The sequence below is a fragment of the Pseudomonas sp. CP-1 genome (assembly GCF_021213715.1).
Classification (GTDB): domain Bacteria; phylum Pseudomonadota; class Gammaproteobacteria; order Pseudomonadales; family Pseudomonadaceae; genus Pseudomonas; species Pseudomonas aeruginosa.
Map to the genome: position 1 here is coordinate 280,346 of NZ_JAJQKY010000003.1, position 230,686 is coordinate 511,031.

The window sequence follows — 230,686 nt, forward strand, 5'->3', positions numbered from 1 at the left end:
AGGCGGAATAGCCGGAGGAGCCGCCGGAGGCCGACGAGCCGCCACTCCAGCCCACCCGTGCCGCCGGACTCTCCAGCACGCTCTCAGCCAGGCGCATCTCGCCCTGCGGGCCGAACTCGCCGGCGGCAGCGCCGGTCGGTCGCGGCTCGGTCAGGCTGGTCGCCCCGGGCGGCGCGAGCTGGTCGTCGGGACGGACCTCGCCCAGCGCACGATGCAAGGTGCCATAGAGGAAGTCATGGACCATCCGGCTGTCACGGAAGCGAACTTCGTGCTTGGTCGGGTGCACGTTGACGTCCACCACCGCCGGATCGACTTCGAAGAACAGCACGAAGGTCGGGTGCCGGCCGTTGTACAGCACGTCGCGATAAGCCTGGCGCACCGCGTGGGCGACCAGCTTGTCGCGCACCATGCGCCCGTTCACATAGAAGTACTGCAGGTCCGGCTGGCTGCGGGAGAAGGTCGGCAAGCCGACCCAGCCCCACAGGTGCAGACCGTTGCGCTCGACCTCGATCGGCAGCGCCTGCTCGAGGAATGCCTGGCCGCACACCGCGCCGACCCGGCGCGCGCGGGCCAGCTCGTCTCGCGCCTCGTGCAGGGCGAAGATGGTCTTGCCGTTGTGGCGCAGGTGGAAAGCCACGTCGAAACGGGCCAGCGCCAGGCGCTTGATGACTTCCTGCAGATGGTCGAACTCGGTCTTCTCGGCACGCAGGAACTTGCGCCGCGCCGGGGTATTGAAGAACAGGTCGCGAACCTCGACGCTGGTCCCCACCGGGTGCGCCGCCGGCTGTACCCGCGGCTGCATGTCGCGGCCCTCGGTTTCCACCTGCCAGGCTTCGCCAGCGTCGGCGGTACGCGAGGTCATGGTCAGGCGCGCTACCGAGCTGATCGAGGCCAGCGCCTCGCCACGGAAGCCGAGGCTCATCACCCGCTCCAGGTCTTCCAGCTCGCGGATCTTGCTGGTGGCGTGGCGAGCCAGGGCCAGCGGCAGGTCGTCGGCGGGGATGCCGCGACCGTCGTCGCGCACTCGCAGCAACTTGATGCCGCCCTGCTCGACCTCCACGTCGATGCGCCGGGAACCGGCGTCAAGGCTGTTTTCCAGGAGTTCCTTGGCCACCGAGGCGGGACGCTCGACCACCTCACCGGCGGCGATCTGGTTCGCCAGCCGCGGACTCAGCAGCTGGATACGCGGTGCTTCACTCATCACTGGGCCGCCAGGGCGGTGCTCGGGATGGACAGGGCCTGGCCGACTTTCAGGTTGTCGCTGGACAGGCTGTTGCTGCTGCGCAGCGCGGCCATGCTCACTTCATAGCGCTGGGCGATCATCGCCAGGGTCTCTCCGGGCCGCACCACGTGCTCGCGCGGCCCCATGGAGAGCTTGCCCTGGGCGCGCAAAGAGGCGATGTAGGTGCCGGGCGGCGGGCTCTGCTGGAAATACTGGCGGATGCCGCTGGTGATCGAACGCGCCAAGGCCTGCTGATGGCTGGCGCTGGCCAGCTTGCGCGACTCGTTGACGTTCGAGATGAAGCCGGTTTCCACCAGGATCGACGGGATGTCCGGCGACTTCAGCACCATGAACCCGGCCTGCTCGACACGACGCTTGTGCAGCGAAGTGATGCGGCCGACATTGGTCAGCACCTTGTGGCCGACATCCAGGCTCGACGAGAGGGTGGCGGTCATCGACAGGTCGAGCAGCACGCCGGCGAGCATCTGGTCCTTGTCGCCGAGGCTGACGCTGCCATCGCCGCCGATCAGGTCGGAACGGTTCTCGCTGTCGGCCAGCCAGCGCGCGGTTTCCGAAGTGGCGCCGCGGTCGGACAGGGCGAACACCGAGGCACCGAAGGCGCTGCGGCTCGGCGCGGCGTCGGCATGGATCGAGACGAACAGGTCGGCGCCCTTCTTGCGGGCGATCTCGGTGCGCTTGCGCAGTGGGATGAAGTAGTCGCCGGTACGGGTCAGCTCGGCCCGGTAACCGCGCACCTGGTTGATCTGGCGTTGCAGCTCGCGAGCGATCGACAGGGTGATGTTCTTCTCGTGCAGCCCGCCCGGGCCAAGGGCGCCAGGGTCTTCACCGCCGTGGCCGGCGTCGATGGCGATGACGATATCGCGGGTACCGCCCTTGGTCGGCAGCGGCAGCTTGGCCACCGGCTGGGTCGGCGTCACCGGAGTGACCGGCACGCTCGGGGTCGGCGTCGCGGGTACGTCCGGGGTCAGGTCGGCGCCCTGGTCGTAGAGATCGACCACCAGGCGGTTGCCGTATTGCTGGTTGGGCGGCAGGACGAAGCTTTTCGGGGTGACCTGCGCCGACAGGTCGAGGACCATGCGCAGGTCGTTGGGCGTGCGCTGGGCGGAGCGCACCGCGGTGATCGGGGTGTTGCCGAGCTTGAGACCGTTGAGCTGGGTCGCCAGCTGGGCGCCGCTGACGTCGATGACGATACGGTTGGGCGCGGCCAGGGTGAACAGGCTGTGCTGCACCGGACCGGAGAGATCGAAGACCAGACGGGTGTTGTCCGGAGCGCGCCAGATCCGCACGCTCTTGATTTGCGCGGCGGCCAGAACCTCGCCGACCTGGCAGGCCAGCAGAATCATCACCCCAGTCAACAACGTCCGCAGACGCAAGCCCCAACCCATCGTTTTTCTCATGCTCCCATGGTCAGGGTGGCACACCAGGCTTCGCCCCGCGCACCGTGCGGTACCAGGCGCAGTGTCCGTCCACCCGCTTGGGCAGTAATGGTAATGTCCAGATCGGCGGTTGGCAAAACGCCCGCACCGCGCTCGGGCCACTCGATCAGACAGAGTGCGCTGCCGTCGAAATAGTCGCGGATGCCGAAGAACTCCAATTCCTCCGCATCGGCGAGCCGGTACAGGTCGAAATGGTAGGCGCGCAGCTCGCCGATTTCGTAAGGCTCGACCAGGGTAAAGGTCGGGCTTTTCACCGAGCCGGCATGGCCGAGGCCGCGCAGGATGCCGCGCGAGAGGGTGGTCTTGCCGGCGCCAAGGTCGCCATGCAGGTAGATCACCCCCTGCCCCCCGCTGACCCGGGCGATGCGCCCGCCCAGTTCGAGCATCGCGTCTTCCCCTTCGGCGGACAGGATCACTTCAGACACGGACTGCACTCCTCGAGCAACTGACGAACGGTAGGTATGAGATCGGTCGCCGCCAGCCCGCGACCCTGGGCGCCGAGCCGCTCACCGGCGGCGGCATGCAGCCAGACCGCCAGGCAGGCCGCCTCGAACGCCTCCACGCGCTGGGCCAGCAAGGCACCGGTGATGCCCGACAGCACGTCACCCAGGCCGGCGCCGGCCATCGCCGGATGCCCCTGGGAACAGACGGCGAGTCGTCCGTCGGGCGCGGCGACCAGGCTGCCGGCGCCCTTCAGCACCACCACCGCCTGGTAGCGACGCGCCAGTTCCAGCGCCGCCGCCGGACGATCCGCCTGCACCTCGGCGATCGAGCGACCCAACAGGCGCGCGGCCTCGCCAGGATGCGGCGTCAGAATCCATGTCTGCGGCCCTGCTCCGACCGGTTCCAGGGCCAGCAGGTTCAACGCGTCGGCATCCCAGACCTGCGGCAACGGTCGCGACCGGACAGCGCTCAGCAGGCTGCGACCCCAGGCGCGCTGGCCAAGCCCGGGACCGAGCACCAGCACGCTGGCGCGTTCGGCAAGGGCCAGCAGTTGGTTCGCCGACGCCACGCCATGGGCCATGACCTCGGGACAACGGCCCAGCAACGCCGGCACATGTTCGACGCGGGTCGCCGCCGAGACCAGCCCGGCGCCGCAGCGCAGGGCGCTTTCCGCGGCCAGTAGCACGGCCCCGCCCATGCCGGTGTCGCCGCCGACCACCAGCAGGTGGCCGAACAGCCCCTTGTGTGCGGTCCGCGGCCGCGCTGCCAGCCTCGGCAGGGCATTTCGCGCCAGGCGGCGAGCCCGGGGCTGGAGCGCTTGCAGCACGACGGCGTCGCTACCGAGTTCGTCGAACACCAGCTCGCCGACCCGTGCCGGCGCCTCGCCAGTGAACAGCCCGATCTTCAGGCCGATGAAAGTCACTGTCAGATCCGCCCTGATCGCTTCCCCCAATACCGCGCCGGTGTCGGCGCTCAAGCCGGAAGGAATATCCACCGCCAGCACCGGCAGGTCGGCGGCGTTGGCCAGGCGGATGGCCTGCGCAAAGGGCTCGCGCACGGCACCTGCCAGGCCGGTGCCGAGCAATGCATCCACTACTACGCCCTCGAGCACGGCGCACTCGCTCCAGGGCTCCACCACGACCCCGGTCGCCAGCGCGGCGGCATGCGCCTGCGCCGCGTCGCCGGCAAGCCGCTGCGGCGCCGCGACCGCCAGCACCCGCACTCGCCAACCCGCACGTTGCGCCAGCGCCGCGATCAGGTAGCCGTCGCCGGCATTGTTGCCGTGCCCGGCGAGCACCGTCAGCGCCGCGGCCTCCGGCCAACGGCGGCGCAAGGCACGCCAGGCGGCGTGGGCGGCGCGCTGCATGAGTTCGAAGCCCGGCGTGCCGGCAGCGATCAGGCGCGCATCCAGGTCGCGCACCTGGGCGGCGGAATAGAGGGCGAGTGGCAGGTCGTCGTGCTGGAAGGTCATGGTCATCGGATCGATTCGGCGTCAGGCGCGCAGTCTGGCAGAATTATACCTATCCCATTTCGCTTTCCCTCGTCTTCGTTGCCTCCCATGACTCCCCAACCTCTGGCCGACAACCTTTCCCCGCCGGACCCCGCCCGCCTCGCCCAGTCCATCAAGGACTGGGGCCGCGAGCTGGGGTTCCAGCAGGTCGGTATCAGCGACGTCGAGCTGGGCGAGCACGAAGCGCACCTGCAGCGCTGGCTGGAGGCCGGCTACCACGGCGAGATGGACTACATGGCGGCGCACGGCAGCAAGCGCTCGCGACCTGCCGAGCTGGTTCCCGGCACGCTGCGGGTGATATCCCTGCGCATGGATTACCTGCCCGGCGACACGCGCATGGCGCAGGTCCTCGCGACACCGGAAAAAGCCTACGTCTCGCGCTACGCCCTCGGCCGCGACTACCACAAGCTGATCCGCAAGCGTCTGCAACAACTGGCCGAGCGCATCCAGGCCGAAGTCGGCCCGTTCGGTTTCCGCGCCTTCGTCGACAGCGCGCCGGTGCTGGAAAAGGCCATCGCCGAACAGGCCGGCCTCGGCTGGATCGGCAAGAACACGCTGGTGCTCAACCGCAAGGCCGGCAGCTACTTCTTCCTCGGCGAGCTGTTCGTCGACATGCCGCTACCCGTCGACCCGGCGATGGACAGCGAGCATTGCGGACGCTGCTCGGCCTGCCTGGACATCTGCCCGACCGCGGCCTTCGTCGGCCCCTACCGGCTGGACGCGCGACGCTGCATCTCCTACCTGACCATCGAGTACAAGGGCGCGATTCCGCTGGAGCTGCGGCCACTGATCGGCAACCGGGTATTCGGCTGCGACGACTGCCAGATCGTCTGCCCATGGAATCGCTTCGCCCGCCCCACCGGGCAGGGCGACTTCCAGCCGCGCCACAGCCTGGACAACGCCGAACTCGCCGAACTGTTCCTCTGGAGCGAGGAGGAGTTCCTCGGCCGCACCGAGGGTTCGCCGCTGCGCCGCGCCGGCTACGAACGTTGGTTGCGCAACCTGGCGGTGGGGCTGGGCAACGCGCCCTCGACCATCCCGGTGCTGGAGGCGCTGAAGGCGCGCCGCGGGTTCCCTTCGGAGCTGGTCCGCGAGCACGTGGAATGGGCCCTGCGGCGCCACGGGGAAACCTAGCCCAGCCGGCGCCTGCCGCCCGGCCCGGACGGATCAGAGCTTGATGAAGTGGTCGCGATAGTGGCGCAGCTCGGCGATCGACTCGCGGATATCGTCCAGCGCCAGGTGGGTGTTGCCCTTCTTGAAGCTCTCGCGGACCTGCGGCGCCCAGCGCGCAGCCAGCTCCTTGAGGGTGGAGACGTCGAGGTTGCGGTAGTGGAAGTAGCCTTCCAGCCTGGGCATGTGCCTATAGAGGAAGCGGCGGTCCTGGCAGATGCTGTTGCCGCAGATCGGCGAGCTGCGCTTGGGCACCCACTGCTCGAGGAAGGCCAGGGTCTGCGCCTCGGCCTCGGCCATGCTCACGGTACTTTCCCGAACCCTCTGCATCAGGCCGGATTGGCCGTGCTGGCGGGTATTCCACTCGTCCATGCCGGCGAGGATTTCCTCTGGCTGGTGGATGGCGATCACCGGTCCTTCGGCCAGAGTGTTGAGGTCACTGTCGGTGACGATGGTGGCCATCTCGATGATGACGTCCCGGTCCGGATCGAGGCCGGTCATCTCCAGGTCGATCCAGATAAGGTTCTGCGGGTTCTGCATGGGGAGTCGCTCCAGTCGCTATGCCGTGCATTCTAGCGTGGAACGCCGCCGCGCGAATGATGGCGGCGCGCCCATGTTAAACTCGCCGCCGATTTTTCATGCGGACGCATCATGGCCAAACGCCACTTGACCCGCCGGCAGAGCTGGCGCATCGAAAAGATCCAGGAAGAACGCGCGGCCCGGGCGGCCCGTCGCGAGTCGCGTGCCGTGGAAGAGCTGGAGGGCGGCGACCTGGGACCGGAGCAGACCGGCCAGGTGATCGCTCATTTCGGGGTTCAGGTAGAGGTCGAGTCCGCCGACGGCCAGGTTTCCCGCTGTCACCTGCGCGCCAACCTGCCGGCACTGGTGACCGGCGACCAGGTGGTCTGGCGTGCCGGCAACCAGGGCATCGGCGTGATCGTCGCGCAATTGCCACGTCGCTCCGAGCTGTGCCGCCCGGACATGCGCGGGCTGCTCAAGCCGGTAGCGGCCAACGTCGACCGCATCGTCATCGTCTTCGCCCCGCGTCCCGAACCGCACGCCAACCTGATCGACCGCTACCTGATCGCCGCCGAACATGCCGGCATCCAGCCGCTGCTGCTGCTGAACAAGGCCGACCTGGTCGACGAGAGCAATGCCGAAGGCATCGATGCGCTGCTGAATGTCTACCGCACCCTGGGTTATCCGCTGATCGAGGTATCGGCCTTCAATGGCCTGGCGATGGACGAACTGCGCGGCGCGCTGGACGCTCACGTGAGCGTCTTCGTCGGGCAGTCCGGGGTGGGCAAGTCGTCGCTGGTGAATGCCTTGTTGCCAGGTGTCGACACCCGTGTCGGCGACCTCTCCACGGTGACCGGCAAGGGCACCCATACCACCACCACCGCGCGACTGTTCCATTTTCCCGGCGGCGGCGACCTGATCGACTCGCCCGGCATCCGTGAGTTCGGCCTGGGGCACGTGTCGCGAGACGACGTCGAGGCCGGCTTCATCGAGTTCCGCGACCTGCTCGGGCATTGCCGCTTCCGCGACTGCAAGCACGACCGCGAACCAGGTTGCGCCCTGCTCCAGGCCTTGGAGGACGGGCGCATCATGCCGCAACGCATGGCCAGCTACCGGCACATTCTGGCAAGCATGCCGGAAACGGACTACTGAACCTCAGTCGCCCTTGATCTGCTCCAGCTTCAGGCTGCCGCCGTCGTCGAACAGGTTGAGCTTCTTCTGCACCTCGTCCGCCGGTAGCGAAGGTTGCGCGCCCGCCGCCGGTGCCTCGGCAGCCGGCTTCGGCTGCTCGCCCGGGGCAGCCGCGGGGGCGCCGGTCTCGCCTTCGATGGCCTTCTGCGCCTTGCGGGTCAGGACCACGATGTCGATCCGCCGGTTCACCGGGTTCAGCGGGTCCTTGTCGTCGAACAGGCGTGCCGAGGCATATCCGACAACCTGGGCGATCTGCCCTTCCGGATAGCCGCCGGCGACCAGCGCACGGCGCGCGGCGTTGGCGCGATTGGCCGATAGCTCCCAGTTGCCGAAGTCACCGTTGCCGGCATAGGGCTTGGCGTCGGTGTGGCCGCTGATGCTGATCTTGTTCGGCACCTGGCGGATGGTCTCGGCCATGGCCAGCAGGATGTCCTCGAAATACGGCTGCAGGCGCGCGCTGCCGAGGTCGAACATCGGCCGGTTGGCGGCGTCGACGATCTGGATGCGCAGGCCGTCGCGGGTGATCTCGAAGTGGATCTGGTCCTTGAAGTCCTTGAGCATCGGATTTTCGTCGACCTTGTTCTGCAACTCCTGCAGCAGCAGCGCCAGGCGCTCTCGCTCAACCTGCTCGGCGAGGTTCTCGGCCTGGTCGGCGTTGACCTGGTGGTCCTGCTCGGGGCTGATCCGGCTTTCGTTGGAGTCCGGCTGGGCCTGGACCTGCGGATTGAGGGTCTTGTCCGGCGCCGGCGTCGGCGTGCCGCCGAGGTCGATGACGTAGGGGCTGGCGCTTTCGCTGAAACCGATGGGGTCCTGGAAGTATCCGGAAATCGCCTTCTTCTGCTCCGGGGTGGCCGAAGACAGCAGCCAGAGCACCAGGAAGAACGCCATCATCGCCGTCGCGAAGTCGGCGAAGGCGATCTTCCACGAGCCGCCGTGGTGGCCGGCGGCATAGCGCTTGACGCGCTTGACGATGATCGGCTGGTTATTGTCCATCTATCGACAGTGCCTCCACTCAGCGGCCACGCACGGCCTGCTCGAGCTCGGCGAAGGTCGGCCGATGGGCGGGCAGCAGCACCTTGCGGCCGAACTCGACGGCCAGCGAAGGCGGCATGCCGGAAGCGGAAGCGACCAGGCAGGCCTTGATCGCCTCGAACATGTTCAACTCTTCCTTGGCATCGTGCTCCAGCGCGACGGCCAGCGGGCCGACGAAGCCGTAGGCGGCGAGAATCCCGAGGAAGGTACCCACCAGGGCGGCGGCGACGTGGTGGCCGATCTCCGCCTGGCTGCCTTCGCCAAGCAACGCCATGGTGATGACGATGCCGAGTACCGCGGCGACGATACCGAAGCCCGGCAGGGCGTCGGCGACCTTGGTCACCGCGTGGGACGGATGCTCCAGGTCCTCCTTGAGACTGGACAGCTCCATGTCGAACAGGCCTTCCAGCTCGTGCGGCGCCATGTTGCCGGAGGACATGATGCGCAGGTAGTCGCAGACATAGGCGGTCATCCGTTCGTCCTTCAGCACGCCGGGGTACTTGCTGAAGATGGGACTGGCCGCGGGGTCCTCGATGTCCGCCTCGATCGCCATCATCCCTTCGCGCCGGCTCTTGTTGAGGATCTCGTAGAGCATGCCCAGCACCTCGAGGTAGTAGGTCTGGGTAAAGCGGTTGCTGAACATCTTCGGCGCTTTCTTCAGCACCACCATGAACGTGCTGCCCGGGTTGGCCTGGAGGAACGCCCCCAGTGCCGCACCGCCGATGATCAGGACCTCGAAGGGCTGGATGATGGCGCCGATCTTGCCGCCGGAGAGCAGGAAGCCCCCGAGGACACTGGCGAAAACGACGATGATGCCGATGATTTTTGACATGAGGACCGGACGTGCGAAATGAACAGGATAAGGAGGGGGACTGCTAGGCTCCCTCTTGTTATCGGTTGCTAGCCGCAAGACTATAGTCCGAATACTCGAAAAGCCAGTTCGCCGCCTCGCCGACACCGAGCCCGACACCCATGACAGACCGCCTCGCCGCCTGGCTCGAAGAGCTCGACCGGCAACCCCTGCCGATCCCCGCCAGCCACTATGCCGGCCTGCACGCCGCGCTGAGCGACAGCCGCCGCTCGCTGCGCGAGATCGCCGACCAGTTGCAGGGCAGCCCGACGCTGGCGTTGTCCATCCTGCGCGAGGCCAATCGCGCCGAGAGCGCCCGCGACAACCCCGCGGAAAGCCTGGAGGTGGCCCTCAGCCGCCTCGGCCTGGCGCGCGCGAGCCAACTTCTGAAGACCCTGCCGAGTATCCAGGATGCGGAGATGCCCAGGGTCCTCGGGCAGATGCTGCTGATCAGCCAGCACGCCATGCAGCAGGCCAGCGGCCTGTTCGGCGCGCGCCTGGCCAGGCTCTGGCAGGAAATTCACTGGGGCAGCCTGCTGACCATGGCTCCGGTCTGGGCGCTGGCCAACGCCCGCCCGCAGCTGCTGGAGCAATGGCAGCAACGCGTGCTGGTACAGGGCGAACCGACCCTGCGAGTGGAGCGCGAACTGCTCGGCATGCGCCTGCTGCCGATCTGCCTGGCGCTGGCCGAACGCTGGCGGCTACCGCAGTGGGTCATCCAGGGCTATCGCCTGCTCGCCTGCGACCGTCGCCTGCTGGTTCGAGCCCTGCGTATCGCCCGCGACCATCAGTCGCCCCTGCTCCAGCAACAGCAACTCGATGCCCAGCCCGATCTCGCCCGCTGGCTGACCCAGCCGGCCAACTGCACTCTCCTCGCCAATGGCCTGGCCATCGCCGCGCACCAGAGCTGGGACGGGCCGCACATGCTGCGCTGGCAGCGCCTGACCGGCCTGTACCTGGGCCAGCCGCTGACCGAAGTCCAGCAGCAGGTGCACATGCTCGCCGCGCAAAGCGCGCGCCTGCACGCCCGGCCGCCGCTGTGGCATCCGGCGGTGGCCTTGATCTGGCCCTGGCAGGCCAGCCGCTGGCGTGCCGAAGCGGCGCCCCCGCCGCCGCCCTCGGCGGAAGCCCTGGCCGAGTGGCGGCAGCATTGCGCCGAGTTGCTCCGCGAGCCCAGCCCGTTCAGCAACGTGGTGCAGCTCACCGCCTGTGCCCGCGATGCGCTGCGCGCCTGCGGCCTGCAAAGGATGCTGCTGCTGGTGGCCGATCGCACCCAGGTACACGTGCTGGCGCAGCAGAGCGCCGGACTCGAACCGGGCCAGGAGAAATTGCAACTGGAGATTGCCAGCAGCCCGCTGCTGAAGAAACTGTTCCAGCAACCCGCCCTGCTGCGCATCGGCCCGAACAACCAGGACCAGTTGCTGCCGGCCCTCGGCGAACCCTTGCGCCAACTGTTCCCCGGACCTCACCTGCTGCTGCGCTCGCTGGGCAACGGCTCGCGAGTGGTGATGCTGGTCCTGGCCGACCTCGGCGGCCAGCCGTTCAGCGACCTGCATGCCCAGGCCTTCGCCAAGACCGCCCAGTGCACCGAGCGCGCGAACCAGCAGTTCGGCCGCCAGCGCCGCACGGAATGAGGGACACGCCCGGCACACTGGTCGGGCGCGCTTTCCGTTAAACTGCTGCCCTTCTTCAACCCGGGGGTACTCGCATGTCCGTCTTCTCCGACCTGCCATTGGTGATCGAGCCCAGCGATCTCGCGCCGCGCCTGGGCGCGCCCGAGCTGATCCTGGTCGACCTGACCAGTGCCGCCCGCTACGCCGAAGGGCATATCCCCGGCGCGCGTTTCGTCGACCCCAAACGCACCCAGTGGGGACAACCCCCGGCACCCGGCCTGCTACCGGCCAAGGCCGACCTGGAAGCCCTGTTCGGCGAGCTGGGCCACCGCCCGGAGGCGACCTACGTGGTCTACGACGACGAAGGCGGCGGCTGGGCGGGCCGCTTCATCTGGCTGCTGGACGTGATCGGCCACCACCGCTACCACTATCTCAACGGCGGCCTGCCGGCCTGGATCGCCGACGCCCAGGAGCTCGACCGCGAGGTCCCGGCGCCTGTCGGCGGCCCGCTGCCGCTGACGTTGCACGACGAGCCCAGCGCGACCCGCGAATACCTGCAAAGCCGCCTCGGCGCCGCCGACCTGGCGGTATGGGATGCGCGCAACCCCAGCGAATACGCCGGTACCAAGGTGCTCGCCGCGAAGGCCGGGCATGTGCCCGGCGCGATCAATTTCGAATGGACCGCCGGCATGGACCCGGCTCGCGCCCTGCGCATCCGCGCGGATATCGCCGAAGTCCTGGAGGCCCTCGGCATTACGCCGGACAAGGAAGTGATCACCCACTGCCAGACCCACCATCGCTCCGGCTTCACCTACCTGGTGGCCAAGGCGCTGGGCTACCCGCGGGTCAAAGGCTACGCCGGCTCCTGGTCGGAATGGGGCAACCACCCCGATACCCCTGTAGAGGTTTGAGGAATGTCGTTCAAAGATCGTCTGTTCATCTGCAGCCAGTACCTGCTGCCGCACCACCTGCTGTCCCGGCTGATCGGCTTCGCCGCCGACTGCCGGGCGACCTGGTTCAAGGACCGCCTGATCGCCTGGTTCGCCCGGCGCTACCAGGTCGACATGCGCGAAGCGCAGGTCGAGGACCTGCAGGCCTATGAACATTTCAATGCCTTCTTCACCCGCGCCCTGAAGGATGGCGCCCGCCCGCTGGCCCAGGAGCCCGGCGCGGTGCTCTGCCCGGCCGATGGCGCGATCAGCCAGCTCGGCCCGATCGAGCACGGGCGGATCTTCCAGGCCAAAGGCCACAGCTACAGCCTGGCCGAACTGCTCGGCGGCGACGCCGAACTGGCCGCGCCCTTCATGGGTGGCGACTTCGCCACCGTCTACCTGTCCCCCCGGGACTACCACCGCGTGCACATGCCGCTGGCCGGCACCCTGCGCGAGATGGTCTACGTTCCCGGCCGGCTGTTCTCGGTGAACCAGACCACCGCGGAAAACGTTCCCGAGCTGTTCGCCCGCAACGAGCGGGTGGTCTGCCTGTTCGACACCGAGCGCGGTCCGATGGCCGTGGTGCTGGTGGGCGCGATGATCGTGGCCTCCATCGAAACCGTCTGGGCCGGCCTGGTTACGCCGCCGAAGCGCGAACTGAAGACCTTCCGCTACGACGAAGCCGCCCGTGCGCCGATCCGCCTGGAAAAAGGCGCCGAGCTGGGTCGCTTCAAGCTGGGCTCCACCGCCATCGTCCTGTTCGGCCCGCAGCAGGTCGCGTTCAACGACGGCCTCGGGGCAGCGAGCCCGGTGCGCATGGGCGAATGCCTGGCCCTGCCGAAACAGTCCTGACCTCGCCGGGACGGAGCGCCCCGAGCGTCTCCGTCCCATCTCTCCCCGCCGCCGGAACCTCCCGGCGGGATCGTGGCGTCCGAAGGCTGCGGGTCCATTTCGATGCTGCTAGAGTTCGGAAAGGTCCTATCGAGCCTGTGCCGCCCCCTCGGTCAGGAAAGCGGACTGCCGCACAGTTCCTGTCCTGGCCACGACGATGAACCCGCCTCCCGTGTTAAGAAAGAGGAGGCGCAGCCGCGGCGATCGGAAGTCCGGCACCTCTCCGGGGCTTCAACCCCCCGTAGAGCCTTTTCAGTAGCGGAGCCGTCTAACCCCCCATGGAAAACCAGAGCCCCCACCTCTCGTTGCGCGTCCCCACTCCGACGCAGCAGAACCTGAGCTTCTGCGACGCCACCCCGAAGGACATCAAGTACTGGCTGGCGCACCTGCCCAAGGCCAACCTCGGGGAAACCGCGCGCCAGCTCTACCAGGGCCTGATCGAACTCAACCAGTTGGTGCTGCCCGTCGAGGCCCGCCTGCAACTGCTCGAACTGTTCCGTCCAGAGGTGCATTTCGTCTGCGCCCACCTGGAACGGCACTTCCTCAACCAGGCCATCGTCCTCGACGAACGGCCGCGCAAGATCGCCAACCTCTGCCAGGCCCTGCAGAACCACCTGGCCATCGGCTACAAGCTGATCGTGGTCCAGGAAGCGCCGCGCAACAGCCGCGACCGCGCGCAGTTGCTCGCGGTCGGTATCCAGCGGGCGATCCGCAGCCTGTGCGGCCCGCTGATCCGTGCCAGCCAGTTGTACTGCCCTGTCCCCGAGGGGCTTTGGCTGGAACTCCACCAGCTGTACCAGTTGGCCAGCCAGCGCGGCGTGCATCGTCTCGCGGTGCGCGACGAACTGGCCAAGCACACCCCCGGCCTGAGCGTCGAGCAGGCCTACCTGATACCGCTGCTGCTCGGCTGCGCGCGCTGCAACCAGATGCGCCAGAACAACATTGCACGGCTCGCCGAGGTGCTCGAACCCTGGAGCCAATTGCTGTCGATACAGAGCGCGGCGCTGCCCGGCTCGCTGTTCATCGCCGTGCCGCAGATCGACGGCCCGCCGCGCTACCGCTCGCTGTACCCGGAGACCCAACTGGCCAATGCCCTGGGCATCGACACCCAGCCGCTGGTCGAACTGATCCGCGAATACCTGCTGCAGCCCGAGGCCGAGCGCGCGAAGGCGCGCCTGCCGCTGATCGAAGGGGTGACCCTGGACCTGCTGCAACATCTCTCCTCGGCCTGGGGAGACATCGCCGAACGTACCTTCCAGCGCACCCAGGGCCAGGGCCAGTTGACCCTGTGCATCGGCATGAGCGCCCTACACTACTTCCTCGCCGGGCGCCGCCCGTTCAACGAGGTCCTGCAGATCCAGGAAGTGCCCGAGGCACCTCGCTTCAAGGCCGACGTCCAGGACGCCTGGGCCGGCGCCTTCGATGCGCAGAAGGTCACCGACTGGCAGCCCGGCATGCCGCTGGAGGAAATCGAGTACCGCCCGCACCAGTCGCCCCGCGGTGGGCAGCCCGATCACCCGCAGGCCCACGCACAGACTGACGCCACCGAGGACTATCCGACCTACGCCCTGCCCATCGTCAACCACAGCCCCGGCGGTTATTGCCTGAGCTGGCCGAAGGAGGTGCCCGCCCAACTGCAGGCGGGCGAACTGGTCGGCCTACAGGACCTTCCCGGCCAGGCATGGAGCATCGCGGTGGTGCGCTGGATCCGCCAGGTGCGCAATGGCGGCACGCAGATGGGCATCGAGATGATCGCCCCGGCGGCGCAGCCCTGCGGCCTGCAACTGCTGCGCAAGACCGAGCAGAGCAGCCACTACCTGCGCGCCCTGCTGCTGCCGGAAATCGCCGCGATCTCGCGGCCGGCGACGGTGATCACCCCGCGCCTGCCGTTCCAGGAGGGCAGCCGGGTGCAGATCAACCTGCACGGCGAGGAGCGGCGCGCGGTGCTGAATCGCCGGCAGGCCTCGACCGGCAGCTTCAGCCAGTTCGAATACCGCTCGGCGGAACCGGTGAACACCCCGAGCGATAAGCCGGTCACAGCGCCAGTGGCCCGGCCACCTGCGGGGGAGGAAGATTTTGACTCGCTCTGGAAGTCTCTGTAGATTGCCCCGACACCTCCATTCGCCGTCTTTTCGCGCCCGCCCGGACGCGGACTGAGCCCTTTCCATGGCCATCGAAAAGAAAACCATCCGCCTGCTGATTCTGGAAGACTCGCAGAACGAAGCCGAACGCCTGGTCAGTCTGTTCCGCAATGCCGGCCACGCGACCCGCGTACATCGACTGACCTCTCCCGAGGACCTCGCCGAGACCCTCCAGCAAAGCTGGGACCTGCTGATCGCCGCGCCGACCAGCGAGTGTCTCGAGCCCGGCGAGGCGCTCGCCACCTTGCGCCGCCAGTCACGCGACATCCCGTTCATCCAGCTGGTGGCCGACAACAGCTCCGACGCCATCACCGACGCCTTGATGCTCGGCGCCCAGGACGCCCTGCCGCAAGGCGAGGACGAGCGCCTGGTGCTGGTCGCCAACCGCGAGCTGGCCGGCCTCGCCGAACGCCGCGCGCGCCGCGCCGCCGAACTGGCCCTGCGCGAGGCGGAAAAACGCTGCCAGTTGCTGCTCGACAGCTCGGTCGACGCCATCACCTACGTCCACGACGGCATGCACATCTACGCCAACCGCTCCTACATGGCGCTGTTCGGCTACGAGGACGCCGAGGAACTGGAAGGCCTGCCGGTCATCGACCTGATCGCCTCCTGCGACCAGGGCGCCTTCAAGGATTTCCTCAAGGGCTACCAGAACGACCAGCGCCAGACCGAACTGGTTTGCACCGGGGTCAAGCTCGACGGCCAGGAATTCAAGGCGCGCATCAGCCTCTCCGCCGCCACCTACGACGGCGAACCCTGCATCCAGGTGGTGATCCGCGGCGAGGTCGACAACGCCGAACTGGAAGAAAAGCTCCGCGAAGTCAGCAGCCAGGACCCGGTCACCGGACTCTACAACCGCAGCCACTTCCTCGACCTGATGGATGCCGCCGTGCAGCAGGCAGTGACCGCCCGCAAGCCGTCGACCCTGGCCTATATCCATCTCAACGGCTACCCCTCGCTCCAGGCCGACCACGGGCTTTCCGGGATCGACCTGCTGCTCGGCCAGTTGGCCGGACTGATGCGCGAACAGTTCGGCGAAGAAGCCGACCTGGCGCGTTTCGGCGATTCGATCTTCGCCGCCCTGTTCAAGGGCAAGACTCCCGAGCAGGCGCAAGCGGCACTGCAACGACTGCTGAAGAAGGTCGAGAACCACCTTTTCGAGCTGAACGGCCGCAGCGCTCAGGCCACCCTCAGCATCGGCGTCGCCGGTCTCGACGAGAAGACCGCCAAGGCCCAGGACGTGATGAACCGTGCGCATCGCTGCGCCGATGACGCGGCACGCAAGGGCGGGTCGCAGATCAAGCAGTACAACCCGGCGGAAGAGCTTGCCGCCGCCGCCCAGCGCGGCGACGTCATCGCGATCCTCCAGCAGGCGCTGGAGACCAACAGCTTCCGCCTGCTGTTCCAGCCAGTCATCAGCCTGCGCGGCGACAGCCACGAGAACTACGAGGTGCTCCTGCGCCTGCTCAATCCGCAGGGCCAGGAAGTGCCGCCGGCGGAGTTCCTGCATGCCGCCAAGGAAGCCGGGCTGGCGGAGAAGATCGACCGCTGGGTGATCCTCAACTCGATCAAGCTGCTCGCCGAGCATCGCGCCAAGGGGCACCAGACCAAGCTGTTCGTCCACCTGTCCAGCGCCAGTCTGCAAGACCCCGGCCTGCTGCCCTGGCTCGGGGTGGCGCTGAAGGCCGCGCGCCTGCCGCCGGAGTCGCTGGTGTTCCAGATCAGCGAAGCCGACGCCACCAGCTATCTGAAGCAGGCCAAGCAACTGACCCAGGGCCTGGCCACCCTGCATTGCCAGGCGGCGATCAGCCAGTTCGGCTGCTCGCTGAATCCGTTCAACGCGCTGAAGCACCTGACCGTGCAATTCATCAAGATCGATGGCTCCTTCGTCCAGGACCTCAACCAGGTGGAAAACCAGGAGATCCTCAAGGGCCTGATCGCCGAACTGCACGAACAGCAGAAGCTCAGCATCGTCCCCTTCGTCGAGAGCGCCAGCGTCCTCGCCACCCTGTGGCAAGCCGGCGCCACCTACATCCAGGGCTACTACCTGCAGGGGCCGAGCCAGGCGATGGACTACGACTTCTCCTCGGGAGACGAATGAAGAACGGGCGCCCTGGGCGCCCGTTGCTTTTCCGCTCTACCGACCTGGTTCGTGGCTGCCGGGCCGGCAAGAGGCGCCCGCCGGCCTCAGGCTCGCCCTTCGCGGTCGCGGTAGCCGAGCAGGTAGAGGATGCCGTCCAGGCCCAGGGTCGAGATCGCCTGCTTGGCCGACTGCTTGACCAGCGGCTTGGCGCGGAACGCCACGCCCAGGCCGGCCAGGCCGAGCATCGGCAGGTCGTTGGCGCCGTCGCCGACGGCGATGGTCTGCTCCAGGCTCAGACCTTCCTTCGCCGCCAGTTCGCGCAACAGGTCGGCCTTGCGCTGGGCATCGACGATCGGCTCGACCGCCACCCCGGTGACCTTGCCGTCGACGATCTGCAACTCGTTGGCGAACACGTAGTCGATCCCCAGCTTCGCCTGCAATTGACGGGCGAAATAGGTGAAGCCGCCGGACAGGATGGCGGTCTTGTAACCCAGGCGCTTGAGTTCGGCGAACAGGGTTTCAGCACCCTCGGTCAGACGCAGCGAGGCGCCGATCTCCTCCAGTACGTCTTCCGACAGTCCCTGCAGCAGCGCCAGGCGCTCCTTGAAGCTGGCGCGGAAGTCCAGTTCACCGCGCATCGCCCGTTCGGTGATCGCGGCGACCTTCTCGCCGACGCCGGCGGCCTTGGCCAGTTCGTCGATGACTTCCGCCTCGATCAGCGTCGAATCCATGTCGAACACCGCCAGCCGGCGATTGCGGCGGAACACGCTGTCCTGCTGGAAAGCGATGTCGACGTTCAATTCCTGGGCGACGCTGAGGAATTCCGCACGCAGCGCCGCCGGATCGGCCGGTTCGCCGCGTACCGAGAACTCGATGCAGCCCTTGCCCTGGTCGGCGGGCATGTCCAGCGGCATGCGCCCGGAGAGACGGTCGATGTGGTCGATGTTCAGCGCGTACTTGGCGGTGATCGAGCTGACCCTCTGCAGTTGCTCGGCAGTCACCCGGCGGGTGAGCAGGGTCACGATGTGCCGCGCCTTGCCCTGGCCGTCGACCCATTGCCGGTAGTCCTCTTCCGAGACCGGGGTGAAGCGCACCTGCTGGTCCAGCTTGTAGGCGGTGAACAGCACGTCCTTGAGGACCGAGGAACCGGCTTCGGTATCCGGGATTTCCACCAGGATGCCGAACGACAGGGTGTCGTGGATCACCGCCTGGCCGATGTCGAGGATGTTCACCCCGCCCTGGGCCAGTACGCCGGTGATGGCCGCGGTGAGACCGGGGCGGTCTTCCCCGGTGATGTTGATCAGGACAATTTCGCGCAAGGCGTAAGCTCCGCCAGGTAAAAGACGCCATTCTACCCGCTTTCCCGCACACCCGAGAGACGCAGAGCCGGGCATTTGCCATCACCACCGGTCGGAACCGACCGGGAAAACCCGCGAAACCGCCGCGCGGCGGCCTGGAAAGCGCGTCAACGGCCCTTTGCCCCTCGGGGGGCGCTGGTTATACTGCGCGATACCTCTATTTCAGAAGACCGAGCCCCCTGTGACCCGGCCCACGTCCGTCAAGCCCGACAATTTCTTCCTCCTGCTGTTTCGTGCCTTGCGCCAGCGCCGCGTCCCGATCGCCCTGCGGCTCGCCAGCCATAGCCTGATCCTGGTGGCCCTGGCCCTGCTGATCTACGCCTGGGTCATGGGCATGCAGTTTCGCCAGGCCATGCAGCAGCAGGCCGATGCCCTGGGCCAGAGCCTGATCACCCAGACCGCCGCGTCCGCCACCGAGTTGCTGGTGTCCAACGACATCCTCAGCCTCAACGTGCTGCTGAACAACCTGGTGAAGAACCCGCTGGTGGCCCATGCGGCGATCTACAGCGTCGACCAGCGCATCCTCGCCGAGGCCGGCAGCCGTCCGAAGCAGAGCCTGCTCGGCGCCACCGAAGGCCTGTACTCGACGCCGATCACCTTCCAGGAAGTGATCGCCGGGCACCTGCGCATCAGCCTGGACATGCAGCAGTTCCAGCAGCCGATGATGATCAGCCTGCAGAGCATGGGCCTGATCAGCCTGATCCTGCTGATCCTCGCCCTGTATTTCAGTCTGCGCCTGGGGCGGCAGATTTCCACACCCTTGTTGCAATTGCGTGTCTGGTTGCGCGATCCGGACAATCCGGCCCCCGGCGCCGAACTGCAGAACGAGCTGGGCGACCTGGCGCGCGACCTGGAAGAGCGCCTGGTGCCGGAGAAGCCGCCGGCGCCGGAGCCGGAAGAAGCACCGCTGCCGCAGAACTTCGACGACATCCTGCTGGAAGACGACGAAGCCGACCTGCGCAGCCGCAAGGTCGAGGCCTCGGCCTTCGAGGAAGACGACATTCCGCTGGGCGACGCCCTGCTGGACGAGACCAAGCCGGTGGAATTCACCTCCATCGACGAAGACCCGCTGGACCAGGACGCCTTCGACGAGAACGGAGCCGAAGCCGGGGACCAGCCCGCGGCGCCCGCCGCTGCGCGCGAACCGCAACACAGTGCGGTGCTGGCGATCCAGCTCGGCGCCCAGGAACAGTTGCGCCGGTTGCCGCGCAGCCGCCTGGTGGACCTCCTGCAACGCTATCGCGACTGCCTGGAACAGGCCGCCCGCCAGTACAAGGGCAGCCTGCACACGCTCAGCGACGGCGGCAGCCTGATTCTCTTCCACAGCCGCGACAACCGCGCCGACTACCTGACCAACGCGCTCTGCTGCGGTGAACTGATGCGCGCGCTCGGCCATGCCCTGCAGATCGAGGTCGCCGACAGCGGCATCACCTTGCAGTTGCAACTGGGCCTGAGCCTCGGCGAAGACCTCAGCGAACAGACCCAGGCCGACCTGCTGCTCAACGAAACCGTGCAGAACGCCCTCGCCCTCAACCAGCACAGCCGCAACCTGCTGCTGGTCGAACGCAGCATCGCCGACGACGCGGTGGTCCGCGAGCGCGCCCGTATCCGCGCCATCGCCAGTCCGGAAGGAGCCTGCTGCGTCGAGCGTCTGCTGGAGCCGTATCCGTCGATGCTCGAGCGCCAACTGGCGCGCATGCACGACCGCGCCCGCCCGTGACCACCCTGATCACCCACCCGCTGCCGGTCCTGGCGGTGGGACTGGCCCTTGGCAGCCGGGTGATCCCGCCACGCCTGCTGCTGGCAGGCATGCTCGCCGCCTGCCTGCCGGACTTCGACGTAGTCGCCTTCAAGCTCGGCATCGCCTATCACGATGCCTTCGGCCATCGCGGCTTCAGCCATTCGCTATTGTTCGCCGCGATCCTCGGCGCGCTCGCCGCCCTCGCCTGCCGGCCGCTGCATAGCGGACCGCTGAAAGCCGGGCTGTGGGTGGCGCTGGCCACCGCCTCGCACAGCCTGCTGGACGCGATGACCAATGGCGGGCTGGGCGTCGCCTGGTTCTGGCCCTGGAGCGACGCCCGCTACTTCATGCCCTTCCATCCGATCGCCGTGTCGCCGATCGGTCTGTCGCGCTTCCTCAGCGAACGCGGATTGCTGGTGCTGCAATCGGAGGCGCGCTGGGTCTGGCTGCCCTGCCTGCTGCTGGCGCTCGCCGGCATGGCCCTGCGCTTCCTGTTGCGCCGCTCACGCTGACGCCGAAACGAAAAAGCCCCGCTTCGGCGGGGCTTGTTCCTGGTCGGCTCTCGACAATCAGAACCGATAGACCTCGGCATCGGTGCGAATCGGCACCACCAGCGGCATTTTCGGACCTTCCTCTTCCTTGGCCTTCGGCTTGGCCACCGGCTTGCGCGCGGTCGCCGGCGGCGGCGCCTCGGCCGCCACGGCGATCGGCTTGACGTCCTTGGCCAACTGCGCCGCCAGGCGCTTGAGCAGGTCGCTCTGGGCACGGATCTGGTCGCCGATGCTGCCCTGGTGCCGTTCTTCCTCGTGGAACACCCGGCTGTCCTTCAGGTCGCCCTTCTGGTCCAGCAGGCGCCAGCGCGCCTCGATCACCGCCGGCTGCTTGGGGCCGGAGTCGAGGCGACTGATGGTCAGCATCACCTGGACCTGGGGGGTGAAACCGGGTTTTTCCGGGAACAGCGCCAGGCGGCTGCTGCCCAGCTCGCTGGACATCTGCCGCAGCAGTTGCTGGCTGACATTGGTCTCCAGGTTACCGGCCCAGCGCGCGTCGGTGGACAGGCTGAGAATACCGTCGGCCTGCCGCTGCACCATCACATCGCGCTTGAGATAGTCGGCCAGTTGTACCGGGCCGAGCAGGACGGCCGCACCGCCATCCTTTTTCGGTACTGCGGCGGCACCGACGTCCAACTGGTAGAGCTGGGCCGGCGGATGGACCGCACAACCCGTCAGCCCGAGCAGGCTGACGAGGGAAAGACATGCGAAGACGCGCCACGCGCTCATCGAGAACCACCGTATTTCGCCGAAGATCGGCACTACTGATGCAAGACTTGAATTCTACTGGCCACCCGCCATCGGAAACGGCGGCCGAAGGGGCGTATCATCCCCTAACCAGCGCCATAGCTCCAGAGGCAGAGCGTATTCCGAAACCGGTTTCGGACCACCTGCGTCAGGGGAAAACCCGGCGGAACCCGCCAGGGAGACGACATTCCCCCGGAAAGCCGGCCTCGGAAGAGGCCGCTTTCGCCATTCCCTTGCGGATATGCGAGAGATCGGAGACCGGTAACGGCTCATTTCAATCCTGTGTCGGAATATCCACCAGCAGGCTGTCGACGCGCTGGAAACCGCGCGGCAGCTTGTTGCCTCGCCGGCCCCGCTCCCCCTTGTAGTGTTCCAGGTCGTCGCCCTTGAGCGACAGGGTACGCTTTCCAGCCTGCAGGACCAACGTCGCCCCGGCTGGCAGAACAGCCAGGTCGGTGAGGTACTCCTCGCGGCTGGCCACGCGTTCGCCGGGGATGCCGATGATCTTGTTGCCCTTGCCCTTGCCGAGCTGCGGCAGGTCGGAGACCTTGAACAATAGCAGACGGCCCTCGGTCGTCACGGCCGCCAGCCAATCCTGCTCCACATCGCGCACCGGGCGCGGCGCCACCACGGCGGAGCCGTTGGGCAGGCTGAGCAGGGCCTTGCCGGCCTTGTTCTTGGCTTGCAGGTCCTCGCCCTTGACCACGAAACCATAGCCGGCGTCGGAAGCGATCACGAACAGCGCATCGTCGTCCGGCAGCAGCACGCATTCGAAGCTGGCCCCCGGCGGCGGCGTCAGCCGGCCGCTGAGTGGCTCACCCTGGCCCCGCGCGGACGGCAGGCTGTGGGCCGGCAGCGAGTAGCTGCGCCCGGTGGAGTCGATGAACACCGCATACTGGTTCGAGCGTCCCGGCGCGGCGGCCTTGAAGCCGTCGCCGGCCTTGTAGGAGAGGCCGGCGGCGTCGATGTCGTGGCCCTTGGCGCAACGCACCCAGCCTTTTTCCGAGAGCACCACGGTCACCGGTTCGGTGGGCATCAGCTCGGTTTCCGACAGCGCGCGGGCCTCGGCGCGGGCGACGATCGGCGAACGGCGGTCGTCGCCGTAGGTCTCGGCGTCCTTGATCAGCTCCTCGCGCACCAGCTTCTTCAGCTTGGCCTCGCTGCCGAGCAGGGTCTGCAGGCGCTTCTGCTCCTTCAGCAACTCTTCCTGCTCGCCGCGGATCTTCATCTCTTCCAGGCGTGCCAACTGGCGCAGGCGGGTGTCGAGGATGTAGTCGGCCTGCACCTCGCTGAGTTCGAAGCGCTCCATCAGCACCGCCTTGGGCTGATCCTCGGTGCGGATGATGTGGATCACCTCGTCGAGGTTGAGGAAGGCGATCAGCAAGCCATCCAGCAGATGCAGGCGGCGCTCGACCTTGTCCAGGCGGAACTGCAGGCGTCGACGCACGGTGCCGATGCGGAACTGCAGCCACTCCGAGAGCAACTGGCGCAGGTCCTTGACCTGCGGCTTGCCGTCGAGGCCGATGATGTTCAGGTTGACCCGGTAGCTGGTTTCCAGGTCGGTGGTGGCGAACAGATGGGTCATCAGCTCTTCGACATCGACCCGGTTCGAACGCGGGATGATGACGATGCGGGTCGGGTTCTCGTGGTCCGACTCGTCGCGCAGGTCGGCCACCATCGGCAGCTTCTTGGCCTGCATCTGCCCGGCGATCTGTTCCAGCACCTTGGAACCGGACACCTGGTGCGGCAGGGCGTGGATGACGATGTCGCCGTCCTCGACGCGGTACACCGCGCGCATGCGCACCGAACCGCGGCCGGTCTCGTAGACCTTCTGCAGGTCGGCGCGCGGGGTGATGATCTCGGCTTCGGTGGGGAAGTCCGGGCCCGGCACGTGTTCGCACAATTCGGCGACCGTCGCGCCCGGCTGGTCGAGCAGGCGCACGCAGGCCGACGCGACTTCCCGCAGGTTGTGCGGCGGCACGTCGGTGGCCATGCCCACCGCGATGCCGGTGGTGCCGTTGAGCAGCAGGTTGGGCAGGCGGGCCGGCAGCACGGCCGGCTCATCGAGGGTGCCGTCGAAGTTCGGTACCCAGTCCACGGTACCCTGGCCCAGTTCGCTGAGCAGCACCTCGGAATAGCGCGACAGGCGCGCCTCGGTATAACGCATGGCGGCGAAGGACTTGGGATCGTCCGGCGCCCCCCAGTTGCCCTGGCCGTCCACCAGCGGATAGCGATAGGAGAACGGCTGCGCCATCAGCACCATGGCCTCGTAGCAGGCCGAGTCGCCGTGCGGGTGGAACTTGCCGAGCACGTCGCCGACGGTGCGCGCCGACTTCTTGTGCTTGGAATCGGCATCCAGCCCCAGTTCGCTCATGGCGTAGACGATGCGTCGCTGCACCGGCTTCAGGCCGTCGCCGATATGCGGCAGGGCGCGGTCCATGATCACGTACATGGAATAATTCAGATAGGCCTGCTCGGTGAACTCGGCCAACGACCGGCGTTCGACCCCTTCCAGGCTCAGATCGAGGGATTCGCTCATGCGTACCTCACGGAGAAGTGTTTTGGCGCAGCACCAGGGTGCCGTCGCGCTGGGTGAATTCGAGTTGTTTCAGGGCGCTCATGCCGAGTAGCACCTCATCGCCGTCCATGCCCGGCGCAATCAGCGCCGCGACCCCGGACAGGCGGATATCGCCGAGTTGCAGCTGGTCCAGCCGCGTGCGCCAGCCCGTGGCGCGGCCGTTGGCCGTGCTCAGGGTGATCGGCGCGCCGCGCTCCAGCGCGAGTCTTGCCGCCAGGGCTTCCGGCACCGCCACCTGGGTCGCCCCGGTATCGAGCAGGAAGGTCACGCCCTGGCCGTTGATCTGCCCGTTCAGCAGGTAATGGCCCTGCCGGCTGCTGGCCAGGCGCAACTCGACGTAGCCGTCGCCATGGATCGATTGCGGCGTCTGGTTCGGGTTGCGCTGTCGATCTTCCCAGACGCCGAAATAGCGCGTCGCCAGCGCCAGCCCGGCGATCCAGGCCAGCACCAGCATGATCCGTCCCAGCCGCTGACCGGGCGCCTGTTGCGTCACTTGTCCCCCAACCAGCCGCCGGCGGGCGCGGCGAAGCGCAGGACGAAGGGCCGCACGTCGCCATCGGCGCGCGCATGGTCGCCATTGTCGATGCCCAGCCAGGCGCCCTTGTCGTCCAGCGACAGGGCTTCCGCGACGCCATAAGGCAGCTCGTAGCGACGCTCCGGCGCCAGGACCGCCGAGGCGAACGACCAGCAGCGTTCGACCTTGGCCTGGGCCAGGTCGCGGCGGCAGATCTGATGCGCCAGGCGCTCCAGGGTGAACAGCTTGCCGCGGTAGAAGGCGAGGTCGGAGAAATCCTTCGGCAGCTTGCGCGCGCTGCCCAGTTCCGGCGGCGGCTCGATCTTGCCGCCCTCGGCGAGCAGTACGCAGCTGCCCTCGCAGCGCCAGGCACTGTTGTCGCGGTGGGCCACCAGCAGGCCGCGGCGCTCGCGCTCGGCAGCCAGCCAGAGGCGCTTGCCCTCGGGGTCGACGGCGATCCCTTCGAAGAGCGCGTTGAAATTCATCAGCATGCCGCTGGCCCGCGCTTGCGGCAGCAGGCCGGGCGGCAGGCGCAGCCAGTTCGGCGCGCCGCTCACCGGCAGTTGCAGGACCGCCGCGTGCGCCTCGCTGACCAGGTAGCGATTGCCGGCGGCATCGCAGGCGATGCCTTCGAAGTCGAGGTTGCCGCCGCGCACCAGGCCACTGAGCCAGACCCGCGTGCTCATGCCCCAGGGCAACCCGCTGTCCGGCGGGGTCGGAGCGATGAAACTCTCGGCCTCGGCCTGCCAGGGCTGGTCGGAGCCTTCGGCCGAGGGTTGCAGGCGATACAGGCGGTCGTCGTCGCGGTCGGAAACCGTCCACAGCGCGCCGCCACACCAGGCCAGCCCGGAGAGGTTGCCGCCGCGCATGCCCTCCACCGCATGTTCGGAGATGAAGCTCAAGGCTGCCGGAACCGGTGGCTCTGGCGGCGCCTCGGCCGCCTGGACCAGGCCCCCGAACAGGCCGAGGATGGCCAGCAGGCGGCGCATCAGACCAGCACCTCGGCCAGGTTGCCCTTGCTCTCCAGCCAGGACTTGCGGTCACCGGCGCGCTTCTTGGCCAGCAGCATGTCCATGATCTCCAGGGTACCGGTGGCGTCCTCCAGGGTGAGCTGGACCAGCCGCCGGGTATTCGGATCCATGGTGGTCTCGCGCAGTTGCAACGGATTCATTTCGCCAAGGCCCTTGAAGCGGGTGACCTGCGGCTTGCCGCGCTTCTTCTCGGCGGCCAGGCGCTCGAGGATGCCGTCGCGCTCGGCTTCGTCGAGGGCGTAGTAGATTTCCTTGCCGAGGTCGATGCGGTACAGCGGCGGCATCGCCACGTAGACGTGGCCGGCTTCCACCAGCGGGCGGAAATGGCGGACGAACAGCGCGCAGAGCAGCGTGGCGATGTGCAGCCCGTCGGAGTCGGCATCCGCGAGGATACAGATCTTGCCGTAGCGCAGCTGAGCCAGGTCGCTGGCGCCCGGATCGACGCCGATGGCTACCGCGATGTCGTGGACCTCCTGGCTGGCGAGCACCTCGCCGCCGTCCACTTCCCAGGTGTTCAGGATCTTTCCGCGCAGCGGCATGATCGCCTGGAATTCCTTGTCCCGCGCCTGCTTCGCCGAGCCGCCGGCGGAGTCGCCCTCGACCAGGAACAGTTCCGCGCGCATCGGTTCCTGTCCGGCGCAGTCGGCCAGTTTGCCGGGCAGCGCCGGCCCCTGGGTGATCTTCTTGCGCTCGACCTTCTTGCCCGCCTTGAGACGACGCCCGGCATTGCTGATCGCCAGTTCCGCCAACTGCAGGCCGATCTCGGCGTGCTCGTTGAGCCACAGGCTGAAGGCGTCCTTCACCACGCCCGAGACGAACGCCGCCGCCTCGCGGGACGACAGGCGCTCCTTGGTCTGCCCGGAGAACTGCGGCTCCTGCATCTTCATCGAGAGGACGAAGGCGATCCGCTCCCAGACGTCCTCGGGCGCCAGCTTGACGCCGCGCGGCAACAGGTTGCGGAACTCGCAGAATTCGCGCATGGCGTCGAGCAGGCCCTGGCGCAGGCCGTTCACATGGGTGCCGCCCTGGGCCGTGGGAATCAGGTTGACGTAGCTTTCCTGCACCGACTCACCGCCCTCGGGCAGCCACAGCAGGGCCCAGCTCACCGCTTCCTTGGAACCTTCGAGGTTGCCGCAGAAGGGTTCGTCGGGCAGGCGCGGCAGCTCGGCGACCGCGTCGGTCAGGTAGGAGCGCAGGCCGTCCTCGAAGTGCCACTCGACGCGCTCGCCGGTGTTCTTGTCCTCGAACACCACGCTCAGGCCCGGGCACAGCACCGCCTTGGCCTTGAGCACATGCTTGAGGCGGCTGACCGAGAACTTCGCCGAATCGAAATACTTCGGATCCGGCCAGAAATGCACGCTGGTACCGGTATTGCGCTTGCCGACCGTGCCGATGACTTCCAGGTCGCTGTCCTTGAAGCCGTCGGCGAAGGTCATCCGGTACTCGTTGGCGTCGCGCTTGACGCGTACCTCGACCCGGGTCGAGAGCGCGTTCACCACCGAGATGCCGACCCCGTGCAAGCCGCCGGAGAACTGGTAGTTCTTGTTCGAGAACTTGCCGCCGGCATGCAGCTTGGTAAGGATCAGCTCGACGCCCGGCACGCCCTCTTCCGGGTGGATGTCCACCGGCATGCCGCGGCCGTCGTCGATGACTTCCAGCGAGTTGTCCTGGTGCAGGATCACCTGCACGCTCTTCGCGTGGCCGGCCAGGGCTTCGTCGACGCTGTTGTCGATGACTTCCTGGGCCAGGTGGTTGGGGCGGGTGGTGTCGGTGTACATCCCCGGGCGCTTGCGCACCGGGTCGAGGCCGGAAAGGACTTCGATGGCGTCTGCGTTGTAAGTAGCCATGGGGTCTCTATTCAGTCAAAAGTCGAAAAATCGGTGTCGCGCCACAGCGCCGACGGGTAGCCGGCGAACGCCAGCAGCGCCGGCAGGTGCCGGGCGAAGCCCTGGAAGCCGTGGTCGCCGCCGGCCTGGATGCGTAGCGCGCAGGCTCGGTAGAAGGACTGCGCGGCGCGATAGTCGAGGGTTTCGTCGGCGGTCTGCAGCCATACCTGGTAGCGCTCGGGACGTTGCAGGCGCGTGACTTCCAGTTCGGCCAGCGCCGCCACGTGGTCCTCGGTGAGTTCCCAGGTCTCGCCGCTGTAGTGGTTGGTCTGCGCGCCCAGGTAGCCGTCGAAGGAGCGATGCGGGGCGACCGCCGGATTGACCAGGATCGCCGCCAGGCCATGGCGCTCCGCCAAATGGGTCGCATAGTAGCCACCCAGGGAGCTGCCGACCAGCACCGGTCGCCCGAGCTCGGCAATGGCCCGCTCCAACTGGGCGATGGCCTGCCGTGGGTGATGGTGCAGGGCCGGGACGCGCAGGCCTTCGGCCAGGCCCAAGTGGCCGAAAGCCGCCTGCAGCTGGCGCGCCTTGTGCGATTCGGGCGAACTGTTGAAGCCGTGGATATACAGCAGGGATGGGCTGGTCGCAGTCATCGGGAACGGGCTAATGGGCTTCAACTCGGTAGGGAAAGCCGAACGGTACCAGCTTCCAGGCTTCATCTTCCAGCCTGCGCGCCGATCGGCAACGACGCACGCGGCCGCGGCATCCCGCGACCGGGGGGCATGTCAGTATCCGGCGGTGTCGTAGTCCACTTCGAAGACGACGTCGTCGACCCGCGAGATCCCCGTCTCCAGGCGCCCGTCGTCGTGCAGGCGCAACCAGCGGTAGCCCGGCGCCAGGCGGTCGAGGGTGAAGTCGCTGCTGCCGGGGGCGAACTGTACGCAGGTGGACGGCGAGGCCAGCAGGCGCAGCGGGCCGCGCTGGCGGTCGAACTCCTGGTGAATGTGCCCCCACAGCAGGCAGCGCACCTGCGGATAGGGCGCCAGCAGGTCGAACAGCGCCTGCGGGTTGCGCAGGCCGATGGGGTCCATCCAGTCGCTGCCGATCGGCACCGGGTGGTGATGGAAGGAAACCAGCAGGAAGCGTTCGCCGGCGCTGTCGATGGCGCGCCGCAGCAGGTCGAGCTGGTCGTCCTCGAGATAGCCCGGCACCGCTCCGGGAATGCTCGAGTCGAGCAACACCACGCGCCAGTTGCCGACGTCGACGACCTGCTCCAGCAGGTCGCTGCCCTCGGACGCCCGCTGCATCGGCTCGCGTTCGTCGTGGTTACCGGCGAACCAGCGCAACGGCGCGGCCAGCGGCGCGCTCAACCTGCGGAAGCGTGTGTAGGAATCCAGGCTGCCGTCCTGGGAGACGTCGCCGGTGGCGAGGATCAGGTCGATCCGCGGTTGCTCCCGGGCGACCCGCTCGACCACCTTTTCCAGGCTATGGGCGGTATCCATGCCGAGCAGGCGCGCGCCGTCCTCGGCGAACAGGTGGCTGTCCGAAAGCTGCACCAGCAGTACGGAGGCGTCGGTGGCGGGAGTGTTCGAATGGCGTGACAAGGGGCCGTCTCCTGAAGGCGAGGCGTCCGCGGTGAATGGGGTGATTATGGTGACCGACGAAAGTGGCGGCAAACCCGGAAAGCGGAACAGATCACAGTTGCGAGGACTACTTTTGGCTTGATGCCATTCAACTGGCCTTTTGCCTGCAACCGCTCAGCGCTGGGCCACCGGCACCATATCGTGGCCGCAGGCCAGGCAGTGGGCGAGCCACTCGCCGAGGAACAGGTTGAGCTGGTTCTTCTCGTCGGGCTGGTGCATCGCCTGGTTCGGGTAGGGATAGATCGCCATCAGCCGCCGCGCCTGTTCGGCGCCGATCACCTCGGCCATCCGTGCATCGTGGTAGACCCGCACTTCCAGCCGCGGCGCCGGCAACCAGGGCAGGCCCAGTTCCTGGCGCACCTGCAGGGTGGTGGTGTACGGGCAGGCCTCGGTCACTTCCAGCGCCAGGACGCCGAGCAGCCGCTCCCCTTCGCTCAGCGCGACCCGGCGCGAGGCCTGCGTCTCGCGCATGTCCGGGAGCAGGCGCATGAGCCGCGCGTAGTTCGCTTCGCAGGTCGCCTGTAGGCTGGCCAGGTCGACCCGGTAGCGCTCGCGCAGCAGGTTCAGGCCCATAGCCCACGCACCTCGGCCCGGTTCAGGGCCAGCCACTGCAGGGCGATGATGCTCGCCGCGTTGTTGATCCGCCCGTCGCGCACGGCCTGCAGCGCATCTTCCAACGGCCAGACGTGGACGCGGATGTCCTCGCCCTCCTCCGGCAAGCCATGCACGCCGCCGACGCCTTCGCTGTCGCAACGGCCGACGAACAGGTGCACCACCTCGTCGGTGCCGCCCGGCGACGGCAGGTACTGGGTTATCGGCCAGAGCGCACCGAGGGTCAGCCCAGCCTCCTCCATCGCCTCGCGATGGGCCACTTCCTCCGGTTGCTCGTCCTTGTCGATCAGGCCGGCGACCAGCTCCAGCAGCCAGGGGTTGGCGAGCTTCTGCATCGCCCCGACGCGGAATTGCTCGATGAGCACCACGCAATCGCGCTGCGGGTCGTAGGGCAGCACGCAGACCGCGTCATGGCGGACGAACAGTTCCCGACTGATTTCCCGGCCCATGCTGCCGTCGAACTGGCGATGCCGCAGGCGCAGGCGATCGAGACGATAGAAGCCGCGGAAGCATTCCTCGCGCTGCACGAGCTCGACGTCACCGGGGGCGGGTTTGAAGGTTTCGGACATCCTCGACTCACTTCACTCGGGTATGTGGGTTTCGCGCCATCCTATCGCGGCCCGGCGCAGGGCGCAGCCACTTTCAGGACGGCTCGGGAAAACTTCGTGGCACTCGCCGCGCGGGCGTGTTTCCCGGCCACGGCTAAGCCATACTTGGGGTTTGCGCGGGCCGAACTCAAGCGCGGCGCCAGGGTCGAAACGGACTGGTCGACGCTTCGAGCCCGCCCATCCACCGCCGCAAAAGGAATCCCATGCGCCTTCTGAAATTCGCCGCCCTCGGCAGCCTGGTCGTTCTGCTGAGCGCCTGCCAGAGCTTCTTCAAGCCCGGCCTCGACGACCCGCTGCCCACCGAGCGCCTCGCCAGCGAGCACCTGAAGCCCGGCTGCCAGGGCGAACAGTGCCCCTTGGTAAACATCGACACCCTGAAGTTCCCCGACGAACCGCAGCTGGACCCGATCGTCGAGCGCGCCCTGCTGGAAATGACCCGGGAAAACAACGAAACGCCCCTGCCGGCATCGCTGGCGGCCTACGAGCGGCAGTTCCTGGACAGCGCCGAGCCGGGCTGGAGCAGCTACCTGCAAGCCAAGGTGCGCGAACAACATGACGGTCTGGTGATCATCGAGCTTTCCAGCTACCTGTTCACCGGCGGCGCCCACGGCATGCCCGGTCGCGGCTTCATCAACTACGACCGCAGGCAGCACAAGGTGCTGAGCCTGCAGGACATGCTGGTTCCCGGCCAGGAAGAAACCTTCTGGAAACAGGCCGAACTGGCGCACAAGGCCTGGCTGCTGGCCAACAAGCTCGACCAGGACGCCGATTTCCAGAAGACCTGGCCGTTCCAGCGCACCCCGCACGTGGCATTGACCTTCGGCGCGGTGACGCTGAAGTACGACGCCTACTCCATCGCGCCGTATTCCTATGCCCACCCCGAACTGAAGATCCCGTATCCGCGCCTGAACGGCATCGTCAAGCCGAACCTGTTCCCCGGCCGCGGCTGACGCTTCCGACACCCCGAATCCCCTCGCCGCGGCGAGGGGCCCGGTGGCGCGACCTACACCTGCCTGTAGATCACCGATCCTTCGTCCTTGAAGCGCGCCGCCTGCTCCTGGAAGCCGGCCTCGATGGCCTTGCTCTCGTCGGACAGGCCGTTCTCCTTGGCGTAGTCGCGGACTTCCTGGGTGATCTTCATCGAGCAGAACTTCGGTCCGCACATGGAGCAGAAGTGCGCGACCTTGGCCGAGTCCTTCGGCAGGGTCTCGTCATGGAACGCCCGCGCGGTATCCGGGTCCAGGCCAAGGTTGAACTGGTCCTCCCAACGGAACTCGAAGCGCGCCTTGGACAGCGCGTTGTCGCGGATCTGCGCGCCCGGGTGGCCCTTGGCGAGGTCGGCGGCATGGGCGGCGATCTTGTAGGTGATGATCCCGGTCTTCACGTCATCCTTGTTCGGCAGCCCCAGGTGCTCCTTGGGCGTGACGTAGCAGAGCATGGCGCAGCCGAACCAGCCGATCATCGCCGCGCCGATGCCGGAGGTGATGTGGTCGTAGCCGGGGGCGATGTCGGTGGTCAGCGGGCCGAGGGTGTAGAACGGCGCCTCGTCGCAGCACTCCAGCTGCTTGTCCATGTTTTCCTTGATCAATTGCATCGGCACGTGGCCGGGGCCTTCGATCATCACCTGCACGTCGTGCTTCCAGGCGATCTTGGTCAGCTCGCCGAGGGTTTCCAGCTCGCCGAACTGGGCGGCGTCGTTGGCGTCGGCCACCGAACCCGGACGCAGGCCATCGCCCAGCGAGAAGCTGACGTCGTAGGCCTTCATGATTTCGCAGATCTCTTCGAAATGCGTGTAGAGGAAGTTCTCCTGGTGGTGCGCCAGGCACCACTTGGCCATGATCGAGCCGCCGCGGGAAACGATGCCGGTGACCCGCTTGGCGGTCAGCGGCACATAGCGCAGCAGCACGCCGGCGTGGATGGTGAAGTAGTCGACGCCCTGCTCGGCCTGTTCGATCAGGGTATCGCGGAAGATTTCCCAGGTCAGGTCCTCGGCGACGCCGTTGACCTTCTCCAGCGCCTGGTAGATCGGTACGGTGCCGATCGGTACCGGGCTGTTGCGCAGGATCCACTCGCGGGTTTCATGGATGTGCTTGCCGGTGGACAGGTCCATCACCGTGTCGGCGCCCCAGCGGATGCCCCAGGTGAGCTTCTCCACTTCTTCCTCGATCGACGAGCCCAGCGCGCTGTTGCCGATGTTGCCGTTGATCTTCACCAGGAAATTGCGGCCGATGATCATCGGCTCAAGCTCGGTGTGGTTGATGTTCGCCGGAATGATCGCGCGGCCGCGGGCGACTTCCTCGCGGACGAACTCGGGGGTGATTTCCTTCGGGATGTTGGCGCCGAAGCTGTGCCCCGGGTGCTGCTGGTCGAGCAGGCCGGCGGCCCGGGCTTCCTGCAGCTTCATGTTCTCGCGGATGGCGATGTATTCCATCTCCGGGGTGATGATGCCTTTCTTCGCGTAGTGCATCTGCGAGACGTTGGCGCCCGGCTTGGCCCGGCGCGGCGTGCGCACGTGGGCGAAGCGCAGGGCGTCGAGGCTGGCGTCGGCCAGGCGGGCCTGGCCGAACTCGGAGGTCAGGCCTGGGAGGATCTCGGTGTCGCCGCGCTCGTCGATCCAGCGCGAACGCACGTCAGGCAGGCCCTTGCGCAGATCGATGCGGACCTCGGGGTCGGTATACGGGCCGGAGGTGTCGTAGACGAACACCGGCGGGTTCTTTTCGCCGCCGAAGGCGGTGGGGGTGTCGGCGAGGGAGATTTCCCGCACCGGGACGCGGATGTCCGGGCGCGAGCCGGTCAGGTAGACCTTGCGCGAGTTCGGGAAAGGCTGCGTCGACTGGCGGTCGAGCTGCTCAAGGCGGGTGATGTTGTTCTTCTGCGTTGCGCTCATCGATGGCTCTCCTGGGTGATTGTCGGGAGAACCTGGCACGCGGGGCCACCGGGACTGGTGGCGAGAAGGACGCGCCGGCAAGGCAGGCATGGCGCGGACATCTTGTTCCCTACGCGGGTTGCTGCGGTCCGCGCGAGGCGGAACCGGACGCTAGCCCGATCAGGTTCAACGGGATCCGGAACTATCCGATCTCAGCCCCTCGTATAGGGCACCCCGACAAGAACCCCGGCAGTCTAATCAACACCGGCGGGATACGCCAACGGGAAAACGCCCCGCCCGACCGGCAGTCATGGTCCAGTCCGGCGCCCTCTCGCCAGGGAAGACGCAGATCCCCGCACGTTCGCCGGCACATCGATCCGGACTGGCTCTTCGATCAGTTGCCGCGCAGGTGCCTTGACCGCCACCGGTAGCGACCTTAGCCTTGCCCCACCTCGCATCTTTTCCAGGACGAACGAATGCTGCGCAGACTCTCCCTGGCGGCCGCCGTGGCCGCTGCTACCGGTGTCGCCTGGGCCGCCCAGCCGACCCCGCTGCCGACCAAGACCGACCTGATCAGCGTCTACAAGGAAGCCGTCGACAACAACGCCGACCTCGCCGCCGCCCAGGCCGACTACCTGGCGCGCAAGGAAGTGGTGCCCCAGGCCCGCGCCGGCCTGCTGCCGCAACTCGGCGCCGGCGCCCGCGTCGGAGACACCCGGATCGCATTCGACGAGCGTCCGGCGACCGTCAAGCGCAACAGCCAGGTCGTCCAGGCCACCCTCAGCCAGCCGTTGTTCCGCGCCGACCGCTGGTTCCAGTGGCAGGCCGCCAAGGAAACCAGCGACCAGGCCCGGCTGGAATTCTCCGCGACCCAGCAGGACCTGATCCTGCGCAGCGCCGAGACCTACTTCACGGTGCTCCGCGCCCAGGACAACCTAGCCACCAGCAAGGCCGAGGAAGCCGCCTTCAAGCGCCAGCTGGACCAGGCAAACGAGCGCTTCGACGTGGGCCTTTCCGACAAGACCGACGTGCTCGAGGCCCAGGCCAGCTACGACACAGCCCGCGCCAACCGGCTGATCGCCGAACAGCGCGTGGACGATGCCTTCCAGGCCCTGGTGACCCTGACCAACCGCGATTACAGCGCCATCGAGGGCATGCGCCACACCCTGCCAGTGGTGCCGCCGGCGCCGAACGACGCCAAGGCCTGGGTCGACACCGCGGTGCAGCAGAACCTGCGCCTGCTGGCCAGCAACTACGCGGTCAACGCCGCCGAGGAAACCCTCCGCCAGCGCAAGGCCGGGCACCTGCCGACCCTCGATGCCGTGGCCCAGTACCAGAAGGGCGACAACGACGCCCTCGGCTTCGCCAACAGCGCCGCCAATCCGCTGGTGCACTATGGCAAGTATGTCGATGAGCGCAGCATTGGCCTGGAACTGAACATCCCGATCTACAGCGGCGGCCTGACCTCCTCCCAGGTCCGCGAGTCCTACCAGCGCCTCAACCAGAGCGAGCAGTCCCGCGAAGGCCAGCGCCGCCAGGTGGTGCAGGACACCCGCAACCTGCACCGCGCGGTGAATACCGACGTCGAGCAGGTCCAGGCGCGGCGCCAGGCGATCATCTCCAACCAGAGTTCGCTGGAAGCCACCGAGATCGGCTACCAGGTCGGCACCCGCAACATCGTCGACGTGCTCAACGCCCAGCGCCAGCTGTACGCCGCCGTGCGCGACTACAACAACAGCCGCTACGACTACATCCTCGATACCCTGCGCCTGAAGCAGGCGGCCGGCACCCTCAGCCCGGCCGACCTGGAGGCGCTCAGCGCCTACCTGAAGCAGGATTACGATCCGGACAAGGACTTCCTCCCGCCGGACCTGGCCAAGGCCGCCGCCGAGCAGTTACAGAGCAAGCCGCGCCAGCAGTACTAGCACGAGCCAAGACGCCCCCGGTCGGGGGCGTCTTCGCTTGACTGGCCTGGCGCGCGTCGCCCGGGTCAGCGCGCCAGCGGCTGGAGCAGCGCGTCGAACTGCTCCAGCCGCGGGAACCGCAGGGGTACATCCTGCTCGAGATTTTCCAGCCGCGCCCGGTAGGCGCGCAGGAAGTTGCCGCGCGCTTCCTCGCTGATGTATGGCACGTGCCAGGCGACAAAGGGCTCCAGCACCTGCATGCCGACATAGGCCAGGGTGCCGCGCAGGATCGGCCGCAGCATGTCCTCCAGCGGTCCGTGGATGGCACCCTCGCCGAACATGTGCTGGCGCCCGCCCAGGGTCAGGCTGACCAGCGCCTTCTTGCCGGCCAGGCCACCCTGGTCGTAGAAGCGCTTGCCGCCATAGCAGACCCCGGACACCAGTACCCGGTCGAACCACCCCTTGAGGATCGCCGGCACCGAGAACCAGTAGATCGGAAAGTTGAGGATCAGCAGGTCGGCCCACAGCAGCTTGTCCAGCTCGGCCTGGATGTCGGCGGCCAGGCTCTGGCGCTTGACGCTCTCGCGCTGCTCCAGGGCGTAGACCAGGTAGTCGGGATCGGCGCGCTCGGCGAAGTCGGCGGCACTGGCCACCGGATTCCAGTTCATCGCGTAGAGATCCGAGACCTGCACCGCGTGGCCCTGGCCTGCCAGGGTCTCGCATGCCTGGTCACAGAGCGCGCGGGTGAAGGATTGCGGTTCGTTGTGGGCGTGGACGATCAGTACGTTCATCGTGGTTTCCGAATCGTGGTGACCGGCCGCATCGCTCGCGGCCGAGGGGTTCAGGCCTGGCCGAGCAACTCGGCGGCGCACAGCGCGATGCGCCGACAGGCTTCGCGCAGCGGTTCGGCGCCCAACACCAGGCCGAGGCGGATGTGACCGGCGGCGCTCGGGCCGAAGGCTTCGCCGGCGAGCACCGATACGCCATGGCGGTCCAGCAGGCGGTCGGCGAAGGCCTGGGCGGAAAGTCCGGTGGGACGGATGTCGACCATCACGAACATGCCGCCGTCCGGGCGCAGTGGACGCAGGCCGGGGCTGTCGGCCAGGCACTCGATTACCAGGTCGCGGCGGCGGCGGTAGGCCTCGCGCATCGCCTCCAACTCCGGCAGCGGCGCCTCCAGCGCGGTGCAGGCGGCATCCTGGATGAATTCCGGCGAGCCATAGAGCATGCACAGGGCGAGGTTCTCCAGGTGCGCGCAGAGTGCTGCGGGACCGACCACCCAGCCGACCCGCCAGCCGGTCATGGCGTGGGATTTCGACAGGCTGTTGAGGGTCGCGGTACGTTCGGCCATCCCCGGCAGGCTGGCCGGGCTGACTTGCTCGCCGTCGAACAGCAGTTCGCTGTAGACCTCGTCGGAGATCATCCACAGGTCATGGGCCGTGCACAGCTCGGCCAGGGCTTCCCAGGTGGCCCGCGGCAGGCTGGCGCCGGACGGGTTGTGCGGGCTGTTCAGCGCCATCGCGCGCGTGCGCGGGGTGATCAGTGCGGCGACCTCCTCGGCCTGCACGCGGAAGCCATTCTCGGAGCGCACCGGCACCGGCACCACCCGCGCGCCACAGGCGCCGAACACCGCTTCGTAGGTGACGTACATCGGCTCGGCGACTATCACCTCGTCGCCCGGATTCAGCAGGCACTGCACCACCGCGTACAGCGCGCACTGGGCGCCGGCCAGCACCACCACCTGCTCCGCGTCCACCGCCTGGCCGCTGCGCTGCCGGTGGCGTTCGGCGATGCGCTGGCGCAGGGCGCGCTTGCCGCGCACGTCGGCGTAGTGGGTGTTGCCGGCCAGCAGGCTGTCGATGGCCGACTGGACGATGGGCGCCGGGGTATCGAAGTCGGGGTCGCCGACCGACAGCAGGAGGATTTCCTCGCCCTGCTCGACCCGTGCCAGCGCGCGATAGTGGATGTCCCAGGCAGCGGCGCCGTCGCCGGCGATACGTTGGGTGAAGTCGGAATAGCGCATGGATGCTCTCCTTGTCCGGCGGTCAGCGCGCGCAGGCGTGCCGCAGTTCGATCAGGGTCACGCCGGGCTGCCCGAAGCCGGCGCGCAGGTCGCGCTCCAGTTCGTCCAGGTCCTGCGGCTGGCGCACCGCGCAACCGTAGGCGCGGCCCAGCAGGGCGAAGTCGGGGTTGCGCGGCAGCACGCCGACCGGCTCGATGTCCAGGCCGAGCATGTCGTCGCGGATCTGGCCGAGCGCGTCGTTGTTCCACAGTAGCACCACCAGCGGACTGTCCAGTTCCTCGCTGGCGGTGGCCAGTTCCTGCGCGGTGTAGAGGAAGCCGCCATCGCCGACCAGCACCAGGCCCGGGCGCTGCGGGGCGCCGAGCTTGGCGCCGATGCCGGCCGGCAGGCCGTAGCCGAGGGTGCCGTAGCCGGTGGGATGCAGCCAGCTGCGCGGCGCTCGGCTGGCGAACGCGTAGTTGCCGGTATAGGCCAGCTGGGTCATGTCGGTGCTGACGAACGCATCGGCCGGCAGCGCAGCGGCGATCCGGTCGAGGATCGCCTGGTGCAGCGCCTGCAGCGGCGCGTGTGCCGCGCGGATCTCCGCGCGCAGGCGCGCCACCCTCGCGGCGGCCGGCGCGGCGTCGCGGGCCTCCTGCGGCAGGCGCGCCAGCAGCGCTTCCAGGGTCTGCCGGGCATCGCCCCTGAGCGCTACGGCAGAGGGATAGAAGTCGTTGAACTTGCGCGGGTCGATATCGACGCGGATCAGTTCGCCGGACAGCGGCAGGCGTTCGCGCCAGAAGTCGGTGTCGGCCATCTCGGTGCCCACCGCCAGCACCAGGTCGGCCTCGGCGATCATCTCCCAGCCCGGCGCTACGCACAGGCTGGCCCCGGCGTTGAGCGGCGCGTCCGGCGGCAGCAGACCCTTGCCGGCGACGCTGGTGAACAGCGGCGCGGCCAGGCGCTCGCTCAGCGCGGCAAGCGCCTCGCCGGCCGCCAGCGCGCCGCCGCCGGCGATGAGCATTGGTCGCCGGGCCGCAGCCAGGCGCTCCGCCGCCGCCCGCAATGCCTCGCTGCACGGCACACCACGACCAGGGCGGCGCGCCACGGCAGCGCTCCAGTCATGGGCCACCGGCGCGGCGAGCACGTCGAGCGGGATCGAGATATGCACCGGGCGCGGACGCTCGCTGTCGAACACCGCGTAGGCCCGGGCGATCAGTTCGGGCAGCTGTTCCGGGCTCAAGGCCAAGGCGGAGAAGGCAGTGATCGGCGCGGTCATGGCACGCTGGTCCTGGGTCTCGTGCAGGCAGCCCCAGCCCTTGCCCAGGCTGGCGCTGTGGTTGACGCTGGAAATCACCAGCAGCGGTACCGAGTCGGCGTAGGCCTGGCCGATGGCGGTGGCGACGTTGGTCACGCCCGGCCCGGTGATGACGAAGCACACTCCCGGCTTGCCGCTGACCCGCGCATAACCGTCGGCCATGAAGCCGGCGCCCTGCTCGTGGCGGGTCAGCACGTGGCGGATGCCGCTGCCCGGAAGTCCGCGGTACAGCTCGAGGGTGTGCACGCCGGGGATACCGAAAACGGTATCCACGCCGTAGTTGGCCAGCAAGCGGACCAGGGCCTGGCCGGCGGTGAGGGTCTTCTGTGGTTGCATGGGCAATATCCTCGTCCAGTTCGGCGACCATCGGAGTCGCCGCTCGCGCCGCAGCGCTCTTGCTCCCATTCCCACAAGCGGAAGGGGGAGCCGTCGTGTCCGCCCGGGCCTTCAGCCATTGGCCAGCCGGATCAACGCATCCACCGCCAGCGCTCCCTCGGCATCCGCCAGCAATGGGTTGACGTCCAGCTCCAGCAAGCGCTCGGCATGTTCGCAGGCGAATTCGGCGACCGCGCGGATCGCCGCCACCAGGGCCTCCATGGATACCGCCGGGCGACCGCGGAAGCCGCTGAGCAACGGCGCGCTGCGCAGGCTCAGCAGGGCATCGCGGATCGCCGCGTCGGTGGTCGGCAGGAGCAGGCTGCGACTGTCGCGCAGCAGCTCCACGAGTATCCCGCCGGCACCGATCACCAATGCCAGGCCGAAGCCCTCCTCGCGCTTGACCCCGACGATCAGCTCGGCCAGCGGCGCGCCTGCCATGCGCTCCAGCAACACACGCTCGAAGACCAGTTGCGGCGCGTGCCGGGCCAGGCTTTCGCGCATGTCGAACAATGCCGCCTCCAGCGCCGCCTCGTTGCGCAGGCCGAGCGCCACGCCGCCGGCCTCGGTCTTGTGCGGCAGCGCGGCGCTGACCGCCTTGAGCACCAGCGGGAAGCCGAGGTCGAGGGCCGCTTCGCGGGCCTGCCCGGGGGTGCTCAGCACCCCCGGGGGCAGTGGCAGGCCGAAGGATTTCAGCGCCTGCTTGGATTGCCACTCGTCGAGCAGGTAGCCGTCGCCCGCCAGCGGCCCTGGGCAGATCGGCACCAACGCCGCCTCGCCGCGCTCCAGCAGCGCCGCGCGGCGCTGGCGGTAGCGGGCGATCCGTCCCCAGGCGGCGAGACCATCCTCGACGCCTTGCAGCGCGGCGACGCCCTCGCCGTGCAACAGCTCGCGGGCCCGGGCCGGCAGCAGTTCCGGGAACGCCGAGGCGATGAAGCCGACTTTGCCGTGGCGCTTCAGCGCGGCGCAGTAGCGTTGCAGAAGCAGGTCGCACTGCGGCCGCTCGCCGGTTTCCTCGCCCGGATAGTCGAGCACCAGCAGGGCGGCGTCGGCAGGGCTGCGCAAAGCGCTGTCGAGCATTTCCTCCAGGGCCGCGGCATCGCCCCAGATGGCGGTGGTGAAGTCCAGCGGATTGGCGATGTTGGCGTAGTCGGGCAGTACCCCGGCCAGTTCGTCGCGCTGTCCGGCGTCGAAAGACGGCAACCCCAGGCCGTTGCGCTCGGCGTAGTCAGCGATCAACCCGGCGTCGCCGCCGGAACAGGCCAGCGCGACCAGGCTCGGCCCGCCAGGCAGGTGGCCGCAGGCGGCGGCCTTGAGGGTTTCGACGAAGCTCACCGGGCCGCTCACACGGATTACCCCGAGGCGCTCGAACAGGCTGTCGTAGAGCGCGTCGGAACCGGCCAGGGAACTGGTGTGGCTGAGCGCGAGGGCCGCGCCTATCTTCGACACTCCGGTCTTCAGGGCGATCACCGGCACGCCTTTCTGCAACGCCTTGTAGGCCGCGCGGGCGAACCCCGGGACGTTCTTCAGACCTTCCAGATGCAGGCCGATGGCAGTCACCCGCGGCTCGTCGAGCAGCACGTCCATCAGCTCGGCGATGCCCAGCTGCGCCTGGTTGCCCACCGATGCCATATAGGCCACCGGCAGCGAACGGTCGCTCATCGACAGGTTGTAGGCGAAGTTGCCGCTCTGCGTCAGCACCGCGACGCCCCGCTCCACCTGCCGACCGCCATGTGCCACCGGCCATAGCGCGGCGCCGTGCAGGTAGTCGAGCAAGCCGTAGCAGTTCGGGCCAAGCAGCGCCATTTCGCCGGCGGCGGCCAGCAGCCGGCGTTGCACGGCCAGGCCCTGTTCGCCGGTTTCGGCGAAGCCGGAGGCATAGCAGATCGCCCCGCCGGCGCCTTTGGCGGCGAGCGCGGCGACCGCGTCGAGGGTCAGTTCGCGGTTGGTGGCGACGAACGCCGCGTCCGGGCCGCACGGCAGGTCGGCGACGCTGGCCACGCAGGGTACGCCTTCGAGTTCGGCGTGCTGCGGATTGACCAGCCACAACTGGCCGGCGAAACCGCCTTCGGCACAGCGTTTCAGGGCACGCGCCATGCCACGGCCGCCAATGAAGGCGAGATGCCTGGGTGCCAGCAGACGCTTGAGGTTTTCACGATTCATGTCGGTTCTCGATTCGGAACATGGCAGCCTTCCCCTCTCCCCTGGAGGAAGAGGGGAGCCAGGACTCAACGCAGCAACGGCCGCAGCAGTTCGCGGGAAACGATGTGCCGCTGGATTTCCGAAGTGCCCTCCCAGATCCGTTCGATCCGTGCGTTGCGCCAGATGCGCTCGACCGGTCCTTCATCCATCAGGCCCATGCCGCCGAAGATCTGCACCGCTTCGTCGGCGACCTTGCCGAGGGTCTCGCTGGCGAACAGCTTGGCCATGCCGGCCTCGCCGTCGGTCATGGTGCCCTGGTCCATCTTCCAGGCGGTGTGCAGGGTCATCAGCTCGGCGGCACGGATCTGCGTGGCCATGTCGGCGAGCTTGAAGGAAACGCCCTGGTAGCTGCCGATCGGCTGGCCGAACTGCTTGCGATCGGCCGCCCAGCGCAGTGATAGGTCGAGGGCGCGCTGGGCCTGGCCGACGCAGTTGGCGGCGACCATCACCCGTCCGGCGGTGAGCCAGGCGTTGGCCACTTCCCAGCCCTTGCCGACCTCGCCGAGTACCTTGGAGGCCGGCACCCGGCAATCGTCGAAGAAGATCTCGTAGGTGTGGTAGCCACGGTTGCTCACGCATTTCGGTCCGCGGCGCACGGTCATCCCGGGCGTGCCCTTGTCCACCAGGAAGGCGGTCACCGCGTTGCGCTTGCGGCCGTTGTGCTCGTAGCTGTCGGTGACGGCGAAGACGATGGCGAAGTCGGCGTGCCCGGCGTGGCTGATGAAGTGCTTGCTGCCGTTGATCACGAAGGCGTCGCCGTCGCGCACCGCGCGGGTCTTGATCGAATTGGCGTCGGAGCCGGCGCCCGGCTCGGTGAGGGCGAAGCAATCGGTCTTTTCGCCCTGCACGCAGGGCAACAGGTAGTCGCCGAGCTGTTCTCCGGTGCAGGCCATGAGGATCTTCGAGGGCCGCGCGACGAATACGTGGAGGGCCCAGGAGACCTTCGACAGCTCGCGTTCGACCAGCGCCTGGGACAGGTAGTCGAGGCCGCCGCCGCCCACTTCCTCGGGCATGTTGAAGGCATAGAAACCGGCGGCGAGGGCCTTGCCGCGAATCTGTGCGGCCAGCTCCGGCGACACCGCGTCGGCGCGGTCGACATCGTCCTCGTGGGGCAGCAGTTCCTTCTCGACGAAGCTGCGCACCGCCTCGACCAGCATGTCCTGTTCCTGGGTCAGCCTGAAATCCATGGGAATCACCTGCTCGGCGCCTAGCGCCCGCTGAATTGAGGGGAACGTTTCTCGGCCACGGCGCGCAGCGCCTCGGCGGCATCCTCGCTGCGCCCGCAGAGCAGCCCGGCGGCCTGCTCGGCCCGCAACTGCTCGGCCAGCGAGCGCCCGGCGCCGTCGCGCAGCAGGCGCTTGGTCTGGGCGAAGGCAAAGGTCGGACCGCTGGCGAGACGCGCAGCGAAGGCGCCGACCGCCTCAACCAGGTGCTCATCGGCGACCACCTCGCCGACCAGTCCGGCGCCCAGGGCTCGCTCCGCGCTCCAGGCTTCGTCGAGGAACAGCAGGCGCTTGGCCGCCTCGCTGCCGAGCAGCCGTGGCAGATGCCAACTGGCGCCGGCGTCCGGGCAGTAGGCCATGCCGGTGTAGCCGGCCTTGAAGCGCGCCGAGGCGGCGGCGATGCGGAAATCGCAGCACAGCGCCAGGTCCATGCCAGCGCCCACGGCGCTGCCGTTGACGGCGGCGACTGTGGGTTTGTCGAGGGCGTGCAGGCGCCCCATCAGGGCGTGGGCGGCCTCGGTCCAGCCATAGCGTTCCAGCTCGCCACGGGCTTCAGCCGCCGCCCATTCGGCGAGATCGGCCCCGGCGCAGAAGCTGCGTCCGCTGCCGCCGAGCACCACAGCGCGCACTGCCGGGTCGCGCTCGCAGGCATCGAGTCGGACGTGCAGGGCCTCCAGGGTGGGGATATCCAGTGCATTGCGCTGTTGCGGACGATTCAGGACGAGCCAGGCGATCCCGGCTTCGACCCGCGTCTGCAATGGGGAAAGGTCAGTCATGCGGCCCTCGTTCTTATTGTTGGTTGATGGCGATCGCGGCTTTCAGGCAATACTAAACACTCGTTCAACAAGACCACAATCCACCCATTCGGGTGTATGTAACGGCCCTGCGGCAGGCGCAAAGCCACACGCCATGCGATCCGCCGAAAAGCGGCGAAGGCCCGCGCGAGCCGGCTGTTACAACTTCGAACAAACCAACCAGGCGAAAACGAAAACGCCCGCCGGATGCGGCGGGCGTCGGGACCTGCGAATGGCCGTTCAGCCGGCCCGTCCCAGGGCGGGGTCGCCCAGTCCCTGCGGCTGCCGGCGACGAACCACGTAATAGGCCAGGTAGCAGGCGGCGATGAAGCCGAAGCCCCAGTACAAGGACGGCCGCTGGGTGGGATCGAGGGCGAGGAAGGCGAACAGCGAGCAGCACACGGCGATGCAGGCCAGCGGCACCAGCGGGAACAGCGGCGCGGCATATTTCAGCTCGGCGACCGTGCCGCCGCTGGCCATGTGCTCGCGGCGGAAGCGGTATTGGGCGTAGGCGATGACGATCCAGGTGACGGTGCCGGACATCCCGCTCACCGCCATCAGCACCATGAACAGGGTGTCGGCGGCGACCACGCTGGTCAGCAACGAGAGCAGGGCGAAGCACAGGGTGATCAGCAACGCGTAGAGCGGCACGCCGCGCGCGCTGAGCTTCGACAGGCCGCGCGGGGCCATGCCGGTCCTGGACATCGCCCAGAGGATCCGCGTCGAGGCGTACAGGCCCGAGTTGCCTACCGAGAGGATGGCGGTGAGGATGACGAAGTTCATCAGGTCCGCCGCGTAGGGAATCCCGACCATGTCGAACACCTGCACGAACGGGCTTTCCACCAGCCCGGCCTGTTGCCAGGGAATGATGGCGGAAAGCACGACGATGGCCAGCACGTAGAAGATCAGTACGCGGAACACCACGTTGCGCACCGCCCGTGGGATGCTCTTCTCCGGTCGCTCGGTCTCGCCGGCGGCGACGCCCATGATCTCGCAACCCTGGAAGGCATAGACCACCGTCATCATCACCGCGAACACCGCCGACAGGCCGTTGGGGAACAGCCGCTCGCCGACCAGGTTGGAGAACATCGGCGCCGGCGCACCGCTCTTCAGTTCGATACCGCCGAAGATCACCAGCCCCCCGACCACGATGAACACCAGGATCGCCGCCACCTTGATCCCGGCGAACCAGTACTCGGCCTCGCCGAAGGCACGGGTCGCCAGGGCATTGAGGGAGAACAGCACGACCACGAAGAAACCCGACCATAGCCACACGGGCACCTCCGGGAACCAGCGGGTCATGAGCATCCCGGCCGCGGTGAATTCCAGGCCTACCGTGGAGGCCCAGCTCATCCAGTAGACCCAGCCGATCATGAAGCCAGTCGCCGGGCCGATGAAACGCGTCGCGTGGGCCTGGAACGAACCGGAGACCGGCATCTGCACCGACAGCTCGCCGAGGCAGACCATCACCAGGTACATCAGCACCCCGGCCACCAGGTAGGCCAGCACCGCGCCGGCCGGGCCGCCCTGGTTGATGGTCACGCCGGAGCCCATGAACAGCCCGGTGCCGATCACCCCGCCGAGGGACAGCATGAAGATGTGGCGGCTCGCCAGGGCCCGGGTGAGTTGCAGCCTTTCCTTGCCGTCAGCCATGGCGCACCTCCGGATGAGGGTACGCGCAGGGGTCTTCGAGATGGCTCATTATTCTTGTCTCCACTCTGTCAGAGGCCGTGTCTTGCGCACGGATGAGCGGATTATTGGCGGCGGATGTAAGACGCCGTTGAACGCGCGGATCGAAGATGTAAAAAGCTGTAAGGAAGTTGTTCGCCGCGCCGCTCAACCGGCCGCTGCGTCGGCTTCGCCGAGGAAGCCGGCGCGGCGCAGGGCTTCGGCGCCGTCGCGGCGCAGGCTACCCAGGCGTGCGCCCCAGGCTCGCGGGTCGACCCCGGCCGCGCCCAGGACCTCGCGCTCCAGCTCGCCCAGGCCGGCGCCGAGCGCCACCAGGCCCATGGAGTGGCAGCTTCCGGACAGGCGATGGGCGATGTTCGCCGCCTCGGCCAGGTCCGCCTGGTCCAGGGCTTCGGCCAGCAGCGGCAACTGCTCGTCCAGGCTTCCCAGCAGGTTGCCCAGCAGTCCGGCGAGCTTGTGCCGCCCCAGCAGGCGGCGGTGGGTCTCGAGCATCTGCCGGTCCAGCGCAGCGTCCGCCGCAAGCGCAGGCACGCTGGTGCCGACCTCGCCCAGCGCGCGACGCAGCTCGTCCATCCGCAGGGGCTTGCCGAGCACGCCCTGCATGCCCGCGGCGAAGTACCGACGCACCATGTCCGGCTGGATGCTGGCGGTGAAGGCGAAGATCGGCGTGGCGCGGTTCAGGCCGTCGAGCTGCCGGCGAATCCCGGCGCAAAGCTCGAGGCCAGCCATCCCCGGCAGGTGCATGTCCAGCAGGATCAGGTCGAAGCGCCGCTGCCGGCACAGCGCCAGGGCCGGCCCCGCGTCCTCGGCCAGCATCACCCGGTGGCCGTCCCGCTCGAGCAGGCCCTGGACCACCTCGCGGTTGAGCGCCACGTCCTCCACCAGCAGCACCTCCAGCGCAGACACCGATGCCGCCGGCGGCGTCGCGCCGGACAAGCTCGCCAGCGCCAGCTCGATCTCGAACCAGAACGTACTGCCCTGGCCGACCCGGCTTTCCACGCCGATCCGCCCGCCCAGCGCTTCCACCAGCCGCTTGCTGATCGCCAGGCCCAGGCCGGTTCCGCCGTAACGGCGGGTCACGGCGTCGCCGCCCTGGGTGAAGCGTTCGAAGATGCGTTCGCGCATTTCCTCGGGAATGCCGATTCCATCGTCCGCGACGCTCAGCCGCAGGCGCTCGCTTCCTGCGCTGCGCGCCAGCCGCTCGACGCGAACGCGCACCTCGCCGGCCTCGGTGAACTTCACCGCGTTGCCCAGCAGGTTGGTCAACACCTGGCGCAGGAACTGCTCGGCGCCGCGATGGCCGTCATGAACCTGTGGGTCCAGCCACAGGTCCAGCCGTGTGGCGTTCTCCCGCGCCCGTGGTTCGAGCAGGGTGAGGACGTCCTCGAGCAGGCTCCGCAAGGAAAAGTCCACCGCTTCCGGCACATCCGCCGCTTCCTCCAGCCGGGCGAAGTGGAGGACCTCGTTGAGGATCGCCAGCAGTCCCTCCCCCGCTGTCGCCAGTGCCCGCAGGCGCTGGCGGTCACGCTCGCCGAGCGATGCCTCGCGCAGCAGCTCGGCCATGCCCAGGATGCCGTTCAGCGGGGTACGGATCTCATGGCTCATGGTCGCGAGAAAACGGCTCTTGGCGCGGTCGGCGGCTTCCGCCTGGTCCTTCGCCCGGCGCAGGCTGGCGGTGCGCCGCTCGACCTGCCGACGCAACTCGTCGCGGTCGGCGTCGCGCCGGCGGCGGTCGGTGCGCAGGGCCTGGCGCATGTCCTCCAGGGCGGCGGCGACGGCGTCGATCTCGTCGCGCTCGCGGTCCGCCTTGTCCAGTCGCAGCGGCTGTTGCAGGTCGCCTTCGGCGATATGCCCGGCGAACTCGGACATGCGCCACAGATGGCGAGTGACCAGGCTGTGGAACAGCCAACTGAGGGCCACCGCCAGGCCACAAAGGAAACTGCCCATCCACAAGAGGCTGGCCAGGCCGCCGGAAACCAGCCGGCGATAGACCGCCGCCAGGTCGATGACGATCTCCAGCTCGCCCAGTTGCCGACGCTCGCCCCCCGGCGGCTGGTAGCTCAAGGGAAAGCGCTCGACCCGCAGCAGGCCGCGTGGACGCTGGTCGCCCTGCAACAGGTTGAAGTCGGCGCTTTGCAGACTGACACGGGCGATGTCGGGGAAATCCCCGAGGCCGCGCAACTGCACGTTCAACTGCTCCTGGTTGAGATCCCACAGGCTGCGCTCGAAGCTGGCCAGGTAGCCGCTGCGGATCAGTTCCAGGCGCGCCTCGATCTCGCGCATTTCGCGGCGGTATTCGAAGAACAGCTGCACGGCGCCGGCGAGGACGGTGAAACACAGGCTGAACAGCAGCACCCGCCACAGCAGGCGCCGCGCCAACACTCCGCCGTGGCCGCTCACCAGGCGTCCGCGCGGTTGCCGGCGAGGCGCCGATAGTCGCGCACGCTGTCGTCCAGCCAACGCTGGATGCTGCCGTCGTCGCGATAGCCACGCAGGGCCCGGTCGATCTCGTCCATCTTCGCCGCCAGCGGCGAGTGCCGCGAGACCGCCACCCGCAGGTAGTCCACCGTCAGCGGTTCGGGCAGCGCACGGATGTTCTCGCCGCCGGCCAGGCGCTCGGCGAACAGCGTGCCGGTGCGGCGTTCGTGGGCAATGTAGTCGATGCGCTGGCGCACCAGCTTGCCGAAGTTCTGTCGGCTGTCGGAAACCCATTCGACGTTGCCGTGGCGGCCGACGAAGCGGTCGAAGTCCGCCCCGTAGCTTTCGCCGAACAACAGCCCGCCGCGATAGCCGGCGAGGTCGCCGAGGGATCGGATGCGCACCGGCCGCTGGCGGTTGTAGAAGATCGCCACCTCCTCGCGCAGCACCGGCTCGGCGGAAAACGCCAGGTCGCGATCGCGCGCGGGCGTGCGGTAGGCCAGTATCAGGTCGACCCGTCCGGCGGCGGCGTCCAGCAGGCAGCGCCGCCAGTTGCCCAGCACCACCACCTCGACCCGGTAGCCCAGCGCGCCGAACAGCCGCTTCACCAGCTCCGGCGCCAGCCCCCGGACCTGCTGGCCATCGCTCCAGGAGATCGGCGGGTATACCGGATAGTCGCAATAGCGGATGGTCTCCGCAGCCTGTGCCAGGCCGCCCAGCAGCCATCCGCAGAGCGCCAGCCAGCGGGCCTGCATGGCTCAGGCGTCGCTGGCCGCGGCGGTGAACAGGTAGCCGGCGCCGTGGATGGTGATGATCAGTTGCGGTTCGGCCGGGTCGTCGCGCAGCTTGCGACGCAGGCGGCCGACCAGCACGTCGATGGAGCGATCGCTGGGCAGCCACTCGCGGTTGCGGATCTGGTCCATCAACTGGTCGCGGCTCAGGGTATGCCCGCTGTTGCGCAGGAAGGCGCCGAGCAATTGGAATTCGCCGTGGGTGAGCAGGGTCTCGTTGCCCGCGTGGTCGATCAGGCGGCGCCGGTCGGCGTCCAGCAGCCAGTCGCCGAACTGCCTGAGGGCCTGCCGGGCGGGGGCGGCGCTGGCCTGGGCATGGCGCACCCGGCGGATCAGGTTCTTCGCCCGCGACACCAGTTCGCGCGGGTTCAGCGGCTTGATCACGTAGTCGTCGGCGCCGCACTCCAGGCCGACGATGCGATCGATCTCGTCGTTGCGCCCGGTGATCAGGATGATCCCCACCTCGGAGCGCACCCGCAGCTCGCGGGTCAGGGTCAGGCCGTCCTTGCCGGGCAGGCGGATGTCCAGCAGCACCAGCTCGACCGGCTGGCCGAGATGGGCGCACTCGGCAAGGCAGGCTTCCGCCTGCTCGGCGTTGCCGGCGCAGAGGACGTCATAGCCCTCCTCGCCGAGATAGGCCTGGAGAAGCTCACGAATCACCGGGTCGTCGTCGACCACCAATACGCGCGGAACCATCGCCATCACCTTGCGCCTCCGGCGGGCCGGGGCGTTTCTTGTTCTGGGTTGTCGGACGGTGGGCGGAAGGGGCCGGGGCGCCTTCCGCTGCCAGCAGCAGCCTATCCACTACTGAACGGACGATCAACAAGCTTCCGTCGCACGCCGGAAGCGGCGATGGGCGCCCGCCTCCAGGCCATCCACCCAGGCCTCGCAGATCTGCACGCCCTGCCGCGGCGTGAAGGTCGCGGGATTCAGCCCAGACTCCAGCCACAGCCCGTCGAGCAGGGCGCTGAGGCTGATGGCCGCCAGTTCCGCGTCGAAGTCCGCCCAGCCGCCCTCCTCCGCCAGTTGCCGCAGCACGCCGACCAGCAGCGCCCGGTACTCGCCATAGGAATGGTCGTGGACCCGCCCGATCGCTTCGATGCTGCCCACCGCGCCCCAAAACGCCAGCCAGGCGTCGAGCAATTGCGGATCGAGCAGCTCGGCGGAGAAGGATGCCTCGAAGAACGCCGAGAGCCGCGGGCGGGCGCCGCCCGGCGCGGTGTCGATGGCACCGCGGAGCAGGCGCATGACGCGTCCGGTGACCGCCAGGTAGGCCTCGGCCACCAGCGCGTCCTTGCCATCGTAGTGGTGATTGATCAGGCCCACCGATACCCCGGCCTCGGCGCAGATCTTGCGCACCGAGGCGCCCTGGAAGCCATGCCGCTTCAGGCAGGCCAGGGTCGCCTCGATCAGCAGCGCCTTGCGCTGCTCTGGTTCCAGACGGGAAAAGCGCACTTCCTGGTTCATCCTTTCGCGGCTCCTGCTCGTCGCCCGCGACCACCGGCGGGCAGCCCCGATGATCGCAGGTTACGTGGCGCCCGTCTCACTGGCTGGCCCAGGCGTTGAAGCGCTCCTCCAGCTCCTCGCCATGCTCGACCCAGAATTCGTCGTCCATCGCCAGGCCCTGCTCCAGGTTCGCCGGCGCGGTCGGCACCCAGCTCGCCAGTTGCGCGGGCAGGCGCTGGGCGGCCTGGCGGTTGGTCGGCCCGTAGGGAATGTTCTCGACGTAGCGCACCTGGGCATCCGGGGCATTGGCGAAGGCGATGAAGCGACGCGCCTCGGCGCCGCGCTTCGAACCCTTGACCACCGCCCAGTAGTCCATGCCGTACAGGCTGCCCGGCCATACCAGGGCCAGGTTGCGCCCCGCGCGGTGGGCGTCGGCGATGCGCCCGGTGTAGGTGGACGTCATCACCACGTCGCCGGCGGCCAGCCACTGCGCCGGCTGCGCTCCCGCCTCCCACCACTGGATGTAGGGCTTGAGCTGGCCCAGCTTGGCGAAGGCACGGTCGGCGCCGGCGCGGGTCGCCAGCAGCGGATAGACCTGCTCGCGTGGCACGCCGTCGGCGAGCAGGGCGAACTCCAGGTTGTAGATCGCCCGCTTGCGCAGGCCGCACTTGCCGGGGAAGCGCTGGACGTCCCAGAAGTCGGCCCAGGACGCCGGCGGCTGTTGCAGCCGGTCGGCGTCGTAGCCGATCGCCACGCCCCAGACCAGCGCGGCGGAACCGCATTCCTGGGCGGCATTGGCGATCAACTGCTGCTTGCCGCCGATGGCCTGCCAGTCCAGACGCTCGAACAGGCCGTCGTCGCAACCGCGCGCCAGATCCGGCCCCTCGACCTGGACCAGGTCCCAGTCGGCGTGACCGGTGTCGGCCATCACCTTGATCCGGGCCATCTCGCCGTTGTACTCGCTCTGCACTACGGGAATCCCGGTCTGCTGCGTGAACGGCTGGAAGAACGCCACCTCCTGGGCCTTCTGTCCGGCGCCGCCGTAGCCGACCACCACCAGGCCATCATCGGCCTGGACCGGCGCGAGGCCGCCGAACGCCAGCAGGACGGCGCCGAGCAGGACGCGGCAAGGAAAAACCGGATGCGGACGGGCGCTGGCCGCGCGGTGCAACGGAAAGGAACGGTTCATGTGCGTCTCCTCTTGTTCTTGTTGTGGAGTGGATCGCAGCGAGCCGCCGGGAAGCGGCCACGGGACAGAAACTATCCAGTCGATTTTAAAAAAACAAGTTGATTTTTTACTGATGGTAAATTCATATCCTGTTTCTGAAGCGCGCCGCGAGAACAACAAGAAGGACGCCAACCGTGAATTTCCCGCACCTGTTCAGCCCCCTGGAAATCCGGGGCAAACGCCTGAAAAACCGCATCATGTCGAGCGGCCACGACACGTCGATGCCTACCGACAACCTGGTCAACGAGCCACTCGTCGCCTATCACCGCGCCCGGGCCCGCGGCGGCGCCGGACTGATCGTCATGCAGGTGGCGGGGGTCCACGACAGCGCGCGCTACACCTCGCACGTGCTGATGGCTACCGACGATGCCTGCATCCCCGGCTACCGGCGGGTCGCCGAGGCCTGCCACGCCGAAGGCTGCGTGGTGCTGTCGCAGATCTTCCATCCCGGGCGCGAGATCATGGAGTCCGCCGACGGCCTGCTGGCGGTGGCCTATTCCGCCTCGGCCTCGCCCAACGAACGGTTCCGGGTGATGCCGCGCGAACTCGACCAGCCGCTGATCGACGAGATCGTCGCCGGCTACGCCGCCGCCGCGCGCCGCCTGCACCAGGCAGGGCTGGACGGGGTGGAGGTGGTCGCCAGCCATGGCTACCTGCCGGCGCAATTCCTCAACCCGCGGGTGAACCGCCGCACGGATGGCTACAACGGCGACCTCGATGCCCGCCTGCGTTTCCTCCGCGAAGTGCTGGCGGCGGTGCGCGCGGCCACCTCCGAGGACTTCATCGTCGGCCTGCGCCTGTCCGCCGACGAGCGCGACCCCGAGGGTCTCAGCGAAAGCGAGTCGCTGCAGGCGGCCGAGGCGGTCCAGGGCGAGCTGGACTACCTGCACATCGTCGCCGGCACTTCGGCCTCCCTCGGCGGCGCCATCCATATCGTCCCGCCGATGGCCATCGAGCCGGCCTACCTGGCCCGCGAAGCCGGTACCTTCAAGGCGCGCCTGGCGATCCCGCTGTTCGTCACCGGGCGCATCAACCAGCCCCAGGAGGCCGAGGCCATCCTCGCCCGAGGCCAGGCCGACGTCTGCGGCATGACCCGCGCGCTGATCTGCGACCCGCAGATGCCGAACAAGGCCGAGGCCGGGCGCAGCGACGACGTGCGCGCCTGCATCGCCTGCAACCAGGCCTGCATCGGACATTTCCACCGAGGCTATCCGATCTCCTGCATCCAGCACCCGGAAACCGGCCGCGAGCTGACCTACGCAACGCCCAATCCGGCCTCGCGGCGCAAGCGCGTGCTGGTCGCCGGCGGCGGCCCGGCGGGGATGAAGGCGGCGGCGGTGGCGGCACAGCGCGGCCACGAGGTAGTGCTCTGCGAGGCCGGCGCCCAGCTCGGCGGCCAGGTCAACCTGGCGCAACTGCTGCCGCGCCGCGCCGAATTCGGCGGCGCCTCCACCAACCTGCAACGGGAGATGCAACTGGCCGGCGTCGAGGTACGCCGCAACACGCCGGTCGACCGCGCGCTGGTGGAGCGCGAGCGGCCGGACCTGGTGATCGTCGCTACCGGCGCCGAACCCTACTGGCCGCCTTTCGAGCGCGGCGGCGAGCTGCAGGTGGTGGATGCCTGGCAGGTGCTGCGCGGCGAGGTGCGGGTCGGTCGTTCGGTGCTGGTCACCGACTGGCGGGGCGACTGGATCGGCCCCGGTATCGCGGAAAATCTTGTACGCGAGGGCCACCAGGTGCGCCTGGCGGTGAACGGCACCCACTGCGGCGAGAGCCTGCCGCTGTACGTGCGCGACCAGTTGGCCGGCGAGCTGCACCGCCTGGGTATCCCGGTCACGCCCTACGCCCGCCTGTACGGCTGCGACGATACCACGGTGTACATGCAGCACAGCGCCAGCGGCGAGGCGATGCTGTTCGAGGAGGTCGATACCCTGGTGCTATGCCAGGGCCACCAGCCGGTGGACCGACTGGCCGACAGCCTGCACGGCCTGGCGGAGGTGCTGCGGATCGGCGACTGCCTGGCCCCCCGCACCGCCGAGGAGGCGATCTACGAAGGGCTCAAGGCCGCCTGGAGCATCTGAGCGGCGCGGCCGCGGCTCCCTCGACGGGTCCCGGCCCAGCCCCTAGAATGCCGCAAACGCAGCCAGGACCCCGCCGCATGCCCCGCCCGTCACCGCCGGACGCCACCGACACGCCGCGCAGCGAAACGCACTTCCTCGGCACCCGCATCCGCGGCCTGCGCAAGCGCCGCGGCCTGACCCTGGCCGAGCTGGCCGCACAGAGCGAACTCACCGCCGGCTACATCAGCCAACTGGAACGCAACCTGGCATATCCGTCGATTCCGGCGCTGTTCAACATCGCCCGCAGCCTCGGCGTGACCATCCAGTGGTTCTTCGCCAGCGAGGCCGCGGTGGACCCGGCGGACGCCGGCTACGTGGTGCGGCGCAACACGCGCATGAGCGTGCATTACGAAGACGGCATCATCGACGAACTGCTCACCCCGCAGCCCAGCCGCCAGTTGGAGATCCTCCACTCGCGTTTCCCGCCGGGCACCTACAGCCAGCAGAGCTACAGCCATGAGGGCGAGGAAGCCGGCTACATCCTCAGCGGAATCTTCGAACTCTGGGTCGGCGACCGCCATTTCCAGCTCCGCGAGGGCGACAGCTTCAGCTACTCCAGCCAGGAACCGCATCGCTACGGCAACCCAGGCGACAGCGATACCCTGGTGCTCTGGGTGATCACCCCGCCGACGTTCTGAAACGCCCTGTCGCGATGCAGGGCCAGGGGAGGGCCGACGGGGCGGGCGCTACCCGCCGCGCTCGAGCAACCGCGCCAACCCCGCCAGCAGCCGCTCCAGGGCGCCCTGGTTGTTGCGCAGCACCTTCTCTCCGGCAGTGGCCATGGCCGTCGCGACCTCCGGCTGCGCCCACAGGCGCGTGAGGCCGTCGCACAGCTCGCCGGCATCCGTCACCTCGAGCAGCGCCCCGGCGTCGCGCAATTGCGCGGCGATGTCGAGGAAGTTGAACAGGTGCGGACCGGCGAACACCGGCTTGCCCAGGGCCGCCGGCTCCAGCAGGTTGTGCCCGCCGTTGGGCACCAGGCTGCCGCCGACGAAAGCGATGTCGGCCAGGGCATAGAGGAACAGCAGCTCGCCCATGGTATCGCCGAGCAGCACCTGGGTCGCGCGTGCCACCGGCTCGCCGCCGGAGCGCCGGACCGTGGCGAAGCCTTCGCGGCGGCATAGCTCGTGGACGCCGGCGAAGCGTTCCGGATGGCGCGGCACCAGGATCAGCAACGCGTCGGGACGCGTTTCCAGCAGGCGCCGGTGGGCTGCCAGGACGATCTCGTCCTCGCCGGCATGGGTGCTGGCGGCGATCCACAGCGGTCGCGCCGTCGCGTCCCATTCCTCGCGCAGGGCGGCAGCGGCCAGCGGCAGCTGCGGGTCGATGCGCAGGTCGAACTTGATCGAGCCGGTCACGCTGACGCACTCAGGACGCGCGCCGAGACGACGGAAGCGCTCGGCCTCGGCCTCGGTCTGCACGGCGATCCAGGACAGCTCGGCGAGCATCGGCCGGGTCAGCCCAGCGAAGCGCGCGTAGCCACGCGCCGAGCGCTCGGACAGGCGCGCATTGGCCAGCGCCACCGGGATCCCGCGCGCGGCACAGGCATGGATATGGTTGGGCCACAGCTCGGTTTCCATGATCACCGCCAGGCGCGGCCGCACCCGGTCGAGGAAGCGCGCCGCCGCCCAGGGCAGGTCGTAGGGCAGATAGCAGTGCCGGACCTGCTCGCCGAACAATGCGCGGATGCGCTCCGAGCCGGTCGGGGTCATGCAGGTGACGGTGACCGGCAGCTGCGGATGGCGCTCCAGCAGCGCCCGCACCATCGGCGCGGCGGCGATGCTCTCGCCCACCGAGACGGCGTGCACCCAGATGCCGCCGGGCGGCACCTCGGGCAAGGACAGGGAAAAACGCTCGCCGATGCGCTTGGCATAGGCCGGCGCCTGGCGCGCGCGCCACCACAGGCGCAACGCCACCAGCGGCAAGCCGAGGTGGAACAGCAGGGTATAGAGGGTACGGTTCATGGGCGCGCAGCTTAGCAAAACTCCCGCCGACCGGCTCAGCCGATGGCGCGCAGGTGGCGGGTGAAGGTTTCGCCGAGCCAGGCCGCCGCCGGGCCGAGCACCTCGTTGCGCCGCCAGACCAGTTCGACCACCAGCGACGGCGGCGTCCAGTCGCTGGTCAGCTCCACCATCAGCCGATCGTAGGTGGGGTACTGCACCACGTGCCGCGGCAGCCAGGCCCAGCCGAGGTTGCGCATCAGCAACTCGGCCATGGAATAGAAGCTGTCCAGCCGCCACACCTGCGGGCTGATCTGCTCGCCGCCCGGATAGCCGCTCTGCTGGGGCACGATCAAAAGTTGCCGGTGCTGTGCCAGCTCGCGGCGACTGACCCGTTGCAGCCCGGCCAGCGGGTGGCCGGCGCCGCACACCGTGACCATCTCGACGCTGCCGAGGCGCCGCCGCTCCAGCGACTCAGGCATGCGCTCATGGTGGAACAGCAGGCCGAGGTCAGCCTGCTCCTCGAGCAAACGACGGGTCACGTCGCCCTGGCCGCCGCTGGACACCTGCACCTCCAGACTGGGAAAGCGCTGCGCCAGCGCTTCCAGGCTGTCCAGCACCGGCTGGTAAGGCATCGCCTCGTCCTGGGCCAGGCGCAGCCGCGGCTCCTCGCCGCGCGCCAGGCCCAGCGCGCGCCCCTGCAGGCGCTCGCACTGGCGCAGCACCTCGCGCGCCTCCGCCAGCAGCACCCGGCCCTCGTCGGTCAGGCGCGGCTGGCGTCCGCTGCTGCGTTCGAACAGGGTGACGCCGAGGTCCGCCTCCAGCAGCGCGATGCCGTTGCTCACCGCCGATTGCACCCGCTTCAGTTCGCGGGCGGCGGCAGAGAACGACTGGCGCTCGGCGACGCTGACGAACAGGCGGATCTGCTCCAGGTTCCACTGCATAACCTATCTCCAATACAGATAGGTAACGACTTTATCCCATCCGCCGGCTCCCTAGAATGGCCGCAGTTTCCGGAGGACGCCGCCATGACCAATTATCTCTACCTCGCCATCGCCATCGCCGCCGAAGTGGTCGCCACCACCTCGCTGAAAGCCGTCGCCGGATTCAGCAAGCCACTGCCGCTGCTGCTGGTGGTGGGCGGCTACGTGCTCGCCTTCAGCATGCTCGTGCTGGTCATGCGCACCCTGCCGGTCGGCGTGGTCTACGCCATCTGGTCCGGGCTCGGCATCGTCCTGGTCAGCCTGGTGGCGATGTTCGTCTACGGCCAGCGCCTGGACCCCGCAGCCCTCCTCGGTATCGGCCTGATCATCGCCGGCGTGCTGGTGATCCAGTTGTTCTCCCGCGCTTCGGGGCACTGAACGACCGTCGCGGGCGCAGGTTGTATACTGCGCCCTTTCCGTTCCCGATAAGGCAGCCCCATGCCCCAAGCCCTTTCCACCGACATCCTCATCGTTGGCGGCGGTATCGCCGGCCTCTGGCTGAACGCCCGCTTGCGCCGGGCCGGCTACGCCACCGTGCTGGTGGAAAGCGCCAGCCTCGGCGGCGGACAGAGCGTGAAGTCGCAGGGGATCATCCACGGCGGCGCCAAGTACGCCCTGCATGGCGCCCTGACCGGCGCCTCCGAAGCCATCGCCGACATGCCGCGGCGCTGGCGCGCCTGTCTCGGCAGCGACGGCGAACTCGACCTGCGGGGCGTACGCCTGCTTTCCGAGGCGCACTACCTGTGGTCGCCGGGCGGCCTGGCCGGCAGCCTTACCAGCTTCTTCGCCAGCAAGGCGGTGCGCAGCCGGGTCGAGCAGGCCAAGGGCGAGGATTTGCCTCCGGCGCTGCGCGACAAGGGGTTCAAGGGCAAGGCCTACCGCCTCACGGAAATCGTCTTCGACGTCCCCGACCTGATTCGCCGCCTGGCGGAACTGGCCGGCGACAGCCTGCTCGCCGGCGAGCGCATCGAACCGCTGCGCGAAGGCCGGGAACTGGCCGGCCTGTGCGTCGACGGCCGGGAGATCCGTGCACAGCGCGTGGTGCTCAGCGCCGGTGCCGGCAACGAGGCGCTGCTCCGCGAACTGGGCCTGGAACAACCGGCCATGCAGCGGCGGCCGCTGCACATGGTGATGGTCAAGGCGGCGACCCTGAAACCGCTGTACGCCCACTGCCTGGGGGCCGGGCCGAAGCCACGGATCACCGTGACCACCCATCCGACCCGCGACGGCCAGTCGGTCTGGTACCTCGGCGGCGACATCGCCGAAGCCGATGGCGTGGCCCGCGACGAAGCCGCGCAGATCGCCGAAGCACGCCGCGAACTGGCAAAGCTGCTGCCCTGGATCGACCTCGGCCAGGCGCAGTGGGCCACCTTGCGGGTGGATCGCGCCGAGCCGGCACAGTCCAACCTGTTGCGCCCGGACAACGCCTTCCTCGCCGAACAGGGACGCCTGCTGGTCGGCTGGCCGACCAAGCTGGCGCTGGCCCCTGACTTCGCCGACCGGGTCTGCGCCCGCCTGGAAGAAGACGGCATCCGCCCCAGCGAACATGCCGCGCTGCCGCAACTGCCGCGTCCGCCGCTCGCCGAACCGGCCTGGGAGGTAGCCTTCGCATGATCAGGGATACCCTCCACGACCTGCACCGCCCGCTGGGCGACACCGGCCTGGCCGTTTCGCCCCTGGGCCTGGGCACCGTCAAGTTCGGCCGCGACCAGGGAGTGAAGTACCCTTCCGGCTTCACCATCCCCGACGACCGCGAAGCCGCCGACCTGCTGGCCCTGGCCCGCGACCTCGGCATCAACCTGATCGACACCGCCCCGGCCTACGGCCGCAGCGAGGAACGCCTCGGCCCGCTGCTGCGCGGCCAGCGCGAGCATTGGGTGATCGTCAGCAAGGTCGGCGAAGAGTTCGTCGACGGCCAGTCAGTCTTCGACTTCTCCGCCACGCATACCCGGCGCTCCGTCGAACGCAGCCTGAAGCGCCTGGAGACCGAGCGGATCGAGCTGGTGCTGGTGCATTCCGATGGCAACGACCTGGATATCCTCGAGAACAGCGAGGTCTACCCGACTCTCGCCGCGCTCAAGCGCGAGGGCCTGATCGGCGCCTACGGACTCTCCGGCAAGACCGTCGAAGGTGGCCTGCGCGCCCTGCGCGAGGGCGATTGCGCGATGGTCACCTACAACCTGAACGAGCGCGCCGAGCGCCCGGTCATCGAGTACGCCGCGGCCCATGCCAAGGGCATCCTGGTGAAGAAGGCGCTGGCCAGCGGGCATGCCTGCCTGGGCGCCGGACAGGACCCGGTGCGCGCCAGCTTCGAACTGGTCTTCGACCAGCCGGGCGTCGCCGCCGCCATCGTCGGCACCATCAATCCGCTGCACCTGGCCCATAATGTCGCGATGGCCGCGCAAGCCCTGAAAAAGGCCTGAACCATACATCGGCTGCAACATCCGCGGGTTGACACCCGCGGTGCATTCCGCTGCCATGTTCCTCCCGAACGAGCCGTATCCTGCCTGCCGCCCTCGCCTCCGGTGGCCGGTGCATCGAACGTGAGCCTCCGTCCCGCCCCGGCGCGATGACCCGACAAGGAGCCCCGTATGCCCCGTATGCTCGCCCGCAAGGATCCGTCCGCCTTCAAGACCCTGCCGCTGCTGGTGGAGGCCTCCCCGGACGGGCTGGTCTACCAGGCCCTCGGCCTGCCGCTGAACTTCCAGCAGATGCTCGTCCGCCGCCGCCGCATGGAGGTAGCCGACCCGCAGCGCTTCGTCGCCGAGCTGGCCAACCTGGGGGTCTCGGTGCGCTTGACCCTGAACTGGCAGGGCCGCGACTACTGGGTGCTGGTCCGTCAGCGCCGGCTGGACCGCGGCGATACCGTGCTCAAGCTGATCTCCGGCTACGTACCGGCCCACGAACTGAACCTGCCGCTGCTCACGGCGATCCAGGAAGTCGCCGAGGAATGCCTGGTGGAGACCGCCGGCGGCTGGCTCGGCGGGCGCTTCGGCGACACCTGGCTGCCGACGCCCTACCAGGGTTCGCTGCGCTACCGGGAGAACAGCCACTTCGTCCTCACCCCGCTGTCCGGCGCCGCCCGTCCGGTGCAAGCCGGCAGCCTGCGCTTGCTGGAGCGCCCACGCGCCTACGTACACCTGCCCACGGCCTCGCTGCAACTGGTCTACGACATGCGCCTGGAGCTGCCGCGCGATGCGCGCGAGCCGAGCCTCTACCATGTCGACGAGCGGCTCGAGAGCGGTCCGCTGGTGGCGCGCCTGGACCGTCGGCGCCCCGATCTCTACCTGCTGCCGCTGGACCAGGGGCGCCCCACCGGCGACCTGTTCACCCTGCGCAAGGGCCAGTTGCGCCCTGCGGCCACCCGCGGCCTGTGGTTGGCCGAGAGCTTTGCCGTACAGGACGGCTGGCTGGTGCATGAGGAACGCATCCGTTTCCGCGACTGGCTGGCACTGTGGCCATCCAGCAACGGCGACCAGGCCGGCGGTGGGCGCGACCGCGCCAGCGCCTGAACCGGGCGGGCTTTGCCGCCCTTTCTACTTCAACTGGCTGGAAGACTTGCCGAGCAGGCGGCGAGCGACGATGAGCAGCTGGATCTGCTGGGTGCCCTCGAAGATGTCGAGGATCTTCGAGTCCCGCGCCCACTTCTCCAACAGCTCATCCTCGGCGTAGCCGAGGGCGCCAGCCAGCTCCACGCACTTCAGGGTGATCTCGTTGGCCACCCGTCCAGCCTTGGCCTTGGCGATGGACGCTTCCTTCGAGTTGGGCAGCTTGTTGTCGGCCATCCATGCCGCCTTCAAGGTCAACAGGCGCGCTGCCTCCCACTCCGCCTCCAGGCGATAGAGAGTGGCCTCGGCGTGGCTGACGGTGAGCAGCGGTTTCCTGTAGTCGAACTTGCAGCCAGCCTTCTTCAGCAATTCGCGGGTCCGGTCCAGCGCCGCCTTGGCCACCCCGACGGCCATGCCGGCCACCAGCGGGCGGGTATTGTCGAAGGTCTCCATGACCCCGGCGAAACCCTTCTGCACGTCGACCTCGGCGTTGCCCAGCAGGTTCGCGGCCGGCACCCGGCAATCATTGAAACTGATCGAAGCGGTATCCGAAGCCTTGATCCCGAGCTTCTTCTCCAGGCGCGTCACGGTCATCCCCGGCGTGCCCTTCTCGACCACGAAGGACTTGATCGCCGCCCGCCCCAGGTTGCGGTTCAGGGTGGCCCAGACCACCACGGCATCGGCCCGCTCGCCGGAAGTGACGAAAATCTTCTCGCCGTTCAGTACATAGTGGTCGCCATCCTGGGTCGCGGTGGTGCGAATCGCCGCCGAGTCCGAGCCGCAGCCCGGCTCGGTGATCGCCATCGCCGCCCAGGTGCCGCCGAAGCGCTGCAACTGCTCCTCGTTGGCCACCGCGGCGATCGCCGCGTTGCCCAGCCCCTGGCGCGGCATGGCCAGGAGCAGGCCGACGTCGCCCCAGCACAGTTCCATCACGCCGAGCAATGCCGACAGGTTGCCGCCATTCTTGATGCCCTCCTCTACCTGCTTGCCGGCGCGCTTGCTCGCCGAGGTCGCGCCGACAGCCTCGGGCGAGCCGCTGTTCATGCCGTCCAGCAAGGCCGCGAGCAGGTCCAGCTCCTTCGGATAGGCGTGTTCGGCCTTGTCGTACTTGCGCGAGATCGGCCGGAAATAGTTTTCCGCGACCTGATGCGCCTGGTTGGACAGGCTGCGGAATTTCTTCGGGGTTTCCAGGTACATGTCGATTCCTCGTTCACTCGTCGCGGCGGACCGCGCACTCGCTCGGGTTCACAGGTGCAGGCCGCCGGCCATCAGCGCTACCGCGCGCAGGTCGCGGTACCAGCGCTCGGCCGGATGCTCCTTGGTGAAGCCGTGGCCGCCGAGCAGTTGCACGGCGTCGGTGCCGATCTTCATCGCCTTCTCGGCGCACAGCAGACGCGCCAGGTAAGCCTCGCGCTGGAACGGCTGGCCGCGCTCGGCCAGGGCGCAGGCGCGCCAGACCATCAGGCGCATGGCGTCCAGTTCGATGGCGATGTCGGCGACCATGAAGGCGACCCCCTGGCGATGGCTGATCGGCTCGCCGAAGGCCTCGCGCTCGTTGCAGTAGGCGATCACGTAGTCCAGCGCCGCCTGCCCGGTGCCCAGCGCCAGGGCACACCAGGCCAGGGCCGCGTGATCGAGGAAGGCCCGGTAGTCGAAATGCTCGGCGGCCAGGCGGTTGTCCGCCGGCACCCTGACGCTCTTCAGGCGCAACCGGGCGGTGCCGCCGGCCTTCAGTCCCATCGCCGGCTCGGCACGTCGCTCGACGCCCTTGGCGGAGGCTTCCACCAGGAACAGCGCAGGCCCCTCGTCGGTCTTCGCCGCGACGATCAGGCGGCTGGCCTCCAGGCCGCGCAGGACCAGGCATTTCTCTCCGAAAAGCAGGTAGTGACTGCCCTTGCGCCGGGCGCGGGTCGCCAGTTTCTGCGGGTCGAACAGCAGACTCGGCTCGTTGACCGCGATGGCGGTGAGCGGCGCCCCCTCTTCGCTGACGAACGCCGGCAGCCACTGCGCCTGCTGCGAGGGGCTGCCCCAGCGGCGGATGCAGTTGGCCGCCGACAACGGCACCAGCAGGGCCGCCGCCAGCGACAGGTCGCCCTTGGCCAGGGCCTCGGCGATAAGGGCAGTGGTCACCGTGGTGCGCTCACCGGCCATGCCGCCGTGCACCTCGCCGACCCCATAGTGGGTCAGGCCCAGCTCCAGCGCCTGGTTGAGCAGTTCCGCCGGCAGGCTGGCCTCGGCATCCGCGTCATGAGCCAGCGGACGCAACACCTCCAGGGCGAAGCCTTCGAGCATGTCCACCAGCATCTGCTGGTCGTCGGAGAACGACAGGTCGAACAACCCGTCCGGATCGGCCTTGCGCGGTCCCTTCGCCTGCTTCGCCGAACGCTCGCTGGCCAGGCGGAAGCCGGTACGGCTGCCGCTGTAGAGCAGTTTCTCGAAGGGTTTGCGAAGATTGAAGCGATCCGGCCAGTCGGCCTGGGCGACACGGTTCAGTACAGCCAGGGCACGGCCCTGTACATCGGTGCTCATGGGCATCTTGCTCCACGCAGGATGGGATGCCCGGATCATGCGCCGCCGCATGGGCAGCGCCTATGACCGTCTCGCCGAAGGGAGTTGTCAGGCCAGCCAGTCATCCGCCAGGGGCGACCGGCCGGGGAAAGGCTCAGCCTTTCTGGCGGATCTTCTCGACGATGGCGGTGGTGGAGCTGTTCTCCACCAAGCCGAGCACCCGTACCTCGCCGCCGTAGGCCTTGACGATCTGCGCGCCGACCACCTGCTCGACGCCGTAATCGCCGCCCTTGACCAGCACGTCCGGACGCACCTGCTCGAGCAGGCGCTCGGGAGTGTCTTCAGCGAAGCTCACCACCCAGTCCACCGCGCCGAGCCCGGCGAGTACCGCCATACGCCGGTCCACCGAGTTGATCGGCCGGCCAACGCCCTTCAGGCGAGTGACCGAGGCGTCGTCGTTGACCCCGACGATCAGGCGGTCGCCCTGGGCGCGCGCCTGTTCGAGGTAGGTCACGTGGCCGGCGTGAAGGATGTCGAAGCAGCCATTGGTGAAGACGATCTTCTCACCGTGGGCGCGGGCGTCTTCGATTGCCAGCAGCAGTTGCTCCAGGCCCAGCACGCCACGCTCGGAACCCTGCTCGCGCTGCACCGCGCGACGCAGTTCGGGCGCGCTGATCGCCGCGGTACCCAGCTTGCCGACCACGATGCCGGCGGCCAGGTTGGCCAGGCCCACCGCGGACGGCAGCTCCTCGCCGGCGGCAAGCGCCGCGGCCAGGGTGGAGATGACCGTATCGCCGGCACCGGTGACGTCGAACACTTCCCGCGCCCGCGCCGGCAGGTGCAGGGCCGGCTGGCCATGGCGGAGCAGGGTCATGCCATGCTCGCCGCGGGTCACCAGCAAGGCGCCGAGGTCGAGTTCGCTCATCAGCGCCTGGCCCTTGGCGACCAGTTCGGCTTCGTCGGCGCAACGGCCGACGATGGTCTCGAATTCGGACAGGTTCGGGGTGATCAGGCTGGCGCCGCGATAGATGGCGAAGTCCTTGCCCTTGGGATCGGCCAGTACCGGAATGTTGCGCGCCCGCGCCGCCTGGATCAGCACCTGGTGGTTCTGTAGCGCGCCCTTGCCGTAGTCGGACAGCACCAGCACCTTGACCTTGGCCAGCAGCGACTCGACGTCCACGGCCAGGGCCGCCGCGTCGGTGCGGAACGGTTCCTCGAAGTCGACCCGCAGCAATTGCTGGTGACGACTCATGACCCGCAGCTTGACGATGGTCGGCTGGCTATCGATGCGCTGGAAGCGCGCGTCCACTCCAGCGGCCTTGAGGCTGTTGGCCAGGCTGTCGGCGGCCTCGTCGCGGCCGGTGACGCCGACCAGCAAGGCCTGTGCGCCCAGCGCGGCGATGTTCAGCGCGACGTTGGCGGCGCCGCCGGGGCGGTCCTCGTGCTGTTCGACGCGGACCACCGGCACCGGGGCCTCCGGCGAAATGCGCGAAGTCGCGCCATGCCAGTAGCGGTCAAGCATCACATCACCGACCACCAACACCGGGGCCTGGTCGAAACGGGGCATGGACAACTTCATGGGAACTCCAAACAACCTCTCGGGGCAGACGCCCAGTTTATCAGCCGACAGGCGCCGGCGCCTGCTCATCCAGTCCCATCGCGTGCAGCCGCGCATAGTGGCCGTTCTGCGCCAGCAGCTCGGCGTGGCTGCCGCGCTCGACGATCTGCCCCTGGTCCATCACCAGGATCAGGTCGGCCTTCTCGATGGTCGACAGGCGGTGGGCGATCACCAGGGTGGTGCGCCCTTTCATCACTTCGTCCAGCGCCGCCTGGATATGCCGCTCCGACTCGGTGTCCAGCGCCGAGGTCGCCTCGTCGAGGATCAGCAGGGGCGCGTCCTTGAGCAGCGCCCGGGCGATCGCCAGACGCTGGCGCTGGCCGCCGGAAAGCAGCACGCCATTCTCGCCGACCTCGGTGTCGAAGCCTTGCGGCAGGTTGTCGATGAATTCCTTGGCGTTGGCAGCCTTCGCCGCCCGCTCGATTTCCTCGCGCGGCGCGCCAGCCAGGTCGCCGTAGGCGATGTTGTTGGCCACGCTGTCGTTGAACAGCGTGACCTGCTGGGTCACCAGGGCGATGTGGCGGCGCAGGTTACGCAGGCGATAATCCTCGACCTCAACGCCATCAAGCATGATCTTGCCGTCATTGTGCTGATAAAAGCGCGGAACCAGGTTGGCTAGGGTCGACTTGCCGCTACCGGAACGGCCGACCAGGGCGATCATCTGCCCGGGTTCGGCGACGAAACTGATGTCATCCAGCACCTGCTTGTCGGTTCCGGGATAACGGAAGCTCAGGTTGCGCACTTCCAGGCGCCCGCTGACCCGCTCCTTCTCGACGCTCCCCTGGTCTTCCTCCGCCGCTTCGTCGAGCTGCTCGAAGATGCTCTCGGCGCCGGCGACGCCGCGCTGGATCGTGGAACTGACCTCGGAAAGCTGGCGGATCGGTTTGGGCAAAAGGCCCGCCGCGGTGATATAGGCCACCAGGTCGCCGGCCGAGGCGTCCCCGCGCAGCCACAGCACGAGGAACATCAGTATCGCCATGGCGACGTAGATCACCAATTGCAGCATCGGCGTGTAGACCGCGCCGGTCTTGGTCATCCGCAACTGCTTGTCGGTATTGCTCTGGCTGGCGTCGTGGAAGCGCTTCTCTTCATAGGCTTCGCCGCCGAAGCTGCGCACCACCCGGTAGCCCTGGATAGTTTCCGAGGCGACGTGGGTGACGTCGCCCATGGCCACCTGGATCTTCTTGCTCTGCTTGCGGAACTTGCGGCTGGCAGTAGTCACCATCACCGCGATGACCGGCAGGATCGCCAGCATCACCAGGGTCAGCTTCCAGTTCATCCACAGCAGGTAGAGGAACAGGAAGACCACGGTCAGGCCTTCACGGATCACCACCTTGATGGCATCCGTGGCCGCTCCGGTAACCATGGTCACGTTGAAGGTGATGCGCGAGATCAGGTGGCCGGAGCTGTGCGTGTCGAAATAGCGGTTCGGCAGCACCAGCAGCTTGTTGAACAGGGCGACCCGCAGGTCATGCACCAGCCCCAGGGAAACCTTGGCCAGGAAGAAGTTGCCGAGGAACGAGCCCAGCCCCTGCCAGGCAGCGATCAGGATGATCAGCAACGGCACCGCGTAGACCAGGTGCAGGTCGCGCAACCAGGGCCACTGCACATTCGGAAACAATGCCGCGTCAGGATTGGAGAGGCCGTCGACGAAATACTTGAGGATGCCCGCCAGCATCGGCTGGGTCGACGCGAAGATCAGGAAACCGACGATGCTGAGTAGGAACATTCCGATGTAGGGCTTCACGTAGCCCAACAGGCGGAAATAGATCTTGAGACTGGAAGGTCCGGGATTCTGAGGACTATCGCTCATGGTTTCTTACATGCTGAAAAGGTCCCGGAGTGTAGCACAGGACCTCCATCACTCTGCCTGGAAGGCGTGTTGGGGTAAGATGGCGGGCCGTTCGTTCAGGAGCTCGCATGCGAGTCATAGACTACCCCTCCTACTTGCAGTTGCGTGACAACGCAGAAGTGCTGGAAGCCGATGGTCATGGGGACAAGGTACTGCGTCTGCGCGACGGGTCCTTCCTCAAGCTGTTTCGCCGCAAGCGCCTGATTTCCTCCGCAGCCCTGTTCCCCTATGCGGAGCGCTTCGCCCGCAATGCCAGCGAACTGGCGCGGCGCGGCATCGTCTGCCCGAAGGTGCTGGACGTACTGCGGATCCCACATATCCAGCGCGACGCAGTGCACTACGAGCCGCTACCGGGGCAGACCCTCCGCCAACTCGACCGCAACGACCCGGAGTGCGGCGACGCAGTCCGGACGCAACTGGGCGAGCTGATCGCCGCGCTGCACGCCAAGGGGGTGTACTTCCGCTCGCTGCACCTGGGCAACGTGGTGCGCACGCCGGAAGGCCGGATGGGCCTGATCGACATCGCCGACCTGCGGGTCCAGCGCTCGGCGCTCAGCGCCGCCCAGCGCATTCGCAATTTCAAGCACCTGCTGCGCTACGAACAGGATCGAACCTGGTTCCTCGACGACAGCGAGCACCTGGTGCTCAAGGCCTATCTCCGCAGCAGCCAGGTCCACTGGACACTCGAGCAGCTCCTCAAGCAACTGCAACTGGATTGAGCAAGGAATGTTCGCAGCTACCCGACTGACCCGTCTCCGCCACGATACCAGCCGCATCCTCAGCCACTGGATCCTGCCGCTGGGCTGGCTGGCCCTGCTCACCGGAATGTTCTGGGTCGGCGACCGCTCCGACTACCATCGCCTTTTCTATATCCTCCTGGCGGCACCGACGCTACTGTACGTGATACTGCAACCGCGTCTGCTTCGCCCGCTAACGGGCTCGCCGCTGTTCATCGCCTTCCTCGCCTTCAGCAGCTACATGATGCTGAGCCTGTCCTGGTCGGCCCCGGAGAACTCCACCGGCTCGCTGCTCAAGCGCCCCCTGTACATCGCTCTCCTGTTCTTCTGCGCCGCCATCCTGGCGCTCGAGGCCCCCCTCCGCCTCAAGACCGCGACCTGGCTGGCAGCCCTTGGCGCGGTGATCTCCGCGGCAGCCACCTTGCTGCAATACTACTGGGACGCCAACCCGCTGCGCCTTACCGGTTATGGCGCTCTCTATAACCCATTACTGAGTGCCCATGTCTATGGCGCCTTCACGGCATTCTGGCTGGCTTATTGGATGCAGTCGCGCCCTATCCTGGCCCCCTTGCCACTGATTTCCCTGGCGCTGCTCGGTGGCCTTCTCATCGCGACCGGTTCGCGTACTCCCCTGGTAGGGCTCACAGCAGCCCTTATGTGGCTGGTCCTGGCCGGAGACAGGAAAAAGGCCCTCATCGCCCTGGCACTCGCTCTGGCTGGAGCGCTACTGGGCTACATCCTGTACCCGGAAGTGATCACCCAGAGAGGGGCATCGTTTCGCCCGGAAATCTGGGCCGACGCCCTACGCCAGATCGGCGAGCATCCATGGCTCGGACACGGCTACGATCATCCGATGCGAATCGTCCTGAGCAACGGCATGCTGCTCGCCGACCCGCACAACATCGAACTGGGTGTGCTTTTCGCTGGAGGGATCATCGGGCTCCTGCTGTGGGTGGCGATCTACGCCCTGGCCTTCGCCTTCTCCTGGAAAAACCGGAAGTCTCCAGCCGTTCTGCTAGCCTCGACCTGGCTGGTGTTCGGCCTGGCAGCCGGACTCACGGAGGGCAACGCCTTCCTGCCCCGTCCCAAGGAACACTGGTTCCTGATCTGGATTCCCATGGCGCTGCTGTATGCGCTGTGGATCCAGCAAAGGTTCGCCGCCAGCAGGCGCGGTGAAGATATCGCCGCGCCTTGAGCGCGGCGGTATCAGCGGTCAGGAGAAGAACAGCCGCGCAATGCCGCGGAAGGTCTTCTCGTTCCAGTACTTCAGCGGTAAGCCGGAGAGCAGCTCCCGGGCCAGCACCTTGTCCCGGTTCGAGCACTTGAGGAACATCGAATTGCGGAAGCGCATGATCACCTGCTCGTAATCGGGGTGATCGCTGAACTGGCTGTACGTCTTGAATACGTTGTCCACCATGAAACGGGCGTTCTTGTACGTATTGGTGGGATGCTTGCGGTACTGGGCGAGGACCTCGCCAAGAATATCGATGACGTAGCCAGCCTTGGTTACCGCCAGTTCGATGTAGACATCTTCCAGGCGTATGTCCGGATCGAAACCGCCGACCTTCTCCAGGGCTTCCCGCCGGAACATCAGGGTGGGCGCCATCGGGCCCGGCTTGCGGTCCAGGAACAGGTCATCGAAGTCGAGGCGGCGGAAAGGCAGGTCGCGTTTGCGCTGCTCCTTACCCGGCATGACCCGGCCATTGGAGTCGATGATCTCGATATTGCCCGCGCAGATACCTACCTCGGGCTTGTCCCACATGTGTGCCACCTGTTTCTCCAGGCGTTGCGGCAACATGATGTCGTCCGACCCGAAAGGCACGATGAGATTTCCCCGTGCCCTGGCGATCGCCTCGTTGAGCGTTTTCGACAGTCCCTGGTTCTGCTGGACCCTGAGGTCGAAGCCGTACTTCGCCTGGAGCCCGTGCAAAAGCTCGACGCTGCCATCGCTGGAACCATCGTCCACCACCAGCAGTTCCACGTTGCGGTACGTCTGCGCAGCCACGCTGGCGATGCTCGCTTCTATGTACTTTTCGTGGTTATAGGAAGCGATGATCACGGAAACCAATGGCTGCGAACCATCATCGACGAGCGTCATAACTACAACCTTACCTGTCCTTCACGTCCCCATTCAAAGCGCCAGACATGCATGAGCGATCCTGCGATCTTCATCGGTCCTACACCTCCCCCCAGCCCGGAAAAACAAGCTGAACAATAGCAAACACGCCTGAAGCCCCAGCTCTTTTCGGCTGCTACTCTCAGGTAAAAATACGTCGCCAGGTCTTCTCCAGCCATCCGGGACGCTCCGGCTCGCGCAACGCGGGCCGCATGGCCTCGACGATACTCTGACCGACAGCGGCGAAGCTGAATCGTTCGATGGCCAGCGCCTGGCCGCTTCGCGCGATCCGCTCGGCGAGGGCCGTATCGAGGCGCAGGATCGCGAGCTTTTCCTGGATGTCCGCCACCGAGCGATACAGCACGATATTCTCCATGTCCCGGAAACCCAAGGCCTCGTTTTCCCGCTCGCCCTGGTCGTAGGCCAGCAGTACGCAACCGCAGGCCATCGCCTCGAAATTCTTGATCATGTATTCGCCCATGCCGACATCCGCGCTGACGAAGAAACGGATGCGGTTGAGCGTACGCAGGTACTCCTCGCCGGACTTGGTCTTGGTCACCAGCAGGTTCTCCACTCCGCCCAACTCGTCGAGCAGCGCCTTGCGTCCACTGTAGGCCACGCTGCCGGTACTGCCGACGAAGCCCAGCTCGATATCGCGCGCCAGGCCCAGGTCATGCAACAGGGTCTGGTCGTAGCCCTTGGGCACGAATACCGCGTCGAATCCCTCCTGGCGCAGGCGTTCGCTGACCGTATGGCCCGAACTGATCACCCGAACCCAGGGCAGGCGCCGGTAATGGGCACTGAACTTGCCGGTGTACTTGCAGGGAATGTAGTTCTGGTAGGCATCGTGCTCGAGGATCACCAGGTTGGGCACGCTGCGAATGAAGCGGACCTGGCGCATTTCCTTCTTGAAGCGGAGGAAGAACAGGATGCGGTCGTAGCGCGAGACATCCACGTGCTTGCGGAAGTAGCCGCGCAGGTCGGCCTGCTCCTCGCTGCTCAGCCAGCGGGTATCGCACTCGCAATGGGCGGCGATGCCGTCGTACAGGCGATCCAGGATCGCTCGCTGCTCTTTCTGGACCAGAAACAGAACTTTCATCAGACCTTCATCCTCGCGGCTGCTCCGAAGCAGCATGGCGGCTCGAACCTTGCCGAACGCTCGACCCAAGCATCATGCCTCCCCGTCCAGCGACTCCACCCAGAACAACTCGTGCCGACGCACCGCCTTGCGCATGAACTCGTCCTCGCCGTATGCCGGCCAGCGACGCCCGGCGAGCCAGCCCTGCAGACGGCGGCGCAGACGGCGCTTGAACGGCGGCCTGGGTTGCAGGTCGTGCATCATGCCCAAGGCCATGGCCTTGTCCACCTGGCGCGTGCGCTCCAGCGCCAGCGTCCATGGCAGCAACGGCGAGCACTCTTCGGTCAACGGCGGCAGGCTGACCCCCATGTGCGCATCGCCCATCGGCCAGCGATCGTTGTCGTGCAGGTGATTGGCATAGTGCAACAATGCCTGCGGCTGCCAGTCCAGACCCTGGAGCGCCTCGCGCACGGCCTCCTGGGCGCGGACATGGTCCGGGTGCGGATCGAAATGCGGATGAGGCAGGACGATGACCTCGGGACGTGCCAGCAGGATCAGCTCGCGGAGATCGGCCAGCAGATTGTTCCAGGTCGACAGGCCGTCGGCATCGCTGGCCAGGCGCAGGCGGTTGAACTGGCGGAACGGACGGATATCGGCGAGATCGGCCTCACGGGACGGTACCACCTCGCCCGGGTTCGCCTGCATGGCAGGCAATTGCAGGCAGAAATAACCCAGTTGCACGCAGCGCTCGGCCGGCACCCCACCCCACGCCGGCACGGCCTGGCTATCCCAGGCGCGCAGGCGGCCCTTCAGGCGCGCCGCAGCTATTCCGTCGAGGCCCATGCGGCGGTAATGCTCGGTTTCGATCTCGCCGGCGGTCAGGGTCACGATCCAGGCCTCGCGTGCCTGGCTGTAGAGGCCGAAGGCGGCCAGCTCGGCGTCGTCGGCATGCGGAGCGATGACCATCACCCGCCGCTCACGGTAATCGGGATGGCGCGCACGCCACAGGGTCGGTTCGCCGACCAACCGGCAATGCCGGCCGCGCAGGCGAATCCGGCCCTCGCCCAGCGGCCCGGCCAGTCCCGTCAGGTTCAGGTAGCGCAAGCCGTTCACCCCACGTTCGAAAGCCTGGGCATCGGCCTCCGCGCCACCTTCCAGCAGTACCGAGGGTTCGAGGAAACGCCCCAGCCAGCCAGCGCGCACGCCGATGCCAAGCACCAGCGTATCGCCTTCGCGCAGCTCGCCGTCGACTCGCAGACGGCCATCCGCCAGGCGTACCGGCAGCGACTCGACCCCTTCCGCGAAACGGTAGCGGTAGTCCTCGCCCGGCGAATAGAACAGGTGATCGGCGAACCAGGCTTCGTGGGCGACCCACAGGGCCACGAGGAGGATCGGCAACAACCAGGGGCTGACCAGCAGACCGACGGCCAGCAATGCCAGCAGCGCAACCAGTAGGCCGATCCGCTTGTTGCGTCGATGACGCTTGAGCAACTGCTGCTTGCGTGCGCTCATGCTTCAGACCTGGAAGACCGGAGAAGGATGGCACCAGCGATCCTTGTATTCGCGGTCGGCGCGACCGAACGAATAGCGCAGGGGTTTGCCCAGCGCTCGCGCATCCTCCCAGGCGGCCTGGGTGTTCAGGTAACTGAGCACGCTGCCAGGGCTGAACTCGCGGGTCTGCGGATCGACGCCGCCGTTGATGTACTCGACGCTGAGCCAGCCCGGCGCTTCGGCGCGATACAGTACCTGGACCGCGATGGGCTGGTCGTTGAGCAGCAGGACCGAGCCGCGCAGCAATTCGCGCAGCCGCTCGAAGACCTCGGCCATGCGCTCCGCGCCGGTGGCCGGGAAACCCCAGCGACGCTGGAACAGTTCGAGATAGATGGCGGCGAACTCGGCCGGGGCGAAGCTGTCTGCCTGGCGCACCTGGCCACCGGCCTCCTCCACCAGGCGCACTTCGCGCCGCTGGTTGTAGCGGAACTTCTTGGAGAAATCCTCGGGGGCGCGAGCGAAAGCCAGTTGCTCGGCCTGCGGGCGCAGCGTGACGATGTTCCGCTCATGCAGCACCGACAGGTAACGTCCCCCATGGCGGAGGGCGATGCGGGCATCGCCAGCCACCGGCAGGATCAGTTCGGCGTTGCCCAGGTCGTACAGGCCCTTCTTGCCGCGCCGCTTGAGCACGTCCTTGGACAACGCCAGGTGGCGGCCCCAGGTCGGGATCGCCGCAACCAGTTCGCCAGCGCTCTCCCAACCCAGGTAACGCACCGGGATTCCAGCCATTTCGGCGAGCTGCTCGACCACCAGCGGGTGGGTCGCGACGCTGCCGCCGAAACGCTGCCAGGCCTGGGCGTAGGTCAGCGCATCCACTTCGCGCCAACCGCGTTCGCGGAAGGCGCGCAACCTGTTCAGCATGCAGACTCCGAAGCGAAGCCGGCAATCGTCGGCAGGCGCCAGAATTCGCGGCGCACCGCGGCGTCGGAGAAGCGTGTCTCCAGGCGCTCGAGCATGAGCCGCGCACAGGCCTCGCGCTGGCGGCGGTCGAGCGCTGCCAGGTGGGTCAGACCCTCGGCCAGGGCCGTCTCGTCGCCCAGCGGGAAGAGGATGCCGACCCCCTCCACCACTTCGCGGGCGCCGCCACAGGCGGTGGCGATCAGCGGTACGCCGGCGACCATGGCCTCCAGCAGGACCATGCCGAACGGCTCGTGGTCGGAACTCAGGGCGAAGGCGTCGAACGCCTTGAAGTAGCGCCGTGCCTCTTCGACCTGGCCGAGGAACAGCACGCGCTCGCCGATGCCCAGTTCGCAGGCCAGGTCCTTGAGCTGCTCTTCCAGGCGGCCGCTGCCGAGGATCGCCAGCAGGCTGTTCTGTGGCAGGCGCGGCAGCGCGGCGGCGAAGCCGCGCAGCAGGGTAGCCTGGTCCTTGTCCGGATGCAGGCGGCCAACGTTGCCGACCACCCAGGCCTCGTCGGGCAGGCGCAGTTGCCGGCGCGCACTCAGGCGCTCGACCTGCTCGGCCTGCAGCGCAGCGACGTCGATGCGGTTGTAGAGCGTCTCGATCCGCTCCGCCGGCCACTTCGGCAGGCAACGGCGGATATCGTCGCGCACCGCGTCGGACACCGCCAGCAGGCTCAGGCGCTTGCTCATCAGGCCGGCGAAGACCTTGCGCGACAACCGCTGGTAATCGCCGAAGGCGTGGTGCACGCCAACGATCGGCAGACGAGTGGCCAGGCTGGCGATCCAGATCGGCTTGAAGCGGTGCGCGATGCAGAAGCGGAAGTCGCGCGAACGGGCGATCTCGCGCAAGTCGCGGATCGCCTTCAGCTTGAGGCCACGGATGTCCCTGGAGCCGTACTCGAGGAACAGTACCTCGTCGGAGGCGCAACGCGCCGCCACCTCAGGATCGGAACGCCCGGTGAGGAACACCGTGGTGACCTTGTACGGGGTTCCGGCGAACAGGCTGGCGTACTGACGGGCACAGTCGAGGAAAGGCCCGTCGTAGCCGTGACAGAACTGCAGGACGCGAGGTTCAGCCGACCGAGTCATACCAGTCCACGCCCTCCTTCACCACCAGGATGTCCTCCATGATCAGGTACTGCAGATCGGAGCCGAAGAACATGTTCAGGGCGTCGGTCGGCGAGCAGATCATCGGTTCGCCACGACGATTGAGCGAAGTGTTCAGGGCCACGCCGTTGCCGGTGAGGTTCTCCAGTTCCTTCATCAGGTCGTAGTAGCGCGGGTTGTACTCGCGCTTCAGCACCTGGGCGCGGGAGGTGCCGTCTTCGTGCACCACTTCCGGCACTCGCTCCTTCCACTCTTCGTTGACTTCGAAGGTGAAGGTCATGAACGGGGCCGGGTGGTCGATCTTGAACATCTGCGGGCCGACGGTATCCAGCATCGACGGGCAGAAGGGCCGCCAGCGCTCGCGGAACTTGATCTGCGCATTGATCCGGTCGGCCACGCCCGGCACGCTCGGGCAGCCGAGAATGGAGCGGCCACCGAGGGCACGCGGACCGAACTCCATGCGTCCCTGGAACCAGGCCACCGGGTTGCCGTCGGCAAGGATCCTGCCGATACGCCGGCTGCGGTTGTCGATCTTCTGCCACTGCGGCCTGGCCTCGTGACGGGCGCAGGCGGCGATGACGTCCTCGTTGGAATACTCCGGGCCGAGGTAGACGTGCTCCATCTTCTCCACCGGCACGCCGCGCTGGTGCGACACGTAGGCCGCCGCGCCGACCGCGGTGCCGGCGTCGCTGGCCGCCGGCTGGACGAACAGCTCCTTCACTTCGGGGCGCGAGATGATCTTCTGGTTGAGCTTGACGTTCAGCGCGCAGCCGCCGGCGAAAGCGACCTTGCCGGTCTCGCGGATGATATCGCCGAGGTAGTAGTCCATCATCTCCAGCGCGAGCTTCTCGAACAACGCCTGGATGCTCGCGGCGTAATGGATGTAGGGATCGTCGGCGATGTCGCCTTCGCGCTTGGGCCCCAGCCACTCGATCAGCTTGGGCGAGAAGTAGTAGCCCTTGCCTTTCTCCTTGTAGCGGCGGAAGCCGATGACGTTGGCATAGTCGGTGTTGATCACCAGTTCGCCGTTCTCGAACTTGGCGAGACGGGAGAAATCGTACTTGCTGGCGTCACCGTAGGGCGCCATGCCCATGACCTTGAACTCGCCGTCGAGCATGTCGAAGCCGAGGTACTCGGTGATCGCGCCGTACAGGCCGCCCAGCGAATCCGGATCGTAGAACTCCTTGATCTTGTGGATCCGACCGTTCTCGCCCCAGCCGAAGAAAGTGGTGGCGTACTCGCCCTTGCCGTCGATGCCGAGGATCGCGGTCTTTTCCTTGAACCCCGAGCAATGGTAGGCGCTGGAGGCATGGGCAAGGTGGTGCTCGACCGGCTGGATCTTGATTTTCTTCAGGTCGAAGCCGAGTTGCTGCAGGCACCACTCGATGCGCTTGTAGTAACGCTTGTAGCGGCGGTTGCCGAGCAGGATCGCATCCAGCGCGCGATCCGGCGCGTAGGCGTAGCGCTTGGCGTAGTGCCAGCGGGCCTTTTCCATGATGCTGATGGGAGCGAAGGGAATCGCCACCACGTCGACATCGGCCGGCTCGATCCCTGCCTGCTCCAGGCAGAACTTCGCCGATTCGTAGGGCATGCGGTTCTTCGCGTGCTTGTCGCGCACGAAGCGCTCTTCCTCGACGGCCGCGACCAGCTTGCCGTCGATGTACAGGGCGGCGGACGGGTCATGGCTTACGGCGCCAGACAGGCCTAGGACGGTCAATGCCACGGTAGAACCTCTTCAAAGCAGCTCGCGGTTGCGGAGTGGGACCGACAACCGCGGCTTTCGTTTAACTCGTCGACCGCCGCAGGCGGTGGTCGTCGCTTGTCGTTCAAGCCCCGGCGGCGTCGCCGAGGCGGGGAATCCGTTGCTCCAGCAGCCGGTAGAGGCCGCTGTCCTGCGGCCAGTTGCGCAGGAAGCGCGCGCGGTCGCGGGCGTAGGCGCGGGCAAAGGACGCCTGGCTGTGATGCTTGCGCATCGCGTCCAGGTCGATCAGCGCCCATTCGCCGCCTTGTTCATGGGCCTGCCAGAACAGGTTGTGTCCCTTCAGGTCGCCGTGGCTGATGCGTTCGCGGATCAGCGTCGAAAACAGCCGATCCAGTGCCGCCAACTCGGCTTCCGGTGGCGAAACGGCGCCATCGGGCATGTCCAGGCAAGGCTTAAAACGAGCGATTATATCCTGACCGCCGAGATAATCGGTAATCAGGTAGGCGCGCCCGCGCAGCCAGCACCAGCGCCGCTCCAGCATCGCCAGCGGACGGGCGGTGGCGATGCCGAGGAATTCCAGGCGGTTGCCTTCGCGCCAGGAGGCCCAGGCCCGGCTCGGCCGCCAGAAGCGCTTCAGCCAATGGACCCAGCCCTTGATGTTGTAGCGTTTGATGATCAGCGTGCGGCCATTCGCTTCGACCCGGGCGACGGTGGCCGCGCCGCCGTCCTTGTAGACGTGGCCGGCGGCGATCAGGCGGTCCGCGTCCGCCAGCAGCGGCGCCATCGTCTCGGCCTCGCTGCGGCGGGCGGCGAACAGGCGGAACGGACCGCGCACGACGCTGAACAGGCTACAGTCGCGACCGACCTTCCTCAGCAGGTCGCGCACCCGCCAACGGCGAACCTTGGCGATTTCCTTCTGCAAGGCTTCCAGCGGCAGCGCATGCTCGCCGTTGGCCAGCAGGTAATGCACCAGCAACTCTTCCAGGAAAGGATCGAGGACCGCCGGCAACTGGGCGAAGAACACCCCGAGGTTTTCCAGCACTTTCTGTCGCGACAGCGGCTGGCCGGGAGTTTCCGCACGCACGCCGCCACCGTCGATGAGATACAGGCGGCCGGCGTGGCGCAACAGGTTGTCCAGGTGCAGGTCGTCCTGCCAGAGGCCCTTGGCATGCAGCTCGCCAATGGCCGCCAGGGCTTCGCCGAGCACCGCTTGCTGGGCATCGCCCAGCGGCGCCTGGGCCTCCACCGCACGCCAGGCGTCACCGAGGCTCTGCGCCGCGTCGAGGTAGTCGAACAGCAGCCAGCCGCCCTCGCCCTCCTGCAGCCCGTCGGCCAGCAGCGCCGGGGTGGTCAGCCCCTGGGCCGCGAGCAGACGCGCCCCTTCCAGTTCGCGCTGGAAATGCCGTGCGGCCTTGCCGCCCACCAGCAGCTTGGCCAGCACCTTGCGCCCACGCCATTCGCCGGCACCGACGTAGCGCTGCCCGGGCAGCACCCGCAGCAGACTGTCCAGGCGCAATTCGGCAGCGCCAGCGCCATCCGCCAGGGTCACCCGCAATGGCAGTTGCGGGTGGCGGCCGGCGGCTTGCAGTTCGGCCAGTCTCATCGGCGCGACTCCTTGCGCCGGCGGCGCTGGTCGAGAAGGCGATACCACTGCTCGACCTCGGCCGAGTCGAGGGGTTCGTCGACATAGGCGGAGATGAATTCGTGCACGTCCGCTTCGCTCCAGTCCGGGGCACGGCGCAGCATCGGCTCCAGGTCCTTGACCTGGTCGCGGCGGCCGAACCAGATCGGCCGGGTCTTCTCCAGGTCAATCAGGCAGGCCTCGAAGACACCATCGGCCCCCTCGCGGAGGAATACATGCTTGGGATAGAAGCAACCATGCATCTGTCCGGCCGCGTGCAGCTGGCGCGCCAGCCTGCCAACCGCCCGGAGAATCGCCCGGCGCCGCTCTTCGGCCAGGTCGTGCCAGGACGCCAGCCAGGTGTCCAGGTCCTGCCAACCGTCCAGGGCACGGGTCAGGAGGATCGCCTGGCGCTCTCCGCCGACCGCCTGCTGGGCGAAGAACGCCGCCTGCAGGGCGGGAATGCCCAGCGCCCGGTAGCGCTCGATGTTGCGGAACTCGCGGGCGAAGGTCGGCTCGCCCAGCGGATGGCGCAGGCTGCGGGTCAGGTGGTTGCTCTGGCGCTTCAGGTAGTAGGCGGAGTCGCCCAGGTCGAGGCGGTAGACGCTGCTCCAGCCACCCCGTTCGGTATTCGGTTCGTCCACGGCGTCCAGCTGCAAGGCCCACAGGGCGTCGAAGCTGTCCAGACGGTTGCGCTGGAGCAGGTCGTGGTCCTGCGCGGCGATGAAAACGCTCATTCGCGCCCCTCGAAGAAAGCCACCACCTGGCGAATACGCTTCTTGTCGGATTCGTTCAGGTGCCGGCGACGGCGATATTGCAGGTAGAAGCGCAGGCGCTGGGTGCGCGACAGGTGGTACTTGGCCACCTTGTCCAGGCAGGCCAGGTCCTTGGTGATCCGGTAGCGCAGCATGAAGCTCCACCAGAACGCGCCGTTCGGGCAGTCGATGAAATACACCAGCGGCTGGCCGTCCACCAGCAGGTTGCGCCACTTCAGGTCGTTGTGGGTGAAATGCTGGTCGTGCATCAGGCGCGTAGCCTTGGCGATCTGCCGGCTGACGCCGTCCACCCAGCGCGGGTCCTTCAGGCGCGGATCCCGGTTGCAGGCGAGCACCGACAAGTCCTCGGTGCCCGGCAGCTCGCGGGTGATCATGGCGCCGCGCTGGAAGGCGCCGGCCTTGCGCTCCAGCCCCCAGGCGACCACTTCGGCGGTGGGAATGCCCCACTTCTCGAAGCGCTTGAGGTTCTGCCACTCAGCCTTGATCCGCGGTCGCGCCAGGTAGCGGCGCAGGCCCTTGCCGGCGCTGCGGTAGCGCTTGACGTAGTAACGCACGCCGTCGCGCTCGATGCGGATGACTTCGGACAACGGGTCGCGGGTCAGGCGCTCGCCCTCCAGGGCGAACACGCTATCGAGGCTACCGAAGTCGGCGGCCAGGTGACGGTAATCGGGTTCGAGGGTCCACCCCGCCATCAGAGCAGGTCTCCGTAACGCTGCTTGCGTTCGTAGAGTTTTTCCGCCTTGCGTTCCATCCAGGCCAGCAGGCCGGCCTCGTCGCGCAGTATCTCGCGCAACGGCCGGCGGAAATAGGTGCGCAGGAAGCGTAGCTTGTCGCGACGCGTCAGTCCGATGTCCAGCGCAGAGAAATACAATGCCGCCAGATCCTTGTTACGCCAGCGTTTCGGCGTGGCGTCGCGAGTCTGGGCACGGTGCAGGTCGATCACCGAGAGGCGGAAATCGTCCGCGCTCACCGGCTTGTCGGTGTGCAACAGGAAATGACAGATGTAGCAGTCGCGATGGTTGACTCCGGCACGGTGCATGTCGCCGACCATCCGCGCCACCGCCTCGACCAGCGCGCGCTTGAGCCGCGGCGGTGGAGGACGTTCGCGCCAGTCCTGGGAGAACACCTCGAGGTCCACGGTCGGCGCCAGTTCCTCGGTGACGATGAAGGAATGCTGCCGCGCCGGATCGCTGCCGCGCTCGCCGTAGGCGACCGCGGTCATGGTCGCTATGCCGGCCTCGTGCAGGCGCCGGATGGCCTGCCACTCCTGGCGCGCGCCGAGCACCGGGAGCTTGGCGGTGAGCAGGTTCTTGGCGATCTCGCCCCAGCCGATGCCACGGTGGATCTTGACGAAGTAGCCGCGCCCGTCGACCTCGGTGCGCAGGGTGCGGCGCCCCTCCAGTTCGCGGTAGACCTTGCCTTGCAGCGCCTCCACCGCCTCGAACGGGTCGCGCCCGCTCCACAGGCGCTTGAACGGCTCTTCCAGCACCAGCCTCATGAGGCCTCCCCGAGGATCAGGTCGGCGGCGCGCTGCGGCATGCTGTAGAGGTCGGCGTGATCGGCGTAGGCCAGGCCATTGCGCGACCAGGCGGCGCGCGCCGGAGCGTCCTCCAGCATTTCCGCGAGCAGGCGGTTGAGACTGTCCTGCTCGAAGGGACTCGGCAGCACCCGCCCGGCGTCGGCCTCGGCGATGTAGTGGGCATAGCCGCAGACATCGGTCACCAACACCGGCAGGCCGGAGACCAGCGCCTCCAGCAGCACCGTACCGGTGTTCTCGTTGTAGGCCGGGTGGATCAGCAGGTCGGCGCCGAGCAGGAAGCGCGGGATATCGCTGCGCCCCTTGAGGATCTGTACCTGGTCGTTGAGACCGAGGGCGGCGATCTGTAGCAGGAACGGCTTGGGATCGTCCTGGCCGATGGCGATCAGCCGGGTGCGCCTGCGCAACGCCTTGGGCAGCGCGGCCAGCGCCTTCAGGCTGCGATCCAGGCCCTTGGTCTTGAAGCCGGAGCCGATCTGCACCAGCAGCAGGTCGTCCTCCTCCAGGCCGAACTCGCGGCGGAATTCCGCACGCACGTCCGCGGCGTTGGCCGGCGCCCGGCGATCCTGGCTGATCCCCGGCGGCAGCAGATGGAAACGCTCGGCCTGGGTGCCGTAGTGCTTGACGAAGAGCGGCTGCTGCACCTCGGAGATCATCAGGATCTCGGTCTTCGAGGCCGGGTCGAACACTGCCCGTTCGTAGCCGGCGAAGTGGCGGTAGCGGCCCCACTGGCGGTACAGCGGGTTGCGCAAGGTCTGGGCCTTTTCCTCGAAACAGGCGTCGGCGGCGTAGTAGACATCCAGTCCGGGCATCTTGTTGAAGCCGATCACCCGCTGCACCGGGCGCCTGGCCAGGTCGGCGCGGACCCACGCGGTGAACTTCTCGTTGCGCCGGTGGTTGAAGATCGAGCGCACCGGGGCCACCAGCACTTCGAAGCCGTCCGGCACGTCGCCCTCCCAGATCAGGGTATAGACGCGGATGTCGTGCCCGCGCCGCTGGCATTCCAGGGCGATGCGCATGAAGTCGCGCTGCAGGCCGCCGAAGGGGAAGTATTTGTAGAGGATGAACGCCAGGGTCATCGGAGGGTCTCCGGGGCCAGCAGCATGGCCTCCAGCTGGGTGGCCACGCGCTGGGGATTCAGCCGGGTGAAGCACAGCGGCTGCTCACGCTTGAGATCGAACAGTTTGCGGTCCTCTTCGGTCGGCTGGTAGGTACAGGTCTTCTTCAGGCACGGCGCACAGGGGAAGTCGCTGCCCAGGTGAACCTGGGAACGCCCGTAGGCGCCGGTGAAGCCAGGATTGGTCGGGCCGAACAGCGACAGCGTCGGCACGTCCAGCGCCGCCGCCAGGTGACCGAGGCCGGTATCCACCGCCACGCAGGCGCGCGCGCCGGCAAGCACCTTGGCCATGCCGGCCAGGGATAATCTGGGGAGTACCGCGGCATTTTCCAACCCCGCCGCCAGGCGCCCGGCCCGCTCCCGCTCGGCGGCGCTGCCCCAGGGCAGGCGCACCGACCAGCCGCGCTCGCACATGCGCTCGGCCAGTTCGCGCCAGTAGGCTTCCGGCCAATGCTTGGTGACCCAGGTAGTACCGTGCAGGAACACCAGGTACGGCGCGCCAGGGTCGGCGTCGGCCAACTGCTCGCGGTCCAGGCCATAGTCACCGACCGACTCGGGCAACGGGTAGTCCAGCGCCTGGGCGAACAACTGGCGCGTGCGCTCCACCGCATGCTGTCCCCAGGCGACCGGATAGGCACGGCGATAGAAGCGGCTGGCGAGCGGCTCGCGCGCCGAGTCACGATCGAGACCGGCGACCGGCGTCTTGCCCACGTAGCGGGTCAGCCAGGCACTCTTCAGCAGCCCCTGGGCGTCGATCACCAGGTCATAGTCGACTTCCTTCAGGCGCTGCTTGAAGCGCCGCCATTCGCCGTTGCGCAGGGTCTGCCAGAGATTCTTGCGCCAGCGCCGGATCGCCACCGGGATCACCCGCGCCACCGCCGGATGCCAGGCGGGAATCTCGGCGAAACCTTCCTCCACCACCCAGTCGAACTGGATGCCGGGAATCGCCCGGGCGGCGTCGGTAAGCGCCGGCAGGGTGTGGATCACGTCGCCGAGGGACGAGGTCTTGACCAGCAGCACCCTCATCCGGCGACCTCGGCAGGGTCGCCGACCAGCCGCTCCAGGGCTTGCAATACCAGGCCAGGCGGCAGCTCGCGGAGGCAATTGTAGTGGCCGAAGCGACAGGTGCGCTCGAAGCACGGGCTGCACTCGAGACCGAGGCGGACGATCTCCACCCGGTCCGCCAGCGGCGGGGTGAACTGCGGCGAGGTGGAGCCATAGACGCCCACCAGCGGGCGATCCAGCGCGGCCGCCACGTGCATCAGGCCGGAATCGTTGGACACCACCGCGCCAGCGCAGGACATCAGGTCGATGGCCTCGGCCAGCGAAGTCTCCCCGGCAAGATTGAAAGACTCCTCGCGCAACCCCGGAATCAGGCGCTGGCGAATCTCCTCTCCACCGGGATGGTCGTTCTTCGAGCCGAACAGCCAGACCTGCCAGCCGGCACGGATCTTCGCCTCGGCGACCGCGGCGTAGTGTTCCGCCGGCCAGCGCTTGGCCTCGCCGAACTCGGCGCCGGGACAGAGCGCCAGCACCGGGCGGTCCAGGCTCAGGGCGAACTTGTCGAGCGCCGCCTGGCGGCTGCCGTCGTCGATCCGCAGGCGCGGCTGCGGATAGGGCTTCGGCAACTCCACGCCCGGCTCGAAGGCCAGGGCCATGAAGCGTTCGATCATCAGCGGATAGCGCTGCTTGTCGAGCTTGCGGATGTCATTGAGCAGCCCGTAGCGCATCTCGCCGCGCCAGCCGGTGCGCTTCGGTATTCCGGCGAACCAGGGCACCAGCGCCGACTTCAGCGAGTTGGGCAGCAGGATCGCCTGCTCGTACTGACCGCGCAGGCCGCGTCCGATCCGGCGCCGGGTGGCGACGTCCATCACCCCGTGGCCGAGCGGGAAGCTCAGGGCCTGGCGCACCTCGGGCATGCGCTCGAGGATCGGTCGGCTCCACTCGGGCGCCAGCACGTCGATCACGCACTCGGGATGCCGCTGGCGCAGACACTGGAACAGGGTCTGCGCCATCACCATATCCCCCACCCAGGAGGGACCTACGATCAGAATTCTCATTCAGGCTCCGGAAATGATCAGGGAGGCTTTCGCCTCCCTGTCACACCCTTCTTCGGTGCTTACTTGACCAGGGTACGCCACTCGGCGTGGGCCTCGGTCTTGCCGCTGACCAGGTCGAAATAGGCTTTCTGCAGCTTTTCGGTGACCGGGCCACGGCGGCCGGCGCCGATCTTGCGACCGTCCACTTCGCGGATCGGCGTGACTTCCGCGGCAGTGCCGGTGAAGAAGGCCTCGTCGGCGATGTACACCTCGTCGCGGGTGATGCGCTTCTCGACCAGTTTAAAACCGTGTTCGGCGGCCAGGGTCAGGATAGTGTTACGAGTGATGCCGTTCAGGCAGGCGGTGACTTCCGGGGTGTAGATCACGCCATCCTTGATGATGAAGATGTTCTCGCCAGAGCCTTCGGCCACATAGCCTTCCGGATCGAGCATCATGGCCTCGTCGGCGCCGCCGGAGATCGCCTCCTGGAGGGCCAGCATCGAGTTGATGTAGGCACCGTTGGACTTGGCGCGGGTCATCGAGATGTTGACGTGGTGGCGGGTGAAGGAACTGGTGCGCACCTTGATGCCTTGCTGCAGGGCTTCCTCGCCCATGTAGGCGCCCCAGCTCCAGGCGGCGATGATCACATGGACCTTCAGGCCGCTGGCGCGCAGGCCCATGCCTTCGCTTCCGTAGAACACCATCGGGCGGATATAGGCGCTTTCCAGGTTGTTCTCGCGCACGGCGGCGCGGGTCGCCTCGTTGATCTCGTCGCGGCTGTACGGGATCTGCATGTTCATGATGTGCGCGGAGTCGAACAGCCGGTCAGTGTGCGCCTGCAGGCGGAAGATCGCCGTGCCCTGCGGGGTGTCGTAGGCGCGCACGCCCTCGAACACGCCCATTCCATAATGCAGGGTATGGGTCAGCACGTGCGTGGTCGCGTCGCGCCACTGCACCAGTTCACCGTCATACCAGATCACGCCATCACGATCGGCCATCGACATAGTTGCCAGCTCCTTCAGATATTCGTTACGTACTTGCGTTACGTGCCTGAGTGGATCAGCCGAGCCGCAGCTCGCGCCAGATCCTGATCACTTCTCGCCGCTCCGTCTGGAAGTGCTCGCCGCTCACGACCCCGGCCTCCTTCTGTAGTGCCAGGCGGTGTGCGGCTGCGCGATAGGCCTTGTAGGCCTCCTGCAGGAGACGGACGTCCTCGCTGGCGATCAGGCCAGCCCGTTCCAGTCCTTCCAGAATGCGGATGTTATCGGTGAATTCGAGCAGCGCCGGGTGTTCTCCGGACCAAGCTAGAACCGCATATTGCACCATAAATTCGATATCGACGATACCACCGGCATCGTGCTTGAGATCGAAGGCTGCCGTGGCCTCGAAGGCATTCGAGGCGGTGCCGGCGGCGGTCGCGCGGGTTCCCAGGTTGTCGCGCATCTTGGCGCGCATTTCGCTGACCTCGGTGCGCAACGCGTCGAGATCGCGCGGCCTCGCCAGCACCTCGGCACGTACCGCCTCGAAGCTCGCCTGCACCCGCCGGCAACCGGCCAGCACCCGGGCGCGGACCAACGCCTGGTGCTCCCAGGTCCAGGCCTCCTGCTCCTGGTAGCGCTGGAAGGCGCCCAGCGAACTCACCAGCAGGCCGGCCGCGCCGCTCGGACGCAGGCGCATGTCGACCTCGTAGAGGGTACCGGATGGCGTCTGCGCGGTGAGGAAATGGATGATCTTCTGCCCCAGGCGGGTAAAGAACTGCGCGCCATCGATGGATTTGCCGCCATCGGTCTCGCAGTGGGGGTCGCCGTCATGGATGAACACCAGGTCGAGGTCCGAGCCATGACCGAATTCCAGCCCGCCGACCTTGCCGTAGCCGACGATGACGAAGTCCGGATCGCACGGCGTGCCGTCGGCGCGCAACGGCCGGCCATGACGCTGCACCAACTGCCGCCAGGCCAGTTCGAGGACCTCGACGAGGATCGCCTCGGCCAGCCAGGTCAGGTAGTCGCTGACCTTCATCAACGGCAGCGTGCCGGCGATCTCCGAGGCCGCCACCCGCAGCCCGTGGGCCAGCTTGAAGTGACGAAGGGTCTCCATCTGCTGCTCGAGGTCGTCCTCGGGAATCCGCATCAGCCGTTCGCGCAGCTCGGCGGCCAGCTCGGCGGCCTGTGGAGGACGGAACAGGCGCCCCTCGTTGAGCAGTTCGTCGAGCAGGATCGGGAACCGCGCGATCTGCTCGGCAACCATCGGGCTGGCCGCGCAGAGGGTCAGCAGGCGCTCCAGCGCGCCGGGGTTCTCGGTCAGCAACACCAGGTAGGCGGAACGCCGCGCCACCGCTTCCACCAGCGGCAGAACCCGCTCCAGCACCAGGTCCGGCTGGGGGTTTTCCACGGTCATCGCCAGCAGGCGCGGAACGAAGGCATCCAGGCGTTCCCGGCCGAGACGCTGCATCGCTCGCACCTGGGGGCCGTGGCGCAGATCGCTGAGACGCTTCCAGGCCGCCTCGGCATCGACGAAGCCGGCGTCGGCCAGTTGCCGACTGGCCGACTCCTCGTCCAGCGCCTCCTCCCACAGCGGGATCCACTCGGCGCCGACGCTGCCGCAGGCCGCCTCGCCGCTTTCGTCCTCGTCCGGGTCGGCGATCACCTGGCGGAAGTGCCAGTCGATGCGCGCCCGCCAGTGGCTCAGGCGCTCGTGGAATGCGGCCCAACTGGCGAAGCCCATGATGAAGGCCACGCGGATGCGGTCGTATTCGTCACTGGGCAGCATTTGCGTCTGCCGGTCGGCCAGCGCCTGGATGGCATGCTCGGCGTAGCGCAGGAACTCGTAGCCGCCACGCAGCTCCTCGACCACCGCCGGCGGCAGGTAGCCCTGCCCCTCCAGGGTCGCCAGCACCTTCAGCAGCGGCCGTTGCTGCAAGCTCAGGTCGCGCCCGCCATGGATCAACTGGAAGGCCTGGGCGATGAACTCCACCTCGCGGATACCGCCTTCGCCCAGCTTGATGTTTTCCGACATCCCCTTGCGCCGGACCTCCTGCTGGATCAGCTGCTTCATGGTGCGCAGCGCCTCGATGGCGGAGAAGTCCAGGTAGCGCCGATAGACGAACGGCCGCAGCATGCCGAGCAGTTGCTCGCCTGCCTGCTGGTCGCCGCCGACCACCCGCGCCTTGATCATCGCGTAGCGCTCCCAGTCGCGCCCCTGGTCCTGGTAGTACTGCTCCAGCGCGGCGAAGCTGTAGACCAGCGGTCCGCTGGAGCCGTAGGGACGCAGGCGCATGTCGACGCGGAAGACGAAGCCGTCGACGGTGATCGCATCCAGCGCCTTGATCAGCTTCTGCCCCAGGCGGGTGAAGAACTCCTGGTTGTCCAGCGAACGCTTCGCCCCCTCGGTCTCGCCGCCCTCCGGGTAACCGAAGATCAGGTCGATGTCCGACGACAGGTTGAGCTCCACCGCGCCCAGCTTGCCCATGCCGAGGACCACCATCCGCTGCGGTTCGCCGGAGCGCCGGCCGATCGGCGTGCCGAACTGCTCGCACTGGCGCCGATGGAGCCACTCGCAAGCCAGGTCGATGCAGGCGTCGGCCAGGGCCGACAGGTCGCGACAGGTTTCCGCCAGCGCGGCGCGGCGGGTCAGGTCGCGCCAGATGATGCGCAGTTGCTGGCGTGTGCGGAAACGTCGCAGGCGCCGACCGAGTTCGTCCTCGTCGGCGCAATCCTCCAGCCGCGCCTGCAACTGGCTGCGCAATTCGCCGGGCGCGTGGGGGTTCTCCAGCTCGCCGCGTTCGGCCAGATCCAGCAGCATCGCCGGGTCGCGCACTGCCTGCTCGGCGACGAAATCGCTGGCCGCAGCGACCCGTCGGAAATCCTCCAGGCGCTCCTCGGGCCAGGCCTCCAGGCGGGCCAGGGCGGCGGCATCGAGGGCGGCGACAGCGGAGCGGAGGGCAGTCCCGGCGCGTTCGGCGGCGGGCAGCAGGGTGGCCGGCAGATTCGCCAGCGAAGGCAGGCTCATGGTCTATCCTGTTTGGGCTTCCGACCGAAGACCACAGGCTCGACGCACAACGTCGAAAAGGCTCTACATCGGGCCTTATAGCCTGACAGCAACAATCGAAATGTAGTTTTACTACTAAAAATTGTATCCAGAGGGCTGTTTCTCAGACTGATCTGTAGTAAAACTACAAGTCGCCGGGTACACCCCCGGAGAACATCCAAGAATTAGCTGCGGTCGCCCACGAGGCCGGCCGCTCACCTATGGCATCCGATTCTGGAAGCCTTTCCGCCCTGGAGCAAGCCATGCAAGACCTCGATCCCGTCGAAACCCAGGAATGGCTGGACGCCCTGGAGTCCGTACTCGACCGCGAAGGTGAAGACCGCGCTCATTACCTGATGACCCGCATGGGCGAGCTGGCCAGCCGTAGCGGCACCCAACTGCCCTACGCGATCACCACGCCCTACCGCAACACCATTCCGGTAACCCACGAAGCACGCATGCCCGGCGACCTGTTCATGGAACGCCGGATCCGCTCCCTGGTGCGCTGGAACGCCCTGGCGATGGTGATGCGGGCGAACAAGCACGACCCGGACCTGGGCGGCCACATCTCCACCTTCGCCTCCTCGGCGACCCTCTACGACATCGGCTTCAACTATTTCTTCCAGGCTCCCACCGACGAACATGGCGGCGACCTGGTGTTCTTCCAGGGCCACGCGTCCCCCGGCGTCTACGCCCGCGCCTTCCTCGAAGGCCGCATCAGCGAGGAACAACTGGAGAACTTCCGCCAGGAAGTGGACGGCAACGGCCTGTCCTCCTATCCGCACCCCTGGCTGATGCCGGACTTCTGGCAGTTCCCCACCGTATCCATGGGCCTTGGCCCGATCCAGGCGATCTACCAGGCACGCTTCATGAAGTACCTGGAAAGCCGCGGCTTCATCCCCGCCGGCAAGCAGAAGGTCTGGTGCTTCATGGGCGACGGCGAGTGCGACGAGCCGGAATCCCTCGGCGCGATCTCCCTGGCCGGCCGCGAGAAACTCGACAACCTGATCTTCGTCATCAACTGCAACCTGCAGCGCCTCGACGGCCCGGTCCGCGGCAACGCCAAGATCATCCAGGAACTGGAAGGCGTGTTCCGCGGCGCCGAGTGGAACGTCAACAAGGTCATCTGGGGTCGCTTCTGGGACCCGCTGTTCGCCAAGGACACCGCCGGCCTGCTGCAGCAGCGCATGGACGAGGTCATCGACGGCGAATACCAGAACTACAAGGCGAAAGACGGCGCCTACGTCCGCGAGCACTTCTTCGGCGCGCGTCCGGAACTGCTGGAAATGGTCAAGGACCTTTCCGACGAGGAAATCTGGAAGCTCAACCGCGGCGGCCACGACCCCTACAAGGTCTATGCGGCCTACCACCAGGCGGTCAACCACAAGGGCCAGCCGACCGTCATCCTGGCCAAGACCATCAAGGGCTACGGCACCGGCAGCGGCGAAGCGAAGAACATCGCGCACAACGTGAAGAAGGTCGACGTCGACAGCCTGCGCGCGTTCCGCGACAAGTTCGACATCCCGGTCAAGGACGCCGACCTGGAGAAGCTGCCGTTCTACAAGCCTGAAGAAGGCAGCGCCGAGGCCAAGTACCTGGCCGAGCGCCGCGCCGCGCTGGGCGGCTTCATGCCGGTGCGCCGGCAGAAGAGCATGAGCGTGCCGGTTCCGCCGCTGGAAACCCTGAAGGCCATGCTCGACGGCTCCGGCGATCGCGAGATCTCCACCACCATGGCCTTCGTGCGGATCATCTCGCAGCTGGTCAAGGACAAGGAACTCGGCCCGCGCATCGTCCCGATCGTCCCGGACGAGGCCCGTACCTTCGGCATGGAAGGCATGTTCCGCCAGCTCGGCATCTACTCCTCGGTCGGCCAGCTCTACGAGCCGGTGGACAAGGACCAGGTGATGTTCTACCGCGAGGACAAGAAGGGCCAGATCCTCGAGGAAGGCATCAACGAGGCCGGCGCCATGTCCAGCTGGATTGCCGCCGGTACCTCCTACAGCACCCACAACCAGCCGATGCTGCCGTTCTACATCTTCTATTCGATGTTCGGCTTCCAGCGCATCGGCGACCTGGCCTGGGCCGCCGGCGACAGCCGCGCGCACGGCTTCCTGATCGGCGGCACCGCCGGTCGCACCACGCTGAACGGCGAAGGCCTGCAGCACGAGGACGGCCACAGCCACCTGCTGGCCTCGACCATCCCGAACTGCCGCACCTACGATCCGACCTACGCCTACGAACTGGCGGTGATCATCCGCGAAGGCTCGCGGCAGATGATCGAAGAGCAGCAGGACATCTTCTACTACATCACCGTGATGAACGAGAACTACGTCCAGCCGGCCATGCCGAAGGGCGCAGAGGAAGGCATCATCAAGGGCATGTACCTCCTCGAGGAGGACAAGAAGGAAGCCGCTCACCACGTGCAACTGCTGGGCTCCGGCACCATCCTGCGCGAAGTCGAGGAAGCGGCCAAGCTGCTGCGCAACGACTTCGGTATCGGCGCCGACGTCTGGAGCGTGCCGAGCTTCAACGAGCTGCGTCGCGACGGCCTTGCCGTCGAGCGCTGGAACCGCCTGCATCCGGGCCAGAAGCCGAAGCAGAGCTACGTCGAGGAGTGCCTGGGCGGCCGTCGCGGCCCGGTGATCGCCTCCACCGACTACATGAAGCTCTACGCCGAGCAGATCCGCCAGTGGGTTCCCTCCAAGGAGTACAAGGTGCTCGGCACCGACGGCTTCGGCCGCAGCGACAGCCGCAAGAAGCTGCGCAACTTCTTCGAAGTGGATCGTCACTGGGTGGTGCTGGCCGCGCTCGAAGCGCTGGCCGATCGCGGCGATATCGAGCCGAAAGTGGTGGCCGAGGCCATCGCCAAGTACGGTATCGATCCGGAGAAGCGCAACCCGCTGGATTGCTAATTCGCTCCATACTCCCCTCGGCAGCGAGGGGTTTCGAGCACGCCGGCGCCGCCCACGGGCGGCGCCGGCTCACAACGAACCAAGGACCAAAAGTCTTTGTTTTGCGCGCCGCACAGCGGTGGTGGCACGTAAAAGGAGAGGAATGTGAGCGAACTCATTCGCGTACCCGACATCGGCAACGGTGAGGGTGAAGTCATCGAGCTGCTGGTCAAGCCCGGCGACAAGGTCGAGGCCGATCAGAGCCTGCTGACCCTGGAATCCGACAAGGCCAGCATGGAAATCCCCAGTCCCAAGGCCGGGGTAGTGAAAAGCATCAAGGCGAAGGTCGGCGACACCTTGAAAGAAGGTGACGAAATCCTCGAGCTGGAAGTGGAAGGCGGCGAACAGCCTGCCGAAGCCAAGGCCGAGGCAGCGCCCGCCCAACCGGAAGCGCCGAAAGCCGAAGCGCCTGCTCCCGCCCCGAGCGAGAGCAAGCCGGCCGCCCCCGCCGCAGCCAGTGTCCAGGACATCAAGGTCCCGGACATCGGCTCGGCCGGCAAGGCCAACGTCATCGAAGTGATGGTCAAGGCTGGCGACACGGTCGAGGCCGACCAGTCGCTGATCACCCTGGAATCCGACAAGGCCAGCATGGAGATCCCTTCGCCGGCCTCCGGCGTGGTGGAAAGCGTCTCGATCAAGGTCGGTGACGAAGTCGGCACCGGCGACCTGATCCTCAAGCTGAAGGTGGAAGGCGCCGCTCCGGCAGCCGAAGAGCAGCCGGCAGCCGCTCCGGCCCAGGCCGCGGCGCCCGCCGCTGAGCAGAAGCCCGCCGCGGCGGCCCCTGCGCCAGCCAAGGCCGATACCCCGGCTCCGGTCGGCGCACCCAGCCGCGACGGCGCCAAGGTCCACGCCGGCCCGGCGGTGCGCATGCTGGCGCGCGAGTTCGGCGTCGAGCTGAGCGAAGTGAAAGCCAGCGGTCCCAAGGGCCGCATCCTCAAGGAAGACGTCCAGGTCTTCGTCAAGGAGCAACTGCAGCGCGCCAAGTCCGGCGGTGCCGGCGCCACCGGCGGAGCCGGCATCCCGCCGATCCCGGAAGTCGACTTCAGCAAGTTCGGCGAAGTGGAAGAAGTGGCGATGACCCGCCTGATGCAGGTCGGCGCCGCCAACCTGCATCGCAGCTGGCTGAACGTGCCGCACGTGACCCAGTTCGACCAGTCGGACATCACCGACATGGAAGCCTTCCGCGTTGCCCAGAAGGCCGCGGCGGAGAAGGCCGGGGTCAAGCTGACCGTACTGCCGATCCTGCTCAAGGCCTGCGCCCACCTGCTCAAGGAACTGCCGGACTTCAACAGTTCGCTGGCCCCCAGCGGCAAGGCGCTGATTCGCAAGAAGTACGTACACATCGGCTTCGCCGTGGACACTCCGGACGGCCTGCTGGTCCCGGTGATCCGCGATGTCGACCGGAAGAGCCTCCTGCAACTGGCCGCCGAGGCCGCCGAGCTGGCCGACAAGGCCCGCAACAAGAAGCTCTCGGCCGATGCCATGCAGGGCGCCTGCTTCACCATCTCCAGTCTCGGCCACATCGGCGGCACCGGCTTCACGCCGATCGTCAACGCGCCGGAAGTGGCGATCCTCGGTGTGTCCAAGGCGACCATGCAGCCGGTATGGGACGGCAAGGCCTTCCAGCCGCGCCTGATGCTGCCGCTGTCGCTGTCCTACGACCATCGCGTGATCAACGGCGCCGCCGCGGCGCGCTTCACCAAGCGCCTGGGCGAACTGCTGGCGGACATCCGCACCCTGCTCCTGTAATACCTGCGCCGCTCCCCACGGAGCGGCCAGCCCCTCTCGCGAGCATGCCACGCTCGTCTCTCGGCCCCACCGGATGGTGGGGTTTTTTTTGCCCGCCTGACGGCTCGGCGAAACTGCGACCCGTCGTACCGCCAGCGCATGCCACAGGACCCGCAGGCGCGAGTTCGGCGCGCACGATGACAGGCGCTCGACGCCAACCCTCCCGGTGAAGCCAACCCTACGAAAAACAGGGCTTTTCCAGCGGCGCCGCAGACCTCCGACCGTCCAGCGGTTTTTTCCCGGATACGCTTAACTTGGGCCCTGCCGGGCCGATACAGAGTTACTTGTCAGACCAATCGGCATAATGCACCCTTTGCCTGCACCCCATCGAAACGGGTCGAGGCCTCCCCCTCGCTCAGTACCTGGAATCAGCCTCGCATGAAAAGTCATCCCGATGCCGCCAGCCGTTCGGCGGCCGAGGTTGTCACGCAGCTACCCGTGCCGTCGCGGCTCGGGCTGCTGCGTTTCGAGCGGCTGAACGAGCCGAGCTGGGCACTGCTGTTCCTCGATCCTGCCTGCGAGCGCCAGCTCGGGCTGCCGGCGACTACCCTCTGCGCACTGCTCGATGCGCCTTACGCCAGCCTGATGGAACCCGAGGCCCGCCACCGCCTGCACGAGCAGATCCAGCAGCAACTGGTGAAGCGCCCGCACTACCAGGTGAGCTACAAGCTGCACACACCCAACGGCGTGCTGACCATGCTGGAGTTCGGCGAAGCCTTCCAGCAGCATGGCCGCCAGTTGCTGCACGGCTACCTGATGGTCGAGGAGCGAGCGGAGAGCGCCGAGCGCAGCGAACAGTTGCTCGACCTGGAATCGCAGAACCTGCGCCTGAAGGCGTCCCTGGACCTCTACCAGCGCTCCCAGGACGACCACCTGCAACACCTGCTGCGCTCGCGCACCCAGCAGAACCTGATCGTCCGCCTGGCCCGCCATCGCTACCTGTCCAGCGACCCGCTGCTGGAAGCCGCGCAACTGATCACCCAGGCCGCCTGCGAAGCCTACGGCACCGCGCGCGCCGGCATCTGGCGCCTGCTCGACGACCAGCGCCTGGAAGCGGTGACCGTCTACCGCCGCGACCTCGACCAGTACGAGAAGCCCCAGAGCATCGACGCCAGCCGCTACCCCGCCTACCTCGAGGCGGTACACAGCGGGCGCGCCATCGACGCCCACAACGCCCAGCGCGACCCACGCACCCAGGAACTCTACAAGGACTACCTGAAGCCGCTGGGCGTCAACGCCCTGCTCGACGCCACCATCCGCATCGGCGGCGAGGTGGTCGGCGTGCTGTGCCTGGAACACGCCGGCGAGAACCGCATGTGGCAGAGCGACGAGATCGCCTTCGCCGGGGAACTCGCCGACCAGTACGCGCAGGTCCTGATGAACCACGAGCGACGCAATGTCTCCAGCGCCCTGCACTTGTTCCAGCGCGCGGTGGAACAGAGCGCCAGCGCCTTCCTGCTGATCGACCGCGACGGCGTGGTGGAATACGTCAATCCGAGCTTCACCTCGATCACCCAGTACAGCGCCGACGAAGTGCGTAACCGACGCCTGTCCGAGCTTCCGGCGCTGGAGAACCTCAGCGAGCTGCTGTTCGACGCGCGTTCCGCGCTGACCCAGCAGAACAGCTGGCAGGGCGAGTTCCGCAGCCGCCGCAAGAACCACGAGCCTTACTGGGGCCAGTTGTCGCTGTCGAAGGTCTACGACGATCTCGGCGAGCTGACCCACTACATCGGCATCTACGAAGACATCACGCAGAACAAGCTGGCCCAGCAGCACATCGAGAAACTCGCCTACCGCGACAACCTCACCGGCCTGGCCAACCGGCACTATTTCATCGGCGCCCTCGAGGAACGCCTGGAAAGCAGCGGCGACCGCCCGCTCAGCCTGCTGCTGGTGGACATCGACAACTTCAAGCGGATCAATGACAGCCTCGGCCACCAGACCGGCGACAAGCTGCTGGTCAGCCTGGCCCGGCGCTTGCGCAGTTGCCTCGGCGACGGCGCCACCCTGGCGCGCTTCGCCAGCAACGAGTTCGCCGTGCTGCTCGACGACACCGCGGTGGAAAAGGGCGAAAGCATTGCCGCGCAGGTCCTGCACATGCTCGACAAGCCGCTGTTCGTCGACAACCAGTTGATCAACATCACCGGCTCCATCGGCCTGGCCAGCGCCCCGCAGCACGGCTGCGACCCGCAGACCCTGATGAAGTACGCCGGCCTGGCGCTGCACAAGGCCAAGGCCAACGGCAAGCACCAGGTCCAGGTGTTCACCGAGGCGCTGACCGCCGAGGCCAGCTACAAGCTGTTCGTCGAGAGCAACCTGCGCCGCGCCCTGGCGCAGAACGAACTGGCGGTGCACTACCAGCCCAAGCTGTGCCTGCGCAGCGGCCAGTTGCTCGGCCTGGAAGCCCTGCTGCGCTGGCAGCATCCGGAAAAAGGCATGATCCGCCCGGACCGCTTCATCAGCGTGGCCGAGGAAACCGGGCTGATCGTGCCGATCGGCAAGTGGGTGATCCGCGAAGCCTGTCGCCAGGCCCGCGAGCTGGCCGAGGCCGGGCTGGGCGAGCTGCAGATCGCCATCAACCTGTCGCCCAAGCAGTTCACCGACCCGGACCTGGTCGGCTCGATCGCGGCGATCCTCCACGAAGAGAACATCCCGGCCAGCCAGCTGGAACTGGAGCTCACCGAAAGCCTGCTGCTGGACGCCACCGACGATACCCGCCAGCAACTCGAACGCCTGAAGAGCCTCGGCCTGACCCTGGCGATGGACGACTTCGGCACCGGCTACTCGTCACTGAGCTACCTGAAGAAATTCCCCATCGACGTGATCAAGATCGACCGCAGCTTCATCAAGGACATCCCGGACAGCCAGGACGACATGGAAATCACCTCGGCGGTGATCGCCATGGCCCACAACCTCAAGCTCAAGGTAGTCGCCGAAGGCGTGGAGAGCGCCGAGCAACTGGCCTTCCTCCGGCGCAACCGCTGCGACATCGGCCAGGGCTACCTGTTCGACCGGCCGATCCCCAGCGACCTGCTCAATACCAGCCTGCTGCGCTATCCCTGCCGCACCCTGCACTGATCGCCCAGGCCTCCCCCGCCGGCGCGGAAAGGCTGTACTCTCTGTGCTCATCCGCGAGTCATTCGCCTACCCCCTGAGCAGGAGACGAGAGCCATGGTTCTGCGTTCTGAAATCCTCACCAAGAAAAGCGAGCTGCCCACGCCGGACCAGGCCCTGCCGGGTCGCGAAAGCGCCATGCCGGTGCCCGAAGCGCACTTCGTCAACGGCCGACCGCTGACCGCGCCGTTCCCCGCCGGCCTGCAACAGGTGCTGTTCGGCATGGGCTGCTTCTGGGGCGCCGAGCGTCGCCTCTGGCAGCAACCGGGCGTCTGGGTGACCGCGGTGGGTTATGCCGGCGGCTACACGCCGAACCCGACCTACGACGAAGTCTGCTCCGGCCTGACCGGCCACAGCGAGGTCGTGCTGGTGGTCTACAACCCGCAGGAGACCAGCTTCGAACAGTTGCTCAAGGTATTCTGGGAAGCCCACGACCCGACCCAGGGCATGCGCCAGGGCGGCGACATCGGCACCCAGTACCGCTCGGTGATCTACACCTTCGACGCGGCCCAGAAGGCCGCGGCCATGGCCAGCCGGGAGAGCTTCCAGGCCGAACTGGCGAAAGCCGGCTACGATCGCATCACCACCGAGATCGCCGACGTCCCGCCCTTCTACTACGCCGAGGCCTACCACCAGCAGTACCTGGCGAAGAACCCCAACGGTTACTGCGGCCTGGGCGGCACCGGGGTGTGCCTGCCGGCCTGACGACTATTCCGCCACCAGCCAGTCGAGACGCCAGCCGCCCTGGCTCTGGGCCATGACCTCGGCCAGCCAGGGCAGCAGGTCGCGCAGTTCGTCCTCCAGCGGCCACGGCGGATTGACGATGGCCAGCCCGGAGCCGTTGAAACGCTCGGCGTCGTCGATCGGATGCACGTGCAGCTCGGCACGCAGCAGCTTCGGCGCGACGCTACGTTCCAGGGCCTGGTAGAAACGCTTGAGCTGGCGCTCGTCCTTGATCGGATACCAGATCACCACCACCGTCTGGCGCATCCGCCCGATCGCCTCGTCGAGCGCAGCGACACAACGCTGCAATTCGTCGGCCTGCTCGAACGGCGGATCGATCAGCAGCACCGCGCGCTTTTCCGGCGCCGGCAGGAACGCCCGCGGCAGCAGCCAACCGTCGCCCTGGTGCACGGCGACCCGCCGTTCGCCAGCCATGTTGGCCTTGAGCAGGCGGCCGTCCTCGGGATGCAGTTCGTTGAGCAGCACGCGGTCCTGGGCGCGGGTCAGGCGCCGTGCCAGTTCCGGCGAGCCCGGGTAGTAGCGCAGGGAGCCGTCCGGGTTCAGGTGACGGATCACGTCCAGGTAATCGTCCAGTTGCTCAGGCAGGCCTTCGCGCTCCCACAGGCGGGCGATGCCCTGCTCCCACTCGCCGGTGCGGCTGGCCTCGTCACCCTGCAGGTCGTAGAGGCCGACCCCGGAATGGCTGTCCAGGTAGGCGTACGGCGTGTCCTTGCGCCCCAGCAGGGCGAAGATCCGCGCCAGCACCAGGTGCTTGAAGACATCGGCATGGTTGCCGGCGTGGTAAGCGTGACGATAGTTCATGATGACTGCTCCTTGGACAGCGCCAGGCAGCGCTGCTAGCCGGACCGCCCGGCCCCGGCGGATTCGCGCCGACCCCGCGTCGGCACAGGCCCTCGCCCATGGGCGAGGGGCGCGGATTCTACCAGCCTCCCGAGGCTTCGGCAGCGGTCTCGCCGTCGCAGGTTTGGCCCTTGTATCACGCATATCGATGTTGGTTGGCGACCTTCATTCACCAGCCTAGACTCGCTGGCACCCTGGCACCGCCTGCGACGGTCGATGCCTTCGCCGCGCCGCCCCACGATCCCCTTTCGCCGAGGTCGTCATGTCCGAAACCCTGCTCAGTTCCCGCAACCTGGCGTTCGAGCTGTACGAAGTCCTCGATGCCGAAGCCCTGACCCAGCGCCCGCGCTTCGCCGAACATAGCCGCGAAACCTTCGATGCCGCCCTCGGCACCGCGCGGAGCCTGGCGGAAAAGCTGTTCGCCCCGCACAACCGCAAGGGCGACGAACACGAGCCGCTCTATGAGAATGGCTCAGCCACGCTGATTCCGGAAGTGAAGCCGGCAGTGGATGCCTTCCTCGACGCCGGCTTCCTCAACGCCACCCGCAGCTTCGAGCAGGGCGGCATGCAGTTGCCGACCCTGCTGTCGCAGGCCTGCTTCGCCCACTTCCAGGCGGCCAACGTCGGTAGCTCGGCCTATCCGTTCCTGACCATGGGCGCCGCCAACCTGATCGAGAGCTTCGGCAGCGAGGAGCAGAAGCAGCGCTTCCTGCAACCGATGATCGAGGGCCGCTTCTTCGGCACCATGGCCCTCACCGAGCCGCACGCCGGCTCCTCCCTCTCCGACATCCGTACCCGTGCCGAACCGGCCGCCGACGGCAGCTATCGGATCAAGGGCAACAAGATCTTCATCTCCGGCGGCGACCACCCGCTCTCCGAGAACATCGTACACATGGTCCTGGCCAAACTGCCGGATGCCCCGCCGGGGGTGAAAGGCATCTCGCTGTTCATCGTGCCGAAGTTCCTGGTCAACGCCGACGGCAGCCTCGGGCCGCGCAACGACGTGATCCTCGCCGGCCTGTTCCACAAGATGGGTTATCGCGGCACCACCTCCACCGCGCTGAACTTCGGCGACAACGGCGCCTGCGTCGGCTACCTGGTGGGCAAGCCGCACCACGGCCTGGCCTACATGTTCCAGATGATGAACGAGGCGCGCATCGGCGTCGGCATGGGCGCGGTGATGCTTGGCTATGCCGGTTACCTCTATTCGCTGGAGTACGCCCGCGAACGCCCGCAGGGCCGCCTGCCGGACGGCAAGGACCCGAGCGCGCCACAGGTGGCGATCATCCGCCACGCCGACGTGCGGCGCATGCTGCTGACCCAGAAGGCCTATGTCGAAGGCGCCTTCGACCTGGGCCTGTACGCCGCGCGCCTGTTCGACGACAGCCAGACCCTGGAGGACGACGAACAGCGCCGCCAGGCCCACGAACTGCTCGACCTGCTGACCCCAATCGTCAAGTCCTGGCCCTCGGAGTTCTGCCTGAAGGCCAACGAGCTGGCGATCCAGATCCTCGGCGGCCACGGCTACACCCGCGAATACCCGGTGGAACAGTACTACCGCGACAATCGCCTGAACCCGATCCACGAAGGCACCCACGGCATCCAGTCCCTCGACCTGCTGGGACGCAAGGTCGGGCAGAACAACGGCGCCGGCCTGCGCCAGCTGACCCGCCTGATCCAGGACGCCTGCCGGCGCGCCGAAGCCCATCCATCCCTGGCCGCCCTGCGCCAGCCGCTGGAACGGCTGGTGGCGCGGCTGTCCGAGGTGACCCTGGCGCTGCTCGGCGACCTGATGCAGGGCCAGGTCAACCAGGGCCTGGCCAACTCGGCGCTGTACCTGAAGGTGTTCGGCCATGCGGTCATCGGCTGGCGCTGGCTGGAGCAGGCGATCCGCGCCGAGGAAGGGCTGGCTCGCGGCGACTGCGCCGACGCCGACTTCTATCGCGGCAAGTTGCAGGCCGCTCGCTACTTCCTGACCTGGGAAGTGCCTGGTTGCCACCACGAACTGGCGCTGCTGGAGGCCCGCGACGACGTGTGTTCGAGCATGCAGGAAGAATGGTTCTGATCCTGCCTGCCCTTTCCCGCCCCGGTCACGTCCGGGGCTTTTTTATGTCCGGGCATGAACGCCGGGTTGCCGTTGCCTGGCGGCCACGCCAGCGAGTTCGCGCGCACTCGCCCGGACAACGCGAAAGCCTCGGAATTCCTTCGAAAAAAACCGCCGACGCCCCTTTACAGTCCGCCAAATCCGCAGGTTAGAATCACTTGGCATGCGGCCTGCATCCTGTCTACGTAATTCCCCTACGTAAAACCGACCCGTAGCGTCGCCTTCCCCCTGTCCCGCCGCGAGGAGGCCGACCTTGGACGCCGTCACCGTCAATAATTTCTTCCTGATCGGGGCGGTGCTGGTCGGCATGAGCATCCTCGTCAGCTCGCTGTCCTCCCGCCTGGGCATCCCGATCCTGGTGATCTTCCTCGCCGTCGGCATGATCGCCGGCAACGATGGGGTCGGCGGCATCGTCTTCGACAACTATCCGGTGGCCTACCTGGTGGGCAACCTGGCGCTCGCCGTGATCCTCCTCGACGGCGGCCTGCGCACCCGCGTCTCCAGCTTCCGCGTGGCGCTCTGGCCGGCATTGTCGCTGGCCACCCTGGGCGTGCTGGTGACCACCGGCCTGACCGGCATCGCGGCGGCCTGGCTGTTCGACCTGCACTGGATGGAAGGCCTGCTGATCGGCGCCATCGTCGGCTCCACCGACGCCGCCGCGGTGTTCTCCCTGCTCGGCGGCAAAGGTCTCAACGAGCGGGTCACCGCGACCCTGGAGATCGAATCGGGCAGCAACGACCCGATGGCGGTATTCCTCACCGTGACCCTGATCGAGATGCTCGCCAGCGGCCAGACCGGCCTCAGCTGGGGCTTCGTCCTGCACCTGGTGCAGCAGTTCGGTCTCGGCGCCCTGCTCGGTCTCGGCGGCGGCTGGTTGCTGCTGCAACTGATCAACCGCATGCACCTGGCCGGCGGCCTCTACCCGCTGCTGGTGATCAGCGGCGGCCTGCTGGTGTTCGCCCTGGCCAACGCCGTCGGCGGCAGCGGCATCCTGGCCATCTACCTGTGCGGCCTGCTCCTCGGCAACCGGCCGATCCGCAGCCGCCACGGCATCCTGCACATGCTCGACGGCATGGCCTGGCTGGCGCAGATCGGCATGTTCCTGGTCCTCGGCCTGCTGGTCACCCCCCACGACCTGTGGCCGATCGCCCTGCCGGCGCTGGCCCTGGCGCTGTGGATGATCCTGGTGGCGCGGCCGCTGTCGGTGCTGATCGGATTGATCCCGTTCCGCGCCTTCCACGACCGCGAGAAAGCCTTCATCGCCTGGGTCGGCCTGCGCGGCGCGGTGCCGATCATCCTCGCGGTGTTCCCGCTGATGGCCGGCCTGCCGAACGCCCAGCTGTTCTTCAACGTGGCCTTCTTCATCGTCCTGGTCTCGCTGCTGGTGCAGGGCACCAGCCTGCCCTGGGCGGCCAGGCTGCTGCGGGTGGTGGTGCCGCCGGACCCGGCACCGATATCCCGCGCCGGCCTGGAGATCCACCCGACCAGCGAGTGGGAGCTGTTCGTCTACCACCTGAACAAGGAAAAGTGGTGCATCGGCGCCGCCCTGCGCGAGCTGAAGATGCCCGGCGGGACCCGGATCGCCGCGCTGTTCCGCGGCACCGAACTGCTCCACCCGTCGGGCAGCACCATCCTCGAGGCCGACGACATCCTCTGCGTGATCGGCCACGAACACGACCTGCCGGCCCTCGGCAAGCTGTTCAGCCAGGCGCCCGACCGCGGCCTCGGCGCGCGCTTCTTCGGCGACTTCGTGCTGGAAGGCGATGCCCAGCTGTCGGCGGTGGCCTCGCTCTACGGCCTGAAGCTCGACGGCATCGACGGCGAGCAAGCGCTGGGCCGCTTCATCGCCCACGAGATCGGCGGCGAAGCGGTGATCGGCGACCAGGTGGAGTGGAACGGCCTGACCTGGACCGTGGCCGCCCTGGAAGGCAACCGTATCCGCAAGGTCGGCGTGAAGTTTCCGGAAGGCCGCCCAGGGCCCGGACTTTTCCTCTGATTTCCTGTCGAATCCCCGTTCCGTGACGCCTTGCGGCGTCCCGGAGCCACCACTAACCTGCATTCACCCTTCTTCGAGTCTCTTCTCGACCATGCCTGCCCTCCGCTCCCTGATCGCTACTCTTTTCCTCGGCCTCTGCCTTGCCAGTCCGCCGCTCCTCGCCCAGTCCGAGCCGCCCTCGGCCGAAGCCGTCCAGCAAAGCCTCGACAAGCTGGCCGAACGCAAGCTCGCCGAAGCCGACCAGAAGGTCGTCAAGGCCAGACTCGAACAGACCCTCAAGTTCCTCGCCGCGCGCGACGAAGCGCTGCAGAGCCTGGAAGACCTGAAAAAGCGCCTGAGCGACGCGCCCCGGCAGATCGAGGATAACCAGCGCGAACTGGAGCGCCTGAAGAAGACCCGCGAACGCCCGGTCAGCGAGCGCTACAGCGGCGAGAGCGTGGCCCGCCTGGAGATGCTGCTCAACGACCGCACCACCCAGCAGGCCGAGTGGCAGAAGGCCCTGGGCGAGGCCAACAGCCTGTCGATCACCGCCGAGACCCGCCCGGAACGAGCCCAGGCCGGCATCAGCAGCATGCAGGCACGGATCCTGGAGATCGGCTCGCTGCTCAAGGCCGGCAAGGAAAGCGGCAAGGCGATCAACGCCGACCGTCGCGGCGAGCTGCTCGCCGAGCAGGCCGCGCTGACCGTGCAGAGCCAGCTGTTGCGCCAGGAACTGGCCGGCAACAACCTGCTGCAGGACCTCGGCAAGAGCCAGCACGATCTGCTCACCGAGAAGATCTCGCGCCTGGAAAAGGAAACCCTCGACCTGCAGGCGCTAATCAGCGAGAAGCGCCGCGAGCAGTCGGAAAAGACCGTCGCCGAGCTGTCCAAGGAAGGCGCCCAGGGGGCCGGCACCGACAGCCTGCTGAGCCAGGAGAACGCCAAGAATCTGCGTCTCTCCGACTACCTGCTGCGCGCCACCGACCGCCTCAACGTGCTCACCCGGCGCAACCTCGAGACCAAGCAGCAACTGGACAACCTGACCCAGTCCAACCAGGCCCTCGAGGAACAGATCAACGTCCTGCGCGGCAGCCTGCTGCTGTCGCGCATCCTCTACAAGCAGAAACAGGCGCTGCCGAAGATCAAGACCGACCAGAGCCTGGCCGACGAGATCGCCGACCTGCGCCTCGGCCAGTTCGAACTGAACCAGGAACGCGACAAGCTGGCAACCCCGCAGCAATACCTGGACGACCTGCTCGCCCAGCAGCCCAGCGAGCAGGTCACGCCGGAACTGCGCAAGGATCTCGACACCCTGCTGGCAACCCGTTCCGAGCTGCTCGAACGGCTCAACCACGAACTCAACGCGCTGCTCAACGAAGCGATCACCTTGCAGTTGAACCAGAAGCAACTGCTTTCCACCAGCGAGAGCCTGCGCACCACCCTCGACGAGCAGATGTTCTGGATTCCCAGCAACCAGCCGCTCGACCTGTCCTGGTTCAAGATGACCCCGACCCTGCTGAAGAACCAGCTCACCGAGATCCCCTGGGGCTCCGGGGTGCGTGAACTGGGCGAAGGCCTGGTCGATCGGCCGCTGCTGTTCCTGCCGCTGTTCCTGCTGATCGCCGCTCTGCTGTGGAAACGCCGCTACCTGTACGACAAGCTGGCGGAGCTGAACGACGACATCGGCCACTTCAAGCGCGACAGCCAGCTGCATACCCCGCTGGCGATCCTGATCACCATCCTCCTCGCCCTGCCCGGCACCCTGACCTTCGCCGTCGCCGGCCTGGCCCTGCTGCTGGACGCCCGCGGCCAGAACGCCACCCTCGGCAGCGCCCTGCTGGAAATGGCTCAGGTCTGGCTGCTGTTCTACACCGCCCATCGCATCCTCACCCCGGGCGGCATCGCCGAGCGGCATTTCCACTGGAGCCGCGAACAGGTCGGCTTCCTCGACAGGCACCTGGTCCGCCTCGGCGTTGTGGTCCTGGCGCTGGTCGGCGTGGTGACGGTGGCCGAGCACCAGCCGGCGAGCCTGGCCGACGACGTGATCGGCATCGCCGTGGTCCTGCTCGGCTACGCGGCCATGGCCTGGCTGCTCAGCCGCCTGCTGTTCAGCAGCCCCGGCGACGAGCGTCCGTCGCTGATCAAGATGATCGTCGGCCTCCTCTTCACCGCGCTGCCGCTGGTGCTCTTCGTCGCGGTCTGCTTCGGCTACTACTACACCTCGCTGAAGCTCACCGACCGTCTCATCGATACCCTTTACCTGCTGCTGCTCTGGTTCGTCATCGAGGCCGCCTTCGTCCGCGGCCTGGGTGTGGCGGCCCGGCGCCTGGCCTACGCCCGGGCCCTGGCGAAACGGCAGAACGCGGCGAAGGAAGGCGTCGACGGCGAGACCAACGTCGAGGAGCCGACCCTCGGCATCGAGCAGATCAACCAGCAATCGCTGCGGCTGATCCGCCTGGCCCTGCTGATCGGCTTCATCGTCTGCCTGTACTGGGTCTGGGCCGACCTGATCAGCGTGATCTCCTACCTCGACAACGTCACCCTGTACCAGTACACCGCCGGCACCGGCGAAGCGGCCACCAGCGTGCCGATCAGCCTGCGCGACTTCCTCGCGGCGCTGGCCATCGCGGTGGTCACCGTGGCCCTGGCGCGCAACCTGCCCGGCCTGCTGGAGGTATTGGTGCTACAGCGCCTGACCCTGGCCCAGGGCAGCGCCTACGCCACCACCACCCTGCTTTCCTATGCCATCAGCGGCATCGGCATCGTCAGCGCCCTGTCCACTCTCGGGGTCAGCTGGGACAAGCTGCAATGGCTGGTGGCGGCGCTCTCGGTAGGGCTCGGCTTCGGCCTGCAGGCGATCTTCTCCAACTTCGTCTCCGGCCTGATCATCCTTTTCGAGCGTCCGGTGCGAATAGGCGACGTGGTGACCATCGGCAACCTGTCCGGCACGGTCAGTCGGATCCGCATCCGTGCCACCACCATCACCGATTTCGACCGCAAGGAGATCATCGTCCCGAACCAGACCTTCATCACCGGGCAACTGGTGAACTGGTCGCTGAGCGATACCGTGACCCGGGTCACCATCAAGATCGGCCTGGCCTACGAGACCGACCTGCCGCTGGCGCGCAAGCTGATGATGCAGGCGGTCAAGGAAAACCCGCGGGTACTGCGCGACCCGGAGCCGCTGCTGTACTTCCTGACCATCAGCGCCAGCACCTTCGACTACGAGCTGCGCTTCCACGTCCGCGAACTGGGCGACCGCAACCCCTCCACCGACGAGATCCTGACGAAGATCGCCACCAGCTTCCGCGAACACAAGATCGACATGGCTTTCAACCAGGTCGATGTGTTCGTCAAGAACCTCCAGGGCCAGCAGGTCCAGCTGTTCGTCGGCGAGCCGCAGCACAGCGGCGTCGGCAATCCGCCCGCGCTCAAGGGCCAGGACGGTCCCGCCGAACCGACCCGCTGAACCTTCGGGCCTGGACGCCCTCCGGCAATTCCCAGCACAATGCTCGGGAATTGCCGGAGGCCTCTCTTGAAATCACTCGACGACCTCGACTTCGACAACCGCTTCGCCCGCCTGGGCGACGCCTTCTCCACCGAAGTCCTGCCCGACCCCATCGCCGAGCCGCGCCTGGTGGTAGCCAGCCCCGCCGCCCTGGCGCTGCTCGACCTGCCAGCGGAAACCAGTGACGAAGCGCTGTTCGCCGAGCTGTTCGGCGGGCACAAGCTGTGGTCGGAGGCCGAGCCGCGGGCGATGGTGTATTCCGGCCACCAGTTCGGCTCCTATAACCCGCGCCTGGGCGACGGCCGCGGCCTGCTGCTCGGCGAGGTGATCAACCAGGCCGGCGAGCACTGGGACCTGCACCTCAAGGGCGCCGGCCAGACCCCCTACTCGCGGATGGGCGACGGGCGCGCCGTGCTGCGCTCGTCGATCCGCGAGTTCCTCGCCTCCGAAGCCCTTCCGGCACTGGGCATTCCCAGCAGCCGGGCGCTCTGCGTGATCGGTTCGAGCACGCCGGTCTGGCGCGAGAAGAAGGAAAGCGCGGCGACGCTGCTGCGCCTGGCGCCCAGCCACGTGCGCTTCGGTCACTTCGAATACTTCTACTACACCCGCCAGCACGACCAGTTGAAACAGTTGGCGGCGTTCGTCCTGGAACACCACTTCGCCGACTGCAACGCAGCCGAGCGGCCGTACGCGGCGATGTTCCGCCAGGTCGTCGAGCGCAACGCCGAACTCATCGCCCGCTGGCAGGCCTATGGCTTCTGCCACGGGGTGATGAACACCGACAACATGTCGATCCTCGGCATTACCTTTGACTACGGGCCCTACGCCTTCCTCGACGATTTCGACGCCAATCACATCTGCAATCACTCCGACGACGCCGGCCGCTACTCCTTCAGCAACCAGGTACCGATCGCCCATTGGAACCTGGCCGCCCTGGCCCAGGCGCTGACACCACTGGTGGAAGTGGACGAACTGCGCGCCAGCCTCGACCTGTTCCTGCCCCTCTACCAGGCCCACTACCTCGATCTGATGCGCCGGCGCCTGGGCCTGGGCGTCGCCGCGGAGAACGACCAGGCCCTGGTCCAGGAACTGTTGCAGCGCATGCAGGGCAGCGCGGTGGATTACTCGCTGTTCTTCCGCCAACTCGGCGAAGAAACTCCGGAGCGGGCGCTGGCCAGCCTGCGCGACGACTTCGTCGACCGCGAGGCCTTCGACCGCTGGGCCGAGGCCTACCGCCGGCGCGTCGAGGAAGAAGGCGGAGACCAGGAGTCGCGGCGCCGGCGCATGCACGCGGTCAATCCGCTCTATGTGCTACGCAACTACCTGGCACAGCAGGCTATCGAAGCGGCCGAGCAGGGCGACTACACGGAAGTCCGCTTGCTGCACCAGGTGCTGAGTCGCCCGTTCGAGGAACAGCCGGGCATGGAGCGCTTCACTCGGCGCCCGCCGGACTGGGGGCGGCACCTGGAAATCAGTTGCTCCTCCTGACGGGATGCCCTGACAGAACGGCGGCCGATAATGCCGCAATGGAATAAATACCTTCGGAAAACTTCTTAGACGCACTAAGAAAAGCCGATTATCTTCGCCGCCACACTTATTCCAGCCTGTTCTACCACCTCCTGTCAGGCGCCTTGCCGCATGAAGATACGCGACCTCGATCTCAGCCAGAGTTCGATCAACACCGAACACCAGGCGCTAGGTCTGCCTCCTGTCGAAGATTTCGTCACCCATCCGGACGACCACCCGGTACTGCGCGCCGCCATGTGGGCGGCGGTGCTGATCCTGGTCGGCCTGCTCGCCTTCCTGGCCTGGCGCCTGTTCTTCGACAACGGCGGCAGCAACGGCTTCGAGATCATCGAGCAGGCCCTGACCAGCCGGGGTTTCTGGAGCGCGGTGGCGGTGGGCTTCTTCGCCCAGGTGATCGACGGTGCGCTGGGCATGGCCTATGGCATCACCGCGACTACCTTCCTGCTCAGCGCCGGTGCCACGCCGGCCGCTGCCAGCGCCAGCGTGCACATCGCCGAAGTGTTCACCACCGGCTTTTCCGGGATTTCCCACGTCAAGCTCGGCAACGTCAACAAGTCACTCTTCCTCCGCCTGCTGCTGCCGGGAATGATCGGCGCGGTGCTCGGCGCCGTGCTGATAACCCGCTTCGACGGCCACCAGCTCAAGCCCTTCATCTCCGCCTACCTGCTGCTGATGGGCCTGTACATCCTGAGCAAGGCCTACCGCCACGTGATCAAGCGCCGGGCACCGCGCCACGTGGCCAAGCTGGCACTCTTCGGCGGCTTCGTCGATGCTGCCGGCGGCGGCGGCTGGGGCCCGGTGGTCACCAGCAGCCTGATCGGCTCGGGTAGCGACCCGCGCACCACCATCGGCTCGGTGAACTTCGCCGAGTTCTTCCTGACCATCGCCAGCGCCACCTCCTTCATCCTCCTCGCCGGCCAGCCGGACACCTGGAAGATGGTCGCCGGGCTGGTCTTCGGCGGCCTGTTCGCCGCACCGTTCGCCGCCCTGCTGTGCAAGAAGCTTTCGCCGCGCACCCTGCTGGTCATCGTCGGCACCCTGATCACCCTGATCAGCGCCTACAACATCTACATCGGCCTACGCTGAAACCGACGCCGCCGCTCAGGCATATGCGGCGAACACAACGGTCTAACCAGGCACGCTTTTCCTTGCCCGGGCGCATTGACCCGCCCGGCGCGCTTTCCCATGCTGCGTCCTTCCAATCTGCCCGAAGGAACGCTGCATGAAACTGGAAACCCTGGCCGTCCACGCCGGCTACAGCCCTGACCCGACCACCCGCGCGGTGGCGGTGCCGATCTACCAGACCACCTCCTACGCCTTCGACGACACCCAGCATGGCGCCGACCTGTTCGACCTGAAGGTACCGGGCAACATCTACACACGGATCATGAACCCCACCAACGACGTACTGGAACAGCGCGTCGCGGCGCTGGAAGGCGGGGTCGGGGCGCTGGCGGTGGCCTCGGGGATGGCGGCCATCACCTACGCGATCCAGACCGTCGCCGAGGCCGGCGACAACATCGTCTCGGTGGCCAAGCTCTACGGCGGCACCTACAACCTGCTGGCCCACACCCTGCCACGCATCGGCATCCAGGCGCGCTTCGCCGCCCACGACGACGTCGCCGCCCTGGAAGCGCTGATCGACGAGCGGACCAAGGCCGTGTTCTGCGAAACCATCGGCAACCCAGCGGGCAACATCATCGACCTGCAGGCACTGGCCGACGCCGCTCACCGCCACGGCGTGCCGCTGATCGTCGACAACACGGTAGCCACCCCGGTGCTCTGCCGGCCGTTCGAGCACGGCGCCGACATCGTCGTGCACTCGCTGACCAAGTACATGGGCGGCCACGGCACCAGCATCGGCGGGATCGTGGTCGACTCCGGCAGATTCGACTGGGCGGCGAACAAGTCGCGCTTCCCGCTGCTGAACACGCCCGATCCGTCCTACCACGGCGTCACCTACACCGAGGCCTTCGGACCCGCCGCCTTCATCGGCCGCTGCCGGGTGGTACCGCTGCGCAACATGGGCGCGGCGCTCTCGCCGTTCAACGCCTTCCTCATCCTCCAAGGCCTGGAGACCCTGGCGCTGCGCATGGAGCGCCACTGCGACAACGCCCTCGCCGTGGCCCGCTACCTGCAGCAGCATCCGCAGGTGGCCTGGGTGAAATACGCCGGCCTCGCCGACAACCCCGAGCACGCCCTGGCCCGGCGCTACCTGGGGGGCCGCCCGGCGGCGATCCTGTCTTTCGGCATCCAGGGCGGCAGCGCCGCCGGCGCGCGCTTCATCGACGCCTTGAAGCTGGTGGTGCGGCTGGTCAACATCGGCGACGCCAAGTCCCTGGCCTGCCACCCGGCGAGCACCACCCACCGCCAGTTGAACGCGGAGGAACTGGCCCGCGCCGGAGTCTCCGACGACATGGTGCGGCTGTCGATCGGCATCGAGCACATCGACGACATCCTCGCCGACCTCGACCAGGCCCTGGCCGCCGCCGCACGCTGAGCGGATCGGTCAGTCCGGGCGAGCGTTTCGGTCCTTGCCCGGCCTGGCCGGCCGGCTAGTCTGGCTGGGATCCCCGACATGGAGAGCGCCATGCCACTGCCCACCGAACTCGCCAGGCACCTGACCGAAGAAAAGATCGCCTTCGTCCAGCGCAGCGGACTCAGGGCGGAAGTCCTCGAACCCGGCTACGTGCGCCTGCGCATGCCGGGCGCCGGCAACGAGAACCACATCGGCAGCATGTACGCCGGGGCGCTCTTCACCCTCGCCGAACTTCCCGGTGGCGCGCTGTTCCTGACCAGCTTCGACAGCGCCCGCTTCTATCCCATCGTCAAGGAGATGACCTTGCGCTTCCGCCGTCCGGCCAAGGGCGACATACGCGTCGAGGCACGCCTGGATGCCGAGCGCATCCGCCAACTGGAAACCGAGGCCGGGGAGCACGGCAAGGCCGAATACAGCCTCGAACTGCAACTCACCGACGAGCAGGGCGAGGTAGTGGCGGAAAGCGCCGCGCTGTACCAGCTACGCAGCCACGCGCGACCCTGACTGGCAGATTTCGCAGGGCCCGGCGAAGGTTTTTTCTGCCGTGGATCAAGGTCCGTAGCGAGCTGCGGCGCGACAGTGGGGAAGCCAGCGTAGCCATCCCACGGAGTCCGCCATGATCCGCCACCTCCTGGTCGCCCACGACCTCACCCCGGAAGCCGACGTCGCCCTCGCCCGCGCCGCCCAGTTGGCCCGCCAGCACGATGCGCGGGTCAGTCTGCTGCACGTGTACGACCCGGGGCTATCGGCGTCGGCGGTGAAGACCGTCAGCGCCATGCTGCAACTCAAGCGCAAGGAGGCCGGCCTCGACGAGGACAGCGCCATCCACCTGTTCAGGGGCCAGCCGATCGACGGCATCCTGCAGCAGACCCGGGCGCTCGAACCGGACCTGCTGCTGATGGGCGCACACCACCAGAAGACCTTCGAACGCTTCGGCAACACCACCCTCGACCAAGTGGTGCGGCGCAGCCGGGTGCCGGTGCTGCTCGCCGTGCGCGAGGCGGACGAACCCTACCGCCAGGCGCTCAGCGCCCTGGACTTTTCCCAGTGCGCCTGTACCGCGCTGCGCCAGGCCTACCGCCTGCTGCCGGTGGAAGCCGACCTGCACGCCCTGCACGTGTTCGAGTCCCCCGACGACGGCGTGCTCGGCCTGCCCCGGCAGAATGCCGCGCACCTGGCCACCCAGGCCGGGCTGATCGAACAATTGCTGAGCGACGAGCAGGAGCGCCTGCCGGGCGTCGGGCCGCAGCTGAGCCACGAAGTGGTTCCCGGCGTGCTGCCGTACAGCCTGGACGCCGCGTTGAAGCAGCGCCAGCCGGAGCTGCTCGCCCTCGGCCGGCACAGCCGCAACGCGCTGATGCAGGCGCTGCTCGGCAACCTGGCGCAGCGTTACCTGCGCCAGCCGAGCTGCGACGTCCTGGTTACCTCGTAGAAGCGCTGCCGCAGAGGCTGCTCAGCTTTCGAGCAGCCCGTGCAACTCGACGAACTGCTGGGACAGCTTGTGCCGCGGTTCGAGGAAGATCAGCGGGGTGCAAGCCTGGTGCGACTCGCGCATCTTCACCGAACTCATCAGGTACACCGGCAGCACCGGCAGTTCCTCCGCCACCAGCTCGTCGAGCAGTTGCTGCGGCAGGCTGGCGCGCGGCTGGAACTGGTTGACCACGATGCCCTCGACTTGCAGGTCTTCGTTGTGGTCGTCACGCAGTTCCTCGATCTCCTGGAGAAGGCCATACAGCGCCTGGCGGGAGAAACTGTCGCAATCGAAGGGAATCAGGCAGCGATCGGCAGCGATCAGCGCAGATACCGTGTAGAAATTCAGTGCCGGCGGGGTATCCAGGTAGATCCGGTCGTAGTCTTCGTCCAGTTCGTCCAGCAATTTGCGCAGCTTGTTGATCTTGTGCTTCGACTCCAGCTTCGGCTGCAGGTCGGCCAGTTCGGGGCTGGAGGTGACGATGTGCAGGTTGTCGAACGGCGTCTCGTAGATGTCGACCCTGCCCTTCTTGCTGAAGGGCCCGGAAGACAAGGTCTGCTTGAAGAAGTCGGCGATCCCCACCGGCAGGTCCTCGCCGGTCAGTCCGGTCAGGTAGTGCGTGGAGTTGGCCTGGGCGTCCAGGTCCACCAGCAGGGTGCGATAGCCCTCCGCCGCGCTGACCGCCGCCAGGTTGCAGGCGATGCTGGACTTGCCTACCCCGCCTTTCTGATTGAACACCACGCGCCGCATGGGAAATCTCCGTGAGCCGAGCCTGATCCCGGATGATAGGCAAAGCCGCGGGCAAGCGCGAGCGCCGTCTCGGTCCTGACGTAGAGCGGTTCAGCGCCGGCGCAGGCTGGCCGCCTCGCGGGTCACCAGGTCGATGAAGGACAGCGCCAGCGGCGAGCCCTCGTTCTGCCGGCGGACCAGCCATACCGCAGTCGTCGCCTCGGGATCGCTCAGGGTGCGGTAGACCACGCCGTCGACCCGGGTGCGGCGGAACGACGCCGGCAGGATCGACACCCCCAGTCCGGCCGAGACCAGGCCGATGATGGTCATCGCCTCGCTGGCCTCCTGGGCGATGCGCGGGCTGAAGCCGGCCTGTCGGGTCAGGGCGATGACCTGGTCGTAGAGCCCGGTGCCGTAGCTGCGCGGGAAGAACACGAAGGGCTCCTCGGCCAGGGCGGCGATGGCCAGGCCATCCTCGCTGCCGGCCGCCAGCGGATGGTCGGCCCGCAGCACCGCCACCAGCGGTTCGCGGAACAACTCCACCCAATGCACCGCATCCGGCAGCGCCAGCGGGCGGATCACGCCCACCTGCAGGCTTTCCTCGAGCAGCGCCTTGAGTACCTGGCGGCTGCTCATTTCCTGCAGGTCGAGGTGTACGTCCGGATAGGCCTTGCGGAAGGCATGGATGCTGCTGGGTATGGTCGAGGTGAAGGGTGCCGAGGAAGTGAAACCGATCTTCAGCTCGCCCAGTTCCCCCAGGTGGGCGCGACGCGCCAGCAGCACCGCCTTGTCTACCTGGGCCAGCACCTGGCGGGACTCGTCGAGGAACAGCCGGCCGGCGTCGGTGAGTTCGACGCGGCGGTTGGTGCGCTCGAACAGGCGCGCACCGATTTCCTCCTCCAGCGCCTGGATCTGCTGGCTCAACGGCGGCTGGGAGATCCCCAGGCGCTCGGCGGCGCGGCCGAAGTGCAGCTCCTCGGCGACGGCGATGAAATAGCGCAGGTGCCTGAGTTCCAAGCGGCCCCTCCTATTAGGTGTTTTTACATATCAATCGTGTCGATCAATATATTGGAAATCATATAAACCTATCTATATCCTTTGCCACATAACCTCCAACAACGACCCCTTGTCCCTGAAATCCAGGTGGCGCGGCCTCGTTGTGCCTGCTCGCCACCGTCCCCAGAGGTGCCCCGTGAGCAATCCGCAAGTCCGGCCACAGGCCGAAGAAGAACCCGCGTTAATCGAGGCGGCCCGCGAAGCAGCCAACGAGGTGCTGGAAGCCGCCACCGAAGTCGAACGCTATATCGAAAAAGGCACCCCGCAGTTCATGCGCACCTCGCTGGCGCTGTTCTCCGGCGGTTTCGCCACCTTTGCCCTGCTCTACTGCATCCAGCCGATGATGCCGGTGCTGTCCAAGGCGTTTTCCATCAGCGCCGCGGAAAGCAGCCTGGCATTGTCCGTCGCCACCGCCATGCTCGCCCTTGGCCTGCTGGTCACCGGCCCGATCTCCGACGCGATCGGCCGCAAGCCGGTGATGGTCGTCTCGCTGCTGGCCGCCGCGCTGTTCACCCTCGGCAGCGCGGTGATGCCCACCTGGCATGGCGTGCTGCTGATGCGCGCGCTGGTCGGGCTGTCCTTGAGCGGCCTGGCCGCGGTGGCGATGACCTATCTCAGCGAAGAGATCCATCCGCAGCACATCGGCTTGTCGATGGGCCTGTACATCGGCGGCAACGCCATCGGCGGGATGAGCGGACGCCTGATCAGCGGCGTCCTAGTCGATTTCATCTCCTGGCATGCCGCACTGGCGGTCCTCGGCGGCCTGGCCCTGGTCGCCGCGCTGGTGTTCTGGCGCGTGCTGCCCGAATCGAAACACTTCCGGCCGGCACCGCTGAAGCCGGCGACCCTGCTCAACGGCTACCGCTTGCACTTCCGCGACGCCGGACTGCCCTGGCTGTTCCTGATCGGCTTCCTGCTGATGGGAAGCTTCGTCACCCTGTTCAACTACATCGGCTACCGCCTGCTGGCCGAGCCCTACCACATGAGCCAGGCGGTGGTCGGCGTGCTCTCGGTGGTTTACCTCTCGGGCATCTACAGCTCGGCCTGGGTCGGTTCGCTGGCCGACAAGCTGGGGCGACGCAAGGTGCTCTGGGCGGTCATCCTGCTGATGCTCGGCGGCCTGCTGCTGACCCTGTTCGAGCCGATCCCGCTGATGCTCGCCGGCCTGCTGCTGTTCACCTTCGGCTTCTTCGGCGCGCACTCGGTGGCGAGCAGTTGGATCGGGCGCCGCGCCCTGCGCGCCAAGGGCCAGGCCTCGTCGCTCTATCTGTTCAGCTACTACGTCGGCTCGAGCCTGGCCGGCACCCTCGGCGGGGTGTTCTGGCATTACTACGGCTGGAACGGCATCGGGCTGTTCATCGGCTCGCTGCTGGTTGTCGCGGTATTGGTCTCGCTGCACCTGGCGCGCCTGCCGGCCCTGCCTGGCAACACCCTGGCGCAGCCCGCCCACTGAGTTCGAGGCGCCGGTCTCCCGGCGCCTTCACTCCGACCAGAAGCGTACTCCGGTCAGTTCTTCCGATAGCGCCCACAGCCGCGCGGCCAGCCCCAGGTCGCGCGCATTCCGCGGAATCCGCGCCGCTGCCGGATAACCGCGGGTTTCCAGCCAGCGATCCGGGCCGACATAGGCGCCGCCATACCAGCGCTGTTCGGTCAGCGCGGAAAGTGCCGGCAGCGCCCCCATCTCAGCCGATTGCGCGAACGCTCCGTTGGCCACCTTCATCGCCCAGCGTCCCAGGCGCGAACCGGACATCGCCGGCGCCGCGTACTGCAGGTTGGTCGCCGCGTAGCCCGGATGCGCCGCCAGGCTCTGCAGAAGCACGCCCCGCTGGCCGGCGCGGCGCTGCAACTCCAGGCTGAACAGCAGATTGGCCTGCTTGCTGTGGCAATAGGCGAGATAGCGGTTGTAGCCGCGCTCGGCGTTGAGGTCGTCGAGCGGCAGCCGGCCGAACTGGTTGAAACCGCTGGTCATGCCCACCACCCTGGGCCGTGGAGCGGCCAGCAACGAGTCCAGCAGCAGTCCCGTAAGGGCGAAGTGGCCAAGGTGATTGGTGCCCATCTGCATCTCGAAACCGTCGCGGGTACGCCGCAGGGGCAGGAACATCACTCCGGCGTTGTTGAACAAGAGATCGAGGCGTTCGTGGCGCTGGCGGAAACCGGCGGCGCAGGCGCGGATCGAGGCGAGGTCGGCCAGGTCGAGATCGGCCAGCTCCAGGCGTGCCTGGGGATACTCGTCGAGGATCGCCCGCCGCGCCCGCTCCGCCTGTTCGCGATTGCGGCAGGCCATCACCACGGTTGCCCCTTTGCCGGCCAGCGTGCGCGCCGCCTGCCAACCCAGGCCGCTGTTGGCGCCGGTGACCAGCGCCAGGCGCCCGGCCAGTTGCGGAATGTTGCGTCGTGCCCAGGGATGCATCGCTCGTTCTCCGCTTGACTGCGTTGCCGGGCAGTATCGCGGCGCCAGCCAATGCAGCGGCAGACGCGCTCGCGCCAGACTGCCGATCATTTCGGGCCAGGACACGCCAGCATGAGCCGCCGCACGGACTCCGACGCACCGACCATCACCGCCGCCTATCCGCGCCTGCTGCTCGGCCTGCTGGAGGAACGCGGCCTGGACGGACGCGCGCTGCTGCGGGAAATCGGTCTGTCGACGCTGCGACTGGAAGAGCCGGAAGCACGCGTCACATCGCAGCAGTACCAGGCGATCGCCGCCGCGGCGCTCGCGCTGAGCGGCGACCCCGGCCTCGGCGCACAGCTCGCCTTGCGCACGCCTCCCACCGCCCATGGCAGCCTGGGCTACGCGATGATGGCCTCGGCGACGCTCGGCGATGCCTTGTGCCTGGCGCTGCGCTACATGCCGCTGCTGCAGGGCAACGTCGAAATCAGCCTGCTGCGCGAGGACGAGCAGGTGATCCTGCGCCTGCTGCCAGGCCCCGCGCTCCCGCCGGCACTGCACCGGTACTTCAGCGAAGCCCTGCTGATCGGCCTGTATCGCTCCGGCGCCTGGCTGCTCGGCGAACCGGCCCTGGTCGGCAGGCTCGACTTCGACTATCCCGAACCTGCCGTGCCTGTGCCACTGCCGCAGTGCCGCTACGACCAGGCCCACGTCCAGCTGGTGTTTCCCGCCATCCTGCTCGCCCGCTCGCTACCGATGGCCGATCCGGCTGCATTGCGCCGCGCCCGCGAACACTGCGAACGCGAACTGGCGCTGCTCGATGCCGGCCGCCGGGACATCTGCGCCCGCGTGCGGCTGGAGCTGGAACGGCAGGAACAGCGTTTCCCCAACCTGGAGGAAGTAGCCACGCGCCTGCACCTGTCCAGCCGCAGCCTCAAGCGGCATCTGCATGACGCCGGCACCAGCTTTCGCCAGTTGCTCGGCCAGGCTCGCCAGCGCCAGGCCTTGCGATTGCTGCGGCGTCCCGAGGTGTCGTTGCAGCGTATCGCCCTGTACCTGGGCTACAGCGATCCAACCAACTTCACCCGCGCCTTCAAGCGCTGGACCGGCGAGCCGCCGAGCGACACCCGCGCCCGCCTGCTGGGCGGGCAACCAGTTTCACGAACAAATGCCAAGCGCTCGACAAATCCCTCGCGTTTCCCTTGAGCGCGGCAAGCGCTGTCCTATGCTGCTGCGGCCGGCATCCGGCCGGCCTCGACAGCGATATGAAAGGGACTTTATGAAACCAGCGATCAAGCGCGCCTGCCTGCTCGGCACGGCACTGTTCTCCCTCTGCGCCAGCGCAGCCCAGGCGGCCGGCGTTCTGGTAGGAACCTGGGACCTGCGGGGCAACGGCCAGCTCGCCGCGGTCTACCGCGACGGCGCCAACCTGCAGGTGGTGGAAGGCGGCAGCACCCGCAACTACAGCTTCGGCAACGTGGTCTGGTCGGTCTTCGGCGCCACCGATACCGACGGCCAGCCCGGCGCGGAAATCCTGGTCAAGGCCGGTCCCGACCTGGTGATCGTCTCCCACGCCAGCACCACCCAGCGCAAGTACCCGGTAGGCAACGTCTCCTGGGCGATCATGCGTGCCACCGACGTCGACAACGTCGCCGGCGACGAAGTCATCCTCAGCATCGGCAACGGCGTGCGCACCGTATTCGATCGCACCCGTACGCAACGCGACGCCACCTTCAGCTACAACGGCACCTGGGGCCTGTTCGACGTCGCCGACGTGGACGGCGCGCCGGGCAAGGAACTGGTGCTGAACATGGGCAACGGCGTCAAGGTCATCGACCCGCGCACCAGTGGCGCCAAGGACTTCACCTTCAGCGGCTACCACGCGCTCGCACAGATCGCCGACCTCGACGGCCAGCCCGGCGCGGAGATCATCGGCCGCACCAGCACCGGCATCTACGTGATCAGCAACGCCAGTTCCCGCAAGGAATACAGCATCGGCGCCAGCGCCTGGGCACTCTATGGCGGCACCGCGGACACCGACGGCAAGCCGGGCAACGAGCTGATCGTGGTGATGCAGGGCAAGGTGCGGGTCATCCACCACGCCAGCGGCGCCAGCAGCGACTACCGCATCGGCGACGTCAACTACAGCATCGATTCGGTGGCCGACATGGATGGCCAGCCGGGCGCGGAAATCCTCGTGCGCGACGCCAACGGCAAGCTGTTCGTGATCAACGACCGCACCGGCAAGGTAAGCAACTGAGCCGGGCGGATTTCGTAGGGCGGGTACGCCACCGGCGCGACCCCGCCAACCAACGCGCCGGAGGGCCGTCGGCCCGCGCATGAAAAAGGGGAGCCTCGGCTCCCCTTCTTTCGTTCCGGCTCAGCCGTGGTACTGCGCCGACAGCTCGTGCACCGCCTCGAAGAAGGCGCCGGCATGGGCCGGGTCGACTTCCGGGGTGATGCCGTGGCCGAGATTGAACACATGCCCCGTACCCTTGCCGTAGGCCGCCAGGATCCGCGCGACTTCGGCGCGGATCGCCGCCGGATTGGCGTAGAGCACCGAGGGATCCATGTTGCCTTGCAGGGCTACGCGCTCACCGACACGGGCCCGGGCGCTGCCGATGTCGCAGGTCCAGTCCAGGCCCAGCGCCTCGGCGCCGACCTCGGCCATCGACTCCAGCCACAGGCCGCCTCCCTTGGTGAAGAGGATCACCGGCACCCGGCGTCCGTCGTGCTCGCGGATCAATCCATCGACGATCTTGCGCATGTAGGCCAGGGAGAACTCCTGGTAGGCCGCCGCCGACAGGCTGCCGCCCCATGAGTCGAAGATCTGCACCGCCTGGGCGCCAGCGCGAATCTGCCCGTTGAGGTAGCTGGTCACCGATTGCGCCAGCTTGTCCAGCAGAGCGTGCATGGCCTTGGGGTTGTCGTAGAGCATCGCCTTGGACTTGCGGAAGTCCTTGCTCGAGCCGCCCTCGACCATGTAGGTGGCGAGGGTCCAGGGGCTGCCGGAGAAGCCGATCAGCGGTACGCGGCCGTTCAGCTCGCGGCGGATGGTGCGCACGGCGTCCATCACATAGCCCAGGTCCTGTTCCGGATCGGGAACCGGCAGCGCCTCGATGTCGGCCAGCGACGAGACCACCTTGCGGAAGCGCGGGCCTTCGCCGGTCTCGAAGTACAGGCCCTGGCCCATGGCATCGGGAATGGTCAGGATGTCGGAGAAGAGGATCGCGGCGTCCAGCTGCGGGTAACGGTCCAGCGGCTGCAGGGTCACTTCGCAGGCCAGCTCCGGGTTCATGCACAGGCTCATGAAATCGCCGGCCTTGGCACGGGTGGCACGGTATTCCGGCAGGTAACGACCGGCCTGGCGCATCATCCAGACGGGGGTGACATCGACGGGCTGCTTGAGCAGGGCGCGGAGGAAGCGGTCGTTCTTCAGGGCAGTCATAACGGCATCCGATCAAAGGCTGCTGGCTTCACGCGGGCGCGTGCGGAAGAGGGTTATCCACAGGCCGGCGGGCGAAAAGGGCCGCTATTGTCGCAAAGCACAAAACAAAAGGCACGGCGGGGGCCGTGCCTTTTGTCTATCGCGGTGATTTGTCGCAGCGCCGGTGGCGCCGCGGGTCAGACGCCAAGGTAGTCGAGGATGCCTTCGGCCGCGGTACGTCCTTCGAAGATCGCCGTCACCACCAGGTCGGAACCACGGACCATGTCGCCACCGGCGAAGATCTTCGGGTTGCTGGTCTGGTGCTTGAACTGCGCCTGCGCCGGAGCCACCACGCGGCCCTGGCTGTCGGTGGCGATCTCGAAGCGCTCGAACCACGGCGCCGGACTCGGCCGGAAGCCGAAGGCGATCAGCACGGCTTCCGCCGGGATGATCTCCTCGGAACCGGGGATCGGTTCGGGGCTGCGGCGTCCGCGGGCGTCCGGCTCGCCGAGACGGGTCTCGACCACCTTCACGCCTTCCACCCGGTCCTCGCCGACGATGGCGATGGGCTGGCGGTTGAAGAGGAACTTCACGCCCTCTTCCTTGGCGTTCTTCACTTCCTTGCGCGAGCCCGGCATGTTTTCTTCGTCACGGCGATAGGCACAGGTCACCGACTTGGCGCCCTGGCGGATCGAAGTGCGGTTGCAGTCCATCGCGGTGTCGCCGCCGCCCAGGACCACCACGCGCTTGCCCTTCATGTCGACGAAGTCCTCGGCCGACTTCTCGAAGCCGAGGTTGCGGTTCACGTTGGCGATGAGGAAGTCCAGGGCGTCGTGTACGCCCGGCAGGTCCTCGCCGGGGAAACCACCCTTCATGTAGGTGTAGGTGCCCATCCCCATGAACACGGCATCGTACTCATCGAGCAACTGCTCCATGGTCACGTCCTTGCCGATCTCGGTGTTCAGGCGGAACTCGATGCCCATGCCGGTGAACACCTCGCGGCGACGGCTGAGGACGTGCTTCTCCAGCTTGAACTCGGGAATGCCGAAGGTCAGCAGGCCGCCGATCTCCGGGTTGCGGTCGAACACCACCGGGGTCACGCCGTTGCGCACCAGCACGTCGGCGCAGCCGAGGCCGGCCGGGCCGGCACCGATCACCGCGACGCGCCTGCCGGTCGGCTTGACCTTGGACAGGTCCGGGCGCCAGCCCATGGCGAAGGCCGTATCGGTGATGTATTTCTCCACCGAGCCGATGGTCACCGCGCCAAAGCCGTCGTTGAGGGTACAGGCACCCTCGCAGAGGCGGTCCTGCGGGCAGACCCGGCCGCAGACTTCCGGCAGGGTGTTGGTCTGGTGCGACAGTTCGGCGGCGGCCAGGATGTTGCCTTCGGAAACCAGCTTCAGCCAGTTCGGGATGAAGTTGTGCACCGGGCACTTCCACTCGCAGTAGGGGTTGCCGCAGCCCAGGCAGCGGTGGGCCTGGTCGGCGGCCTGCTGCGGCTTGAACAGGTCGTGGATCTCCACGAACTCGCGCTTGCGCTGGCGCAGGAGCTTCTTCTTCGGGTCCTTGCGCCCGACTTCGATGAACTGGAAGTCGTTGTTCAGGCGGTCGGAATTCAGACGTTCAGACATATCGAAACCTCATCACAACTTCGGGCGCTTATTGCGGGTTGGCACGGGTGCTGGTCAGCAGCGAACCGAGGCTGGCCGCCTTCGGTTTCACCAGCCAGAACCGACGCAGGTAGTCATCCAGGTTTTCCAGGATGTTCGCGCCCCACTCGCTTGCCGTTTCGTTCACGTACTCGACCAGGACCTTGCGCAGGTGGCTGCGATAGGCCTCCATCGCCTCGCCGCTGATCCGCTGGATTTCCACCAGCTCGTGGTTCACGCGGTCGACGAAAGTGTTGTCCATGTCGAGGACGTAGGCGAAGCCCCCGGTCATGCCGGAGCCGAAGTTGTGGCCGGTCTTGCCCAGCACGCAGACGAAACCGCCGGTCATGTATTCGCAGCAGTGGTCGCCGGTGCCTTCCACCACCGCATGGGAACCGGAGTTGCGCACGGCGAAGCGCTCGCCGGCGGTTCCGGCGGCGAACAGCTTGCCGCCGGTGGCGCCGTACAGGCAGGTGTTGCCGACGATGGCCGATTCCTGGGTCTTGAACGGGCTGCCCTTGGGCGGAGTGATGACCAGCTTGCCGCCGGTCATGCCCTTGCCCACGTAGTCGTTGGCGTCGCCTTCCAGGTACAGATGCAGGCCACCGGCGTTCCACACGCCGAAGCTCTGTCCCGCGGTGCCCTTGAAACGGAACACCACCGGCGTCTTGGCCATGCCCTGGTTGCCGTGCAGGCGGGCGATCTCGCCGGATACCCGCGCGCCGATGGATCGGTCGCAGTTGCAGATGTCCAGCTCGTACTCGCCGCCGCTCAGGCCTTCGATGGCGGCCTTCGACAGCTCGACCATCTTCTCGGCCAGCAGGCCCTGGTCGAACGGCGGGTTTTTCTCCACCTCGCAGAACTGCGGCTTGTCGGCCGGGATCAGGTCACTGCCCAGCAACGGAGCGAGATCCAGGTTCTGCTGCTTGGCGGTCTCGCCGGGGAGGATCTCCAGCAGGTCGGTGCGGCCGATCAGTTCGCCCAGGCTGCGCACGCCGAGGCGCGCCAGCCACTCGCGGGTTTCCGTGGCGATGAAGGTGAAGAAGTTGATCACCATCGCGGTGGTGCCGATGAAGTGGTCCTTGCGCAGCTTGTCGTTCTGCGTCGCCACGCCGGTGGCGCAGTTGTTCAGGTGGCAGATGCGCAGGTACTTGCAGCCCAGGGCGATCATCGGTGCGGTGCCGAAGCCGAAGCTCTCGGCGCCGAGGATGGCCGCCTTGATCACGTCCAGGCCGGTCTTCAGGCCGCCATCGGTCTGCACCCGGACCTTGCCGCGCAGGTCGTTGCCGCGCAGGGTCTGGTGGGTTTCCGCCAGGCCCAGTTCCCAGGGCGAGCCGGCGTACTTGATCGAGGTGATCGGCGAGGCGCCGGTACCGCCGTCGTAGCCGGAGATGGTGATCAAGTCCGCATAGGCCTTGGCCACGCCGGCGGCGATGGTGCCGACGCCAGGCTCGGATACCAGCTTCACCGATACCAGCGCCTGCGGGTTGACCTGCTTGAGGTCGAAGATCAGCTGCGCCAGGTCTTCGATGGAGTAGATGTCGTGGTGCGGCGGCGGCGAGATCAGGGTCACGCCGGGCACCGCATAGCGCAGGCGGGCGATCAGGCCGTTGACCTTGCCGCCCGGCAACTGGCCGCCCTCGCCGGGCTTGGCGCCCTGGGCCACCTTGATCTGCAGGACCTCGGCGTTGACCAGGTATTCCGGGGTCACGCCGAAGCGGCCGGTAGCCACCTGCTTGATCTTCGAACTCTTCAGCGTGCCGTAGCGCGCCGGGTCCTCGCCGCCCTCGCCGGAGTTGGAGCGACCGCCCAGGGTATTCATCGCCTCGGCCAGCGCCTCGTGGGCCTCCGGCGACAGCGCGCCGAGGGAAATCCCGGCGGCATCGAAGCGCTTGAAGATGGCTTCCAGCGGCTCCACCTCGTCGAGCGCCAGCGGCTGCGCGGCGGTCTTCACCTGCAACAGGTCGCGGATCATCGACACCGGGCGCTGGTCCACCAGCGCGGTGTATTCCTTGAACTTCTCGTAGTCGCCCTGCTGCACGGCAGCCTGCAGGGTATTCACCACATCCGGGTTGTAGGCGTGGTATTCGCCGCCATAGACGAACTTCAGCAAGCCGCCCTGCTGGATCGGCTTGCGGTTGCTCCAGGCCTCGGCGGCCAGGAGCTTCTGCTCGTTCTCGATATCGACGAAGCGCGCACCCTGGATGCGGCTGGCGACTCCGGTGAAGCACAGGCCGGTGACCTCGTCGGACAGGCCCACCGCCTCGAACAGCTGCGCGCCACGGTAGGACGCGACGGTGGAGATGCCCATCTTCGAGAGAATCTTCATCAGGCCCTTGGAGATCCCCTTGCGGTAGTACTTGAACACCTCGTAGAGATCGCCCAGCACTTCACCGGTGCGGATCAGGTCGGCCAGCACCTCGTAGGCGAGGAACGGATAGACCGCCGAGGCGCCGAAGCCGATCAGTACCGCGAAATGGTGCGGATCGCGGGCGGTGGCGGTCTCCACCAGGATGTTGGAGTCGCAGCGCAGCCCGGTCTGCACCAGACGGTGGTGCACCGCGCCGACAGCCAGGGCAGCATGCACCGGCAGTTTGCCGGGAGCGATATGGCGGTCGCTGAGGATCAGCAGCACCTTGCCGCCGCGCACGGCCTCCTCGGCCTGGTCGGCGATGTTGCGCACCGCGGCCTCCAGGCCCATCGACTCGTCGTAGTTGAGGTCGATGAAGTGGCGGTCGAAGCCCGGGCGGTCCAGGGTCATGATGGTCCGCCACTTCGCCGGCGAGATCACCGGAGTGGTGAGGATCGCCTGGTTGGCATGGTGCGGGGCTTCCTCGAAGATGTTCTGCTCGACGCCCAGGCAGGTTTCCAGGGACATCACGATGGCTTCGCGCAGCGGGTCGATCGGCGGGTTGGTGACCTGGGCGAATTGCTGGCGGAAGTAATCGTACGGAGAGCGGATGCGCCGGGAGAGGATCGCCATCGGCGTATCGTCGCCCATGGAGCCCACCGCTTCCTGGCCCTGCTCGCCGAGCGGACGCAGCACTTGGTCACGCTCCTCGAAGGTGACCTGGAACATCTTCATGAATTGCTTGAGCTGGTCGGCGTCGTAGCTGGCCACGCCATGGTCGTCGTCCAGGGTCGCCTGGATGCGCAGGGCATTCTGCCGCAGCCATTGCTTGTAGGGATGGCGCGACTTCAGGCGGTTGTCGATGTCGTCGCTGTGCAGGACCTGGCCGGTCTCGGTGTCCACCGCGAGGATCTGTCCCGGACCGACGCGACCCTTGGCGATAACGTCCTCGGGCTTGTAGTCCCAGACGCCGATCTCCGAGGCCAGGGTGATGTAGCCGTTCTTCGTGGTGACCCAGCGCGACGGGCGCAGGCCATTGCGGTCGAGCAGGCAGACGGCATAGCGACCGTCGGTCAGCACGACGCCGGCGGGGCCATCCCAGGGCTCCATGTGTAGCGAGTTGTACTCGTAGAACGCGCGCAGGTCGGCGTCCATGGTCTCGACGTTCTGCCAGGCCGGCGGGATGATCATGCGCAGGCCGCGGAACAGGTCCATGCCGCCGGTGACCATCAGTTCGAGCATGTTGTCCATGCTCGACGAGTCGGAGCCGACGCGGTTCACCAGCGGGCCTAGCTCTTCCAGGTCGGGGATCAGTTCGTTGGTGAACTTGGTCCGCCGCGCCTGGGCCCAGTTGCGGTTGCCGGTGATGGTGTTGATCTCGCCGTTGTGGGCGAGGAAGCGGAAAGGCTGCGCCAGCGGCCATTTCGGCAGGGTGTTGGTGGAGAAGCGCTGGTGGAATACGCAGATCGCGGTCTGCAGGCGCTCGTCGCCAAGGTCCGGATAGAAGGCGGCCAGGTCGGCCGGCATCATCAGGCCCTTATAGATGATGGTCTTGTGCGAAAAGCTGCAGATGTAGTGGTCGCTGTCGGCGGCGTTGGCCACCGACGAGCGGCGCCGTGCGCTGAACAGCTTGATGGCGAAGTCCTGGTCGCTCAGGCCGGCGCCGCCGATGAACACCTGTTCGATCTGCGGCAGGCGCTCCAGCGCCAGGCGGCCGAGAACGCTGGTATCGATCGGCACCTTGCGCCAGCCGACCAGCTCCAGTCCGGCGGCGACGATCTCGCGATTCATGTTCTCGCGTGCCGCCTCGGCTTTCACCGGGTCCTGGTTGAAGAACACCATGCCCACCGCGTATTGCTCGGGCAGGTCGACAGAAAAGGCTTCCCTGGCGACGGCACGCAGGAACAGGTCGGGCTTCTGGATCAGCAGCCCGCAGCCGTCCCCGGTCTTGCCATCGGCATTGATCCCACCGCGGTGGGTCATGCAGGTCAGTGCTTCGATTGCGGTTTGCAGAAGTTGATGGCTCGGCTCGCCCTGCATATGGGCGATCAGGCCAAATCCGCAGTTATCCTTGAACGTTTCAGGATGGTACAGACCTGCTTTCATAAGGAACTCTCACCGGCAAAACTTTTTTAGTCATCTACTTCGCCTGTCACCCGCTCATGCGGCGAGTTTTCGACAGGCAAAGGGAGGCCATTGTACATAGGTGCACAAGGCCTCACAAATTTTGCGGCGAGAAAATGAAATTCAATGTCGCCAAAATGAAAGACGAAACCCACCAGTCATGCTAACGACTAGCGAGTTTCGTCAAGAGGCGACGACAGGTCGGATCAATGCGCCTGGCCGATCTCCTGCTGGATGCTGGCGAAGGTACGCGGCCACGGCTTGCCGGCCTGCACCTTGGACGGCAGTTTTTTCACTGCGGCCAGGGCGGCGGCACGGTTCGGGAAGCTGCCATAGGTGACGACGTAGAACGGCTTGCCTTGCAGGGTTTTCTTGAAGTAGCGGAAATCGCCGCCGCCCTGCTGGCGAATGAACGCCTGGGCATTGGCTTCGGAGCCGGTACCGAGGATCTGCAGGGCGAAGTTACCACCAGACTGGTTGCGATACCACTGGCTTCCCGCACCGCCACCGCTGGCCGGCTTGGCGGCCGGAGCCGGGGCCGGCTTCGCCGCGGCGGTGGTGGCCGGCTTGCTCGCCGCCGGCTTGGCCGGAGCGGGGGCCGGGGCCGGCTTGCTGGCCGGGGCGCTGGCGACCGGCGCGGCCGGTGCCGGGGTCTGCGCCGGAGTCGGGGTCGCCGCAGGCGCGGTCGGTTCGGTCGGCGCCGGCGGCACCGGATGCATCGGCGTGACGCCGTTGTTGGCCAGCGGCGTCACCGGAGGAGCCGAGCTGGAAACGGTAGGCGGCACCGCGGCGGACGGCAGGCCGCCTTCGTCGTCGCCACCTTGCCCGGCGGCCTGGGCCAGCGGCTCGCGAATGACCGGCTGCGACTCGCCGACCAACGGTAGCGGCAACGGCTGGCTGGAGCCGTTGAACTCCACGGCCGGGCCGCTGCCCGGCTGCTGGGCCTGGGCCGGCGTAGCGCCATTCATGGACAATTCGGTAGAGGCGGTCTGCGGCGCCTCCGGCTTGCTCTTGCCTTGCATGAACCAGGCGGCGATCACGCCGATGGCCACGACCGCAAGAATCACCAGATGCTTCTTGGGCAAGTTGAAAGACCCTCCGGTTGCCTTGCGCGCTGCGCCACGATTGGCCAGCATCGCTTCGATCAGGGCATCGCGGGCGACCTGGTTGATCGCTCCCGGCCAGCCTTCCGACTGCTCGTGGATGTCCACCAGCAGGTCGTTGGAAATCAGCTCGATGCCCTGCCCGGCGCCCTCGAGACGCTGGGCCAGGTAGTCGCGGGTTTCCTCTTCGCTGTATGGCTGCAACTCGATGGCATGGAAGCGCTCCTCACCCTCGGAAAACACCTCCAGGCGCGGCAGCAACGACGGCTCACCGAACAGGAATACATGCAGGCGTCCCTCGTTGGTGCCGGAAGCCAGCAGCAACAGCACTTCCAGCGCGCTGTCCTGGAGCTGCTCGGCATCGTCCACCATCAGGTAGACGTCCTGCCCGGTGATCGCCAGCTGCGCCACCTTGGTCAGGATCGCCTCCAGGCTCGCCTGGTTGATGCTCAGGCCCTGCGCCACCTGGCGCAGCAACGAAGTCTCGTCGGCGGCGGTGCGCGCCGAGATCACCACGCTGAGGACCGCATCCTTGTTGGTGCTGGCCACCAGCGCCTGGCGCAGCAGGGTCTTGCCGCTGCCCAGGGGCCCGGTGACCAGCAGCAGGAGCTGGCTGTAGCGGGCCAGATGGTGCAACTGGCCGAGCACCGGCTTGCGCTGCGCCGGGAAGAACTTGAAACCCGGAACGCGCGGCGCGAACGGGTCGTGACTGAATTGGTAGTGGCCCAGGAAGGCCTCATCGGCATGCAAGCTGGTCATGGGACCTCATTCATCTCCAAGCTGGTCGGCCAAGGCCCGATAGTCGGTGCGCAGGGTCGCGTCCAAGATCTCACGGGGAAAATCGCCGGTGACCACGGCATTCCCCAGTCCTTGCAGCAAAACCAGACGCAGGCGGCCATCGAGCACTTTCTTGTCGACGGCCATGTGTTCCATAAAATCTTCCGCCGTCATCTCGGCCGGCGGTACCACGGGCAGGCCAGCCCGGCGCAGCAGACGGATACCGCGATCGCGCTCGGCGGCGCTCAGCCAACCCAACCGATGCGACATCTCGAGTGCCATCACGGTTCCCGCCCCTACCGCTTCGCCGTGCAACCAGACGCCGTAACCTTGCTGGGTCTCGATCGCGTGACCGAAGGTATGGCCGAGGTTCAGCGTGGCACGCACGCCCGACTCGCGCTCGTCGGCGCCCACCACGCGGGCCTTCGCCGCGCAAGAGCGCTCGATGGCCTCGGTGACAACGGTCGGCTCCAGTGCCAGCAAGGCATCCATGTGCGCTTCCAGCCAGGTGATGAACGGTTCGTCGCAAATGAAACCGTACTTGATCACCTCCGCCAGCCCGGCGGACAGCTCGCGGGACGGCAGCGTCTTCAGCGACGCGGTGTCGATGACCACCGCCTGGGGCTGGTAGAACGCACCGATCATGTTCTTGCCCAACGGATGGTTGATCCCGGTCTTGCCGCCCACCGAGGAGTCGACCTGGGACAACAGGGTGGTCGGCACCTGGATGAAGTTGACCCCACGCTGGTAGCAGGCCGCGGCGAAACCGGCCATGTCACCGATGACGCCGCCGCCCAGGGCGATCAGGGTAGTCTTGCGGTCATGCCGCTCCTTCAGCAGGGCATCGAAGATCAGTTGCAGGGTTTCCCACTGCTTGTAGGCCTCGCCGTCGGGCAGCACCACAGAGGTGACCTCGTGGCCTTGCAGTGCCTTGAGCAGGGTTTCCAGATAGAGAGGAGCGACCGTTTCGTTGCTGATCACCGCGACCCGGCGACCGACGATATGCGGCGCGAACCAGCGGGCGTCGCCCAGCAGGTTTTCACCGATGTAAATGGGATAGCTACGCTCGCCTAGATCGACGTGAAGTGTGCGCATGAGGCCCCCAGACAGGAAAGGGCAATAGGATAACGCAATTCGCCGCGCCTCAGCGGGGCGGCAACTTGCGCAGGCGTTCGAGAATTTCCTGGACGACCAGGCGCGGCGGCCTTTCGTCGGTCTCCACCACCACATCGGCGATTTCGCGGTAGAGCGGGTCGCGCAGCGCCATCAGGTCGCGGAGGATCTGTCCCGGGTTGGGCTTCTGCAACAAGGGGCGGTTGCGGTCCCGCGCCGTGCGCGCGATCTGGTGCTCGACCGAGGCATGCAGGTACACAACCCGGCCACCGGCGCGCAGCACCTGGCGGTTACCGTCGCGCATCACCGCCCCGCCGCCGGTGGCGATCACCATGCCGTCGGCGGCGCAGAGTTCGGTGAGCATGGCCTGCTCGCGCTCGCGGAAACCGACCTCGCCCTCGACATCGAAGATCCATGGGATATTCGCGCCGCACCGCTGTTCGATCTCCTTGTCGGAGTCCTTGAACGCGAGATGCAGCTCCTTGGCGAGCAGGCGCCCGATGGTGCTCTTTCCAGCACCCATCGGGCCGACGAGGATCAGGTTGACCACGTTGTTCGATATCAGCGACCGATTGCGATGGCCTGATTATTCATGATCCGCGGTGTCAGGAAAACCAGAAGTTCGTTTTTCACGTCCGAGACCGTATCGCGCCGGAACAGCCGCCCCAGGTAAGGCAGGTCGCCGAGGAACGGCACCTTGTCCACCGACTTGCTCTGGGTGTTGCTGAACACGCCGCCGATGACGATGGTCTCGCCGTCGTTGACCAGGATCTTGGCGTTGACCTCGTTCTTGTTGATCGGCGGTACGCCGTTCAGTGCGCGATCGAAGTCCGGCGCATCCTTGGTCACCTTCACTTCGACGATGATCCGGTTGTCCGGGGTGATCTGCGGGGTCACCTCGAGGGACAGCGCGGCCTCCTTGAACGAGGTGCTGGTAGCGCCGCTGGAGCTGGCCTCCTGGTAGGGTACTTCCTGGCCCTTGAGGATCTTCGCGGTTTCCTTGTCCGAGGTCACGACCTTGGGCTGGGAGACGATCTCGCCGTTGCCGGTCTTTTCCATCGCCGACAGTTGCAGGTCGAGGATGATGTTGTCGGTGATGAAGCCGATGCCGATCCCGGAGGTGGCATCCTTGGCGCCGATGTCGACGAACGGCGACGGCGACTTGCTGGTTCCCGTGGTGGGGAAAGTACAGTTGCCGGCGATCGGGCCGCAGTTCATGCCGTCCTCGTCCTTGATCCCGATATTGCCGTCCTTGCCGTAGCCGTTCCAGTTGCCCTTGTGATAAGCGCCACCCCAGCGCACACCGAGGCTCTTGTCGTAACCGACGTTGGCCTCGACGATGCGTGCCTCGATCATCACCTGGCGCACCGGAATATCCAGCTGCGAAACGATCCGCCGCAGTTCGTCCAGTCGCTCCTGGGGCTGATAGGCGATGATGCTGTTGGTGCGGTCGTCGACGGTGATCGAGCCGCGCCCGCCTTCCTTGCCTTCCTGGCCACCATCGCTGGTCACCGACTGGAACAGCTTGGCGATGTCCGCGGCCTTGGCGTAGTTCACCTGGATCAGTTCCCGACGCAGCGGCGCCAACTCGGCGATCTGCTTCTGCGCTTCCAGCTCCTGGCGCTCACGGGCGGCAATCTCGTCGGCCGGGGCCACCAGCAGCACGTTGCCGAGCTTGCGCTTGTCCAGGCCCTTGGTCTTCAGCACCAGGTCCAGCGCCTGGTCCCACGGCACGTTCTGCAGGCGCAGGGTGATATTGCCCTGCACGGTATCCGAGGCCACCAGGTTCAGGTCGGTGAAGTCGGCGATCAGCTGCAGTACCGAACGCACGTCGATGTCCTGGAAGTTCAGCGACAGTTTCTCACCGGTATAGGCGAAATTGTCCTTCTTGCGCCGATCGGCGTCTTCCGTGGTCATCGGCTTGATGCTGACGGTCAGGCGATTGTCGGTCTGGTAGACCAGATAGTCGTAGAGCCCGCTCGGTTCGATGGTGATGCTGGTACGGTCGGATTGCGCGCTGGCGTTGACGAACTGCACCGGCGTGGCGAAGTCCTTGACGTCCAGGCGAACCCGCAGCGCATCCGGCAGCTGGGTCTTGGCGAAGTCCAGGCGGATCTTGCCGCCCTGTTCTTGAATATCCGGGCTCAAGGTCGGGTCGGACAGGTCGATGACCACGTTGCCCTCGCCCTTTTCGCCACGCTGGAAATCGATGTTGCGGATGGCACGACCCGCCGGCACGTACGGCTTGGGCTTGATCGGCTGGGCATAGCTGGCCGGAGCCGGGCTTGCCTTGACCGGAGCGGCGGAAGCGACGCTGGCGCCGGCCGGCGAATTGCCGACCACCACGAAGAGGTTGTTGCCTTCCACCCGGGTGGTGTAGGACGACAGCGCGGTCAGGTTGATGATCAACCGTGTGCGATCCTTCGCCTCGACCACCGTGACGCTGCGCGTATTGCCCACGCTCAGCTCGCGATTCTTGGTGCCGAGCTTGTTCTGCACCCCCGGCAGATCGAGGGCGATTCGCGCCGGCTGCTCGATGGTATAGCCACGCGGCGCGGCGACGGGCTCGTCGAACTGCAGCTTTAGCTCGACCCGGTCGCCAGGCAGTGCCGCCACGTCGAGTTTCTCCAGGTCCGCGGCGAGCAATGCCGGCGCGAACATGGCGGCCAGCAAAGCGATCCCGAGGCGCGAGAGGCCACTGTTCATCGTCCGACTCCGTTGTACAGACTGCTGTTGGTTATGCATGTTTTTCCCCGCCCTCAGGAGCGTTCCTTGAGAGTCAGGCTGCGCGGACGCTCCAGCCAGTTCCCCTCTCCGTCAGGAACGATTTCGATCACGTCTATTTTTCCTTCGCTGATGCCGACGACCTTGCCGTCGTTGCGCCCCAGGTAGTCCCCGACCCTCACCCGGTGCACGCCACCCGCGCCCTTCACCAGGGCGAAGGTGCCCTGGGCGTTGGACAGGGTGCCGACCATCTCGAAGGTCTCGATGTTGAAGCCTTCCAGGAACTGCTTGACCCGCGTCTCATCGGGCTTGATCACCTTGTTGCCCTTCTGCCGCACGGTCAGGTCGATCTTCACCGGCGGCTGGAACGGGCTGCGTAGCGACGCGGCGCTATAGGTGAAGGCCTCGTACGGCTGGAACTTCGGCAACGGCTCGATGGTGCCCTTGGGTCGGGCGCGAACCTCGTCCATGTAGGACTGCAGATCGGCGAAATCGGAACCGCCGCCGCATCCGGCCAGGCTGGCGAGCAGCAGGCTGCTCAGAATCAGGCGGGCTCTCATTTCTTCAGCCCCTTGTCGTTGTAGCGATAGGTCTTGGCCAGGATGCTCATGCGCAGCTTGGACGTGCTGCCGGGCGCGACCGGCTTGATCTCGAAGTCATGCAGGGTGACGATCCGCGGCAGGCTGGACACGCCGCTGACGAAGGTCGCCAGGTCGTGGTAGCCGCCGACCACGCTGATCTGGATCGGCAGCTCGATGTAGAACTGCTGGGCAACCTCGGGAAGCAGCTTGATTTCCTCGAACTCAAGGCCGCTGCCCAGGCCGGTACGAGTGATGTCCTCGAGCAGCCCGGGTACCTCGGTGTCGCTGGGCAACTGCCGCAGCAAGGCGCCGAAGGACTCTTCCATCTCCTTCATCTGTGCCTTGTAGGCTTCCAGGTTCGCGGCCTGGAAGGCCTTGGTGGAGAACTGCTGCTTGAGCGTCTCCTCTTCCGCGGCCTGCTGTTCGAGCTGAGCCTGCATGTCACTCAGATGGAAGTTGTAGCCCAGCGCCAGGACCGCCGCGGTCAGCAGCACGCAGACGATGACCTTGACCGCCGCCGGCCAGGAACCGATGTTGTTCAGGTCGAGATCGTTGATATCGATCTTGCGCAGACTTTCCAGGGAACTGGCCAGACTCATTTCTTGGCTCCTTGCGCAACCCCATGCTTCGCCTTGGCGTCTTCCTCGCCGGGCTGCGTCTGCTGCACGGTCAGTTGGAACACGTTGGCCTGGTCCACCGCGCCCTGGGTCACCGCCTTGACCTCGTTCAGGGTCGGGGCGGTCAGCCACTCGGACGCGTCCATGTTGCGCATGAGATTGGAAACGCGGTTGTTGGACTCGGCCGCGCCGGCGATGGCGATGTTCTTGCCGGTCATCTTCAGGTCGGTGAAATACACGCCGTCGGGCAAGGTCCGCACGAGCTGGTCGAACACCCGTCCGATGATGGGACGGTTGCCCTGCAGGTCCTGGATGATCTTCATCCGCTCGAGCAATTGCTGGCGCCGCGACTTCAGTTCGCTGATTTCCTTGATCCGGGCGTCGAGTACGACGATTTCCTTGCGCAGGAAGTCGTTGCGGGCGTTCTGGTTCTCGATGGCCGCGGTGAAGTACTGGTCGCCGAGGAATACCAGCGCCGCCGATGCCACCAGGACGCCGCCAAGAATCACCAGGAACTGCTGCTTGCGCTGCTCGCGCAGCTCTTCGCGCCAGGGTAGAAGGTTGATCCGTGCCATCAGTCGAAACTCCTCAACGCCAGGCCGCAGGCGATCATCAACGCCGGAGCGTCGCTGGCCAGGGCGCCGGCATTCACCTTGCCGTTCAGCGCCATGTCGGCGAACGGGTTGGCGACCAGGGTCGGGGTGCCGATCTTCTGCTGGATCAACCGATCGAGATCCTGGATAGACGCCGTACCGCCCGCCAGGACGATGTAGTCGACGTCGTTGAACTGTCCGGCGGCGAAGAAGAACTGCAGCGAGCGGGAAACCTGCTGCACCACGGCGTCCTTGAACGGACGCAAAACTTCGCTGTCGTAGTCATCCGGAAGACCGCCCTGCTTCTTGGCGAGACCGGCTTCCTCCACCGAGAGTCCGTAACGCCGCTGGATCTCCTCGGTGAGCTGGCGACCGCCGAACAGCTGTTCGCGGGTATAGATGGTGCGTCCGTTGTGCAGGACGCTCAGGGTGGTCATGGTCGCGCCGATGTCCACTACCGCCACGGTCAACTGGTCGGTGTCGGCACCCAGCTGGCTGCTCAGCAGCGCATAGGAGCGCTCCAGCGCGTAGGCCTCGACGTCGACCACCTTGGCGGTCAGGCCGGCCAGCGCCAGGGCCGCTTCGCGAACCTCGACGTTCTCTTTCCGACAGGCGGCCAGGAGTACGTCCACGCGCTCGGGATTGCGCGCGGAGAGCCCCTGGACCTCGAAGTCGATGGCGACTTCCTCCAGCGGATAGGGGATGTACTGGTCGGCCTCGATCTTCAGCTGGTTTTCCAGTTCATCCTCGGAAAGCCCGGCCTCCATCTCGATGGTCTTGGTGATCACCGCCGAACCGGCGACGGCGACCACGGCCGACTTCAGGTTGGTTTTCGCCTTGACCAGCACCCGTGACAACGCCTGGCCGACCCCTTCCAGCTCGACGATGTTCTTTTCCACGACTGCATTCGGCGGAAGCGGCTCGACGGCATAGGCCTCCACTTTGTAGCGGCCTCCGGAGCGGCTCAACTCAAGGAGCTTTACCGAGGTCGAGCTGATGTCGATCCCCAGCAAGGTGTTCGCTTTCTTCTTTATGAGCCCTAGCACGACCAATTCCCTATTAGCGTTCAATACTTACGAACGATTCTTCTTTTTTCACATTAGATACCAGAGCCGAAGGCCAGGCAAATGGCTAGGTCACAGAAAAATTGCTTATAATGTGAACAGCTTTTGCCTTTTTCCTGTCCTATTCGCTTAACTCTTTCTTTTTCCTGGAAATCCGAAACTACCCATGCGCCTGCTGAAGTTCCTGTGGTGGACTTGCGTCACCCTGATTTGTGGAGTGCTGCTCAGTTTCAGCGGCGCCTATCTCTATCTGAGTCCCAGCCTGCCCTCGGTGGAAGCTCTGCGTAACGTCCAGCTGCAGATCCCCCTCAAGGTCTACAGCGAGGACGGCAAGCTGATCTCCGAGTTCGGCGAGATGCGCCGGACACCGATCCGCTTCGCCGACATCCCGCAGGACTTCATCCATGCCCTGCTGTCCGCCGAGGACGACAATTTCGCCAACCATTATGGCGTCGATGTGAAAAGCCTAATGCGCGCCGCCGCGCAATTATTGAAAAGCGGTCACATCCAGACTGGCGGCAGCACCATCACCATGCAGGTAGCGAAGAACTACTTCCTTACCAATGAAAGAAGCTTCTCGCGAAAGATCAATGAAATCCTCCTGGCTCTGCAGATCGAGCGACAGCTGACCAAGGACGAGATCCTCGAGCTTTACGTCAACAAGATCTACCTGGGCAACCGTGCCTATGGCATCGAGGCTGCCGCACAGGTCTATTACGGCAAGCCGATCAAAGACTTGAGCCTGGCCGAGATGGCGATGATCGCCGGCCTGCCGAAAGCGCCCTCGCGCTACAACCCGCTGGTCAACCCGACCCGCAGTACGGAGCGGCGCAACTGGATCCTCGAGCGCATGCTCAAGCTCGGCTTCATCGACCAGCAGCGCTACCAGGCCGCCGTCGAGGAGCCGATCAACGCCTCCTACCACGTGCAGACCCCCGAACTGAATGCGCCCTACATCGCCGAGATGGCCCGTGCCGAGATGGTCGGCCGCTACGGCAGCGAGGCCTATACCGAGGGCTACAAGGTCATCACCACGGTCCGCAGCGACCTGCAGAACGCCGCCAGCCAATCGGTCCGCGACGGCCTCATCGACTATGACCAGCGCCACGGCTACCGCGGCCCGGAGACCCGCCTGCCGGGCCAGACCCGCGACGCCTGGCTCAAGCACCTGGGCCAGCAGCGCAGCATCGGCGGCCTGGAGCCGGCGATCGTCACCCAGGTGGAAAAGAGCGGGATCATGGTGATGACCCGCGACGGCAAGGAAGAAGCCGTGACCTGGGACAGCATGAAATGGGCACGCCCCTTCCTCAGCAACAACAGCATGGGCCCGATGCCGCGCCAGCCCGCCGACGTGGCCCAGGCCGGCGACCAGATCCGCGTGCAGCGCCAGGAAGACGGCACCCTGCGCTTCGTACAGATTCCCGCCGCACAGAGCGCGCTGATCTCCCTCGACCCGAAGGACGGGGCGATCCGCTCGCTGGTCGGCGGCTTCTCCTTCGAGCAGAGCAACTACAACCGCGCGATCCAGGCCAAGCGCCAGCCGGGCTCCAGTTTCAAGCCGTTCATCTACAGCGCGGCCCTGGACAACGGCTTCACCGCCGCCAGCCTGGTCAACGATGCGCCGATCGTGTTCGTCGACGAGTACCTGGACAAGGTCTGGCGACCGAAGAACGACACCAACACCTTCCTCGGCCCGATCCCGCTGCGCGAAGCCCTGTACAAGTCCCGCAACATGGTCTCGATCCGCGTCCTGCAGGGCCTGGGCATCGAGCGGGCGATCAGCTACATCACCAAGTTCGGCTTCCAGCGCGACGAACTGCCGCGCAACTTCTCCCTGGCCCTGGGTACCGCGACAGTCACACCGATGGAAATCGCCGGCGCCTGGAGCGTATTCGCCAACGGCGGCTACAAGGTCAATCCGTACGTCATCGAACGCATCGAGAGCCGCGACGGACAGGTGCTGTACCAGGCCAATCCGCCCCGCGTGCCGGTGGAAGAACAGGTCGCTGCGCCGGATGCGGAAGACGCCGGGAATCCTGGCGACCCCGAGCATCCGGAGAGCGCCGAAGGCGAAGGTTCGATCGAAGCCCAGCAAGTCGCCGCCAAGGCCCAGACCACCTTCGAGCCGACCCCGGCCGAGCGGATCATCGATGCCCGTACCGCCTATATCATGACCAGCATGCTGCAGGACGTGATCAAGCGCGGTACCGGGCGCCGCGCCCTGGCGCTGAAGCGCACCGACCTGGCCGGCAAGACGGGCACCACCAACGATTCCAAGGATGGCTGGTTCTCCGGCTACAACTCCGACTACGTGACCAGCGTCTGGGTCGGCTTCGACCAGCCGGAAACCCTGGGTCGCCGCGAGTACGGCGGTACCGTCGCGCTGCCGATCTGGATCAGGTACATGGGCTTCGCCCTCAAGGACAAGCCGATGCACACCATGGCCGAGCCGCCAGGCATCGTCAGCCTGCGCATCGACCCGGTAACCGGCCGTTCGGCCGCGCCGGGCACTCCCGGCGCCTATTTCGAGATGTTCAAGAACGAGGACACCCCGCCCTCGGTCAACGAACTGCCGCCGGGCAGCTTCCCTGGCAGCCCGCTGCCGGATGACGAAGGCGCGCCGATCGACCTGTTCTGAACCGGCGCCTGCGCTTCGTTGACGACGACGGAGCGCGAGGCGCAGGCAAAAAGAAACCCCGCCAAGGCGGGGTTTCTTTTTATCCGGCGGATCGATCAGCCGTTGAAGACTTCGTCCACCGATTTCAGCGGATAGTTCTTCGGATACGGCAGGGTAGCCACGCCGGTCTCGATGGCAGCCTTGGCCACGGCATCGGAAACCACGGTGATCAGGCGCTTGTCCATCGGCTTCGGAATGATGTACTCGCGGCCGAATTCCAGCTTGTCCACGCCATAGGCGGCGCAGACGTCCTCCGGGACCGGCTGCTTGGCCAGGTCGCGCAGGGCCAGGGCGGCGGCGATCTTCATCTCTTCGTTGATGCGCGTGGCACGTACGTCCAGGGCACCGCGGAAGATGAAGGGGAAACCGAGCACGTTGTTGACCTGGTTCGGATAGTCGGAACGTCCGGTAGCCATGATCACGTCGTTGCGGGTGGCATGGGCCAGTTCCGGCTTGATCTCCGGGTCCGGGTTCGAGCAGGCGAACACGATCGGGTTCGGCGCCATGCGCTTGAGGTCTTCCGGCTCCAGCAGGTTGGCGCCGGACAGGCCGACGAACACGTCGGCGCCCTCCAGGGCGTCGGCCAGGGTACGCTTGTCGGTCTCGGTGGCGAACACCGACTTGTACTGGTTCAGATCGTCGCGACCGGCGTGGATCACGCCCTTGCGGTCGATCATGTAGATGTTCTCGACCTTGGCGCCCATGCTCACCAGCAGCTTCATGCAGGAGATGGCGGCAGCGCCGGCGCCGAGGCAGACGATCTTCGCTTCTTCCAGCTTCTTGCCGGCCAGTTCCAGCGCATTGAGCATGCCCGCCGCGGTCACGATGGCGGTGCCGTGCTGGTCATCGTGGAACACCGGGATGTCGCACTGTTCGATCAGCGCGCGCTCGATCTCGAAACACTCGGGAGCCTTGATGTCCTCGAGGTTGATACCGCCGAAGGTGATGGAAATACGCTTGACGGTATCGATGAAAGCCTGCGGGCTCTCGGCGTCGACCTCGATGTCGAACACGTCGATGCCGGCGAAGCGCTTGAACAGCACACCCTTGCCTTCCATCACCGGCTTGGAGGCCAGCGGGCCGAGGTTACCCAGGCCGAGAATCGCGGTGCCGTCGGAAATCACTGCCACCAGGTTGCCCTTGCCGGTGTACTGATAGGCCAGCTCGGCATCGCGGGCGATTTCACGCACCGGCTCGGCGACACCCGGGCTGTAGGCCAGGGACAGGTCCCGGGCGGTAGCGGTGGGTTTGGTCAGCTCGACACTCAGTTTTCCCGGACGGGGTTGTGCGTGATATTCGAGGGCAGCGGTTTTAAGATCGGACATTTGGGCACTTCCGCTTTATTGCTTGTTGGACAGACGGGGCGACCGAGCATACGCAAGAAGACGACGCCCCACAAGATCGTCAGGAGCTGGCTGTCAAGACCTCTAGCGTACGACTTTAAGCCAATCGCCCGGACGGGGTTCACCGCTCGGATAAAGGTCATTCAGCAGACGCAGACGAGCCACGGAGTCACTCAATGACCCCTCGCCGCCAGCCGCCAATTGCTCCAGCGTCTGCCCCGCCTTGACCTGCACCAGATGCAGGCGTCGCGGCTGCGCCAGGGCCCGCTCCTTGTCGCGCAGCGGACGGAAGCTGCGGATCACGCTGAGGAAGCGGTCGTCCTGGGTCTCCAGGGAACCGACCTTGACCACGCCGACGAACAGGTAGGCGCGGTCGCCCTGGTAGATCACAGCAACCCGTCGCGCCGGGTTGCCTGGCACCACCGCCGTGTAGCCGTTCAGCCCGGCCTGCTTCAGCGACTCTTCCTGGGCCAGCCGTTGCCCGGCGTTCTTGCGCAGGAACTCCGCGGGCGTCAGGCGGGAATCATGGGGCACCAGCTTCATGCCGATGAACGACTGCTCGTCCGCCGGATAGCCAAGCAGGGCGCTGGGCTGGTTGAGGATCTTCCAGCCCGCCGGATAGCTCAGGGTGAAGTCCAGCTCGGCATGGTAGAAGTTCTGCCCGCGACGCACCCCGGCCGATGCCGAGTCGCCGAACGGCATGCCTTCCAGATGGCGAAGAAAGACCTCGCGCCCCACTTCCTGCTGTCCGTTGGCCAGCTGCCGGGCCGGGCCGACCACTTCCTGCAGGCGCCGGTCGTTGTCCGGATGGGTATCGAACAACCCGTGGTAGCCGCCGGCCTGTACCGCCTGGCCATTGCGCGCAGCCTCTTCGCGAGCGAAGTCCTCCTGGTTCTTCAGCACCCGCACCACCTGGATCATCGCCGTCGGATCGTAGCCGGCGCGGGCCAGGTACTGGGCGCCGAGACCATCGGCTTCCAGTTCCATGTCACGCCCGTAGCCGCGGACGAAGGCCGTGCCGAGCACGTTGGCCAGGTCGCCGGCGGCGCCGACCCCGGTGCCGATCGCCACCGCCTGGCCAAGGATGTTCCAGGCGCTGGCCTGGCTCTGCTGGCGCACGCTGTGGCGCGCCGTGACATGGCCGACCTCATGACCGAGCACCGCGGCCAGTTCGGCCTCGGAGCCAAGGTAGGCGATCAGTCCGCGATGGATATAGATGTAGCCGCCCGGCAGGGCGAAGGCGTTGATGTCCGGCGAATCGATGACGGTGAAATGATATTGCAGGTTGCTGCGGTGGCTGCTGCGGGCGACCCGCTCGCCTACCCGTTGCACGTAGGCCTGGAGCTTTTCATCGTTGTAGCGGGGGAACTGCTTGAGGATTTCCTGGTTGTAGCGAGCGCCCATGCCGAGTTCCTGCTGCTCGCTCATCATCACGAAATCGCTCTTGCCGGTGGCCGGGTTCACCGCGCAGCCGCCCAGCGCGCCGACTCCCAGCAACAGCAGCAGGAGCCAGGCGGTCTTCATGGCAACCATTCCAGCATCGCCGGATCGGTCACCGACATCTGCCAGCGCGCCTTGCCGGCCGGCACAGCGCCACGGCGGGAACGATCGACCACCCAGCCACGCACTTCCAGCGAACGTCCCGCCATCTGCATCACCCGTTTCGCATCGAACGCCTTGAGCACCTTCGGCTCGATCCGCAGGACCAGCGGACCGTCCATCTCCAGCCAGATACCGCCCCGGTTGCGTTCGACCTCGAGCACCCGCCCGCGGACCACGGCGAAGCCGCTCTGCGCCAGTCGATCGAGCGAAAGCACCGGCGAACGCTTCCATACACCCAGATTAGCCGAACGCGCGGCACGTTCCGCCGCTTGCTGACAGGCCGTCAGCTCGGTGTTCGGCGCGACCGCCACCAGGTAGCCCAGGCCCTCGCCGAGCAGGCGCGCCTCGAGGTTGGCGCCGCTGGCATCGAACAGGTGCGCCAGGGTCCGCCCGTAGTGATCGCGGGGCTGGCGGCCCGGCTGCAGGGCGAGACGCCCGTCGCTGGCCGATACCAGCGCCTGCAGCCGCTGTTTCGCGGCTTCGGCGAAGGGCTCGGTGGTGCGGCCGTTGTGCGCCAGTTCAGGCGCATTGATACCGATCAGCCGCACGCTGCGGCCATCGCGCAGGCGCACGGTATCGCCGTCCACCACCCGCGCCACCTCGACGTTCTGCAAGGCACCGGTAGGCCGGCAGGCCTCCGCCGCACCGGCGAAGGCGGAAACCACGGACATGAAAAAGGCGCCCACCAGGGACGCCTTTCTCGGTACAACGACAAGTAGCATTGCGCGCGTTCGCGGCAAGCGGCTTACTTGGTGGCGCCGAATACGCCGAAACGCTGCTTGAAGCGGTCGATACGGCCGCCGGTGTCCAGCACCTTCTGCTTGCCGGTGTAGAACGGGTGGCATTCGGAGCACACGTCCAGGTGGATCGGCTTGCACAGGGTGGAACGGGTCTTGATGACGTTACCGCAGCTGCAGGTAGCTTCGATAGCTTCGTAAGTCGGATGGATGTCCGCTTTCATGATTCAATCCTCGAGGCGTTGTGTGCCGCCACCCAGCGCGTTTACCAGGCACCGCACGTAATTAAGGGCGTGGATCATACCAGACCGATTCATCTATGCAAGCGACCCCGCCCGCCGGTCGTCTGCTAACATCGCCGGCCCAGTCCTCGTTTCCTTCATCCCCGGAAGCCGCTGAGTGTCAGACCTGATCCTACGCCTAGCCCTGCCTTCGCCACTCCGCCGCCTGTTCGACTACCGCGCGCCCCGCGGCATTCCGCGCAGCGCCCTACAGCCGGGGATTCGCCTGCTGCTGCCGTTCGGGCGCCGGGAGCTGGTTGGCGTTCTGATAGAGGTGACGGACCGTTCCGAAGTACCCGAAGACAAGCTCAAGCCTGCCCTCAGGGTACTCGACGCCAAGCCGCCGATGCCGGCGCACCTGCTCGAACTCTGTCGCTGGACCGCCCAGTACTACCAGCACAGCCTCGGCGACACCCTGTCCTGGGCGCTGCCCAACCTGTTGCGCCAGGGCGAGCCGGCCGAGGCGCGCCAGCAGCGCTTCTGGCATGCCACCGCGCAATCCAGCCTCGACGATCCGCGCCTGGCCCGAGCGCCGCGCCAGCGCCAGGCCCTGGCGATTCTCAAGCAGCATCCGCACGGGGTTTCCCATGAGTTGCTGAACCAATTGGAAATAAACAAGGACAGCCTCGACCTGCTCAAGGAAAAAGGCCTGGTCGAACTGGAGGTGCGGCGCCACAGCACCCCGCCGCGCGAAGGCGGCTGGCTGGCCCAGGCGGAGTTGCCGCTGAACCCCGAGCAGCGCGCCGCCTTCGAAGCGGTTCGCGCCAGCCACGGCGGTTTCCATTGCTTCCTGCTGGCCGGGGTCACCGGCAGCGGCAAGACCGAGGTCTACCTGCAACTGATCCGCGAAACCCTGGCCGCAGGCCGCCAGGCCCTGGTGCTGATTCCCGAGATCAACCTGGGCCCGCAGACCCTGGCGCGTTTCGAACGCCGCTTCAACGCGCGCATCGCCCTGCTGCATTCGGCCCTGACCGACCGCGAGCGCCTCGACGCCTGGCTCGCCGCCCGGGATGGCGAGGCCGACATCGTCATCGGCACCCGCTCGGCACTGTTCACGCCGCTGAAGCGGCCGGGACTGATCATCGTCGACGAGGAACACGACGCCTCCTATAAACAGCAGGACGGCCTGCGCTACCACGCCCGCGACCTGGCACTGGTACGCGCGCGCCTGGAGAACGTGCCGATCCTGCTCGGTTCGGCCACGCCCGCCCTGGAAAGCCTGCACAACGCCCAGGCCGGCCGCTACGGCCTACTGCGCCTGACCCAGCGCGCCGGTGGCGCGCACCCGCCGAAGTTCATCCGCCTCGACGTGAAGAGCATGCCGCTCGACGCCGGCCTTTCCCGTCCGCTGCAACAGGCCATCGGCGATACCCTGGCGGCCGGCCAGCAGGTCCTGGTATTCCTCAATCGCCGCGGCTTCGCTCCGACCCTGCTTTGCCACGACTGCGGCTGGATCAGCCAATGCCCGCGCTGCGACGCGCGGATGACCGTGCACCAGGGCAGCGGCGAGTTGCGCTGCCACCACTGCGACCACCGCCAGCGGCCGCCGATGAACTGCCCGCAATGCGGCAAGCTCGACCTGCGTCCGCTAGGCGCCGGCACCGAGCGCGCCGAGGAACGCCTGCGGATTCTCTTCCCGAACCATCCGGTGCTGCGCATCGACCGCGACAGCACCTCGCGCAAGCACGCCATGCGCGACCTCTTCGCCACCATCAACAGCGGTGAGCCATGCATCCTGGTCGGCACCCAGATGCTCGCCAAGGGGCACCACTTCCCACGGGTCACCCTGGTGGCGATCCTCGATGCCGATGGCGGCCTGTTTTCCGCCGACTTCCGCGCCAGCGAACGCATGGCCCAGCAGATCGTCCAGGTCGCCGGCCGCGCAGGTCGCGCCGAGGAGCCCGGGCGGGTACTGATCCAGACCCACCTGGCCGATCACCCGCTGCTGGTCCAGCTCACCGAGGACGGCTACTTCGCCTTTGCCGAACAGGCCCTCAGCGAACGCCGCGCCGCCGGCCTGCCGCCCTTCGCCCACCTCGCCCTGCTGCGCGCCGAAGCGCACAAGCCGGGCCAGGCGGAAGCCTTCCTCGACAGCGCCTGCAGTGCCGCCGAGCAATTGCTCGAGCAGATGGGCGGACCGGAGGTGGAACTGCTCGGGCCGGTGCCCGCACCCATGGAGCGGCGTGCCGGCAAGCACCGCGCGCAACTGCTGCTGCAGTGCATGAGCCGGGCGCCGCTGCATCGCCTGCTGACACCCTGGCTGCAGAGCCTCGAACAGTTGCCCGGCGGGCGCCAGGTGCGCTGGTCGCTCGATATCGATCCGATCGACCTGTTCTGAGCGCCTTCCAGGAAGACGCCCCGCTTGACTGGGGTCAGCCGGAATCCGCGATGTCCGGCGCAAACTGTCGGCTAATCGCCGCAACGGTTGGCAACGCCTGTCCGCCCACGGATAATGCGCGGTTCTGAGCCTCGACCGGCCACCCCGCGCACATCGCGGGGAGTGAACTTCGGAGCGCCGCATCCGCCGGCCCTTCCCCTGCCCGACCGTCGCGCGCCGCCCCTCTGCCCGCGAGCACGGAGAGAACGATGAAAGACACGATTCGCCAGCTGATCCAGCAAGCCCTCGACCAACTGACCGCGGACGGCACCCTGCCCGCCGGCCTGACCCCGGACATCCAGGTGGAGAACACCAAGGACCGTAGCCACGGCGATTTCGCCAGCAACATCGCCATGATGCTGGCCAAGCCGGCCGGGATGAAGCCGCGCGACCTGGCCGCCAGGCTGGTCGAGGCAATCCCCGCCCACGAGCAACTGGCCAAGGTGGAGATCGCCGGCCCCGGCTTCCTCAACTTCTTCCAGGATCACGTCTGGCTCGCCGCCAGCCTCGACCGCGCCCTCGCCGACGAACGTCTCGGCGTGCGCAAGGCAGGCCCGGCGCAGCGCGTGGTGATCGACCTGTCCTCGCCGAACCTGGCCAAGGAAATGCACGTCGGCCACCTGCGCTCGACCATCATCGGCGACGCCGTCGCGCGCGTCCTCGAGTTCCTCGGCGACACGGTGATCCGGCAGAACCACGTCGGCGACTGGGGCACCCAGTTCGGCATGCTGCTCGCCTACCTGGAAGAGCAACCGGTCGACGCCGAGGCCGAGCTGCACGACCTGGAGGTCTTCTACCGCGCGGCGAAGAAACGCTTCGACGAGTCTCCCGAATTCGCCGACCGCGCCCGCGAACTGGTGGTCAAGCTGCAGGCCGGCGACCCCGACTGCCTGCGCCTGTGGACCCGCTTCAACGAGATTTCCCTGTCGCACTGCCAGAAGGTCTACGACCGTCTCGGCGTGAAGCTGAGCATGGCCGACGTCATGGGCGAGAGCGCCTACAACGACGACCTCGCCCAGGTGGTCGCCGACCTGACCGCCAAGGGCCTGCTCACCGAAGACAACGGCGCGCTGTGCGTCTTCCTCGAAGAGTTCAAGAACGCCGAGGGCAATCCGCTCCCGGTGATCGTGCAGAAGGCCGGCGGCGGCTACCTCTACGCCACCACCGACCTCGCCGCCATGCGTTATCGGCACAACGTGCTGCACGCCGACCGCGTGCTGTACTTCGTCGACCAGCGCCAGGCCCTGCACTTCCAGCAGGTCTTCGAAGTGGCGCGGCGCGCCGGTTTCGTTCCGGCCGGCATGGAGCTGGAGCACATGGGCTTCGGTACCATGAACGGCGCCGACGGCCGTCCGTTCAAGACCCGCGACGGCGGTACGGTGAAGCTGATCGACCTGCTGGAAGAGGCCGAGAGCCGCGCCTATGCGCTGGTCAAGGAACGCAACGAGCAGCGCGCCGAGCGTGGCGAGGAGCCGTTCGACGAGGTCCAGCTGCGCGAGATCGGCCGGGTGGTGGGGATCGACTCGGTGAAGTACGCCGACCTGTCCAAGCACCGCACCAGCGACTACAGCTTCAACTTCGAACTGATGCTCAGCTTCGAAGGCAACACCGCACCCTACCTTCTCTACGCCTGCACCCGCGTGGCCAGCGTCTTCCGCAAGCTCGGCCAGGGCCGCGAGCAACTGGGCGGGAAGATCGTCCTCGAGCAGCCCCAGGAGCTGGCCCTGGCCGCACAGCTGGCGCAGTTCGGCGACCTGATCAACAACGTCGCGCTCAAGGGCGTGCCGCACCTGCTCTGCGCCTACCTGTACGAGTTGGCCGGGCTGTTCTCCAGTTTCTACGAGCACTGCCCGATCCTCACCGCCGAGGACCCGGCGCAGAAGGACAGCCGCCTGCGTCTCGCCGCGCTGACCGGCCGTACCCTGGAACAGGGCCTGGAGCTGCTCGGTCTGAAGACTCTGGAACGCATGTAATCGAACCCGCCCGAACAGGAGTCCGGGAACCCCCATGGCAAAGAAGAAACCCGCCCCCAAGCGCGGCGCCAGCCGCTACCAGGCGCCCGCCGCGAAGAACGGCGTTCCCGGCTGGGTCTGGCTGGTCGCCGGCCTGGCCATCGGCGGCTTCATCATGTTCCTGATGAAGCTCGAACCCGGGCGCAAGGACGTCCAGCGCGAACGCCCGGACGCCCAGCGCCCAGCCGCCGTGCAGGGCAAGCAGCCGCAGCAGAACGGCCAGGCCCAGCAGCCCGCACAAACGCAGACGCCGGCCCAGGCCAAGCCGAAGTACGAGTTCTACACCCTGCTGCCGGAGTCCGAGGTCGTGGTGCCGCCGGAAGCGGTACCGGAGAAGGCCCCGCCGCCGCCCACCCCCGCCGAGCTGGCCAAGGCCGACGAAGCGCGGGCCAAGGCCGCACTCGCCGGGCAGGTGCCACCGCCGCTGCCGAAAGCGGTGGTCGCCGCCAGCACGCAGTTCTTCCTGCAGGCCGGCTCGTTCCGCAAGCAGTCCGACGCCGACCGCGTGCGCGCGCAGATCATCCTGCTCGGGCAGTCGGTGAACGTCGAGGCCGGCAACGTCCGCGACGAGACCTGGTACCGGGTGATGGTCGGTCCGTTCAACAGCCGCGACCAGTTGTCCCAGGCGCAGAAGACACTGTCCTCCAACGGCTTCAGCAACCTGCTGTTACAGCAACGCAAGGCCCGCTGAACGCGGGCCACGCCGTGCGTTCCGACGCACGGCGGTGCGTGCGGTTGAAAAGCCGCGGATCGCCCCTATATCTCCCAGCATTCCGGGCATTCGGCCCCGCAGTGTGGAGATTTCCCCCTTGACCACTATCGTATCTGTCCGCCGCAACGGCAAAGTCGTCATGGGCGGCGACGGCCAGGTTTCCCTGGGCAACACCGTGATGAAAGGCAACGCCAAGAAGGTCCGGCGCCTGTATCACGGTCAGGTACTGGCCGGTTTCGCCGGCGCCACCGCCGATGCCTTCACCCTGTTCGAGCGCTTCGAGCAGCAACTGGAGAAACACCAGGGGCACCTGGTCCGCGCCGCCGTCGAACTGGCCAAGGACTGGCGCACCGACCGCTCCCTGAGCCGCCTCGAAGCCATGCTCGCGGTCGCCAACAAGGATGCCTCGCTGATCATCACCGGCAACGGCGACGTGGTCGAACCCGAACACGGCCTGATCGCCATGGGCTCCGGCGGCGGCTTTGCCCAGGCCGCGGCCTTGGCCCTGCTGCAGCACAACGCCGAGCTGAGCGCTCGGGAAGTCGCCGAGACCGCGCTGAACATCGCCGGCTCGATCTGCGTCTTCACCAACCAGAACCTGACCATCGAGGAGCTGGACAGCGCCGTCTGAAGCGCTCGTCCCCCGCTGGAGTAAACGAATGTCCATGACGCCCCGCGAGATCGTCCACGAACTCAACCGCCACATCATCGGCCAGGACGACGCCAAGCGCGCCGTCGCCATCGCCCTGCGCAACCGCTGGCGACGCATGCAACTACCGGCCGAGCTGCGCGCCGAGGTCACGCCGAAGAACATCCTCATGATCGGCCCCACCGGCGTCGGCAAGACCGAGATCGCCCGCCGCCTGGCGCGCCTGGCGAACGCGCCGTTCATCAAGGTCGAGGCGACCAAGTTCACCGAGGTCGGCTATGTCGGACGCGACGTCGAGTCGATCATCCGCGATCTCGCCGACGCCGCGGTGAAGATGCTCCGCGAACAGGAGATCCAGAAGGTCAAGTATCGCGCCGAGGACGCCGCCGAAGAGCGCATCCTCGATGCCCTGCTGCCGGCAGCGCGTCCCGCCATGGGCTTCGGCGATGAGCCGGCACGCGAGGACAGCAACACCCGCCAGCTGTTCCGCAAGCGCCTGCGCGAAGGCCAGCTGGACGACAAGGAAATCGACATCGAGGTGGCCGACAACCCGGCCGGCGTGGAGATCATGGCCCCGCCCGGCATGGAGGAGATGACCAACCAGTTGCAGAACCTGTTCTCCGGCATGAGCAAGGGCAAGAAGAAGACCCGCAAGCTGAAGGTCGCCGAGGCCCTGAAGCTGATCCGCGACGAAGAGGCGGTGCGCCTGGTCAACGAGGAAGAGCTCAAGGCACGCGCCCTGGAGGCGGTCGAGCAGCACGGCATCGTCTTCATCGACGAGATCGACAAGATCGCCAAGCGCGCCAACGCCGGCGGCGCCGACGTCTCCCGCGAGGGCGTACAGCGCGACCTGCTGCCACTGATCGAGGGCTGCACGGTGAACACCAAGCTGGGCATGGTCAAGACCGACCACATCCTGTTCATCGCCTCCGGCGCCTTCCACCTGAGCAAGCCGAGCGACCTGGTTCCCGAGCTGCAGGGCCGCCTGCCGATCCGCGTGGAGCTCAAGGCCCTCAGCCCGAACGATTTCGAGCGCATCCTCACCGAGCCGCATGCCTCGCTCACCGAGCAGTACCGCGAGCTGCTGAAGACCGAGGGACTGGCCATCGAGTTCGCCGAGGACGGCATCAAGCGCCTTGCCGAGATCGCCTGGCAGGTCAACGAGAAGACCGAGAACATCGGTGCCCGCCGCCTGCATACGCTGCTCGAGCGGCTGCTGGAAGAGGTCTCGTTCAGCGCCGCCGACCTGGCCAGCGAGCATAGCGACAAGCCGATCCTGATCGATGCCGGCTACGTCAACAGCCACCTCGGCGAGCTGGCCGAGGACGAGGACCTGTCCCGCTACATCCTTTGACCACCGCCGCCGCCACGGCCAACACCGTGGCGGCGGGCCGCGCGGTCCCGAACCGGGGTATCCTTGTACTCCGCCCTTCCGCGAGTCCGATGCGATGCGTATCCCTTCCGCCATCCAGCTGCACAAAGCCTCGAAGACCCTGACCCTGCGCTACGGCGAGGACAGCTACGACCTGCCTGCCGAGTTCCTCCGCGTGCATTCGCCCTCGGCCGAGGTCCAGGGCCACGGCAACCCGGTATTGCAGTACGGCAAGCTGAACGTCGGCCTGGTCGGCGTCGAACCCGCCGGCCAGTACGCACTGAAGCTGAGCTTCGACGACGGCCACGACAGCGGCCTGTTCACCTGGGACTACCTGTACGAGCTGGCGACCCGCAAGGACCAGCTGTGGGCCGACTACCTGGCGGAGCTGGCCAGCGCCGGCAAGTCGCGCGACCCCGACGAGTCGGTCGTCAAGCTGATGCTCTGAAGCGCCGGGCCGAGTGCCCCTTCGCGGCACACGGCATCCAGGCGATTTTTCCCCGCTGCCCCGAACGAGGGCACGTCATTTGCAACATTCGCCCCGCAGACTGCCAGACCAGACATCCGGTCGGCGCGGTCGCCACGGCGAATGTCCTACCCTGCACGGCAGCAACGCTCTAGTCCGCAGGTCGGCCGCTCGCCGGGCCAGCCACGCCGGCCACCGATGCTTCTGCCAGCTTGCACGCCAGCGGAAACTCGCGTAACCAAGACGGTGCAGCCCCTTGTCCGGGTTCCCTTCCCTGACGTGCGTCCGCCCCGCCCTGAAACGTGCGGGTGGGCTGGTAGTCGAGCAGTAGCCGGCCGGACACCTGGTCCCCGGTTTCGTTGCGGTCCCCTGTTTCGCCTCGAACAATGGAGCGTTGCCGATGAGTCAAAAGAACAATAACGAGCTTCCCAAGCAAGCCGCGGAAAACACGCTGAACCTGAATCCGGTGATCGGCATCCGGGGCAAGGACCTGCTCACCTCCGCGCGCATGGTCCTGCTCCAGGCGGTGCGCCAGCCACTGCACAGCGCCAGGCACGTGGCGCATTTCAGCCTGGAGCTGAAGAACGTCCTGCTCGGCCAGTCGGAGCTACGCCCAGGCGATGACGACCGACGCTTTTCCGATCCGGCCTGGAGCCAGAATCCGCTGTACAAGCGCTACATGCAGACCTACCTGGCCTGGCGCAAGGAGCTGCACAGCTGGATCAGCCACAGCGACCTGTCGCCGCAGGACATCAGTCGTGGCCAGTTCGTCATCAACCTGCTGACCGAGGCGATGTCGCCGACCAACAGCCTGAGCAACCCGGCGGCGGTCAAGCGCTTCTTCGAGACCGGCGGCAAGAGCCTGCTGGACGGCCTCGGCCACCTGGCCAAGGACCTGGTGAACAACGGCGGGATGCCGAGCCAGGTGGACATGGACGCCTTCGAGGTGGGCAAGAACCTGGCCACCACCGAGGGCGCCGTGGTGTTCCGCAACGACGTGCTGGAACTGATCCAGTACCGGCCGATCACCGAATCGGTGCACGAACGCCCGCTGCTGGTGGTGCCGCCGCAGATCAACAAGTTCTACGTCTTCGACCTGTCGCCGGACAAGAGCCTGGCGCGCTTCTGCCTGCGCAACGGCGTGCAGACCTTCATCGTCAGCTGGCGCAACCCGACCAAGTCGCAGCGCGAATGGGGCCTGACCACCTATATCGAGGCGCTCAAGGAGGCCATCGAGGTAGTCCTGTCGATCACCGGCAGCAAGGACCTCAACCTCCTCGGCGCCTGCTCCGGCGGGATCACCACCGCGACCCTGGTCGGCCACTACGTCGCCAGCGGCGAGAAGAAGGTCAACGCCTTCACCCAACTGGTCAGCGTGCTCGACTTCGAACTGAATACCCAGGTCGCGCTGTTCGCCGACGAGAAGACCCTGGAGGCCGCCAAGCGTCGCTCCTACCAGTCCGGCGTGCTGGAGGGCAAGGACATGGCCAAGGTGTTCGCCTGGATGCGCCCCAACGACCTGATCTGGAACTACTGGGTCAACAACTACCTGCTCGGCAACCAGCCGCCAGCGTTCGACATCCTCTACTGGAACAACGACACCACGCGCCTGCCCGCCGCGCTGCACGGCGAGTTCGTCGAACTGTTCAAGAGCAACCCGCTGAACCGCCCCGGCGCCCTGGAGGTCTCCGGCACGCCCATCGACCTGAAGCAGGTGACTTGCGACTTCTACTGTGTCGCCGGTCTGAACGACCACATCACCCCCTGGGAGTCGTGCTACAAGTCGGCCAGGCTGCTGGGCGGCAAGTGCGAGTTCATCCTCTCCAACAGCGGCCACATCCAGAGCATCCTCAACCCACCGGGCAACCCCAAGGCACGCTTCATGACCAATCCGGAACTGCCCGCCGAGCCCAAGGCCTGGCTGGAACAGGCCGGCAAGCACGCCGATTCGTGGTGGCTGCACTGGCAGCAATGGCTGGCCGAACGCTCCGGCAAGACCCGCAAGGCGCCCGCCAGCCTGGGCAACAAGACCTATCCGGCCGGCGAAGCCGCGCCCGGAACCTACGTGCATGAACGATGAAAAGCGACCAGCCTGAAGAACTGCCGCAGGAGCGATCCGCGGCCTCCGCCGACGAAACCCCGCCAGCGCCTCCGGCGCGGCCCCGCGCCGCGCGGAAGCCGGCCAGGCCCCGTATCGCCGAGCCCGCGGCTGCGCCGCCGAGGACCCCGAGCATGCCCCAGCCCTTCGTCTTCCGGACCATCGACCTCGACGGCCAGACCATCCGCACCGCAGTGCGGCCGGGCAAGGAAGGAAGCACTCCGCTGCTGATCTTCAACGGCATAGGCGCCAACCTGGAACTGGTATTCCCCTTCGTCCAGGCGCTCGACCCGGAACTGGAGGTGATCGCCTTCGACGTTCCCGGCGTCGGCGGTTCCTCGACGCCCAGCGTGCCCTACCGCTTTCCCGGCCTGGCCAAGCTGGCGGCGCGGATGCTCGACTACCTGGACTACGGCCAGGTCAACGCGATCGGCGTGTCCTGGGGCGGCGCGCTGGCCCAGCAGTTCGCCCACGACTATCCGGAACGCTGCAAGAAGCTGATCCTCGCCGCCACTTCGGCTGGCGCGGTGATGGTGCCAGGCAAGCCGAAGGTACTGATGCGCATGGCCAGCCCGCGGCGCTACATCCAGCCCTCCTATGGCGTACACATCGCACCGGACATCTACGGCGGGGCCTTCCGCCGCGACCCCAAGCTGGCCATGGCGCATGCCAGCAAGGTGCGTTCGTCGGGCAAGCTGGGCTACTACTGGCAACTGTTCGCCGGGCTCGGCTGGACCAGCATCCACTGGCTGCATCGGATCCGCCAGCCGACCCTGGTGCTGGCCGGCGACGACGACCCGATCATCCCGCTGATCAACATGCGTGTGCTGGCCTGGCGCATTCCCAACGCCGAACTGCACGTGATCGACGACGGCCACCTGTTCCTGGTGACCCGTGCCGAATCGGTGGCGCCGATCATCATGAAGTTCCTCGCCGAAGAGCGCCGCCGCGCCGTCATGCACCCTCGTCCGTTCCTGCCCAAGACCGGCTGAACTGCTGCGCGGGCAACACCAGGGCAGCAGACACTGCTTCGTCATGGTGCAGGTGCATAGTCAATGTTCCGCAACGGCGCATGGCGCCTGGCTTCGCCGCGACAGCGCAAGCTCTGCGACGCCCCTCCCGGCGTTGTGGTACAGCGCTTGCTGCCCCACTGTCGGGCGGCATCCTCCCTGTTCAGGCAGGTGTGCGGTTCTGCCCCGGGTGAAACGGAATTCACAGGCTATAACTGAGTATTCCGAGCCAGGGGACTATCGCCCATGGCATCCAGACTGTGGTCCTACGACGGAGTGTGGTCCATGCGAGAAAAACAGGAATCGGGTAGCGTGCCGGTGCCCGCCGAGTTCATGAGTGCGCAGAGCGCCATCGTCGGCCTGCGCGGCAAGGACCTGCTGACGACGGTCCGCAGCCTGGCCGTCCACGGCCTGCGCCAGCCGCTGCACAGTGCGCGGCACCTGGTCGCCTTCGGAGGCCAGTTGGGCAAGGTGCTGCTGGGCGACACCCTGCACCAGCCGAACCCTCAGGACGCCCGCTTCCAGGATCCATCCTGGCGCCTCAATCCCTTCTACCGGCGCACCCTGCAGGCCTACCTGGCGTGGCAGAAGCAACTGCTCGCCTGGATCGACGAAAGCAACCTGGACTGCGACGATCGCGCCCGCGCCCGCTTCCTCGTCGCCTTGCTCTCCGACGCCGTGGCACCCAGCAACAGCCTGATCAATCCACTGGCGGTAAAGGAACTGTTCAATACCGGCGGGATCAGCCTGCTCAATGGCGTCCGCCACCTGCTCGAAGACCTGGTGCACAACGGCGGCATGCCCAGCCAGGTGAACAAGACCGCCTTCGAGATCGGCCGCAACCTCGCCACCACGCAAGGCGCGGTAGTGTTCCGCAACGAGGTGCTGGAACTGATCCAGTACAAGCCGCTGGGCGAGCGCCAGTACGCCAAGCCCCTGCTGATCGTGCCGCCGCAGATCAACAAGTACTACATCTTCGACCTGTCGCCGGAAAAGAGCTTCGTCCAGTACGCCCTGAAGAACAACCTGCAGGTCTTCGTCATCAGTTGGCGCAACCCCGACGCCCAGCACCGCGAATGGGGCCTGAGCACCTATGTCGAGGCCCTAGACCAAGCCATCGAGGTCAGCCGCGAGATCACCGGCAGCCGCAGCGTGAACCTGGCCGGCGCCTGCGCCGGCGGGCTCACCGTGGCCGCCTTGCTCGGCCACCTCCAGGTGCGCCGGCAACTGCGCAAGGTCAGTAGCGTCACCTACCTGGTCAGCCTGCTCGACAGCCAGATGGAAAGCCCGGCGATGCTCTTCGCCGACGAGCAGACCCTGGAGAGCAGCAAGCGCCGCTCCTACCAGCATGGCGTGCTGGACGGGCGCGACATGGCCAAGGTGTTCGCCTGGATGCGCCCCAACGACCTGATCTGGAATTACTGGGTCAACAACTACCTGCTCGGCAGGCAGCCGCCGGCGTTCGACATCCTCTACTGGAACAACGACAACACGCGGCTGCCCGCGGCGTTCCACGGCGAACTGCTCGACCTGTTCAAGCACAACCCGCTGACCCGCCCGGGCGCGCTGGAAGTCAGCGGGACCGCGGTGGACCTGGGCAAGGTGGCGATCGACAGCTTCCACGTCGCCGGCATCACCGACCACATCACGCCCTGGGACGCGGTCTATCGCTCGGCCCTCCTGCTGGGCGGCCAGCGCCGCTTCATCCTGTCCAACAGCGGGCACATCCAGAGCATCCTCAACCCTCCCGGAAACCCCAAGGCCTGCTACTTCGAGAACGACAAGCTGAGCAGCGATCCACGCGCCTGGTACTACGACGCCAAGCGCGAAGAGGGCAGTTGGTGGCCGGTCTGGCTGGGCTGGCTGCAGGAGCGCTCGGGCGAGCTGGGCGACCCTGACTTCAACCTTGGCAGCGCCACGCATCCGCCCCTCGAAGCAGCCCCGGGCACCTACGTGCATATACGCTGAAAGACCCGGCCCGGGCGCCTGGAGCCGGGCACCTCGATCCCCAGAAGAAGTCCGGATGAAGACACGCGACCGTATCCTCGAATGCTCGCTGTTGCTGTTCAACGAACAGGGCGAACCCAACGTCTCGACACTGGAAATCGCCAACGAACTGGGCATCAGCCCGGGCAATCTCTACTACCACTTCCATGGCAAGGAACCGCTGGTGATGGCGCTGTTCGAGCGGTTCCAGGCCGAGTTGGCGCCGCTGCTCGATCCGCCCGAGGAGGTGCGCCTGGGCGCGGAGGACTACTGGCTGTTCCTGCATCTGATCGTCGAACGCCTCGCCCACTACCGCTTCCTGTTCCAGGACCTGTCCAACCTGACCGGGCGCCTGCCACGGCTGGCTCGCGGCATCCGTACCTGGCTCGGCGCGCTGAAGCGGACCCTGGCCACCCTGTTGGCCCGCCTAAAGACCGACCGGCAGTTGCGCAGCGATGCGCCGGCACTCGGGCAACTGGTCGAACAGATCACCCTGACCCTGCTGTTCTCCTTGGATTACCAGCGGGTACTGGGCAGCAAGGGCGAGGTGCGCACGGTGGTCTACCAGATCATGATGCTGGTCGCCCCGCATCTGCGCAGCGAGGCCCAACGCTCGGCGGAAAGCCTGGCGCAGCGCTACCTGGGACCGGAATGAAAAACGCCCGGCGAGTGCCGGGCGTGTGCGTTGCCGCCAGGACTCAGCCCTGGCTGCTCGGCGTCGCCGGAGCGTTCGCTGCCGGAGCGCTGGCAGCCGGTGTGGCGGCGGGGGCAGCGGGCGCGCTCGAAGACGCGGCGGGAGCGGCCGGTTTCGCCGCGGCGGGCTTGGCGGCCGGCTTCTTCGCCGCAGGCTTTTTCGCAGCCGGCTTGGCGGCAGGTTTCGCCGCGGGCTTGGCGGCGGTCGCAGCGGCCGGCTTGGCTGCCGGCTTCGCGGCGGGCTTGGCTGCGGCAGGTTTCGCAGCAGGCTTCGCCGCAGCCTTGGCTGCCGGCTTGGCCGCCGGTTTGGCGGCGGGCTTGGCTGCCGGCTTGGCGGCCGCGGTCTTCACTGCAGGTTTTTTCGCCGCGGGTTTCGCCGCAGGCTTGGCGGCGGGCTTGGCTGCCGGTTTAGCTGCCGGCTTGGCCGCTGCGGTTTTCGCCGCGGGCTTGGCAGCCGGTTTCGCCGCAGGCTTGGCCGCTGCCTTCGCCGCCGGCTTGACGCTGACGCCGGTGAGTTTCTCGATCTGCCTGGTCAGCGTATCGACCTTGCCGTGCAGCTCCTTCACCTCGTTGCGGCTCGGCACGCCGAGACGCGAGATGGCGCTGTTCAGGCGCTTGTCGAAAGCTTCCTCGAGCTCGCTCCACTTGCCGAGCGCACGGTCCCGAACCTCGTCGACCTTGCTCTTCGCAGAGCGGGCGGAAGCCTTCGCCGCACCGACCTGCGCGTCCACATCGGACTTCGCTTCTTTTTCAGCCTTCTCGCCGTCTTTCACCAAGGTCTCGAACAGCTTGCTGCCGTCCTTGCTGACCTTCGAGTAGGCCCCCAGACCAGCCAGCCAGATCTGCCGCGAGTATTTCTCGATCTCGCCGATCCAACTGGACTCTTTTTCGCTCTTCTTCTTGCCAGCCATCCTGCTCTCCTTATTGGGTTCTCGCGACACGCTCGAGCACTGCGCTCAGCTCATCCAGCTTAGCAGAGAGTGCTTCGACATCGTTCCGGGAAGGTATGCCTATCCGGTTCAACGTGCTAGCGACACGGCTGTCGAATGCCTGCTCGATCCTGTCGAGCTGGTCTTCGACCTTTCCCTTCACCGAAGAGAGGCCGGTCTTGACACTGTCATTGGCCGAATCGACCTGACTTGTGACCAGCGATTTGCCTTTTTTCTCCAGGGCTTCGCCAGCTTTCACCAATTCCTTGAAGTAGTCGCTGCCTTCGGTGCCCAGGCGGGAATACGCACCCAGGCCGGCAAGCCAGATCTGGCGGGCATAGTGGCGGATCTCGGAGACCAGGGAAGTGGATTCGGAAACGGTCTTTTTCTTCAGGGCAATCTTGGCCATGGGGCACCTCACGCTCGTTGGGTTGAAGAAACCGCAGGCGCCGCCGGAACGCTGGCAGCGTGAGAGCAAGGTATCGGGGAAAATTAGAAACCGCATACTAAGCGGAAGATGGGCGCCGCCAGGACGGCGAACGCCCGGCAGGATCAGGCCAGCGCCTTGTCCAACGCCTTCTCGATCTCGCCCTTGAGCAGGCCGCTCATGGCCGACAGCATCAGGCCGAGCTTGACGTCCACCGCGACCTTGTCCGCCCCCACCGCGATCCTGCCGTCGACGCCGCTGCGCTTGAAGGTCAGCTCGTCGCCCTGCCATTCGCACTGCACGCCGTGCTCCTTCGCCAGACGTTCGGCCAGTTTCTCCGCCTTGGCCCGTGCGGCGTCCAGCCCCAGGCTGTGCGGACGTTCGATGTGGATACGCGACATGGATCGACTCCTGATTGCAGATCGGAAAACTATACGCGGCCAGACAAAACACCGCACCCGCGCCGTCGGACGGCGGCACAGCACTTTCCCCACATCCTGTTAGAATGCCCGGCATTCTTTCCAGGTGAGAACGTCATGAACGATCCCCGCAAAGGCGCCGACGCCGAACCCACCACCCACTTCGGCTACCAGAACGTTCCGGAAAGCCAGAAGGCGAAGAAGGTCGCCGAGGTATTCCACTCGGTGGCAGCCAAGTACGACCTGATGAACGACCTGATGTCCGGTGGCATCCATCGCCTGTGGAAGCGCTTCACCATCGAGCTGTCCGGCGTGCGCAGCGGGAACCGCGTGCTCGACATCGCCGGCGGCACCGGCGACCTGACCCGGCAGTTCTCGCGCCTGGTCGGCCCGACCGGCGAGGTGGTGCTGGCCGACATCAACGCCTCGATGCTCAAGGTCGGCCGCGACAAGCTGCTCGACAAGGGCGTCTCCGGCAACGTCAGCTTCGTCCAGGCGGACGCCGAGAAGCTGCCCTTCCCGGACAACCACTTCGACTGCGTGACCATCGCCTTCGGCCTGCGCAACGTCACCCACAAGGACGAAGCGATCCGCTCCATGCTGCGCGTGCTCAAGCCCGGTGGCCGCCTGCTGGTGCTGGAGTTCTCCAAGCCGAGCAGCAACCTGCTGTCCAAGGCCTACGACGCCTATTCGTTCAGCCTGCTGCCGCTGATGGGCAAGCTGGTCACCAACGACTCCGAGAGCTATCGCTACCTGGCCGAGTCGATCCGCATGCACCCCGACCAGGAAACCCTGAAGGCGATGATGGTGGAAGCCGGCTTCGACCGCGTGACCTACCACAACATGACCGGCGGCATCGTCGCCCTGCACCGCGGTATCAAGCCTTAACCGGGGGCGCGCCGATGAGCTCGCTGCTGATCCAGGCCGTGCTGGCCGCCGCCGAAACCGGCATCAATCGCGTCCTGCGCCTCGACGGGACAGCGCTGCCGCGCCTGCGCAGGCTTTCCACCAAGGTCATCGAGGTCGACTGCTTGAGCCCGCCGCTGCGGGTCTTCATCCTGCCCGCCGGCGACGGCCTGCACTTCGCCGCGCAGCATGAGGCGGAGGTCGACTGCACCTTGCGTGCGCCGGCCGGCAACCTCCTGCACCTGGCCCTGGCGCGCGACAAGACCCGCGTCCTGCACAGCCCGGAAGTCAGCATGGACGGCGACAGCGCGGCCCTGCTGGAACTGGCCGGCATCCTGCAAAGCCTGGAGCTGGACTGGGAGTACGAACTGTCGCGCTGGCTCGGCCCGCTCGCCACCCAGGTGCTCGGCAGCGGCCTGCGCGACGCTTCGCGCTGGAGCGCGCAGAGCCTGCACAGCCTGCGCCTGAACCTGGCCGACTACCTTGCCGAGGAAAGCCGCACGCTGGTCGGCCAGCACGAAGCCGAAGCCCGCTTCGCCGAACTGGACCAGCTGAAGCTGGCCCTCGATCGTCTCGACGCGCGCGTCGGACGCCTCAGCCAAAAGACCAAGCCCGACGCATGAAGCTCCTCGCTTTCCGCCGCCTCCTGCGCATCCAGCGCGTCGTCATCCGCTACCGCCTGGACGACCTGATCCTCGAACTGCCGATGCTGCCCTGGTGGCTGCGCCTGCTCGGTGCCACCCTGCCCTGGCGCTGGCTGCCGCGGCGCAAGCTGGAACTGACCCGCGGCGCGCGCCTGCGCCTGGCGCTGCAGGACCTCGGACCGATCTTCATCAAGTTCGGCCAGATTCTCTCCACCCGCCGCGACCTGCTGCCCGACGACATCGCCAACGAACTGGCCTGGCTGCAGGACAAGGTGCCGCCCTTCCCGCCGGAGCTGGCGGTCAAGCGCATCGAGGAACAACTGGGCGCGAAGATCGAACAGGTCTTCGCCCGCTTCGAACGCGAACCGCTGGCCTCTGCCTCGGTGGCCCAGGTCCACGCCGCGCGGCTGAAGAGCGGCGAGGAAGTGGTGGTGAAGGTGATCCGGCCGAACCTGGAACCGGTGATCCGCTCCGACATCGCCTGGCTGTTCATCCTCGCCCGCCTCGCCGAGCGGGTCTCCAGCGAGGCGCGGCGCCTGCACCCGGTGGAAGTGGTCAGCGACTACGAGAAAACCATCGTCGACGAACTCGACCTGCTCCGCGAGGCAGCCAACGCCTCGCAGCTGCGGCGCAACTTCGAAGGCTCGCCGCTGCTCTACGTGCCACAGGTCTACTGGGACTGGTGCCGGCCCAAGGTGCTGGTGATGGAGCGCATCTACGGCATCCCGGTGACCGACCTGGAAACCCTGCGCGACCAACGCACCGACTTCAAGGCACTGGCCGAGCGCGGCGTGGAGATCTTCTTCACCCAGGTGTTCCGCGACAGCTTTTTCCATGCCGACATGCACCCCGGCAACATCTTCGTCAGCACCCGCGCGCCCTGGAGCCCGCAATACATCGCGGTGGACTGCGGCATCGTCGGCAGCCTGACCGACGAGGACCAGGACTACCTGGCGCGCAACCTGATCGCCTTCTTCAAGCGTGACTACCGCAAGGTCGCCCAACTGCATATCGACTCCGGCTGGGTCCCGGCGGAAACCAAGGTCAACGACTTCGAGGCGGCGATCCGTACCGTCTGCGAACCGATCTTCGAGAAGCCGCTGAAGGACATCTCCTTCGGCCAGGTCCTGCTGCGCCTGTTCCAGACCGCGCGCCGTTTCAACATGGAGATCCAGCCGCAACTGGTGTTGCTGCAGAAGACCCTGCTGAACATCGAAGGCCTCGGCCGCCAGCTCTACCCGGAACTCGACCTGTGGGCCACCGCACAGCCGTTCCTGGAGCGCTGGATGCGCGAACGGGTCAGCCCGAAGCAGTTGCTGCGCAATTTCCAGCAACAGGTCGAGCAGGTGCCGCACCTGTCGCAAATGGCCCGCGACACCCTCGAACGCCTGTCACAACCGCACGCCCACAATGCGCCGCCGCCGGAGTGGAAAGGTTCCCGCCACGACTGGCTCGGGCGCCTGGTGGGCGCGGTGCTGCTGGTCGGCGCCGCCGAGGTCGGCCTGGGTCAGCAGCTGGAAGCCTGGCCGGCGTGGGTGATGCTGGCCGGCGGGGTGTTCCTGATCCTGCGCCGCTAGCGCCGCGCACGGCCACTAGGCCCGCGCCGATAGCCAGTCGCGCTCCCGGCTGGCACACTACTCCCATTTCCGCCGGAAACGCACGCAACGTACCGGCAACGAACGTGGAAAGACCATGAAAGACTGGCTGGATGAGATTCACTGGAACGCCGACGGCCTGGTCCCGGCGATCGCCCAGGATCACGAGACCGGGCGCGTGCTGATGATGGCCTGGATGAACCGCGAGGCGCTGGCCCTGACCGCCAGCGAGAACCGTGCAATCTATTGGTCGCGTTCGCGTGGCAAGCTGTGGCGCAAGGGCGAGGAGTCCGGGCATGTGCAGAAGCTGCACGAACTGCGCCTGGACTGCGACGCCGACGTGGTCATCCTGATGGTCGAGCAGGTCGGCGGGATCGCCTGCCATACCGGCCGGGAAAGCTGTTTCTACCGCGTCTTCGAGAACGGCGCCTGGAAGACCGTCGATCCGGTGCTGAAGGACCCGGACGCTATCTACGAACACGCAGGACACCACCATGACTGACACCCTGACCCGCCTGGCGGCGGTGCTCGAGGAGCGCAAGAACGCCGCGCCCGACAGCTCCTACGTGGCCAGTCTGTACCACAAGGGCCTGAACAAGATCCTGGAGAAGGTCGGCGAGGAGTCGGTGGAAACCATCATCGCCGCCAAGGATGCCGCGGCCAGCGGCGACTGCCAGGACCTGATCTACGAAACCGCCGACCTCTGGTTCCACTCGCTGGTGATGCTCTCGGCCCTCGGCCAGCATCCGCAAGCCGTGCTGGACGAACTGGAGCGCCGCTTCGGCCTTTCCGGCCACGCCGAGAAAGCCGCCCGCCAACCATCGGCCTGAACCTACACATTGCGAGGAATACGACATGGGCATTTTTGACTGGAAACACTGGATCGTCATCCTGATCGTCGTGGTACTGGTGTTCGGCACCAAGCGCCTGAAGAACCTCGGTTCCGACGTCGGCGAAGCGATCAAGGGCTTCCGCAAGGCGGTGAACACCGAGGAAGACGACAAGAAGGACCAGCCCGCCGCCCAGCCGGCCCAACCGCTGAACCAGCCGCACACCATCGACGCCCAGGCGCAGAAGGTCGAAGAGCCGGCGCGCAAGGACTGACGGGTAGCCATCGATGTTCGGAATCAGCTTCAGCGAACTGTTGCTGGTCGGGCTGGTCGCCCTGCTGGTGCTCGGCCCCGAGCGCCTGCCGGGCGCCGCACGTACCGCCGGCCTGTGGATCGGCCGCCTGAAGCGCAGTTTCAATACCATCAAGCAGGAAGTGGAACGGGAAATCGGTGCGGACGAGATCCGCCGGCAACTGCACAACGAGCACATCCTCTCGATGGAGCGCGAAGCGCAGAAGCTGCTGGCCCCGCTGACCGGCCAGAATCCCCAGCAGGAAACCCCGCCGCCGGCGGCCGAGAGCCCGGCGCCAAGCGTACCCACGCCGCCGCCGCCCAGCACGCCTGCGGTTCCGCCCGCGGACGCCGCGGCACCGCCGGCAGTCGCTACCTCCACTCCCCCTTCGCCACCGTCCGAGACGCCGCGTAATCCATGAGCGCCGATAAACCCGAGCAGCCCGAGCACGACCAGGAAATGCCCCTGGTCTCGCACCTGACCGAACTGCGTACGCGCCTGCTGCGCAGCGTGGCGGCGATCTTCCTGATCTTCGCCGGCCTGTTCTACTTCTCGCAGAAGATCTACACCCTGGTCTCCGAGCCGTTGCGCCGCTTCCTTCCGGAAGGCACCAGCATGATCGCCACCGACGTCGCCTCGCCGTTCCTCGCGCCGTTCAAGCTGACCATGGTGGTGGCTCTGTTCCTCGCCATGCCGGTGATCCTCGCGCAGGTCTGGGGCTTCATCGCGCCCGGCCTGTACAAGCACGAGAAGCGCGTGGCGCTGCCGCTGCTGGTGTCCAGCATCATCCTGTTCTACGCCGGGATGGCCTTCGCCTACTTCCTGGTGTTCCCGATGATCTTCCACTTCTTCGCCAGCGTGACGCCCGAGGGCGTGGCGATGATGACGGACATCAACAGCTACCTGGACTTCGTCCTGACCCTGTTCTTCGCCTTCGGCGTCGCCTTCGAGATCCCGGTGGCCACGGTGCTGCTGATCTGGATCGGGGTGGTCGACGTCGAGTACCTGAAGAAGATCCGCCCGTACGTGATCATCGGCTGCTTCGTGGTCGGCATGGTCCTGACCCCGCCGGACATCTTCTCCCAGACCATGCTCGCGGTGCCAATGTGGCTGCTGTTCGAGATCGGCCTGCTGTTCGGCCGCCTGGTACGCAAGCGCGGCGAGCATCCGGACGACCAACCGGCCAGCGACGGCGACCAGCCTCCGGCCACCCGCCAGTGAACCTGCTGCTCCTCGACGACGCCGACTTCGTGTCGGCGGATCGTGCGGTCCTGCACGATCGCCGCCTCAAGCACCTGCACGAAGTGCACCGCGCCGAGAACGGCGACACCCTGCGGGTCGGCCGCCTCGGCGGCTGGATGGGCGAAGGCCGCCTGCTGAAGCTCGACGCCAGCGAGGCAACCCTGGAGGTGCGCTTCGACCAGCCGCCGCCGGCCAAGTTGCCGATCACCCTGCTGCTGGCCTTGCCGCGACCGAAGATGCTCCGCCGGGTGTTGCAGACCATCGCCGCAATGGGCGTACCGAAGCTGGTGCTGCTGAACAGCTACCGCGTGGAAAAGAGCTTCTGGCAGACCCCGTTCCTCGACCCGGCGGCGATCCGCGAGAACCTGGTCCTCGGCCTGGAGCAGGCCCGCGATACGGTGCTGCCGGAAATCATCGTCGAGAAGCGCTTCAAACCCTTCGTCGAAGACCGCCTGCCGGCCCTGGTCGCCGGCAGCCTCGGCCTGGTCGGCCATCCCGGTCCCTGGCCGGCCTGTCCGCGCGCGGTGGAGAAGCCGGTGACCCTGGCGATCGGCCCGGAAGGCGGCTGGATTCCCTACGAGGTCGACAAGCTGCGCGAAGCCGGACTGCATCCGGTGCAGCTCGGCGAACGCATCCTGCGCGTGGAAACCGCGGTCAGCGCCTTGCTTGCGCGGTTGTTCTGAAAAAACTCCGGTAAAAGACTGAAGGTTTTCCTCGCCCGGCCGACATCCTCTGTCGCGCAGGGCTCCGCACGACAACCATAAGACCTCGCCCGCCGGCCACGTACCGGCCCTCCGCGCCCGCACGCCGGACGCGACGACGCTGAGCCATTACCTGTTCCGCCACGCCATGGGGCTGCCAACCCAGGGTGTCGCACTGCCTGGAGTAATGACGATGTACGATTGGTGGGTTCTCCAACTGGCCAAGCTGAGCGTCAGCCGCAAGCTGATGGTCGGTTTCGGTGTCCTCCTCGCGCTGCTTCTGCTGGTGGTGATCAGCAGCAACCGCACCCTCACGCACCAGACTGCCCTCAGCGAGCAGCTCGCCGAAGTCGCCAGCCTGATGGAACAGGCCCAGCAAGCCGAACAAGGCCGCCTGGCATTCGAAGCCGGCAGCGACCCGCGCCAGGCCGAGCAGGTCCGCCAGACCCTGGCCGGGATGCTCCAGCGCCTGCAAGCGCTGAGCGACAGCGAGCTTGACCCGGCCGCCCTGGCCCACCAGGCCGAAGCCATCGAAGCCTACCGCAAGGCCTTCGACGACCTCGCCGCAGCCGATCAGCAACGCAGCGCCGCCCGTGGTGTGCTGGTGGGCACTGCACAGCAGGCGCTGGACAGCTTCGCCCGCCTCGAGGAACTGATGGACGCCAGCCTCGCGCAGCAGGCCGGCGACCCGCAGGCCTTGCAACGCAGCCGTGCGGTGGCCGACCTGCACCAACAGTTGCTCATGGTGCGTTACCAGGTGCGCGGCTACGTCTTCGAGCGCAGCGACAAGGCCGAGCAGGCCGCGTTCGCCGCGTTCGACGCCCTCCGCCAGGCCGGCACGACGCTGCGAGGCCAATTGCCCGGCGAGGCCGATGCGGCGCTGGAACAGGCCATGCGCAGCCTCCAGGGCTATCGTGGCGGCATCGAGCAGTTCCGTGCCGGCGTCGTCCGCACGCGCCAGGCGCAGCAAGCGATGCAAAGCAGCACCCAGGATATGGCCCGGGCCGGCCGGACCCTCACCGAAGCCGGTCGCCAGTTGCGCGAGAGCACCGCCAGCCGCGACCGCGCCAGCCTCTGGCTGATCGCCGCGCTGGCCCTGGCCTTCGGCTGCGTCGCCGGCTGGGCGATCAACCGGCAGATCGTCCGGCCGCTGGACGAAGCCCTCGCGCAGGCCGAGGCCATCGCCGCCGGCGACCTCGGCAAGCGTCCGCAGAATCCCCTGACCCTCCAGCGCCGCGACGAACTGGGCCAGTTGCAGCGAGTCATGCAGCGCATGGGCGACAGCCTGCGCGAGCTGGTCGGGCGGATCGGCGACGGCGTCAGCCAGTTGGCCAGCTCCGCCGAGGAACTCTCGGCGGTCACCGAGCAGACCCGCGCCGGGGTCAACAGCCAGAAAGTGGAGACCGACCAGGTCGCCACCGCCATGCACGAGATGGCCGCCACCGTGCAGGACGTCGCGCGCAACGCCGAGCTGGCCTCCCAGGCCGCTCGCCAGGCCGATGAAGAGGCGCGCCAGGGCGACGCGGTGGTCGACCAGGCGGTGACCCGCATCGAGCGCCTGGCTAGCGAAATGGACGTTTCCAGCGAAGCCATGGCGCGCCTGAAGAACGACAGCGAGCAGATCGGCAGCGTCCTCGACGTGATCAAGTCGGTGGCCGAGCAAACCAACCTGCTGGCGCTCAACGCAGCCATCGAAGCGGCACGCGCCGGCGACGCCGGACGCGGCTTCGCGGTGGTCGCCGACGAGGTCCGCGGCCTGGCCCAGCGCACCCAGCAGTCCACCGCCGAGATCGAGGGCCTGATCCAGCGTCTCCAGCAGGGCGCCGGCGAAGCCGCCGAACGCCTGGAGAACAGCCGCTCGCTGACCGCCAGCACGGTGGAACTGGCGCGCCGCGCCGGCGCCGCGCTGGACAGCATCACCCGCACCGTCTCCGACATCCAGAACATGAACCTGCAGATCGCCACTGCCGCGGAGCAACAGAGCACGGTGGCCGAGGAGATCAACCGCAGCGTCCTCAGCGTGCGCGACGTCGCCGAACAGTCGGCCGCCGCCAGCGAGCAGACCGCCGCCTCCAGCGGCGAACTGGCGCGCCTGGGCACGCAGTTGCAGGCGCAGGTGGGACGCTTCCGCCTGTAACATCCCGAGAGGATCCTCCTTGCATCGGCAGCCCCTCCCGTCCATCGAAAGCGGACAGGAGGGGCACCTTTGCGTAGGATCAGGCTTTCGCCTTTTGGGAGATGACGCCATGCGCCCGATGACCATCGATATCGACGAACTGGCCTTCGCCCTGGATACCCCGGGAATCGACCACTACCTCGACCTGCACAGCGGCAAGGTGCTGCTGATCTCCGCCGAGGCGCCCGATCCCGAACTGGACGCATTGCTGGAAAACGAGCCGGAACGCCTGCTGCTGATCGACCCGCTGAGCACCACCCAGTCGCTGGGACTGATGCAGGATTTCCTCCGCGAGGTGGAAGAGCCGCACGCCTATGCGACGCTCGCCAACGCGCTGCAGAGCCGCAAGCCGTTCAAGGCCTTCAAGCACTCTCTGATGGAGTACCCGGAACTGTTGCAGGACTGGTACCGCTACCAGAACGAGCGCCTGCGCGAATGGGCGCTGGACTGGCTGGAGGACAACGATATCCAGCCGGCCGCGCGGCAGGGTCCGACGTCGCTCCTGCCGCCGCCGGGCAAGCCGTTCGCCTAGCGCGGTACTAGAGGACCTGGCGGAGGAAGGCCTGGGCCCGCGGGTCCTGCGGATTGTCGAAGAACTGCGCCGGCGGCGCGTCCTCCAGCAGCTTGCCGTGGTCGAAGAACAGCACGCGGTCGGCCACTTCGCGGGCAAAGCCCATCTCGTGGGTCACGCAGACCATGGTCATGCCTTCCACGGCCAGGGTCTTCATGACGTCGAGGACTTCGCCGACCATCTCCGGATCGAGCGCCGAGGTCGGTTCGTCGAACAGCATCACCTTGGGGTCCATGCACAACGCGCGAGCGATCGCCACGCGCTGCTGCTGGCCGCCGGACAGGCGCGAGGGATATTCGTCGGCCTTCTGCCCGATACCGACCTTGGCCAGCAGCGCCCGCGCCTTGGCCTCGCGCTCGGCCTTGCCGCGCTTGCGCACCACGCGCTGGGCCAGGCAGAGGTTCTCGAGCACGGTCATGTGCGGGAACAGGTTGAAATGCTGGAACACCATGCCGACTTCGCGGCGGTAGGCATTGATGTCGGTCCTCGGGTCGGCCAGGTCGACGCCGTCGATGCTCACCGAGCCTTCGTCGAACTCCTCCAGGCCGTTCAGGCAGCGCAGGAAGGTCGACTTGCCGGAACCGGACGGACCGATCACCACCAGTACCTCGCCCCTGGCCACGCGGGTACTCACGTCGTCCACCGCGCGCACTACCTGGCCGCGGGTATCGAAGACCTTCAGCAGGTTGCGTACTTCAATCACTTTGTCCGAGCCTCCGCTCCAGTCGGGATGCCATGTGCGAAAGGGGCAGGTTCAACAGCAGGTACAACGCGGCGACGCAGAACCAGATCTCGAAGGTGGAGAACGAGGTGGTGATCGCCTCGCGGCCGCTCTTGGTCAGTTCGGTGATGGCGATCACCGAAACCAGCGAGGTGTCCTTGACCAGGCTGATGAACTGCCCGGCCAGCGGCGGCAGCACGCGCTTGAAGGCCTGCGGCAGGATCACGTAGCGCATCGACTGGCCGGCGTTCAGGCCCAGGGAACGGGCGGCCTCGTTCTGTCCGCGGGCGATGGACTGCACGCCGGCCCGGATGATCTCGGCCACGTAGGCGCCGGTGAACAGCGCCAGCGCCGCGACCCCGGCAAACTCGCGGGACAGGTTGAGCACGGTGCCGATGAAGAAGTAGAAGATGAAGATCTGCACCAGCAACGGCGTGCCGCGCACCAGCTCGACGTAGATCGTCGACAGGTCGTGCAGGGTCGGGTTCTTCGACAGCCGGCAGAGGCCGGCGACCAGGCCGATCGCCAGGCCGATGGCACCGGACACCAGCGATAGCCAGAGGGTGGTCCACAGGCCCCAGAGCAGTGGGCCGGCGGCCCAGTGGCGGGTCACCCCGACCGCGTCGCCCTCGGCCACGTCGTCGCCTTCGGAGAATTGCAGGCTGTCCTGGGCGACGGTCACGACCTGCTTCTCGCCGCTCTCGCCAAGCAGCGTGACGCGCGCGTCCCTGCCCTGTTCCTCGATAGCCTCGACCCGGCCGATCTCGTTGGCCCGCAACGGCTCCTCGGCCTGGTAGGCGAAGTACTGCGGAACGCGGTTCCAGCGCCATTCATAGGAAATCAGCGAGGTGGAGAACCACAGCGCCCAGGCCAGGACCAGCAGGATCAGCCCGGTCAGCAGGTGCCAGGGCCAGACGGAACGTTTCTTCTTGGTCACGGAAACTCTCTCGAACGATGGAATGCGCAGGTACGACGGCCCCCTTCGCGGGGGCCGTCAGCGGTTCATTCCATTTCCTTCAGCCACTCGGTGTTCTTGAACCACTTGTCGTGGATGCGCTGATAGGTGCCGTCTTCGCGGATCTGATGGAGGAAGTTGTTGATGAAATTGATGCTGTCGTAGTCGCCTTTCTTCAGGCCGAACGCCAGCGGCTCGTAGGTGAACGGCTGGTCGAGGTAGACCAGCTTGCCGGCGCCGAACTTGCTCACCGCCACCACGTTGTAGGGCGAGTCGTAGATGAAGGCGTCGGCCTTGCCGTTGACCACGTCCATCACCGCTTCCGGCTCGTTGTCGAAGCCGTGGTACTTGGCCTTGCTGATCAGCTTGCGGGCAACGATCTCACCGGTGGTGCCGATCTTCGAGGTGATGCTGTACTGTGGATCGTTCAGGTCCTTGTAGGACTTGATCTTGCCTTCCAGCTCCTTGCGCACCAGCAGGGTCTGGCCGACCACGATGAAGGGCTCGGAGAAGTTCAGGCGCAGGTTGCGCTCCTGGGTCAGGGTCATGCCCGAGCCGATCATGTCGAACTTGTCGGTCAGCAGCGCCGGAATGATGCCGTCGTAGCTGGTGGAGACCAGCTCCAGCTTGACGCCCATGGACTTGGCCATGGCCTTGAGCAGGTCGACTTCGAAGCCGATGATCTGGCCGCGCTTGTTGGTCATCTCGAACGGCATGTAGGTCGGGTCCATGCCGACCCGCAGGGTGCCGCGCTTGACCGCGTCCTCCACCGCGCCGGCCGCCTGGACCGAAGCCACGCCCACCAGGGCGCAGACGCCCAGAACCAATGAAGCAAGATACTTTTTCATTCCCCAATCCCCAGCAGTCTTAGAAACACAGTCGTCGAACGGATGCTCTCGTCGTGTCGCCGTCCCGGGCGGGCAGCACGCCATGACCGGCTGCGCAAAAGGCGGCCGATAGTACCTCAGCTGGCGAACGATACGAGACTTTCTGGATTGCCGGCGCAGGGTAACAGCAGCGCCGCACGGGGAAAACAGGCAAGAAACAGACCATGCCCCCGGCGGCGTTCCGCCGGGGGCATGGGATCAGGACTGGGCGGCGGGCAGCAGGCCGGCGTCGCCGGGCACTACCTGGGCCAGCGGTACGCTGGCGGCGTGGGGGTCGTCCGCCTCGGCCTTGCGCCAGCGGCCGAGCCAGTCGTCGCGGTCCTCTTCCCAGACCCGCGTATGCAGGCGCGAAAGTGCTACCGGGTCACTCAACAGGGCCAGGCGCGTGGCGCCGTCGAGCTGTTCCGGGCCCTTCTCGATGGCCTTGCCGATACGCTCGCCGCGCACCGTCTCGATGGCTTGCGCACGGTTGTGGCGAGCCGTGCCCATGGCGCAGGCCAGGGCGTTGAGCAACGGATCGACGGCGGCCTTGAGGAAGCCATCCTTGAGCGCATGCCAGCGGTTCTCGTAGGTGTACTCGTCGGTGGCGCGCAGCTCGCGCGGCGTGTCGTACTCCTCCGGGATCAGGAACAGCTTTTCATCGCGGGCGCGCAGGCCCAGCTTCACCCGACTGGAGATCACCGATACCGGGATAGACAGGATCAGCGAACCGACGATCGGCGACAGCCACCACAGGAAGCGCGGGTTGAGCCAGGCCACCAGCAGGGTCCAGGCGATACCCAATAGGGTCTGCATGCCGTGCCGGCGGATCGCCTCGCTCCAGGGCGTGGCGTCGTCGTCGCGCTGCGGCGAGTTCCACTGCACCGACCAGCCGAGGAAGGCGGCCAGCACGAAGCGGGTGTGGAAGAGCATGCGCACCGGCGCCAGCAGCACCGAGAAGAACATCTCCAGGAGCATGCTCAGGGTCACTCGGATCACCCCGCCGAAACCCTTGGCGCCCTTGGCCCAGATCAGCATTACGCTGAGCAGCTTGGGCAGGAACAACAGGGTCAGGGTGGTGGAGAACAACGCGATGGCCTTCTCCGGATGCCACTGCGGCCAGATCGGGAACAACTGCCGCGGTTCCAGGAAGTACTGCGGCTCCATCAGTTGGTGCACCGCCAGCAGCGCGGTGGAAAGCACCAGGAAGAAGAACCACAGCGGCGCCGACAGGTAGGACATGACCCCGGTGAGGAACACCGCGCGGTGCACCGGGTGCATGCCCTTGACCAGGAACAGGCGGAAGTTCATCAGGTTGCCGTGGCACCAGCGGCGGTCGCGCTTGAGTTCGTCGAGCAGGTTCGGCGGCAGTTCTTCGTAGCTGCCGTCGAGGTCGTAGGCGATCCACACGCCCCAGCCGGCACGGCGCATCAGCGCAGCCTCGACGAAGTCGTGGGACAGGATCGCGCCGGCGAACGAGCCCTTGCCCGGCAACGGCGCCAGGGCGCAGTGGTCGATGAAGGGCTGCATGCGGATGATCGCGTTGTGGCCCCAGTAGTGCGACTCGCCGAGTTGCCAGAAGTGCAGGCCGGCGGTGAACAGCGGGCCGTAGACGCGGGTGGCGAACTGCTGCATGCGCGCATACAGGGTGTCCATGCCGGACGCCTTCGGCGCGGTCTGGATGATCCCCGCCTCAGGATTGGCCTCCATCAGGCGCACCAGCTTGGCTAGGCAGTCGCCGCTCATCACGCTGTCGGCGTCCATCACCACCATGTAGCGGTAGTCGCCGCCCCAGCGCCGGCAGAAGTCGTCGATGTTGCCGCTCTTGCGCTTCACCCGGCGCCGGCGGCGACGGTAGAAGATCTTGCCGAAGCCCTTGGTCTCGCGGCACAGCTCGAGCCAGGCCTGTTGCTCGGCGACGGCGATATCCGGGTCGTTGGTGTCGCTGAGGACGAAGAAGTCGAAGCGTTCCATCTCGCCGGTGGCGGCCATCGACTCGACGGTCGCCCGCAGGCCGGCGAATACCCGCGGCACGTCTTCGTTGCAGATCGGCATGACGATCGCCGTGCGGGCGTCGGCGGCGATCGGCTCGCTGCCGGCGCTGCTGCCGGAGATCCGGTAGCGGTCGCGCCCGGTGAGCAGCTCCCAGAAGCCCATCAGCGCGGTCCAGAAGCCGGCCGAGACCCAGCAGAAGAGGATCGCGAAGAGCGCCAGGATGCCGAACTGGATGACATAGGGCAGCACCTGCTGGACGGTATCCAGCAGGCTCTGCTGGGCCAGTTCCTCCAGGTCGACGAAGGCCCAGCCCTGGTAGGGCAGGATGCCTTTCATGTAGTAGGTGGCGACCGAGGTCTGCGCCAGCATCAACAACAGCAGGATGAACCGGCGCAGCGAGCCGACCCGCTGCCAGCGGGCCCGCGGCAGGGCACGCTTGGGCTTGGGCGGGTTGCTGCGTCCGGTCAGCCGACGCCAGCCGCGCACCAGGATGTTGGTGCGCCAGGGCTCGGGAATCACCTTGGTACGGCGGATCGGCGGGGAAATCTTGAGGAAGGTGCGACCCTGGGCGTCGACGCCGAACATCTCGGCGTCGTCCAGCTCAGGGGTGCCCAGCTGCAGGCGGGCGCGTACCGAGGCCAGGGCGGGATCGCCCCCGGCATCGGCAGCGGCGCCTTCCGCTCCCGCCAGGCGAGCGTGCAGCTCGGAGAAGGAAGCGGACTCGCCAAGTCGCTCCCGCTCCTCTTCCGCCAGGGGAAGATGAGCGAGGTAGTCGGCCAGCGGTGCTTTCGTAGTGGATGGGTTATTCATCGGCAGGCAGCTGATAGCTCCAGGTTTCGCTCAGTGGCTTCTGCGCCTCGTCGACCAGCGCCGCGCGCATTTCCACCGGCTTCTTCGGATCCTTGACCTTGATCCGCAGCGTCAGGCGCCAGCCTTTCAGGACCGGGTTGTAACGCAGGCTGTTCTCCACCACCTCGGCGTTGCTGTCGGTGCTGACCTGGGTGGTCACCGGCGCGTCCGGCGCCAGGTCCTTCAGGGCCGGCCCTTCGAAGTCGACGACCAGGGCGGTGCTGCCGTCCTGCTGGCGGATCAGGTTCTTCTGCTTCACGTCGCCGACCGAGCGCATGGTCTGCTTGACCCAGGAGGATTTCGGGTCGTGCAGCTCGTCTTCATCCATGGTCCAGTGCAGGCGGTAGGCGAAGTCCAGCGGCTTTCCGACCTCAGGCTGGGTCTCGGGGTTCCAGAACGCGACGATATTGTCGTTGGTTTCGTCCGGGGTCGGGATTTCCACCAGTTCCACGGTGCCCTTGCCCCAGTCGCCCTTCGGCTCGATCCAGGCACTCGGACGCAGGTCGTAGCGGTCGTCCAGGTCTTCGTAGCGGGAGAACTCGCGGCCGCGCTGGAGCAGGCCGAAGCCTTTCGGGTTCTCGACGCTGAAGGTGCTCACCGACAGGTGCTTCGGATTGTTCAGCGGACGCCACAGCCACTCGCCGTTGCCGGCATGGATCTGCAGACCGCTGGAGTCATGCAGCTCGGGCCGGAAGTTGTGCTGCTCGGACGGCTGGTTGGAGCCGAACAGGTACATGCTGGTCAGCGGCGCCAGGCCCAGTTTGCTGACCTTGTCGCGGAGGAACACGCGGGCCTGGACATCCATCACCGCATCCTTGCCCGGACGCAGCACGAAGCGGTAGGCGCCGGTGGCCCGCGGCGAGTCGAGCAGGGCGTAGATCACCAGTTGCTTGTCCTGCGCCTTCGGCCGCTCGATCCAGAATTCGCGGAAGCGCGGGAACTCTTCGCCCGAAGGCAGCGCGGTATCGATCGCCAGGCCGCGCGCCGACAGACCGTAGACCTGGCCCTTGCCGACCACCCGGAAGTAGCTCGCGCCAAGGAAGGTGGCGATCTCGTCCTGCTTGTCGGCCTTGTTGATCGGATAGAGCACGCGGAAACCGGCATAGCCGAGATCCTTGGTGGCATTCTCGTCGAACTTCAGGGATCCGAAATCGAATTTGGTGCGATCGTACTTGATCGGCTTGACCGTGGTAGCGGTCACCTCGTTGATCTTCACCGGCGTGTCGAAGTGCATACCCTGGTGATAGAAGCTCAGCTTGAACGGCGTCTTCAGCTTGCCCCAGTAGGCGCGCTCGTTGATGAAACGGATCTGCTGGTAATCGGCGAATTTCATTTCGCTGAATTCCGATGGCAGGTTGCTGGTCGGCGCGGAATACTTGTCGCCGGCCAGGTCCTTGGCCTTGCTCGCCACGTCGTCGATGCTGAACGCCCATACCGGGGCGGCGACGAATGCCAGCGCGGTCGAGCCGGCAAGCAGCAGGGTGCGCACGCGGGCGCGGAAATCGGTGTTTGAAACGGAACGGAAAATCACGAGGCCCCCTCGTCCGTGAACATGAATTACTGAAGACGCCCTGACCGTTCAGGGGTCTCCGACGGCACCGGAGTGCCGGTCGAACATGGTTTCGCCACATTCGCTGCCAAACCCGATAGATAGCCAGATTTGGCGCGATCTGACAAAAAGAATGCCTGTTTCCAGTCATTCGCGTTACGTGCACCGGGCCTGGAAAACCAGGGGGCATGCCGCTCGTCGGCTAGCGACCCCAGAGGTTCCGACCCTGCCCGGGCGGAATGATTCCCGTCCATTGGGTTGCAGGACGCCCCGCCCGGCATCGGGATCCCGGCCGGCCTGTCCTGTACAGCATGAAATCGGCGTGCGGATGATGCACCGAGGTTGTGACAAAAGGCCATGTATCTGTCACAAAAATTCACCGTTCCGGCCCCGGCATCCCTCCCTGAAGCACCTTGGGGACAATCCCCTCGACGCCGATCAACTCTCCAGCAGGAAGGTCACCGGCCCGTCGTTGACCAGGTGCACCTGCATGTCGGCGCCGAAACGCCCGGTCGCCACCTGCGGATAGGCCTCCCGCGCCAGTTTCACCAGGTGCTCGAACACCGTCTCCCCTTGCGCCGGCGGCGCCGCGCTGGAGAAGCTCGGACGCAGACCGCTGCGGGTGTTCGCCGCCAGGGTGAATTGCGAGACCAGCAGCAAGCCGCCCTGCACGTCCAGCAAGGACCGGTTCATCTTGCCCTCGTCGTCGCCGAACACCCTGTAGTTGAGCAGCTTGTGCAGCATCTTCGCCGCGCAACGCTCGCCATCCTCGGGCTCGACCCCGACCAGCACCAGCAGGCCGCGATCGATGGAGCCGACGATTTCGCCGCCAACCTCCACCCGCGCCGCGCCGACGCGCTGCAGCAATGCCTTCATTCGGCCTCCGGCGGCAGGTCGAGCAGTCGCCGGCCGATCTCGTTGGTGGCGCGCACCAGCGCATCGACTATCCCCGGCTCGCTGGCGGTATGCCCGGCGTCGCGGATGATCTGCAGTTCGCTGTTCGGCCAGGCCTGGTGCAGGGCCCAGGCATTGTCCAGGGGACAGATGGCGTCGTAGCGGCCATGCACGATCACGCCAGGCAGATGGGCGATGCGGTGCATGTCCTCGAGCAACTGGTTGGGCCTGAGGAAGCCCTGGTTGACGAAGAAGTGGTTCTCGATGCGCGAGATCGACAGCGCCCTGCCCGGCTCGGTGAAGCGGTCCACCACCATGGGGTTGGGGCGCAGCGTGGCGGTGCGGCCCTCCCAGGTCGACCAGGCCTTGGCAGCGTGCATCTGGGCGATCTGGTCGCTACCGGTCAGGCGCTTGTGGAAGGCCGCCAGCAGGTCGCCGCGCTCTTCCGGCGGGATCGGCGCGACATAGTCTTCCCAATAGTCGGGGAACAGGCGGCTGGCGCCTTCCTGGTAGAACCAGTGGATGTCCTGCGGACGGCAGAGGAAGATGCCGCGCAGGATCAGCGCATGGACCCGCTCGGGATGGGTCTGCGCGTAGGCCAGCGACAGGGTCGAGCCCCAGGAACCGCCGAACAGCACCCACTTCTCGATACCCAGGTGCTCGCGCAGGCGCTCCATGTCCGCCACCAGCTCCCAGGTGCTGTTCTTCTCCAGGCTGGCGTGGGGCGTGGAACGGCCGCAACCGCGCTGGTCGAAGGTGACGATACGGTAGAGGTTGGGATCGAAGAAGCGACGCGACAGGGCATCGCAACCGGAGCCGGGGCCGCCGTGGACGAAGACGACCGGCAGTCCGTCCGGCGAACCGCTTTCGTCGGCATACAGCACATGCGGTTCGTCGACGGCCAGCTCGTGGCGAGCGTAGGGTTTAATTTCCGGATACAGAACTAGCATGATGCGCTCCCGAGGCGATGTGTTCGGCCCCCGGCGCAAACGTCGACAGCGGGGCCCGTCCTTTGCTCTGCCGCGCATGATACTTCGGCGCCGGGAAAAAAACCGAGCGGCTTTCATGTCCGCCCCGGTAGACGGAAAACCATCAATCCAAGCAACGGCGCCTGGCGCCGGGAGAGCGAGCATGGCCGAGGCCTTGCGACACCGTATCCGCGCCGCCGGCCTGCTGGTGGTGGAGCAACGCATCCTGCTGGTCCGCCACGAGGTCGGCGGCGACATCTACTGGATTCCGCCCGGCGGCGGCTTCGAGTCGGAATGCGACGAATCGACGAAGGATACCGTCCGGCGCGAGTTTTTCGAGGAGACCGGCCTGCGGGTGGACGTCGGCCCGCTGGTCTACGTGCGCGAATTCGCCGAACCCGCCGCCGGGCGCTTCCACATGGAGCTGTTCTACCGCATCGACGCCTGGCGTGGCGAGCCGACCCTGGCCAACCTGAAGGGCCTGGGCGGCGACGAGTTCGATATCCGCGAGGTCGGCTGGATCGCCCGCGACGAACTGCCTGGCCTGCCGTCTTTCTATCCGGCCGAACTGGCCGACGACGTCTGGTCGCGCCTGGACGCGCCGACGCCGTCGATCCGCCACCTCGGCCTGCAGCGCTAGACGCTCACTGCACCGGATCGCTAGTGGGGTTCTCGAGGATCGCCTTCAGCTCCGCGGTCATGGGGAACTCCAGGTTCAACCCCTTGGGCGGGATCGGCTGCTGGAACCAGCGCTGGTAGATGCCCTGTATCTCGCCCGAGCGATACAGCCCGGCCAGGGTCTCGTTGACCAGGGCAAGGAACTGCGGGTCGTCCTTGCGCACCATGCAGCTGTAGATCTCCCGCGATTGCGGCTCGCCGACCACCACCCAGTCGTGCGGCTGGCGCGCCTTGGCGCGTTCGCCGTAGAGCAGCGCATCGTCCATGTAGAAGGCCACCGCGCGACCCGATTGCAGCATCTGGAAGGCTTCGCCGTGGTCCTTGGCGCTGACCACGTTCATCCCCAGCTTGTGTTCGGCGTTGTAGTTCTTCAGGTAGCGCTCGTTGGTGGTGCCGGCGGTGGTCACCACGTTCTTGCCCTTGAGGTCGTCGAAGTGGGCGATGCCGCTGTCCTTGCGGGTCAGCAACTGGCCCTTGACGTAGATGAAGCCGTAGGAGAACGCCACCTGTTTCTGCCGCTCGGCGGTGACCCCGGTGGAGCCGCACTCCAGGTCGACGGTGCCGTTCTGCACCAGCGGGATGCGAGTCTGCGAAGTGACCAGGTTGTACTTCACCTTGAGTTCCGGCTTGCCGAGGGTGCTTTTGAGCCGCTCCACCACCTTGCCGGCCAGTTCCACCGAATAGCCCATGGGCTGGCCGCTGTTATCGCCAAGGTAGGAGAAAGGCACCGAGGCATCGCGATAACCCAGGGTTATCGTGCCGTTGTCGGCAACCTTCTTCAGGGTGCCGCTGAGTTCCTCAGCCTGCGCGGCGCCGATGGCGAGCGACAGGGAGAGTGCGAGGGTGCTGGATACAAGGGTTTTCATCGGAGGTTCTGCCTCTTTTTTCTTATGGCTATGGAAAGTAAGTCAGCCCCTGGCCGCCACCACGGTGATCTCCACCAGCACCGACGGACGCGCCAGCTCCGCCTGGACGGTGGTCCGGCTGGGCGCCTGGCCGGTCGGCAACCACTGGGTCCAGACCTCGTTCAGGGCGGCGAAATCGCGGGCGATGTCCTTCAGGTAGATGGTCGCGCTGAGGATACGCTCCTTGCGCGACCCGGCCTCGGCCAGCAGCGCGTCGATCTTCGCCAGCACCTCGCGGGTCTGGCCATGGATATCCTCGGCCTGGCCCGGCACCTGGCCGGAAAGAAATACCAGGGCGTCGAAGCAGACCGCGGCGGACAGGCGGTCGTTGGTGGCGATACGGGTCGGTTCCATGGGAGTGCTCCAGTCGAGGGGGGATCAGCCAGCCAGCACGCCGCGCGGCAGCAGGCCAGTGGTATCGATGCTCGGCGGGCGGCGGCCGATCTGCTCGGCCAGCAGGCGCGCGCTGCCGCAGGCCAGGGTGAAGCCGAGCGCGCCGTGGCCGAGGTTGAGCCAGAGGTTGCGGTAGCCGCCGTTGCCCACCAGCGGTACCCCGGTGGGCGTGGCCGGGCGCATGCCGGCCCATTCGACGGCGGCGTCGAAATCGCCGCCCTGCGGGAACGTGTCCCGCGCCTGCTGGCGCAGCAGTGCCAGGCGCGCGGGCTCGAGGCCGGGGTCGAAGCCGACGATGTCGACCATCGCGGCGATCCGCAGCCGCTCGCCGATCCGCGCGTAGACGATCTTGCGGTCGTAATCGGTGATGCTGGTATCCGGCGCACGGTGCTGCGCGCCGACCGGCAGGGTCAGGCTATAGCCCTTGAGCGGGTATAGCGGCAGGCGCAGGCCCGGCAGTATCAATTCGGCGCTGCGGTAGCCGGCGGCCAGCACCACATGATCGGCCTCGATGAGATCGCCGCCGACCTCGACGCCACGCACCGCCGCGCCGCCCTCGACGATCTTCGTCACCCTGCGGCCATGCAGTTGCCGGCAATGTCCGGAAGCCTGCAGGCGCTCGGCAAGTTGCACGCAGAAGGCATGGCAGTCGGCGACCTCCTCGTCCGGCGTGTGGATGCCGCCGACGAAGGGCGCGGCGGACAGGGCCGGCTCCAGCGCGAGGCACTCGGCGGCGGTCAGGACGAATTGCGCCGAAGGATCGGCCAGACCCTGGCGGGCCCGCGCAAAGCTGGCCGGTTGGCGAAACGCCACCAGCTTGCCGTTGCGCCGCCAGTCGAAGCCATCGAGGCCATCCTCCTCGCGCCAGGCCTGCAGGGTGCGCTGGCTGAGCAATGCCAGGCGCAGCAGGTGCGCGGCATTGCGGCGGTTCAGCGAGCCGCGGCAGGCCGCGAGGAAGCCCAGCAGCCAGCGCCACTGCGCCGGATCAAGGCGCGGCCGCAGGCGCAACGGCGCATCATTGCGCAGCAGCCAGCCGAGCGCCTGGGCCGGCACGCCGCTGTCGGCCAATGGCGCCACGTAGCGATAGGACAACTGCCCGCCATTGGCGTAGCTGGTTTCCAGCCCGCCCCGCTCGCGCGCTTCCACCAGGGTCACGTCGAACCCTTCGCGAACCAGGGCGTAGGCCGTGGCCAGGCCGACCACGCCGGCGCCGATGATGCAAACCCGCTGAGCCATGACAATCGTTATCCAGGTGTTTTCCAGGGCTTCGACGATAGGCGCGGATGACAGCGGTAGGACAATGAATAAAGATGGCCAGGGTATAAATCCAGGTTATGGGTTCGCGCCGATGAAGCTCCGCCATATCGAAGTGTTCCAGGCGATCCGCCAGGCTGGCTCGGTCAGCGGCGCCGCACAGTTGCTGCATGTGTCCCAACCGGCGGTGAGCAAAGTCCTGCAGCACGCCGAGCAGCAACTGGGCTTCCCGCTGTTCTTGCGAGTGCGCGGCAAGCTGCTGGCGACTCCGGAAGCGCTGGAACTGGAGCGCGAAGTGGCCAAGCTCAGCGATAGCCTGCAGGCGGTGCGGCGCCTGGCGCAGAACCTGCGGCGCCAGCCGGGCCACAGCCTGCGCATCGGCGCCACCCCGGCCCTGGCGCTGTCGCTGCTGCCGCGGGCGATCGGCGAATGGAGCGCGCGCTATCCGCAGAGCGGCTGCGAACTGGCCACCTTGCATTCGCGCGAGCTGGTGCAGGGCCTGCTGATGCGCGAACTGGACCTGGCCCTGAGCCTGAAGCAGCCGGAACACCCCGGCCTGCGCGGCGAAGCCATCGCCAGCGGCGTATTGGTGGCCCTGGCGCCGCGCGAACACTGGCCCGAAGCGGAACGCCGGCAGCCGCTGAGCCTGGCCGGGCTGGCCGGCGAAGCGCTGATCGGGCTGTCCACCGCCGACCCGCTGTTCGCCCGCCTGGAGGATTACCTCAGCGCCGTGGTGCCACCGCCGCAGGTGAAGATCGCCGTGCAGACCTACGCCCTCGCCCGCGCCCTGGTGGAGGCTGGGGCCGGCCTGGCGCTGGTCGATCCATTCACCGCCCTCGGCGCCGACCCGCACAGCACCGCGATCCGCCCATTGAGCCCGGCCTTCCCGGTCACCCTCTACGCCATCACCCGCGCCGACGAAACCCCGCCGCACACCCTCGCTCCGCTGTTGCGGATGCTCGCCCGCCAGGCCGAGGAGCGTTTGCGGGCCGTGCAGATGTAGCATTTGCCGCCTGGACTGCCGCTGGAAACCTTGGACGTCGTTCTGGCCCACGCCTCGCGTACTTACCGCTCCGGCTTCCAGTCTGGGTGGTCCGCGTCGTAGCCCTGGGTGGGGTGAGGAGGCAGAGGATAGTCCTCTATAAGATTGGGGAAACGTAAGTCGGGGTCAGCTTCAAGCTTTTTGTAGATTGAATAATACGCTTCTCGCAACTTTTCGTCGGGGGCGTACCACATTGCACTTGCAGGGGGAGTCTCACTTCCGAAGACTCGTGATAGGAAAAAAGCCGCGCTCTTGCCCCCCTGAGAGACTGACACCTGATAATAAACAAGTGCCTTTGGGAAATTGTGTTCTACTATCTTGTAATACGCCCCCAGCTCATAACTAGCCGGCGCATAACCCTGACTAGCAGCACAGTGAGTATACGCCAACCCCAAATCCTTTTTTTTGGCCACATATATATAAAGCTTACCTAGTTCAGTTAGTGCCGGCGGATTTCCTAGGCTAGCAGCCTTATCAAGAAAAGTAAGTCCGTCAGTTGCAGGGTTTTTAACCCCGGCGCGATTTCCAATCATTGCTCCCATATCATAGAACCCCTGAGGCACATCCAGATCTATCATCTTTTGATAGAGATCCAATGCCTTCTGCGTATCTTTTTCTACTCCTCCGGGCCACCCTGTACGATAAAGATTCGCCAAGTTGTGCATGGCCTTCCAGTGGCCGCGCTCGGCCGCCTTGCTGTACAACCCGACGATACGAGGCCACGGACGCAAGGTATCGGGCTTGGCCAGGGTCGCCGCTTCGCGATACCAAGCATCGGCCTGCGGGTCCAGAGGGGGTAGATGGTCCTTTTCGTTAACGCAGACAAAAGGCTTGCTGTCAGCCATAGCGGGAACTGCCGCGAGACAAAGTACAGCCCATATTCCAATAGCCATTAGCCGAATCACTGACCCGGCTTCCAGTCGGGTCGAGCTGCGTCGTAGCCCTGGACGGGGTGGGGTGGCAAGGGGTTATCTTTTACCAAATTGGGAAAACGAAGATCGGAGTCGGCATCAATTTGCAGATAGAGGGAGTAGTAGAATTTCTCAAGCTTTTCATCCGGCGTATACCACATTGCACTTGAAGGAGGCGTCCTCTTTCCGAAGACGCGCGAGAGAAAAAAGGCTGCACTCCTGCCGCCTTGAGAGACGGAGACTTGATAGTAGCTAAGTGCCTTTGGATAATTATGTTCAACCAACTCATAGTAGCTTCCAAGCTCATAGCTCGCCGGAGCATAACCTTGACTGGAAGCACAACTGGTATACGCCAGCCCCAATTCCTTTTCCTTGGCCACATAAATATAGAGTTTACCCAACTCAGTCAGTGCTGGCGGGCTCCCCAAACTAGCGGCTTTATCCAAGAAGGTCAGACCATCGGTAGCAGGGTTCTTAACACCGGCACGATTACCGATCATTGCCCCCATGTCATAGAAACCTTGGGGTACTCCTAGGTCGATCATCTTCTGGTAAATATCCAGAGCTTTCTGTGTATCCTTCTCTACTCCACCAGGCCACCCCGTTCGATAGAGATTTGCCAGGTTATGCATCGCCTTCCAATGACCGCGCTCCACTGCCTTGCTGTAAAGCTCGACGATACGGCCCCAGGGCCGCAGAGTATCGGGCTTAGCCAAGGCTGCTGCTTCGCGGTACCAAGCATCGGCTTGCGGATCCAACGGCGGCAGATGGTCTTTCTCATTAACGCAGACAAATGATTTGCTGTTGGCCATCACGGGAACGGCTGCAAGACAGAGCACGGCCCAAAGTCCAATAGCCATCAGCCGCATCACTGCCCCGGTTTCCAGTCGGGCCGATCTGCATCGTAGCCCTGGGTCGGGTGAGAAGGTAGAGGATGGTCCTTTATCAAGTTGGGAAAACGAAAATCAGGATCAGCGGCAAGTTTATCGTAAATACCATCATATAATTTGCGCAATTTCTCATCGGGTGCGTACCACATTCTATCGACATCAGGACTGGCTTTATCAAAAACACCGGAGATAAATAAAGCCGCACTCTTTCCGCCCTGAGAGACTGACGCCTGATAATAACCCAGTGCTTTTGGAAAATTATGTTCTACTATCTTGTAATACGCCCCCAACTCATAACTAGCCGGCGCATAGCCCTGGCTAGCAGCACAGTGAGTATACGCCAACCCCAAATCCTTTTTTTTGGCCACATATATATAGAGCTTACCTAGCTCGGTTAGTGCCGGCGGATTTCCTAGGCTAGCAGCCTTATCAAGAAAAGTAAGCCCGCCAGTTGCAGGATTCATGACCCCTGCACGATTGCCGATCATTGCTCCCATATCATAGAACCCTTGGGGCACCTCCAGATCGATCATCTTTTGATAGAGATCCAATGCCTTCTGCGTATCTTTTTCTACTCCTCCGGGCCACCCTGTGCGATAAAGATTCGCCAAATTATGCATCGCCTTCCAATGCCCGCGCTCCACTGCCTTGCTGTAAAGCTCGACGATACGGCGCCAGGGCCGCAGAGTATCGGGCTTGGCCAAGGCTGCTGCTTCGCGGTACCAAGCATCGGCTTGCGGATCCAACGGCGGCAGATGGTCTTTTTCATTAGCGCAGACAAATGGTTTGCTGTTGGCCATCACGGGGACACCTGCAAGACAGAGCACGGTCCAAAGTCCAATAGCCATCAGCCGCATCACTGCCCCGGTTTCCAGTCGGGCCGATCTGCGTCGTAGCCCTGGGTCGGGTGAGGAGGCAGAGGATGGTCCTTTATCAAGTTGGGAAAACGCAAATCAGGATCAGCGGCAAGTTGATCGTAAATACCATCATATAGTTTGTGCAGCTTCTCATCGGGGGCGTACCACATNGTCGTAGCCCTGGGTCGGGTGAGGAGGCAGAGGATGGTCCTTTATCAAGTTGGGAAAACGCAAATCAGGATCAGCGGCAAGTTGATCGTAAATACCATCATATAGTTTGTGCAGCTTCTCATCGGGGGCGTACCACATTCTGTCAACATCGGGACTAGTCTTATCAAAAACTCCGGACATGAAGAAGGCAGCATCATCATTTCCTTGGCTTGCAGCAAGAAGGTAATAGCCTGCCGCCTTTGGGTAGTTATGTGCCACCAAACGATAGTACATCGCCAGCTCGTAATTGGCAGGAGCATAGCCCTGGCCTGCAGCACAGTTCGTATATTTCAGCCCCAACTCATCCTGACCAGCAACATATATATATAGCCTTCCTAACTCAGTTAATGCTGGTGGATTACCCAAGCTTGCAGCCTTATCGAGAAAAGTAAGTCCATCAGTCGCAGGATTCTTGACGCCAGCACGATTTCCGATCATTGCCGCCATATCGTAGAAACCTTGAGGAACCTTCAAATCGATCATCTTCTGGTAGAGATCTAGAGCTTTCTGAGTATCCTTCTCCACACCGCCTGGCCAACCGGTACGATAGAGGCTCGCCAAGTTATGCATAGCCTTCCAGTGACCACGCTCAACTGCCTTACTGTATAGATCGACGATACGATCCCAGGGACGCAGGGTATCGGGCTTGGCGAGAGCTACTGCCTCCCGATACCATGCATCAGCCTGAGGATCTAGAGATGGCAAATGGTCTTTTTCGTTAACGCATATAAAAGGTCGTAGTTCAGCCGCCATGACAGGGTTTCCCGACAACAAAAAAATCAAGAGAAAAAAACATAATGGACGCATCATTCAGTCCACCGTGAGACCGGGGCTATAAGGTGTCACGACATCCCAGAAGCGAAGCAAGTTAGCTACCAAAGGCTCGTCTTTACGTTGCTGTCTCCAATTCGCATCCATTTTCTGATTCCAGAGTTTGAAGTTTTTTTCGGTTGTCGCAGCCACTTTCTGGGCATGTAGCTCCCACAACTCCTCCCGCATCGCCCTCGCCAAATCCGGATTGGGCTGGGCAATCCCCAACTCGCTGTCGCCATGCATGCTGCGGACATTGATATTGGCCGAGCTGAGCAGGGTATAGAGGTCGTCCACCAGCAGCAGCTTGGAGTGCACGTAGATGTGCTTGTAGCGTGCCTTCAACGGTGGTGCCCCGAGGGCGGCCTCGGCTTCGGCGGACAGGCGCGCTGGCGGCGGGCTGCCGGGGGCGGGGTCGCTGGTGGCCAGGGTGGCGACGACCACCTTGAGGCCGGGTACTTCGGCGAGTTGATAGGGCTTGTCGTCCTCGCCGGTGTTCTTCGCCAGTCCGGGAATCTCCTGCGCGCCGAGATCGCCGAGGCGTTGCTCGACTTCCGGCGTCACGCCTTTCTCTTCGAGCGCCTCGATCTTGCGCTCCAGCCGTTCGATGTTGTTTTCCTGGCCGCGCCGGACATAGGGATCGGGATGTAGGTTTTCCCTGACCTGCTTCAACTGCTCCCGCTTTTCCCGCAAGTCATGCGCCAGGTCGCGCTGTACCTGCGGCATCAGTTGCTCCTGGCCCAGGCCTTTCATCATGTCGTAGGTGGTCTTCGAGGCGTCGCTGGAGTCGGGGGTGTTGGTCACGACGAACAGGTACAGGTCGCCGGGCACGCCCCGGGCCTTGCGCACCTGCGCAGTCTTCCGCAGGCGCTCGGCGAAGCCGGCATAACGGAAGTACTGGTTTTCCATGTAGACGTAGTCGGTGGCATTGCCCAGGGCCTTGAGATAGTGCTCCAGGATCGAGCGCTCGTCGTCCTGCGGCTGGGTCCGGCAAATCTGCGCGACGCTGTTGCTGGCGGGCGTGGCGATCTTCGGCAGCGGCAAGGCGTCGCGCTCGGCGGTCAGCGATGGCGTCGAGAACCAGCGCTTGTACCACGGCGTCTCGAGGTCCCAGGCCTCGCTGAAGTTGCGGCTGAGGTCGGCCAGCACCGGTCCCTGGACCTGCATGGAGATATCCTGCCAGGGTCCGAACCCGGGATCGCGACCGGCGGCGCGGTCGTCGAACAGGTGGGCACTGGTGTCCCAGTAGTTGCGGTGCATGTTGTGACCCATGACGAAGCCGATGGCCTGCGGGCTGCCATAGTCGACCAGGACCATCTTCTGGTGATGGCTGGCGAACTGGGTGAGTACCAGCAACTGGCCGATGCCCAGGTCGTCGATGCCATCGGCGCGCAGCAGGTGGATCAGGCTTTGCAGTCGCCCATTGACGAGGCGCACCTGCTCGCCGTTCATCACCGGCCTGGCCGTCTGCTCGAAGTCGCGGGTACGGAACTCGACGTTCTGCAACCCACCGCCGCGTACCGCCTTGAACCAGTCGCGGGTGAATATCTGCCCCCAGGGATCCTGGCGGGTGCCGCCGGAACCGCGCTTGCCGCCGTAGCCCTGGGCCTCGCTGCTGTCGAGAGTGCGCTGGATCTCGGCGTTCTCCACCTCCAGCTCGGCGATGCGCGTCCGCGCGTGGGCGGCGCCCCGCGGGTCGAAGCTCGGCAGCCTGCCTTCGCGGTGCAGCCGTTCCGAGCGCTCCAGGGCTTCCTTCTGCCGCGCGATGAGGTTGAGGTTATGCTGGCGCCGCTGCTCCAGCCGCAGCACCTCGTTGTCCACCGCGCTGCCGCTGGCGACGCCCGAGCCCGCCCAGGTGCCGCCGGAACCGCCGACGCCGGCCCCGGGGATGGTGTTTTCCTTGAGCCTGGCGAGTTGGTTGCTCCAGACCAGCACTCGCGCCTGCACTCCTTCGCGGCCCTTCGTCTGCAGCAATTCGCCGATTCGCGGTCCGTCGGGGCGTTTGAAGCGCATGGCCGGGTCGAAGCCCCAGGTGATGATGTCGATGCTGTGCCGGGCCGCTTCCATCGCCGCATGCACCGCGTCGAAGGCCGCCTGGCCATTGATCAGCGGATTGATGTGCACACCCGCGCGCGGCGGGTAGAAAGCCTTGTTGGCGAACCAGTCGAGGGTCAGCCGGACGCTGCCGGCCTGTTGCGCGTACAGCTTGAGGGTCTGCGGTTTGTACAGGTCGCTCATGGCGTGGGGTCATCCTTGTCGGCGGCGCCGGGCCGCGAGGCGTCGCGCCGGTAGGCGTCCGGGGCGGAACGCGGCTTGTGCTGGGGCATTTCCGCCCGGTAGTCGCGGAACCCCTGCTGGGCGAGCCGATCGTCGGCCTGCAGTGCGTCCGGCTGGTCGACCATATCCACTTCGTAGGCGTGGCCATTGGCGGTCTCGATGCGATAGGTGCGTTCGCCCGGCAGCGGTTCGAAGCTGATTGCGCCGCCTTCGTCGGCGATGCCCTCCTCCTTGAAGGCACCGTTGGCGTAGAGCCGATACGGTTGCCTGGCCGCCGATGGCACGCCGGGCAACGGACTGAGTTCGAAACGCAGGAGTTTCTGCGGCGCTTCGCCGATCTTCTGGGCGATGGCTCCCAACAAGGCGCCTCCCGCCGCCGCGGCGTCGGCCGCGAGCGGTTGCAGCGGCGACAGCGCGCGAACGCCGCTACCGATGCCGGGGCTGCCGCCGCTGTTGATCATCACCTGGGCGCCGTCGAGGGTGACACCGCCCGGGTCGAGCCTGGCGAAGCTGCCACCGCCCTTTAGGGTCAGCTCCATGCCTGCCTCGATCACTACCTTGTCGCCGGCCTTGAAATGGATCTCGTCGCCCGCCTCGACGAACTGGCCGGTGCCGATCCTCAGGTGCAACGCGTCGGCGACGCTGAGGTGGTCGGCCGCCTTCAGTTCGACCTTGCGGTCGGCATGGACCGTGCGCTGTTCCTCGGCCCTGAACTCGCTGTAGCTATCGCCCTCGACCGTGTCGTGGCGCTCGTGGCCGACGCGGATCTTCTGGTCGTGCTCGATGTTCTCGTCCCAGTCGCGCTGGGCGTGGACGAAGATCTGTTCCTGGCCCTTGCGGTCCTCGATGCGCAGTTCGTTGAAACCGCCGCCGCCGGGGTAGCTGTCGGTCTTGAAAACGCTGCGGGTCTTGTTCTGCGGCAGCTCGTAGGGCACCCGGTTTTCGCTGTGGTAGAGGCAGCCGGTGACCAGCGGCTGATCCGGATCGCCCTCCAGGAAACCCACCAGGACTTCCATGCCCACCCGCGGGATGGCGACGCCGCCATAGCGCTTGCCCGCCCAGTTGGAGGCGACGCGCAACCAGCAACTGGTGTTGTCGTCGGCCTGGCCGAGGCGATCCCAGAAGAACTGCACCTTGACCCGGCCGTATTGGTCGCAGTGGATGGTCTCGCCGGCGGGGCCGGTCACGACCGCTGTCTGGCAGCCCAGCACGCGTGGCCTGGGATGCTCCAGCGGGGGGCGGAAATGCGCGCTCCAGGGAGTGGCGACGAAACGGTTGCGATAGCCCTGGCGGAAATCGCCCCGGCCCTGCGCGACGTCGCTGTCGATCGACTCTTCCAGTACCTGCGGCTGCCGCCCTTCGTGGAGAACCTCGGTAAGCAGCCAGAGATCGTTCCATTCGCCGCGAGGATGCGCGGACAGCGTCAGGAAGTGTCCGCTGAGCAGCGCCGGTTCGTCGCTTTCGCCCCTGGCCTGTAGGTAGTCGGCGCGATGCCGTTCCAGCGCGCGCCGGCTCAGGTGCTTGCCGCGCTCGCGGTGGGTGAAGCGGCCGGGATAGTCGTAGTCCTCCAGGTCCGGTTGCTGCGCCCCGGGCTGCGGGCCATGGGCGGCCTGCATCTGCAACGCGGGTTGCTCGAAGTCGTAGTCGCGCCGGGTAACCCGGCTGGCACGGGTGTCGAAGCGCACGCCGAAGCGCTTGACCACCGGCTGGTCGGCGACCAGCCCGGCGTCCTGCACGTAGGCGACGGGGCGTTGCAGCCGCGGAAAGGAGGTCTGGTCGTCGCCGAAGACCAGCACATGGCCCTGGGCAGAAAACTCATGGTGGTAATGGATGCCTTCCTCCTCGCAGAGCCTGCTGAGGAACGCCAGGTCGGTTTCGTCGTACTGCGTGCAGTATTCGCGGGCCGGGTACGGCGTCGGGCCCAGCTGGAAGCGATAGGCGTCGGCGAGAATGCCGTGGCCCTCCAGCACCCGGCCGATGATTTCCGGCACGCTGAGGCGCTGGAAGATGCGTTGGTCGCTGCACAGCCCCAGGTAGGCCAGGCGCGGCTCCAGGGTCGCGCGATAGCCGGTCAGGCGCTTGCCGGAGTCCCCCTGGGCGATGCTGGTGAGCTGTCCGTGGACCCCTTGCCCGCTCGGCGAGAGGATCAGGAAGGCCGGCTGGTGCAGCAGCGCGTCGAGGTCCAGGTCGGATCGCTCGCTGACCAGCTCCAGGTCGAAGCGAAAGGGCTGGCTGATGGCTTCGCGACCGCGGAAGGCGAGTACCTGGAAGTCGTGCCGGAGGTTTTCGATGCGAAGGCTGAAGTGCGTCTGGTTGGCGGGGGCGAACATTCACTGTCCTCTTGGAAACGCAGCCGTGCGTTCCTGGCGTATTCGGTTCCGGGCGCGACGCGCCTGCGCCCGCGCGATGGAAATGCTGGCCGAGAGGATAGAGGAGAACAGTTGTGCAACTCTTTGCGCACTCGGCCTCCCGGCCGCATCAACGCTGACCTCAATAAATTTGTAACAGAAAATTTCCAGAATGCCGACACGGACGCCCCACCCCATCCGCGGCATTCACGTCCGCCAGGACGGGCCAGGCGTCCGCCGCCTCGAGCGCCTCAGGCGTAGCGCTCGTGCCCCCAGGCGAGGAGGCTTTCCAGCAGTTCGCGGATGACCGCGCGGGTCGCTTCGGCGAGGTCCGCGCGGTAAGCGAACGGGGCCTGCTCGTCCATGTAGGTGCACTGCGCCAGCTCCAGCTGGACGGCATGGACGTGCTGCTCCGGCTGGCCGTAGTGGCGGGTGATGTGGCCGCCCTTGAAGCGCCCGTTGAGCACATGGCTGTAGCCTTCGGCGGCAGCGCAGACCGCCTCCAGGCGGGCCGCCAGCGCTGGATCGCAACTGGCGCCGGCGTTGGTGCCGAGATTGAAGTCGGGCAGTCGGCCGTCGAACAGGTGCGGCACGTGGGAACGGATCGAGTGGGCGTCCCAGAGCAGCGCGTAGCCGAACTCGGCCTTCAGCCGCGCCAGTTCCTCGGCGATGGTCCGGTGGTAGGGCGTCCACACTTCGGCCAGGTAGCGCATGCGTTCCTCGGCGGACGGCGCCATGCCTTCGCGGTAGAGCGGCCGGCCGTCGAACAGGGTGTCCGGATACAGGCCGGTAGTGGCGGTGCTGTACAGCGGCTTGTCGTCGGAAGGGCGGTTGAGATCGACTACATAGCGCGAATAGTGGGCAGCCAGGGTGCTGGCGCCCAGTTCCTCGGCGAAATCGTAGAGCCGGGGAATGTGCCAGTCGGTATCGGTCAGCGCCCGCGCCTCCTCCACCAGGCCGGCGTCCACCGCCGGGGTCAGGCGCGTGCCGGGGTGCGGCATGCTGATCAGTAGCGGCACGCGGCCGCGCTTGAAACTCAGGACTTCATCCACGGTATACCTCCTCGGCGTGGCGAATGACGCGTTTCGGCAGATCGCCGCCCAGCCAGTAGGCCAGCTCCGCCGGACGCTCGATGTCCCAGGCGACGAAGTCGGCCAGCTTGCCAACCTCCAGGCTGCCGTGGCGGGCTTCCAGCCCCAGCGCCCGGGCGGCGTGCAGGGTGACGCCGGCCAGCGCCTCCTCCGGGGTCAGGCGGAACAGGGTACAGGCCATGTTCAGCATCAGGCGCAACGACAGCGCTGGCGAGGTGCCGGGATTGAGATCGCTGGCAATGGCCATGGCCACGCCGTGCCGGCGCAGGGCATCGATCGGCGGCAGCTGGGTCTCGCGCAACAGGTAGAAGGCGCCCGGCAGCAGCACCGCGACGGTGCCCGCCTCGCCCATGGACCGGGCGTCGTCCTCGGTCATGTACTCCAGATGGTCGGCCGACAAAGCCCGGTAGCGCGCCGCCAGGCTGGAACCGTGCAGCGAGGATAGCTGCTCGGCGTGCAGCTTCACCGGCAGGCCCAGCTCGCGGGCGGCGATGAATACCCGCTCGACCTGCGCCGGGGAAAACGCCAGGTGCTCGCAGAAGGCGTCCACCGCGTCCACCAGTCCCTCTCCGGCCAGCGCGGGGAGCATCGTCGAGCAGATATGCTCGATGTAGTCGTCGGCGCGCCCGGCGTATTCCGGCGGTAGCGCATGGGCGGCCAGGCAGGTGCTGCGCACGGTCGCCGGCAGGCGTTCGCCGAGGCGGCGGATGACTCGTAGCATCTTGCGTTCGCTGGCCAGGTCGAGGCCGTAGCCGGACTTGATCTCCAGCGCCGTCACGCCGTCGCGCAGCAAGGGGTCCAGGCGCTTGCGCGCGCTGGCCAGCAATTCTTCCTCGCTGGCCTCGCGGGTGGCCCGTACGGTGCTGGCGATACCGCCGCCGGCGGCGGCGATCTCGGCGTAGCTGACGCCCTCCAGGCGCTGCTCGAATTCGCCGCTGCGGTTGCCGCCGAACACCGCGTGGGTGTGGCAGTCGATCAACCCCGGGGTCAGCCAGGCGCCATCGAGGTCGATGCGTTCGGCGTAGTCGTCGGGCGGCAGTTCGGCGCGCGGGCCGATCCAGTGGATCAGCGGACCGTCGGTGACCAGGGCGGCGTCCTCGACGATCGAGTACTTGCCGCCCTTGAGGGTGGCGGCATGGCAATGCTGCCAGAGTCGTTTCATTGCAGGTCTCCTATGCTCGCGGCCAGCCGGGCGAGACTCTTCCGCTCGCCGAGGATGGCCGCCGCGCTGGCGATGTCAGGAGCCAGCCAGCGGTCGGTGTCGTACGCGGGCACGCGCTCGCGCAGGATGCCCCAGGCCGCCGCGGTGCCCTGGCCGAAGCGTTGCGGGGCGAGGAATTCGAAGGCCTGGGCGGCCAGCAGGTACTCGATGGCGAGGATCCGCCGGAGGTTCTCCAGGGCCCTGCCAAGCTTGAGCGCGGCACTGGTGCCGAGGCTCAGGTGGTCCTCCTGGAGCGCCGAGGTGACGAAGTTGTCGACCACCGCCGGCTGCGCCAGCTGGCGATTCTCGCCGGCCAGGGAGGCGGCGACGTACTGGGTGATCATCATCCCCGAGTTGACTCCCGGCTTGCCCACCAGGAACGCCGGCAGGCCGCTGACCAGCGGGTTGACCAGGCGATCCAGGCGCCGCTCGGCGACCCCGCCCAGCTCGGCCACGGCGATCGCCAGCAGGTCGGCGGCCATCGCCACCGATTCGCCGTGGGGATTGGCCTGGGATACCACCCGGTAGGCCTCCGGCGTACCCAGCAGCAGCGGGTTGTCGGTGGCCGAGTTGAGTTCGGTCTCTATCTGCCGCGCCGCGTGGGCCAACTGGTCACGGCAGGCGCCATGGATCTGCGGTATCGAGCGGATGCTCAGGGCATCCTGGGTGCGGATGCCGCGGGCGTTCTCCAGCACCTGGCTGCCAGCCAGCAAGGCCCGCAGATTGGCGGCGACCCGCTGCATCCCGGGATGCGGCTTGAGCGCAACGATCTCGGCGTCGAACGCCGCCAGTTGGCCGCGCAGGGCCTCGAAGCTCATCGCCCCGATCACGTCGGCCCACTGCGCCAGGCGCTGCGCGTCGTCCAGGGCCAGGCAGGCGAGGCCGGTCATGCACGGCGTGCCGTTGACCAGGCAGAGCCCGTCCTTGGCTCCCAGGCGCACCGTCGCCAGGCCTTCCGCCGCCAACGCGGCGGCGGCCGGCACGACGCTGCCGCGGTAGCTGACCTCGCCGATGCCGAGCAGGGCGATGCCGACGTGCGCCATGTGGGTCAGGTAGCCCACCGAGCCCTGGGCCGGCACCTGCGGGGTAATCCCGTGGTTGAGCAGCGCCAGCAGCCCTTCCACCAGCGAACGGTCGAGCCCGGACTTACCCTGGCTGTAGTTGGCGACGGCGGCACAGATGATCGCCCGGGTCTGTTCGTCGCGCAGCGGCTCGCCGACCCCGCAGGCATGGCTGAGCAAGGTGTTGCGCGACAGCTCGGCGAGCTGCTCGCCTTCCAGCAGGACGTCGCACAGCGCGCCGAGGCCGGTACTGATGCCGTAGGCACGCTCGCCATTGGCGACGATACGGCAGACGATGGCGCGGGCGTTGTCAATCCGTGCCCAGGCCGCCGCCGACAGTTCCAGGCGCGCACCGTGCCGGGCCACCGCGACCAGTTCCTGCCAACGCAGCGGACCGTCGCCGAACACGACGCTCGGTAGGTCGCTCATAGGTTCGCCACCCGCCGCTGGACGAAGCGGTCGACGTAGTCGTCGGCCGGCTGGTGGAGGATTTCCCGTGGTGTGCCGACCTGGATCAGTTGGCCGTCCTTGAGGATCGCGATGCGGTTGCCGATGCGTACCGCCTCGTCGAGGTCGTGGGTGATGAAGACGATGGTCTTGTGCAGGGTTTTCTGCAGTTCCAGCAACTGGTCCTGCATGTCCGCGCGGATCAACGGGTCGAGGGCGCTGAAGGCCTCGTCCATGAGAATGATCTCGGTGTCGGCGGCCAGCGCGCGGGCCAGGCCGACGCGCTGGCGCATGCCGCCGGAAAGCTGGTGCGGATAGGATTTCTCGTAGCCCTTCAGGCCCACCGTGGCGATCCAGTGCAGGGCCCGCTCGTGACACTGCGCCCGGCTTTCGCCGCGAACCTTCAGGCCGTAGGCGACATTGTCGAGCACGCTCTTGTGCGGCAGCAGGCCGAAACTCTGGAACACCATGCTGATCTTGCGCCGGCGGAATTGCCGGAGGGCTTCCATGTCGTAGCGCAGGATGTCCTCGCCATCCACCAGTATCTCGCCGCTGGTGGGGTCGATCAGGCGGTTGAAATGGCGCACCAGGGTCGACTTGCCGGAACCCGACAGGCCCATGATCACGAAGATCTCGCCAGCACCGATGGTCAGCGACAGGTCGTTGACGCCGACCACGCAGCCGGTCTGCGCCAGCACTTCGGCCTTGCTGCGTCCCTGGCGGATCAGCGCCAGCGCGGCATCGGCGCGCGGGCCGAAGATCTTGAACACGTTCTTCACTTCGATCTTGTTCATCTGCGCACCGCTCATTTGCTCGTCTCGTGCCGGGAACGGCCGTAGGCCTGGGTGATGCGGTCGATCACCACCGCGAGGATGACGATCGCCAGGCCGGCTTCCAGGCCCTTGCCCACGTTCAGCGTCTGGATGCCCACCAGTACGTCTTCGCCGAGGCCGCGGGCGCCGATCATCGAAGCGATCACCACCATCGACAGGGCCATCATGGTGGTCTGGTTGATCCCCGCCATGATGCTCGGCAGGGCCAGCGGCAACTGCACGCCGAACAGCTGCTGCCAGCGGTTGGCGCCGAAGGCGTTGACCGCCTCCATCACCTCGCTGTCGACCTGGCGGATGCCCAGGTCGGTGAGGCGGATCAGCGGCGGCGCGGCATAGATCACGGTGGCGAAGATCGCCGGCACCTTGCCCAGGCCGAACAGCATCAGCACCGGGATCAGGTACACGAAGCTGGGCATGGTCTGCATGATGTCCAGCAGCGGCATCAGTACCGCGCGCAGGCGGTTGCTGCGCGCGGCGAGGATGCCCAGGGGGATGCCGATCAGCACCGAGATGAAGGTCGCCACCAGCATCAGCGCGAGGGTCTGCATCAGCTTGTCCCAGAGGCCGACGGCGCCGACCAGGAACAGCAGGCCGGTGATCACCAGGGTCGGCAGCAGGCGCCGGGTGGCGTGCCAGGCGATCGCCGCGACGATCGCCAGCAATAGCCACCAGGGCGTGGCGCGGAGCAGCCCTTCGAGGTTGACGATGGCCCACAGCAGGGTGTCGGAGATCTTGCGGAACAGGTCGCCGTAGTTGGTCACCAGGGCGTCGACCCAAGCGTTGACCCAGTCGGCGATGGAAAATGTCAGGCGTTCGGGAAACATGGTCTGCTCTCGTCGGTCGTGGGTTCAGAGTGCCGCTTCGATCTTCTTCGCCGCGTCCTCGTCGACCCAGGCGTGCCAGACCTCGGGGTGCTCCTTGAGGAACTCGCGCGCCAGGCGCGCTGCATCGATCCTGTCCTTGGCCATCCGCGCCAGGTCGCTGTTCAGCAGCTCCGCCGGCAGGTTGACCTTCTCCAGCACCGCCACCAGCTCCGGCGCCTGGTCGTGGAAGGTCCGCGACAGGCCGACCTGGATCCTGATGCGCTTGTCGACGCCGGGCCTTTCCTCCAGGCGCACCAGGTCGGCACGGCCCATCAGCGGCGTCGGCGACCAGTAGTAGAACAGGATAGGCTCGCCGCGCCGATAGCTCGACAGCACCGCCGCGTCCAGTGCCGGGCCGGTGCCCGGACGGAAATTGGTGAACGTCTCCTCCAGGCCGTAGCTTTTCAGCATCTCGCTGTTCTCCAGCTCGCAGGTCCAGCCGGCCGGGCAATTGTAGAAGCGCCCCTTGCCCGGTTCTTCCGGGTCGCGGAAGACCTCGGCGTACTGCGCCAGGTCGGCGATAGAGCGCAGCTTCGGCGCCTTCGCCTCGAGCTTGCGCTGCGGGTCGCCCTCGATCACGTAGCGCGGCACGTACCAGCCCTCCACCGCGCCGACGATGGGTTCGCCGACGCCGACCACCTTGCCGGCCGCGGCGGCCTTGTTCCAGGCGTCGCTGCGGCCGATCCACTCCTCGGCGAAGACCTGGATGTCATTGGTGCTCAGCGCCTGCTCCATGGTGATCGAGTTGCCCGGCAGGCTGTCGGTGGTACAGCCGTAGCCCTTGGCCAGGACGAACTGCATCAGCTCGGTGAGCAGGGTCCCGCTCTCCCAGTTCAGCCCGGCGAACTTCACCGCCTTGCCGGACTCGCACCAGCCTTCCGCCTGGGCGCCCGCCGCGGCGGCGAGCAGGCCGAGGGCACAGATAACACTCAACATCGACTTCTTGTATCGCATGGTTCGACGCTCCAGATGCACGATTGGGAAAGGCAGTTGGAAAACCTGCGGGCCGCGCCCGGGGGAACGGCCTCGATCATTGTTATTGGCCGGCGGCTCAGGCCGCCGTCGGTTCCGTCACAGCCCTCCCTGGGCCTGAAGCACGCCATGCGCGGCATCGCCCTTCGGCCTGACCCAGCGCCGGTAGGCGATCACCAGCAAGGCGATCCAGATAGCCCCGACCCACAGGGCCGGGCGGGTGTCCGGGAAATAGCCGAGCACCACGAAGATGAACAGCATGAAGACGATCGCCGCCGCCGGCGCGAATGGCCACAGCGGCACCGGGAACTTCAGCGCGGCGACCTGGCGCGGCCCCATGCGCCGGCGCATGCCGACCTGGGCCAGGAGGATCATCAGCCAGACCCACACGGTGGCGAAGGTGGCGATGGAAGCGATCAGCAGGAATACGCTCTGCGGGATCAGGTAGTTCAGCGCCACGCCGAGCAGCAGGGCCACCGCCATCAGCAGCACGGTCATCCACGGCACGCCGTGCCGCGACACCCGCGAGAAGCCGACCGGCGCCTGGCCCTGGCGAGCCATGCCGTAGAGCATGCGACCGGCGCCGAAGATGTCGCTGTTGATCGCCGAGATCGCCGCGGTGATCACTACGACATTGAGGATCGCCGCGGCCGACTCGATCCCCAGGCCGTCGAAGATCTGCACGAAGGGACTGCCGTTGCTGCCGATCTGCTGCCAGGGGAAGATCGCCATCAGCACGAACAGGGTCAGCACGTAGAACAGCAGGATGCGCAGCGGCACCGCATTGATCGCCCGCGGGATCACCCGCTGCGGGTCCTGTGCCTCGCCGGCGGTGATGCCGATGATCTCGATGCCGCCGAAGGCGAACACCACCACCGACAGCGAGGCGACCAGCCCGGCCCAGCCGTTGGGCAGGAAGCCGCCGTGCTGCCACAGGTTGTGCACGCCGGTGGCGGACGTCGCCGCGCCGTCCAGGCTGAAGCCGAAGAACATGATGCCGAGCCCGGCGAGGATCATCGCGACGATGGCGCCGACCTTGACCAGCGACAGCCAGAACTCCAGCTCGCCGAAGACCTTGACATGGCAGAGGTTCAGCCCGCCGATGAACAGCACGATGGACAGTACCCAGATCCAGCGCGGCACGTCGGGAAACCAGAACCCCATGTAGATGCCGAACGCGGTGACATCGGCGAGGCAGACGATGATCATCTCGAAAGCGTAGGTCCAGCCGGTGACGAACCCGGCCAGGGGGCCGAGATAGCTGCTGGCGTAATGGCCGAACGAGCCGGACACCGGCTCGTGCACCGCCATCTCGCCGAGCGCGCGCATCACCATGTACACCGCCGCGCCGGCGACCAGGTAGGCCAGCAGCACCGCCGGCCCGGCCATCTGGATGGCCGATGCGGAACCGTAGAACAGGCCGGTGCCGATCGCCGACCCCAGTGCCATGAAACGAATATGACGGGCGTTCAGCCCGCGCCGAAGCCCCGTGTCGTGCGTCATCCCTCGGCTCTCCTGTTGTTGTTCTTGCTGGAGCGCCCCGGCCGAGCGGCCGGGGGCGGGTATCAAAGGCTCGGCAACAGCCGGGCCGGCAGCAGCGCGTTCAGGCAACCGCTGGCGAGCAACTGGCTGGCGGCCTCGATGTCAGGGGCGAAGAAGCGATCCTCCTGGTAGTACGGCACCTTGTCGCGCAGCAGGCGGCGAGCCTGCTCCAGCTTCGGCGAACTCTTCAGGCCCTCACGGAAGTCCAGGCCCTGGCAGGCGCCCAGCCATTCCACGGCGAGAATCCCGCGGACGTTCTCGGCCATCGCCCAGAGCCGTTTGCCGGCGTTCGGCGCCATCGACACGTGGTCTTCCTGGTTGGCCGAGGTCGGCAGGCTGTCGACGCTGGCCGGATGGGCCAGGGCCTTGTTGTCGCTGGCCAGCGCGGCGGCGGTGACCTGGGCGATCATGAAGCCGGAGTTGACCCCGCCGTTGGCCACCAGGAACGGCGGCAACTGCGACATGTGCATGTCCATCATCAGCGAGATGCGCCGTTCCGACAGCGAACCGATCTCGGCCAGCGCCAGGGCCAGGTTGTCGGCGGCCATCGCCACCGGTTCGGCGTGGAAGTTGCCGCCGGAGATCACGTCGCCCTCGGCGGCGAATACCAGCGGGTTGTCGGACACCGCGTTGGCTTCGTTCTCCAGCACCTCGGCGGCCTGGCGCATCTGGGTCAGGCAGGCGCCCATCACCTGCGGCTGGCAACGCAGCGAATAGGGGTCCTGGACCTTGTCGCACTTCTCATGGGAACGCGCCACCTCGCTGCTGGCGGTGAGCAGGTCGCGATAGGCCGCGGCCACGTCGATCTGCCCACGCTGGCCGCGCGCGGCGTGGATGCGCGCATCGAACGGCGCCCGCGAACCGAGCATGGCCTCGACGCTGAGCCCGCCGCAGACGGTGGCGGCGGCGAACAGGTCCTCGGCCTCGAACAACCCGCGCAGCGCGTAGGCGGTGGACACCTGGGTACCATTGAGCAGGGCCAGGCCTTCCTTCGCCGCCAGGGTCAGCGGCTCCAGCCCGGCCACCGCCAGCGCCTCGGCGGCCGGCAGCCACTCACCGCGATGGCGCGCCCGGCTTTCGCCGATCAGCACCAGCGACATGTGCGCCAGCGGCGCCAGGTCGCCGGAGGCGCCCACCGAGCCTTTCAGCGGGATGTGCGGATAGACCTCGGCGTTGATCAGCGCGATCAGCGCGTCGATCACCTTGCGGCGGATGCCGGAGAACCCGCGAGCCAGGCTGTTCACCTTGAGCAGCATGACCAGCCGCACCATGGCGTCGTCCAGCGCCTCGCCGACGCCGGCGGCATGGGACAGGACGATGGAGCGCTGGAGCTTCTCCAGGTCGGCCGGGGAGATCCGCGTCGAGGCCAGCAGGCCGAAGCCGGTGTTGATGCCGTAGGCGGTGCGACCCTCGGCGATGATGTTCTCGACACAGGCGACGCTGGCGGCGATCGGCGCGTCGGCGCTGGGATCCAGGCTCAGGCGCACGGGGGCCAGGTAGGCTTGGCGCAGGTCGGCCAGGGTCAGCTGGCCGGGTTTCAGATGCAGGCTCATCGAAGGCTCCTTGTTCGGTTCGGCGGGCTCGGCAGCGCCGTCCGCCGGCGGCGTTTCATGGGATTGAAGGCGGCCGCGCCGCCCTGGAAATTCGTCTCAGGCCCCGTGCGCGGGACGTTCGAAGGCGCCGGGATCGGCCGGCAGGATCATTCGCGCCGGGGCCTGGCGCGTGGCCTTGCGCCGCGCCACCAGGTAGTAGAGGACCGCCGGCACCAGCAAGCCGATGATCCAGGAGATATCCACGCCGCCAAGGTGCTCGACCATCGGTCCGGTGTACAGCGTGGTCGCCAGGAACGGCATCTGCACCAGCACGCCGAGGGTATAGACGGCGATTCCCGGCAGGTTCCAGCGACCGTAGCGGCCGTCGGGGTCGGCCAGCGCGGGCACGTCATAGCGCTCGCGGGTGATGAAGTAGTAGTCGACCAGGTTCACCGCGCTCCACGGGGTGAAGAAGGTCAGCAGGAACAGGATGAAGGACTTGAACGCAGCGAGGAACGAGTGCTGGCCGAGCAGCGCGATGAGCGTCGAGGCGCCGACGATCGCGAGGACGAAGAACAGGCGTTGCAGGCGGGTGATCTCCAGTTGACCGCGTACGCTGCTGATGATGGTCGCGATGCACATGAAGCTGCCGTAGGAGTTCAGCGTGGAAATGGTCACCTTGCCGAAGGCGATGCTGAAGTAGAGCAGCGCGGCGACGGTCCCGCTGCTGCCCAGGCCGACAATGTAGGCCACCTCGCGGCCGGCGAACTGACCGTTGGCCAGGGCTGCGGAGAACACCCCGAGGACCATCGAGGCCTGGGCGCCGAGCACCGAGCCGAGGCCGACGGCGAGGAAGGTCTTCCACGACGAGGTGGACGCCGGCAGGTAGCGTGAATAGTCGGCCACGTAGGGGCCGAAGGCGATCTGCCAGGACGCCGCCAGGGACACCGCGAGGAGGAACGAGGCCCAGCTGAAGTGGCGGATGGCGAGCAGATCGCCGATGTCGCTGAGCAGCATCAGGCGGCTGAACAGGTAGACGAAGGCGATGATGCCGAGGACGCTGGCGATCCGCCCGATGATGTGGATGACGCGATAGCCGAGCACCGTCACCAGGACGATGAAGGCGGCGAAGATGAAGATCCCGGCGCTGTCGCTGAGCCCGGTGAGCTGGCCGATGGCCTGGCCGGAAAGCACCGTGCCGGTGGCGGTGAAGCCCAGGTACATCAGGCACACCAGGGCGATCGGGATGCAGGCGCCGTAGACGCCGAACTGCACCCGGCTGGAAATCATCTGCGGCAGCCCCAGGCGCGGCCCCTGCGCGGCGTGCAGGGCCATCACCGCACCGCCGAGGAGCTGGCCGATGAGCAGGCCGACCAGCGACCAGAACACGTCGCCGCCGAGGACCACGGCGAGGGCGCCGGTGACGATGGCGGTGATTTGTAGATTAGCCCCCAGCCAGAGGGTGAACTGGCTGTAGAGGCGACCGTGACGCTCGTTCGCCGGGATGTAGTCGATCGAGCGCCGTTCGATCAGTGGCTTGCTGTCGCTGCCCTGGGTCATGCTGCTGTACTCCGCTGCGGCTCGCGCGCCGCCATTCTTGTTGTGGCCTGGTCGGGACAGTGGGCGGCCGCCCCCACGCCCCGCCGGCGTGGAGGCGGTTTCCGAGGTCAGCGCTGGGCGGTGATCATCGGCAGGTTCAGGCCCTGCTCCTTCGCGCAATCGATGGCGACCTGGTAGCCGGCGTCGGCGTGCCGCATCACCCCGGTCCCCGGGTCGTTGGTCAGCACGCGGGCGATGCGTTCGGCGGCCTCGTCGCTACCGTCGCAGACGATCACCATCCCGGAGTGCTGGGAGAAGCCCATGCCCACGCCGCCGCCGTGGTGCAGCGAGACCCAGGTGGCGCCGCTGGCGGTATTCAGCAGGGCGTTCAGCAGCGGCCAGTCGGACACCGCGTCGGAGCCGTCCTGCATGGCCTCGGTCTCGCGGTTGGGGCTGGCCACCGAGCCGGAGTCGAGGTGGTCGCGGCCGATGACGATCGGCGCGGACAGCTCGCCGCTGCGCACCATCTCGTTGAAGGCCAGGCCGAGCTTGGCGCGCAGCCCCAGGCCAACCCAGCAGATGCGCGCCGGCAGGCCCTGGAAGCTGATGCGCTCGCGGGCCATGTCCAGCCAACGGTGCAGGTGGGCATCGTCGGGGATCAGTTGCTTGACCTTGGCGTCGGTCTTGTAGATGTCCTGCGGGTCGCCCGACAGCGCGGCCCAGCGGAACGGACCGATGCCGCGACAGAACAGCGGGCGGATGTAGGCCGGGACGAAGCCGGGGAAATCGAAGGCATTGGCCACCCCCTCTTCCTTGGCCATCTGGCGGATGTTGTTGCCATAGTCGAAGGTCGGCACGCCCTGCTGCTGGAACGCCAGCATGGCCCGCACGTGTACCGCCATGGACTGCTTGGCGGCCTTGACCACGGCGGCCGGGTCGGTCTGCGCGCGGTCGCGGTACTCTTCCCAGCTCCAGCCGGCCGGCAGGTAGCCGTTGAGCGGATCATGGGCGCTGGTCTGGTCGGTGACCATGTCCGGGCGTACGCCGCGGCGAACCAGTTCCGGAAGGATCTCGGCGGCATTGCCCAGCAGGGCGATGGAGATGGCCTTGCCTTCGGCGGTGTAGCGCTGGATCCGCGCCAGGGCGTCGTCCAGGTCCTTGGCCTGCTCGTCGACGTAGCGACTGCGCAGGCGGAAGTCGATGCGGCTCTGCTGGCACTCGATGTTCAGCGAACAGGCGCCGGCCAGGGTCGCCGCCAGCGGCTGGGCGCCGCCCATGCCGCCAAGGCCGGCGGTAAGCACCCAGCGGCCCTTGAGGTTGCCGTCGTAATGCTGGCGGCCAGCCTCGACGAAGGTTTCGTAGGTGCCCTGGACGATGCCCTGGCTGCCGATGTAGATCCACGAACCGGCGGTCATCTGGCCATACATCGCCAGGCCCTTGGCGTCCAGTTCGTTGAAGTGTTCCCAGGTCGCCCAGTGCGGCACCAGGTTGGAGTTGGCGATCAGCACCCGCGGCGCGTTGGCGTGGGTCTTGAACACGCCGACCGGCTTGCCGGACTGTACCAGCAGGGTCTCGTCGTCGTTCAGTTGCTTGAGGGTCTCGACGATCCTGTCGTAGCACTCCCAGTTGCGCGCGGCGCGGCCGATGCCGCCGTAAACCACCAGTTCCCTGGGGTTCTCCGCGACCTCCGGGTCGAGGTTGTTCATCAGCATGCGCAACGGCGCTTCGGTCAGCCAGCTCTTGGCGGTCAGCGTAGTGCCGCGCGGGGCGCGGATTTCAATATCGCGGAATTTGCTCGGGGTGGTCACGGCAGGCTCCTGGGCGTGGCGTTCAACGGGCGGCGCCCCGCGAGGGTGCGCCTGAATTCGGGGACGAAGCAGAGGTCGGGCTGGGTCTACCGAACACATCTATGCTTGTACATACAAGTATAAGCAAAGGAAGGGCCAATTCTGCCGTCACGCCCTCCGGCGATATCTGCACACCCCCGTGAATCTCATTCAACACGTTGATTTTTCTGGAGTTAAGAATTAGCGAAGGTAGCCTCTCCCCCGGGAGAAGGAGCCTGCCGGAACGGCCCTGGATGCACGTGGTCGAAGCGTGCGCGCACCGGTTTGGGGCCTTCGGTAACACCGTTCAGCGCAATTGCGGGTAACCCCAGCCCTGCGCCTGACGCTCGTAGTCGAGGAGAATCCGGTAATGCTCCTCGCCGGCCGGGAGGAAGCTTTTCAGCGCCAGTGTCGCGGCCAGGTGCGGGCACTCGATCAGCGTCAGGTTCAGCGCTTCGAACAGTTCGCGGCGTTGCGCCGCACTCCAGTGCAGCGAGGTGATCAGCGGCAAGGCCGGGCTCGGCGCGCTGCGCCCGAGCACGCGCAGGCCGGCCAGGCGCTCCGGTGCGTGGCGTTGCAGGTAGCCGAAGGTCACTGCATCCACCGAGGTCAGCTCGACCTCACCCGCCGCCACCATCGCCAGGCTGCGCAGGTGGCCGCCGCTGATGCGCACTTCGGCGAAGAACGCCGAGTCTCGCCCCAGCGGCGCCAGCGCATGGCGCAGCAGGTTCATGCCGCTGTTGGAGTCGCGGTCGTTGAGCGCCAGGCAGGTATTGCGGAAGTCGCCGAGGCGCTGGCGCGCCTGTCCTTCGGCGGCGACGAACAGACTGCAATGCTCGCCGGGAGCGCAATCGGGCAAGTCGTAGCTGGGCACCGCGAGCACCGCCACCTGGCCGCGCAACTGGGTCATCAGCGGATAGCCGCAGGTCTGCGCGAACAGCAGGTTAGGCTGTCGCCACTGCACCGCCAGATCGGCGGCGGCCGGCGCGTAACGGCGCACGCCCAGGCGCCGGCAGACCTCGCCGATGAAGGTTGCGCCGGCCTGCCTGACGCAGTCCGGCTCGACATACATGTCCAGCGCCGCCACCACCGGGGTATCGATCATGCTCTCGTCCGCCTGCCTTCAATGCTCGGGATGCACCGGCGCATCCACCGGCCGCCAACCGTGGCGCCGCCATAGACGACCATAGCCGGGCAGGTGGAAATCGCCACTGCGTCGCCGGTAGGCACGGCGGCTTGCGTTATACACGCGCGGCAGCAGGTACCAGGGCAGGCCCGGCAGATCGTGGTGGACCAGATGCAGGTTGTTGTTGAGGAACAGCAGCCGCCACGGCCACCCCGCCTCGACCAGCACGCTGCGCTGCGCCGGCTCGCGGGCCGGACGGTGCTCGTAGAAAGAGCGCAGCATGCTCAGGCCGAGGGCCGGATAGGCCACCGCCGGCAGGTACAACCAGGGCGGGATGCCCGCCCAGCGCCAAAGCCCGGCCAGCAACCCGCCCAGCAGCACGGCATGCAGGCCCCACAGGCGCCAGGCGGCGCCCTCTCCCTGGCGCAACCGCGAACCCTCCAGGCGCGCCATCGCCGCCAGGGCCAGCAGCGGGCCGAGGGTGGCGCGACCGAGCAGGGTCTTGTCCAGGCAGAGCCAGCGCCGCCGCCAGGAGCCCAGGCGCGGCCATTCGGACAGACTGACGTAACGACTCTCGGGGTCCAGCCCCGGGTAGGTCAGTTGCTCGTCGCGGTGGTGCCGCAAGTGGCTGTCACGGTACAGCGGATAGGGATACCAGACGGCCAGCGGCAGGTAGCCGAGCACGGCGTTGAACCTCGGCCAGCGGGTCGGGTGGCCATGGATCAGCTCATGCTGCAACGACATGTAGAGGGAGGCGAACGGCACCAGCCCCGCCAGCACCGGCCAGCCCCAATGCCGATACTGGCTGGCGAGCAGTGCCCAACCGCCGTACAGGCAGGCGACCAGCAGCCAGGTCGGCCATTCGCTGCGCGCCTGGAAGGTATCCTGGAGCCGCCGCACCAGGGTGCGCTGACGCCCGCTCAGGTAGTGCGCCATGAAGGCTGGCGAGGCTTACTTCAGGGAGGTATCGAGGCGCGCGGCGACTTCGGCCGGCACCCAGTGGCTCCAGATTTCGCGATGCTGGCGAAGGAACTGCGCACGCACCTCGCCGACCTCGCGATGATTCTGCGCCATGTCGGCGAGCAGCTCGTTGAACAGCGGCAAGGGGATCTCGACCTTGCGGAACAGCTCGACCAACGCCGGCGCCTTGTCATGGAAATCGCGGGAAACGCCAATGGTGATCTTCGCCGGCAACGAGCGGGAACCGATGGGGTCGGGGTTCTTCGGATCGGACAGGGTGGCCCAGGCCTTCTCGCTGAACGGCGGCTCTTCCAGTTGCACCAGCTTGAAACGGCCCATCAACGGAGTCGGCGACCAATAGTAGAAAAGCACCGGCTCACCGCGCCGGAAGGCCGCACTGATCGCCGCATCCAGCGCCGGGCCGGTGCCGGTGCGGAAGTTCGTGTAGCTGTCCTGCAACCTGTAGGCCTTGAGCTTCTGGCTGTTGACGATCTCGCAGGTCCAACCGGTCGGGCAGTTGTAGAAACGCCCCTTGGCGGGCTCCTCGGGATCGCGGAACAGCGCCTTGTAGCGCGGCAGGTCGGCGACCGACCTCAACTCCGGCGCCTTCGCCTCGATGCCTCGTTGCGGGTCGCCCTTGACCAGGTACTCCGGCACCCACCAGCCCTCGGTGGCGCCCTTCACCGTCTCGCCGACGGAGAACACCTCGCCCGCCTCCTCCGCCGCGCGCCACACCGGGCTACGCCCGGCCCATTGCTCCCCGGTGACCTGGATATCGTTCTGGCGCAGGGCGTTTTCCATGGTCACGGTATTGCCCGGCAGCGCGTCGGTCTCGCAGCCGTAGCCTTTTTCCAGTACGTAGCGCAACAGGTCGGTGGTGAACATGCCGCTTTCCCAGTTCAGCCCGGCGAACACCACTTTGCCCGGGTACGGGCATTCCGCCGCGACGGCGGTCTGGCTGGCGAGGCTGGCGCCCAGGGCGAGGACGGCGAGGATCTGGCGAAGCGGGGGCATGCGGGTCTCCCGGTTGGAGTCGGACGGCATGCAGAACTATATAGGCATTAAAAATATTGGATTAATAACGTTTGGTTCTTTGGATAGACAAAAGCGTCTACCCTTTCGGTGTAGACGCTTTTTCCTGGCGGCGCCGGCAAATCACAGCGAATCGAGTTCCACCGCACAGACCCACGCCGGCTCGTGGGCCGTCAGGCGCCAATGCTGCAAGCCCTGCAGTCCCTCGGCGCACAGGCAGTCGTGGGCAGCCAGTTGCCCGCGAGGTTGCCCTTGCAAGGAAATCGCTACCCCGCCCTGCTGGGCGAACAGCAGCAGCGTGCTCGCCGTGCCGTGCCAGTCCAGCTCGCCCTCGACCCGCAGCCATTGCAGGCGCGCGCGATGGCGCCGGGGCGCATAGATCAGGTTGAAGTCGCGGATAGCTCCATCGAGCAGGGTGCAGTGCACCTCGCTGTCGCCGGAAAAGGCGAAGGCCTGCCGCGCGCGTAGCGGCGCGGATTCCGCACCATCCACCCGCAGGCGCATGCCGCCGCCCTCCAGCACGCTGATGATCCGCTGGTAACCGGCGAAGCGGGAGAAGCCGCCGGACTCGCCGACATCGGCGATCGACAGGCGCCAGCCGAAGCCGTCCAGGCCGTCGCCGCCGTCGCGGGCGATCTCCTCGGTGGAGCCGGCGCCGTTCTTCCACGGCATTCTCGGGTAGTCGACGGCGCGCAGGATGCGGAATTCGCTCATGAGCTGAAGCGTCCTTCCAGACGGTGGCGGGAACCCGGGTGCAGCAGCCGCGCGGCGGTCACCGCGACACGCCCGGACCAGGTGCGGCGGCGGATCAGCAGGCACGGCTCGCCGCGTTCGATCTGCAACAGCTTGCACTCGGCCGGCTCGGCGAGGATCGCCTCGACCACATGCTCGCCCTCGGTGAGCGGCGCCACCTGGGTCAGGTAGGCATAGGGCGTTTGCCGGGTGAAATCCTGCTTGAGGTAGTCCGGCGCCACCGCGGCGTTCACGTAGCGGTCCTCGATCTGCACCGGGATATCGTTCTCGTAGTGCACGATCAGCGAGTGGAACACCCGCTGGCCTTCGCGCACGTCCAGTGCCAGGGCGCGCTCGGGGCCGGCGACCTCCTCACCGAGGGTGATCACCTGGCAACGATGGCGATGCCCGCGGGCCGCGATCTCGTCGGCGATATTGTGCACCTCGAACAGTGCCGACTGGCCCTTGGGCTCGGCGACGAAGGTACCGACCCCCTGCATGCGCACCAGCAGGCCGTCGCTGGTCAGTTCGCGCAGGGCGCGATTGATGGTCATGCGACTGAAGCCGAGCTGGCTGACCAGTTCGCTCTCGGAGGGCACCCGGTGGTGCGGCGGCCAGGCGCCCGACTGGATCTGGCTGACGATCATCTGCTTGACCCGCGCGTAGAGCGGCGCCGGTACCTCGCCGAGTTGCGAGGCCAGCGGGGAACGATCGGAAGAAGAGGACGTCACGGAGAGACTCCTTGTCGAGGCGTCGATGAAGTGAGTTTACGCACCGCTTAATCGTCTGTATATGTATATACAAATAAAACAGACTGCGTGTGAGCTGATTATGTCCGCAATTTTCGCTGAACGTGCGTTGCTGCCGGAAGGCTGGGCGCGAAATGTCCGTTTCGAGATTTCCGCGGACGGAGTTCTCGCCGAGATTCGTCCCGACGCCAACGCCGACGGCGCCGAACGCCTCGGCGGCGCCGTGCTGCCGGGGATGCCCAACCTCCATTCGCACGCGTTCCAGCGCGCCATGGCCGGGCTCGCCGAAGTCGCCGGCAATCCCAACGACAGTTTCTGGACCTGGCGCGAGCTGATGTACCGGATGGTCGCTCGGCTGTCGCCGGAACAGATCGAGGTCATCGCCCGCCAGCTCTATATCGAGATGCTCAAGGCCGGCTACACGGCGGTGGCGGAATTCCACTACGTCCATCACGACCTCGACGGCCGCTCCTACGCCGACCCCGCCGAACTTTCCCTGCGCATCTCCCGCGCCGCCAGCGCCGCCGGCATCGGCCTGACCCTGCTTCCCGTGCTTTACAGCCACGCAGGCTTCGGCGGCCAGCCGGCCAGCGAGGGCCAGCGGCGCTTCATCAATGGCAGCGAGGCCTACCTGGAACTGCTCCAGCGCCTGCGCGCGCCGCTGGACGCGGCAGGCCACTCCCTGGGCCTGTGCTTCCACTCCCTGCGCGCGGTGACTCCGCAGCAGATCGCCACGGTCCTCGCCGCCGGCCACGGCGACCTGCCGGTCCACATCCATATCGCCGAACAGCAGAAGGAAGTCGACGACTGCCTGGCCTGGAGCGGACGCCGGCCGTTGCAATGGCTGTACGAGAACGTCGCGGTCGACCAGCGCTGGTGCCTGGTCCATGCGACCCACGCCGACCCCGCCGAGGTGGCGGCGATGGCGCGTAGCGGCGCGGTGGCCGGCCTGTGCCTGAGCACCGAGGCCAACCTCGGCGACGGCATCTTCCCGGCGACGGACTTCCTCGCCCAGGGCGGGCGCCTGGGCATCGGCTCGGACAGCCACGTCTCGCTCAGCGTGGTCGAGGAACTCCGCTGGCTGGAATACGGCCAGCGCCTGCGCGACCGGAAACGCAACCGGCTGTACCGCGACGACCAGCCGATGATCGGCCGCACGCTCTACGACGCTGCGCTGGCTGGCGGCGCCCAGGCCCTTGGGCAGCCGATCGGTAGCCTCGCCGTGGGCCGTCGCGCCGACCTGCTGGTGCTCGACGGCAACGACCCCTACCTGGCCAGCGCCGAGGGCGACGCCCTGCTCAACCGCTGGCTGTTCGCCGGCGGCGACCGCCAGGTGCGCGACGTGATGGTGGCCGGCAGATGGGTGGTGCGCGACGGCCGGCATGCCGGGGAAGAACGCAGCGCCCGGGCATTCGTCCAGGTGCTGGGAGAACTGCTCGACTGACCCTGCGCAGCGGCGGACAACCGCGTTGCGCTTATCCGCCCGACTCGTTCGAGCCGTCGGGCGCTAAACGCCGATACTTCCCACGCCAGCCGCCAGGCGTGAACGGCGCTGGAAAGAAAAAACGCCCCGGCGGGGCGTTCCTTCACTGGCTCCGCTTCAACTGGCCGTCGGGTACCCGCCAGATCAGCTCGTCCACCGCGTAACCGCGGCTGCGCGCTTCTTCCAGCAGACGCTCGCGGGTCTGCTGCGAAACCTGCGGGGTACGCGACAGCAGCCACAGGTATTCACGGTTCGGATTGCCCACCAGCGCGGTGCGGTAGTCGTCGTCCACCGCCAGCACCCAATAGTCGCCGCGCGCCACGTTGGGGAAGAGATTGGCGAACCAGTTGTCGAAGCGCACCCACAACTTGTCGGTGCGTCCCGGCTGCTGGGCGACCGCCCGCCCCTCCACCTGCTCCCACTCGCCATCCAGGGTCAGGCAGCGATTGATCACCTGGATGCTCTGGTCTTCCTGCAAGCGGTAATGCGCCTCCGATTGCGCGCAGTTGCGCTGGAAGAACATCGGCAAGCGCGCCAGTTCGTACCAGGTGCCCTGGTAGCGCTGGAGGTCGACCTGCTCGGTGGCCGGCGGATTCTTCGGCGAGCCCGCGCAACCGACCAGCAGCAAGCCCAGCCACAGGGTGCAGAGCACCCGGATCGGCAGACCGATCACTTGAGCCCCTGGCCGGAGAAGAGCAGCGCCTTGTCGGCCGCGTACTGCACGCTGATGAAAGCCTTCTCGTCGCCCCAGGTGCAACTGGACATGCCCAGCGCGCCGGAGCACTCGGTGGGCTTGCCGAGGATCGCCTCGACCTCGGCCTTGCTCATGCCGGCCTTGAGCTTGGAATAGTTTTCCTGGTTGATCTTGCTGCAGGCGGCCAGGACGACGCAGAAAGCGACCACGGCCAGGGTACGGAACGACGCCATGAGGAACTCCTTGTTCGGGGAAGCGCTGCCCTACAGCTTGGCACACGCGGGGGAAATCCGGAGCCTTGGAGTCAGAAACGCGAACCGGGTTCCCTGAGGAACGCCGTCTCCTCCTCGCTGGAGGGGCGGCCGAGAATGGCGTTGCGATGGGGAAAGCGACCGAAGCGGGCGACTACCGCATGATGCCGCTCGGCATAGTCGTAGAAATCGTCGAAGGGCTTGCGCACGCTGCCACCGACCTGATCGCGCAGGTCGCGGAAGCAGGCTACCGCCCGCTCCTGGCTGGGCAGGTCCTCGGCGTGCTCCAGGACCAGGTAGGCGAACACCCGGCGCACCGGCGGCAACTGGCGGTCGAAGCCTTTCTCCAGGCCCTCGCGCACCACCCGTTGCGCCCGGGCGTCGCCGGCGTAGGCGCGCGGCGTGTCGCGGTAGATCATCCGCGGCAACTGGTCGAGCAACAGGATCAGCGCCAGCCAGCCATCGGCCTCGGCCGTCCACTCCTGCAAGCCGCCGTCCAGCGCCTGGTTCACCAGGTCGCCGAAACGGCCGCCGGCATCGGCGTCCTGGCAGACGTTCTTGCCGAACCACAGGCCGTTGCGCTGGGCAACCACCTCGGCGGCATCGCTGGAGGTGCCGAACCACCAGTCGAGCAAGGTCTCCCAGGGCGCGCTCATCGGCCTACTCCGCGTGGTAGCCGGTGATGCGCTCGACTTCCTGCTTCGAGCCGAGGAACACCGCGACACGCTGGTGCAGGTTCTCCGGCTTGATGTCGAGGATGCGCTGGGTGCCGTTGGTGGCGGCGCCGCCGGCCTGCTCGATGATGAACGACATCGGGTTGGCTTCGTACATCAGGCGCAGCTTGCCGGGCTTCTCCGGCTCGCGGGCGTCGCGCGGGTACATGAAGACGCCACCACGGGTCAGGATGCGGTGGACGTCGGCGACCATCGAGGCGATCCAGCGCATGTTGTAGTTCTTGCCCAGCGGGCCTTCCTTGCCGGCCAGCAGTTCTTCCACGTAGCGTTTCACCGGCGCTTCCCAGTGGCGCTGGTTGGACATGTTGATGGCGAACTCGGCGGTGCTTTCCGGCACGCTGATGTTGTCGTGGGTGAGGACGAAGCTGCCCAGCTCGCGATCCAGGGTGAAGCCCTTGACGCCATTGCCGAGGGTCAGCATCAGCATGGTCTGCGGGCCGTAGATGGCGTAGCCGGCGGCGACCTGGGTGGTGCCCGGCTGGAGGAAGGCTTCCTCGCGCAGGGTATCGTTCTGGTTCAGGTACTCGCTGGGGCAGCGCAGCACCGAGAAGATGGTGCCGACCGAGACGTTGACGTCGATGTTGCTGGAGCCGTCCAGCGGGTCGAAGACCAACAGGTAGGCGCCTTTCGGATAGCGCCCCGGAATCTGGTAGGGGTGGTCCATCTCCTCGGAGGCCATGCCGGCCAGGTTGCCGGCCCATTCGTTGGCTTCCAGCAGGATCTCGTTGGACATCACGTCCAGCTTCTTCTGCACCTCGCCCTGCACGTTCTCGGTGCCCATGCTGCCGAGTACGCCGCCCAGCGCGCCCTTGGACACCGCATGGCTGATTTCCTTGCAGGCACGCGCCACGACCTCGATGAGGAAGCGCAGGTCGGCCGGGGTGTTGTGGCTGCGGGTCTGCTCGATCAGATAGCGGCTCAGGGTAACGCGGGACATGGATGGCTCCGGAGAGAGGAAAAAACCCGCGCAGTTTAACGCGGAATTGGCGGTCACGCTTGACTCCGCGCAACCGCCGGTTGGAGATCGGCGGCGGTGGCGCGGTTCATTTCCGCGGCGCGCAACCGATCGACGGTCGTCAGCCGCGTCCCATCTCGCCGTTCAGGCTGGCCTGGACGATTTCCACCCAGTAGCCGTCGGGATCGCTGATGAAGGCCACGTTCTTCATGCCTCGGTCCAGCGGCTTGACGAAGTTCACCCCGAGCGTCTCGAAACGCTCGCAGGCCGCCACCAGGTCGGGCACCGAGAAGCAGATGTGGCCGAACCCGCGCGGGTCCTGGTTGCCGTTGTGGTACTGGCTGTCGTCGCTCTCGCTGCCCCAGTTGTGGGTCAGTTCGAGGACCGACTGGCGCCCGAAGGTATATCGCTGGCGCTCGTCAACCGCATCAGGCACTTCTTCGCCACGGGTCATGGCGAGGAAATACAGGGAGAAGCGGCCTTCCTCGAAATCCAGGCGACGCAGCAGGCGCATGCCGAGCACCCGCGAGTAGAAGTCGAGCGAGCGCTTCGGATCCTTGACCCGCAACATGGTGTGGTTGAACACGTATTCCTGGGTGATGGCGTCCGGCTCCATGCAGATGCCGGGCTGTACTTCGGTGTTGAAACTCATCGGGCGATTCCCTCGAACGAAACGGATCGGCAGTGTATGGCGGTCGACCGGGCGGCGAGTAACAGCGGGGTACTACTCTCTTGATGCCGGCGCGCGCCGATCGTTCCGTCGACGGGAAACGCGACCGGCGCCGCCCGGGCGCCGGCCGCCGTTTCAGAAGTCCAGGCTCAGCGCCAGGCTGACGCTCTGCTGGGTATCGTCCTCACCCTTGCGCCAGTTGTAGCCGCCGCGCAGCGACAGCTCCGGCGCCAGCTTCTGGCTGAAGCCGAGGGAGACGCGGTTGAGGTGGTCCTGCGGGGTGTAGCCTTCGAGGGTGAAGCGATTGCCCGGCAGGCTGTTGAGGGACATGGTCAGGTCCTGGGTGTCGTCCTCGTACTCGCGTTCGTGGGCGTACTCGGCGAACAGCTGGGTATCGCTGCCGAACGCGTACTTGCCTTGCAGGCCGGCGCCCAGGCGCTTCGAGCTGCGCTTCTGGTCGTCGTAGTCGAGCGCGGTGGCGCTGGCGCCCTTCTCGGAATAGCCGTCGACCTCGACCCGCGCGTAGTCGGCGCTGACGAACGGCGACAGGTGCCAGGGACTGTCGGCCTGCTGGGCGATGTCGTAGCCCAGGCGCGCGCTGAACGCCCACAGGTGGCCGTTGGTGTCGCCTTTCTCGCTGCGCTCGCCGCCGCCCAGGGCGAACTTGCGCTTCAGGTCGTCGTAGTCGAGGTAGCCGCCGGTCAACGCCGCGTCGGCCCACCAGCGGTTTTCCTGGTACTGCACGAAGGCGCTGGCCATGTAGCTGTTCATCCGGTAGTCGGAATCCTTGGCGCCGGCTTCCAGCTTCTGCCGGTAGAAACCGGCGGCGACCCCGGCGCGCCAGGCCTCGTCGATGCGGTAGCTGCCACCAAGGGTCAGGTTGTAGCCATTGCCGTCGCCGCTGGCGGCGCTGTCCTGGGAGTCGAAGTCCAGGCGCTGGCCACCGCCGCCGACGAAGCCGCGCCACTGGCCGACGTTCTGCCAGTTCTCCCAGTCCGCCTGCCACTGGCTGCGCAGTTCGTCCTGGTAGGCACGCAGGGTGCCGTGGGCCATTTCCGGCAGCAGGGTCAACTCCCAGGGCGCCGACAGCAGCGAATAGGTGTAGTCGGCGATCAGGCGCTGGCCGGTGATGGTCGGGTGCACGCTGTCGTTGAACAGCAGTTTGCTCGGGTCGGGCGTGCTGCCGTTGATCCCGTAGGTCGGGTTCATGGTGCAGCCGTTGCCGCTGAAACAGGTGCCGATCAGGTTCTGGTCGGCGGCCAGGCCGAAGGAAGCCGGGTTGGCCATGCCTTCCTTGAGCAGCAGCGGGATGTTCAACGGAATGACGTTGGCGCCGGCCTGGCTCAACTGGGCGGTCAGCTCGGCGTTGAACGTGCCGCTGAGTTGGCTGGCGAAAGGCTGCAAGGGACCACCGAAGGTAGCCGGGGTCAGGCCCAGGTCGGGCAACAGCCAGACCACGATGTAGCGCGCGCCGGCCTGCTGCAGGGCCTGCACGCTATCCACCAGGCGACCGGCGGCCTGTTGGGCCTGGACGTCGTTGAGGATGCGCCCCTGGAGGAAGTCGTTGCCGCCGCCGGTGATGTAGTACAACGCGTTCGGATCGGCACCCAGGCCCTGGCGGGCACGGTCCACCAGGTAGCCATCGCGGCTGCGCAGGAGGGTATTGTCGCGCTCGATCAGCGAGCCGTTGGCCGCGGTGATCGAGTCGTAGATCTGATCGGTCCGGTAGCCGCCCACCGCCCAGTTGTTGCCGTCGGCGATGCCCTGCTGGGCGTTGACCGGCGAGGTCGAGGCAGCCAGGTCGCCCGGGGCGATGCCGAGCTGATTGCCGAGCAGCATGGGCGCGGTCGGTCCGAAGATCTCGCCGCTGCCGTTCTGGTAGGTCGGGCCGACCCGGTTGGTGAAACGCGAGGTGCTTCCGGCGGGGCCGGCAGGATCGGGGAACTGCCCGGCATCGCTGAGGCTGTCGCCGAACACCACCAGCGTCGAATAGGGCGAAGGAGCAGCCTGCGGGGCGGTGGACAGCGAAGCCAGCAGGCAGGCCGCTACCAGTGGCTTGAGCGCCATTCTGATCATTCTCTTACTCCGTGATTTGTTTTTATTGTCGGGCCGCCGCGTCGTCGGCATGCGCCCCGGGGCCCGTCGTAAAGCCTCCTCAGCCGAACAGCATAGCGCGGAACCGGCTCATGGCTTGTTCGGCGAGGAACGCAGCAGGCTCATTGCCATTATTACCAGCAGAGCGACCCCCAGCAGAAGTACCGCCCACAGGCCGATCTTCTTCCAGTCGCTACCCGGTGCCGGCGCCGCGGCCGCCATGGCCACCTCCAGCGGTTCGCCCAGGCTGGCGCTACCCAGGGTGGCGCGCTTGCTCTCGGTATAGCCGGGAATCAGTACGCCGAGCGGCAGCGCCGCCGACTGCGCGCCGGGCTTGCCGAACGCCAGCCGGTACGGCGGGCTGCCGCGCACCAGGAACACCAGTTCGCTGGCCGGCAGGCCGACACTCAGGGACGGGACCTCCGGGCCCAGGCCGGTACCTCGTTGGTCCACCTGCAGACGCAGCTCGCGCACCGCCCAGCCCGGCAGTTCCAGCTCGTTCTGCTGTACGTTGCGGCCGTCGATCGGCAGCCGGTAGAGGACCCCGCGTGCCAGGCTGCTCCAGGCGGCCTCCCGGCGCGGCGAAGCGTTCTCCGTACGATCACGGCCGGACAGTTCCACCGGGACGATGGTGTGGGTCAGCGCCTGCTCCAGGGACACCCGCACCCGCTGCAACGGCAACGCCAGCGGCAACTGCCAGCGGTACTCGCCGTCCCCTGCCTGGCGCCCGGCCAGCGGCTCGGACCAGATCATCGGCGCCGGCTCGGTGCTCCGCGTGCTGCCTTGCAGGCGGGCGCCATGGAGGTCTGCCGCGGTTGCCCCGGCCGGCCAGGCCAGACGCAGGTAGCGGGCCTGGCGGCCGGGAAGCTTGACCTCGCTGACGTCGATGCGTTCGCCGTTGAAGGTCAAGCGGGCGATCTGTCCGTCACCCCAGGCCTGCCAATGCTCGAGGTCGTCGCTGGCTTCCACGGAGAAGCGCTGGAAGCCCTCCTCCGGGCTGCTCCAGTCCAGCCGCAGGCGCTCCAGGGGAAACGTCACCGCGCTCGCGTCGATCAGCCAGCCGCGCAAAGTCTCGGCAGCCGGCCCGGCGTTTTCCGGCAGCACCTCGACTATGGTGCCGCTGGTGTTGCGCTGCACCCGCAGGTTCGGTTGCGTCGCGTCGGCGGCGGACGTGCCTCGCAACGGGAACAGCCGCACCTCGGCCTCATGCGGCGTGCTGGCCTGGCGTTCGCTGCCGGCCACCAGGGCGTAGGGCAAGGCCTCGCCCTCGGCATCGAAGACCCGCAGGTCGCGCAGGTCGGCATGAGCAGCCGACAACTGCACGCTCATCGGGATGCTCAGGCGATACCAGGGACCTTCGCCCTGCAGCGACAGCGCCACCTGGCGGCTGAAACCTTCGGCAGACTCCTTCGCCGACAGCGGCAGGGACAGGCAGGCGCCCAGCAGGAGCAGGCCGGCGGTTCTGAACGAAAAGGAGCGCGTCATGGCTGCTCGGCCTCCGATGCGACCTCGGCACGACGCGGAGGCAAGGGTGAGAAGTAGCCGACGACCAGCAACAGGACGCCGACCCCGATGAAGGAGATGATTCGCTCCAGGCTGCCGCTGTTGCCCAGCTCGACGAAGAACAGCTTGACCACCACGACGCCGACCAGCGCCGCGCCGACCATCCACAGGTCGCGCCGGCCGAGACGGGTACCGGCGATGGTCAGGCCCAGCGCGCAGAGCGTCCAGACCAGCGACAGCCCCGCCTGCACCAGCATCGACGCGGCCAGCGCCTCGGCCTGGAACGGCACGCCGGCCAGGTGGTGCGCGGCGCGGCACACCGCCAGGGTCAGCAGGGCGAACAGCGAGGCGCCGGCCAACGCCTGGCGCCCCAGGCGCGCGCTGGCATTGCCATCGACGAGCGAGGCCAGGCTGGCGTCGCTCCAGCGGTAGAGGGCGAACAGCACGATCAGCAGCCCCAGTTCCAGCGGGTTGGCCAGCGGCAGGTAAGGCAGCGGCTCGGCGGCGCCGTCGCTGAGCAGGTTGGCGCTCCAGAACCAGCCGAGCAGCAACAGCGCCACCGGCGCAGCGGCGAGCAGCCGATACTCCCGCGGGAAGTCGCGCAGCGGCCAGGGCAGGCTCCGCCCGCCAGCCATCAGCAGCAGGTAGGCGCTCGGGACCAGCGCCCAGCCCAGCCAACGCCAGGCGTTGTACTGTTCGGCGAGCAGGGCGAACAGGTAGCGCAGCTCCAGCGCCAGCACCCCTAGCAACAGCCAGCAACCGAGCACATGGGCAACGCTCAGGGCCTTCGCCGGCAGCAACGGGGCAAGGCGTCGCAGCGACAGCAGGTGCGTGGCGAACAGCAGCGGCCAGGCCAGCCAGCCGAATTCGCCGAACGGCTGGTAATCGAAACGCCAGGCACTGGCCAGGGCCAACAGCGCCACCGGGACCAGCGCCAGGCACAGCAGGGCCAGTTCGCGCCAGCGCTCGCGCAGCGCCAGCAGCATCCACGACGCCACTGTCGCCGCGGCCACCAGCAGCAACGCATGCTCGCGCAGGCCATAAGGCACGAAGCGGACGGTTTCGCACAGCGCGGTCAGCGCCCACCAGCCGGCTCCCCAGAGCAGCAGCAGGTGCGACAGCTCGGCCAGGCCGAGGGTACCGATACCCAGCGCCCGCTCGCGCTCGCCGGCGCGGCGCAGCCGCCAGGCGCCGACCAGCGCCGCCAGGGCCAGCACTGCCGGCGTCCAGAACCCGGAATGGGCCAGGGGCCGCAGGCCTTCGCCGCTCAGCGAGCCGAACAGCGACGGCCCGGCGAGGAGGAACGCCAGGCCGCCCACTACCTGCAAGGCGAGGCCGAAGTAGAAGCTCAGGCGCTGGCGCAGCACCAGGCTCAGCCAGATGATCAGCAGCCCGCTACCGGCCCATACCGCGCTGGCGCTGCGCCAAGGCAGGACGAACAGCACTGCCAGGTTGACGAACGCCAGACCGGCCAGCAGCACCAGGCTCAAGCCCATGAGCAGCCGACTGTCGTCCTTCACCAGCGGGTCGCGCGCCGCCAGCAGCATGCCGCCGATCAGCGCCAGGCCAATCAGCGAGGCGGTCATCAAGCCACGCCAGCCCGAGTCGAATACCCCACCCTGGCCATCGCCGCCCTGCAAATGCAGGAGGAACAGCGCACCGCCCAGCAGTTGCACGGCGAAGGCGCAGAACAGGAAGGTACGCGAGCCCAGGCGCAAGCCGGCGAACAAGCTCGCCAGGCCGGCCACGGCCCAGGCGATGGCGGTGCCGTCGACGGCCAGGCAGAGCGGTGCGACCAGGTAGAGGAAGGCCAGGCCGGCGGCTGCCAGCAACGGCCGGCAGGCCGGCTCCCAGTCGGCCAGCGCTTTCGCCGGCGCGCGACGCAGCTGCCAGAAGCTGAACAGCGCCGCCGCACCGAGCATCAGCGCGCCCAGCGGCGAACCCTCCAGCAACGTCGTCTCACCCGGCCGCACGCCATTCAGGTAGGCCAACGCCGCACCGCCCTGCAACAGCAGAGCGAAGATCCGCGCCAGGCGGCGTTGCTGGTGCAGGCCGAGCCAGTAGATGCCGGCGCCCTCGACCGCCCAGGCGGCCGAGGTCCAGCGCGCGTCCAGGCCGAGCGGAATGGCCAGGGTGCCGAAGACCACCCCCAGCGCCAGGCAGATTTCCACCAGCAGGCTGGTGCGTCCGGCCGAAGCATGGCCACGCAGCGCCCGCGCCAGGACCATGTAGAAGAGGCCCAGGGCCAGGGCGCTGAAGGCCATGCCAAAATCGATGTGGCCGATCACCGCGCATTGCAGGCCGAACCCCACCAGTGGCGGGCCGAACAGCACGGTGGCGTCGATGTAGTCGGCCTGTCGCGCCGACCAGCGCAGCAGTTCGCCGCGCTCGGCAGGCGCCTGCGCGGCCTCCAGCAGCTTGCGGCGGGCGAAGAGCAGGCCGATCCCGACGTACATCAGGAAGAACAGGGCCAGGAACGGCTCGGTGCTGGCGAACAGCTCCGGTGTATAGGAGCGCAGTCCCCAGGCGAAACCGATGCCGAAGGTGCCGACGAAGCCGACCAGGTTGAGCGGCCGCCAGGCGCGGAACCAGGCGATGGCGAAGATGCCGGCGTTGAGCAGGGCGAAGTAGCTGAACAGCGCTACATGGTTGCCGCTGCCGGTGGAGGTCAGGATCGGCGCGGCGAAGCCGCCGAGCGCCGCCACCACCGCCAGGCCCATGGCGTTCTGCAGCACGGCGAGGATCGCCGAGCAGATCGTCACCACCACCAGCAGGGCCAGCGCCGCGCCGGGAGAGATCAGCGGATGCAGGCGCATGGCGGCGAAGATGGTCAGGTACAGCACCGCGATACCGGTGCCTTGCAGGATCAGGCCGTAGGCGGCGCGCCGCTCGCGCAACCACCAGCCGACGCCGAGCAGCGCCATCGCTGCCAGCGCCACCCCGGCGTAGCGGTACTCCACCGGCACCGCCACCCGTTCCGAGGCGTAGCGCAGGAGGAAGGCCAGGCCGATGAACAGCAGCACCACGCCGATGCGCAATACCGTGTTGCCGCCGAACAGCCAGCCCTTGGCCGCGGCGAAGCCACGCTCGACCAGCGAGGGTTCGCGTGGAGGCGCTGGAGGGGCGGCACGGCGCGGCGCTGGCTGGGCGTCAGGCTGGAACGCCGGCTGACGCTCGATGGGCTGGACGGACTCGGGGGGACGAGGCGGAGGCGGCGCAGCCTCGACGGCCGGCAGCTCGATGTCCCAGTCCAGCGGCGGGGCAACCTCGGCGGAAGGAGCGGGAGGCGTGTCTGCGAGCGGCTGGTCGATGCCGGCGGCCGGCTCGGGAACGCTTTCGGGAAGGTCCTGCGCCTGGCGCTCCACGCGCAGCAGGCGCTGGTGGATGACCTCGGTGCCGCGCTCGAAGCGTTCGGCGAATTCGCTCATCTGCTTGCGCAGGCGCTCGTTCTGTTGCGCCAGGTTCTGCAGCGAGACGGCCTGTCCCAGGGCCAGGCCGGAGAGGCCGCCGAGGAGTGCGCCGACCAGCGATTCCCCGGCGAAGCCGCCGAGGATCAGGCCCACCAGCATGAAAATCCATTGCATGCGTCGAATCCTTGATCAAGAGGTACCACGATCCACTGATACCTGCCCTGGCCATCCTGCCAGAGCGGAACCCGCGCCGGGAGTATACAGCCCGCATTCCCGAGATTCGACGCATTCCGACGCCCGCCCCGTGGCGAGCTACCTCTTCCTGGCGATGAACTGGACCACACAGGCCGCGCCGGTGTGGAAACGGCCCTCGACCACCTCGCGCTCGATTTCCCGCGCCAGCAGCACCTCGCACTCCGGCAGCTCCGCCTCCAGCGCCGCGCGGCTCACCAGCATGTCGACGTCCGCCGGGCCGCCGGTGCCGCGGCCGAGCTGTTCCGGCCGATAGGCCTCCAGCAGGAAGAGACCGCCCGGTCGCAGCGAACGCTCCAGCAGGCGGTTGAGTCTGCCGCGCACGCGACTGGGCAGGTGCGCGAAGATCGACACCACCGCGCCGAACGCCGCTGCCGGCGGTTCGTAGTCCGCCAGGTCGACCACCAGGGTGTCGATCGACACGCCTTTCGCCTCGGCCAGCCGGCGCGCCTTGGCCAGGCCGACGGCGGAGCCGTCCACGCCAAGCACCTCCAGCCCCAGCGAAGCGAGGAACACCGCGTTGCGCCCCTCGCCCTCGGCGACGCTCAACACCGGCCCGGCCAGCCGCTGCGCATGTTCCTTCAGGAAAGCGTTGGGTTCGGTTCCGTAGACATACTCTTCGGCGGCATAGCGTTCGTCCCACATGAGGTTCACCTCGTCTGTATTTCGTCACGGCCCAGGTGCCGAAACGCTAGTCTTCCACTTCAAGTCGACTTGAGGTCAAGGGCATGCGGCAACTGGACATAGGCGAGGTCGCGCGACGATCCGGGGTACCGGCCTCGACCCTGCGCTACTACGAGGAAAAGGGACTGATCGCCTCCAGCGGCCGGCACGGCCTGCGCCGGCTGTTCGATGCAGGCGTGCTGGAGCGGCTGGCGCTGATCGGGCTGGGCCGCGCCGCCGGGTTGTCGCTGGACGAGATTGCCGGCATGGGCGCAGCCGACGGCGCGTTGCGGATCGACCGCGCGGCGCTGGCGGCCAAGGCCGACGAACTGGACCGGACGATCCGCCGCCTCGCCGCCATGCGCGACGGCCTGCGGCATGCCGCGGCCTGTCCGGCGCGCGAACACATGGACTGCCCGACGTTCCGCCGCCTGCTGCGGGCCGCTGCCGCGGGGGCCATCAAGCCACGCCGGAAAGCGCCCGGCGCATAGCAAAACGGCCGGCAGGCCGGGCACCCCTGCCCTGCCTGCCGGCCGCGAGGCACGCCGTTGCGGCGCGCCGGTACGGCAACGGTTTAGACCTTGCTGCGCTCGTAGCGCTTGCGGTCGTTCTCGTTGAGCATCTTCTTGCGCAGGCGGATCGACTTCGGCGTCACTTCCACCAGCTCGTCGTCGGCGATGAACTCCAGCGCCTGCTCGAGGGTGAAGCGGATCGGCGGAACCAGGGCGATGACTTCGTCCTTGCCGGAAGCGCGCATGTTGTCGAGCTTCTTGCCCTTGGTCGGGTTGATCACCAGGTCGTTGTCACGGCTGTTGATGCCGGCCAACTGGCCTTCGTAGATTTCGTCGCCCGGGCCGAGGAACAGCTTGCCGCGGCTCTGCAGGGTCTCCAGCGAGTAGGTCAGCGCGGTGCCGGTGGCCATGGAGACCAGTACGCCGTTCTGGCGGTTGCTGACTTCGCCGGCCTTGATCGGACCGTAGTGGCTGAAGGTCGAGGTCAGGATGCCGGTGCCCGAGGTCAGGGTCAGGAAGTTGTTGCGGAAGCCGATCAGGCCGCGCGCCGGAATGGTGTACTCCAGGCGCACTCGGCCCTTGCCGTCGGGAATCATATTGCTCAGGTCACCCTTGCGCAGGCCCATCTGCTCCATCACCGAGCCCTGGTGCTGCTCCTCGATGTCGATGGTGACGTTCTCGTAGGGCTCCTGCTTCTCGCCGTCCTTCTCGATGATCACCACTTCCGGGCGGCCCACGGCCAGCTCGAAGCCTTCGCGGCGCATGGTCTCGATCAGTACCGACAGGTGCAGTTCGCCACGGCCGGAAACCTTGAACTTCTCCGGGCTGTCGCCCGGCTCGACGCGCAGCGCCACGTTATGCAGCAGTTCCTTCTCCAGGCGCTCCTTGATGTTGCGGCTGGTGACGAACTTGCCTTCGCGGCCGGCGAACGGCGAATCGTTGACCTGGAAGGTCATGCTCACGGTCGGCTGGTCGACGGTCAGCGGCGGCAGCGCCTCGACGTTCTGCGGGTCGCACAGGGTATCGGAGATGAACAGCTCCTCCATGCCGCTGACGCAGACGATGTCGCCGGCTTCCGCCTCGGCCACCTCGACGCGCTGCAGGCCGTGGTGGCCCATGATCTTCAGGATGCGGCCGTTGCGCTTGCTGCCGTCGTCGCTGATGGCCACCACCGGGGTGTTGGACTTGACCTTGCCGCGGGTGATGCGGCCGATACCGATCACGCCGAGGAAGCTGTTGTAGTCCAGCTGCGAGATCTGCATCTGGAACGGACCCTCGGTGTCCACCACCGGGGCCGGGACGTGGTCGATGATCGCCTGGAACAGCGCGTCCATGTTGTCGTCCATCTTCTCGTGGTCGAGGCCGGCGATGCCGTTCAGGGCGCTGGCGTAGACGATCGGGAAGTCGAGTTGCTCGTCGGTGGCGCCGAGGTTGTCGAACAGGTCGAAGATCTGGTCGATGACCCAATCCGGACGCGCGCCCGGGCGGTCGATCTTGTTCACCACCACGATCGGACGCAGGCCGGCCTTGAAGGCCTTCTGGGTCACGAAGCGGGTCTGCGGCATGGGGCCGTCCTGGGCGTCGACCACCAGCAGCACGGAGTCGACCATCGACATCACGCGCTCCACCTCGCCGCCGAAGTCGGCGTGACCGGGGGTGTCGACGATGTTGATGTTGTAGCCGTTCCACTTGATCGCGGTGTTCTTCGCCAGGATGGTGATGCCACGCTCTTTTTCCTGGTCGTTGGAGTCCATCACCCGCTCGCTTTCCGCTTCTTTGCGGTCGAGGGTGCCGGACAGCTTCAGCAGCTTGTCCACCAGGGTGGTCTTGCCATGGTCGACGTGGGCGATGATGGCGATGTTGCGCAGATTTTCGATCACAAGTCTTGTCTCGTTTAACGCCCGAAGCGCGGCTTCGCGGCGGTGGTGGGGTCGGACAGGGCGGCGCCCGACACGACAGGCTTCTTCAATTAAGGGGCGGGCAGCAGGCGGACGCTGCCCCGGTCCGGCCGGCACGCCGAAGGGCGGGCATCGGCCTAGGCGGCGGACGTGTCGGGAGGACGGTGGCGGATGCTGCCGCCGAACAAGCCCGGCTGCTTAAGCCGGACGATAAACACGCACATTGGTGTGCCCCTCGTTGAGCAGGTGATGGGCATGCAGGCGGCTCATCACCCCTTTGTCGCAATACAGGAGGTACTGGCGGTTGGCGTCCAGTTCCTTGAAGCGGCTGTTGATCGCGTAGAACGGCAGCGCCTGGACTTCGACGCCTTCCAGGGCCAGGGGTTCGTCTTCCTGGGCATCAGGATGGCGGATATCGATGACAATCTGACCGGGCAGCACCTCGCCGACCTCTTCCACCTGCAGGTCCTGGCCGAGTTCGTCGATCACCCGGTCGACGGTGCGCTGGGTGGCGCGCTCCAGGGCGCGCTCGAGCACCGCCATGTCGAATTTCGACTCTTCGTGCTCGACGCGGTAGGGCTTGGCCTGGGTGGTCGGGTTCACAGAGATCACCCCGCAGTATTCCGGCATGTGCCGGGCGAACTCGGCGGTGCCGATCTGCCGGGCGGTGTCGATGATGTCCTGCTTGTGGCTGACGATCAGCGGGCGCAGCACCAGGGTGTCGGTAACCCGGTCGATCACCGAGAGGTTCGGCAGGGTCTGGCTGGACACCTGGGAGATCGCCTCGCCGGTCACCAGCGCGTCCAGCTCCAGGCGCTCGGCCACGCGGCTGGCGGCGCGCAGCATCATGCGCTTGAGGGTCACGCCCATATAGCTGTCGTCGACCTTGGTGAGGATCTCGCCGACCACTTCCTCGAACGGCACGCTGACGAACAGCACGCGCTGCGAGCGGCCGTACTTCTCCCACAGGTAGTGGGCGACTTCCATCACCCCCAATTCGTGGGCGCGCCCGCCGAGGTTGAAGAACACGAAGTGGCTGATCATCCCGCGGCGCATCATCTGGTAGGCCGCCACGGTCGAGTCGAAGCCGCCGGACATCAGCACCAGCACCTGCTCCAGCGCGCCCAGCGGATAGCCGCCCAGGCCCGGATGCTGGCGATGGATGACGAACAGGCGGTCGAGGCGGATTTCCATCCGCACCTCGACTTCCGGCTGCTTCAGGTCGATCCCGGCAGCCCCGCATTCGCGGCGCAGGCCGCTGCCGACGTAACGTTCCACCTCCATCGAGGTGAACGCGTGCTTGCCGGCGCGCTTGCAGCGCACGGCGAAGGTCTTGCCGGCCAACTGGTCGCCGAAATGCGCCTTGCACTTGGCGAGGATGTCGTCGAAATCGCCCAGCGGATACTCGTGGACCTCGAGGAAATGACCGATGCCCGGGGTGCAGGTCAGGCGATCGATCATCTCGCGCCTGGCCTTGGCGTCGACCACGGCGGTCTCTACCTCAAGGTTGTCCCACTCGCCCTCGACCTTCAGCTCCGGGTCCAGGTCGCGCAGCACCGCGCGGATGTTCTTCGCCAACTGCCGGATGAAGCGCTTGCGCACCGGCCGGCTCTTGATGGTGATTTCCTGGAAGGTCTTGACGATGAGTTTCATGCGAGGGACGCGAACGCGCGGGGCGACGGAAAAAAAGGGGCGGAATTATATCTGAAATTGCTCACGTATTGAGCAGAAATATGCACAGTTATTTTTGCTGCACCAAAATGGAATGATGCACCAACATGGAGCACCATAACGGTGCACCCGAAGGCCGCCCAGCTACCCTGAAGAAGACCTGGCCCCGCCAAACATGGGGCCCTGCCCGATTCCGGGCACTGGCACGCAACTTGCTCACTTGTGAGGCAGGTTGCCCTGGCGGAGTATTCCGGCCGGCATCACCCGATACTGGGGCACAGAAAAAGCTCCCAGCTCTAATCCCTCCTGGAGGACAGCATGTCGTACAAGTCGCACCAACTGATCAAAGACCATGACGTGAAGTGGGTAGACCTGCGCTTCACCGATACCAAGGGCAAGCAGCAACACGTCACCATGCCGGCTCGCGACGCGCTGGACGATGAGTTCTTCGAAGCCGGCAAGATGTTCGACGGCTCCTCCATCGCCGGCTGGAAAGGCATCGAAGCCTCCGACATGATCCTGATGCCGGACGACAGCACCGCCGTCCTCGATCCGTTCACCGAAGAGCCGACCCTGATCCTGGTCTGCGACATCATCGAGCCGAGCACCATGCAAGGCTACGAGCGCGACCCGCGCAACATCGCCAAGCGCGCCGAGGAGTACCTGAAGTCCACCGGCATCGGCGACACCGTGTTCGTCGGCCCGGAACCGGAGTTCTTCATCTTCGACGAAGTGAAGTTCAAGTCCGACATCTCCGGCTCGATGTTCAAGATCTTCTCCGAGCAGGCTTCCTGGAACACCGACGCCGACATCGAGTCCGGCAACAAGGGCCATCGCCCGGGCGTGAAGGGCGGCTACTTCCCGGTACCGCCGGTCGACCACGACCATGAAATCCGCACCGCCATGTGCAACGCCCTGGAAGAAATGGGCCTGGTGGTCGAAGTCCACCACCACGAAGTGGCAACCGCCGGCCAGAACGAGATCGGCGTGAAGTTCAACACCCTGGTCGCCAAGGCCGACGAAGTGCAGACCCTGAAGTACTGCGTGCACAACGTCGCCGACGCCTACGGCAAGACCGTGACCTTCATGCCGAAGCCGCTGTACGGCGACAACGGCTCGGGCATGCACGTGCACATGTCGATCTCCAAGGACGGCAAGAACACCTTCGCCGGCGAAGGCTATGCCGGCCTGTCCGAGACCGCCCTGTACTTCATCGGCGGCATCATCAAGCACGGCAAGGCCCTGAACGGCTTCACCAACCCCTCGACCAACTCCTACAAGCGCCTGGTCCCGGGCTTCGAAGCTCCGGTGATGCTGGCCTACTCGGCGCGCAACCGTTCCGCCTCGATCCGTATCCCCTACGTATCCAGCCCGAAGGCCCGCCGTATCGAAGCGCGCTTCCCGGACCCGGCAGCCAACCCCTACCTGGCCTTCGCCGCGCTGCTGATGGCCGGCCTGGACGGCATCCAGAACAAGATCCACCCCGGCGATGCCGCCGACAAGAACCTGTACGACCTGCCGCCGGAAGAGGCGAAGGAAATCCCGCAGGTTTGCGGCAGCCTGAAAGAGGCGCTGGAAGAACTCGACAAGGGCCGCGCGTTCCTGACCAAGGGCGGCGTGTTCACCGACGAGTTCATCGATGCCTACATCGAGCTGAAGAGCGAAGAAGAGATCAAGGTGCGCACCTTCGTGCACCCGCTGGAATACGACCTGTACTACAGCGTCTGATCCACCCTTTCCTATAACAACGAGTCACCCTCTTGAGGCCTCCTTCGGGAGGCCTTTTTTATGGGCCGGCCCATGGAGAAACGCAAAGTTCGCCGCGCCGTTCGGTTAGACTTGCCGCGCTCCCCGCCCCAAGGATAAGGACCGTCCATGCGTCACTCTCTCTGGCTCCTGCTTGCCGCCATCCTCAGCCTGCCCGCCCAGGCCGCCACCGAATGCCGCGATATCCACGACCGCGACCTGCGGCGCATGTGCAACGCACTGGAACGCGGCGACAGCGGGGATTGCGGCGACATCGACAGCCGCGACCTGCGGCGTTACTGCGGCGCGCTGCTGGCGCCGGGACAGCGCTACGACTGCGACGACATCCGCGACGGCGACACGCGCCGCCAGTGCCGCGCCATCGTCCGCGGCGACCGCAAGCGCTGCGACGACATCGACAGCCGCGACATGCGCCGCCAGTGCCGGGCCGTGGTATCGCGTGCGCCGTGGCAGTGCGACGGCATCGACGACCGCGACATGCGCCGCATCTGCCGGGTCATCCTGTCGCGCTAGATGCCGCCGTCCGCCGGCGTGCCCTGCTCGTCCGGTTCCGCGGATTTCGCCTTGGGCGCCCGGCTCAACTGTACGTTGAGACGCGGCATGGACAGTTCGAGGCCGGCCTGGTCGAGGCGCCGACGCAGGCGCAGGTTGAACGCCCGCTGGACCTCCCACTGCTTGATCGGCGCGGTCTTGAAGCGGAAGCGCAGGATCGCCTGGCCGTTGTCGAAACTCTCCACGCCCTGCAATTCCATCGGCGACCACAGGTTGCGGTAGACCGCCGGGTCGCTGCGCAGCTCCATCGCGACCTCGCGCACCAGCGCCACCGCGTCGTCGATCGGCATGCTCGCCGGCACCGGCCAGCGGAACATCGCGTAGCCGAACTGGCGCGAGTAGTTCTTGATGCTCTTGATCTCGCTGAACGGGATGGTATGCACCACGCCGTCCAGGTCGCGCAGGCGCACGGTACGGATAGTCAGGCCCTCGACCGTGCCAAGGTGGCCGCCGACGTCGACGTAGTCGTCGATCGACAGCGAGTCCTCGATGATGATGAACAGGCCGGTGATCAGGTCCGCCACCAGCGACTGCGCACCGAAGCCGATGGCCAGGCCGATCACGCCGGCACCGGCCAGCAGCGGGGTGACGTTCATGCCCATGTTGGCCAGGGCGACGATCAGGGCGATCACCGCGATGGTGGCGAACAGCACGTTGCGGATCAGCGGCAGCATGGTCAGCGCGCGGGTGTTCGGCCGGCTCTTGCCGCCCAGGCCGAGGCTGTGCTGGATCGCGGTATCGGTGAGGATCCAGATCAGCCAGGCGACCAGCAGGGTGGTGCCGAAGCTGACCACCTTCATGCTGATCTGCTCGCCCTCGCCTTCCGCATAGCGAATCAGCGACATGCCCCAGACGCGCAAGGCGACCTCGATGAAGAACAGCACCACGAAGATGTGCAGCAGGGTGTAGCCGAAGCTTTGCAACTGCTCGATGTACGGCGCGCTGCGGCGCGGGCCGGCGCCGACCCGACTGGAACGGCGGCGGATCAGCCCGATCACGGTCATCGCCACCACCGCCAGCACCGCGCAGACCAGCGCCCGGCGCAACGCCGAACTGCTGTCGCCGGCGGAAACGAAGGTGGCGAACAGGGAAATCCCCACCAGCACCAGCACCGGCACGAACCACAGCGAGCCGACCAGTTGCACCAGGTCGTGCAGGCTACGGCGCTTGAGGCGGCGCTCCAGCGGCTGGTTGCGGATCAGGTGGGCGATCGGCCGGCGGAAACGCATCACGAATAGCGCGGTGAACAGCGCGGCGCTGGCGTTGGCCAGGGTACTCAGGCAGATCGAGGTGTGCTCGCCGAGGCCGGCGATCAGCCGCGGATCGTGGGCGACCTCGCCCAGCGCGGCGAGGCTGCCGATCAGCCACAACGGGCGGAACGCCTGGCGCCGCAGGATATCCAGGGCGCGCTGGCGGTGCGGGCCACTGAGCAGCGAGAGGGAAATCACGCACAGCGCGGAGAACAGCGTGCCGCAGACCAGCACATAGGCCATGACCATCGCCAGGGTCTTGCTCAGGGAGTCCGGCAGCACCACCGACAGGTACAGGGTGATGAGGAAGGCCACCAGCCAGGGCCCCAGCTTGCGCAGGGAAAACAGCAGCAGGTCGCGGGTCTTCGGATGCTGCGGCAACTCCGCCGACAGGCCGAAGCGCTCGCGCATGCGCCGGCTGAGCCAGAGCAGCGCGCTGGCCAGGCAGGCCCAGAGGAGGATCACCACCGAAAAATCGAAGACCATCGCCGGCAGGTCGCGCCAACTGGGAAAGCGCTCCTCGAGTTCGGCACGCGCCAGCTGGAACTGGTTGCCCCATAACGCGACCGGGCTGTTCGCGCCCTGGAACTGCTTTTCCAGGCTGGTCAGGGTATCGCCGATCAGCCCCAGCACCCCACCCTCGCTTTCCTTGCCTTTCTTGGTCACGTCGCGCAGCTGTTTCAGCTTTTTCAGCAGGTCGGCGCGCTGCCTGTCGTTCTCCAGGGTCTGGATGACCTGGTTCAGCGATTGTTCCAACTGCGCATCGCTGACCTTCTCGCCACCGGAGGAACTCCCCGCCAACGGGTTCGGCAGCGCCGCGGCGCCCGGCGGCGAGTAGAACAGGGCGGCGCAGAGGCACAGCAGCAGGGCCGCCAGGACGCGGGAGCGAAGGGTGAAGCGGGCGAAGATCGGCACGAGAAAGGCAGTCCCCAAGGTGAGAAACCGAAACAGCCGCATCATACAAGCCGGACACCCGCCGTTTCGAACGGGGCCGCCGGCCGGCGGCGCAAGCACAGACACTCTGGCGCAACGAGGGTTCGCCCCGCCAGTGCCGGCTGAGACGAACGCAGCCGCGCGGCGGGGCACAGCGACCGCCAACGTGCCCCAGCGCACACCTTCGAATACCCGCATGCCGCACAATGCACGGCTTGCCAGCGCGCCGATGCGGTGCAACGCTTGGCAGGTTCACCCGGAGACCGTCCATGCGCCTGATCACCAGCTGCCTGCTCCTGGCCGCCGCCCTGCCGGCCATGGCGCAGATCTACCAATACACCGACGCCAACGGCAACAAGGTATTCACCAACCAGCCGCCAGACGGGGTGCAGGCGCAGACCGTCGAACTGCAGCCGACCAATACCGTAGGAATCGACACGCCGGAAAAGTCCTCCGCGGGCAATGCCCCGGCCGCCGATAGCGAGGCTGCCGCCTACGAGATCCTTGCCCTCAGCGACCTCCCCACGGAAGAGGCGCTGCGCGCCAACAACGGCACCTTCAACGTCAGCGTCAGCATCCGCCCGGCCCTGCACAGCGGCCACCAGTTGCAACTGGTGCTGGACGGCAAACCCTACGGCACGCCCAGCGGCGGCACCCGCTTCACCCTGCACGAGATCGACCGCGGCGACCACAGCCTCGCGGTACAGGTACTCAACGGCGAACGGGTGCTGCAATCCAGCCCGCCGGTGACCTTCACCGTGCAGCGCGTGCACCTCGGGAAGAAGCGATGATCCCGCGCATTCTCGGCGCCCTCCTGCTGTGCCTGGCCTGCGCCGCGCAAGCGGGGGTCTACACCTACATCGACGCCGAGGGCAACCGCGTCTACACCGACCAGCCCCCCAGCGGGCGCAAGGCCCAACGCGTCGAACTGGCGCCGGGCAACAGCGTGGCGCCGCCGGGCATACGCTATCGTCCGCCCGCCGCGCCGCTGGAGGTGAAGCCGCCGGCCTACCAGCTACTGCGCATCCTCTTCCCCGAACCGGACGCAACCCTGCGCGCCAACAGCGGCGACGTCATCGTCACCGTCACCAGCGAGCCGGCGCTGCTGCCCGGCCATCGCTATCGCCTGCTGCTCGACGGCAAGCCTGCCGGAGCGCCGGGACGCAGCCCGGTGTTCCCGTTGAAGAACCTCGATCGCGGCACCCACCAGGTCGCAGTGGAAATCATCGATGGCGACGGCATGACCGTCGAAAGCACCCCGAGCCAGCCCTTCCACCTGCATCGAGTGAGCATCGCCGGGCAACCCCTGCCGGAGGTCGATACGCCGCTGGTCAGCGCGGTACAGCCGAGCGAGCGCTAGCCGAACTTCCCCTGCCCACTCCGCCGTGGGCGGGATTTTCCGGTTTTTTTCCCGACTCTCCTGGCGAAAACGCCGCCGGCCACGTCAATGCACCAGATTGGTGCGATTACCCGCACCACTTTCTATACTGTCCCCATTTCGGGTCACCGCTCGTCGCCGAAAACCTTCCCGGCGCACCTCTAGCCAGCGCCTCGGCAGAAAAAACGCGCCTTTTCGGCGCCTGGTTTGCTTTTTGCATTTTCCTGCCCAACCTTGGAACAGCTGCCCGCCATGCCGACCGATACCCTGCACCGACTGTTGCTCGACAACCTGACCACCGCGGTGATCCTGCTCAACGGCGAACTGCGCCTGGAGTACATGAACCCGGCAGCGGAGATGCTCCTGGCCGTGAGCGGCCAGCGCAGCCACGGGCAATTCATCAGCGAGCTGTTCACCGAATCGCCGGAAGCCTTGAACTCACTGCGCCAGGCGGTGGAACAGGCGCATCCGTTCACCAAGCGCGAAGCGACCCTGACCTCTATCACCGGCGTCAGCATCACGGTCGACTATGCGGTGACGCCCATCCTCAACCGCAACGAGACGCTGCTGCTGCTCGAGGTCCATCCGCGCGACCGGCTGATGCGGATCACCCGCGAAGAAGCACAGCTGTCCAAACAGGAGACCACCAAGCTGCTGGTGCGCGGGCTCGCCCACGAGATCAAGAACCCGCTCGGCGGCATCCGCGGCGCAGCGCAACTACTATCCCGCGAGCTGCCGGAAGAGTCGCTGAAGGACTACACCAACGTCATCATCGAAGAAGCCGACCGGTTGCGGAACCTGGTGGACCGCATGCTCGGCTCGAACAAACTGCCGAACCTGGCGCCGACCAACATCCATGAAGTGCTGGAGCGGGTCAGCAGCCTGGTGGAAGCGGAGAGCCAGGGCAGCATCACCCTGGTCCGCGACTACGACCCGAGCATCCCCGACCTGCTGCTCGACCGCGAGCAAATGATCCAGGCCGTGCTCAACATGGTACGCAACGCCATGCAGGCGATCGCCGGGCAGAACGACCTGCGCCTCGGTCGCATCACCCTGCGCAGCCGTACCCTGCGCCAGTTCACCATCGGCCACACGCGTCACCGCCTGGTGTGCAAGGTGGAGATCATCGACAACGGCCCGGGCATTCCGGCCGAGCTCCAGGAAACCATCTTCTACCCCATGGTCAGCGGCCGTCCGGACGGTACCGGACTCGGCCTGGCCATCGCCCAGAACATCATCAGCCAGCACCAGGGGCTGATTGAATGCGAGAGCCACCCCGGCCATACCGTGTTCAGTCTGTTCCTGCCCCTGGAACAAGGAGTGCATTGACCATGAGCCGATCAGAGACCGTCTGGATCGTCGACGACGACCGCTCCATCCGCTGGGTACTGGAAAAGGCCCTGCAGCAGGAAGGCATGACCACGGTGAGCTTCGACAGCGCCGACAGCGTGATCGGCCGCCTCGGCCGGCAGCAGCCGGACGTGATCATCTCCGATATCCGCATGCCCGGCGCCAGCGGCCTCGACCTGCTGGCGCAGATCCGCGAACTGCATCCGCGCCTGCCGGTGATCATCATGACCGCGCATTCCGACCTCGACAGCGCGGTGGCCTCCTACCAGGGCGGCGCCTTCGAATACCTGCCCAAGCCGTTCGACGTCGACGAGGCGGTCTCCCTGGTCAAGCGCGCCAACCAGCACGCCCAGGAGCAGCAGGGCCTGGAGCTGCCGGCGAACCAGGCGCGCACGCCGGAGATCATCGGCGAGGCGCCGGCGATGCAGGAGGTATTCCGCGCCATCGGCCGCCTCAGCCATTCCAACATCACCGTGCTGATCAACGGCGAATCGGGTACCGGCAAGGAGCTGGTCGCCCATGCCCTGCATCGCCACAGCCCGCGCGCAGCCTCGCCATTCATCGCGCTGAACATGGCGGCGATCCCCAAGGACCTGATGGAATCCGAGCTGTTCGGCCATGAGAAGGGCGCCTTCACCGGGGCCGCCGCCCAGCGCCGCGGACGCTTCGAGCAGGCCGATGGCGGCACCCTGTTCCTCGACGAGATCGGCGACATGCCGGCCGACACCCAGACCCGCCTGCTGCGCGTCCTGGCCGACGGCGAGTTCTACCGGGTCGGCGGGCACACGCCGGTGAAGGTCGACGTGAGGATCATCGCCGCCACCCACCAGAACCTGGAAAGCCTGGTGCGCGACGGCAAGTTCCGCGAGGACCTGTTCCATCGCCTGAACGTGATCCGCATCCACATCCCGCGGCTGGCCGACCGCCGCGAGGACATCCCGGCGCTGGCCCGGCACTTCCTCAGCCGCGCCGCCCAGGAGCTGGCGGTGGAACCCAAGCTGCTGAAGGCGGAAACCGAGGAGTACCTGAAGAACCTCGGCTGGCCGGGCAACGTCCGACAACTGGAGAACACCTGCCGCTGGATCACCGTGATGGCCTCCGGCCGCGAGGTGCACATCGACGACCTGCCGCCGGAGCTGCTGACCCAGCCGCAGGACAGCGCGCCGGCGGCGAACTGGGAACAGGCCCTGCGCCAGTGGGCCGACCAGGCGCTGGGCCGCGGCCAGTCGAACCTGCTGGACAGCGCCGTGCCGGCCTTCGAACGGATCATGATAGAAACCGCCCTCAAGCACACCGCCGGCCGCCGCCGCGATGCCGCCGTGCTGCTCGGCTGGGGCCGCAATACCCTCACCCGCAAGATCAAGGAGCTGGGGATGAACGTCGATGGAGCCGACGACGAAGGCGACGACTGAAGCGCCACTGCTCCCATGAGCGACCCAACGGGGCCTTCGGGCCCCGTTTTTCATGGTCCGTCGCGCGCCCCTGCCAAGCGAGACGCCGCCCCGGCCTCGGCAGGGCGCCCGCCCGATACCGTCGGTCAAACCGTGGCGTAGAGCGAATAACCGCATCGCGGTTATCCGCCGGTTGTGCAGAGCCGCGGCGGATAACGCCGCTGGCGTTATTCGCCCTACCGTCCGCAGCACAGCCCCAGCCTCGGCAGAGCGCCCGCCCGGCACCGTCGATCAAACCGTGGCGTAGGGCGAATAACCGCATCGCGGTTATCCGCCGGTTGTGCAGGGCCGCGGCGGATAACGCCGCTGGCGTTATTCGCCCTACCGTCCGCAGCACAGCCCCAGCCTCGGCAGAGCGCCCGCCCGGCACCGTCGATCAAACCGTGGCGTAGGGCGAATAACCGCATCGCGGTTATCCGCCGGTTGTGCAGGGCCGCGGCGGATAACGCCGCTGGCGTTATTCGCCCTACCGTCCGCAGCACAGCCCCAGCCTCGGCAGAGCGCCCGCCCGGCACCGTCGATCAAACCGTGGCGTAGGGCGAATAACCGCATCGCGGTTATCCGCCGGTTGTGCAGGGCCGCGGCGGATAACGCCGCTGGCGTTATTCGCCCTACCGTCCGCAGCACAGCCCCAGCCTCGGCAGAGCGCCCGCCCGGCACCGTCGATCAAACCGTGGCGTAGGGCGAATAACCGCATCGCGGTTATCCGCCGGTTCGGCGGGGCAGCGGCCCTTGCCCGGATTTTGGGCAGCGTGCACCAGCAGGCGACAAATCGGCATCAATCGCTGGCGGAAAAGCCCGCTCCGTCATTTTTCCGCAATCGACTTCCCACAAACCCCTGGGATGCCGCCAAGCCCTTGATCCACGGGCTTCCAGAGGCATTCATCACCAGCTCGCCCACAGACTTATCCACAACCCTTCAGGAAAGCGAGCGCGCCGCCAGCGTCTCATGAGAATTGGCACAGCCCCTGCATTGGAGCAGATAACGAAGATTTCGGGGGCCTCGGTACAGGCAGGCTGGGGAATCCCCTCTTTTACACCCGGCGGCAGACGCAGCATCCGCGCGCAACCGCCACACCCGTTTCGGGGACCTCGGTACAGGCAGGCTGAGAACTCCCCTCTTTTATGCCCGGCGGCAGCGCAGCGATCCGCGCCTCCGCCCTCCCGTTTGGGGACCTCGGTACAGGCAGGCTGAGAATTCCCCCTTTTATTCCCGGCCGTCGCGCTCCTGCAGTTCGACGACCAGGCGCCAGCCCTCGCCGTCCTCCGACCACTGCCAGCGCCCCTGCAAGGGGCGGGTCGAGACCAGGCTCAACAGCAGCGCCTTTCCCTCCTCGCGGACGCGCCAGCGCAACGGCTGGCCCAGCCATCGCCCGTCTCCCTGCTGCGCCGCGCCCCGGGCGACGATGCGCAACGTCAGGGCACCCTCCACCCGTGCCGCCGTAACCGCAGCCTGGCGATCGAAGCGCAGGACCAGGCCCTGCTCGCTCTCCCCGACCGCCAGCAGTTGCGGCGCAGACGTCGGCAGCGAAGCGGGACCGAACAACCTGCCGAGCATCAGCCCGAACAACAACCCGGCAAGCACCAGCGCACCCCAGACTTTCCAGCGCTGGCGCCGCAGATCGTCGATGGCGGAGGTAGAATGCCGCCCGTTATCTGCTCCGGAGCCCTGCATGTTCCACGTCATCCTGTTTCAACCGGAGATTCCTCCGAATACCGGCAACATTATCAGGCTCTGCGCCAACGCCGGATGCAGTCTGCACCTGATCGAGCCGCTCGGTTTCGAACTGGACGACAAGCGCTTGCGCCGTGCCGGCCTCGACTACCACGAATACGCCAGCGTACGCCGCTACCCGGATCTGCAGAGCTGCCTCGAGGCCCTCGGCCAGCCACGCCTGTTCGCCTTCACCACCAAGGGGTCGCGGGCCTTCCACGAAGTGGCCTACCAGCGCGGCGATGCCTTCCTCTTCGGCCCGGAAAGCCGCGGACTGCCGGAGGACGTGCGCAACGCCCTGCCAACCGATCGGCGCCTGCGCCTGCCGATGCGCGAAGGCTGCCGTAGCCTGAACCTGTCCAACACGGTGGCGGTGACCGTCTACGAAGCCTGGCGCCAGCTCGGCTTCGCCATGGACTGAGCCGGCCGGCAGGCATGAAAAAGCCCGCGCAAGGCGGGCTTTTTCGCAAGCGCTGGGCTTACTGGACCGACGGCGTCGGGATTTCGCCGGAGGCCTGCATGCGGGCGATTTCCTGGGCGTAGAGAGCGTCGAAGTTCACCGGCGACAGCATCAGCGCCGGGAACGAACCGCGTACCACCAGGTTGTCCAGGGCTTCGCGAGCGTACGGGAAGAGGATGTTCGGGCAGAACGCGCCGAGGGTATGGCTCATGCTCGACGGATCGAGGTTCTTGATCAGGAAGATGCCGGCCTGCTGCACTTCGGCGATGAAGGCAGTGGTGTCCTCGCCGTTCTTCACGGTCACCGATACGGTCAGGACCACTTCGTAGAAGTCGCCGTCCAGCTGCTTCTGGCGGGTGTTCAGGTCCAGGCTGATGGACGGGTTCCATTCCTGGCGGAAGATTTCCGGGGACTTCGGCGACTCGAACGACAGGTCGCGCAGGTAGATGCGCTGCAGGGAGAACTGGGGTTGCTGCTCGTCGGCAGCGCCGTTGGTAGCTTGCTCGGTCATTTTCGGGCCTTCCCTTGGGTCAATTCATGAATGGTTTCAGGCAGACAGCAGCGCGTCCAGCTTGCCGGCGCGCTCCAGTGCATGAAGGTCGTCGCAGCCGCCGACATGGGTCTCGCCGATCCAGATCTGCGGCACGGTGGTCGATCCCGCCTTGCGTGCCAGCTCGGCGCGCAGTTCGGGCTTGCCGTCGCAGGCGATCTCCTGGAAGTCCACGCCCTTGCGTTGCAGCAGCTGCTTGGCGCGGATGCAGTACGGACACCAGGCGGTGGTGTAGATCACGACGGGCGGCATGTCACTTCACCAGCGGCAGGTTGTCGCCGCGCCAGCTGCCGATCCCGCCGGACAGCTTGGCGGCGTTGAAGCCGGCCTTCTTCAGGACGCCGCCCCAGGTACCGGAGTGCTGGCCCATGGCGTCGACCAGGATGATGGTCTTGCCCTTGTACTTTTCCAGCTCGGTCATGCGGCTGTTCAGCTTGTCGGCCGGGATGTTCAGCGCGTCGACGATGTGCCCGCTGGCGAACTCCTTGGCCGGACGGATATCCAGGACCACCGCCTGGTCGGCATTGACCAGCGCGGTCAGCTCGCGGGTCGACAGGCTCTTGCCGCCCTTGCGCAGCTCGTGCAGCAACAGCAGGACCAGCAGGACCAGCAGCGCCGCGACCAGCAGGTAGTGGTTGGTGGCGAACTCGATCAGACGGGAAACGAATTGCATGGTGACGGATATCCAGGGCGTAAAAATGCCGGCCAGTATACAGACCGCGCCGGCCAGGGGGGAACCCGCCGGGCGGCGCCCCGCTCGGCTCCAGGAAATGGCGTCGCGGGAAACTTCACGGTTAGAATGCCGGTCCTTTTCTGTGAAGCTGGCCAGTTCCGGCCCGGGCACGGCTCGGGCAGGACAGAGGGAGCGAGGATAGCGGCATTCGGTTGCGGATCGGCGTCATCGGTTTAATCAATCAGCCTCTTCCTACGTCTTGAACGACAATGTTCCCACTAAATTTGGTCAGTTTCTGAACCCCGCGGAAATAGAGCCGGACATATGACTGCCACGCCCAAACCCCTGGTCCTGATCATCCTGGACGGCTTCGGCCACAGCGAAAGCCCTGACTACAACGCCATCTACGCCGCGAAGAAGCCGGTCTGGGATCGCCTCCTGGCGACCCAGCCGCACGGCCTGATCTCCGGCTCCGGCATGGACGTCGGCCTGCCCGACGGCCAGATGGGCAACTCCGAGGTCGGCCACATGAACCTCGGCGCAGGCCGCGTGGTGTACCAGGACTTCACCCGCGTCACCAAGGCCATCCGCGACGGCGAATTCTTCGAAAACCCGGTGATCGCCGGGGCGGTCGACAAGGCCGTCGCCGCCGACAAGGCGGTGCACATCCTCGGCCTGCTCTCTCCGGGCGGCGTACACAGCCATGAAGACCACCTGGTGGCGATGGCGCAGATGGCCGCCAGGCGCGGCGCCGGCAAGATCTACCTGCATGCCTTCCTGGATGGCCGCGATACCCCGCCGAAAAGCGCGCAACCGTCGCTGGAGCGTCTCGACGCCACCTTCGCCGGGCTCGGCAAGGGCCGCATCGCCTCGATCATCGGCCGCTATTTCGCGATGGACCGCGACAACCGCTGGGACCGCGTCCAGGCCGCCTATGAACTGATCGTCGACGGCAAGGCCGAGTTCACCGCCGACTCCTCGGTGGCAGCCCTCGAGGCCGCCTACGCCCGCGGCGAGAGCGACGAATTCGTCAAGGCCACCGCGGTGGTCCCGGCCGGCGCCGAAGCGGTGCGGGTCGAGGATGGCGACGCGGTGATCTTCATGAACTTCCGCGCCGACCGCGCCCGCGAGCTGAGCCGCGCCTTCGTCGAGCCGGCATTCAATGAGTTCCCCCGCGAACGAGCCCCGCAACTGGCAGGTTTCGTCATGCTGACCCAGTACGCGGCGAGCATCCCGGCGCCCTGTGCCTTCCCGCCGGAGCCGCTGACCAACGTCCTCGGCGAATACCTGGCCAAGCATGGCAAGACCCAGCTGCGCATCGCCGAGACCGAGAAGTACGCCCACGTGACCTTCTTCTTCTCCGGCGGCCGCGAGGAACCCTACGAAGGCGAGGAGCGCATCCTGATCCCCTCGCCGAAGGTCGCCACCTACGACCTGCAGCCCGAGATGAGCGCGCCGGAAGTCACCGACCGTATCGTCGAGGCCATCGAGCAACAACGCTACGATGTGATCGTGGTCAACTACGCCAACGGCGACATGGTCGGCCACACCGGCGTGTTCGAGGCCGCGGTCAAGGCCGTGGAGTGCCTGGACACCTGCATGGGGCGCATCGTCGAGGCGCTGGACAAGGTCGGCGGCGAAGCCCTGATCACCGCCGACCACGGCAATGTCGAGCAGATGGAAGACGAGTCCACCGGCCAGGCGCACACCGCGCACACCTGCGAACCGGTGCCCTTCGTCTACGTCGGCAAGCGCAAGCTGAGCATCCGCGAAGGCGGCGTGCTGGCCGACGTGGCGCCGACCATGCTGACCCTCATGGGGCTGGAGCAGCCGGCGGAAATGACCGGTCGCAGCATCGTCATCCTCGGCTGATCCGCGAACGACGAACTCCCGCGCAGGGCGGATAACCGCGTCGCGGTTATCCGCCGCTTCTGCAGG

General features: G+C 66.7%; 188 protein-coding genes, 1 pseudogene and 1 riboswitch (1 of these 190 only partly in view). Of the genes and pseudogenes, 69 read left to right on the forward strand and 120 right to left on the reverse strand.

Going from position 1 to position 230,686, the window contains the following annotated elements; genetic code table 11:
• The 4 genes in view from mutL to LT948_RS08285 are tightly spaced (at most 8 nt apart) and all read right to left on the reverse strand, a layout consistent with a single transcriptional unit that may run on beyond the window.
• On the reverse strand, window positions 1–1,201 hold the 5' portion of the coding sequence (mutL, locus tag LT948_RS08270; protein ID WP_003106411.1) for a DNA mismatch repair endonuclease MutL. The gene continues 701 nt to the left of window position 1, outside the view; the window shows 1,201 of its 1,902 coding nt (coding positions 1–1,201); the start codon lies at window positions 1,199–1,201; its stop codon lies beyond the left edge, outside the window.
• Entirely contained in the window at window positions 1,201–2,628 is a 1,428-nt protein-coding gene (gene amiB, locus LT948_RS08275; protein ID WP_003123571.1) for an N-acetylmuramoyl-L-alanine amidase AmiB, read from the reverse strand. Before amiB ends, mutL begins: the two co-directional genes overlap by 1 nt.
• An 8-nt stretch (window positions 2,629–2,636) precedes the next feature.
• Window positions 2,637–3,104, reverse strand: a complete 468-nt coding sequence (gene tsaE / locus LT948_RS08280; RefSeq protein ID WP_003095664.1) for a tRNA (adenosine(37)-N6)-threonylcarbamoyltransferase complex ATPase subunit type 1 TsaE — start codon at window positions 3,102–3,104, stop codon at window positions 2,637–2,639.
• The gene (locus LT948_RS08285; protein WP_003135568.1) at window positions 3,092–4,600 is read right to left on the reverse strand and encodes an NAD(P)H-hydrate dehydratase; all 1,509 of its coding nucleotides are present in this window, start codon (window positions 4,598–4,600) and stop codon (window positions 3,092–3,094) included. Before LT948_RS08285 ends, tsaE begins: the two co-directional genes overlap by 13 nt.
• Before the next feature lie 81 nt (window positions 4,601–4,681).
• Between LT948_RS08285 and queG the strand changes: the two genes are divergently transcribed.
• On the forward strand, window positions 4,682–5,767 hold the full coding sequence (queG, locus tag LT948_RS08290) for a tRNA epoxyqueuosine(34) reductase QueG (protein WP_003110324.1): 1,086 nt from the start codon (window positions 4,682–4,684) through the stop codon (window positions 5,765–5,767).
• 33 nt (window positions 5,768–5,800) lie between these two features.
• On the opposite strand, the gene orn is transcribed toward queG, so the two are convergent.
• Window positions 5,801–6,343: an oligoribonuclease gene (gene orn / locus LT948_RS08295; RefSeq protein ID WP_003125488.1), complete on the reverse strand. Its 543-nt coding sequence runs from the start codon at window positions 6,341–6,343 to the stop codon at window positions 5,801–5,803.
• 111 nt (window positions 6,344–6,454) lie between these two features.
• Here orn and rsgA point away from each other — a divergent pair, with 111 nt between their 5' ends.
• Window positions 6,455–7,474: a small ribosomal subunit biogenesis GTPase RsgA gene (gene rsgA / locus LT948_RS08300; RefSeq protein ID WP_003102042.1), complete on the forward strand. Its 1,020-nt coding sequence runs from the start codon at window positions 6,455–6,457 to the stop codon at window positions 7,472–7,474.
• A 3-nt stretch (window positions 7,475–7,477) separates the two neighbouring features.
• Here the strand turns inward: rsgA and motB are convergent, their stop codons facing one another.
• Window positions 7,478–8,506 carry a flagellar motor protein MotB gene (gene motB, locus LT948_RS08305; RefSeq protein WP_003135595.1) on the reverse strand — a complete coding sequence of 343 codons (1,029 nt, stop codon included), beginning with the start codon at window positions 8,504–8,506 and terminating at the stop codon, window positions 7,478–7,480.
• 19 nt (window positions 8,507–8,525) lie between these two features.
• Window positions 8,526–9,377: a flagellar motor stator protein MotA gene (gene motA, locus LT948_RS08310; RefSeq protein WP_003095674.1), complete on the reverse strand. Its 852-nt coding sequence runs from the start codon at window positions 9,375–9,377 to the stop codon at window positions 8,526–8,528.
• Between the two features lie 140 nt (window positions 9,378–9,517).
• Between motA and LT948_RS08315 the strand changes: the two genes are divergently transcribed.
• From LT948_RS08315 to fimX, 5 genes are all read left to right on the forward strand, one after another.
• The gene (locus tag LT948_RS08315) at window positions 9,518–11,029 is read left to right on the forward strand and encodes an HDOD domain-containing protein (protein WP_073657333.1); all 1,512 of its coding nucleotides are present in this window, start codon (window positions 9,518–9,520) and stop codon (window positions 11,027–11,029) included.
• A gap of 74 nt (window positions 11,030–11,103) precedes the next feature.
• Entirely contained in the window at window positions 11,104–11,919 is an 816-nt protein-coding gene (rhdA, locus tag LT948_RS08320) for a thiosulfate sulfurtransferase (RefSeq protein ID WP_033995287.1), read from the forward strand.
• A 3-nt stretch (window positions 11,920–11,922) separates the two neighbouring features.
• Complete coding sequence (gene asd, locus LT948_RS08325; RefSeq protein ID WP_003095677.1) at window positions 11,923–12,792, forward strand: archaetidylserine decarboxylase; 870 nt, start codon at window positions 11,923–11,925, stop codon at window positions 12,790–12,792.
• A gap of 317 nt (window positions 12,793–13,109) precedes the next feature.
• Window positions 13,110–14,933 carry a cyclic-di-GMP receptor FimW gene (gene fimW / locus LT948_RS08330; protein ID WP_003110320.1) on the forward strand — a complete coding sequence of 608 codons (1,824 nt, stop codon included), beginning with the start codon at window positions 13,110–13,112 and terminating at the stop codon, window positions 14,931–14,933.
• 64 nt (window positions 14,934–14,997) lie between these two features.
• Window positions 14,998–17,073 carry a cyclic di-GMP-binding protein FimX gene (fimX, locus tag LT948_RS08335; protein WP_003095680.1) on the forward strand — a complete coding sequence of 692 codons (2,076 nt, stop codon included), beginning with the start codon at window positions 14,998–15,000 and terminating at the stop codon, window positions 17,071–17,073.
• A gap of 86 nt (window positions 17,074–17,159) precedes the next feature.
• On the opposite strand, the gene serB is transcribed toward fimX, so the two are convergent.
• Complete coding sequence (serB, locus tag LT948_RS08340; RefSeq protein WP_003095681.1) at window positions 17,160–18,374, reverse strand: phosphoserine phosphatase SerB; 1,215 nt, start codon at window positions 18,372–18,374, stop codon at window positions 17,160–17,162.
• A 220-nt stretch (window positions 18,375–18,594) separates the two neighbouring features.
• On the opposite strand from serB, the gene LT948_RS08345 reads away from it, so the two are divergent.
• Entirely contained in the window at window positions 18,595–20,133 is a 1,539-nt protein-coding gene (locus LT948_RS08345) for a YtjB family periplasmic protein (RefSeq protein WP_003095683.1), read from the forward strand.
• Window positions 20,130–20,666: a metal-dependent hydrolase gene (locus LT948_RS08350; RefSeq protein WP_003095684.1), complete on the forward strand. Its 537-nt coding sequence runs from the start codon at window positions 20,130–20,132 to the stop codon at window positions 20,664–20,666. The genes LT948_RS08345 and LT948_RS08350 overlap by 4 nt, the downstream gene beginning before the upstream one ends.
• A 57-nt stretch (window positions 20,667–20,723) precedes the next feature.
• Here the strand turns inward: LT948_RS08350 and LT948_RS08355 are convergent, their stop codons facing one another.
• The 9 genes from LT948_RS08355 to LT948_RS08395 all read right to left on the reverse strand — a co-directional run bounded on the left by LT948_RS08355 (window position 20,724) and on the right by LT948_RS08395 (window position 30,225).
• Window positions 20,724–21,434, reverse strand: a complete 711-nt coding sequence (locus LT948_RS08355; protein WP_003110318.1) for a PqiC family protein — start codon at window positions 21,432–21,434, stop codon at window positions 20,724–20,726.
• 292 nt (window positions 21,435–21,726) lie between these two features.
• Complete coding sequence (gene parC, locus LT948_RS08360; protein ID WP_003135602.1) at window positions 21,727–23,991, reverse strand: DNA topoisomerase IV subunit A; 2,265 nt, start codon at window positions 23,989–23,991, stop codon at window positions 21,727–21,729.
• 7 nt (window positions 23,992–23,998) lie between these two features.
• A complete protein-coding gene (locus LT948_RS08365) occupies window positions 23,999–24,523 on the reverse strand; it encodes a retropepsin-like aspartic protease family protein (RefSeq protein WP_003135604.1) in 525 nt (174 codons plus the stop codon).
• Complete coding sequence (locus tag LT948_RS08370) at window positions 24,520–25,533, reverse strand: esterase-like activity of phytase family protein (RefSeq protein WP_003095689.1); 1,014 nt, start codon at window positions 25,531–25,533, stop codon at window positions 24,520–24,522. The genes LT948_RS08365 and LT948_RS08370 overlap by 4 nt, the downstream gene beginning before the upstream one ends.
• Window positions 25,533–27,422: a DNA topoisomerase IV subunit B gene (gene parE / locus LT948_RS08375; protein WP_003095690.1), complete on the reverse strand. Its 1,890-nt coding sequence runs from the start codon at window positions 27,420–27,422 to the stop codon at window positions 25,533–25,535. The genes LT948_RS08370 and parE overlap by 1 nt, the downstream gene beginning before the upstream one ends.
• A gap of 11 nt (window positions 27,423–27,433) precedes the next feature.
• On the reverse strand, window positions 27,434–28,054 hold the full coding sequence (locus LT948_RS08380; protein ID WP_003095691.1) for a YqiA/YcfP family alpha/beta fold hydrolase: 621 nt from the start codon (window positions 28,052–28,054) through the stop codon (window positions 27,434–27,436).
• A 132-nt stretch (window positions 28,055–28,186) separates the two neighbouring features.
• Window positions 28,187–29,005 carry a 3',5'-cyclic-AMP phosphodiesterase gene (cpdA, locus tag LT948_RS08385; protein ID WP_003135609.1) on the reverse strand — a complete coding sequence of 273 codons (819 nt, stop codon included), beginning with the start codon at window positions 29,003–29,005 and terminating at the stop codon, window positions 28,187–28,189.
• 153 nt (window positions 29,006–29,158) lie between these two features.
• Complete coding sequence (locus tag LT948_RS08390; protein WP_003135611.1) at window positions 29,159–29,617, reverse strand: DUF1249 domain-containing protein; 459 nt, start codon at window positions 29,615–29,617, stop codon at window positions 29,159–29,161.
• Window positions 29,608–30,225, reverse strand: a complete 618-nt coding sequence (locus LT948_RS08395) for an NUDIX domain-containing protein (RefSeq protein WP_003095694.1) — start codon at window positions 30,223–30,225, stop codon at window positions 29,608–29,610. Before LT948_RS08395 ends, LT948_RS08390 begins: the two co-directional genes overlap by 10 nt.
• A gap of 242 nt (window positions 30,226–30,467) precedes the next feature.
• On the opposite strand from LT948_RS08395, the gene LT948_RS08400 reads away from it, so the two are divergent.
• Entirely contained in the window at window positions 30,468–31,214 is a 747-nt protein-coding gene (locus LT948_RS08400) for an RsiV family protein (RefSeq protein WP_003135613.1), read from the forward strand.
• A gap of 53 nt (window positions 31,215–31,267) precedes the next feature.
• Here LT948_RS08400 and thiC read toward each other — a convergent pair whose 3' ends face one another.
• Window positions 31,268–33,151 carry a phosphomethylpyrimidine synthase ThiC gene (gene thiC / locus LT948_RS08405; protein WP_003095696.1) on the reverse strand — a complete coding sequence of 628 codons (1,884 nt, stop codon included), beginning with the start codon at window positions 33,149–33,151 and terminating at the stop codon, window positions 31,268–31,270.
• 89 nt (window positions 33,152–33,240) lie between these two features.
• A riboswitch (TPP riboswitch) is annotated at window positions 33,241–33,377 on the reverse strand.
• Window positions 33,378–33,606: 229 nt separating this feature from the next.
• On the opposite strand from thiC, the gene opmH reads away from it, so the two are divergent.
• A complete protein-coding gene (gene opmH / locus LT948_RS08410) occupies window positions 33,607–35,055 on the forward strand; it encodes an efflux transporter outer membrane subunit OpmH (RefSeq protein WP_003095699.1) in 1,449 nt (482 codons plus the stop codon).
• 65 nt (window positions 35,056–35,120) lie between these two features.
• Here opmH and LT948_RS08415 read toward each other — a convergent pair whose 3' ends face one another.
• From LT948_RS08415 to LT948_RS08470, 12 genes are all read right to left on the reverse strand, one after another.
• A complete protein-coding gene (locus tag LT948_RS08415; RefSeq protein WP_003102071.1) occupies window positions 35,121–35,825 on the reverse strand; it encodes an NAD(P)H-dependent oxidoreductase in 705 nt (234 codons plus the stop codon).
• A gap of 50 nt (window positions 35,826–35,875) precedes the next feature.
• Window positions 35,876–37,057 carry an arginine--pyruvate transaminase AruH gene (aruH, locus tag LT948_RS08420; protein ID WP_003095704.1) on the reverse strand — a complete coding sequence of 394 codons (1,182 nt, stop codon included), beginning with the start codon at window positions 37,055–37,057 and terminating at the stop codon, window positions 35,876–35,878.
• Window positions 37,058–37,079: 22 nt separating this feature from the next.
• Window positions 37,080–38,759 carry a 5-guanidino-2-oxopentanoate decarboxylase gene (locus tag LT948_RS08425; RefSeq protein WP_073656117.1) on the reverse strand — a complete coding sequence of 560 codons (1,680 nt, stop codon included), beginning with the start codon at window positions 38,757–38,759 and terminating at the stop codon, window positions 37,080–37,082.
• Between the two features lie 42 nt (window positions 38,760–38,801).
• The gene (locus tag LT948_RS08430) at window positions 38,802–40,892 is read right to left on the reverse strand and encodes an acetate--CoA ligase family protein (RefSeq protein ID WP_003095707.1); all 2,091 of its coding nucleotides are present in this window, start codon (window positions 40,890–40,892) and stop codon (window positions 38,802–38,804) included.
• A gap of 65 nt (window positions 40,893–40,957) precedes the next feature.
• Window positions 40,958–42,118: an acyl-CoA dehydrogenase family protein gene (locus LT948_RS08435; protein WP_003095708.1), complete on the reverse strand. Its 1,161-nt coding sequence runs from the start codon at window positions 42,116–42,118 to the stop codon at window positions 40,958–40,960.
• A gap of 20 nt (window positions 42,119–42,138) precedes the next feature.
• A complete protein-coding gene (locus LT948_RS08440; protein WP_023098182.1) occupies window positions 42,139–42,930 on the reverse strand; it encodes an enoyl-CoA hydratase/isomerase family protein in 792 nt (263 codons plus the stop codon).
• Window positions 42,931–43,188: 258 nt separating this feature from the next.
• Window positions 43,189–44,601, reverse strand: coding sequence for an amino acid permease (locus LT948_RS08445; protein WP_073657099.1), 1,413 nt, complete (start codon window positions 44,599–44,601; stop codon window positions 43,189–43,191).
• Between the two features lie 183 nt (window positions 44,602–44,784).
• The gene (locus LT948_RS08450) at window positions 44,785–47,037 is read right to left on the reverse strand and encodes an ATP-binding protein (protein ID WP_073657098.1); all 2,253 of its coding nucleotides are present in this window, start codon (window positions 47,035–47,037) and stop codon (window positions 44,785–44,787) included.
• A complete protein-coding gene (locus LT948_RS08455) occupies window positions 47,034–47,810 on the reverse strand; it encodes a substrate-binding periplasmic protein (RefSeq protein ID WP_021263535.1) in 777 nt (258 codons plus the stop codon). The genes LT948_RS08450 and LT948_RS08455 overlap by 4 nt, the downstream gene beginning before the upstream one ends.
• A 3-nt stretch (window positions 47,811–47,813) precedes the next feature.
• A complete protein-coding gene (aruR, locus tag LT948_RS08460; protein ID WP_003109882.1) occupies window positions 47,814–48,548 on the reverse strand; it encodes a two-component system response regulator AruR in 735 nt (244 codons plus the stop codon).
• Window positions 48,549–48,665: 117 nt separating this feature from the next.
• Window positions 48,666–49,313, reverse strand: a complete 648-nt coding sequence (locus LT948_RS08465) for a TetR family transcriptional regulator C-terminal domain-containing protein (RefSeq protein WP_003095720.1) — start codon at window positions 49,311–49,313, stop codon at window positions 48,666–48,668.
• Between the two features lie 76 nt (window positions 49,314–49,389).
• Complete coding sequence (locus LT948_RS08470) at window positions 49,390–50,481, reverse strand: ABC transporter substrate-binding protein (protein WP_218816311.1); 1,092 nt, start codon at window positions 50,479–50,481, stop codon at window positions 49,390–49,392.
• 173 nt (window positions 50,482–50,654) lie between these two features.
• Between LT948_RS08470 and LT948_RS08475 the strand changes: the two genes are divergently transcribed.
• On the forward strand, window positions 50,655–52,601 hold the full coding sequence (locus LT948_RS08475; protein ID WP_003135648.1) for an oxidoreductase: 1,947 nt from the start codon (window positions 50,655–50,657) through the stop codon (window positions 52,599–52,601).
• Between the two features lie 77 nt (window positions 52,602–52,678).
• Window positions 52,679–53,278, forward strand: a complete 600-nt coding sequence (locus LT948_RS08480; protein WP_003095727.1) for a helix-turn-helix domain-containing protein — start codon at window positions 52,679–52,681, stop codon at window positions 53,276–53,278.
• Between the two features lie 48 nt (window positions 53,279–53,326).
• Here the strand turns inward: LT948_RS08480 and waaA are convergent, their stop codons facing one another.
• Entirely contained in the window at window positions 53,327–54,604 is a 1,278-nt protein-coding gene (gene waaA, locus LT948_RS08485) for a lipid IV(A) 3-deoxy-D-manno-octulosonic acid transferase (RefSeq protein ID WP_015503758.1), read from the reverse strand.
• 35 nt (window positions 54,605–54,639) lie between these two features.
• The gene (locus tag LT948_RS08490) at window positions 54,640–55,524 is read right to left on the reverse strand and encodes a LysR family transcriptional regulator (RefSeq protein WP_003109888.1); all 885 of its coding nucleotides are present in this window, start codon (window positions 55,522–55,524) and stop codon (window positions 54,640–54,642) included.
• A gap of 84 nt (window positions 55,525–55,608) precedes the next feature.
• Here LT948_RS08490 and LT948_RS08495 point away from each other — a divergent pair, with 84 nt between their 5' ends.
• The 4 genes from LT948_RS08495 (at window position 55,609) to LT948_RS08510 (ending at window position 59,075) form a co-directional block, all read left to right on the forward strand.
• Window positions 55,609–55,941, forward strand: coding sequence for a DMT family transporter (locus LT948_RS08495; RefSeq protein ID WP_003095735.1), 333 nt, complete (start codon window positions 55,609–55,611; stop codon window positions 55,939–55,941).
• Window positions 55,942–56,001: 60 nt separating this feature from the next.
• Window positions 56,002–57,177 (forward strand): NAD(P)/FAD-dependent oxidoreductase, encoded by a 1,176-nt coding sequence (locus tag LT948_RS08500; protein WP_003109889.1) that lies wholly within the window; start codon window positions 56,002–56,004, stop codon window positions 57,175–57,177.
• On the forward strand, window positions 57,174–57,986 hold the full coding sequence (locus LT948_RS08505; RefSeq protein ID WP_003095738.1) for an aldo/keto reductase: 813 nt from the start codon (window positions 57,174–57,176) through the stop codon (window positions 57,984–57,986). The genes LT948_RS08500 and LT948_RS08505 overlap by 4 nt, the downstream gene beginning before the upstream one ends.
• Window positions 57,987–58,154: 168 nt before the next feature.
• Window positions 58,155–59,075 (forward strand): hypothetical protein, encoded by a 921-nt coding sequence (locus LT948_RS08510; RefSeq protein WP_003114542.1) that lies wholly within the window; start codon window positions 58,155–58,157, stop codon window positions 59,073–59,075.
• A gap of 24 nt (window positions 59,076–59,099) precedes the next feature.
• Here the strand turns inward: LT948_RS08510 and LT948_RS08515 are convergent, their stop codons facing one another.
• The 4 genes from LT948_RS08515 to msbA form a co-directional block, all read right to left on the reverse strand.
• Window positions 59,100–60,308 carry an acyl-CoA dehydrogenase family protein gene (locus tag LT948_RS08515; RefSeq protein WP_023092692.1) on the reverse strand — a complete coding sequence of 403 codons (1,209 nt, stop codon included), beginning with the start codon at window positions 60,306–60,308 and terminating at the stop codon, window positions 59,100–59,102.
• A 48-nt stretch (window positions 60,309–60,356) separates the two neighbouring features.
• Window positions 60,357–61,646 (reverse strand): acyl-CoA dehydrogenase family protein, encoded by a 1,290-nt coding sequence (locus LT948_RS08520; RefSeq protein ID WP_031277280.1) that lies wholly within the window; start codon window positions 61,644–61,646, stop codon window positions 60,357–60,359.
• Window positions 61,647–61,773: 127 nt separating this feature from the next.
• Complete coding sequence (hldE, locus tag LT948_RS08525; RefSeq protein WP_003095747.1) at window positions 61,774–63,198, reverse strand: bifunctional D-glycero-beta-D-manno-heptose-7-phosphate kinase/D-glycero-beta-D-manno-heptose 1-phosphate adenylyltransferase HldE; 1,425 nt, start codon at window positions 63,196–63,198, stop codon at window positions 61,774–61,776.
• A 40-nt stretch (window positions 63,199–63,238) separates the two neighbouring features.
• On the reverse strand, window positions 63,239–65,050 hold the full coding sequence (gene msbA / locus LT948_RS08530; RefSeq protein WP_023092694.1) for a lipid A export permease/ATP-binding protein MsbA: 1,812 nt from the start codon (window positions 65,048–65,050) through the stop codon (window positions 63,239–63,241).
• A gap of 107 nt (window positions 65,051–65,157) precedes the next feature.
• On the opposite strand from msbA, the gene LT948_RS08535 reads away from it, so the two are divergent.
• Both LT948_RS08535 and waaL read left to right on the forward strand, forming a co-directional pair.
• Window positions 65,158–65,808 (forward strand): hypothetical protein, encoded by a 651-nt coding sequence (locus tag LT948_RS08535; protein WP_003114545.1) that lies wholly within the window; start codon window positions 65,158–65,160, stop codon window positions 65,806–65,808.
• A 7-nt stretch (window positions 65,809–65,815) separates the two neighbouring features.
• Window positions 65,816–67,021, forward strand: a complete 1,206-nt coding sequence (waaL, locus tag LT948_RS08540; protein WP_023092695.1) for an O-antigen ligase WaaL — start codon at window positions 65,816–65,818, stop codon at window positions 67,019–67,021.
• 18 nt (window positions 67,022–67,039) lie between these two features.
• On the opposite strand, the gene wapR is transcribed toward waaL, so the two are convergent.
• The 15 genes from wapR to glnE form a co-directional block, all read right to left on the reverse strand.
• Window positions 67,040–67,924 (reverse strand): alpha-1,3-rhamnosyltransferase, encoded by an 885-nt coding sequence (gene wapR / locus LT948_RS08545; protein ID WP_003141745.1) that lies wholly within the window; start codon window positions 67,922–67,924, stop codon window positions 67,040–67,042.
• Between the two features lie 160 nt (window positions 67,925–68,084).
• Window positions 68,085–69,041 carry a glycosyltransferase family protein gene (locus tag LT948_RS08550; RefSeq protein WP_023092696.1) on the reverse strand — a complete coding sequence of 319 codons (957 nt, stop codon included), beginning with the start codon at window positions 69,039–69,041 and terminating at the stop codon, window positions 68,085–68,087.
• Between the two features lie 72 nt (window positions 69,042–69,113).
• Window positions 69,114–70,532, reverse strand: coding sequence for a PIG-L deacetylase family protein (locus LT948_RS08555; protein WP_023092697.1), 1,419 nt, complete (start codon window positions 70,530–70,532; stop codon window positions 69,114–69,116).
• A 3-nt stretch (window positions 70,533–70,535) separates the two neighbouring features.
• Window positions 70,536–71,432: an antimicrobial resistance protein Mig-14 gene (locus LT948_RS08560; protein WP_023092698.1), complete on the reverse strand. Its 897-nt coding sequence runs from the start codon at window positions 71,430–71,432 to the stop codon at window positions 70,536–70,538.
• Entirely contained in the window at window positions 71,426–72,562 is a 1,137-nt protein-coding gene (locus tag LT948_RS08565) for a glycosyltransferase (RefSeq protein WP_003109898.1), read from the reverse strand. Before LT948_RS08565 ends, LT948_RS08560 begins: the two co-directional genes overlap by 7 nt.
• Entirely contained in the window at window positions 72,546–74,303 is a 1,758-nt protein-coding gene (locus LT948_RS08570) for a carbamoyltransferase family protein (protein ID WP_003095766.1), read from the reverse strand. Before LT948_RS08570 ends, LT948_RS08565 begins: the two co-directional genes overlap by 17 nt.
• A 103-nt stretch (window positions 74,304–74,406) precedes the next feature.
• Entirely contained in the window at window positions 74,407–75,885 is a 1,479-nt protein-coding gene (locus LT948_RS08575; RefSeq protein WP_003135663.1) for a lipopolysaccharide kinase InaA family protein, read from the reverse strand.
• The gene (locus LT948_RS08580; RefSeq protein WP_003095770.1) at window positions 75,882–76,640 is read right to left on the reverse strand and encodes a lipopolysaccharide kinase InaA family protein; all 759 of its coding nucleotides are present in this window, start codon (window positions 76,638–76,640) and stop codon (window positions 75,882–75,884) included. Before LT948_RS08580 ends, LT948_RS08575 begins: the two co-directional genes overlap by 4 nt.
• Window positions 76,637–77,371, reverse strand: a complete 735-nt coding sequence (locus tag LT948_RS08585; protein ID WP_003109902.1) for a lipopolysaccharide kinase InaA family protein — start codon at window positions 77,369–77,371, stop codon at window positions 76,637–76,639. Before LT948_RS08585 ends, LT948_RS08580 begins: the two co-directional genes overlap by 4 nt.
• A complete protein-coding gene (gene rfaP, locus LT948_RS08590) occupies window positions 77,371–78,177 on the reverse strand; it encodes a lipopolysaccharide core heptose(I) kinase RfaP (protein WP_003135665.1) in 807 nt (268 codons plus the stop codon). The genes LT948_RS08585 and rfaP overlap by 1 nt, the downstream gene beginning before the upstream one ends.
• Complete coding sequence (locus LT948_RS08595) at window positions 78,174–79,295, reverse strand: glycosyltransferase family 4 protein (protein WP_003135667.1); 1,122 nt, start codon at window positions 79,293–79,295, stop codon at window positions 78,174–78,176. Before LT948_RS08595 ends, rfaP begins: the two co-directional genes overlap by 4 nt.
• Window positions 79,292–80,359, reverse strand: coding sequence for a lipopolysaccharide heptosyltransferase I (waaC, locus tag LT948_RS08600; protein WP_003095779.1), 1,068 nt, complete (start codon window positions 80,357–80,359; stop codon window positions 79,292–79,294). Before waaC ends, LT948_RS08595 begins: the two co-directional genes overlap by 4 nt.
• Entirely contained in the window at window positions 80,356–81,393 is a 1,038-nt protein-coding gene (gene waaF, locus LT948_RS08605) for a lipopolysaccharide heptosyltransferase II (protein ID WP_003109905.1), read from the reverse strand. Before waaF ends, waaC begins: the two co-directional genes overlap by 4 nt.
• A gap of 59 nt (window positions 81,394–81,452) precedes the next feature.
• The gene (gene ilvE, locus LT948_RS08610) at window positions 81,453–82,376 is read right to left on the reverse strand and encodes a branched-chain-amino-acid transaminase (protein WP_003095783.1); all 924 of its coding nucleotides are present in this window, start codon (window positions 82,374–82,376) and stop codon (window positions 81,453–81,455) included.
• Between the two features lie 55 nt (window positions 82,377–82,431).
• Complete coding sequence (glnE, locus tag LT948_RS08615) at window positions 82,432–85,380, reverse strand: bifunctional [glutamate--ammonia ligase]-adenylyl-L-tyrosine phosphorylase/[glutamate--ammonia-ligase] adenylyltransferase (RefSeq protein ID WP_003109906.1); 2,949 nt, start codon at window positions 85,378–85,380, stop codon at window positions 82,432–82,434.
• 281 nt (window positions 85,381–85,661) lie between these two features.
• Here glnE and aceE point away from each other — a divergent pair, with 281 nt between their 5' ends.
• From aceE to msrA, 4 genes are all read left to right on the forward strand, one after another.
• Window positions 85,662–88,310 carry a pyruvate dehydrogenase (acetyl-transferring), homodimeric type gene (gene aceE, locus LT948_RS08620; protein ID WP_003114556.1) on the forward strand — a complete coding sequence of 883 codons (2,649 nt, stop codon included), beginning with the start codon at window positions 85,662–85,664 and terminating at the stop codon, window positions 88,308–88,310.
• Window positions 88,311–88,454: 144 nt separating this feature from the next.
• Entirely contained in the window at window positions 88,455–90,098 is a 1,644-nt protein-coding gene (gene aceF, locus LT948_RS08625) for a dihydrolipoyllysine-residue acetyltransferase (protein ID WP_003125595.1), read from the forward strand.
• Between the two features lie 417 nt (window positions 90,099–90,515).
• Window positions 90,516–93,215 (forward strand): phosphodiesterase DipA, encoded by a 2,700-nt coding sequence (gene dipA, locus LT948_RS08630; RefSeq protein ID WP_003106476.1) that lies wholly within the window; start codon window positions 90,516–90,518, stop codon window positions 93,213–93,215.
• Between the two features lie 93 nt (window positions 93,216–93,308).
• Window positions 93,309–93,956 (forward strand): peptide-methionine (S)-S-oxide reductase MsrA, encoded by a 648-nt coding sequence (msrA, locus tag LT948_RS08635; protein WP_003095789.1) that lies wholly within the window; start codon window positions 93,309–93,311, stop codon window positions 93,954–93,956.
• Window positions 93,957–93,959: 3 nt separating this feature from the next.
• On the opposite strand, the gene LT948_RS08640 is transcribed toward msrA, so the two are convergent.
• Window positions 93,960–94,796 carry a 23S rRNA (adenine(2030)-N(6))-methyltransferase RlmJ gene (locus LT948_RS08640; protein WP_003095790.1) on the reverse strand — a complete coding sequence of 279 codons (837 nt, stop codon included), beginning with the start codon at window positions 94,794–94,796 and terminating at the stop codon, window positions 93,960–93,962.
• A gap of 301 nt (window positions 94,797–95,097) precedes the next feature.
• On the opposite strand from LT948_RS08640, the gene LT948_RS08645 reads away from it, so the two are divergent.
• From LT948_RS08645 to LT948_RS08680, 8 genes are all read left to right on the forward strand, one after another.
• Window positions 95,098–96,900, forward strand: a complete 1,803-nt coding sequence (locus LT948_RS08645; protein WP_003095792.1) for an acyl-CoA dehydrogenase — start codon at window positions 95,098–95,100, stop codon at window positions 96,898–96,900.
• Window positions 96,901–97,192: 292 nt separating this feature from the next.
• A complete protein-coding gene (locus tag LT948_RS08650; protein WP_003095795.1) occupies window positions 97,193–98,935 on the forward strand; it encodes a potassium/proton antiporter in 1,743 nt (580 codons plus the stop codon).
• 91 nt (window positions 98,936–99,026) lie between these two features.
• Window positions 99,027–102,383, forward strand: coding sequence for a mechanosensitive channel MscK (mscK, locus tag LT948_RS08655; RefSeq protein WP_003095799.1), 3,357 nt, complete (start codon window positions 99,027–99,029; stop codon window positions 102,381–102,383).
• A gap of 66 nt (window positions 102,384–102,449) precedes the next feature.
• Window positions 102,450–103,910, forward strand: coding sequence for a protein adenylyltransferase SelO (gene selO / locus LT948_RS08660; protein ID WP_033981314.1), 1,461 nt, complete (start codon window positions 102,450–102,452; stop codon window positions 103,908–103,910).
• A 150-nt stretch (window positions 103,911–104,060) separates the two neighbouring features.
• On the forward strand, window positions 104,061–105,035 hold the full coding sequence (locus LT948_RS08665; protein WP_003095804.1) for a sulfite exporter TauE/SafE family protein: 975 nt from the start codon (window positions 104,061–104,063) through the stop codon (window positions 105,033–105,035).
• Between the two features lie 136 nt (window positions 105,036–105,171).
• Window positions 105,172–106,449, forward strand: a complete 1,278-nt coding sequence (locus LT948_RS08670; RefSeq protein WP_023094927.1) for a bifunctional O-acetylhomoserine aminocarboxypropyltransferase/cysteine synthase — start codon at window positions 105,172–105,174, stop codon at window positions 106,447–106,449.
• Window positions 106,450–106,539: 90 nt separating this feature from the next.
• Window positions 106,540–106,992 (forward strand): YiiD C-terminal domain-containing protein, encoded by a 453-nt coding sequence (locus LT948_RS08675; RefSeq protein ID WP_003110186.1) that lies wholly within the window; start codon window positions 106,540–106,542, stop codon window positions 106,990–106,992.
• Between the two features lie 112 nt (window positions 106,993–107,104).
• Window positions 107,105–107,920 carry a universal stress protein gene (locus tag LT948_RS08680; protein WP_003095811.1) on the forward strand — a complete coding sequence of 272 codons (816 nt, stop codon included), beginning with the start codon at window positions 107,105–107,107 and terminating at the stop codon, window positions 107,918–107,920.
• A gap of 21 nt (window positions 107,921–107,941) precedes the next feature.
• On the opposite strand, the gene LT948_RS08685 is transcribed toward LT948_RS08680, so the two are convergent.
• A complete protein-coding gene (locus LT948_RS08685) occupies window positions 107,942–108,709 on the reverse strand; it encodes a ParA family protein (protein WP_033995300.1) in 768 nt (255 codons plus the stop codon).
• Between the two features lie 90 nt (window positions 108,710–108,799).
• On the reverse strand, window positions 108,800–109,705 hold the full coding sequence (locus LT948_RS08690) for a LysR family transcriptional regulator (RefSeq protein WP_003095817.1): 906 nt from the start codon (window positions 109,703–109,705) through the stop codon (window positions 108,800–108,802).
• Between the two features lie 175 nt (window positions 109,706–109,880).
• Between LT948_RS08690 and LT948_RS08695 the strand changes: the two genes are divergently transcribed.
• The gene (locus tag LT948_RS08695) at window positions 109,881–111,197 is read left to right on the forward strand and encodes an MFS transporter (RefSeq protein ID WP_003095819.1); all 1,317 of its coding nucleotides are present in this window, start codon (window positions 109,881–109,883) and stop codon (window positions 111,195–111,197) included.
• A 27-nt stretch (window positions 111,198–111,224) separates the two neighbouring features.
• Here the strand turns inward: LT948_RS08695 and LT948_RS08700 are convergent, their stop codons facing one another.
• Window positions 111,225–112,154 (reverse strand): oxidoreductase, encoded by a 930-nt coding sequence (locus LT948_RS08700; RefSeq protein WP_003095820.1) that lies wholly within the window; start codon window positions 112,152–112,154, stop codon window positions 111,225–111,227.
• Between the two features lie 111 nt (window positions 112,155–112,265).
• On the opposite strand from LT948_RS08700, the gene LT948_RS08705 reads away from it, so the two are divergent.
• Both LT948_RS08705 and LT948_RS08710 read left to right on the forward strand, forming a co-directional pair.
• Entirely contained in the window at window positions 112,266–113,339 is a 1,074-nt protein-coding gene (locus tag LT948_RS08705) for an AraC family transcriptional regulator (protein ID WP_003095821.1), read from the forward strand.
• A 73-nt stretch (window positions 113,340–113,412) separates the two neighbouring features.
• The gene (locus LT948_RS08710; RefSeq protein ID WP_015503767.1) at window positions 113,413–114,393 is read left to right on the forward strand and encodes a hypothetical protein; all 981 of its coding nucleotides are present in this window, start codon (window positions 113,413–113,415) and stop codon (window positions 114,391–114,393) included.
• A gap of 120 nt (window positions 114,394–114,513) precedes the next feature.
• Here the strand turns inward: LT948_RS08710 and hemE are convergent, their stop codons facing one another.
• The 11 genes from hemE to pilM form a co-directional block, all read right to left on the reverse strand.
• The gene (hemE, locus tag LT948_RS08715; protein ID WP_019486037.1) at window positions 114,514–115,581 is read right to left on the reverse strand and encodes a uroporphyrinogen decarboxylase; all 1,068 of its coding nucleotides are present in this window, start codon (window positions 115,579–115,581) and stop codon (window positions 114,514–114,516) included.
• 176 nt (window positions 115,582–115,757) lie between these two features.
• On the reverse strand, window positions 115,758–117,191 hold the full coding sequence (locus LT948_RS08720) for an FAD-dependent oxidoreductase (protein WP_003095829.1): 1,434 nt from the start codon (window positions 117,189–117,191) through the stop codon (window positions 115,758–115,760).
• A 28-nt stretch (window positions 117,192–117,219) separates the two neighbouring features.
• Entirely contained in the window at window positions 117,220–121,665 is a 4,446-nt protein-coding gene (gltB, locus tag LT948_RS08725; RefSeq protein WP_033995305.1) for a glutamate synthase large subunit, read from the reverse strand.
• Window positions 121,666–121,889: 224 nt separating this feature from the next.
• Window positions 121,890–123,545: an AAA family ATPase gene (locus LT948_RS08730; RefSeq protein ID WP_003141778.1), complete on the reverse strand. Its 1,656-nt coding sequence runs from the start codon at window positions 123,543–123,545 to the stop codon at window positions 121,890–121,892.
• Window positions 123,546–123,551: 6 nt separating this feature from the next.
• On the reverse strand, window positions 123,552–124,658 hold the full coding sequence (aroB, locus tag LT948_RS08735; RefSeq protein WP_009314395.1) for a 3-dehydroquinate synthase: 1,107 nt from the start codon (window positions 124,656–124,658) through the stop codon (window positions 123,552–123,554).
• A gap of 49 nt (window positions 124,659–124,707) precedes the next feature.
• Window positions 124,708–125,226: a shikimate kinase AroK gene (gene aroK, locus LT948_RS08740; RefSeq protein WP_003095833.1), complete on the reverse strand. Its 519-nt coding sequence runs from the start codon at window positions 125,224–125,226 to the stop codon at window positions 124,708–124,710.
• 11 nt (window positions 125,227–125,237) lie between these two features.
• Window positions 125,238–127,382 carry a type 4a pilus secretin PilQ gene (gene pilQ / locus LT948_RS08745; protein ID WP_033995309.1) on the reverse strand — a complete coding sequence of 715 codons (2,145 nt, stop codon included), beginning with the start codon at window positions 127,380–127,382 and terminating at the stop codon, window positions 125,238–125,240.
• Between the two features lie 53 nt (window positions 127,383–127,435).
• Window positions 127,436–127,960 carry a type 4a pilus biogenesis lipoprotein PilP gene (gene pilP / locus LT948_RS08750; protein ID WP_003095836.1) on the reverse strand — a complete coding sequence of 175 codons (525 nt, stop codon included), beginning with the start codon at window positions 127,958–127,960 and terminating at the stop codon, window positions 127,436–127,438.
• The gene (pilO, locus tag LT948_RS08755; protein ID WP_003103268.1) at window positions 127,957–128,580 is read right to left on the reverse strand and encodes a type 4a pilus biogenesis protein PilO; all 624 of its coding nucleotides are present in this window, start codon (window positions 128,578–128,580) and stop codon (window positions 127,957–127,959) included. The genes pilP and pilO overlap by 4 nt, the downstream gene beginning before the upstream one ends.
• On the reverse strand, window positions 128,577–129,173 hold the full coding sequence (pilN, locus tag LT948_RS08760; protein ID WP_003095839.1) for a type 4a pilus biogenesis protein PilN: 597 nt from the start codon (window positions 129,171–129,173) through the stop codon (window positions 128,577–128,579). Before pilN ends, pilO begins: the two co-directional genes overlap by 4 nt.
• Window positions 129,173–130,237 (reverse strand): type IV pilus assembly protein PilM, encoded by a 1,065-nt coding sequence (gene pilM, locus LT948_RS08765; RefSeq protein ID WP_003110888.1) that lies wholly within the window; start codon window positions 130,235–130,237, stop codon window positions 129,173–129,175. The genes pilN and pilM overlap by 1 nt, the downstream gene beginning before the upstream one ends.
• 184 nt (window positions 130,238–130,421) lie before the next feature.
• Between pilM and LT948_RS08770 the strand changes: the two genes are divergently transcribed.
• The gene (locus LT948_RS08770) at window positions 130,422–132,893 is read left to right on the forward strand and encodes a penicillin-binding protein 1A (RefSeq protein WP_003095841.1); all 2,472 of its coding nucleotides are present in this window, start codon (window positions 130,422–130,424) and stop codon (window positions 132,891–132,893) included.
• A gap of 95 nt (window positions 132,894–132,988) precedes the next feature.
• On the opposite strand, the gene LT948_RS08775 is transcribed toward LT948_RS08770, so the two are convergent.
• From LT948_RS08775 to rpmE, 4 genes are all read right to left on the reverse strand, one after another.
• On the reverse strand, window positions 132,989–134,257 hold the full coding sequence (locus LT948_RS08775) for a malic enzyme (RefSeq protein WP_003095842.1): 1,269 nt from the start codon (window positions 134,255–134,257) through the stop codon (window positions 132,989–132,991).
• A 102-nt stretch (window positions 134,258–134,359) separates the two neighbouring features.
• A complete protein-coding gene (locus LT948_RS08780) occupies window positions 134,360–135,799 on the reverse strand; it encodes a M48 family metalloprotease (protein WP_003095844.1) in 1,440 nt (479 codons plus the stop codon).
• The gene (locus LT948_RS08785) at window positions 135,796–136,548 is read right to left on the reverse strand and encodes a thermonuclease family protein (protein ID WP_020750880.1); all 753 of its coding nucleotides are present in this window, start codon (window positions 136,546–136,548) and stop codon (window positions 135,796–135,798) included. Before LT948_RS08785 ends, LT948_RS08780 begins: the two co-directional genes overlap by 4 nt.
• 74 nt (window positions 136,549–136,622) lie before the next feature.
• Window positions 136,623–136,838 (reverse strand): 50S ribosomal protein L31, encoded by a 216-nt coding sequence (rpmE, locus tag LT948_RS08790; RefSeq protein ID WP_003095846.1) that lies wholly within the window; start codon window positions 136,836–136,838, stop codon window positions 136,623–136,625.
• Between the two features lie 175 nt (window positions 136,839–137,013).
• Here rpmE and LT948_RS08795 point away from each other — a divergent pair, with 175 nt between their 5' ends.
• The 10 genes from LT948_RS08795 (at window position 137,014) to LT948_RS08840 (ending at window position 150,232) form a co-directional block, all read left to right on the forward strand.
• Window positions 137,014–139,233 carry a primosomal protein N' gene (locus LT948_RS08795; protein ID WP_003095847.1) on the forward strand — a complete coding sequence of 740 codons (2,220 nt, stop codon included), beginning with the start codon at window positions 137,014–137,016 and terminating at the stop codon, window positions 139,231–139,233.
• A gap of 248 nt (window positions 139,234–139,481) precedes the next feature.
• Complete coding sequence (argS, locus tag LT948_RS08800; RefSeq protein WP_003110892.1) at window positions 139,482–141,245, forward strand: arginine--tRNA ligase; 1,764 nt, start codon at window positions 139,482–139,484, stop codon at window positions 141,243–141,245.
• A 34-nt stretch (window positions 141,246–141,279) separates the two neighbouring features.
• Window positions 141,280–141,975 carry an SPOR domain-containing protein gene (locus LT948_RS08805; protein WP_003095850.1) on the forward strand — a complete coding sequence of 232 codons (696 nt, stop codon included), beginning with the start codon at window positions 141,280–141,282 and terminating at the stop codon, window positions 141,973–141,975.
• A 118-nt stretch (window positions 141,976–142,093) separates the two neighbouring features.
• Entirely contained in the window at window positions 142,094–142,627 is a 534-nt protein-coding gene (hslV, locus tag LT948_RS08810) for an ATP-dependent protease subunit HslV (RefSeq protein WP_003095852.1), read from the forward strand.
• Window positions 142,628–142,655: 28 nt separating this feature from the next.
• Window positions 142,656–143,999 carry an ATP-dependent protease ATPase subunit HslU gene (gene hslU, locus LT948_RS08815; RefSeq protein WP_003095854.1) on the forward strand — a complete coding sequence of 448 codons (1,344 nt, stop codon included), beginning with the start codon at window positions 142,656–142,658 and terminating at the stop codon, window positions 143,997–143,999.
• A gap of 94 nt (window positions 144,000–144,093) precedes the next feature.
• A complete protein-coding gene (locus tag LT948_RS08820; protein WP_003095857.1) occupies window positions 144,094–144,465 on the forward strand; it encodes a gamma-butyrobetaine hydroxylase-like domain-containing protein in 372 nt (123 codons plus the stop codon).
• A 418-nt stretch (window positions 144,466–144,883) separates the two neighbouring features.
• A complete protein-coding gene (gene phaC, locus LT948_RS08825) occupies window positions 144,884–146,563 on the forward strand; it encodes a class II poly(R)-hydroxyalkanoic acid synthase (protein WP_003095864.1) in 1,680 nt (559 codons plus the stop codon).
• 152 nt (window positions 146,564–146,715) lie between these two features.
• Window positions 146,716–147,573, forward strand: a complete 858-nt coding sequence (gene phaZ, locus LT948_RS08830) for a poly(3-hydroxyalkanoate) depolymerase (protein ID WP_003095866.1) — start codon at window positions 146,716–146,718, stop codon at window positions 147,571–147,573.
• 303 nt (window positions 147,574–147,876) lie between these two features.
• Window positions 147,877–149,559 (forward strand): class II poly(R)-hydroxyalkanoic acid synthase, encoded by a 1,683-nt coding sequence (phaC, locus tag LT948_RS08835; RefSeq protein WP_003095871.1) that lies wholly within the window; start codon window positions 147,877–147,879, stop codon window positions 149,557–149,559.
• Between the two features lie 55 nt (window positions 149,560–149,614).
• The gene (locus LT948_RS08840; RefSeq protein WP_003112003.1) at window positions 149,615–150,232 is read left to right on the forward strand and encodes a TetR/AcrR family transcriptional regulator; all 618 of its coding nucleotides are present in this window, start codon (window positions 149,615–149,617) and stop codon (window positions 150,230–150,232) included.
• 43 nt (window positions 150,233–150,275) lie between these two features.
• Here LT948_RS08840 and LT948_RS08845 read toward each other — a convergent pair whose 3' ends face one another.
• From LT948_RS08845 to LT948_RS08855, 3 genes are all read right to left on the reverse strand, one after another.
• Window positions 150,276–151,181, reverse strand: coding sequence for a phasin family protein (locus LT948_RS08845; RefSeq protein WP_033995312.1), 906 nt, complete (start codon window positions 151,179–151,181; stop codon window positions 150,276–150,278).
• A gap of 10 nt (window positions 151,182–151,191) precedes the next feature.
• Window positions 151,192–151,608, reverse strand: a complete 417-nt coding sequence (locus tag LT948_RS08850) for a phasin family protein (RefSeq protein ID WP_003103463.1) — start codon at window positions 151,606–151,608, stop codon at window positions 151,192–151,194.
• Between the two features lie 143 nt (window positions 151,609–151,751).
• Window positions 151,752–152,027: a polyhydroxyalkanoic acid system family protein gene (locus LT948_RS08855; protein ID WP_003095874.1), complete on the reverse strand. Its 276-nt coding sequence runs from the start codon at window positions 152,025–152,027 to the stop codon at window positions 151,752–151,754.
• Window positions 152,028–152,162: 135 nt separating this feature from the next.
• Here LT948_RS08855 and ubiE point away from each other — a divergent pair, with 135 nt between their 5' ends.
• The 12 genes and pseudogenes from ubiE (at window position 152,163) to LT948_RS08910 (ending at window position 160,963) form a co-directional block, all read left to right on the forward strand.
• A complete protein-coding gene (ubiE, locus tag LT948_RS08860) occupies window positions 152,163–152,933 on the forward strand; it encodes a bifunctional demethylmenaquinone methyltransferase/2-methoxy-6-polyprenyl-1,4-benzoquinol methylase UbiE (RefSeq protein ID WP_003103462.1) in 771 nt (256 codons plus the stop codon).
• Between the two features lie 14 nt (window positions 152,934–152,947).
• Window positions 152,948–153,574, forward strand: a complete 627-nt coding sequence (locus tag LT948_RS08865; RefSeq protein WP_003110866.1) for a ubiquinone biosynthesis accessory factor UbiJ — start codon at window positions 152,948–152,950, stop codon at window positions 153,572–153,574.
• Window positions 153,571–155,172 (forward strand): ubiquinone biosynthesis regulatory protein kinase UbiB, encoded by a 1,602-nt coding sequence (ubiB, locus tag LT948_RS08870; RefSeq protein ID WP_003116128.1) that lies wholly within the window; start codon window positions 153,571–153,573, stop codon window positions 155,170–155,172. Before LT948_RS08865 ends, ubiB begins: the two co-directional genes overlap by 4 nt.
• Before the next feature lie 115 nt (window positions 155,173–155,287).
• Window positions 155,288–155,692, forward strand: coding sequence for a phosphoribosyl-AMP cyclohydrolase (hisI, locus tag LT948_RS08875; RefSeq protein WP_003110867.1), 405 nt, complete (start codon window positions 155,288–155,290; stop codon window positions 155,690–155,692).
• Window positions 155,685–156,020 (forward strand): phosphoribosyl-ATP diphosphatase, encoded by a 336-nt coding sequence (locus LT948_RS08880; protein WP_019486260.1) that lies wholly within the window; start codon window positions 155,685–155,687, stop codon window positions 156,018–156,020. The genes hisI and LT948_RS08880 overlap by 8 nt, the downstream gene beginning before the upstream one ends.
• A 25-nt stretch (window positions 156,021–156,045) precedes the next feature.
• The gene (locus LT948_RS08885) at window positions 156,046–156,294 is read left to right on the forward strand and encodes a twin-arginine translocase TatA/TatE family subunit (protein WP_003095893.1); all 249 of its coding nucleotides are present in this window, start codon (window positions 156,046–156,048) and stop codon (window positions 156,292–156,294) included.
• Between the two features lie 13 nt (window positions 156,295–156,307).
• Window positions 156,308–156,733, forward strand: coding sequence for a Sec-independent protein translocase protein TatB (gene tatB, locus LT948_RS08890; RefSeq protein ID WP_033991491.1), 426 nt, complete (start codon window positions 156,308–156,310; stop codon window positions 156,731–156,733).
• Window positions 156,730–157,533: a twin-arginine translocase subunit TatC gene (gene tatC / locus LT948_RS08895; protein ID WP_003095896.1), complete on the forward strand. Its 804-nt coding sequence runs from the start codon at window positions 156,730–156,732 to the stop codon at window positions 157,531–157,533. Before tatB ends, tatC begins: the two co-directional genes overlap by 4 nt.
• The gene (locus LT948_RS08900) at window positions 157,530–158,237 is read left to right on the forward strand and encodes a 16S rRNA (uracil(1498)-N(3))-methyltransferase (RefSeq protein ID WP_033995315.1); all 708 of its coding nucleotides are present in this window, start codon (window positions 157,530–157,532) and stop codon (window positions 158,235–158,237) included. Before tatC ends, LT948_RS08900 begins: the two co-directional genes overlap by 4 nt.
• Window positions 158,238–158,502: 265 nt before the next feature.
• A pseudogene (locus LT948_RS33330) lies at window positions 158,503–159,537 on the forward strand (methyl-accepting chemotaxis protein); the annotation flags it as partial.
• Window positions 159,529–160,392: a methyl-accepting chemotaxis protein gene (locus tag LT948_RS33335; protein WP_404936215.1), complete on the forward strand. Its 864-nt coding sequence runs from the start codon at window positions 159,529–159,531 to the stop codon at window positions 160,390–160,392. The pseudogene LT948_RS33330 and the gene LT948_RS33335, both read left to right, overlap by 9 nt.
• Before the next feature lie 109 nt (window positions 160,393–160,501).
• A complete protein-coding gene (locus tag LT948_RS08910; RefSeq protein ID WP_003110871.1) occupies window positions 160,502–160,963 on the forward strand; it encodes a UPF0158 family protein in 462 nt (153 codons plus the stop codon).
• 7 nt (window positions 160,964–160,970) lie between these two features.
• On the opposite strand, the gene LT948_RS08915 is transcribed toward LT948_RS08910, so the two are convergent.
• From LT948_RS08915 to pip, 7 genes are all read right to left on the reverse strand, one after another.
• Window positions 160,971–161,705, reverse strand: a complete 735-nt coding sequence (locus tag LT948_RS08915; protein WP_003095906.1) for an amino acid ABC transporter ATP-binding protein — start codon at window positions 161,703–161,705, stop codon at window positions 160,971–160,973.
• Window positions 161,698–162,660, reverse strand: coding sequence for an amino acid ABC transporter permease (locus LT948_RS08920; RefSeq protein ID WP_003103450.1), 963 nt, complete (start codon window positions 162,658–162,660; stop codon window positions 161,698–161,700). Before LT948_RS08920 ends, LT948_RS08915 begins: the two co-directional genes overlap by 8 nt.
• Window positions 162,661–162,725: 65 nt before the next feature.
• Window positions 162,726–163,526 (reverse strand): transporter substrate-binding domain-containing protein, encoded by an 801-nt coding sequence (locus tag LT948_RS08925; RefSeq protein WP_003095910.1) that lies wholly within the window; start codon window positions 163,524–163,526, stop codon window positions 162,726–162,728.
• 237 nt (window positions 163,527–163,763) lie between these two features.
• A complete protein-coding gene (gene mdoH, locus LT948_RS08930) occupies window positions 163,764–166,349 on the reverse strand; it encodes a glucans biosynthesis glucosyltransferase MdoH (RefSeq protein ID WP_003135824.1) in 2,586 nt (861 codons plus the stop codon).
• Window positions 166,342–167,919, reverse strand: a complete 1,578-nt coding sequence (locus LT948_RS08935) for a glucan biosynthesis protein G (protein WP_003095915.1) — start codon at window positions 167,917–167,919, stop codon at window positions 166,342–166,344. Before LT948_RS08935 ends, mdoH begins: the two co-directional genes overlap by 8 nt.
• A 456-nt stretch (window positions 167,920–168,375) precedes the next feature.
• Window positions 168,376–168,813, reverse strand: coding sequence for a D-aminoacyl-tRNA deacylase (gene dtd / locus LT948_RS08940; RefSeq protein ID WP_003095916.1), 438 nt, complete (start codon window positions 168,811–168,813; stop codon window positions 168,376–168,378).
• On the reverse strand, window positions 168,810–169,781 hold the full coding sequence (gene pip / locus LT948_RS08945; protein WP_003095918.1) for a prolyl aminopeptidase: 972 nt from the start codon (window positions 169,779–169,781) through the stop codon (window positions 168,810–168,812). Before pip ends, dtd begins: the two co-directional genes overlap by 4 nt.
• Window positions 169,782–169,962: 181 nt before the next feature.
• On the opposite strand from pip, the gene LT948_RS08950 reads away from it, so the two are divergent.
• A complete protein-coding gene (locus LT948_RS08950; RefSeq protein ID WP_003095920.1) occupies window positions 169,963–170,439 on the forward strand; it encodes an NUDIX domain-containing protein in 477 nt (158 codons plus the stop codon).
• A gap of 4 nt (window positions 170,440–170,443) precedes the next feature.
• Here LT948_RS08950 and LT948_RS08955 read toward each other — a convergent pair whose 3' ends face one another.
• The 3 genes from LT948_RS08955 to LT948_RS08965 are packed head-to-tail and all read right to left on the reverse strand — an operon-like array spanning window position 170,444 to window position 173,011.
• The gene (locus tag LT948_RS08955; protein ID WP_003095923.1) at window positions 170,444–171,343 is read right to left on the reverse strand and encodes a transporter substrate-binding domain-containing protein; all 900 of its coding nucleotides are present in this window, start codon (window positions 171,341–171,343) and stop codon (window positions 170,444–170,446) included.
• 42 nt (window positions 171,344–171,385) lie between these two features.
• Window positions 171,386–171,736, reverse strand: coding sequence for a RidA family protein (locus LT948_RS08960; RefSeq protein ID WP_003095925.1), 351 nt, complete (start codon window positions 171,734–171,736; stop codon window positions 171,386–171,388).
• A 24-nt stretch (window positions 171,737–171,760) separates the two neighbouring features.
• On the reverse strand, window positions 171,761–173,011 hold the full coding sequence (locus LT948_RS08965) for a D-amino acid dehydrogenase (RefSeq protein ID WP_218816312.1): 1,251 nt from the start codon (window positions 173,009–173,011) through the stop codon (window positions 171,761–171,763).
• A gap of 64 nt (window positions 173,012–173,075) precedes the next feature.
• Between LT948_RS08965 and LT948_RS08970 the strand changes: the two genes are divergently transcribed.
• A complete protein-coding gene (locus LT948_RS08970; RefSeq protein WP_073657493.1) occupies window positions 173,076–174,032 on the forward strand; it encodes a LysR family transcriptional regulator in 957 nt (318 codons plus the stop codon).
• 62 nt (window positions 174,033–174,094) lie between these two features.
• On the opposite strand, the gene LT948_RS08975 is transcribed toward LT948_RS08970, so the two are convergent.
• From LT948_RS08975 to hutC, 21 genes are all read right to left on the reverse strand, one after another.
• Window positions 174,095–174,964, reverse strand: a complete 870-nt coding sequence (locus LT948_RS08975) for a tetratricopeptide repeat protein (RefSeq protein ID WP_071536226.1) — start codon at window positions 174,962–174,964, stop codon at window positions 174,095–174,097.
• Window positions 174,965–174,972: 8 nt separating this feature from the next.
• Window positions 174,973–175,842, reverse strand: a complete 870-nt coding sequence (locus LT948_RS08980) for a tetratricopeptide repeat protein (RefSeq protein WP_073657494.1) — start codon at window positions 175,840–175,842, stop codon at window positions 174,973–174,975.
• Window positions 175,843–175,850: 8 nt separating this feature from the next.
• Window positions 175,851–176,720, reverse strand: coding sequence for a tetratricopeptide repeat protein (locus tag LT948_RS08985; RefSeq protein WP_079381377.1), 870 nt, complete (start codon window positions 176,718–176,720; stop codon window positions 175,851–175,853).
• Window positions 176,721–176,879: 159 nt separating this feature from the next.
• Window positions 176,880–177,749 carry a tetratricopeptide repeat protein gene (locus LT948_RS08990; protein WP_232197075.1) on the reverse strand — a complete coding sequence of 290 codons (870 nt, stop codon included), beginning with the start codon at window positions 177,747–177,749 and terminating at the stop codon, window positions 176,880–176,882.
• On the reverse strand, window positions 177,750–179,987 hold the full coding sequence (gene pldB, locus LT948_RS08995; protein ID WP_033995322.1) for a type VI secrection system-dependent phospholipase D effector PldB: 2,238 nt from the start codon (window positions 179,985–179,987) through the stop codon (window positions 177,750–177,752). It lies immediately after the preceding gene.
• Window positions 179,984–182,356, reverse strand: coding sequence for a type VI secretion system Vgr family protein (locus LT948_RS09000; RefSeq protein WP_033995324.1), 2,373 nt, complete (start codon window positions 182,354–182,356; stop codon window positions 179,984–179,986). Before LT948_RS09000 ends, pldB begins: the two co-directional genes overlap by 4 nt.
• A 269-nt stretch (window positions 182,357–182,625) precedes the next feature.
• Window positions 182,626–183,426 carry an N-formylglutamate deformylase gene (hutG, locus tag LT948_RS09005; protein WP_003117997.1) on the reverse strand — a complete coding sequence of 267 codons (801 nt, stop codon included), beginning with the start codon at window positions 183,424–183,426 and terminating at the stop codon, window positions 182,626–182,628.
• A complete protein-coding gene (gene hutI / locus LT948_RS09010; protein ID WP_003141827.1) occupies window positions 183,419–184,627 on the reverse strand; it encodes an imidazolonepropionase in 1,209 nt (402 codons plus the stop codon). The genes hutG and hutI overlap by 8 nt, the downstream gene beginning before the upstream one ends.
• The gene (locus tag LT948_RS09015; RefSeq protein ID WP_003101754.1) at window positions 184,624–186,156 is read right to left on the reverse strand and encodes an HAL/PAL/TAL family ammonia-lyase; all 1,533 of its coding nucleotides are present in this window, start codon (window positions 186,154–186,156) and stop codon (window positions 184,624–184,626) included. Before LT948_RS09015 ends, hutI begins: the two co-directional genes overlap by 4 nt.
• On the reverse strand, window positions 186,153–186,983 hold the full coding sequence (locus LT948_RS09020) for a quaternary amine ABC transporter ATP-binding protein (protein WP_003135837.1): 831 nt from the start codon (window positions 186,981–186,983) through the stop codon (window positions 186,153–186,155). Before LT948_RS09020 ends, LT948_RS09015 begins: the two co-directional genes overlap by 4 nt.
• Window positions 186,980–187,831: an ABC transporter permease gene (locus tag LT948_RS09025; protein ID WP_003095946.1), complete on the reverse strand. Its 852-nt coding sequence runs from the start codon at window positions 187,829–187,831 to the stop codon at window positions 186,980–186,982. The genes LT948_RS09020 and LT948_RS09025 overlap by 4 nt, the downstream gene beginning before the upstream one ends.
• A gap of 24 nt (window positions 187,832–187,855) precedes the next feature.
• Entirely contained in the window at window positions 187,856–188,824 is a 969-nt protein-coding gene (locus LT948_RS09030; protein ID WP_033956330.1) for an ABC transporter substrate-binding protein, read from the reverse strand.
• Between the two features lie 117 nt (window positions 188,825–188,941).
• A complete protein-coding gene (locus tag LT948_RS09035; RefSeq protein WP_015503788.1) occupies window positions 188,942–190,345 on the reverse strand; it encodes an amino acid permease in 1,404 nt (467 codons plus the stop codon).
• A 62-nt stretch (window positions 190,346–190,407) separates the two neighbouring features.
• Window positions 190,408–191,937 carry a histidine ammonia-lyase gene (gene hutH, locus LT948_RS09040; RefSeq protein ID WP_033995326.1) on the reverse strand — a complete coding sequence of 510 codons (1,530 nt, stop codon included), beginning with the start codon at window positions 191,935–191,937 and terminating at the stop codon, window positions 190,408–190,410.
• 96 nt (window positions 191,938–192,033) lie between these two features.
• Window positions 192,034–193,476: a purine-cytosine permease family protein gene (locus LT948_RS09045; protein WP_023085825.1), complete on the reverse strand. Its 1,443-nt coding sequence runs from the start codon at window positions 193,474–193,476 to the stop codon at window positions 192,034–192,036.
• Between the two features lie 107 nt (window positions 193,477–193,583).
• Window positions 193,584–195,263 carry a urocanate hydratase gene (gene hutU / locus LT948_RS09050; RefSeq protein WP_003095958.1) on the reverse strand — a complete coding sequence of 560 codons (1,680 nt, stop codon included), beginning with the start codon at window positions 195,261–195,263 and terminating at the stop codon, window positions 193,584–193,586.
• A 325-nt stretch (window positions 195,264–195,588) separates the two neighbouring features.
• On the reverse strand, window positions 195,589–196,386 hold the full coding sequence (locus LT948_RS09055; protein WP_218816313.1) for a phosphate/phosphite/phosphonate ABC transporter substrate-binding protein: 798 nt from the start codon (window positions 196,384–196,386) through the stop codon (window positions 195,589–195,591).
• An 18-nt stretch (window positions 196,387–196,404) separates the two neighbouring features.
• Window positions 196,405–197,343, reverse strand: a complete 939-nt coding sequence (locus LT948_RS09060; RefSeq protein WP_023096252.1) for a fatty acid desaturase — start codon at window positions 197,341–197,343, stop codon at window positions 196,405–196,407.
• Between the two features lie 15 nt (window positions 197,344–197,358).
• Window positions 197,359–198,381 (reverse strand): ABC transporter substrate-binding protein, encoded by a 1,023-nt coding sequence (locus LT948_RS09065; RefSeq protein ID WP_003101766.1) that lies wholly within the window; start codon window positions 198,379–198,381, stop codon window positions 197,359–197,361.
• Window positions 198,382–198,522: 141 nt separating this feature from the next.
• On the reverse strand, window positions 198,523–199,113 hold the full coding sequence (locus LT948_RS09070; protein ID WP_003095969.1) for a HutD/Ves family protein: 591 nt from the start codon (window positions 199,111–199,113) through the stop codon (window positions 198,523–198,525).
• Window positions 199,110–199,862: a histidine utilization repressor gene (hutC, locus tag LT948_RS09075; RefSeq protein ID WP_003095970.1), complete on the reverse strand. Its 753-nt coding sequence runs from the start codon at window positions 199,860–199,862 to the stop codon at window positions 199,110–199,112. The genes LT948_RS09070 and hutC overlap by 4 nt, the downstream gene beginning before the upstream one ends.
• Window positions 199,863–199,962: 100 nt before the next feature.
• On the opposite strand from hutC, the gene LT948_RS09080 reads away from it, so the two are divergent.
• Window positions 199,963–201,324 (forward strand): formimidoylglutamate deiminase, encoded by a 1,362-nt coding sequence (locus tag LT948_RS09080; RefSeq protein WP_023094932.1) that lies wholly within the window; start codon window positions 199,963–199,965, stop codon window positions 201,322–201,324.
• A 142-nt stretch (window positions 201,325–201,466) separates the two neighbouring features.
• On the opposite strand, the gene LT948_RS09085 is transcribed toward LT948_RS09080, so the two are convergent.
• The 9 genes from LT948_RS09085 to LT948_RS09125 form a co-directional block, all read right to left on the reverse strand.
• On the reverse strand, window positions 201,467–202,036 hold the full coding sequence (locus LT948_RS09085; protein WP_003110174.1) for a lipocalin family protein: 570 nt from the start codon (window positions 202,034–202,036) through the stop codon (window positions 201,467–201,469).
• On the reverse strand, window positions 202,033–202,290 hold the full coding sequence (gene bamE / locus LT948_RS09090) for an outer membrane protein assembly factor BamE domain-containing protein (protein ID WP_003095983.1): 258 nt from the start codon (window positions 202,288–202,290) through the stop codon (window positions 202,033–202,035). Before bamE ends, LT948_RS09085 begins: the two co-directional genes overlap by 4 nt.
• Window positions 202,291–202,361: 71 nt before the next feature.
• Window positions 202,362–202,964, reverse strand: a complete 603-nt coding sequence (locus LT948_RS09095; protein ID WP_003101790.1) for a DUF924 family protein — start codon at window positions 202,962–202,964, stop codon at window positions 202,362–202,364.
• Between the two features lie 4 nt (window positions 202,965–202,968).
• A complete protein-coding gene (locus LT948_RS09100) occupies window positions 202,969–203,979 on the reverse strand; it encodes a class 1 fructose-bisphosphatase (protein WP_003110175.1) in 1,011 nt (336 codons plus the stop codon).
• A gap of 139 nt (window positions 203,980–204,118) precedes the next feature.
• Window positions 204,119–204,649, reverse strand: a complete 531-nt coding sequence (gene gloA / locus LT948_RS09105) for a lactoylglutathione lyase (protein ID WP_003101793.1) — start codon at window positions 204,647–204,649, stop codon at window positions 204,119–204,121.
• 153 nt (window positions 204,650–204,802) lie between these two features.
• On the reverse strand, window positions 204,803–206,743 hold the full coding sequence (estA, locus tag LT948_RS09110) for an esterase EstA (RefSeq protein WP_003115524.1): 1,941 nt from the start codon (window positions 206,741–206,743) through the stop codon (window positions 204,803–204,805).
• A gap of 108 nt (window positions 206,744–206,851) precedes the next feature.
• A complete protein-coding gene (locus LT948_RS09115; RefSeq protein ID WP_003141838.1) occupies window positions 206,852–208,246 on the reverse strand; it encodes a DUF3999 domain-containing protein in 1,395 nt (464 codons plus the stop codon).
• A complete protein-coding gene (locus LT948_RS09120) occupies window positions 208,243–211,848 on the reverse strand; it encodes a DUF2339 domain-containing protein (RefSeq protein ID WP_033995335.1) in 3,606 nt (1,201 codons plus the stop codon). The genes LT948_RS09115 and LT948_RS09120 overlap by 4 nt, the downstream gene beginning before the upstream one ends.
• Window positions 211,849–211,986: 138 nt before the next feature.
• The gene (locus LT948_RS09125) at window positions 211,987–212,571 is read right to left on the reverse strand and encodes an SAM-dependent methyltransferase (protein ID WP_003110179.1); all 585 of its coding nucleotides are present in this window, start codon (window positions 212,569–212,571) and stop codon (window positions 211,987–211,989) included.
• Window positions 212,572–212,654: 83 nt separating this feature from the next.
• On the opposite strand from LT948_RS09125, the gene LT948_RS09130 reads away from it, so the two are divergent.
• Window positions 212,655–213,080 carry a helix-turn-helix domain-containing protein gene (locus LT948_RS09130; RefSeq protein WP_003114472.1) on the forward strand — a complete coding sequence of 142 codons (426 nt, stop codon included), beginning with the start codon at window positions 212,655–212,657 and terminating at the stop codon, window positions 213,078–213,080.
• Between the two features lie 83 nt (window positions 213,081–213,163).
• Here the strand turns inward: LT948_RS09130 and typA are convergent, their stop codons facing one another.
• Entirely contained in the window at window positions 213,164–214,981 is a 1,818-nt protein-coding gene (gene typA, locus LT948_RS09135) for a translational GTPase TypA (protein ID WP_003096009.1), read from the reverse strand.
• 216 nt (window positions 214,982–215,197) lie between these two features.
• Window positions 215,198–216,652 (reverse strand): tRNA uracil 4-sulfurtransferase ThiI, encoded by a 1,455-nt coding sequence (thiI, locus tag LT948_RS09140; protein ID WP_033995336.1) that lies wholly within the window; start codon window positions 216,650–216,652, stop codon window positions 215,198–215,200.
• Window positions 216,653–216,988: 336 nt separating this feature from the next.
• On the opposite strand from thiI, the gene glnA reads away from it, so the two are divergent.
• Window positions 216,989–218,398 carry a glutamate--ammonia ligase gene (gene glnA, locus LT948_RS09145; protein WP_003096016.1) on the forward strand — a complete coding sequence of 470 codons (1,410 nt, stop codon included), beginning with the start codon at window positions 216,989–216,991 and terminating at the stop codon, window positions 218,396–218,398.
• Between the two features lie 147 nt (window positions 218,399–218,545).
• The gene (locus LT948_RS09150) at window positions 218,546–218,950 is read left to right on the forward strand and encodes a hypothetical protein (protein WP_003096019.1); all 405 of its coding nucleotides are present in this window, start codon (window positions 218,546–218,548) and stop codon (window positions 218,948–218,950) included.
• On the opposite strand, the gene LT948_RS09155 is transcribed toward LT948_RS09150, so the two are convergent.
• Window positions 218,947–221,154, reverse strand: a complete 2,208-nt coding sequence (locus LT948_RS09155) for a mechanosensitive ion channel family protein (protein WP_003096022.1) — start codon at window positions 221,152–221,154, stop codon at window positions 218,947–218,949. The two genes, LT948_RS09150 and LT948_RS09155, sit on opposite strands and share 4 nt — an antisense overlap.
• 287 nt (window positions 221,155–221,441) lie before the next feature.
• Between LT948_RS09155 and LT948_RS09160 the strand changes: the two genes are divergently transcribed.
• From LT948_RS09160 to ntrC, 4 genes are all read left to right on the forward strand, one after another.
• Window positions 221,442–221,963, forward strand: a complete 522-nt coding sequence (locus LT948_RS09160; protein ID WP_003096024.1) for a DUF4124 domain-containing protein — start codon at window positions 221,442–221,444, stop codon at window positions 221,961–221,963.
• Window positions 221,960–222,532 carry a DUF4124 domain-containing protein gene (locus LT948_RS09165; RefSeq protein ID WP_003096027.1) on the forward strand — a complete coding sequence of 191 codons (573 nt, stop codon included), beginning with the start codon at window positions 221,960–221,962 and terminating at the stop codon, window positions 222,530–222,532. The genes LT948_RS09160 and LT948_RS09165 overlap by 4 nt, the downstream gene beginning before the upstream one ends.
• Window positions 222,533–222,802: 270 nt before the next feature.
• Window positions 222,803–223,879, forward strand: coding sequence for a two-component system sensor histidine kinase NtrB (ntrB, locus tag LT948_RS09170; protein ID WP_003096033.1), 1,077 nt, complete (start codon window positions 222,803–222,805; stop codon window positions 223,877–223,879).
• 2 nt (window positions 223,880–223,881) lie between these two features.
• Window positions 223,882–225,312, forward strand: coding sequence for a two-component system response regulator NtrC (gene ntrC, locus LT948_RS09175; RefSeq protein ID WP_003104661.1), 1,431 nt, complete (start codon window positions 223,882–223,884; stop codon window positions 225,310–225,312).
• A 1,246-nt stretch (window positions 225,313–226,558) separates the two neighbouring features.
• On the opposite strand, the gene LT948_RS09180 is transcribed toward ntrC, so the two are convergent.
• Window positions 226,559–227,026, reverse strand: coding sequence for a hypothetical protein (locus LT948_RS09180; protein ID WP_003096038.1), 468 nt, complete (start codon window positions 227,024–227,026; stop codon window positions 226,559–226,561).
• On the opposite strand from LT948_RS09180, the gene trmL reads away from it, so the two are divergent.
• The gene (gene trmL / locus LT948_RS09185; protein WP_003096047.1) at window positions 227,025–227,486 is read left to right on the forward strand and encodes a tRNA (uridine(34)/cytosine(34)/5-carboxymethylaminomethyluridine(34)-2'-O)-methyltransferase TrmL; all 462 of its coding nucleotides are present in this window, start codon (window positions 227,025–227,027) and stop codon (window positions 227,484–227,486) included. The two genes, LT948_RS09180 and trmL, sit on opposite strands and share 2 nt — an antisense overlap.
• Before the next feature lie 58 nt (window positions 227,487–227,544).
• Here trmL and secB read toward each other — a convergent pair whose 3' ends face one another.
• From secB to LT948_RS09200, 3 genes are read right to left on the reverse strand one after another with little or no spacing between them, the layout of a single operon-like run.
• Window positions 227,545–228,036 (reverse strand): protein-export chaperone SecB, encoded by a 492-nt coding sequence (gene secB / locus LT948_RS09190; protein WP_003096050.1) that lies wholly within the window; start codon window positions 228,034–228,036, stop codon window positions 227,545–227,547.
• Window positions 228,037–228,072: 36 nt separating this feature from the next.
• On the reverse strand, window positions 228,073–228,327 hold the full coding sequence (grxC, locus tag LT948_RS09195) for a glutaredoxin 3 (RefSeq protein WP_003096057.1): 255 nt from the start codon (window positions 228,325–228,327) through the stop codon (window positions 228,073–228,075).
• Window position 228,328: 1 nt separating this feature from the next.
• Window positions 228,329–228,748, reverse strand: a complete 420-nt coding sequence (locus LT948_RS09200) for a rhodanese-like domain-containing protein (RefSeq protein ID WP_003096058.1) — start codon at window positions 228,746–228,748, stop codon at window positions 228,329–228,331.
• 324 nt (window positions 228,749–229,072) lie between these two features.
• Between LT948_RS09200 and gpmM the strand changes: the two genes are divergently transcribed.
• Window positions 229,073–230,620 (forward strand): 2,3-bisphosphoglycerate-independent phosphoglycerate mutase, encoded by a 1,548-nt coding sequence (gpmM, locus tag LT948_RS09205; protein ID WP_003096060.1) that lies wholly within the window; start codon window positions 229,073–229,075, stop codon window positions 230,618–230,620.
• Window positions 230,621–230,686 lie beyond the last annotated feature (66 nt).

Bases quoted from the DNA above. Each gene is read 5' to 3' on its own strand.
- amiB (WP_003123571.1), bottom strand. From the start codon at position 2,628: ATGGGTTGGGGCTTGCGTCTGCGGACGTTGTTGACTGGGGTGATGATT.
- LT948_RS08285 (WP_003135568.1), bottom strand. From the start codon at position 4,600: ATGACCATGACCTTCCAGCACGACGACCTGCCACTCGCCCTCTATTCC.
- queG (WP_003110324.1), top strand. From the start codon at position 4,682: ATGACTCCCCAACCTCTGGCCGACAACCTTTCCCCGCCGGACCCCGCC.
- orn (WP_003125488.1), bottom strand. From the start codon at position 6,343: ATGCAGAACCCGCAGAACCTTATCTGGATCGACCTGGAGATGACCGGC.
- rsgA (WP_003102042.1), top strand. From the start codon at position 6,455: ATGGCCAAACGCCACTTGACCCGCCGGCAGAGCTGGCGCATCGAAAAG.
- motB (WP_003135595.1), bottom strand. From the start codon at position 8,506: ATGGACAATAACCAGCCGATCATCGTCAAGCGCGTCAAGCGCTATGCC.
- motA (WP_003095674.1), bottom strand. From the start codon at position 9,377: ATGTCAAAAATCATCGGCATCATCGTCGTTTTCGCCAGTGTCCTCGGG.
- LT948_RS08315 (WP_073657333.1), top strand. From the start codon at position 9,518: ATGACAGACCGCCTCGCCGCCTGGCTCGAAGAGCTCGACCGGCAACCC.
- rhdA (WP_033995287.1), top strand. From the start codon at position 11,104: ATGTCCGTCTTCTCCGACCTGCCATTGGTGATCGAGCCCAGCGATCTC.
- asd (WP_003095677.1), top strand. From the start codon at position 11,923: ATGTCGTTCAAAGATCGTCTGTTCATCTGCAGCCAGTACCTGCTGCCG.
- fimW (WP_003110320.1), top strand. From the start codon at position 13,110: ATGGAAAACCAGAGCCCCCACCTCTCGTTGCGCGTCCCCACTCCGACG.
- fimX (WP_003095680.1), top strand. From the start codon at position 14,998: ATGGCCATCGAAAAGAAAACCATCCGCCTGCTGATTCTGGAAGACTCG.
- LT948_RS08355 (WP_003110318.1), bottom strand. From the start codon at position 21,434: ATGAGCGCGTGGCGCGTCTTCGCATGTCTTTCCCTCGTCAGCCTGCTC.
- parC (WP_003135602.1), bottom strand. From the start codon at position 23,991: ATGAGCGAATCCCTCGATCTGAGCCTGGAAGGGGTCGAACGCCGGTCG.
- LT948_RS08370 (WP_003095689.1), bottom strand. From the start codon at position 25,533: ATGCGCCGCCTGCTGGCCATCCTCGGCCTGTTCGGGGGCCTGGTCCAG.
- parE (WP_003095690.1), bottom strand. From the start codon at position 27,422: ATGGCTACTTACAACGCAGACGCCATCGAAGTCCTTTCCGGCCTCGAC.
- LT948_RS08380 (WP_003095691.1), bottom strand. From the start codon at position 28,054: ATGACTGCGACCAGCCCATCCCTGCTGTATATCCACGGCTTCAACAGT.
- LT948_RS08390 (WP_003135611.1), bottom strand. From the start codon at position 29,617: ATGGGCCTGAACCTGCTGCGCGAGCGCTACCGGGTCGACCTGGCCAGC.
- LT948_RS08395 (WP_003095694.1), bottom strand. From the start codon at position 30,225: ATGTCCGAAACCTTCAAACCCGCCCCCGGTGACGTCGAGCTCGTGCAG.
- LT948_RS08400 (WP_003135613.1), top strand. From the start codon at position 30,468: ATGCGCCTTCTGAAATTCGCCGCCCTCGGCAGCCTGGTCGTTCTGCTG.
- thiC (WP_003095696.1), bottom strand. From the start codon at position 33,151: ATGAGCGCAACGCAGAAGAACAACATCACCCGCCTTGAGCAGCTCGAC.
- opmH (WP_003095699.1), top strand. From the start codon at position 33,607: ATGCTGCGCAGACTCTCCCTGGCGGCCGCCGTGGCCGCTGCTACCGGT.
- LT948_RS08415 (WP_003102071.1), bottom strand. From the start codon at position 35,825: ATGAACGTACTGATCGTCCACGCCCACAACGAACCGCAATCCTTCACC.
- aruH (WP_003095704.1), bottom strand. From the start codon at position 37,057: ATGCGCTATTCCGACTTCACCCAACGTATCGCCGGCGACGGCGCCGCT.
- LT948_RS08425 (WP_073656117.1), bottom strand. From the start codon at position 38,759: ATGGGAGCAAGAGCGCTGCGGCGCGAGCGGCGACTCCGATGGTCGCCG.
- LT948_RS08430 (WP_003095707.1), bottom strand. From the start codon at position 40,892: ATGAATCGTGAAAACCTCAAGCGTCTGCTGGCACCCAGGCATCTCGCC.
- LT948_RS08435 (WP_003095708.1), bottom strand. From the start codon at position 42,118: ATGGATTTCAGGCTGACCCAGGAACAGGACATGCTGGTCGAGGCGGTG.
- LT948_RS08440 (WP_023098182.1), bottom strand. From the start codon at position 42,930: ATGACTGACCTTTCCCCATTGCAGACGCGGGTCGAAGCCGGGATCGCC.
- LT948_RS08445 (WP_073657099.1), bottom strand. From the start codon at position 44,601: ATGGCTGACGGCAAGGAAAGGCTGCAACTCACCCGGGCCCTGGCGAGC.
- LT948_RS08455 (WP_021263535.1), bottom strand. From the start codon at position 47,810: ATGCAGGCCCGCTGGCTGGCGCTCTGCGGATGGCTGCTGGGCGGCCTG.
- aruR (WP_003109882.1), bottom strand. From the start codon at position 48,548: ATGGCGATGGTTCCGCGCGTATTGGTGGTCGACGACGACCCGGTGATT.
- LT948_RS08465 (WP_003095720.1), bottom strand. From the start codon at position 49,313: ATGAACCAGGAAGTGCGCTTTTCCCGTCTGGAACCAGAGCAGCGCAAG.
- LT948_RS08470 (WP_218816311.1), bottom strand. From the start codon at position 50,481: ATGAACCGTTCCTTTCCGTTGCACCGCGCGGCCAGCGCCCGTCCGCAT.
- LT948_RS08480 (WP_003095727.1), top strand. From the start codon at position 52,679: ATGCCCCGCCCGTCACCGCCGGACGCCACCGACACGCCGCGCAGCGAA.
- waaA (WP_015503758.1), bottom strand. From the start codon at position 54,604: ATGAACCGTACCCTCTATACCCTGCTGTTCCACCTCGGCTTGCCGCTG.
- LT948_RS08490 (WP_003109888.1), bottom strand. From the start codon at position 55,524: ATGCAGTGGAACCTGGAGCAGATCCGCCTGTTCGTCAGCGTCGCCGAG.
- LT948_RS08495 (WP_003095735.1), top strand. From the start codon at position 55,609: ATGACCAATTATCTCTACCTCGCCATCGCCATCGCCGCCGAAGTGGTC.
- LT948_RS08500 (WP_003109889.1), top strand. From the start codon at position 56,002: ATGCCCCAAGCCCTTTCCACCGACATCCTCATCGTTGGCGGCGGTATC.
- LT948_RS08505 (WP_003095738.1), top strand. From the start codon at position 57,174: ATGATCAGGGATACCCTCCACGACCTGCACCGCCCGCTGGGCGACACC.
- LT948_RS08510 (WP_003114542.1), top strand. From the start codon at position 58,155: ATGCCCCGTATGCTCGCCCGCAAGGATCCGTCCGCCTTCAAGACCCTG.
- LT948_RS08515 (WP_023092692.1), bottom strand. From the start codon at position 60,308: ATGTACCTGGAAACCCCGAAGAAATTCCGCAGCCTGTCCAACCAGGCG.
- LT948_RS08520 (WP_031277280.1), bottom strand. From the start codon at position 61,646: ATGCCCATGAGCACCGATGTACAGGGCCGTGCCCTGGCTGTACTGAAC.
- hldE (WP_003095747.1), bottom strand. From the start codon at position 63,198: ATGAAGTTGTCCATGCCCCGTTTCGACCAGGCCCCGGTGTTGGTGGTC.
- msbA (WP_023092694.1), bottom strand. From the start codon at position 65,050: ATGAGCGATAGTCCTCAGAATCCCGGACCTTCCAGTCTCAAGATCTAT.
- LT948_RS08535 (WP_003114545.1), top strand. From the start codon at position 65,158: ATGCGAGTCATAGACTACCCCTCCTACTTGCAGTTGCGTGACAACGCA.
- waaL (WP_023092695.1), top strand. From the start codon at position 65,816: ATGTTCGCAGCTACCCGACTGACCCGTCTCCGCCACGATACCAGCCGC.
- wapR (WP_003141745.1), bottom strand. From the start codon at position 67,924: ATGACGCTCGTCGATGATGGTTCGCAGCCATTGGTTTCCGTGATCATC.
- LT948_RS08550 (WP_023092696.1), bottom strand. From the start codon at position 69,041: ATGAAAGTTCTGTTTCTGGTCCAGAAAGAGCAGCGAGCGATCCTGGAT.
- LT948_RS08555 (WP_023092697.1), bottom strand. From the start codon at position 70,532: ATGAGCGCACGCAAGCAGCAGTTGCTCAAGCGTCATCGACGCAACAAG.
- LT948_RS08560 (WP_023092698.1), bottom strand. From the start codon at position 71,432: ATGCTGAACAGGTTGCGCGCCTTCCGCGAACGCGGTTGGCGCGAAGTG.
- LT948_RS08565 (WP_003109898.1), bottom strand. From the start codon at position 72,562: ATGACTCGGTCGGCTGAACCTCGCGTCCTGCAGTTCTGTCACGGCTAC.
- LT948_RS08575 (WP_003135663.1), bottom strand. From the start codon at position 75,885: ATGAGACTGGCCGAACTGCAAGCCGCCGGCCGCCACCCGCAACTGCCA.
- LT948_RS08580 (WP_003095770.1), bottom strand. From the start codon at position 76,640: ATGAGCGTTTTCATCGCCGCGCAGGACCACGACCTGCTCCAGCGCAAC.
- LT948_RS08585 (WP_003109902.1), bottom strand. From the start codon at position 77,371: ATGGCGGGGTGGACCCTCGAACCCGATTACCGTCACCTGGCCGCCGAC.
- rfaP (WP_003135665.1), bottom strand. From the start codon at position 78,177: ATGAGGCTGGTGCTGGAAGAGCCGTTCAAGCGCCTGTGGAGCGGGCGC.
- LT948_RS08595 (WP_003135667.1), bottom strand. From the start codon at position 79,295: ATGACCCTGGCGTTCATCCTCTACAAATACTTCCCCTTCGGCGGCCTG.
- waaC (WP_003095779.1), bottom strand. From the start codon at position 80,359: ATGAGGGTGCTGCTGGTCAAGACCTCGTCCCTCGGCGACGTGATCCAC.
- waaF (WP_003109905.1), bottom strand. From the start codon at position 81,393: ATGAGAATTCTGATCGTAGGTCCCTCCTGGGTGGGGGATATGGTGATG.
- ilvE (WP_003095783.1), bottom strand. From the start codon at position 82,376: ATGTCGATGGCCGATCGTGATGGCGTGATCTGGTATGACGGTGAACTG.
- glnE (WP_003109906.1), bottom strand. From the start codon at position 85,380: ATGAGCCTGCCTTCGCTGGCGAATCTGCCGGCCACCCTGCTGCCCGCC.
- aceE (WP_003114556.1), top strand. From the start codon at position 85,662: ATGCAAGACCTCGATCCCGTCGAAACCCAGGAATGGCTGGACGCCCTG.
- dipA (WP_003106476.1), top strand. From the start codon at position 90,516: ATGAAAAGTCATCCCGATGCCGCCAGCCGTTCGGCGGCCGAGGTTGTC.
- msrA (WP_003095789.1), top strand. From the start codon at position 93,309: ATGGTTCTGCGTTCTGAAATCCTCACCAAGAAAAGCGAGCTGCCCACG.
- LT948_RS08640 (WP_003095790.1), bottom strand. From the start codon at position 94,796: ATGAACTATCGTCACGCTTACCACGCCGGCAACCATGCCGATGTCTTC.
- LT948_RS08645 (WP_003095792.1), top strand. From the start codon at position 95,098: ATGTCCGAAACCCTGCTCAGTTCCCGCAACCTGGCGTTCGAGCTGTAC.
- mscK (WP_003095799.1), top strand. From the start codon at position 99,027: ATGCCTGCCCTCCGCTCCCTGATCGCTACTCTTTTCCTCGGCCTCTGC.
- LT948_RS08665 (WP_003095804.1), top strand. From the start codon at position 104,061: ATGAAGATACGCGACCTCGATCTCAGCCAGAGTTCGATCAACACCGAA.
- LT948_RS08670 (WP_023094927.1), top strand. From the start codon at position 105,172: ATGAAACTGGAAACCCTGGCCGTCCACGCCGGCTACAGCCCTGACCCG.
- LT948_RS08675 (WP_003110186.1), top strand. From the start codon at position 106,540: ATGCCACTGCCCACCGAACTCGCCAGGCACCTGACCGAAGAAAAGATC.
- LT948_RS08680 (WP_003095811.1), top strand. From the start codon at position 107,105: ATGATCCGCCACCTCCTGGTCGCCCACGACCTCACCCCGGAAGCCGAC.
- LT948_RS08685 (WP_033995300.1), bottom strand. From the start codon at position 108,709: ATGCGGCGCGTGGTGTTCAATCAGAAAGGCGGGGTAGGCAAGTCCAGC.
- LT948_RS08700 (WP_003095820.1), bottom strand. From the start codon at position 112,154: ATGCATCCCTGGGCACGACGCAACATTCCGCAACTGGCCGGGCGCCTG.
- LT948_RS08705 (WP_003095821.1), top strand. From the start codon at position 112,266: ATGAGCCGCCGCACGGACTCCGACGCACCGACCATCACCGCCGCCTAT.
- LT948_RS08710 (WP_015503767.1), top strand. From the start codon at position 113,413: ATGAAACCAGCGATCAAGCGCGCCTGCCTGCTCGGCACGGCACTGTTC.
- hemE (WP_019486037.1), bottom strand. From the start codon at position 115,581: ATGACTGCCCTGAAGAACGACCGCTTCCTCCGCGCCCTGCTCAAGCAG.
- LT948_RS08720 (WP_003095829.1), bottom strand. From the start codon at position 117,191: ATGTCTGAACGTCTGAATTCCGACCGCCTGAACAACGACTTCCAGTTC.
- gltB (WP_033995305.1), bottom strand. From the start codon at position 121,665: ATGAAAGCAGGTCTGTACCATCCTGAAACGTTCAAGGATAACTGCGGA.
- LT948_RS08730 (WP_003141778.1), bottom strand. From the start codon at position 123,545: ATGACCAGCTTGCATGCCGATGAGGCCTTCCTGGGCCACTACCAATTC.
- aroB (WP_009314395.1), bottom strand. From the start codon at position 124,658: ATGCGCACACTTCACGTCGATCTAGGCGAGCGTAGCTATCCCATTTAC.
- pilQ (WP_033995309.1), bottom strand. From the start codon at position 127,382: ATGAACAGTGGCCTCTCGCGCCTCGGGATCGCTTTGCTGGCCGCCATG.
- pilP (WP_003095836.1), bottom strand. From the start codon at position 127,960: ATGAGAGCCCGCCTGATTCTGAGCAGCCTGCTGCTCGCCAGCCTGGCC.
- pilO (WP_003103268.1), bottom strand. From the start codon at position 128,580: ATGAGTCTGGCCAGTTCCCTGGAAAGTCTGCGCAAGATCGATATCAAC.
- pilN (WP_003095839.1), bottom strand. From the start codon at position 129,173: ATGGCACGGATCAACCTTCTACCCTGGCGCGAAGAGCTGCGCGAGCAG.
- LT948_RS08770 (WP_003095841.1), top strand. From the start codon at position 130,422: ATGCGCCTGCTGAAGTTCCTGTGGTGGACTTGCGTCACCCTGATTTGT.
- LT948_RS08775 (WP_003095842.1), bottom strand. From the start codon at position 134,257: ATGTCCGATCTTAAAACCGCTGCCCTCGAATATCACGCACAACCCCGT.
- LT948_RS08780 (WP_003095844.1), bottom strand. From the start codon at position 135,799: ATGAAGACCGCCTGGCTCCTGCTGCTGTTGCTGGGAGTCGGCGCGCTG.
- LT948_RS08785 (WP_020750880.1), bottom strand. From the start codon at position 136,548: ATGTCCGTGGTTTCCGCCTTCGCCGGTGCGGCGGAGGCCTGCCGGCCT.
- rpmE (WP_003095846.1), bottom strand. From the start codon at position 136,838: ATGAAAGCGGACATCCATCCGACTTACGAAGCTATCGAAGCTACCTGC.
- argS (WP_003110892.1), top strand. From the start codon at position 139,482: ATGAAAGACACGATTCGCCAGCTGATCCAGCAAGCCCTCGACCAACTG.
- LT948_RS08805 (WP_003095850.1), top strand. From the start codon at position 141,280: ATGGCAAAGAAGAAACCCGCCCCCAAGCGCGGCGCCAGCCGCTACCAG.
- hslU (WP_003095854.1), top strand. From the start codon at position 142,656: ATGTCCATGACGCCCCGCGAGATCGTCCACGAACTCAACCGCCACATC.
- LT948_RS08820 (WP_003095857.1), top strand. From the start codon at position 144,094: ATGCGTATCCCTTCCGCCATCCAGCTGCACAAAGCCTCGAAGACCCTG.
- phaC (WP_003095864.1), top strand. From the start codon at position 144,884: ATGAGTCAAAAGAACAATAACGAGCTTCCCAAGCAAGCCGCGGAAAAC.
- phaZ (WP_003095866.1), top strand. From the start codon at position 146,716: ATGCCCCAGCCCTTCGTCTTCCGGACCATCGACCTCGACGGCCAGACC.
- phaC (WP_003095871.1), top strand. From the start codon at position 147,877: ATGCGAGAAAAACAGGAATCGGGTAGCGTGCCGGTGCCCGCCGAGTTC.
- LT948_RS08840 (WP_003112003.1), top strand. From the start codon at position 149,615: ATGAAGACACGCGACCGTATCCTCGAATGCTCGCTGTTGCTGTTCAAC.
- LT948_RS08845 (WP_033995312.1), bottom strand. From the start codon at position 151,181: ATGGCTGGCAAGAAGAAGAGCGAAAAAGAGTCCAGTTGGATCGGCGAG.
- LT948_RS08850 (WP_003103463.1), bottom strand. From the start codon at position 151,608: ATGGCCAAGATTGCCCTGAAGAAAAAGACCGTTTCCGAATCCACTTCC.
- LT948_RS08855 (WP_003095874.1), bottom strand. From the start codon at position 152,027: ATGTCGCGTATCCACATCGAACGTCCGCACAGCCTGGGGCTGGACGCC.
- ubiE (WP_003103462.1), top strand. From the start codon at position 152,163: ATGAACGATCCCCGCAAAGGCGCCGACGCCGAACCCACCACCCACTTC.
- LT948_RS08865 (WP_003110866.1), top strand. From the start codon at position 152,948: ATGAGCTCGCTGCTGATCCAGGCCGTGCTGGCCGCCGCCGAAACCGGC.
- ubiB (WP_003116128.1), top strand. From the start codon at position 153,571: ATGAAGCTCCTCGCTTTCCGCCGCCTCCTGCGCATCCAGCGCGTCGTC.
- hisI (WP_003110867.1), top strand. From the start codon at position 155,288: ATGAAAGACTGGCTGGATGAGATTCACTGGAACGCCGACGGCCTGGTC.
- LT948_RS08880 (WP_019486260.1), top strand. From the start codon at position 155,685: ATGACTGACACCCTGACCCGCCTGGCGGCGGTGCTCGAGGAGCGCAAG.
- LT948_RS08885 (WP_003095893.1), top strand. From the start codon at position 156,046: ATGGGCATTTTTGACTGGAAACACTGGATCGTCATCCTGATCGTCGTG.
- tatB (WP_033991491.1), top strand. From the start codon at position 156,308: ATGTTCGGAATCAGCTTCAGCGAACTGTTGCTGGTCGGGCTGGTCGCC.
- tatC (WP_003095896.1), top strand. From the start codon at position 156,730: ATGAGCGCCGATAAACCCGAGCAGCCCGAGCACGACCAGGAAATGCCC.
- LT948_RS33335 (WP_404936215.1), top strand. From the start codon at position 159,529: ATGGGCGACAGCCTGCGCGAGCTGGTCGGGCGGATCGGCGACGGCGTC.
- LT948_RS08910 (WP_003110871.1), top strand. From the start codon at position 160,502: ATGCGCCCGATGACCATCGATATCGACGAACTGGCCTTCGCCCTGGAT.
- LT948_RS08925 (WP_003095910.1), bottom strand. From the start codon at position 163,526: ATGAAAAAGTATCTTGCTTCATTGGTTCTGGGCGTCTGCGCCCTGGTG.
- mdoH (WP_003135824.1), bottom strand. From the start codon at position 166,349: ATGAATAACCCATCCACTACGAAAGCACCGCTGGCCGACTACCTCGCT.
- dtd (WP_003095916.1), bottom strand. From the start codon at position 168,813: ATGAAGGCATTGCTGCAGCGCGTCGGCGCGGCGCGGGTGGAGGTTGGC.
- pip (WP_003095918.1), bottom strand. From the start codon at position 169,781: ATGCTAGTTCTGTATCCGGAAATTAAACCCTACGCTCGCCACGAGCTG.
- LT948_RS08950 (WP_003095920.1), top strand. From the start codon at position 169,963: ATGGCCGAGGCCTTGCGACACCGTATCCGCGCCGCCGGCCTGCTGGTG.
- LT948_RS08955 (WP_003095923.1), bottom strand. From the start codon at position 171,343: ATGAAAACCCTTGTATCCAGCACCCTCGCACTCTCCCTGTCGCTCGCC.
- LT948_RS08960 (WP_003095925.1), bottom strand. From the start codon at position 171,736: ATGGAACCGACCCGTATCGCCACCAACGACCGCCTGTCCGCCGCGGTC.
- LT948_RS08965 (WP_218816312.1), bottom strand. From the start codon at position 173,011: ATGGCTCAGCGGGTTTGCATCATCGGCGCCGGCGTGGTCGGCCTGGCC.
- LT948_RS08970 (WP_073657493.1), top strand. From the start codon at position 173,076: ATGAATAAAGATGGCCAGGGTATAAATCCAGGTTATGGGTTCGCGCCG.
- LT948_RS08975 (WP_071536226.1), bottom strand. From the start codon at position 174,964: ATGGCTATTGGAATATGGGCTGTACTTTGTCTCGCGGCAGTTCCCGCT.
- LT948_RS08980 (WP_073657494.1), bottom strand. From the start codon at position 175,842: ATGGCTATTGGACTTTGGGCCGTGCTCTGTCTTGCAGCCGTTCCCGTG.
- LT948_RS08985 (WP_079381377.1), bottom strand. From the start codon at position 176,720: ATGGCTATTGGACTTTGGACCGTGCTCTGTCTTGCAGGTGTCCCCGTG.
- pldB (WP_033995322.1), bottom strand. From the start codon at position 179,987: ATGAGCGACCTGTACAAACCGCAGACCCTCAAGCTGTACGCGCAACAG.
- LT948_RS09000 (WP_033995324.1), bottom strand. From the start codon at position 182,356: ATGTTCGCCCCCGCCAACCAGACGCACTTCAGCCTTCGCATCGAAAAC.
- hutI (WP_003141827.1), bottom strand. From the start codon at position 184,627: ATGAAACGACTCTGGCAGCATTGCCATGCCGCCACCCTCAAGGGCGGC.
- LT948_RS09015 (WP_003101754.1), bottom strand. From the start codon at position 186,156: ATGAGCGACCTACCGAGCGTCGTGTTCGGCGACGGTCCGCTGCGTTGG.
- LT948_RS09020 (WP_003135837.1), bottom strand. From the start codon at position 186,983: ATGAGCGGTGCGCAGATGAACAAGATCGAAGTGAAGAACGTGTTCAAG.
- LT948_RS09025 (WP_003095946.1), bottom strand. From the start codon at position 187,831: ATGTTTCCCGAACGCCTGACATTTTCCATCGCCGACTGGGTCAACGCT.
- LT948_RS09030 (WP_033956330.1), bottom strand. From the start codon at position 188,824: ATGCGATACAAGAAGTCGATGTTGAGTGTTATCTGTGCCCTCGGCCTG.
- LT948_RS09035 (WP_015503788.1), bottom strand. From the start codon at position 190,345: ATGACGCACGACACGGGGCTTCGGCGCGGGCTGAACGCCCGTCATATT.
- hutH (WP_033995326.1), bottom strand. From the start codon at position 191,937: ATGAGCCTGCATCTGAAACCCGGCCAGCTGACCCTGGCCGACCTGCGC.
- LT948_RS09045 (WP_023085825.1), bottom strand. From the start codon at position 193,476: ATGACCCAGGGCAGCGACAGCAAGCCACTGATCGAACGGCGCTCGATC.
- LT948_RS09055 (WP_218816313.1), bottom strand. From the start codon at position 196,386: ATGATCGATACCCCGGTGGTGGCGGCGCTGGACATGTATGTCGAGCCG.
- LT948_RS09060 (WP_023096252.1), bottom strand. From the start codon at position 197,343: ATGGCGCACTACCTGAGCGGGCGTCAGCGCACCCTGGTGCGGCGGCTC.
- LT948_RS09065 (WP_003101766.1), bottom strand. From the start codon at position 198,381: ATGCCCCCGCTTCGCCAGATCCTCGCCGTCCTCGCCCTGGGCGCCAGC.
- LT948_RS09070 (WP_003095969.1), bottom strand. From the start codon at position 199,113: ATGAGCGAATTCCGCATCCTGCGCGCCGTCGACTACCCGAGAATGCCG.
- LT948_RS09080 (WP_023094932.1), top strand. From the start codon at position 199,963: ATGTCCGCAATTTTCGCTGAACGTGCGTTGCTGCCGGAAGGCTGGGCG.
- bamE (WP_003095983.1), bottom strand. From the start codon at position 202,290: ATGGCGTCGTTCCGTACCCTGGCCGTGGTCGCTTTCTGCGTCGTCCTG.
- LT948_RS09095 (WP_003101790.1), bottom strand. From the start codon at position 202,964: ATGAGCGCGCCCTGGGAGACCTTGCTCGACTGGTGGTTCGGCACCTCC.
- LT948_RS09100 (WP_003110175.1), bottom strand. From the start codon at position 203,979: ATGTCCCGCGTTACCCTGAGCCGCTATCTGATCGAGCAGACCCGCAGC.
- gloA (WP_003101793.1), bottom strand. From the start codon at position 204,649: ATGAGTTTCAACACCGAAGTACAGCCCGGCATCTGCATGGAGCCGGAC.
- estA (WP_003115524.1), bottom strand. From the start codon at position 206,743: ATGATCAGAATGGCGCTCAAGCCACTGGTAGCGGCCTGCCTGCTGGCT.
- LT948_RS09115 (WP_003141838.1), bottom strand. From the start codon at position 208,246: ATGACGCGCTCCTTTTCGTTCAGAACCGCCGGCCTGCTCCTGCTGGGC.
- LT948_RS09120 (WP_033995335.1), bottom strand. From the start codon at position 211,848: ATGCAATGGATTTTCATGCTGGTGGGCCTGATCCTCGGCGGCTTCGCC.
- LT948_RS09125 (WP_003110179.1), bottom strand. From the start codon at position 212,571: ATGTGGGACGAACGCTATGCCGCCGAAGAGTATGTCTACGGAACCGAA.
- LT948_RS09130 (WP_003114472.1), top strand. From the start codon at position 212,655: ATGCGGCAACTGGACATAGGCGAGGTCGCGCGACGATCCGGGGTACCG.
- thiI (WP_033995336.1), bottom strand. From the start codon at position 216,652: ATGAAACTCATCGTCAAGACCTTCCAGGAAATCACCATCAAGAGCCGG.
- glnA (WP_003096016.1), top strand. From the start codon at position 216,989: ATGTCGTACAAGTCGCACCAACTGATCAAAGACCATGACGTGAAGTGG.
- LT948_RS09150 (WP_003096019.1), top strand. From the start codon at position 218,546: ATGCGTCACTCTCTCTGGCTCCTGCTTGCCGCCATCCTCAGCCTGCCC.
- LT948_RS09160 (WP_003096024.1), top strand. From the start codon at position 221,442: ATGCGCCTGATCACCAGCTGCCTGCTCCTGGCCGCCGCCCTGCCGGCC.
- LT948_RS09165 (WP_003096027.1), top strand. From the start codon at position 221,960: ATGATCCCGCGCATTCTCGGCGCCCTCCTGCTGTGCCTGGCCTGCGCC.
- ntrB (WP_003096033.1), top strand. From the start codon at position 222,803: ATGCCGACCGATACCCTGCACCGACTGTTGCTCGACAACCTGACCACC.
- ntrC (WP_003104661.1), top strand. From the start codon at position 223,882: ATGAGCCGATCAGAGACCGTCTGGATCGTCGACGACGACCGCTCCATC.
- trmL (WP_003096047.1), top strand. From the start codon at position 227,025: ATGTTCCACGTCATCCTGTTTCAACCGGAGATTCCTCCGAATACCGGC.
- LT948_RS09180 (WP_003096038.1), bottom strand. From the start codon at position 227,026: ATGCAGGGCTCCGGAGCAGATAACGGGCGGCATTCTACCTCCGCCATC.
- secB (WP_003096050.1), bottom strand. From the start codon at position 228,036: ATGACCGAGCAAGCTACCAACGGCGCTGCCGACGAGCAGCAACCCCAG.
- grxC (WP_003096057.1), bottom strand. From the start codon at position 228,327: ATGCCGCCCGTCGTGATCTACACCACCGCCTGGTGTCCGTACTGCATC.
- LT948_RS09200 (WP_003096058.1), bottom strand. From the start codon at position 228,748: ATGCAATTCGTTTCCCGTCTGATCGAGTTCGCCACCAACCACTACCTG.
- gpmM (WP_003096060.1), top strand. From the start codon at position 229,073: ATGACTGCCACGCCCAAACCCCTGGTCCTGATCATCCTGGACGGCTTC.